Here is a 230,686-nt window from a genome sequence, read left to right on the forward strand (position 1 = left end):
TACGGAAGTCCCGCCGTATTTCTGCACGAACAAACTCATAACTTTCTGTGTTTCCTTAGCTCCAGGCCAAGTCCGCGCACCACCCGAAATCGTGCAGGCGCGCACTTAATCACCAAACTTCGGCGAAATCAACTTCACACGCTATTTATGGCGCCAAATTGACCGAAATCAGCTTTTTAGGGCGTTCTCTACCCATACAGGCACTTCTTGCAGCATACCTGGCAGAGCCGAAGCGTCGGTGCCCCCCCCCTGCGCCATATCGCTGCGACCACCGCCCTTGCCGCCAATCTTGCCAGCAGCAAAACGCATCAAGTCTCCCGCCGATAAGCGGTCGGTGAGGTCTTTAGTCACTGCCGCAATCAGGGCAACCTTTTCCTCTCCCGGCGCCGCCAGCAATACAACTCCGCTGCCTAATTTGCTCTTCATTTGGTCAGCCAGGTCACGCAAAGATTTAGGGTCGGCGCCGTCGATTGATGTGGCCAACAGTTTAAAGCCCGCAATCTCTATTGCCTGGGCACTGAGGTCTCCACCAGCACCACTGGCCAGCTTAGTCTTGAGTTGCGCAACTTCCTTTTCCAACTTGCGGTTATTGAGCAGTAACTGCTCTACCTTATCTGCAAGAGTGTCCGGGCGCGCCTTGAGGAGAGCCGCAACATGCTCCAGCCGCTGCTCAGCGCGGTCAAATTGTGACAGCGCATGCGCACCGGTGACCGCCTCAATACGTCGCTGGCCGGAGGCGATGCCACTCTCGCTGACAATACGCAAAAGACCAATATCCCCCGTGCGTTTCACGTGAGTGCCACCACACAGCTCTACAGAAAAAGTCCTGCCCTCTACAGCGCCCATAGAGAGAACGCGCACTGTATCGCCATACTTTTCACCGAACAGTGCCATGGCACCCATTTCTTTGGCTGACTCAATGTCTGTCTCGCAGGTATCAACCGGTGTGTTCGCGCGAATCTGCGTGTTCACCAGGGATTCGATCGCGTGCAATTGCTTGGCGGTGACCGCTTCCGGGTGGGAGAAGTCAAAACGCAAACGCTCGGAATCCACCAATGAGCCCTTCTGGGTTACGTGCTCGCCAAGCACTTTGCGCAGAGCGGCGTGTAGCAAGTGAGTCGCAGAGTGATTCAATGCCGTTGCCTGGCGCACATCCGCTGACACCTCAGCAGTGAGCCGCTCACCAACAACTACTGTTCCCTGCAGCAGCTTGCCGGTATGTAAATGATGACTGCCCTGCTTGGTGCAATCACGCACCTCAAAACGGCCCGATGCGGCCTTTAGATAACCGCTATCGCCAACCTGACCACCTGACTCAGCGTAAAATGGCGTACGATCGAGGATTACCACGCCTTCTTCCCCATTCTCCAGACGCTCAACCTGATCTCCGTCTTTGAGAATCGCGGTTACTGTGCCTTCTGCTTCGGTGGTTTCGTATCCAAGGAACTCCGTGGCACCTTGCAGATCCAAAGCTTCGGTATAATCCTGCTTAAATTTACCGGCGGCACGGGCCCGCTCACGTTGAGCTTCCATGGCGGCTTCATAACCCGCCATATCCAGAGATAGGCCGCGCTCGCGGGCGATGTCCTGGGTTAGATCTGTAGGAAAACCGTAGGTATCGTGTAAGGTGAATACCAACTCACCCGGCACCTCACTCCCCTCGAGAGTGCTCAATGCACTCTCAAGCAAAGCCATACCTTTATCCAAGGTCTTGGCGAATTGCTCCTCCTCTTTGCGCAGTGCCTGCTCAATCAGCGACTGCTTCTCACGCAATTCTGGATAGGCCTCTCCCATCTGCTCTACTAGAGCGCTCACTAACTTAAAGAAGAAGACTTCTTTGTGGCCCAACTTGTGCCCATGACGCACTGCCCGGCGAATAATACGGCGCAATACAAAGCCACGACCTTCATTGGAAGGCATAACACCATCGGCAATCAAGAAGGAGCAAGAGCGAATATGATCAGCGATCACACGCAGAGACTTTTCCTCTAGGTTATCGCAACCAACAATGCTACTGGCTGCTCGTAACAACGCCTGGAACAGGTCAATTTCATAATTTGAGTGCACGCCCTGCATAACAGCGGCGATACGCTCCAGCCCCATCCCGGTATCGACAGAGGGTTTAGGCAGCGGGTGCAGCTCGCCGTCCGCCGTGCGCTCGTACTGCATAAATACCAGGTTCCAAATCTCGATATAGCGATCGAGATCGTCGTTGTCGGAACCAGGAGGGCCACCGGGTACATCTTCGCCGTGGTCAAAGAAAATTTCTGAACTGGGACCACAGGGGCCGGTATCACCCATTTGCCAGAAATTATCCTCATCAAGACGGGAGAAGCGCTCAGGGCTCACCCCAACTTCCTTTTGCCAAATATCGGCTGCTTCATCATCGCTGATATGCACGGTTACCCACAGGCGCTCTTCTGGCAAGTTCAGCACCTTGGTGAGGAAGTCCCAGGCAAAACGGATGGCATCGCGCTTAAAGTAATCACCGAAGCTGAAATTACCCAGCATCTCGAAGAATGTGTGGTGGCGCGCGGTATAACCTACATTTTCCAGGTCATTATGCTTACCCCCAGCACGCACGCAGCGCTGCGAACTAGTGGCCCGGTTGTAGGGACGCTTTTCCTGACCGAGGAAGGTGTCCTTAAACTGCACCATGCCGGCGTTGGTGAATAGCAGGGTCGGGTCATTGCCCGGAATCAAGGAGCTTGACGGCACCACAGTGTGGCCCTGTTCGGCAAAGTAATTCAGAAAGGCGTCGCGAATCTGTGCGCTTTTCATCCGGCGTAATTCCACTTCGTTAGTTGAGAGTTATTGAATGACACCGGTGACGCGGTGTCTCGTCTGTCCCGCTACTGTGCAAGCCCCTGCTCGGGCATGGTTTGTTGAGCCAGTAGATGGACATGCAGGTGAAATACGGTCTGCCCCGCGCTTCGACCATTGTTGACGACAAGTCGAAATCCCTCTAATCCCAGCTTTCTGCCAAGTTCAGCGGCCACCCACATCAAATGGCCGAGCAGAGCCTTGTCATCGCTATTGGCGTCAAACAAGTTAACCAGGGGTTTACGCGGGATAATGAGGAGATGGGTCGGGGCTTGTGGCGCCCGATCCTCAATAACGATACAAAGATCGTCCTCGTAGATTTTCTCGTTCGCTATTTCGCCCGAGATAATTCGACTGAAAACGCTGGGTTCACCCATTGGTTTATTTTTCCAGCTTTTCCTCAGCAGTCAGCTGACGCGCCTCGGATTCCAGCATCACCGGGATGCCGTCTTTTATTGGATAGGCCAGACCGCTAGCTTTACACACCAGCTCCTGGGTCTCCTCACGGTACTCAAGCGGCGCCTTGCTTACCGGACACACTAACAGGCTCAGTAACTTCTTATCCATGTTCCACCCCACTATTTCCCCCTGGCGTAACAAGCAGGGGGCAAAAATGACCGCGTATCATACAATGCTTCATAGGGTTTTTCACGGCATTCGCCAAGGGTTACAACCAGCATGGTTGTCTGCCCCTTGTTTTTATCAAGAGACGACAGACCCCGCCTGCGGTTCGTAGGATTTTAAATGACCAAGCAGCAGATCACGTGCTAAACGCCCCTCTTCGACCTCATTAAAAAGCTCGTGATAAGCCTTGGGAAAGCAGTGCAGCATTTTGCCGGCCGAGCCCATCCGCCCAAACCACTCACGACTCACTCCAACATCCACCAGCCGATCGGATTCCGGCAGTAACATCAGGCAAGGCACCAGTAATCGCTCCAGATTAGTGGAGAGAAACTCCCGCTCGCGCAGAAATGTCTCAAACCAGCGCAGTGAAACCCCTCGATGCGTTAGCTCATCCTCACGGTAAGCTTCAATTACCGCAGAATCCCGACTCAACCACTGGCTATCTATCCTGCTGGAAAGCACTAGCCCTGGGAACATCTTTGCCAGTATCAGCACCAGCCTCAACTCGAGTCCCGAAGGCTCCTTAGCCCCGCGGAAACCCGGTGCTGATAGGATGAGGCTATCTACTGCCCCGTAGCGAACGGCACTGCCACAAGCGACCACTGCCCCCATACTATGCCCTAACAGATGCAGCCGTGTGCCGGGGTTACCACTTTTGACCAGGCAGATAAATTCATAGAGGTCCTCGCTATAGAGCGAGAAATCCTCTATGTGCCCCCTCTTCCCCTGGGACAAACCATGACCATAATGGTCCGGCGCATACACACTGAAACCTGCCCGATTAAGATGTGCCGCTAAATTAACGTAACGGCCGCTGTGCTCACCCAGCCCATGGGAAATCACCACAGTTCCCCGCGCGCCTTCAACCCACCAGCGGCGGTAATGCAAACTGATGTTTCTTGTTAAAAATTCCATTGTCGCAGCCCACTTTCCTTATTGTTTTGTCGCGCTTTGGTCACCCCTAACCCTCCCCCTCAAGGCTATCGCGATACTTACCCAACATAGCCAGATGATTCATACATGCTCGCTTAACCAAGGCTCTCTGCGCCATTTCAATATTTTCCAGCTTGCCATGCCAAGTCGCTAACGCCGGCTGTTGCAATGCCCTCCCATAGGAGAAACTCAACTGCCATGGAGCATTGTTAAGCTGGTTAAGGGCATTAAGGTTTTCTGTAGCCTCTTCCGGGCCCTGTCCACCAGAAAGAAAATTGATACTGGGCACTGCGGCAGGCACACTGCGACGCAGGCTGCGCAAAGTGTACTCAGCCACTTCTTGCGGCTCCGCACTAGGCAACTCTGCTCCAGGAGTGACCATACTCGGCTTAAGCAACATCAACTCCAAAATAACACCATGACGATTCAAGGCATGAAAAACACTGCTCCAAACCTGTTCGTTAACAGTCGCGGAGCGTTCGAGACTGTGATTGCCGTCCATTAGCACTTCCGGCTCAACAATGGGCACCACCCCCTCAGACTGGCAAACGGCGGCATACCGAGCCAACATTTCCGCGTTAGCAGTAAGCCCCAACTCAGTGGGGTTGTGAGCACTCACGGGATACACTTCCCGCCACTTGGCAAATCGCGCTCCCTGCGCCTTATATTCCCGCAAGCGTTCGATAAGGCCATCGAGCCCATAGGTGATCATGTCCCCCTCCGCGCCGGGAAGAGGCCCCTTGCCTTTATCAACTTTAATACCCGGTAGAATCCCCTGTGCCGCCGCCACCTCAGGCAAAGGCGTACCACCTCTATCACTCTGACCGAGCGTTTCCTCAAACAGAATGACACCACAAATAAAGTCCCCAAGCCCCTCACTCGACAGCAGGGCCGCACGGTAATCTCGGCGGTTTGTTTCGGTTGATTCCACCCCTACAGCAGAAAAGCGCTTGGCGATAGTTCCGCTGCTCTCATCTGCAGCCAGGATTCCCCGACGACCATCGACCAGAGAATCTATCGTTGCTTTTAACTCATCGTGAACTGTCATAAAAACACCTCCATGTGCCAAAACCCAGTCAAGGATAGACGCTTAAATTAGAATGCTTTGCAGGCTGCAACTGCTCGCTTCCAACCCGTCAGTAGGGAATCCCTTTTTTCTGCTGGCATTCCCGGCAGAAAATCGCGCTCAATCTCCAGCAGACGCTCCGGTAGCTGGTGAAAATGCCAGAGACCACTGCCGATCCCCGCCAATAGCGCCGCGCCGATTGCCGTGGACTCAATCTGTCTGGGGCGCTCTACACGCAGATCGGAAATGTCGGCCTGAAACTGCATCAAGAAATTGTTCGCGCTTGCCCCGCCATCGACACGCATATGGCTGATATCAACCTTTAGAGCCTCTTCCATAAGCCGCGCCAACTCATCACTCTGGTAGGCGATGGACTCAAGAGTGGCGCGAACCACTTCAGCCCGCCCCGCACCCCGGCTCAAGCCACACAAAGTTCCCCGCGCCGATGAATCCCAGTGTGGTGCACCCAGGCCGCTAAACGCCGGCACTAAATACACTCCGCGGGTATTGGGAATGCTCTGCGCAATAATCTCGCTATCGACAGCCCGCTGAATCAATCCCATTTCATCACGCAGCCACTGTATTGCTGAACCCGCGGTAAATACTGAGCCCTCAACCGCATAGCCTGGTAATCCATGGGGGTCACAAGCGATTGTGGCCAGCAGGCCGCGAGGCGGTTCAGGGTGTTTTTCGCCGGCATAGGCCAGCATAAAGCAGCCAGTGCCATAGGTATTTTTGAGATCTCCTGGGTTCGTACAGCCTTGCCCAAACAGCGCCGCCTGCTGATCTCCAGCCACCCCACAAATAGGTGCACTGACGCCAGCAAAAGCTGCTGGATCCGTATCGACAAAATATCCGGCAGACGACCTGATTTCTGGCAGAATCGACTCAGGGCACTCAAAAAGAGCCAGCAACTCTGGATCCCAGCTTTTCTCCTCCAAGTTATAAAGTAGGGTGCGACTGGCGTTAGTATGATCAGTCATGTGCGCGCGGGCACCGCTCATCTTCCAGATCAACCAGCTGTCTACCGTGCCAAAACACAGCTCCCCCTTGCGAGCACGGGCCTGTAGATCCGGCTGCTCTCGAAATAGCCACAGCAGCTTACTGGCAGAAAAGTACGCGTCCAATAGTAGTCCGCTGCGTGCGCGCAGCCATTCGAACTTTCCTTCTGTGGCAAACTGCGCACAAATATTTGCTGAGCGCCGACACTGCCAGACAATTGCCCTATGCACTGGCTCGCCTGTGTGGCGATCCCACAGGATCGTTGTCTCTCTTTGGTTAGTGATACCAACCGATTTGATTTCGGATGCATAAACATCAGCACGCTGCAGGGCAGCCGTGCAGACACGTTGGGTGACTTGCCAGATTTCCTCAGCATCCTGCTCGACCCATCCAGGCTCTGGATAATAATTGGGGATCTCTGAGTAACTGCGCCCCACCAGGGTACCGCTACTATCAAAAACGAAAGCCGTGGTGCCTGTAGTGCCCTGATCAATAGACAGGATCATAAAGTCTCTCGCGCTTATTATTCTTTCTCTCATTACCCTAAGCCTGAGGGAAAGCATTACCTTTGCGCCTCAAGCAAGCATGAGAGTATAAGCGTGATTACTCTTCGTCCAGCGCCCAGCTAATAGCATCTGAAGAGAAACCGCGGTAAGACAGGTAGCGTTGGCGACGTGCGCGCTCCTTCAGTTGCTGTTCCCGCGGCAACGCCAAATCAATTGACGAGCGATATTTGCGCTGTAGCTGCTCATGGGCCAGGGAAAACCAGTCCACCTCTAACTGCTCTAAGACCTGGGATAAAAGCTCTGCGGAAATGCCGCGCTGTTGTAATTCCAGGCGGATACGCAAGGGCCCCTGACCACGCTGAACACGAGAACGGGCAAAAACTTCGGCAAAGCGCTGATCAGACTGGTAGTTGAGCTCTTGCAAGCGCGCGAATAGCGCATCGAAGTCGGCATCGGGGAACTTACCCACCAGCTTCCGCCTCAATTCCAAACGGGAGTGCTCGCGGCGGGTAAGCAGCTCAAGCGCCGCGCCGAAAAGCGCTTGAGCGGGGTCGGCGGTGAAAGCCGCCTTAGAGGAAAAAGACACTTACTCTTGGGGCAGTTCGGCAGCCTCTTCAGGGCTGGCCGGAACCAGATCGCCTAACAGCTGTGCGCGCAGCTGAGCCTCAATTTCATTGCGGATATCGGGGTTATCACGCAGGAACTTGGTAGCATTGGCCTTACCCTGACCAATCTTATCACCCTTGTAGCTATACCAAGCGCCCGCCTTATCAACCAAGCCCAGCTTCACACCGTAGTCGACAACCTCACCAATCATATTGATGCCTTCGCCGTACATGATCTGAAATTCAGTCTGTTTAAAGGGCGGAGCCACCTTGTTCTTCACCACTTTCACGCGGGTCTCGTTACCCACTACTTCATCGCCATCTTTTACCGAGCCGATGCGACGGATATCCAAACGCACGGAGGAGTAGAACTTAAGAGCATTACCACCGGTAGTGGTTTCCGGGGAGCCGAACATTACACCGATCTTCATACGAATCTGGTTGATAAAGATCGCTAAGGTATTGGTGTTCTTGATATTGCCGGTCAACTTACGCAGTGCCTGGGACATCAGACGAGCCTGCAAACCTACGTGGGAATCTCCCATCTCTCCTTCAATTTCAGCGCGCGGTGTCAAGGCTGCAACGGAGTCCACAACCAATACATCCACAGCACCGGAACGCACCAGCATATCTGCCACTTCCAAGGCCTGCTCGCCGGTATCTGGCTGGGAGACGATCAACTCATCAACATTTACACCGAGCTTCTCGGCATAAATGGGATCTAGGGCGTGTTCTGCATCCACGAAAGCACAGGTACCGCCTTTGCGCTGGGCCTCGGCGATCACTTGCAGGGTCAGAGTGGTTTTACCAGAGGATTCCGGGCCATAGATCTCAACGATACGGCCGCGGGGCAGGCCGCCTATCCCCAGCGCCACATCCAGGCCGAGAGAGCCAGTGGAGATTGCGGGGATACGCTCGCGCTCCTTATCCCCCATACGCATCACTGTGCCCTTGCCAAACTGGCGTTCGATCTGCGACAGCGCCGCTTTCAATGCCTTGTCTTTATTGGAATCCATGACCGTTCCCGTATATCTGAGCTGTGTTGAGTGGGGCAAGCTTATCGAAGGATTACTGTATAGGCAACCAGTAATTCCAGCGCAATCAGTACCAATCTTCCCAACACGGTTACACCGCTCTCAATTCTGCACAACCCCGCTATCACACCAGTAAACTGACCAGGTAGATCACCTTTAAACAGGGTGTTCCTCCAAGATCTTCAGCATCCCTTTGAGAGCCTCCAGCACCGTTTGTGCCTGAACTGTGGCCCGATCCCCTTTAAAGTGGAAACACCGAGCATCAATCTGAACCGGTTCCTGCCCTTCCGCATGAGCCCAGGCAATCCACACAGTACCGACTGGTTTCTCTTCGGTACCACCACTGGGACCAGCAATACCGCTTACCGCCACGGACAGGTTGGCATCCATCATAGCCAGCACTCCACAAGCCATTTGCCGGGCAACTGGTTCGCTGACCGCACCAAACTGTTTTAGGTCCTTCGCATCCACCCCTAACACACCGTGCTTGATGCGATTGGCATAACTAACGACTGAACCATCAAACCAATTGGACGCATTGGGAATAGAAGTGATCGCCGCGGCAATCGCACCACCAGTGCAGGACTCCGCAGAGGTTACAAGCCAACAGCGCTTTATCAATTCCTCACCAAGCTGCTGTGCCAAACTTAATATCTCGCCATGATCAGCCATTTTTCTACCCGCGTATCATTTCTCAAGGTACTCACTCGCCAGGAGCAACCCGCACATCACCTTATATTATGCCAACTGAACGCAACCTCCACTAACAAGACCGCCATCCGCTGCACCAAGCAATGGCGTATAGCCATCCATAGACCTACAAGCAGCAAATGAAAATAACATTACCGTGCCAGCCTAAAAAATTACTGAAGCGGTACTACAGCCTCTGTAGATTCAAAAAACTACCTCCCTTTTAATCAAGACATAACTACCCACAAAAAAGATGTAACTCTTCTAGTCCGGCACGCCCAACACATAAACATCCTCATAGGTTTTAAAAGTGCGGAAAATATAGCTACAGGACAAAGAAAAATGCATGGTACTAACCTCGTGCGATAAGCAGGACTGAGCACGCGATAAAGGGGGAAAGCACTCACCCAAGAATAACCCGCTATTTGTTAGGCTTTATTCGTCGATAAAAAGATCAACGATACCCCTTTGATAGCCAAAAAAGAATAAAAAGCTATGCGAATAAAACAATCAGTGATGGTTATGACTATCCTGGGAAGCTGCGCTTCTCCATTAATCAACGCAAAAACTTTAATCTGGGAAGATAATTTTGAAGGAAACAGTATTAATAAATCCGTCTGGACTTACGATGTAGGCAGTTGGGGCTGGGGCAATAACGAACTACAAGACTACACAGGCAATAGTAATAACGCCTATATCGAAGAGGGTAATCTGGTTATTCAGGCACAACGCAATACTGATGGCAGTTTTACATCTGCCCGCCTGAAAACGATTGGTCGACTCTCTTATCGATACGGTACGATTGAGGCCCGCATCAAACTACCTGATCTCAACGCCGGTCTCTGGCCGGCTTTTTGGCAGCTCGGTAATAACTATGGGCAGGTCGGCTGGCCCGCATGCGGTGAACTGGATATTCTCGAAGCCGGCATGGCCGAGGCGCTCGAAAGCAGCAGTGTCAATTCAGCGATTTCCAGTGCCTTCCACTGGCATCATGAGTCCGATGAATACACAGGACAAGCGGATTACGGTCAAAGTAAAAACCTCATCAAAGATTTTGGCTACAGTAGGGATTTAACCGAGGGTTACCATATTTTTGGTATGACTTGGACACCCGACCATATTACGATGTGGGTGGACGATGAAGCCAACGAAATTATCAACATTAACAGTGAAGACCCGGCGTTTGATGAGTTTCGTCAAGAGCACTTCCTGATACTCAACCTCGCTGTGGGCGGTATTTTCCCACAGATTTTTAGCAATGAAGAAATCACTGCACCGATGCCCGCCAAAATGTATGTGGATTATATCCGTATCTATGATAACGACGATAATAACTACAACACAGAAATCACCCTGGCCGAAGACAAGGCAAAATTAGGCAACCTAGGCATATACGGTGACGGTGAAGAGATTTCTGAGTCTTTGCAGCTTGGCACCGATACCGAACTCTATATCTGGAACAATATGGAATCCACCGCAAGTGTTGATGACAATGAGGCCTTGGAATTTAATATTGACGCTGGCGATTGGTTTGGCATGGGTTTTTGGATGCACTACGACCTAAATATGATGCACTATCAAAATGGTCACTTAAACTTACGTATCAAGACCAGCAGCACTGAAACGATTGGGATTGGTATCGCCAGCACTGGCAGTGGTAGCGATAGTTGGGTTGATTTAATCGATGGCGGTGAAGACTATGGGTTAAAACGAGATGGACAATGGCACTTGGTCAGCATTCCGCTAAGCAAATATGCTGTGGACTTCCACACCATTAGCCAGACCATAATGGTTCGTGGTGACGCACCTGCAGAGGGGTTCACCTTGGCCATTGATGAAATTTACTTCAGTGAGGGAGAGGCAAAGACTATCCCCGCTGGCATTTTTTCCGTATACAGTGAAACGCTCGAAGCCGATTCGACTTTTAAGCTGGGTAGCGATGGCAATTTATTCGTGTGGGAAAACACCCTGCTGGAAGTCTCTCAATCACCATTCGAAGGCGAAAAGTCCCTCTCCTACCAATCCTCTGGAGCCGGCTGGTTTGGCATGGCATTTACCGCCAACAGCTACCACGACCTATCCGCTTACGATAACGATAGAGCCACACTAAATTTTTTCCTTAAAACCAGCAGTGACACCCCTTTTAAAGTCGGCATGAAGAGTGGCAGCATCAATAATGTTGAACAAAAGTGGATCGAATTTAACAAAAACCCTGATCCCTATGAATTTGTCCGTGACGGCCAATGGCATCAAATATCCATCCCAGTCAGCGACTTCAGCGATGAAGTGGATATGTCCAACGTGATTCAGTTATTTGAAATATTAGGTGTAGAAGGAGATATCACTAATATTGAGATCGATAACATCTATTTTTCCAGTGAAGCCTCTGGATCTCACTGTCAGCACCCACCCCACAAGTGCCATCCACATCACGGGCGACAGGAGCAGCCTAAAAGAAAGTGCAAGCCCTGCAGCCCTCTAAGTGACTTCAGTAATAGTGACTTCAGCAATGATCAGCTCTGTAACTATCGACTGGGAGGTCATCAACACCGCTGTCTAGACTCTGCTGGAGAATAACGATGACAGCCACCGGACAATATCCAGTCCCTGTACGGATTAAGTAACCACAAACGTCAACACTCAATCAGTGTAAACTGCAACTACCCTACTTAAAAATTAATTGTACCAAACGGAGCACAGCGTACAGATTACCTAACTGAGAAACCAACGCCTTCTGGACGGTCTGGGCAGCATCTTAATGATGATACCCAGTTTATTATCTGATTGTGAGGAAAGTTATAAAATTTCAATTAAATCGCACAAAAGGGTATATATACTCTGCACTCAATCATTTAGAGAAATATAAACCAAAAAAACAGCTATCGATAACCCATTGCTGATATGGAGCGCCCTTGATTCAGGTAGCTACTATACAGTTCAGCTACAGGGGTTGGCAGCAATTCGGCCTCCACTACCTCAAAGCCCAGCGACAAATAAAAAGACTCTAAGTGGATATAGGGAAAGGTATAGGTATTCCTGTCAAACCTCTTAGCCAGGAGTGCTAGCAATAAACGCGCGACTCCCCGCCCCTGGTACTCAGGGGCCACCGCAACCCCTGCAAGTAATTTAAAAGATTCATATCTACGCAGGTAGCCACAGCCAATCACCTCACCTCGCTCGTTACGCACGACTGCACAATCTTCATGTCGCTTGGCTTTGCCACGAAATCCATGCATGCGATAGAATTTGTTCGCTAGCGGAATCTCAATATCTGCCAACCATTGAACCTTATAAGAAGGCTGCGTAACTCCCATAAACCTGCCTGTACTCAGTAGTCGAAAAATGCCCAGAGAAACCTGCAATACTTGCCTGCGCCCACCCAATGTTTGCTATTGCAGCGCATTGGTTAGCCTAACAAGCACCATAAAAGTGGTGATCATACAGCACCCGCAGGAGGAGAAGCACCCATTCAATACAGGACGTATGGCACACCTATGCCTGAGTAACAGCGAAATGATGATAGCCGAGAGCCTATCGACCCATCAGCTAAATACTTTGCTTTGCACGCCCTCCGCCCTACTCTACCCATCCCTGGAATGGTTACCTGACAGTGGCGAGCTGAACTCTAATAATCACCAATCTAATAAAACTTCAAGTAAACAAGCACCTGTTAAGCAGCTGATCGTGCTAGATGCAACCTGGAAGAAATCCAAAAAAATTCTCCACCTCAATCCTCAATTGCAACGTCTTCCACGGATCAATCTTGGTGGGGGCCTAAAATCAAATTATGAAATCCGTAAAACTTCTGTAGCAGACGGGCTATCTACAATTGAAAGTATCGCCATGGCAATGCAATTGCTAGAGGGGAATAACAATTTTTTAAAATTGTTAGCGCCATTTGAAAAAATGGTTGAGCTGCAACAGAAGAGCTTTACATTTGAACCCGCGTGAATAACCAAACCCATGTTAAATTTCGTGTTAGGCCTAAACCTAACTATACAGGGTGTCTACTAAACGTGGGTAAGTCTTACACCTTACGCCGCGCTCTGGGGCAAACCGAAGCGCAGCGTAGGTTTGTCCCAGGCAGTGCCTGTTAGGCCACACCGCTCTGACTATAAATTGAATACTCGGCATGCGTTACCACTCAAGAAAAGCTCCTCCACATCTTCTCCCAACGCCAGCTCTGGAAGATTCTCGAGCGCTTTGGCGGGCATGATCATTGGGTAATTTGTGCCGAAGAGAACTTTGTTGCGGCCATGTCCTCGCATAAACTCGACTAGAGGCTGTGGGTATTTCTTAGCGGTGTACGCTGACGTGTCGATGTATACGTTTTCGTGCTTTGTAGCAACCGCAATAGCCTCATCTGTCCAAGGGTAGCCAATGTGACCACCGACGATTTTTAGCTCAGGAAAATCCAGGGCCACCTGATCTAGGTAGATAGGTCGACCAACCTCCGACGGCATGAGCGGCCCGGTGTGACCAATCTGGGTGCAGAACGGAACACCAAGATCACAGCATGCTGTGTACACGGGATAAAACCGGCGATCGATCGGCGGCACCTCCCAAATCCAGGGCAAAACCCGAATCGCTTTGAAACCTAGTTCGTTTACGCAACGTCGGATCTCTCGAACAGCCTCCATCGGCTTCGAGATGTCCACTGACCCCACGCCAACCAACCTGTCAGGTGCCTTAGCCATGAAACCTGCGACTTCATCATTGGAGATCATGACATTTCGGGGAGCAACCCAAGCCGATATCAGACTGCGATCCACACCACCTTGATCCATCATTCCGAGAGTCATCTCTATCGGGATTTCTGTTGTCGGCATAGGCATCTTCGTCCACCTGCGTAGCGACTCGAAGACTGGATCTTGCGAGTGCCGTAATGTTGGGTGCTGTGCCCAAGCATCAACAATCATCTACACTTCTCCTTTGCTGCATAACGCCGCACTAAGCGGCAAAACATTGTTGGCTAAAATAGTGAACGTAGTGAACAACAGCCAACTGTTTTTTGTCCGTTCTTGAGTGCTTTGTTATGTTTTACTACACTGTTTTATCAATTGAAAAAACTTACTAGCCAGTCGAACGTCAAAACGCTTGTAAAAACTTTCAAACCTACGAGGCCAACAAACAGAACTATTAAGGCTACTTTAAGTTTTTTACTTTTGATGTTATTCCAGAACAATAACTTAGCCTTAAATTCACTTTTTAACTCGGCTATATCTTCTTTCACACTAAATCCCTTTAGCCATCACAAATTTAAAATTGAAGCTAAGAATCAATAAAAACATAACGCCCGAAACAGGGGCTGCCAATGCTGTACACATTTTGTGCGAAACTGGGAGCGCAGCGATCCGCACAAAATGTGCACTGCGTTGGGCGTCCCGCGGAGGCCCGAAGGGGCGGAGCATCCTGCTTGCGTTTGGTATGAATTTAGCACGCCACTTCACGAATCTCTTCAATTACAGGTAACCCAGAAAAAATGCCGACTAGCCCAGACACATAGGTAGTCTTACCAATACACCCTTCCATCTCGGAGTGAACCCTGCCATTTCTAATTGCTGAGTCGGAGAATAACAGTAAACTCAATACGTTAGCTGGAGGCCGTGTCTATAAATTAACATGATCTTTTGATGGAATTAATACTAAAGCATTGCCTCTGGGTGGTTTGTACATATAATCGACAACTTGAACATGATTGCCATAGTAACTTTCAAACATACCGACAACCATAGGCACACCTCCTCGCATGAACCCGCCGGACGGCTTATTACTACAAGCGGTCAGCCCCAAGAGAACTAGAAGTAGTATTGATTTAGTATTTCTCATGAATTCATAAGCCGTGGTTTGGGGCTGACATGGAGCGCCAGCGGAATGGCAGTCCCAGCCGAGGCGACAACACCGCCTTGTTATGTGAGATTAAGGCTAATCTTGAAAATCCCATGGAATTTCCTTTTTAAATAGAGCAATAGTTTGCTCTACTAGCTCTAAATCAAGATCCTTTTTGTAAAGAGTAACTTCTCTAGTTTTTTTGGAGTCATCACGAAAAACCTCCAACACCATATCCTTTCCGGTGTATACCTCAACACCGATGCCATCCCTATCACTACCGACATCACTAGCTATTATGTACTTTTCAATTTTGGGGAATTCTTTGCTCATACTCTGGAACTACGTTTTCACTTAACGCCGCATTCAGGTCCGCCGTAGGCGTCACCTTGAATGCTTTGTTAGCTGCGTGCTGGTTGATGGAACTCTATAACATTGCCATCTGGATCTCTTATAAAGAAAAACTGAGCACCGTTGTATTCGGCTTCCCCTGTTATAGGAAAACCCAGAGCTTCGACGTTACTTTTGGCTGAATCATAGTCTGTTATTTCTAAAGCGATGTGCGTATAGCCTGGATATTTCATATCACCTTCCATTAGCACATTTTTCCTTGGTGCATCCTTTGAAGCATTAAGGATCAAGTTGATGTTAACTCCTGATGGATGCTCAACTATAGCTACTGGCTCAGGGCCAACTGGGCCGACTATAAACTCAAAACCTAGCTTGCCATAGAATTCACGAGAGACATCCAAATCTCTAACCCTCAATCCTACATGATTAATTCTGGTTATATCTTTCATCATCGTCCCTTGATATTGAGTGTAAATGATTCGGAGCAGCTAACGCCGCCGGCAGGGGCAGCTTACCTTGTACACACTTTGCGCGACAATGGGAGCGCAGCGACCTGTGCAAAACGTGCACAAGGTAAGCTGTCCCGCGGAGGGCCGAAGGCCCGGAGTGAACTTGAGTAACTTGTTAATGGCTTAACCCTCCGGCGGCAACATATTACCAAACAAAGCCATTAAACTTAGCAAAACAAAGATAACCCACCAGACTATGTAAGCCCCTCTAGTAAATTTCTTTTTCCCGCGGCGAAAAATGGCAAGAGGTATACCTACTATTGCAAAAGCAATTAGAACATTGGTTATGGCACGGCCAAAAACAAATCCTATATCATATGCTGAAGGTCCTTCGTTAGTTGCAATTAGGCTGGCAGTAAAATAATTGAATGCCAAGCTCACAAGAAGCATTACCAACGTATTTATATTTAGTTTGTTATTCATTGTTTTCGATTGTACCCGCGCCCATTAACGCCGTGCTCAGCGGCGGCTTACTTTATACGCGTTTTGCGCGAAAATGGGAGCGTAGCGACCGCGCAAAACGCGTATAAAGTAAGCCGTCAGCTGCAGCACCTCGTTAGTTGCTTTTTTGGACTCCGAAAATCTCATCTAGCACGGCCTCCCCTCGGTTAGTTGGAGCCAGCTCATACTGCCATTTATTGTCTCTTGAAAATGAGCTACTCCAGTTCCATGGATCATTAATGAAGCTTTCCAAATCATCATTGGTTAATGTCTTTACAGACTCAACAGAGTATTCTGACAGAGTGAAATCAGGCCCTTTGACACCAATGATTTTACAAGGCCAATTGCCAGCTCATATTTTTCAATGAGGCTACCTTCCGTAGCATCAGAATGAATCTCTGATATTAATTCTGGTAGAGTTTTACCGAAATCAGTCAATTCAACCAATAGCCACTTTTCGTTGTCTGATAAGATGATGGTTGTAATCTCCTTGAGCAACTAACGCCCGCAACAGGGGCGACCAATGCTATACACATTTTGTGCGATACTGGGAGCACAGCGACCCGCACAAAATGTGCATAGCGTTGGGCGTCCCGCGGAGGCCCGAAGGGCCGCAGCAAACTGCTTGCGCTTGTTAAGTTCACTCCTCTCTAGTACGAACCCACTGAGACTTCATTGACGTTCTTGTGGCGCTCCAGCCAGGAGGTAAATCTGCGATTGAATACAAAGTAGGATCAAGCGATGTGATCTCGCCCATACCCACAATCATTAAGTCTTCTGATTTATTAGTGGTACCGCATGTAAACGCCCATGAATCATCATCCGCGTAGTGCACTACCATTAATACTGGAAGTGAATCCTTAACGACCTGCTTGGTCGTTATCGCGGCAACATTCTTTGCTTGATCAAATGGCCAATCCAATTTTTCTACTCCACTTGCGGACAACGAACAACAAAGCATTGCCAGAAATGTAATTAATTGCTTTTTCATATCCGGAACTTAACGCCCGACACAACGGCCGGAGCACGCAGTGCGGAGGTCCAGCCCACAAAGTGGGCGATGTTGCTGCCGCTTGTATGGTTGTTCTTGTCCAATTCTGATGTTGAAAATCCTTTTCGCTAACGGGTAAATTGAGACCCACCTTCGGCGGCCACCGAAGGCCTTGTTTGTCACAGTTCGTTGCTGCGCCGGTTCATAAAGACCGTTAACAAGTATGAACGTGACAGACACTCACTAGGCATAACTCGAATAGTCATGTGGGCCTCGAGCCCGAATAGCAAGGCGGAGATAGCTTATCTTATGGAACCTCAAGAGATCAATGTCGGTATCGATACCAGCAGTAAACAACTCGATATATATGTGAGACCTAATGGCCAGTTCTTTAGTGTTACCAATAACAAAGAGGGTATTAAAGACGCCATTAAACAACTACAACCGCTTAAACCGCAAAGAGTATTAATCGAGTCCACAGGAAGACTAGAATTAGAATTCGTCTGTGCTGCTTATAAAGCGGGACTGCCGATAGTTGTTTGCAATCCTTTACAAGTAAGAAACTTTGCAAAGTCAGCGGGGCGACTCGCCAAAACAGATAAGCTAGATGCAATTGATATCGCACATTTTGGTGAAGCAATGAAGCCAAGATTGTCATCAATCAAACCAGAAAAACTTAGAAATATTAGTGATTTACTGACGGTCAGGAACCAGTGCTTAGAAATGAGCACAATGCAAAAGAATCGCCTCAAGAGAATGCCCAAATCTGTTCACAAGCCCATTCAGGCTATCTTAAAAGCCATCAAGAAAGAGCTTGAAGGGGTCGATAAGCAACTTGATAAACTTGTTAACAGTGTTGCCGAGTGGCGACAAAAACGCGATCTCTTATTAAGTGCTAAAGGAGTTGGCAATGTACTGGCTTACACGCTAATGAGCGAACTTCCTGAGCTGGGCAAGTTGAACCGCAAAGAGATTGCGGCACTTGTGGGTATCGCCCCGATGAATCGTGATAGCGGCAGCTTCCAGGGTAAGCGCTATATTCGAGGTGGGCGACATCGTGTACGCACGGTTTTGTTTGTTTCTATGATGTCGGCAATACAATGCCACCCTAAATTAAAGCCAATGTATGAGCGCCTGGTCGCTGCTGGTAAACCAAAGAAAGTAGCCCTTATCGCATGTATGAGGAAGCAACTTACCATTCTAAATACGATGGTAAAAAACAACACTTACTGGGATGAGAAAATGGCTTAAATACTTGACAAAGGACCATAGTCACTTGTTAGATGCCATCACTGCCCGGCTCCTTTGTAATCCAATATTCATTATTCGATGTAAACCAATTGATATGATTTGACAGTCCATCAAGGTCAGGAAAAATGGACGAGTGATTTATTCCGTAGTGAGATAGTTCAAATGGTAATAGCTTGCGATACTCCTGATCTATGACAATCAATTCAAGAGTGTCTTTTTTGCTTTTTGATTTATCTAGTGGCGTCGCAGGATCAGGGTGAAGTGTAAATAAGCCGCCTTGGCGAACTATTCTTGAAGCTACGGTATGTGGCTTATATTTAGCTAAAGTATCAGCTTCAAATGGTGAGCCATCAGTCTTTTCATAGATTTGGTCAGCTTTAAAACAATAAATGTGAGCATCGCAATTGTCTTGACTCGTTGTTGCGAAAAATGCAGCAACTAAGGGTTGATATGTCCAATCCAGCAACCGCGTTGCTAGACCATGATGTTGAGCGATAGCAAGCCATTCCCATTCATTGCCTGGGCGTGGCGATAAGAATTCTACAGATCTTCTTTGCCATGCACGAAACATTCTTTCATCGTCAGTTTTATCAAAGGGCGCACGTCCGGCTTTTGGAAGAAGCTTCCAGTCTGCATTGCCATGCCCACGAAACATCCATCGATTATCTTTTCGATATCGCTCTAAGGCTTCATGAAGTTCTTGAAAATTATTGATTCGTATTTCGTTCATTGTATTCATCTAACGCCGCCAACAGGGGCAGCCGACGTTGCGTACATATTGTGCTAAAAAGGAAGCGCAGCGACCAGCACAGTATGTACGCAGCGTTGGCTGCCCCGCGGAGGGGCGAAGTCCCGTAGCGAACTGCTTGGCCTTGTTAGCACTTTTCGCCTGATTTTTCGCAAACATGTGCAATGTTGTTTTTAACACAGAGGGGCTTGGGCTGTGTTGGTACCCAATGGCATACGAAGACCTCGCCTTTATCTTCGCTCAAAAACCACGCGATACTGACATTTCCACTCTTTCCAACGCCAACGGCACAAGCCCCATATTTCTACCGATATCCTTCACCTTTGATTCGGCGGAATATGCAGAAACAATATAAATTAAAATCAATAACAGCGTGCTAATGACAGCGACCAGAAAGGGCTTAATCTTAATCATGCGTTCTTCCTAAAATTTCTATTCCCTTGAAAATTACAGGACCCGAGTGTGTGCTAACGCTACCAACAGCGGCAGGTTTGGAGCGGCGAAGCCGCGAAAAAGCTGTCCAGCGCACGTAGTACGCGTTGCGGCTTGGCCTTGTTATAAGTGACACTACCCAATGATTTCATTTTTAGCACTGACAATTTTGCTTGCAACTCTATGGCAATGCTCTTTGCTAGCACCCAAACCAATATTGCCCTCTATTGTTGCTACTAGTGACGAGGATATATGCTTGGCATCTTTGCCCTCGACCGCAAGACGAAAAATATGTGGCAGATAACTCTGATACTCGTCGCGAGCTTCTGGCATCTCATTTACACCAATAGGGTCCCAGTCACGCCATAAAATTTCATCTATGGCTTTGTAGAGCTCTAGTTCTTCTGGAGGTAATTTCTTGCCCATACTCTTACTTATAACGTTGCCAGCAAGGGCAGCCGAAGCGGAGCGTAGGCTGTCCAGCCCAGCCACCGGCTGGGCGATCTTGCCTGGCCTGGTTATAGCTGGCGCGCACTGAACGACCTACTTGCTCTTTGCCAGCCAACTTTGGCTGGCCACTGCCCGATAAATTTACAGGGAAAAATACCATACTTTCCCCACCAGTTAACTAGCTGATTGGCGCTCCACAATGGTGCAACTGACTTGCAGGGTTTACTGGCTTAAAACGAAGGCACTTGAACGAAACTACGGTGCCAGCTTGCAGGTAAACTCTCTGGAGGAGAGTGTTCAGGTAGAGATTGTTACTTGCAGCAACTACAAACTATCTAAAAATTGACCGCCACAATAACGCTTTTAGCACCAGCGCCGCAGGCGTCGGGTGCCTAAACTTGTTAAATGTTGCACATATTCGGCTATTGTAATTCCGCCTGCAATACCACCAATCAGTGGCAATGCTACAAATTGCGCATGATAAAAATCCATAGATTGAATTCTTAGACTATTTAAGGCCAAAAGCACAACAGAAATAGCGAGACCTAAAGTAAAGACAGCGTACTTAGAAATCCCTAACTTCTTAGCAAGAACCAAACCCACCATCCCTGAAAGTAGTCCTTGAGCAAAATAACTCTTAATATTTAGGAAGATGTCCAAATAGCGCGGCAAATCGAACAGGCCTGGCGGGCGAAAGTAAAGTGACGAGCACAACATTACACTCACCATAGTGACCACTAGTACTGTGTATTTACCGATCATATTCATATGACATTTAACGCCGCCAACACGGGCCAAAATGCAGTAGCGAGGCTGCGGAATGTAGGTCCAGCCAGCTTTGCTGGCGAGCGTGCTTGGCTTTGTTATGAGTTTTCTGCATCTGTGCACTTTTTAATATTGACTACTGCCTTGATGGCTAGCCCGATAATGACATAGAAAAGTATATTTAACGATAGTGCGATAACCCAAGCATAAACTACATCGGAGATTGGCTCAGGGTTAGCACCGAGAGACATTAATACCAAGGAGCTTGGCCAAAATAACAAAACAAGCTGCTGTAGTTCATTTGCTCTGATTAGGGGCTCAAACAATGCAACTAATGTTGGAACAACGAGCGAAGCAAAAATCCATTTTACAAGGTAACTTTTCATTGTCTAAGACTACGTGATTGACTCATAACGCCTAGCACACGGGCGGCCGAAGCAAAGCGTAGGCCGTCCAGCCCACATATTTTGTGGGCAATCGTGCTGCTTTTTGTTATGCATTAGCCTCTCCGCCAGTCTTTAATAGTTGCAATAAGTAGGGCTATGAAAATTACTAGAAGGAAAAAGGCAACACCATAGCCCACGGCACCATCTACTTTAGCTCCTTTGGCCTCCCAATGCCCATAGGTTATAAGCTGATATAGCATTGCAAAAGATATGAAGCCACTAGTAAATACAGCTAGTAACATATGCCGCAAATTGAAAAGCTTTTTCCCAAAAGCAAGCTCCCCCCATGAAGGAGTCTCGATTTTTCTATCGAGGCCTTTTCGACGCCATCGGCGGTCTTTGAGATTAGACATAGTTTTATTCATAACGCCTGGCGCACAGGCAAAGCGCGCAGTGCTTTATCCAGCCACACGAAGTGTGGCGATTGTGCCGCCACTTGTTAGCTGTGTTACTCATGGATGAAGTAAACATCTGTTTCTCTTCCTTCATCTACCATTGGAACCTCAATTGAAACCAGAGCTTCTAAAATAGATATGAACTCATCCTCCGATACAATTCGCCCCTGCTTTTTACTATATAAACTTCTTAGTTCTTTCCTAGAAATACTAATTTTATCAATACTCAACAGGTTCTTCTCATTCAGAAGCTCAACTAGCTTTCTAACATTTTCAGGCGGTACTTCTGACTCTTGTACGTACCAGATGAACTCTTGAACCTCTTCTGGGTCATCAATTTCGTAAATAACTACTCCAGAGATACTTGTATCCGTCTCCTTCTGCCATTGAATTTCTTTGGCGCCGAGAGCACCTAGGAATTCTGTAAGAAATTGCTTTCTTCGCATGACACTCTCGTACAGCTAACGCCTCAATCAGCTGCCGCGTTAGCGATCTGCTGAATTGACTTGTTAGCACTTTCAGCCTCTAGCTTTTCTCTCACCACTGATTGTGCATATGAGAACCCTTTTCCATACCATTCCTCGTAGTTTGAAGAAATCGGGTACTTTCCATAGACATCAGTAAAGTCATCCCACCAAGGGTTTTCAAATGAGGGTCTTGACAGTACAGATTCAGGAAAAACCCTGCCAGAGAGTAGTTTTTCAAATACCTCTGGCTCTAGTATACGGCCACCACATTTTAAGCTGTGATCATTTTTCTTAAGCTTTCTTATTAATTTATAAAGGCCATATATCTGGCGGCGCCCACCACCGCCAACATGACTACTAACATGCCAAGTTCTTTGTAATATCTTGTATTTAAAATCCGATAGTTCTAGCAGGATAAAAACCTCCCCGACTTCGGAGTTATTCATGATGAAATAGATTCTATTTGGATTTTCTTTCTCTATCTCCGAATAATATTCGAGAGGGTCAAAGTTTGTTTGTTCTGGATTGCTATAGGGTGTTCCTTGGCCGTGAATTAACCAGTTCTTACTTATTCCAAACGTATTACAGAAATGGGTAATAAACTCAAATGAAGGCTCCTCTTCCGCATTGAACACCCTCTCAAGCTCACCGATTTTATGTAGCTTCATTAATTGAGCAAGCTTTGCAATCGTGAACGGAGAATACAAGTTTCCTTCATTCATTAGCTCTAGTGATTCTCTAAATCTAGAGGCGACTAACTCAACTTCAGTAGGCTTTTTGACATTAGATTCAGCGTCTACGCTTTTTTGATAGTCACTTTCAACTACAATTTCTTTTTTATTAGATTTAGATGACTTAATCGAAAGCCCTATCAGCGTCAAAATAGCTGTAATCGCAACAATAAATGGCTCAAACCCTGGCTCGAAAGCAAGCCATAATAGAGATGCTATCAATGCGATGGTGTTTAATACAATTGCGATATTCATCCTTGCTCCATACTGAGTGCTAACGCCGCCAACACGGGCCGAAATGTAGCAGCGAAGCTGCGGAATGTAGGTCCAGCCAGCTTTGCTGGCGTTCGTGCTTGGCTTTGTTATGCATTTATAACTCGTTGATGATTTCGACAATTTCAAGCTCAGCAACTTTATGCGAGCCACCCACCAAATATGCTCTTTTGCCTATTTTGACTCTTTCACGAATCATGTCGAAGTAACCACCCTTATCCTCGTAGATTGGCTTTCTAATAATGGCCGTACCTTCATCCAGGGCTTCCCTCTCGCCCCCTACGATGTTTTCTTCAGACAGTGTTTCGAATTCTGGATAAAGCGCAAAGACATATCTGTTTCCCGCATCAGATTCGAATTTCAAATCACTACGAAGAGCGTTCGAAAGCTTACAATGCGTATTAAGTTTTCTATACCGAACTCGAAAATAGTAGTCTTCTTTATCGAACATTACTTTGGGCTCGCAGGTGCATAACGTTGCCAGCAAGGGCAGCCGAAGCAGAGCGTAGGCTGTCCAGCCCAGCCTCCGGCTGGGCGAGCTTGCCTGGCCTAGTTATAGCTGGCGCGCTCTGAACAACCTACTTGCTCTTTGCCAGCCACCTTTGGCTGGCCACTGCCCAATAAATTTACTGGGAAAAATACCATACTTTCCCCACCAGTTAACTAACTGACTGGCACTCCACAATGCTGCTGCTAGCTTTCAGAACTTGTTGGCTTAAAACGGAGGCACTTGAACGGAACTGCGGTGCCAACTCGCAGGAAAACTCTCTGGAGAAATGTGCTCAGGAAGAGATTAGTGCTTGCAGCAACTTCAAACTACCTAAAAAATGACCGCCACAATAACGCCTGCCGCACAGGCGAGCAACTTGTTGCGAGTCCAGCGCACGAAGTGCGCGATTGTGCCGGCACTTGTTATGCGTATACTACACACTAAGCTTCAACAACAACATGCTAAAGAAAAGTACGACTGTCACACCCACCAAAAAAGATAAAAATTTTAAAAAGATATTGTTCTTCTCGAATTCCTTTAAAGAGTAATGATAAGTGACGCCGCCAAATTTCTTAGTCATGTAATACACACCATAACTTAACAAAGCAATAAAGGCCCCCATCTGGAGAAGCAACACCCACTCAAAAAGCGCAAAGAATATGAAAGGCGTACTAGCCACTGCCATGACAGCACCATATAAAAAACCTTCAGGAACTTCTTCATATTTTAGTTTGGTTCCACAGTCTTCGCAGACACCAAACATGGTTCGAGATTCACCCAAGGAAACGCCTGGGTTAAATTTTTTCTTACATTTCTCACAAATCATAATTTACGCATAACGCCACCGGCAGGGGCAGCTTGCCTTGTGCACAAGGTAAGCTGCCCCACGGAGGGCCGAAGGCCCGGAGTATTCTGCCCGGCTTTGTTATGCATGATGCAGGTCTTGAAGTCGCTTAAGGACTGGATCTAGAAGCCTATTTCTGAGTGTTAGCTCCCAGGAACCCTCACAAAATCTTTCTGCTCTCGCTGCTGCAGTTAAAGCCCACCTGACTTCTTCAAATGTAGCTCGATCTATCGAATCTAAAATACTTCTAATTTTCTTTGGCTGATACTCATATGCTACCCAAGGCGGGCGCTCTAAAAGATTCATAAAATCAGAGATCTCATCTGGATAATAAGGATATCCTTCATGACGAGTTACTTTTGGAAGCGCCCAAATCGCCAACTGATAGCATGACAATAAATTCTCTATACTTTCAATATTCAATGCTTCAGTTCTCATGTGCATAACGCCTCAAACACTGGCCGAGGCCGCCAGGCCGAAGGTCCGTGTGCTTTGACTTGTTAACTTTGTCTTCTGATAAACCTAAGTTCATCGTCATTTTCTGTATCGGTGAACAATAATCTATCATCGATGTCTTCTAGTTCTTGAGAGTAATTCCAGCGGATAGCAATCGAATCCTCTGCCCACTCAGGTGTTTCATCCAAAAGCCACTGGCATTCTTTAGCTGCTTTCTTTGTATCAGCAATAAAAACGACTGTAGCTTGAACCCAAGTTCCACCCTCATTGCTTTCGACAATGTCGTATAGCTCTACTGATTCGCCAGATATATATTTCATCGTATTTCGAAGTTAACGCTTTTAGCACCAGCGCCGCAGGCGTCGGGTGCCTAAACTTGTTAAATGTTGCACATATTCGGCTATTGTAATTCCGCCTGCAATACCACCAATCAGTGGCAATGCTACAAATTGCGCATGATAAAAATCCATAGATTGAATTCTTAGACTATTTAAGGCCAAAAGCACAACAGAAATAGCGAGACCTAAAGTAAAGACAGCGTACTTAGAAATCCCTAACTTCTTAGCAAGAACCAAACCCACCATCCCTGAAAGTAGTCCTTGAGCAAAATAACTCTTAATATTTAGGAAGATGTCCAAATAGCGCGGCAAATCGAACAGGCCTGACGGGCGAAAGTAAAGTGACGAGCACAACATTACACTCACCATAGTGACTACTAGTACTGTGTATTTGCCGATCATATTCATATGACATTTAACGCTCTGCGCACAGGCGAGCGAAACGTAGTGTAGCGAGTCCAGCCCGCGCTTTTTGCGGGCGATTGTGCCGCAGTTTGTTATAAGTTTTTGCCACGATGTTTCTTCCGTAACGCCCTAGCACTAACTGGCTTTAGTGGGCAGTATTTTGCAAAAACAAACTCAGCTAAAAACGGACCCGCTAGTAGTAAGGAGCCAAAAACCAGTAAACTTTGAAACCTCAATCCCAGGTAAATAGCAAGAATAGGTATAAACGCCCATCCGAACGCTATCACCCTCTTAGATAAGGCTGCATATTCATACTGGAAAAAGCATTTCTCACAATACATTCTACTTGAGAAAGATAACATCTTTACCTTTACAGTTTTCTCTTTACATTTTGGGCATTTTCTCATCATGACTTATAACGCCGCAATCAACTGCGTAGCAAGCTGGCGGTTGTTTTGCCGGTTTTATGGCAAAACAAGTGACAGTTTGCGGAGTCAGATTGCATTGCCTTGTTATATGCAGATTTTAATTCTGTCATAGTATGATTCTATAGCGCTTGGTCTAGGCTTTCTAGAGCAAGGATAATCGTAGACACAGTATTTCTATCAAACTCTGCTCGGTCATTTTCTTCGTGCGTGCCTTTATTTAAATATCGCCATTCGCGTGAATCACCGCTCATTCCAACTAATGAGTTAAGAGGATCAAATATTTTACTCTTATCTGGGTCGGAAAAATTAGCCTTCCCAATTTTAGCTTTAAGTTGTTCAGACAGATTTCTCAGTTCTATTGGAGCGTTATGGCTTCGTAACTTTAAACTCAAGTTTCCATCCCCAAATTTGCTTACATAACGCCATACTTTTCCCTTAGTCAATGACTCCATTGCTTTTCGTGATTTTGATAGAGCTTCTCTAACTTCATTTCTGTCAAAGTGCTCTCTAGCAGCAATGATGTAGTTTCGAGGCGCACAGTTAAAATCCACACGTATATGAGATTCATCTAGCTTAGGCAAAAAAGCCAGCGATTGAGACTGAGCAGCAGATTGTGCTGGTAGCAGATTATGAATATCCTTGAAGAACTCTTCGCCATGGCAAGTTAATATAATTTGCTTTTCTGAAAAGTACTGATCTTCAAATAGGGTACGTCTTATTGACTCTCTATGATCGTCGTCAATCGCATTCACAGGATCATCAAAAATTAGCACTGGACAATTTTCTTTAAGGTTCTTTGAAAGAAGAATCGCTAGTCCAATACAACGAATATGTCCTTCGCTAAGCACGTGTAATGGGTCATAGAACTGGTCTGGATTATTTTGAAATGATATCTCTAGTCGTTGATTTTGAGCCAAGGGGAGCTGAACTTTCGCTAGAAGTTCTGAAGGCAAATCATTACGATTAAATGAATTGTAAAGTTGAACAACCTTCTCCCCTAAATCAGCTACAAGTTGTGCAGGAAGTGCATCCTTATAAAAATTAAGGCGTGCAACTAACTTTGTATAAGCTCTCGAAATGGTTTGATTTCTTTGAATGCTAGCTATTTCAGCTTGAACATCTGCAATCAACTGAGCATTTTCAACATCGAAGTTAGCGATTGTTCTCTGAGCAGCTTGAATTGCTTGACTGGCTGTCTGTCTTTGGGTTTGAAGTACGGTAATATTGCGTGAAAATTCACGCAATCGATTTAGTTCTGTTTGTTTCGTTGCACGTAATTGAGTAGCTTGGGCAACTTCTTTGTCTGCGCCCTCGAGTTGCTGAACTTGTGATCGTAGGTGTTGCCATACAGTGTAACCATCCTGAGATGGTTGCTGTAATCTATTCCACCATTCAATATTTTCTTGAAGATTGGGCGATACTTGATAATACGTAAGCACATTCTTATAAAATCGACTACAACAAGTATTTACTATTTGAGTTAATAAAAGTAATTCTTGATTTGTTGTTTGCTCTAATTGTTGAAGCAATTGTTGCCGCTCGGCCAAATGCTGAAGTTTTTTTAACTCTTCACTTGAGTGAATAAATGGGTTTACTGCGACTCGGTTAAGCGGAGTTTTGCAGGCAGGACAGTTATTTGGACTGCTTTGTTGCACTTGAGTAACAGCATCATAAAGGTTTTTGTATGATAATTGCTGACTGGCGCTTGCTAACTCCTGACGAATGGATGCAACTTCATTTAGATGATTAGCGACCTTACCGCCTAAATCGTCCAATTTAGCCAGACTCAATGAAGATTTGATAGGTAAAGGCTGCTGTAATTCAGACTCTATCTGAGAAATTAGCCCAACACTTTCATCACCCCCAAGTAATTCTAGAACCACTTGGTTAAAGTCTGAGCCTTCGCGGTAATTGCTAGCTAAGGCTTGCTCATCAGTACTAATTCTTACTAATTCAGCGTTATTAGTCTTTAATTGCTGCTTGGCTCCATCAAGTGCCTGGCGCTTTTGAGCCAATAATGTTGCTTTTTGGCCCACAAGGTCAATATATCTTGGATCTATTTCAGCCGTAAATTTTCGTACAAACTCAGTAAAAGAGTCCAGACCAAAAAGTGTTGATATTAACTCTGTTTGCTTAGCTGGAACTTGGGCTGCAATCCTTGAAAAGTTATCAATTCTATTTTTCTCAACAAAACAAAATCGATAAAGAGCGTCATCTGAAATAACAGGAATTTCCTGACCTTCTGCATTTAGCCCAAGAAGCTTTGGAGCGCTAAAGCTATCTACATACGCGTTTCTCAAATATCTTTGCTGGTCTCTAAAACGCTTGCTCTCTGCCTCTGCAACATTTCCCAAAAGTGAATACTCGAGAGCCTCGCAAAAACTTGATTTACCTGTTCCATTTGGGCCATAAATTAGAACTAAGTTACTGCTAAGGTCGAAATGCTCTTCCCTAGAAAAGCCACGAAATGGGCCTACTGATAAACTTTTAAGCTGAGTTATGGGTGAGTTATCAACAGCTAGATCTTCTGATAACGGTTGAATCTCTGCGCTCAAATTATTCCAATTATTTTGAGCGAGCTGAACGACGGCTCTAATTCGCTGGCCTTGATGGGTTCCAAGAGGTATCAAATCGTCTAGGTTTTGAACAATAAGATTGGCTAATTTACGCTCATCGTCGGTAACAGTGCCTTCATTGAGAGTTTGTAAAAATCTTAAGTACTCAGCATGGATCATGTAACATCCTTATTTTTACAATAATAATCACCTTAAAAATTCAGTAATCATTCTAAATTTAATACAAGCCTTAAATATTGCAGCGAGCATATAACGCCGCTATCACTGGACAGCGGGCTGTAGTTGTAATTTATGTTAACGAAGCGGCAGCGTAGTGCATAAATTGCAACGAAGGACTGCTGTTCCGGTGAATAGCTTTGTTATACGAATTCAGGGCAAGCTCCTGGGTTTAAGTATCCCCAAACTCGAAAGTATGATTCCTGATTTGAATATTTAATACTGTGTCTCTTTAAGATACTTAGTATCTCCGCAGACCTATCAGTTTTTTTATCTGATATGAGACGACCTCGATACTCACTTACAATAGGGTTGAAATCAAGCCATTCTATTGCTGAAGCATATTCGAATAATTGATCCCACCAAACTGGACTAAAGCCAAAAATCTCATCTGACGTAATTAGTTTATAGCGAACACAGATATATGAAGAATGAAGCTTTTCAAGGTCCTCGCAAACTTCACGCCACTTGGTTTTGTTCATTGCAGAGACCAACTGACGTTCATTGATAATCTTAAGGAGCTTCTCGTTCATATTTCGATCGTATAACGCCCGCAACAGGGGCGGCTAATGCTATGCAGCTTTTGTGCAAAAATGGGAGTGCAACGACCAGCACAAAAGATGCATAGCGTTGGGCGTCCCGCGGAGGCCCAAAGGGCCGTAGCAACTTGCTTGCGCTTGTATGGTTGTTCTTGTCCAATTCTGATGTTGAAAATCCTTTTCGCTAACGGGTAAATTGAGACCCACCTTCGGCGGCCACCGAAGGCCTTGTTTGTCACAGTTCGTTGCTGCGCCGGTTCATAAAGACCGTTAACAAGTATGAACGTGACAGACACTCACTAGGCATAACTCGAATAGTCATGTGGGCCTCGAGCCCGAATAGCAAGGCGGAGATAGCTTATCTTATGGAACCTCAAGAGATCAATGTCGGTATCGATACCAGCAGTAAACAACTCGATATATATGTGAGACCTAATGGCCAGTTCTTTAGTGTTACCAATAACAAAGAGGGTATTAAAGACGCCATTAAACAACTACAACCGCTTAAACCGCAAAGAGTATTAATCGAGTCCACAGGAAGACTAGAATTAGAATTCGTCTGTGCTGCTTATAAAGCGGGACTGCCGATAGTTGTTTGCAATCCTTTACAAGTAAGAAACTTTGCAAAGTCAGCGGGGCGACTCGCCAAAACAGATAAGCTAGATGCAATTGATATCGCACATTTTGGTGAAGCAATGAAGCCAAGATTGTCATCAATCAAACCAGAAAAACTTAGAAATATTAGTGATTTACTGACGGTCAGGAACCAGTGCTTAGAAATGAGCACAATGCAAAAGAATCGCCTCAAGAGAATGCCCAAATCTGTTCACAAGCCCATTCAGGCTATCTTAAAAGCCATCAAGAAAGAGCTTGAAGGGGTCGATAAGCAACTTGATAAACTTGTTAACAGTGTTGCCGAGTGGCGACAAAAACGCGATCTCTTATTAAGTGCTAAAGGAGTTGGCAATGTACTGGCTTACACGCTAATGAGCGAACTTCCTGAGCTGGGCAAGTTGAACCGCAAAGAGATTGCGGCACTTGTGGGTATCGCCCCGATGAATCGTGATAGCGGCAGCTTCCAGGGTAAGCGCTATATTCGAGGTGGGCGACATCGTGTACGCACGGTTTTGTTTGTTTCTATGATGTCGGCAATACAATGCCACCCTAAATTAAAGCCAATGTATGAGCGCCTGGTCGCTGCTGGTAAACCAAAGAAAGTAGCCCTTATCGCATGTATGAGGAAGCAACTTACCATTCTAAATACGATGGTAAAAAACAACACTTACTGGGATGAGAAAATGGCTTAAATACTTGACAAAGGACCATAGTCACTTGTTAGGTGTAATTACTAGCTCTCCATAGAAATACTTTCGATAACACCGTCTTCATCAAAAGAAACGCTAACTACGTAGTCTGTGACTTCGTTAGGGAGAGTGAAATCATAGACTTCCTCTTCGTCCCATTTACTACGCAAGACAAGCAAGCCTATTACATCGTCATTTGTGGGCTTAGACGTACCGATATGCTCTTCCCAATAACTTGGTGGTAACTCTTCCAAGTGATGGGAGACAAACTCATCAATACCGTACTCACCTTGCTCAGTGCCTGAAGATTGCTTGATGCCCTCAAGGGCCTTTTTTTCATTGTTCATTTGATACTACTTTTACACCTAACGCCGTGCGCAGCGGCGGCTTACTCTGTGGATTTTTTGCGCAAAAATAGGAGTCGCAGCGACTGCGCAAAAAGTGCGCAAAGTAAGACGTCAGTCTGCCGCACCTTGTTAAATTATCTGACCACTGGGGTTCCCCAACCATCGTACTCTGCTCCGGCATCTTCTGCGATTTTGAGCATGATTACGTTTTCCTGGTCAATTTTCTCTAAGCTCAGTAGAGTTTCTTTAACTAGATCACCGTAGAAGTACTCGGCTCCCTCATGCTCACCTTTTCCAATATTTCTAATTTCATACCCCAGAGATTTTCCTGTTCCTGCAATAAAAGCCAGACAATCATAGGTGGAGCAATAGAAATGATGTTCGACCGGATGTAGTTTACTCAGATTTGAACCAGCCTTTTGCAAAGAACTTAGCACCTCTCTATTCCCCTCTGTATTTGGCCGAAATTCTTCCGAAATACCAAGCGATGAAAAAATTGAAATAAATATCGTGAATACAATCTTTCTCATAGTTGACTCGTAATTTAACGCCTTTAGCAGCGGCCACAGTGCAGGCGCGAAGCGCCGAAACGGAGGTCCAGCCCCAAAGGGGCGATGCTGCCTAAACTTGTTAGGAGTGGGCTACACGCCATAGGTTGCTAAAGCTCGTTTTCTAGCTTTTTCCAAGGCCTCTGCACCACCTCTTTGTTTAATATTCTCACCTACCTTGATCAAGCGCCTATTTGCTTGATCAGAGTATTTATTGCCAATTTTTCCTGCGACATAACACCAGGCATACGCATGTTCCAAGTCGAGGATTGCCCTCTCAATAGAAAGTGCTACACACAAACCAAATGGTGCATGCTCATATTTCCCATCTGCGGCCAATAGCATATATCGCAATCCCTTTTCAGGGTTGAACGATCCTGAGTTTGGCTTTAATAAATTTGTACCGTTAATGAAGTACTCTTCAGGTGACATATCCTCTTCGGCAATCAAGAAACATGGCCAGACTAGAAGAATTACTAGCATTGAAATAAATTTCATTGGTACTCCTAACGCTTACAGCACGAGCCAAATGCGAGCGAGTATTTGGTCGCCGTGCCTGTGATTGTTAGGCATTTTGACCTGATTAATAACAAACCAGCCGCCATAGCTAGCACCAGCCTTTACTCTTGGCTTCGGCTATAGCCTTTGCCTTAGCGATACCGGCAAGGTTGATTTTGTTTAGTTTCTCATACTGAGCATGTTCAGCAAAATACGGCCCCAGCCAACCATTTTCATGGGTGGATGCCATGGTCCAAGCCAAGTTCTTTGGGAATACGTAGTAATCAGAGCTACTGCACTCTATAGGCAGCTCCGATGTAATTATTGCTGATTCATGATGCTCGGACAGAACGATGAACTCTGGCGCCTGCTGAGATAAATATACTTCTTCTGCCGAACTACCTGATACAGATGGGTACGCTTCCGTGCTGAAGATATGCCACTTATAATTTTTAATGGAGATACCCTTTCTATTCTTGCAGAAAGTATCTATCCACTGCTGCCGAATCAACTCAGTTTCCTCGAGAGATAAAACCTTTAAAACTAAGTCTGGCTTAATATCAAATTCAGCGTGCATAAGTTCCATTTTGCCTAACGCTTCAATAACCCGCAGCTGGAACGCAGCGAAGCGGAGTATAAGCTGTCGGGCGCCGAAGGGGCGTAGTTCATTGACTTGTTAACCCTGGAACTGGATGAAGGCATCATAAGCGTGATAGTGCTTAATGGCCTCCAGAACCTGACCAGAGTTTGGATTGCTTATTTGGGTACGCAGATTCTCTACAGCAGACTGAACATCTTGGACTGACAGAAAATACTGCAACCCCTCAAATGTTTCGCTAACTCCATCGTCCTCGATTACAGCTGCCGGGCTATCGAGTGACAACTCGCCTTCTGCAACGTATAAATCATGATCCCATTCTAGGGACTCTACGTTGTCAATGATCTCTTTTAGAACACCTTTCATCTTCGGACTCAAGAGGGTTAACGCCGCGCTCAGAGGCGGCTTACTTTGGGCGCTTTATGCGCGAAAATAGGAGCAAAGCGACTGCGTATAAAGTGCACAAAGTAAGACGTCGCCTTGCAGCGCTTTGTTAGGGCTAACCCCGGGCACTGCCTCTATGCTTAAGCCAAAACCCAGAATGATGCTGTGCAACCGACAGCCCTAAGTAGAAACGCTCGATGTTCAGCTGTGATTTTGGAAACGTGAATTCACGCACGAACATCGATTGCAAGAGTACTAGTGCCGCCCCTATCTGGGTAGAAGACTCCGGCCCATGCCCGCCATTTATATAGCTGGGAAAAAAGTCCATCATTTCCCTGAAATGAAGGCGAGCCATTGCAACAGCAATTTGTGGGCTAACCATACTACCATTTTTGAAGCGGTTCTTTAGCTCTTCCAGGTGCGACTTATTCTCCGAGACAATGAGGCACATACATGCAATTAAGTGCGAACGCCAATTCACATCAAGTAGCAGAGTTTCATAACCTGCATGTTCGGTTTCAAGCTCAGTAGCTAGAGCACTAAAGATAGAAAGATCACTTTCTACTTCAAATGGTTGAAAACTCAAATCAAAGGCCTTCAGGTAGAAGCTACCATCATTACTGAGCTCTTCTAACCTCTTAAATACGTTCATCTACCAATTGCCCTAACGCCTAGGTCACCTACGCTGACCTGATGATTTTTGTTGTGTAAGAATGGAGCGTAGCGTAATGCACAAAAAAAAGCAGCAGGTTAGCGTCAAGTGCACTGCCTTGTTATAGCTTCACGGCCATTTAACCGTCTCATTATCAGTTTCAAATAGATAACTACACTGCATTTCTGATAGATCTCCCGAATCAAACCAAAATATAATGCCTAAACTATTGTGATCTAGGCATTCATGCGGATCACTATCAAATGAATGATCTTCAAACTTTGGAATTTCATTTGTAACTTTAGTTATAAAGTCTCTCACAGTATTTTTAGGTAAGTTAAAAAGATCTTTCCCAAACAGAGGATAGCCAGAGCCCATAACCGTAATAACGCCAAGTCGATAATCGTCTTCCTTATCAAAGGTAAAACTTAGATTTTTGTGGGAATACCACAAAACCCTATGCCAATCACCACTGCCTTCGACATACTCGCCTTTCTCTATCCTATCGGGATTACCGAGGATGCGGATCAAATCTTTTTCAAAGATTCCGTATTTAATTTCACCTATGCCGACACCTGGTTCTATGTTCATATCTCGATTGCTATAACAGTTAATTAAAAAGAAGCGTCTTTATATCACCCTTCTATATAATTCTACTCATTTCTTTCAAGATAATCTCAAAAACCTAATAATATCAAAAAGTTAAGATCTTTGGCATAATTTTCAACAGATAGATATATAGCAGACGCTATATATCTATCTGCTTTTTCTGCTCTTTATAACATTACCTTCTCCATAAAAATCAAAGATATAGATCGTCATCCCCAGAAATAGGAGGAGCTTTTCTTGAATTCTGATATTGACAGCAGAATAAAATAGTAAATACTGTATATAAAAACAGATAAAGGCCAATATCATGGATGACATTCGCCATAAAATTCCAAGTAAGCCTGAACGCTTTATGGACAATCTGCGATTTCATATTCGAAAACAAGGACTGTCGTATCGAACAGAACAAACTTACACGCATTGGGTTAAACGCTTCATTCATTTCAATAAAAAGAAGCACCCTGCTGATATGGGAGCTGTTGAGATTGAGACGTTTCTCTCTAACCTTGCAGTTCAAGGTCTTTGCTCCGCAAATACACAGCGAATAGCTCTGAACGCTTTGATATATCTGTACAAGAGATTCTTAGGTAGGGATATTCAAGCATTGGACTTTAAACTGGCAAAACAACAAAAGTACTTGCCTGTGGTTTATAGCCGTAGAGAAATATCAGCAATTTTGGATCATCTTGAAGGCACTTACAGATTACAAGCTGAGCTAATGTACGGTAGCGGCCTTCGCAGTGCCGAACTGCTTTCTTTACGTATAAAGGATATAGACTTCGACAGCAATAATATTTTTGTTCGAGGTGGCAAAGGGGATAAGGATCGCACTACAATATTACCTAACGGGCTAATAGTGCAGTTACATAGGCAAATAAAGACTGTTTCCCTATTGCACCAACAAGATCTTTTGGCCGGTTTTGGTTCGGTTTATTTACCTAACGCTTTGGAAAGAAAGTATCCAAGTGCAAGCCGACAACTCGCCTGGCAATACCTTTTCCCTTCCAGCACCATCGGCCAATGTCCTCGCTCCGGTGAAAACAGAAGGCACCATATTCACGCAACAACTTTAGCGCGCCAGGTTCGTATAGCTGTCAAGCTAACGGGAGTCAACAAACCGGCTCGTTGCCATGCATTTCGCCATAGTTTTGCGACTCACTTGCTCGAAGCAGGTTATGACTTGCGTACGATTCAGGAACTGCTAGGGCATTCGGATGTTAGTACTACTGAAATTTATACCCATGTCGTAAATCGGGGAAATAAAGGCGTTTTAAGCCCCTCAGATCGACTGCGCAACATTAATAAAATTGAGGAGGCTGGAGCTAACTATTTTGTTGGGAGTAAAGTAGGGGAAGTACAGGGGCTTAACTTATTGGCTGCATCTTAGCAGCGAGGATACCGAATACCGGCTTTCGCCGGTATCGCAATAGAAGAAGGCCGATCAAATTATCCCGGTGTTACGTCACCATTCTGAGCTCGGTGGCGCAGAGCATGGTCGATCAAAACAAGAGCCATCATTGCTTCAGCAATTGGCGTTGCGCGGATACCTACGCAGGGATCGTGGCGACCTTTGGTAACCACCTCAATAGCATTGCCTGAGCGATCAATACTCCGGCCGGGGATACGCAAGCTGGAAGTGGGTTTCAGGGCAATATGGGCAACGATATCCTGGCCACTGGAAATACCACCGAGGATGCCACCGGCATTATTGGAGAGGAAACCCTCCTCGGGAGTAATTTCATCGCGATGCTCGGTGCCCTTTTGCTCCACACAATCAAAGCCGGCTCCAATCTCCACCCCTTTCACCGCGTTGATACTCATCAGGCCGTGGGCCAGGTCTGCATCCAGGCGATCAAAAATCGGCTCGCCCAGCCCTGCAGGGACGCCGCTGGCGTGTACTGAGATCCTTGCACCGATGGAGTTACCCTCTTTAATCAAGGCTTGCATATAAGCTTCCATCTCGGGTACTCGTTCAGCATCCGGGCAAAAGAATGGATTCTGCTCGACCTGCTCCCAATCCAGTTTTTGCACTTTAATTGGTCCCAGCTGGGACAGGTAACCGCGTACTTCAATACCATACTTCTGCTTAAGCCATTTCTTGGCGATAGCCCCGGCCGCAACACGCATGGCGGTCTCCCTTGCAGAAGAGCGACCTCCACCGCGGTAGTCACGAATACCGTATTTTTGCCAGTAGGTGTAATCGGCGTGCGCCGGACGTACCTGCTCAGCGATATTGCCATAGTCTTTAGAGCGCTGATCCGTATTTTCAATCAACAGGCCAATAGGAGTACCGGTAGTTTTTCCTTCAAACACACCGGATAGAATTTTCACTTGATCCGGTTCACGGCGCTGTGTGGTATAGCGAGAAGTACCCGGCTTTCGGCGGTCCAGCTCCAGCTGGATCTCCTCTTCACTGATCTCCAACCCCGGGGGGCAGCCATCGACGATACAGCCCAAGGCTGGACCATGGCTCTCGCCAAAGGTGGTGACGCAAAACAGCTTGCCAAAGGTATTGCCCGACATATGCGACTTTTCCAGATAACAGTTGATAAATTAACAGCGGTTGGCTTTATGCAGAGCCGCGCATTATAAAGGATCTAGCCGCCGCGCGCGGCGTTCAAGGTAAAAAGCACAATTGCTGCAGCTATGTGGCTTTATCAGAGAACCCGGCAATAGCTTTTGCCGGGTTCAGAAAAAGAATTACTCTTTTTCAAAGTGGCTTTGGTAGGCGAGCAGCTCTTCGCGACTAATCACAAACACACCGTGGCCACCATCCTCAAATTCGGGCCACATAAATGGCACTTCCGGGAAAGCCTGTTCCAGAGCTTCCCAGCTGTTGCCCACCTCACAGACCAGTAAGCCTTCTGGCTGCAGGTGATTGGCGGCCTCACGCAGCAAACGGCGGGTAAAATCAAGACCATCGTCACCGGAACCCAAGGCAATCTCCGGCTCGGCCAGGTATTCTTGCGGCATCTCTGCCAGGTCGCGGGCATCCACATAGGGAGGGTTACACACGATCAACTCGTAACTCATGCCTTGCAAACTACTGAAAAGATCCGACTGCACTGCGCGCACACGCTCGTTGAGCTGGTGGCGATTAATATTCAGCTGTGCTACTTCAATAGCGCCTTCAGAAATATCACTCAGGTCGACTCTCGCTCCAGGGAAGGCCTCTGCACAGGCGAGGCCGATACAGCCACTGCCACAACAGAGGTCGAGGATTGCCAACGGTTCTACATTGAGCCAAGGCTCAAAATTGTGGCGGATCATTTCACCTATAGGGGAACGCGGCACCAACACCCGCTCATCCACATAAAAAGTCATATCGCAAAAATGCGCTTCATTGGTCAGATAAGCCGCTGGCAAACGCTCGATAAAGCGCCGCTCTAGGAGAGTAAGTACGTCCCTTCTCTCCTCCATGGTCAAACGTGCATGCAGGATTTCCTGCTTACTATAGGGCGGCAGGTGCAGTGCGTGGGTTACCAGCAGTACCGCCTCGTCCCAGGCATTGTCCGTGCCGTGACCATACCAAAGGCCCGCTTCGCTAAAACGGCTGGCTCCCCAGCGGATATAGTCCAAAACCGTGGTCAGCTCATGCAGGCTGGATTCACGCCTTTCTATCATTGAATCTATCCTTAAGTGCTATGTATCTCATCAAGGCCTATTGCCACTCATTAACTAGCCTCTGCTGTGGCTATAGAAGCGCCAATCAAGGCACGAGGAGTGTAGTTTGGTTGTTCCAAATAAGCGACGAGTGACGGTTTAACAGCTGTAACCCGAAGGGCCTAGGCTATTTTTCACCCAACTGCATTATCGGTCGTTTATGTGGATTCACTCCTTTTGCCTCCCCAAGCTCGCAATGGCCCCGACAGTAGCGATCAAATTGGTACCAATAGGCCCCTAGGTCCGCGCGGATCTTTACTCTCGGGTTACAAACGCTTAGGGTAGCGCACCCGCCCCCTCGGGCTGAGATGTTGGAAAGAGCAGCATGAACGAACACTACGCACGAATTATTGAAGCAATCGGCGAAGACCTGCAGCGCCCCGGACTCAAAGATACTCCGAAGCGCGCTGCCAAGGCCATGGAATACCTGACCCGCGGCTATCAGCAGACCGTTCAAGAGGTTGTCAGTGACGCACTCTTCCCCAGTGACTGCACCGACATGGTATTGGTCAAGGATATCGAGCTCTACTCCCTGTGCGAGCACCATATGCTGCCATTTATCGGTCGCGCCCACGTGGCCTATATCCCCCAAGGCAAGGTGCTGGGCCTATCCAAGGTAGCGCGTATTGTCGATATGTACGCACGCCGCCTGCAAATCCAGGAGCAGCTGACCACACAGATCGCCAAAACCCTGCAATCTGTCACTAATGCCGCCGGTGTTGGCGTTATTATTGAAGCAAAGCATATGTGCATGATGATGCGCGGCGTGGAGAAGCAGAACTCAGTGATGAAGAGTTCGGCAATGCTGGGCACCTTCCGCGAGAACCAAGCCACACGCAACGAGTTTCTTTCCCTGATCAGCCGCCCTTAAGGCTGGGAGCTAGCAACGTGCGGTCCCCTGGGCCGCCCGCAATCACGGAGTGAGCCACCATGCCCCATCTGGTTATTGAGTACGCCAAGAATCTGGAAGAACGTATTTCTGTCGCCGCCCTGGTCAGCTCGGCTCAGGAGGCAATGCATAGCTCCGGCTTATTCGCCTCCCATACCATCAAGACCCGCGCCAAGCCCTACGACCAATTTATTGCCGGTGAGCACGGCGATAGCTTTATTCACGCGGAAATCCGCCTACTGGCAGGCCGCAACAACCGCGAGCGGGAAGCGTTGAGTTCAGCGGTTTTTAACTGCCTGTGCCAATTTGCCGATGGGGTACCAGCGGTCTCGGTAGAAGTGCGTGAAATGGACCCCGGCAGTTACTCAAAGCGGGTGCCCTTCTAAGCTTCTCCACGCAGGAAGGGACCAAACCACTCGGCAATGCCCTCGGCGCCCTCTTCCATATGCAGGTGATGGCTGCCGGGTATTTCCCTAACCTCGATCGTTTTATAGCTCTCCAACACCGGGCGCAGCCGCTCGATCATATTCGCAATCCCCTCCTTCGCCAGCACCAGGCGCACCGGCATGCTCAGGCGGGATAGAAAAGCGCGCACCTGTGCCTCGTTAAGCTTGGCGGAGGACGCCGCCATCAGGCGCGGATCATTACTCCAGGTGAAGCCACCTTCTAGTGGCAGGGTCCCCCGCTCGGCCAGCGCGCGCGCCGCCCATTCTGTCAGCGGGAACATGCCGTTCATACGCGCTTCTACCGCCCCCTCAAAAGTGGGGTAAATCTTTGCCCTGCGCTGGCTGTAACGGGCACGCTGGGCGATAGCCTTAGCGAGAATTTCCGGCGCCTCGCTATCCTTGGTTGCAGGAGGTACCAGGCCATCAATCAGGGCCAGGCGTTTGATGCGTTTGGGAAAGGTGCCTGCCGTTATCACACTGGCAATAGCGCCGCGGGAATGGGCCAGTAAAGAAAAACTGCGCCAGCCCAGTGCTTCGGAGGCACCAATAATATCCTCAGCTTCTTCCCAAATATTGTAATTAGCATGGGGAGACCGATGGTAGCTGCGCCCATGGCCTGCCATATCCACGGCGACCAAATTAACGCCTTTCAAGAGTGGGGCCAGACGATCAAAGCTGGCGCAATTATCCAGCCATCCGTGCAATGCCAATACCGGCTCCCCTGTGCCATCCCCCCACTGCTTTGCGGCAATGGTCTTGCTGTCGAATTCCAGGCTGATCTCACGGGGGGCGGCTTGCTTCATGCGCGCAGATTCCAGAAGAAAGTGAATATTAAAGAGCCAGATGGTGCAGGTCCAAAGGCCCGCAGGCAATGACAGTTAGCGCCAGCAACCTAGGGATTTGAAGGCAAAGGGTAAAAACCGGAGGGAAAAATGGCTAGCCGGCGTGCTGTAACCACTGCAACTCAGCACAACCATTGGCCCAGACCTCCGAGCTGACACAGGCGAGACTGGAAGTCCCCATCGGGTGTTGATTGCCACTACCGCAGAGACCGTTCAACAGGCTACCCACCAATGGTTGATGGCTCACCAGGAGAAGAGGGAAATGATCGGCTTGCTGTTCCTGTAACTTGTCGAGTAGCTGCTGTGGATCGGTATCGCCAATCAGCAATGACTCGGTAACAACAGGCAACCCCAAGTGGGCGGAGACAATATCAGCTGTCTGCTGAGTGCGCACAAAGGGGCTCGCCCAAATAGCGCGCACGGAGGACAACTCCCCAGCACGCTCTTTGCAGACCTGCGCCACCTGCTTACGACCGCGCTCCGTAAGCGCGCGGCCGGCATCGTTACCGTACATGGGTTCGGCCTTACCATGACGCAGGATAAACAGCTGCATTGACTTCGCCTCAATCGGTTTAGTGTGTGTCACCGCGCTTGTCAGACTCACCCTTCTGCTCACTGAAGGGCGTTGAGGACTCCTCTGCGCTCTCCTCTACCAGCTCGGATTTACCGTCATCACTACCGAGGATAATGGCCTCCTCGGCTTCTTCTTCCTTTTTGGACTCAGTTTTTTTCTCGGACTCGGCTTCATCATCGGAAGCCATAACTTCTGCATTAACCTCTTGCGCACCCTCGTAACCGGAGAGATCGTCCACTTCAGATTCCGGCCACTCTGCAAAAGGAAAAGGCTTTTCCTCAGAGTTGTAAATTAAAAACTGTATCGCCTGATAAATATAGGAGGCGAGCTGGTCGCCAAAACGGCGCAAATTATCATTGGCACTGCCACCAATAATCGAGAACAGGAACTGCAGCACAACCACCGCGAGCAGCACCCAGCTGGCAATCTGCAGGCAGATAGCAAACAGCACCATATAGATCAGCCGCACCCACTGGTTCCCGGAAGTCAGGTTGCGCTTTAAATCATCATTTTTCATAAGAGGCTTCCATCAAGGCTTGGCCGAGTAGGCCACATCAAAAGTTTGCGCGCCCGACATTAAATTGCGAATTACCTCAGGAATCGGTCGCTCTTCAAATAATATGGCGTGAATTGCGGAAACCAAGGGCATGTAGACACCCATTTCATCCGCTTTCTTTTTAATCAGACGAACCGTATTCACCCCTTCGGCAACCTGACCGATTTCCGCGACAGCACGATCCAAAGGCTTCCCCTTGCCCACCAAATAACCTACCCGGTAGTTACGGCTGAGGTCGGAGGAACAGGTCAGGATTAAATCGCCAACGCCGGCAAGGCCGATAAAAGTCATAGGGTCTGCCCCCATAGCCTCGGCAAAGCGCATCATCTCTGCGAGAGAACGGGTAATCAGCAGGCTGATGGTATTTTGCCCCCGGTCCAAGGCCGCCGCCATACCGGTGACAATGGCATAAATATTTTTCAGCGCCCCCGCCAGTTCCACGCCAAATACATCGTTACTGGAGTAAACGCGGAAGGTCTCGGAGTGCAGCGCGGACTGGATATCCTTGCACAGCGCTTCATCTTCACTGGCAACCACGGTTGCGGTGTAGTGACCCGCGACAATTTCCTTGGCAAAGTTGGGCCCACTCAGCACCCCCACGCGCATACCCTGGGTCTCCTCGCGCAGGATATCGCTCATCAAATGAAAACTGTCGTGCTCTATTCCCTTAGTGGTGGAAATCAACATGGTGCCCGGTTTTAGCAGCGGGGCCACCCGGCGGACCACTTCACGGAAAGATTTACTGGGGATAGCGACAAATACAATATTGCAGTTCCGTACCACTTCCTGCAGGTCGCTGCTGATACAAAGCTCTGGGTGCAGGGCCACTCCGGGCAAATACTTGCTGTTCTCACGGGTTTCTCGACAGGCTTCCGCGCTCTCCGAATCCCGCATCCACTGGCGGGTATCGTGACCATTACCCGCAATAATATTAGCAATGGCCGTACCGAAACTACCGCCGCCCAATACAGCGATGGAGAGAGGGTTGGAAGTTTCCTTTTGCATATTGATACCGATAAAGCTTCTCGAGGGCAGGGATTATAGAGGTATGACCCGCTCAGCCCAAAGGGTTCAACTATCAGGATCTTGCGCGTAAAGTTACAAATTAACACGCCAAAAACGGAAAACGGCCCCAGCGGGACAAGCTAGCGGTTGCACAACCGGTAGCTTGTCCCGCTGAGGCCGCAGAAATAAGGCGCAAGAGCTTCCGAAGAAATCACCGCGCCAGGCTCCTGAAAGCCAATAACAACTGATTAAAACTTAGTCGTGCATTTCCAGCAGCAGTGTATTCAGGCGACGCACATAGTCAGCCGGATCTGTTAGCTGGTTGCCCGCCGCCAAGTTGGCCTGATCCATCAGAATATTGGTGAGATCGGCAAAACGATCCTCATCCTGCTCCTGATCCAGGCGCTGTACCAGCGGGTGCGATGGGTTGATTTCAAAAATCGGCTTGGCTTCAGGTACCGCCTGTCCTGCCTGTTCGAGGATGCGGCGCATCTGCGGACCCATATCCTGCTCGCTCACCACCAGACACGCCGGCGAGTCCACCAGGCGAGTGGTAGCGCGCACAGATTCCACACGGCTATCCAGAACAGACTGAACGCGCTCAACCAGTGCACCGGACTCATTCTCAACTTTCTCGCGTTCGGCTTTATCCTCTTCGCTCTCGGCTTCACCCAAATCCAGCGCGCCTTTGGCCACGTCCTGGAACGGCTTGCCATCAAACTCGTTCATATGGCCCACGAACCACTCGTCCACCTGATCGGTGAGCAGCAGCACCTCGATACCCTTCTTGCGGAATACTTCCAGGTAGGGGCTGGATTTCGCTGTCGCGAAATTGTCTGCGCACACGTAGTAGATCGCCTTTTGGCCATCTTTCATGCGGCTGACGTAGTCTTCCAGGGACTGATCTTGTTTGTCGGTATCGGTATGCGTGGTGGCGAAACGCAGCAGCTTGGCCACTTTCTCTTTATTGGAGAAATCCTCTGCCGGCCCCTCTTTCAGCACATTGCCAAACAGGTCCCAGAATTTCTGGTACTCGTCACCATCCTTTTTCGCCAGCTTATCCAGCATATCCAGCACACGCTTAGTCAGTGCGCTTTTGATCGCATCAGTATTGCGGTCTTTTTGCAGGATTTCACGGGAAACGTTTAGCGGCAGATCGTTGGAGTCCAGCACACCTTTCACAAAACGCAGGTACAGCGGCAGGAACTGCTCGGCGTCGTCCATGATAAAAGTGCGTTGTACATAAAGCTTGAGACCGCGGGCGGCATCGCGCTGGTACAAGTCAAAGGGTGCGCGCGCCGGGATATACAGCAGGCTGGTGTAATCCTGCTTGCCTTCAACACGATTGTGGCTCCAGCTGAGTGGATCATCAAAATCGTGGGAAATATGCTTATAGAATTCTTTGTACTCCTCGGCTTTCACTTCGGAGCGCGGGCGGGTCCACAATGCCTGGGCCGCATTAACCGCTTCAAACTCAGGCGCCTTCTCTTCTTTTTCTTCCTCGCCCTCTGCCGCCGGCATTTCCTCTTTCAGCATCTCTACCGGAATAGCGATGTGGTCGGAGTACTTTTTAATAATGGAGCGCAGGCGCCAACCATCGGCAAACTCTTTGGCATCTTCTTTCAGATGTAGAACGACACGGGTACCGCGCTGGGGCAACTCTGCATTTTCTACGGAATATTCCGCTTCGCCGTGACACTCCCAGTGCACACCCTGATCGGCTTCTGCACCTGCGCGACGGGTAAACACATCCACTTTATCGGCAACAATAAATGCTGAGTAAAAACCAACACCAAACTGACCGATTAGGTGCGCGTCTTTTTTCTGGTCACCGGTGAGTTGCTGCATAAAGGCGGAGGTACCGGAGCGAGCGATGGTACCGAGGTTTTCGATCACTTCATCACGGCTCATACCAATACCGTTATCGGTAATGGTCAGGGTGCCCGCATCTTTATCGAACTCGATACGAATACGCAGGTCGGTATCATCAGCAAATAATTCTGGCTTCGACAGCGCCTCAAAGCGCAGCTTATCAGCGGCATCGGAGGCATTGGATACCAGCTCGCGCAGGAAAATCTCCTTATTGGAGTAGAGCGAGTGGATCATCAGGTGCAGCAGTTGCTTGGCTTCTGTCTGGAACCCGTGGCTCTCTTTGTGGGCCTCAACGGTCATCTGTAGGTCTCCCCATACACGTCAATCGGAACAGGGAGCAAATATTGGGACCTGCTGACAGGTTTCAAGGGCAAAGCTGGAAATAGAGGATATCTGCATGATGCCGTAACGCAAACGGCACTGACAGTAATTCGCTATTCAGCTAAGACTTTACGGGAAACGGTGGGGTTTCAAGAAGACATTTTAGGGTTGGGACTTCCCCTTAAAGCCCCACCAACTGGGGCTTTAAGGGGAGTGCATTATTGACTATTACACAGTCAACTAACGCTTGCGACTGGCCTTAGCCTTGAGCGTAGCGGCTTTGCCCTTGCTGCCGGTCACGTCGATCACAAAGTTAGCGGTCATATCGGAGATCACCCGGGATTCGGCATTCAGCAAGATGGCGATACCGATTTTCAGCTTCTCCGAGTAGGCAACTGCCGCACGGAAACCTGCCACCCAGCCACCGTGATAGATAATGCGGTCATCCCCGATGGTGTAGAGACGCCAGCCGAGGCCATATCCGGCATGAGATAGGTAATCCCGCCAGATACGGTGGCGCATATGGCGCTGAGTGGACACTCGCTCGGTGGTCATATCCTCGATCATTGCGGGAGAAAGTACCTTGGGGTAGTAACCCATTTGTGCTTTCAACCATTGGGCCATATCTGAAATACTGGCGTTGACACCCGCTGCTGGGGCGGCGAAATAGTACTCTTTTTCCACTTTCACCGGACGCCAGCCACTGCCTGTTTGCACATGCGGCGCGGCGCGGTTGTCCGAGGCCATAAAGCTTTCCCAACCTACTGAGGCATTCTGCATTTTCAGCGGTACAAAGATTCGCGTCTTGAGTTGTTTGGCAAAGGTGGTACCTGTCGCCTCAAGAATCACATCTTCAATCAGGCTGAACAGCACATTCTGGTAGCCATAGCATTTTCCCGGAGTACATCGTGGGTCAATATTGGCGAATTTCGGCAATATTTTGCTGAGCGGTTTATTGTCCTCCAGATAATCATCGTAGGCATTGGGCGTTAAGCCGGAGGAGTGACTGAGTAAATGCTCTACCTGCAGCTGGCGAGACAGGGACGGCGTCTTGAAGCTAAGATCCGGCACATAATTGACGACCTTGTCATCCCAATTAAAGCGCTCCTCATGCTCCAACAGAGTGGCCATACTGGCGGCAAAGGTCTTTGAGACCGAGGCCAGGCGAAAAACGGTATCCGAATCCACCTTACCTTTCTTTCCGCGTGTGCGCACACCGTAAGTGTCCATGGCCACCACCCGGTTGCCATCAACAATGACATAGGCACCACCGGGGATCGACTTGCCAGCCATCATCTTGCGGAAGTATCGATCGAACTCCTTGGCCCTGGCGTCTATATCCATCGCCCGCACAGGTAGCGCCACAGCGCATAGGAGCAGTAGTGAAAGAATGGTACACGCCTTCCAGGCACGTAGGTGGTAGACGATATTTGAAAGAATTGCAGGTCTCATAAGCAAATCGAGCCGCCAAAGCAATCCGGTACATGCAGATAAGACTAGCAGCCAACGGGCAAAAACTCTATTTAGGCGCCACGCAGGACTGACTGCTGAATTCTAGTCGCTTGCCATTAGTCTTGTGTGAATCCCCATGCCACCCGCATAGATCTGCGTATTGGCACTCATTAAAACGAAAAAACCGCCTTTCGGCGGTTTTTTCTGCATCGGGACTAGCTTCAAGCTAGCCCAGCGACCTTGAGCTTACAGCTTCTCAGCGTTCTCGCTCAGGTAAGCCGCTACGCCTTCGGGAGAAGCGTTCATACCTTTGTCGCCTTCCTGCCAACCGGCCGGGCAAACTTCGCCATGCTCCTGGTGGAACGCCAGAGCATCAACCATACGCAGCATTTCGTCAACGTTGCGGCCCAGTGGCAGATCGTTCACAACCTGGTGACGAACCAAACCTTCCTCATCGATCAGGAAAGAGCCACGGAAAGCGACGCCAGCGTCAGCTTCTACGTCGTACGCCTGGCAGATTTCGTGCTTAACATCGGCAACCAGAGTGTATTTTACTGGACCGATACCACCGTCGTTGACCGGGGTGTTACGCCATGCGTTGTGAGAGAACTGAGAGTCGATGGAAACACCGATTACCTCAACACCACGCTTTTCGAACTCGGCAAAGCGGTGGTCGAAAGCGATCAGCTCAGAGGGACATACGAAGGTGAAGTCCAGCGGATAGAAGAAAACTACTGCTTTCTTACCTTTAATCGCTTCTTTCAGGTTAAAGGTATCGACGATTTCGCCATTACCCAATACCGCTGCAGCGGTGAAGTCCGGAGCCGGCTTGCCTACCAGTACTGCCATGAAAACCTCCTCAATCCAATGATGGGTTGTTGATAAAGAGAGTGAAGTGTTCAATTTATACGCAACAGCTATAAATTGAATAGGAATTGATAGTGGGCCGCTATGATACACATCCACTAATTGCAGGCCCATAAATTTTTTTAATGAGCCTGATAGCGGAAAAGCTATGCGTGAACCAGGCCTCAAAATAGGAAAAAACAACCGATAATTCGCATAAAAAAGAAACACAGAGGTCGCTTTTTAATCTTCCCGGAATCTTATTGACACTCATTCTCAATTGCAATAGGATTCACATCAGTCTAGTATTGAACAGAAATCGAGCAGAGCCCACCACGATGTATGTATGTATCTGTAAAGGTATAACCGACCGCCAAATCAAAGAGGCTGTCTACGATGGCTCCACCTCAGTGAAGGCCTTAAGACGCCAGCTCGGAGTTTCTTCCCAGTGCGGTCGCTGCGCCGAGCAGACCAAGGAAATTATCAGTGAAACCCTGGGTACCGGAATGATTTCCTCTGCCACCAGCGGACTGTTTTACTCCGCCAGCTAAGCTCTCTTTTTGGCCGCCGCGCACGAATAGATTGCCATGAATGGCGGCCAGTTATACTTAAAGCCCTACCCCTGCAGCTTTCCCTAGACTTCTGGCAATCACACTCGGTGCGCTAAGCTGGGTGCACATCAATGTGCTCAGCTTTGCCCATGAAGAAGCACCTCTTACACTTCTATGAACGGCTTCGCTCCAGCTTTTGGAGTGTGCCACTCGTGATGATTCTGTCGGCGTTGCTGCTCGCCTACCTGATGCGTCAGCTGGACGCCCTTTTAAGCGCACTGCCTCTATTTGAAACAGGCCATATCGCCACTCTCGACTGGCTGCATATGACCGACGTTAACAGCGCACGCGCCTTGCTCTCGGTAATTGCCGGTTCAACTATTACAGTTGCCGGTACTGTATTCTCAATTACTGTGGTGGCCCTACCCCTTGCCTCCTACCAATTTGGCCCTCACCTGGTAAGAAACTTTATCCGCGATCGCAGTACCCAGGAGTCCCTCGGGATCTTTCTCTCAACTTATGTCTATGCACTGGTCACAATGCGCGGTATTGAGGGTAGCACTGGGGAAATCACTACCTATGGCTTTGCTATCCAAGTTGCATTACTGCTCACTCTAATCAGAGTCGGCTACCTCGTTTATTTCATCCACAACGTGGCGCAATCCATCCAAGTGGATAACATCGCCCACCAGATCAACCTGGAATTCCACCAGGCAATAAACCGTGAATACCCAAGCTCAACAGAGCCCAAACGCGGCGAGCACTTCGATACTGAGCGCCTGGCATTGGGGCCTGGGCGGATCCCCTTTCCCACTCCCCGCGGGGGCTATATACAAATCATCGACCGGGAAAAAATGATTGCCATTGCGGAAAATTTAATTGCTGTGTTGACCGCCTCATTGAGGGGCTGGGTACTGTGCTACAAAGACCGGAACCGGCGAATTGTTTTACTGACTCCAGCGGAGCTTTACGCCTAATCAGCTGCAAATTGGAATTTGCTCAGCTCCTTGATGCTTCACTGGATGAAATCGTCGAACACGGCCGCGCCAATGGCGTTTTTATGCGCCACTTACTCAACGCACTGGAACATCTCGCCGAAGTTTGCCAAAGGGAAAAAGACAAGGCTGCACTCTTTAATTATCTGCAACGTCTAGCCAACGACAATAAAAACTTTATTAAGAGTGAAACCGACTCCACTGAAATTCAGCAAATAATATCCGCTATTCAGAAAAAGCTCGCCAGCTGACGCTGCAACCTAAACAAGAATCATTTTCGTTGCTATTTTCGGCCAAATTCGTGTTAAAAACCGTGTTTTTTCTGCATTCCGCAGCTAACAACTTCTTCTTGACTTGCCGCAAATCGCAACGCAAACTCGGCCCGGATTGCAGCTATCACCCTAAAATAAATTGTGGGAAATCGGTCAGCTGCAGACATAAGTGACTAACACAATTTAGTGACTTTTTATTGCTACTTATTTCAAGTAACCAACAAATAGGAATTCTCTGAGGGTGTTATCTAGCTCGCAGGGCCACAGGAGCAAAAGCTATGAAAGGCGATCCCAAGGTTATCGAACATTTAAATAAAGTACTGGGCAATGAGCTGGTAGCTATCAACCAGTATTTTCTGCATGCGCGCATGTACGACAACTGGGGTTTAAAAGAGCTGGGCAAACAGGAATACCACGAATCCATCGATGAAATGAAACACGCCGATTGGCTGATCGAGCGTATCCTGTTCCTTGAGGGTATCCCCAATCTGCAGCACCTGGGCAAATTGATGATTGGTGAGAATACCGAGGAAATGCTCAAGTGCGACTTGAAGATTGAATCCAAAGCAATTCCCGATCTGCGCGAAGCCATCGCCTACTGTGAATCGGTACGAGATTACGGCAGCCGTGAATTACTGGAAAAAATTCTCGACTCCGAAGAAGAGCATGTCGACTGGCTGGAGACTCAGCTCGAACTGATTGACAAAGTGGGCATTCAAAACTACCTGCAAACTCAAATGGAAACTGCAGCCGGCCACTCTGGCAAATAATTAGAACAACCTTAACAGGTATAAAAAAACCGCAGTTTCAACTGCGGTTTTTTTATTCTCAACCATGTACTGCCGCTTTCACCAGGCAGATACATCGAAGCAAAAACGAAAATTAACCTTCGCCTTCACTCTCCGCCGATGCCTCATCGATCAGGGTTTTCAACTCACCATTTTCATACATTTCCATAATGATGTCGCAACCGCCGATCAACTCACCCTTCACCCAAAGCTGAGGGAAAGTCGGCCAATTGGCATACTTGGGCAATTCAGCGCGAATATCTGGATTAGCCAGGATATCCACATAAGCAAAGCGCTTACCGCAGGCCATCATCGCCTGGGAGGCGCGCATGGAAAAGCCGCACTGGGGCGCGTTGGGGCTACCTTTCATGTAGAGCAGAATGTCGTTGTCAGCAATCTGCTGTTTGATGTTCTCCAGTGTATCCATAAGCGTGAGAAACCTCAGGTGGTGGAAGCAAATTTATTAACGTGTATCGCATCGGCACCCAGCCATTGCGCACGGTCGGCCATTGTACCTCAGCGCAGGGGGGAATAAGTACCCGCAGCAGTGCATAGCCAAAAAATGCGCACCACTCCCCAATGGCTCCATCCTTTACAAAGAGAAATCAAATAGATGGCCCACACGCCGCAAAGGCTGTGTTAGCATTAGTTCAACGATATAATTTGCAGATTAAAATACACCAAACAGAATTATCTGCGGAAATGACTTCTGTTAAACAAACCCAACGATTAAATAAGGAGGCGTCTCAGTGCCCCCCCACACACTGATGCACAACTATGGCGAAAGGACCCTGACCCTGGTCCGCGGCGAGGGAAACTACGTGTGGGATGATCGCGGCCACCGCTACCTGGACGCTATTTCCGGTATCGCCGTCTGCGGTCTTGGCCACTGCCATCCAAAAGTCACCGAAGCCCTACAGGAGCAGGCCAACACCCTGCTGCATGTATCCAACCTGTACAACATTCCTCCCCAACAGCAGTTGGCCGACCGGCTCGTATTCCTATCGGGTATGGATAATGTATTTTTCTCCAACTCCGGTGCTGAGGCCAATGAGGCCGCTATCAAGCTAGCGCGTAAACTCGGTAATGAGCGCGGGCTGGTGACACCGCAAATTGTGGTTATGGAGGGCGCTTTCCATGGGCGAACCCTCGCCACGCTTACGGCAACAGGCAATGAAAAGGCACAACAGGGCTTCGCCCCCTTACCCGAGGGTTTTTTGCGGGTGCCCTTCAACGATGTGCAAGCCATTGAAAACCTGGCACAACAGCACAGCGATATCGTCGCCATACTGTTGGAACCAATACAAGGGGAAGGCGGTGTCCGCGTACCAGATACCGACTACCTAAAACAACTTCGTACACTCTGCGATCGACACGACTGGCTGTTAATGTTGGATGAGATCCAGACCGGCAACGGTCGCAGCGGCAGAATGTTTGCCTACCAGCACGCCGACATAGTGCCGGATGTATTAACCACCGCCAAAGGACTCGGCAATGGTGTCCCTATCGGCGCCTGTCTCGCCCGCGGCAAGGCTGCCGGCCTTTTCACCGCTGGCAGCCACGGTTCGACCTTCGGCGGCAACCCTCTCGCTTGCCGTGCCGGTCTTGCAGTGCTGGAGACTCTTCAGGGCGAGTGGTTAATCGAGCGCACAGAAAAACTGGGCGAACAATTACTACACTCCCTGCGCATGCGACTGGGCGATTGCCCTGGGGTTGTGGATATTCGCGGACAGGGTCTGATGATCGGTATTGAACTCAACCACCCTTGCGCTGAGCTGGTTGAGCGGGCTAGGGAGCAGGCGTTACTGATCAACGTCACCGCCGGCAATGTGGTGCGGCTACTGCCTCCACTCACCCTTACTGACGAGGAGTGCCAGCAACTGGCCAACGATGTCAGCACTCTGATTCAACAATTTACCCCGCAGGCAGTCTGAAGCACTCAAAGGAGAACAATTTATGGCGACCAAGCATTTCCTCACCTTAATGGATCTCTCCGCAGAGGAGCTAAAACAAATTATCGAACGCGCTATCGAATTAAAAACCCTGCGCAACCAGGGCATTACTACCGACCTCTTTCGCGGCAAAGTGCTGGGAATGATTTTTGAAAAGTCTTCCACTCGCACCCGTGTCTCTTTTGAAGCAGGCATGGCGCAGATGGGTGGCAGCGCCCTATTCCTATCGCCGCGGGATACTCAGCTGGGGCGCGGCGAGCCTATCGAAGACAGCGCTCGGGTGATCTCACGCATGGTCGACATAGTAATGATCCGCACCTTCGGCCATCAAAATGTGGAGCGCTTCGCAGCCCACTCACGGGTGCCCGTAATCAATGCTTTATCTGACAGTTACCACCCCTGCCAGTTACTCGCCGATATCCAGACTTTCGTCGAACACCGCGGCAGCCCCGCGGGCAAAGTGGTGGCCTGGGTGGGCGACGGCAACAATATGTGCCACTCCTATATCAATGCGGCGCGGCTTTGCGACTTTGAACTACGTATCTCTTGCCCCCAAGGATATGCTCCAGATGCCGATATTGTCGCTGCCGCCGGCGATCGGGTAAAAGTTGTGCATAACCCTGTGGAGGCCGTGCGCGATGCCGACTGGGTCAGTACCGATGTGTGGGCTTCCATGGGCCAGGAGACAGAACAACAAGCCCGCAGAGAAGCCTTCGACCGCTATCAAGTGAATCACGAGCTGATGAGCCACGCCAACGAAGACGCAATTTTCATGCATTGTCTGCCAGCGCACCGCGGTGAGGAAGTCAGCGCCGAATTACTGGAGGACGAGCGTATTTCCAAGGTGTGGGACGAGGCGGAAAATCGCCTACATGCACAGAAAGCACTCATGGAGTTTTTACAGGAGCACAGCCAGTAAGGTTTTATTATGCGTCGGTCGATGGCGTTATTTACAACCTGTCGACCGGCCCATCCTCCGACCTCCCCCCCCACCATCTGATACCCGTTTAAAAAACGACCACGCACTTTTTTCGTGACATCAAAATACAGGTTCAAGCAAAATAATGCGGGTGAACAAATAATAACCAGGCATGTTGCAACAAAAAAATCACGCCACAAAACTGATCATCTTAGTACCAACTTGCTCAAATTGCGCACATTCGCAAATGGTTATTGCCGTTGTTAATTTAGAACGCCCCGGCTATTAAAAAAAATTGTAAGAGCTTGTATTACCCTTCTCCCTTCACTGACAAATGCCATGCAGCCCAGCTGTGGCGGGACCTGCCGCAGAAGTGGCTACTGACTCAACACGCCTACCCACAATTTATCCACAAACAACCACAAAGTTATTCGGCTTGAACTGACCCGCCTACCGCATTATCTTGTAGCGCGCTCGAGGCATACCCCCTATATATTGGGGTAAGGGACCTTGAGCATCCCCAAATCTAGGGGCGAATCCCGGCACTCCGCCACACTTTTTGGCGGCCGGTGCCAGACGCTGCTTTTTTCAAAGCAGAATCAGAGGTAAGCGGGCGGAAAGGAATGATCCGCCACAGGCAGCAGCCGGCAAAGCTTAACTGAACGCCGGCCACCGAGCCGCCTGTTTCCAGTGCCTTCACGGTGTGGGAGGAATCACTGGCCAAGCGATGGACTCGCTCCGCACATGCCACGCAGTCCAGTGGCGCCGTTCTGGTGAACACACGCGGACAGACAACAATACAAACCTTTCGGAGATTTACATGCACACAGAGACAGGGCGCTCTCAAACCGTGCCTGCGGCAAAATCAGGCACAACCAGCGACCAGGCTACTGACGGCACCACTCTGGCCGCCACCGCACCGGGCCAGATCCGCGTCATCAAGCGCAATGGTACCGTTGTCCCCTACGACGATGGCAAAATTTCCGTTGCCGTTACCAAGGCCTTTCTCGCTGTTGAAGGCGGCACCGCCGCTGCGTCCAGCCGTGTACACGAGCAAGTCGAGGAGCTGGTTGGCCAGATCAGCGCCACCTTTAAGCGTCGCATGCCCTCTGGCGGCACTATCCATATCGAGGAAATTCAGGACCAGGTGGAACTGGCCCTGATGCGCGCCGGTGAACACAAGGTTGCCCGCGACTACGTACTCTACCGCGAAGAGCACGCACGCCTGCGTGCGGAAAAAGAAAAAAGTGCCAGTCAAACCGAACAGGCTGTCGATGCGCACCCCAGCATCCGCGTTAAACTCGACGACGACAGCCTCGTTCCCCTGGATATGGAGCGCCTGCGCACTGTTGTCAGCGAAGCCTGTGAAGGTCTGAAAGACGTCAACGCCGAGGCCATCCTCAGCGAGGCCCTGAAGAACCTTTACGACGGCGTCTCCGAAAACGATATCAATACCGCCCTGGTAATTACTGCGCGTACTCTGGTTGAAAAAGAGCCAAATTACACTTACGCCACAGCCAGCCTACTGCTGGACAAGCTGCGCTCCGAAGCCCTGCGCTTCCTCGATATCGCCGAGCGCGCCACCCAGCACGAGATGGAAAAACTCTACGCTTCCACTCTGCCCGCTTACGTGAAAAAGGGTATCGAGCTGGACCTGCTGGACCCCGCCCTGGCCACCTTCGACCTGGAAAAACTCGGCGAAGCTTTAAAAGGCGAACGCGATCACCAGTTTACCTACCTGGGCCTGCAGACCCTGTACGACCGCTACTTCCTGCACAGTGATGATATTCGTTTCGAGCTGCCGCAGATTTTCTTTATGCGCGTCGCCATGGGCCTCAGCATTAACGAAGAAAACAAGAACGAGCGCGCGGTAGAGTTCTACAACCTGTTGAGCTCTTTCGACTACATGAGCTCCACCCCGACCCTGTTCAACGCCGGCACCCTGCGTCCGCAGCTATCCTCCTGCTACCTGACTACAGTACCGGACGACCTGCACGGTATTTACGGCGCAATCCGTGACAACGCCATGCTGTCCAAGTGGGCCGGCGGCCTCGGCAACGACTGGACGCCGGTGCGCTCCCTGGGTTCCTATATCAAAGGTACCAACGGCAAGTCCCAGGGTGTTGTGCCCTTCCTGAAAGTGGCCAATGACACCGCAGTAGCCGTCAACCAGGGCGGTAAGCGCAAGGGCGCTGTGTGTGCCTACCTGGAAACCTGGCACCTGGATATCGAGGAATTCCTCGAACTGCGCAAGAATACCGGTGACGACCGCCGCCGCACCCACGATATGAACACCGCAAACTGGGTCCCCGACCTGTTTATGAAGCGCGTGTTCGAAGACAAAGAGTGGACCCTCTTCTCCCCGGCCGATTGCCCGGACCTGCACGACCTGTTCGGCACCGCCTTTGAAGAGCGCTACAACCACTACGAGCAACTGGCTGCCGAAGGCAAGCTGCGTCTGTTCAAGAAAATCCGCGCGCTCGACCTGTGGCGCAAGATGCTGGGCATGCTGTTCGAAACCGGCCACCCCTGGATCACCTTTAAAGACAGCTGCAACCTGCGCAGCCCGCAACAGCACGCCGGTGTGGTACACAGCTCCAACCTGTGCACCGAGATCACGCTCAACACCAAGGCCGACGACGAAATCGCCGTATGTAACCTGGGCTCCGTCAACCTGGCTCAACATATTGGTGACAACGGTGAACTCGACCGCACCAAGCTGGCCAATACCGTAAAAACCGCGGTACGTATGCTCGATAACGTGATCGACATTAACTACTACGCGGTTGAAAGTGCACGTCAGTCCAACATGCGTCACCGCCCTGTGGGCATGGGCCTGATGGGCTTCCAGGACGCGCTGTACAAAGCCGGCATCGCCTACGCCAGCGATGAAGCCGTAGCCTTCGCCGACAACACCATGGAAGCGATTAGCTTCGAAGCCATCTCCGCTTCCAGCGACCTGGCTGCTGAGCGCGGCAAGTACCAGACCTACGAAGGCTCCCTGTGGAGCAAGGGTGTTCTGCCACTGGATTCCATCCAGATCCTGGCTGAGCAGCGCGGCCAGCAATTTATCGATCAGGACACCAGCTCCACTCTGGACTGGGACGGCCTGCGCGAAAAAGTAAAAGCCCAAGGTATGCGTAACTCCAACGTGATGGCGATCGCCCCTACCGCGACCATTGCCAATATCACCGGGGTTTCCCAGTCGATCGAACCGACTTATCAAAACCTGTATGTGAAATCGAACCTGTCCGGCGAATTCACCGTAGTAAACCCCTACCTGGTACACGATCTGAAAGATCGCGGCCTGTGGGATCAGGTCATGGTTAACGACCTGAAATACTACGAGGGTTCCGTGCAGAAAATCGATCGCGTACCAGAAGACCTGAAAGCGAAATACCGCACCGCGTTTGAAGTGGAACCGCGTTGGATTGTGGACGCCGCCAGCCGTCGCCAGAAGTGGATCGACCAGGCTCAGTCCCTGAATCTGTATATTGCCGGCGCTGATGGCAAGAAGCTGGACCTGACCTATCGCATGGCTTGGTTCCGCGGCTTGAAAACCACTTACTACCTGCGTGCCCTGGCTGCCACTACCACAGAGAAATCCACTGTAAACAGCGGCACCCTGAACGCGGTAAGCGCACACGGCAGCAGCAATGGTGCCGCCGCAGCAGCGCCTGTAGAACAGGCTGCACCCGCACCAGCGGCAGTGCCGCAGGCTTGCTCTCTGGACGATCCAGACTGCGAAGCCTGTCAGTAAAAATTTGGCCCCTACTGGGGCCTGTACTCACTCTCGGGGGAGAGCGTCGTAACCGCAAGTGCGGGCATGACCATGCGCAACGACCCCGGCCCACCCGGCTGCAAAAACCGGGAAGAATTTTCGGGCCGGGGATCGTCTGCGTTTTTTCCCAACTGCGTTTTCAGTAACCCGCACAAAGGTGCGGCGTATGAAAACCACGAAAAAACTTTGCCACAAACCTCACAGCCGTGCGGCAAAAACCCAAAAATAATTTTTGGCTAAAAGCAAAGTGATAATTGATCTGGCACAAAAATTTTGTGCCCCGCTGGGGTAAAAATACCTGCAGCGATTGACCACTGCCGGAAAATTCCGGAATAGCACCCCTGGCCTCGCTCTGCGAATGTAGCGCCAGGAAGAACACAGAAATTAATATCGAATTTTCGATAACGAGACCGATTAAAAGGGCCGACTATGCTGAGCTGGGACGATTTCGAGACAAAGCCCCAACAACCCGAAAAAGCCGTTAAGGCGCAGACCGCAGCGGAGCCCCAGGCGAAATCCGTACAAGAGCCCAGCGCTTCTTACTCTGCGGAAACTCCAGCGAGCTCCACCACAAAAAATGGCTCCGCCGCTGTTGAGGCTGCACGTGCAGCCGTTGCCAGCCTGGACCCGGCGCCCGGCCTGGAAGAACTGGAAATGGGTGCGGCCCGTATCCAGGTGGATGAAAAGCGTATTATCAATTGCCGTGCCGACCTCAACCAGCTGGTCCCCTTTAAATACGACTGGGCCTGGCAAAAATACCTGGACGGCTGCGCCAACCACTGGATGCCCCAGGAAATCAACATGAACAAAGACGTGTCCATGTGGAAAGACCCCAACGGTCTGACCGAGGACGAGCGTCGTATCGTGGAATACTCCCTGGGTTATTTCTCCACTGCGGACTCCCTGGTTGCTAATAATCTGGTACTGGCTATCTACCGTCATATCACCAACCCAGAGTGCCGCCAGTACCTGCTGCGCCAGTCTTTCGAAGAAGCGATCCACACCCACGCCTACCAGTACTGTGTAGAATCCCTGGGCATGGACGAAGGCGAAGTCTTCAATATGTACCGCGAAGTGCCCGCCGTTGCCAAAAAGGCGGCTTGGAGCCTGTCCCACACCCAGGCCATCGGTGATCCCAACTTCAAAACCGGCACCGTTGAATCCGACCAGGAGCTGCTGCGCAACCTGATCGCCTTCTATGCCGTCACCGAAGGTATCTTCTTCTACTGTGGTTTCAGCCAGATTCTGTCTATGGGTCGCCGCAACAAAATGACCGGTGTTGCCGAGCAGTTCCAGTACATCCTGCGCGACGAGTCTATGCACCTGAACTTCGGCATCGACGTGATCAACCAGATCAAGCTGGAAAACCCACACCTGTGGACGGCGGAATTCCAGCAGGAAGTGACCCAGATGATTCTCGAAGGTATGGAACTCGAAGTGGCCTACGCCCGCGACACCATGCCCCGCGGCGTACTCGGCATGAATGCAAATATGATGGAGGAATACCTCCAGTTTATCGCCAACCGCCGCCTCAGCCAGCTGGGCCTGAAAGAGCAGTTCCCAGGCGCACAGAACCCATTCCCGTGGATGTCTGAGATTATGGACCTGCGCAAAGAGAAAAACTTCTTTGAAACCCGCGTTATCGAATATCAGACCGGCGGCGCGCTGCAGTGGTAAGAGAGGCTTCCGGCCAGTGAATTACTACAAAAGGAAAAAGTAGTCGCTCACAGGAAGAGAAGTATTGAAAACGGGCTTTCAGCCCGTTTTTTTTTATCTAAATCCTGAATAGTTTAAAACAAAAGCATAAAAAGGCTTTTCTTACCTCTCCACCCCCTGACTTAACATTTATTGCAATACACCTTGCCCCCTCGGAGTCTATTTCAAGTGGAACCTGCCAAGTCCCCGCAACAAATAACTCATAAACTTTTTTGCAGAGCGAGGCCCCACTCCCGCTCTCATCAAGCAGCTTCTTCCAGCGCCTTGCTAACCGTCACCCAGCCAGCAAGGCCCCAAAGAACAATTCCCTAACGTGTTAAACCCGTTCCAGTGGATTTCTGAGATTATGGACCTGCCTGAGATTATGGATCTGCGCAAAGAGAAAAACTTTTTTGAAACCCGCATTATCGAATATCAGACCGACGGTGCATTGTGGTGGTAAGCCGCTGCGAGTCACAGCATTAACTGACTCCAATTACAGTATCCGGTGACTTTGAGAATGTTTCTTATTTACTGAGCTGGGCGTAACGAAATACATATAGAGAAGATTATAGATACCAATAATGAGGTTTCGCTCATGTGGAACCTCCCCCAACAGGCTGTAGAAATGGAGTTACTAAAAAATAGTCGTTCACAGGAAGTGATGTATTGAAGCGGGCATAATGCCCGCTTCAATACAAAATAGGAGGTACATTGAAATATCTATGTAAACTCCTAGGGACGAGGTAACTTATAGCTTCCTGGCTGACACAGAGTTTTAAACACCCTCCAGACTTCATCATGCCACTTTCACTCTAAAGCCTGAACTTGTAACTCGGTGAGTATCATCCCCTCTTTAGCCAACTTGGCCTTAAGCGCTTTTAATCACAATTTAAAGTTGACCAGGATATGCCATTAACAGATGCTTAGAACACCATTGGGAGATACAAATACACCACATTTACGTAGTTCATTAGATCCCCAAACTTTTCCACGGGCAGGCTCTTGCAGGGTATAGGTCAATAGGACCATCTTCGATGGCAGTATCAACTCGATTTGTGGTTAGGTACCCGCCAATCTTTCTCAAAAAAAACACCCTCGCCGCCGCTTAAAACAGCTTCTTTGTACCGATAGAAGGTGTCTCGATACATCACACATCTTACAAGTTTTGGTGATTTTGCCGAGATCTTCTGCCAGCTTGAGCATTCCATTCTTGTGTTTGATGATGCGATCCTTAGTATGGATCAAGGGATTTATCCTTGGTTTTTCTTTTCGGTTTAGGCTCCCTCATCAAAACCCGTAACCTCCTATTTTTTTATAGTGGATGTGCTCGGTTTGATCTGAATCAATCCAGCCCAGTCATTATAAAAACATTGACCATCAAATATTGCATACAGATTTTTCCGAACACCCACCTATACAAAACAATCGTGAGAAAAACTATTAAAAAAACTAGAAAAATCCAAAACGATCACACCAATCGCAACAAAAACCATCAAGCAAGCCCCAAAGAAATTGGGGCAGCTTACTCCAACCATCACTTAAAGGTAAAAGATTAATTCATAAAATTACTTCACCATTTTTTCGACTAACTTTACCAAATACTCCCACCTTTCAATTATTATAATCTCCAAAAACAATCAAAATAGAATTCTCACCATAAAACCAGGAGAACATTGTAGCTTTCTTTTTACTTCTAAAATAATCCCTACCTATAGAATCCATATACTCTATAGCTTTTTTTAGCTTTTTAGAATTTTGAAACTCAACTTCATAGGCCCCAAACTCAGTAAAAAAACCATTTTCATAATTTAGAGATATCACCCTCCCCCTATACTCATTACTGCCATCAAATGCATTAACTCCAAATTCTTGACCAAGAAAATCCTCCACCTTACTTGGGGCTATATCGGCCATATCAACTTTATCAACCTTAAGCCCCTTAAAACCTAAATTATTTTCAAATTGAGAGATACCCAGGTTATAAATATCAAGCATAGAAGCAGAATTATCACTCCTTATTGACTTAGAGCTTCCAACCACAGGAAGTAAAAGTAAAATCAAAATAAATATAGCTTGAAGCTTCATTAACCCCTCCAAATAATGATCGACTTCACCTTAGCTTAAAATCTGAAAGTTTTGGCCTGTCAGCAGACTCATACGTAATTTTTGCCTTTACATCATCTAAACTCTTTGCTTCAGAAAATTCTAACAAAGTCTTATTGAACGTTGAAAACCCTTTTGGACCACATATCTCCAAGCAACCAGCTGTCCCAAACGTTTCCCTTTCATTATCTGGTCCATCATGAATTAGAAAGTTATCATAAACTATCCAAGCACCATTTTCGTCAGTATTGGCACTATGTATCTCATATTCTGGATACCAATCAATCGTATGAGTTTGCTTATCCGCCAAGCCTGCAACTGACATTTTTCCATCCTTATTTCTCGGCCCAAATCTTATCACCTCAAAAGTTTTTGATTTATCTCCCGTAGTAACAGTTAAATCATACAGTGGGGCTTGGTAAACTTTATTAGGGTCACCGTCAGGATAAGCCCAACTCGACGCATAGTTTCCATTTGGTGTTCCACTTACAGTTATTTTTACCTCCTTTGGCTTGGAAGGTTCACCACCACAACAATCAGAACCAGAACCAGCTTCTACAACCGACTCTCCCATCGGATCTATAAAGTTAATCGGATTATTCCGCGCATAGCGATAAGGCGTCCAACGCTGTGGATCCGTAAAACGTCCCGAGTGATTTAGCACCGGATCCGGGCTGATAAAGGTACCAAAGTCAGACTGCAGGTAGCGACGCTCGAAGTAACCTAACCCCGTAGATTCATCCAGCTCTTTACCCGCATAGCGGTAAGGTGCTGCGGTACTATCACCGAAGACATTTTCCAGCTCGCCGTAAGACTTATAGGTAAAGGCATTAATGATCTTGCCAGCCTTATCCAGAGTCAGGTCGGTAGAACCTACGTGCGTGTGCAGGTAATACTCAGTCGGCGTGAACACTTCTCCACTCTGGTCACTGCGGGCAATACGTTTCTGGCCAACACTGATGTACTTCAGTAATTTGCCATCACGTACTTCACTATCTCCGTCGATATACAGAGTGACGCTGCGAGCTCCGCCTGTACGTTCGGTGATTTTAAAGCGGCGCTGGTGTTTAAAGTCATAACCGTACTGGTCAGCAGCTTGCTTATTACCGGCATAAGTCAGGCGCTGGTCGTGGTCCCAGTGGTAGGTCTGGTCGCCGGCTTGCGTACGATTACCGTTGTCATCGTATTCAATCAGGCCTTCAGCCCAGCTCAACGCTTGGGGTCCGGGCAGGCTGCCACGGCTGCTGCGGTTGGAGGCGCCAGTGTTGCCATTGTCATGGCTGCCGCCGTAACGCAGATCTGTGATCTGGGTATTTCCAGCGGTGGCCATATCTGCCAGGTCGACACTCGCGCGACCCACTTGCAGCAGGTTGCCGATTTTGTCGTAGCTGTAATAAACCTGCTCGATATCGTCGGCAACGCCGGTCAGGCGATAGACATCGTCGTAGCTGTAGACAATATTTTTTGCCAGGGAGGCTGCCTGAGCACTGGTTGCGCCGAGTTCGGCAGCCATTGCGGCGAGAGCGTCACTGGGGCGTTGATCGTCGATACCGAGTACATTGGAGACGGCATCAAAACGGTAATCCCACTGTTGCAGTGGCAGGGCGTCCCCGCTGCGCTGGGTGCGCAAGCCAGCCAGTCGCTGGCGCTCGTCAAAGCCCCAATCAGTTTCAACACCATTGGCCAGCCCTTGGTGCTGCAAAACCCCATTGGCGGTATAGTCCAGGCGTTCCACCACTCCCGGGATGCGCTCGAGCAGGCCGCGGGTGTTGTATTCGAAGTTCACCCGGCTATTGTCGGGGTAGAACTGCTGTGTCATACGCCCAGCACTGTCATAGGCGAAGCGCGTGGTGTAGAGGGGGCTGTCAATTTGTGGGCCGGTAATCTTGCGCTGGCGCTGTACCACTCGGCCGCGTGCGTCATATCCCCATTGCTCGAAGCCAGCTTGGTCGGTCACTTTGGCCAGGCGCCCAAGCAGGAAGGCACCGCCCTCTTCGCCGCGCTGGTCGTACTGGTAGCTGACTACCGGTGAGGTGGAGCCCAGCTGCAAGCCCGGTTGCCAATTTGCGCCGCTGGGAGCTTCTCCTCGCGGCGATAATTGATACTCGGCAAAGAGACGGTTGGCGCCGTCGTAGCGATAGTGCCGCTCCTGCCCCAGGGCATCGCGGGTGGCCAGTAGGTTGCCGGCATCGTCAAAGTACTGCCAGCGCTGTCCGCGGTTGGGGTCGTCCAAGAAGCGCATACGCCCCAGGTCGTCGTAGTGCATGGTGCGCACATTATTTTGCGCATCCTGCAGGCGGGTAAAATTACCATTGAGGTCGTAGTCGTAATAGGTGGACCAGGTGGCACCACCGATGCCGCCCTGGGTATTGGCTCCAACAATTTCATCCACTTGCCTCAGGCGGTACTCACCCTGCGCCGTTTGCAGGCCATCAAACACCAGTTTTTTGGCGGCGCCATGGTGAACACTGTTCGCACGAGTTTGCTCTTCATCTTCCAGCACCTGTGCCATGGGCAAATAGGTGATGCGATTGAAGACACTTTCCCCACTTTGCGCGGTATAGGGCTGATAAACCTCCTGGGTACGCCCTTGGGCGTCGTAAAGATATTGTCGGTGGTGCTGGCCTTTATCATTAGCGCGATAGGCGAGCCCCTGGGCAAAGTAAGGCAGTGCGGTCTGCACTACTTGGCCGCGCGCATTAAAGTTACTGTGATCGCTGACCACAACCTGTCCCGGTTGCTCGGCTTCACTGCGCACCATCAGGGTGCGGCCCAGACCGTCGTAAAAACGGCGGCTGTCGATGGTACCGCTAGCACCACTCCGCTCGCGCTGGCGAGTCTCTACCCAGCTGATACGGTGACCATCCACCATCTGCGCCAGTTGGTAATCGTACTCAACCGTGGGGAGTTGCAGGCTGTCCCCTGGCTTGGCCATGGCAGTGAGGCGCCCGTGGCTGTCGTAACCATATTGGGTCTGCTGTCCGTTAAAGTCGGTGTAGTCGGTAAGTACACCCAGACCTTTGTCGTAACCCGCACGAGCGGTGAGCCAGCGGCTGCCGGTATGCAAACCCACTTCTGTTGGGAAGGTATGATATTGCGAGTCGTAAGTGACTTTGGTTTGGTGGCCTGTGTTGGCGTCCCACAAGGGGTCATAACTTTGAATGCGGTTGCCGAAGGCATCGTAGCGGTGGCGCTCTGCGGCAACATAGGCATCTGCACTCTCAGCATCGTGCCAGAGTCGACGCAGGGTCAGGTTGCCCTTGGAGACCGCGCCTAAATTACCAGCGGAGAAACTTTCATCATCGTAGAACCACTGCTCTTTGGCCACAGCGCGGCCCGATAGGTCGGTAACCTTGCGCTCTAGCGGTAGGTGCAGGAACCAGTGGCCCTGTGCAGAGGCGGATTCCGCACTGAAGCGCAATTGGGTAATACGCTCGTCCTGCCAGTTGCCATCGGTACGGCCCAGCTCTTTGATATAAGTGGTATTGCCGTAATTATCGTAGTCATACTCCCAGGCAAGGGTCACTGGGGTACCGCTGCCTCGCTCCAGCATATGCTGCTGGCGTTCGGTCATAGCCGCAAACTCGACTTTGCGGCTTTCCTCGGCATAACCGGACAGCAGTTGGCGCAACTCCCACTGATTTTCCTCTCGCCAGAAAATTCCGCCGAAGGCATCGCGGGTTTCTATTTGTTTGATCTTGCCCTGTAGGGCTTCCTGTTCGGTGCCATCGGCTTTTTGGCCCAGGTGGAATTCGTAGCGGGTTGCCAGTGTCGGGGTACTGGCATCGCCCACGCGACGCTCTTCACTGTGTGCAAAGCCCTGGAATTCTTTATCGGCAGCATCGTAAAAGCCGTCCCAGTAATCCATCTCGGTGGTTTGCTGTTCACCACCGCGGCCATCATCCACAACAACGCGCTTAAGTACCTGCATTGCCACAGGGATACCCTGCGACCAGGAGCTGTTACCCTCGCGGTCTCTCACCATCTCCTCGACAACAGAGCCGTACTCCAGGGTCGTCAATGCACCCAGGCCATTGTCGATCGTTTTTAGCTGATTCGGTTGCTCATTGGGGAATAGCTCTGCGAAATAAAAAGTATTAGCACCGCGACCGGGGCTGTACCAAACAATATCCGTAGAGCCGTTACCATTAATATCGACTAGGCGCACCTCTTCGGGAGCCACATTGCCTTGGGCCTGAATCAGTTGTGGCTGGCTAAATTGAGCTAATTGATGTTGGTTGCTGTTCAGGCCCTGGTTAAGCCAGATGGATACATGGGTTCCATTCAGATACACCAGGTCAGCGCGGCCGTCGGCATTGATATCAGTAACACGAACATTCTTGAGGTTGTGTAACGTATCGGGACTATTGGCAAACACTACTGCGGGAGCAAAACCCTGCAGGCCACGGTTAGCGTAGTAAGCCGCGTAGCCATTGCTAACCCAAACCAGATCAGGCAGACCATCTCCGTTCATATCCCGAAGAAAGACATTGGGATCACCCAAACGCACTCTCTGGCTATCTGCAGGTATCGGTAATTCGATGGGCTGCGACCAGCCATCGGGGTGGTTCAACTGCACTATATGAGATGTAACCTTCCCATTAGTGCTAGCAGAGGTTGTAAAAACGTCAATGCGCTTATCGTTATTGATATCCACCATTTCAACGTTTGGACTGTCCAGGGGAATATACAGGCGATTGAGTGCCCCGCTATACTGCCAATTATGCGTTTCATCCAAGTGGAAGTAATCAATACTGCCGGAATTGTACTGCAGCATATTAACCAGCCCGTCACCATCGATATCAGCCCAGGTAACGGCGGGATTAGAAATTCGGCTATAGGAAAAAGTACTCATTTCGCGATAGTTCTGCCATTGCGGCAGGCCATCGTCCCCTGGACCTAGGTTGAGCCAGTAGCTGTCTTTATTCGGTGCGGTGTTAATAATATCCGGCAGTCCATCGCGGTTAATATCCAAGAAGGCAACGTCGGGGTTATTCAGTGGTACCTGACTCGCAGCCGGCATCGGTGACATAAACACCTGATCCTGCTGATAGTGGGTGTAGCCATAGCGTACTGGTGGCAGGGTTACCGTAGATTCGCCCTCGCCTGCACTGGAATGGACTTCCTGTAACAAAGAGAGGCTTTGCCATTCCGTTAGCGGCTGATAGGAAAATTCGTATTTACGTAAGTGGCGCCCGGCAAATTGTGTTTCCACGCGCTGCAAGCGATAAGCGGTTTTAATCTCAAAACCCGCTTTATAATTTGTTAGGATGTCAGGGCGGTCTTCATAGTGAAACTGCACCGCCATATCGCCATTCGTATTATATTGAATCCTGTCCAGATAAATCTGAACACCATCATCCAACTTGCGATATTGATAGTCGATACGATTGCCATGGGTATCTTCTACCGCCTCTAGATACCAGGAGAATACCGATGTGCCGTTGTTGCCACTGACTCGGCTATTAGAGTCTTGCCCCAAATACCAACGCAGGCCGTTGGATTGAGTCACCAGCCAACCCTTCGACAGACGCTCGTAGCGAGCAAAATCGCTGGCATTTTTGGTGCGATAAACACCGTCTTCCACCAGAACTAATTCTTCGCCCAGGTGATTGATAAACGTATCAAACTCATCAAACTCATCGGTGCGACCATCGCGGTCGTTATCCTGCCGATCAGTCTGACCCCACTCTGAATAATTAGGCAGGCCCTTGTCGGTTTGACGCTGGATATAGGGAATAACCAGTTTATGCCCCAGTCCCAATAGCCCGTTACCAAACCCGCTGTTGTATTCCAGTGATACATCCGGAGCCAGTCCATTGCGCCCAGGGGGCACAGCCAAGTTCACTAGACGTGAACTGGTGCCGGTATTTAAATTAGGGGTGAAAGCCTCACCGAGCCCGGAGATACTGCCCGGACCTGTCGGCAGATTGAGAACGGGCGCTTGCAAAGCGGTGTGTTCATTGGCAGCAACAGCAGCCGTAGATGACACAACCATGCAGCAAGACAGCAATAATTTGCGCAGCATAAGCATCCTTGTTTAACAAAAAGCGCTTTATAAAAAGCATCTTAAAAATTAATTCTTTTTTATTTATAAATAAATATTGATGATATTTAGTAACTTCTCCTGTAAATAGAGGAGCAATCCAGGGGTATCAATGCCACTGGATTGCCAAGAAGGTTCTCTATTTTTTAGAAGTTAGACTGATTGGATTAGTGAATTACTGGCTGCTTCAGCAATAATAGCGGACCAATATCATCATCACCACAGGTATCAAAATTTCTTGATTTATAGCGATGATTGAAGATCAGTTCAATATCCTTAATCGCATCAATATCTACAAGCTGACCAAACCGATCTTTCAATTGAATCGATAAGCGCCAACCTGTTGCGGCGACACTGCGCTCCTTGAAGACGCTAGTAATCGTGGAATTGGAGCCAGAACCGGTGTTAAACGTATCCAGATTTGCAGACATAAATACGCGATAACTATCACGGAAGGCTAAATTGCTACCTTCCCCGGTATCCCAGAAACGAGGACTATGGGTAATTAACTCACCTTGAATGCCCACATCACCTTCGTTGTCCACCAAAGTACCTGGCGTTTTACTACGTAGGAAGCTGGTACCTCCGTAGGTTAAGAACGCTGGCACTTCAGTTTCATTAATAAGGCTATACTTGACTGGAATATTGAGTCCAATAGTCTCAATTTTATCCAGGTATGTACCTCCGGCTGCCAAGCAAGTCAGATCATCATCGTCCGCAATTACAGGCCCCTTGAAGAAAGTACTGCGTGGTAACTCCTTCGCAGTACTAAATTCCACAGTTACCCAAATGTCTTCACGGATAGAACGCGATAACAAACGCAGTTTTTCCTGAAAAGCTTTCTCAGAGCTTAACAAAGAGCCATTCTGCTGCTCAGGATCAGGGTGTGGATAGCTTTGCGTGATACCACTGATAAGATCCACATAACCGAACACATCGTCCTTAAGCGAGAATTTATCCGTTGCCTGCTGAGTGCCATTCAGGTCACGCAACTGATCGAAAGACAACATCTCACTGTGGAAATCCCTCAGCTCCTCAGCATTACGCAAGCCATAAATAGCCTCTTTCCTATATCCACTACTGGGACCAACAAAAGGCTCCTGCCACTTGTACTCTAGTGCACTAACCGTGTAGAACAACCATTTCTGCGCTTCTTCAAAGTGACGTTCCGCACGCAGCATTTCTGTAGTCAGGCGACTGGCGTGAATCGGGTCAGCAAAATAACGCTCTGCCAGGTTAGCGTTGGTGGTGAACATCTGGCTCATAACCCGCTGTGCCTGATTAAGCATACCGATCAGGCGCTCAACTTCCTGCTCTACGGTCGCTTCTGCCTGGGCAATATCCAGAGCGATGGTATTCGCTTCCAGCCACATGGTGCGCACACGTGCACGGCTTTCCACATCAAGCAGTTTATTCGTGCTGTCATTCAGCTTCGCTCGCTCCTCTGCGCCCAGGCGAATGCTCAGCGCCTCCAGTTTACCAATCTCTTTAATACTCTTGAGATTCTTATGGCTGGAAACTACCTGACCAATACCCTGCTTCATAGTGCTTGTATCCCCGGTGAAATACGCTTTGATCGCGCCACCCACCACTTTCAGGAAGCCACCCCGCTTTCTGGATTTCTCCGCTTCTTCACGAATATTGGTGATCTGCTTCGAAATGGATTCCTGCTTGGAGCCATAATCCAGGATGATCTTCGACATGCCGTCGACGATACCCTCTTCTTCCGCGCGTCGCTCAATTTCAATTTGAATCGTATCCAGCAGATTTTCCATACGCTGCAAATTATTACTCAGCGCAATTTCCGCGAGCTCGATGTTTTTCGCCTGTAGCGCAATTTCACTACCTTGCTGCGCAGACTCTTCAATAATGATGCAGTCTTGGTTAAAACAATTACTCGGGAATTCCAGGCCCAGCAAGCTGTACAACCAGTTGCCCAGTTGCTGGTGACGATCGGTATATTCCGTAGCGAGCTTATCGGCGCTGTGGCGATAGTTCTCATAGCTGGTTTTTGCTGCTACCAAACTGTTTTGCGCTGTGGCAATAGGGCCACTGCTTTCGTTGCCCAGAAAGTCACTCAGTGCATCGAAGGAGTCAAACACGGTGTTGCCATCAATACCGTAGCCCTGTACCAGCAACACAGCATCCTGGGGCAGACCCAGAATATTGGTTTCTCCAGTGAGCCAGCTCACTGAGTTTTCCAAATCGCTGATATGGGTATTCCATTCGGATACAGCTTCAGGCAGGCCGGAGAAACCTTGCACCTGGGTAAAGTCGACATTCGGAAAGATCGCACGCAACGATGCCTCTTTGGCAATCAGCTCACTGCGCAGCGTGTCCATCTCATCAACCATTTGCGCCAACAAGGTGGTATTGGTCTGTCCGGCTACGACGGCCAAACGCGCTTGCTGCACTTTAGTAGAAACCAACTTGCTCATTAGCTGATAGAGCATGGTGACATCTTTGTAACCGGTGAACAGTAATTCTGCCGGGGTTACATCTTTTTGTGCCAGGTCGTTGGGGTCGTAGTAACGGGGGCTGATTTGGCCACGGGTAGGGCCCCACTGCGCTAAAAACTCCGGTGCATAAGCCAGCAGGGAGTTGTATTGCTCCAGGGCGTCTTTCAACAACTGGTGTGCGGTTTCTATATGACCAACTTCAACCTCCACCGCTTCGTTACGCAGGCGGCTGATACGAGCATTATCCAGGGCTTCATTGGCCAGGATCATTTCCGCTACCGCGCGATCGTAGTAAACATCCAGCGTGAAACGCTGCAGGTTTTCATTGTCGGGATGATGGGTCAGCTGCTCAAAAATAAACGCTTCCACATCAGTGGCGAGGTTACGCTCAACAGTGTCATACAGGCTGGAAAATTCAACCGTGGCTTCACCACTGGCATAAGGGTTGATGACCGTATTGGTGTCGGTATCAACGATATACATCAGGTCCAGGTAGCGGAAGGCCGCTTTATCACGGGAGAAAATACCTTGAGCCGGATTATGTTGAGCTGCCGGTACTTGATCGGCTTCATTGTAATAGAGTTGCTTACGGATCTGTACCGTTGGATCAACTTCAACAGTAACTGTAAAAGTGTCACTGAAGTCGGATGAACCTGCCTTGTTAGCAGCTTGGACACGATAATCGTGGGTACCGTATACGAATGGAGAGGCATTGTAGTCATAAACATTACCAGAGCCCGAGTATACAGTTTGCCAAGCCGACTCACTGTTACCATTAATACGTTGCTGCAAGAGGTAGCTATCGGCGTTATCGACCGATGGCCAGTTCACTGTATAACCCTCACCAGTAGAAGAAGGCAAAGTGATATAGTCTGGTACTACTGGTGGTTGCAGTATGGCAACAGTAGAACAATCTTGCGGAGAATAACTGGACTGATCGCTAGAGGTCAGTGCTCGAACCTTGTAGCAGTACTGTCCATTACTCAAGTTTGTGATAGTGAATTTTAGATCAGTACCAAGATAAATTTGCTTGCCAGTATTATCCAACACCTCATATTTAACTTCGAGGCCGCCTTTATCCACTTTTCCCCAATTTAGGGTAAGCTTTCCTTTCCAACTCTCCGCTGAATCTATTGACAATACCGGCACACCTACGTCGCGATCGACCTTAACTGTTACCAGTGAGGAATAATCGGAACAGGCATATTTATTTTCGTTACAAGCGCGTACCTTATAGCTGTATGTACCGTTATTAATATCAGTAAAACTCTTACTCAGGCCCGAGCCACTATAAATAGATGAACCGTTAGCATCCAAAACCTGATAGATAGCGGCAAATTGCATGGCATTCCAGCTAAGTGTGTATTTACCATCTGGGCTGTTCTTCGTTGATAGGCTAGGAGTAGGTACTCCAGGGCGATAAGAGACAATCAAATCCCCTCCTTCACGATAACCAGAGCAGGTAGTATTACAAGCACGCACTCTATATCGATAGTTGCTTCCATGACTCAATGAAGAAACAGTTCTGCTGGTAGCGGAACCAGAATAAATATTACCCGACCAGCTTCCATTATCCTTGCGTTGCTGTAATTCATAACGAGTGGCCCCGCTACTGGCAGACCAGCTTAGATTTGCACTGCTAGAGGGTGTATAGCTGGGTACACTGATGGAAGATGGAACCGATGGAGTATGCTCTACCTTCATAGTTCCGCCGGTCTTGTAACCACTACATATGTTAGAAACACAAGCGCGTACACGATACTGGTAGTTGCCATTGGAACGGCTGCTTTCAGGGAAGCTAGTCCCTGATGAGCTATAAACTCTATTCCAAGAACCACCATTCAGGCTGCGGTAAAGCTCATACTTACTTGCGTGAGTAACTGAGGACCAGCTAATCGGGTAGGTTCCATCACTATCGAAAGAGGTATAACTAATACTGGAAGGCACTGGCAACTGAGTTACCACATTAACAGTATGTGTGGCGATGACAGTTTCATACTCTATAGTATCCCCCCTACATAGCTCGGGAGCTCTCAAAGCATTCCGGTTAAAATCGTCGTCTGGGATACACTCCTCAAACTCATGCCAGTATTCATAATGATAGGTACCAGCAGAAAGCCCAGATATCGAAACAAATTTATTTGACGTTCCCCATGAATTCAGGGAGAGAGTTCGTACATAGTTACCGTTTTTATACTCTTTCAAATATGTTCGACTCAAGGAAAATGAAGCATCTACCGGCATATACTCCAAAGAAAAGTTCCCGTCAGTATCCACACTAGGACCATCCAGGTAATCTCCATATGCAACTGCACTAGCAAAAACTAGCTGCAGTACAAATAAATTACGAATATAAGTAAACATTTATCAAACCAAGTTATTATAATTTATCTAGATAAAACACTGACAAACATCAGAATCTAATCCAAACTTTTCAAAAACATCTGTAAAATAATAAATACCCTCCAAACACCTCCCACTGAAAACATATTTAACTTCAAAACCACAAAACCTTGAATACTCACAGAGAGAAACCACAAGAATTAGAGGCACACAAGAATATAAGCAACTTTTACGACCAAGTCGCCAAATTCATTCTTACAGAAAATTACATTTCTTAAATACAGTACTAGTTTTCAACTACCATTCCGTTGATAAAGAACATTCCAAAAAAGTGCAACTGAAGGAAAACTTATAAATAGCAACAAGGTTAATCTCACCCCCAGGCAGATTAACCTTCAGAAATTTTGAAACTTTAGTGGTAGAACTACAATTTATTCTTTAATGCCACCTTAAGTGTCACAAAAAGTCACTCTATATAATTATTGCAGATGCTTGGCGAGTGAATTTTATTTTCACATTGATCAATCATCCCCATCTTTCATCAAAATGCCTTGCTGCATCCGGGCCAGATAAGAGCACTTTTCCAATACTCTAATTGCATTGCCAAGCAACTCAGGAAGGGACACCGAAAGCGCGGCATTAAGGGGTTTCTCAGTTTCCAATGTGGCCATCCATTACGGCCTTAAACCCAGGTAATAAAGGGCTACCTTTGCGAATCAACCGAATTTTTCACTCTCTCGCATCTTCACCTAATGACACTCGTACCAATCTTTACTTAATCACACTCTTCATAACTTGAATTACTGCCAGCTGAGATATATTTGTGCTTGCTACCACCTCAGAAATGGTAAAATTACCTTTGTTTATAAGTGCACGTATTACAGGGAAGTAGCGAGACTTGTAATTACCCAGGTCGCATTTTTATGCTTTCAGTAATTTACGTTGCTGCTCTTTATCAGACACATCATCGAGATGTGCATTGCGCTCATCTAACCCAAATTTCTCAAGAATACCGTACATAGTGAGATTTCCTGGACTGACTCCTTAGATCTTAAAAAATGCCCTTTCAAAAAAATATTGATAGACCAAGGTTTAAAATAAATGGCGTTGACAGCGAAGATTGAAACTGCCACAACCCCCAGAAATAGTACTCCACTGAACCACTTACCTATCTTTGTTATCATAATCAGTCCTTTTATTTTATCCCCCTCATTTTCACTACATCACCTAATCAGCACAATCATTCCGACTATACAATACGCTCAACCACCTGGATTATCCGACAAAACGAAGCCCACACATAACTTAGAGTGACAAGCGTCTCAAGAAAATGGGCTTTGTTTCTTCGCAACTCATCGGCGAATAAAAATCCCAGCTTCCCAATAGAAGTAGAAGATTATGAATTTATATAGTGCAGTTTCACTATCATTATCCAGAGTATCACTACGGGAATGGCGAAATGATGGCACAAGGTGGGCCTTCCAGGCTGCCATTATCCGTAGCCGAAGCAAGCTACCATTTGAGGAGTCACTACATTATCAGCTCAATACTAACGTTAATCAGAGGCTGAAAGCGGGTCATCAACTTAATGGTCACAATCTAGAGCAGCACGTTTTCAAACCCCTATACTTTAATATTTTACTAGTGGGATCAGCATAAACTATAAGTATCTGGCACACCTGTAAGCTGTACTATGCATCCGCTGCATCGGCCAGAGAGGCATCTGGTTAATTAGCATGTAGGATAGCCTGCTACTCTCAGCGTTAGCAAACTTCGTATAATCAGCAGATCATATGCACAGCGTCATTGGAGGACAGCTTATAAAAAAGAGAAGGCCATACTGACCATGCACAAACAGGTTCACAAAGAGTTCATGTGTCTAAATGGTCATATATTTTTTGGACCTAATGCAACTTGTAATGAAATCTGCAAAGAGACAGGAAGTAAAACAGAATTCACATAATCTATCGATGCGAAGCAATTCATAATTGTCAAAGCACAGCATTGTAAAGTTAAGTAACTCACTCTTAATACTATGAGTACCTGTCTGAAGATTGACAGAAAAAACTTTGGTCTAGATTTTATTGTCCGAGATATACATGGCCACTTGTACCAATTAGATAAACAACCGCAAGAGGTTGCTTTTGATCCATCCTGTAACCGTCTGTTTTGCCTTGGAGATATGAACGATAGAAGCCCTAGCAGCGAGTCTTTACTCACGCTTATTGATCACAAAACCTACTTCAATATTTTAGGCAATCATAAAGCCATTGTAATTGCCAGACTAGAGAATCCTGATACGGCGCCCAGGCATAAACCCAACGAAGGTGAGTAGTTCTACAAATTGAGGATGAAAGAGCATCAGCAGTTAGTAAATCAGATTAGATGCTGGCCTTGGGGTATAGAATTAGATACAGGAAACTAACGTTTTGGCCGGATCCATGTGGGCGTCCCCAATAACAGCTAGCCACTCACGCAAAGCACCCTAACCGACATTGATAAAGCCTTGGTCCACTGGAGTATCGATCGAAGAGGAGGAGGCGATTGTAAGGCCTCGGGGAATTTTCTATGGGGCCGATCCCCGGTAAGCAGCTATAACAGTACCTGCTCGGCATGGGCGGCGCGAAGCGTACAATATAAAAATACAAACGTTATTTTCTAGAGCGCTTGGACACAATCCCCTCAGCCAACCTAGCCTATCCCCTAAAAATCTATTACCGCATAGTTTGGGCTGATGAAACAGCTATCGAAGATCTGCATTTTTAATTTACCAAATACACAAGATATCGAGCGACTCAACAGCCTTAGACAGAAGTCCAATATCGTTGAGTACGAAATCGGCTAAATTCGCTTTCGTTTTAGTGGTCAAGCCTCAGGAAGCGCTCTTCATAAAGCTAGTTGAACTGAGGGAGTAGCAATGACTTGTACGACTCTATCTTGCTGGAAGCCAGCGTACTCATAGAGGAGGCTAGCTTTCGACAAAATCTCATAGTTTCGTGCAAATAAAATGGCGACGAAAAGGTGTGCTTAATCCTGCCACGTCATCGCATGAAAAATGTCGCGTAAAGCAAGCATAAATCTAAATTTCTATGCTATAGGTTCTCACTCTGTAAGTGAGCCCAATTCACTTGATGTCCCCCCAGATAACAAAATGACACGAATAAAACTCACACGCAAACGCTCTGCCCAGGGGCCCTAGGCTACTGGCCGAGGCACAGCATCACTTGGAGACTCCCCATGAAGAACGATGAAGTGACACCTGAACGCACGGAAGAGGTTGAGCCGACTACCTTGCCTGGCGACACGACTGCACTCACGCCGGTACCCATGACTGTTGTCGAGGTCACTAATTGGCGTTACCAGCGCTTAAGCTGCTTCTGGGGTGGGCCGAAGGGGCTCGATTACGGTTTATTGCGCGGGCATCAGGATATTCAAGTCGCGAATGCCTACCCGGATCAAAATTCCACCTATTTCGTCGGTCAGTTCAAGTTGCCAAAAGGCGCTTATCTGAAGCTGCGAGGACATTACGGTCACCTGCGTTATTTCTCACTCACCATCGCAAACAATTTGCCGGGCGGAGTACAGGGGAATGGCACTTACTTGCGTGACGACCAAATCGTGCCCGATGAGGGCTCAATCAACCCTTTTATGTCGCCCAATAGACGCGATGTGCAGACAGAACGCCGACGCTACACGGTATATATCCGCTCGGGGCAAGCTCCTCGCAAGCCGCGCCCCAATACACTTTATACCGGTACCAACTCTGAGCGAGCCAGCATCCACCTCGCGTTTCGTAACTATATGCCCGACAACGGCTATGATGGCACAGGCAACGTACGTATGCCGCCTCTTGAGGAGCGCGGGCTGCCAGTTGAGCTGGGCCTACCAACAGTCACGCTGCATCTTCCGGAAGCCCCGATCCAGAGCGAAGAGGGCTTGTACAACAGCGACGATACGGTGCTAACAGGCGAGAGAATGTGCCGTACATTATTGGCTTCTAAGGAGGGGCAGAAGCAGGAATTCCCGACTAAAGAGTGGCTTCAATTGATCGAGGATTCCTGGGACCGGGTCAATGCACCTGCCATGCCCGCCCCCATGTTCCAGCGATTCTGGAATATGGATTACAGTGTCAAAGGCGCCTTCATCCCCGATCCGATCAAGCGGGTTATCCGTTGCCCTGCAAGCAATGACGGTGCATGGCTGAACAACCCCGACACTGTATACATGGTTGGACTGTTCTCGCTAGCTTTTGGCGAGGTCGTGGTGATCGAAGGTAAGATGCCGACTTTTCCTAAAACCAAGCATGGTCAGGTGAGCTGGCCCGAAGAGCAAACCCAGGTACGCTACTGGTCTCTTACCACTGGGGGCACGGCGCCGTCGGGTCTGGGGTGGTCGACAATCTTCGATGAAGAGATACCACTGGTTGAGGATCGTAAGTTCACTATCGTCATGAGCCGGGCGATCGATCGGCCCAAAAATGCAGACCGCGAGCACGGCGTCAAATGGATTGAGTTCGGGGCTGGCGAGGGACATTACATCGGCGCTCGCAGCTGGGTCAACTGCGTCTACATACGCTACCAGGCGTCACTGAGCAACTACGACTGGCCAAACTCACCCCTCAATATTCCGATACCTACTGAAGAAAATCCCGCGCCTATGGACAGCCTGGTCATGGGGCCCTACTACCCTACTGCGAAGTACATGTCGAAGAAAGAGTTTGAGCGGCTTGCTTAAAGGAACTGCAATTCCTCGATAGTAATTCAACTTTGCCAAACTCCAGCAAGCGAAACTGGCACGCCATGTCTTTAATGAAACCAGGAGTAGCCACATAACATGGCCAAACGATCGCCGGTAGGCGCGATCTTTTCGGTAACCGCTTTCGCGGTTACCCGGCCATCACAAGAACTTTACCGGGGAAATACTCGGCACTGGTCTCGATGCTCTGCTGGCTGCCCCGAATTTCAGAGTCACAGGCAAAAGCCCTTTTCGATACCTTTCTTGATCACAGCTTTGTGACAAGAGCAGTAACAGTGGAAACTGAAGCTTTATCGACTCATTACTTAAATTGCACAATGATAAACTGCCCCTAGCTTGTATAAACAAGCTCCAATATTGACAGAGCTTCTCTAATAGCAACTAGAGACTCTAGGCCAAAAATAGGCTAAGCCAACAGATAATGTACCTATCTAATATAAACGTCGTTAGATAGAGTAAATCTGAGCGTTATCTACTATAAAAATCAACCCGTAACCAGTTGATTTTATTGAGGTTTTATACTGTATTATATGGTAGAGTTCGCAACAGGTTTCGGGCCAATGAATTACCACAAAAAGAAAAGTTGTCGCTCATAGAGAGAGGTACTGAAAACAAGCCTTCAAGCCGATTTTTATTGAGAGTACTTCGATTTACTCTCCAAACCATTCATAGACCTATGTTCTATAGAATCTCTCCCGCTCCTATCTACTACCGGGCAACACATCAAACCATCTGGACAGTATCTTGTATTCGCGCATAATGCCACGCATTGACTGTGTTACTGTTACACACTTATTCGAGCAGGCCTGTAAATATCAGCCTGCTACCAATCAGCCATTGCGAATTTATATATGAGTACTCCCAATCTAAATGAAGTAATTAACCAGAGTTGTGAAGACCGATACGAATATTTCCTGAGTGCAATCGGTGAAGAGCGGGAAATTTGGATATTAGTCGATAACCAAAACTGCTTCCTCAAAATACATACCGATGAGGACGGAGGTTTTGAATATTTACCCGTATGGCCTACGTCAGAATTTGCTAGCGCTTATGCTAAAGATGAAACCGAACTCACGCCTAAAAGTATTCCCCTGCCACAGTTTCTGAAGAAATGGCTCCCCGGCTTGAGAAAAGATAATATTGAAGTTGGTGTATTCCCCGCACCAGATAAAAGCGTATGGATTACTGGCACTGAGGAGCTGGAACACGACCTACGTGAAGAGTTGAATAATTTCTAATGTCACTAGCCTCAAACTGAGGTTCTATGGCAAACCTCTAACACTATAAAAAGAACTAATAAATAGCTACAAAGTTAACCGTTAACTCGCAATAAAAATCTCACATTCCAATGGGGTTTTTATTGCGTTTTTAGGAGGCTAACCCTCAGATGAGTAGCTTTAGTAGGCTCCCCGAATTGGATAGTTATTCTCCGGATTTCGAATAAACTCGATCCCCATCAACAAGGTCTGCAAGTCTGGTCTGGCGAAGGGTGCATTAGAAATATCAACGATTTGCAGCTTACCAGCCTCATTAATCACAAAAATCCCGGGTTCGGCAAAAGGCTTATCAGTTTCCTCTGGAGACCTGGGATTGGAGATATAGACTCCCAGTTGCTGCATCTGAGGGATGGATAAATTGTAACCTATCGGAAAATCTGGTTTGACCTCCTTCATTTGTTCAGACGCTTTCTCAGCGCTATCCGCTGACACAGCTGTCACATAAACGCCCTCTTCATGATATCTCGGCAGCAGCACATTCAATTCCCGTAAATACTTGGTACAGAGCGGACAGTGCTTACCTCGATAAACCACTACCATTTGCCAGGGGAAACTCCCTTCCGTTTTACCCAGCTGAATTTTTCCACCACCCAGCTTGGCCACTTCAATAGCAGGGATTTCAACACCCGCTGCCAACTTAAGATTGCCCATAAAGCCGCTCCATAAGACTACTGCCAAAGACACTCCATCAAGACTAGCCTTTTAGAACACGACTGACTTGAGAAGCCAAATGTAAAGAGGACTACATCGCCCACTCTCCAATGATAGAAGCTATAGTTATGACTAATCGGACAAAAAAATCAAATATTAAATACAGGTGAACATATGAAGTAACTCTTATCAGTTTTATTCTATTTGATACTCTTTAAAGGATATATTTTCACTGAGCGAGACTATCTACAGACATTACTGACAGGCACTGCCAGATATATATTTCCCTGGAATGAGTTCTTCGAACTATTCCGGTAAGCCCCATACAATAAACAATATAGATAGCTAATGTTTTGGAATACGCAGCATTTCCGAGGAAAAGATGACTGAATGGCACTGATAAGTAACAGCAGTTGATACCACCCACCTTGAACTTCCCCTAAAAAAAGCCCGCTATAAATAAGCGGGCTTTATCCTGTGAGGAAGCAGGAAGCGATTAAGCCCCCTAATGTGCCAAAAAAGGCACAAAAGTAAATCTAAAAATTACTGAGTACAGGCAGCAATACGACCAGCGCTGTTCTTACCAATACCGCAGTTCAGACCATTAGGAATGCCGGTATAATCTGGGGACATAATGCCACCATTACGCTGTGCATCGTGGTCAGTATAGAGGCTTGCCAGGTTATATGAACGCGCTGTGCCCTTGTGATCGTTGTCACAGGAGAAGATAGCGCTGCCATAGGCAATGCCCAGGAAGGTTTTATATTCCTTCAGGTCTGAATAGAGATTACGCTTGGCAGAACCGGAGCAGTTCATCTGGGATGCGAGATTAATATAACCATCGTCCTCACCAGCAAGCAGTATAGAACTTGCGGTTGCAACACCAGGGAAACCAGCATAACCACCAATGGTATATACGGGCGATGCCAAGTTAGTGCCCACATAGTTGCGCACGGAGTAAACATCATTAGTTTGCAGATAACGTACCGCTGAGCATTCACGACCGATAAATAGATCGTTAACCACGCTTTCGATCCAGCTACCATTACACAGGCGATCTACGAACTCGGTGCCTGTAATAGCTCCCCCAGTGGTAAAGATCGCAGCAATACCATTCATAGCTTTGTCGAAGTCAACCTCTACGGCATAGCGATCATCTAAACCGGCAACATTTCTGGTTTTAGTTTCCGTTTTACATCTCTTCCAAAACCAGCGGCCAGTACAAACCTTATTACTCTCAGTAATAGTATTACTATCAAACTGATTATAAGCACGATTGTAATAAGGAGACCCAGGCACTGCGTTACCAGATAAGTACATCATTTGTGCAGCGCCCTGGCTATGGGCAATCACCCAAAAAGTATCATCGGCTTTACATTGATTCTCATGTTGATAGCCATCTCCCTTACCGCTGCGAATATCGATAATCTGTCTGGCAATTTCGCCAGCTGTGCCATCATGCCAGTAAGGCATTTCACCTTCATCGGTGGAGTTATAACCTACAACTCCATAGTTGCCGCCATTGATTCGCAGCTGCTCAATAAAATTACTGCCGTTATATTTATCAAAGAAAGCTTCACTCCAATAATCTAGGGCTGGTTGCTCTAACTTACCCTGGGAGTTGGTGCGCTGTTTTATATGCCCTTCGGTACCATGTCCGTGAACCAGGATATAGCAGTTATCTGCCGCAGCAGATACGGAAGCAAATAGGCCAGCTAGTGCAAGTGAGAGACTCGCACCTAGTCGTTTACAAAGAGTCATTGTTGTTTCCTTATATTTATTTCCCGGCTCTAGATCACACTTCCCAAAAAATTATTTTTATTGGCCGGAGTCATTTTTGGACAGGGAAAGTTATCCGGGGATGCTCAACGGATATAGGACTTAGGGCGCCAAACGAGAACCGGGGGCGACAGGCTTGCGGACCAATCAGTCACATATTTGACTACCAGCTGCTAATCGAATTAACTCAAATCAAAACTGCCTTGATCCGTACTGATCCATGAGCCCAATGCAAAGAATATTGAAGTTACTATCCTCCTCTATTAACCCCCCTCCTTCTATCAAGAAAAAAACTTGCCAAGCCTATTGAGGCTCACCCTCCACCAGGCCCATTTAGTAAAGATTACGAGGTATCATCAAGTCATTCACAACCTTAGAGTTCTCAAAAAAACAATATAGAGATTAGGGCAACTATGCATTCCCCTGAGGAAGATATTCAAGACGGGGTAAAGGTATGGGGTGTTAGGCAAACGCTCTATATGGATATAAACCCAAAATATGAGATGAATTACATCGCTGATATCTGTGCAAAATCGAAGTATTCGATTCCATAGCTGGAGTCTATTTTGTTCCAGGAGGTACTACCCGCCTGCCGCTTTAACTTAATGATACGAACAGCTCCAGAAAGGAAAGGATTTTAGCTTCACAGGTTAACACATTAGATATTCAGCAAGCACCGCTTTGGCAAAGGAAGGCCGGTCTAATTTAGAAAATATACCTTGAAACTTTGCTTACCTATTAAACAAAAAAATAAATTTTGCAGAGTTCAAACAGAAACATGAAACTTATTCCACCATTTATAGAAAATGGCCCAGCAACAATACTGAGCACAAACTTACTATTCTTTTTGACGGAGGGGCTTAATTGGTACTCTTGGAATGATTAATTATCGCCTGCCACACATTCTGCTGGCCATCACCATAACTTTCAATTTTCGGGTTCTTGATGTAGCTCCAAGCTACCTTACCATCACCTGAATACATCGGTCCCCAACCATGGCAGGAAGTTGAACTGAGCCCTCAAGAATATTCAAATCCGAATCGATCTCCAAAACATAATATGCTTTTGGGACTAATAACCGCAGAGAGTTAGGGCTATTAATTCGATCAAATTTCAGATTATCCGAAATACATTGAAATTTAGCATAACCAAGTAAATAACGACCATTTCTTAAGCCAATCAACTGAGGATCACTAATTTGGCAATTATTATCCTCAACCAACCATTTAAAGCCCTCACCATCAATGCTGCCACTACCATTAACCTTGGCAATTCCCATACGAGTTAATCCAGTCCGTTACCGGAATAAAGAGCCTGGCGCTCTATAATGGGACAATCATCATTATCACATTCACTCTTATGGGCTATATAAGAGTGAAAACAATTAACCTCCCAATTTGAACTACATCCCTCATCAAAAGCATTTACATCATTAAGATCAGCACCAACCTCATCACGAAGGTAGCGCTCCATATCTGAATATTCTATGTATTTAGGAGAAACAATAATTGATAGGTTGGTCTCCGCATCTAGAGGTACCACCGTGTGGCCTCCTCCATTGGATAACATCGCTGAAGTAGAAGGTACAAAATGATTAAAATAGCCTTCGAATGAATCACTCCATTTTTATCGCAATTGTACCCAGCTGACCACATGACCATTGCCCCAGCCCCAGTTATCTGAACCACTCATTTTCAAAGACCAATCATTTTCAAAGACCAATCATTTCTATTAATGATTGTTAAGCCCGCAGAATAGTGAGAGCCAGGACCAATAAATTTTTTAAAAAATGAATTCCCATGTTTTTTCTTCACCCCGTAAGTCGCTACAAATATAGTTATTATTTGGTTTGAAATACATGTAAGCCAACGCGACCTTATTAGCTATGCAATCGACTTTCCGTGATACACTCACCACAAAAACCGTGACATAGATCAAGCCGCAAAAGACAAAAGGTCTTGATAAAGCAACATGAGAGCAAAAATACAATGCAAAGTATTGAACATTGATGCGAGCAGTCACCAAAAGATAACTTATTAAAAAATCATAGATACAATTCAATAAAAGTGAAGGCAAACAAATAATCAAGGTATTTTTTATTAATGTTCAGTAAGCAATCTATATACTTTGATTGAGATAGAAAGCTGCTAGGTTATACAGCTTTTAACAAAAATAATCATTCTTCAAGCTATTAGGGCCTGGCAACAATATACACCCATGAAATAAATCGATATTCCACCACATAAGTAGTACACCTGTAAAAACCTAACAAGGATATAGTGAAATGAAACTACCACTACTAATTATCAGCTTGCTCTTATCTAGTGCTTGCCTGGCAGCTCCAGAAATTAGAGGTACACCCCAGGACCTACGTGGACTCCTCCACCCGGCGGAGAGTATTGTTACCATCCGTGGCAGCGCGGAAGAAACCGCCTACTCCGATAAGGCCATTGTCAGTTTGATTGTCACAACGGAAGAGGAGCTACTATCAAATGCAATTGACGCCAATCACAGGCTCCGTTCCAAATTGCATCAGAGCCTGACAGAGGCCGGGATCAAGGGAGCAAATATTAAAAGCTCAAAATTTTCCTCCTCACCCCAATATGGCTGGATGGGAAAGAAGCCCAAAAGCTATAAGGTTGTTAACCGCGTAACTATTTCAATCAACGAGGAAAGCCAACTCCACAGTATTGCGCAGCTCACAGATCAAAATAGAGAAGTTGAAATAGCAAACACCACATTTGAGCATTCAGAAAAGCATTTTTTTAACAAAAAAGTTAAATCCAAGGCTCTGCAAGATATTCTGGAACAGAAAGCAGATTATGAAAAGGCGCTTGGTGTCCAGCTGACACCGATAGGCATTCGCGGTGATAACATACACTACCGAGCCACTGAAGGCGCCATGGCTATAGAAGAGGTTGTTGTTACCGCTTCCCGTGACTCCAGCAGTAACTTTGAGAGCAATTTTTTTGATTCTGGCCAGGATAAATCATTTGATGAGGTTATTTATGAGGCGGAGCTCTCTGTAGACTTTCGTGTTCGTCCTCAGCCATAGTTAAACCAGTTCTAGTGTTATTACAATTCTGATGATCTGAGCCCACTCTTTAAACTGCTTAAGCAGTGGGCTCCATCTACCAGGCTTAACCAACTACCCAACAGATAAGGATAATATCTGGCTGATCTCATTTAAGCTGCGGTTCGACTGCGCCTGCCAAGTTTCAATAGCTGCTTGTAGTGCGGCCCAGTCTTTTTTTGAAGAGGGAGATTTATCTACTACCCCCTCTCTCACCAGAGCACGAATAGTGTCGCTGGCAAAGACCAATGTATCCACCCCCATACGACGCAAAAAAACCTGGGCGGTTTTGCCTCCCAGTCGGTCTCCACCTTTGCGTAAACTCTGGAGATTCTCTACATAGTTTTTCGTATTCCAGCTAGCAAAATACTCCCCCAGACTCCCATTCTCATTGGATAAATGCCAGAAGAAGTCTGCATTCCGGGAGATTGAGCGGGTTTTGGTCCAATGCTTTATCATGCCCTCCTGGCGCATTAAGTCATCCAGCGCTTCCTCAGAGAGATATCGGCAAAAGGACAAATCAAAGCCATAAAAAATATGCTCTATCCCCGGCCATTTTTTCTCCACGACTTTCCAACTAAACCCCGCCTGAAATACAGCCCGAGAAGCCGCAGACAACCATTGGCTGTTGGGTATTGCTGAGATTTCTTTAGCGGGTTTAGGCTTTGTGAGTCTGGCCGTAAGGCCTTTCTTTCCGCCGAAACGGTCAATGACGGGGGCTTCAATATCGAGAAAATTTCGCATTTATGCTTAATATCCTTTAATAGCTAAAGCATGTCGTACGAGTGATGAAGTTAGCGGTGAGCACATTTGACAGGACCACAGTGTGTCCAGGCTAGGAGTCAGCCTATCATAGCCTCTTCTCCCATCTTCTTTAGAAGGCCGTTAATCAGTAAGGGAGCTCTTACAATTGGCTTGATCACCGCAGGGATGTAAAGTTGCCTCCATGCATCAGCGCATAACAATCTACGAATCAATAATCTCAGGTGAGCTCATCAATCATACGCATCGCATCCTGAGCACCATAGGATTGCCTTCTGGTAGGTTCAGCTTCAGATGACGCTTGGGCCTGGCTTTGTGAATGGCCAGAAGGCTTGGTAACATTCACCACTCGCGCCATCGCTTGGTAGGGGTAGCCCGCATTAAACGCCAAGCCACCAATCGGCTTCCAGCCCTCATTCAGCAGCTGGGTAACTTCCTCTTCCAAACTGGAAAAACCAGACTTCCCGACGGCAATTTTATACTCAGCTTTCTTCACATCTACCTCCTGTACCGCATGTTTTTCTGATTACGCCATTCACACTCTGTAACCGGTACATAACCTTATTAGGCTCAAAGGGGCGGAGTTTAAAACACTTACCACCCACTCTAATACCAGCCCTAGAGAAACCTGTGAACTCAACCCGGTAAAATCAACCAACTCATCCCAACAATAATCAACGATGCGGTCACACTGAGTACCGCCCCCTCGCGAACCATATCCTGTATACGCACTTTACCAGTCCCGTAAGCAATGGCATTCGGGGCCGTGGCAACAGGCAACATGAAGGCACAGCTCGCGCTCATGGCAGCGGGGATCATCAATACCATAGGTTCAAAGCCCGCAGAGGTCGCCGCCACAGCGAGAATGGGCATGAGTAGAGTCGCAGTGGCTGTATTACTGGTGATCTCTGTAAGAAAGGTAACTCCCAAACATAGAATCACCAACATCAGCCATAGTGGCATGGCAGTAAGAAAGGACAATCCATTACCGAGCATGTCGCTCAAGCCAGATGTTGAAAATCCTTTGGCCAGGGCTATACCACCTGCAAACAATAACAACATGCCCCAGGGAATGGTTTCCGCTGTCTGCCAGTCCAGCAAGCGCCCCCCTTTGCCATTGGGTACCAGGAACATTGCCACCACTGCAGCGAGAGCTACGGTACTGTCTCCCGCCGCTCCTATCCCCAGCCAATCGCTCCAGCCACCAAACGGTGCATTGCGGGTTACCCAGAAGAAAATAGCGATGGCGAACACTAGCAGAGTGCGTTTCTCCTCAGCCCGCCACTCACCGACTTGGGGCGGCTCAATTTTATTCTTCAAGTGAACATTGCGGGTAAGCCAGAGGGCCATTATCGGTAAAGTTACTAGGGCAACCGGTACCCCGATCTTCATCCAGCCAAGAAAGCTAAACTCCCGACCGGTGACCTCTTCATATATTCCCATGAAAATGACATTGGGCGGTGTCCCCAGAGGCGTCCCCACGCCTCCAAGGCTTGCTCCATAGGCAATCCCCAGAACCAGGGCAACAGTGAGGCGCTGATTATCAATACGAGAGAGAATTGCCAGGGCAATGGGTAACATCATCAGGGTTGTGGCGGTATTGGAAATCCACATGCTGAGGAAACCAGCGGCCAGCATAAAACCGAGCACCAAGCGCCTACCGCTAGATACCCCAAAGATACGCAACATATATAGAGCCAACCGTTCGTGGGCACCACTCTTTTCAAGGGCTTTCGACAGAATAAAAGCGCCCATCAAAAGCAGAATTACATGGCTACCGAGGGATGCCGCAACAGTCTTATGATCCGTCACCCCAAATAGGGGTAAAAGCACAAATGGCACCAGAGAAGTGGCGGGAATAGGAAGCGCCTCTGTTACCCACCAAGTCACTGTAAGCAGGGTGATCGCTGCCGTCACTGCGGGAAGATACTGCATCCCCAGTAGAGTCAAAAAAATGTAAAACGCTACAGCCAGTAACGGCCCCAAGACGATAAATTGTTGCCGCGCAATCGACATACCAGCTCCCAATTCCCCCCTAGCCAGAAGGGTTAACTTTCTTATTGATTTATTCCCCAGGTGAATTTGGTGAGCAGTGCTACCCCTCTCATCTGGAGCTGCACAAAATACAAGAAATCGAGCGGCTTTCGCAGCCTTGACCTGAAGAAAATACTCAGGGAAGGGGGCATATTTAAATAAGCAGACCTAGTAGTCATGAAGGAAGGGCTCAACCGCCGTCACCAAAAGACAAGCCCAGTGTCATAGCAATGAGAATTTCCGCTTCAATCCAGTAATGAATGACCCTTTCTGCTTAACGCTTAATTTGTACAGATGTACAATGCGCGCCAATCATGACTTTACGATCTTTGCCGCTTGCTAACACCCAAGCGCCTGTCGACTGACTGAATTGAGGTACCCCTTGAATCATATCGCTCTCACCGCCCTAATCGCATTAGTAAGTAGCGGCGTTTACGCAGAGGAGAAACCTTTTTATCTAAAAGCCTCATTGGGTAATATGCAATTTGATAGCGAAGACTCCACTGCGATAAGAGAGGACCTCCACTCAACCGGCTACGCATTGACTGTTGGCTATCAGGTAAATAACTATATTGCCTTCGAAGGCGGTATAGCGAATCTCGGCAATATCCACAGAGACTATGAACAGAGCGCTCACGGCCTCGAGTGGCACAATGAAGATAAAATATTAATAGAAAACTACGATTTCAGAAGTCAGCAGGAATCCAAATACAATTCTTATAGCTTAGGATTAACCCTTTCGACGCAAATTCAACAAAACTTAAATGCCGGAGTTCGCTTTGGTGTACACCAGTGGAATGAAAATAACAGCGGCCAGACTGAAGACTCCGGCAACCTCAGCGTATACAGCCTAGATCGCGAGCTCTTGTATGCAGAGTCCTACGATAGGTCTTATAGCTGGAGTAATGAGAAGGACAGCGGCAGCAACCCATACTACGGTGCTGAAGTTAAGTGGAAGAACGGTGACTGGGGCATCAACCTGGAACACACCATCTACGAGATTAAAAAAGAGAAGGCCAACCTGTCTTCTGTCGGCGTAACGTATAGCTTCTAGGCAATTCACTGCCAGCTCCTATTTGAAGCCCTCAAATTGAGGCCTTGTAAGGCGGGTGCTCACTAACCGCCAGCACAAGGCCCACTAAACCCTCAGTGTGTAAATTAAACACCTCAATCCCAATCTTCCCTGCTCCACCCTGTACATCTCATTTTTATCCGGCAAACTATCGCCCTCCAAAAATAACACTAAAGGGGCAGAAGGGATTCATGAGCACGATACCGAATACCGTGGCAGTACTGGACAAACTGCGCTGGAATGCCCATCTGTGTAAGCACAGCCACTTCCGCGCCTCTATGAAGGGGCGCAATCTGCATGTGCTCTGCGGAGTCCCCATAGTGGTGGTCAACTTATTCCTCGGCTCTCTATTCTTTTCCCTAATCAATGCGGAACTTCCTGACTGGACCAAGTGGAGTGGCGCCGCTTTAGCCTTGCTGGCTGCTTTACTGGGGGGAGTACAGACTTTCTTCAACTTCAAGAAAAACTATGAGGGACACCGCCAGGTGGGTAATGAATACCTAGCCATTGCCAGAGAATGTGAACGGTTAATTGCCCTCTACTTTGATCGCATTCTCGACCTGGAGCACCTCTCCAATAAAATTTCCGAACTCAATACCCGCTACAGTGAAATTAATCAACGAGCCGAAGAATTTATTGTCTCCGACAAGGTTTATCGCCAAGCGATGCAGATACAAAGCCAAAAGGCCAGCAAGGAGCCTTCTTTAGTGGAGCGCATGAGGAATACTTCTTTCGAAGAAGCTAAAATAGGCTCACAGGTAGAGAGTTCCCAAGAACCTCTCAACAGTTAATAGTCATTTTCAGCAGCGGTAACTATGCAGAAAGAGCACAGCGATCATTCACCCAGCAAACACAATTTTCCCCTTTGCTATTTGGCCACTGATATTCGCACACCCAGCAATATCGGTGGACTCTTTCGCATTGCCGATGCCCTGGGCGTAGAGAAAATTTACCTGGCTGGAGATAGTCTGCTACCACCAAACTCCAAGATCCGTAAGGTATCCCGCTCAACTGAGCAGCACATTCCCTATCAACACGAGGAAGATGCCCTAAAAGCCGCCTTAGCACTACGGGAAGAGGGATACCGGATAATCTGTTTAGAGATCACATCCAGAAGCGTTGAACTGGGTCAAGCCCCTGTCGTTGAGGGAGATAAGGTCTGCTTGGTTTTGGGGGCTGAAAAAGATGGAATTGCCTCCGAAATACTGGAAATAGCCGATGCAACGGTGCACATCCCTATGCATGGGGTTAATTCCTCAATGAATGTCACTTCGGCCTGTGCTATCGCAAGTTATGAGCTATTAAGAAAGATGACTTCCTCGCAGTCCGCTTAAAACAACAAACTTCTTTACAGAGTTATAGACACAACGGCAGGATAAATAATTTATCTCCTTCCGTTATTTAAGTTCTGCCCTCAATCCGGTACTTTTAAAGTTATATTTTTCTTGTGTACATAATCCGGATCACCGCCAAGCCGCTTGTTACAATTCAAGTTGTTAATCGACTGGATATCGGAGTTACTCAGATTAAAATCGCTTAGTAAGAAGTTAGTTCCTATATGCTCTAAAGATTCCGATTTAGGTATAACAATACGATGCTGCTGAATATTCCACTTTAAGATGACTTGTGCCGGCGTAGCTGAATGCTTTTCAGCAATTTCAGCGATCACCGGGTCCATTATCGGCTTCTCAGCCAAAGGCACCTCTGCCCAGCCCCCGGTACCCAGTGGGGACCAACAACTAATTGCAATTTTATGAAATTGACAATAGTCAACTAGTGGTTGCTGGGTGAAATATGGATGCAACTCTATTTGGTTAATAACCGGGCGAACTTCGGCAAAAGATGCTATTTGCTCAATATCTGATTTGCGGAAATTTGATACCCCTAAAGCTCGAACTTTTTTCTGTTGGTATAGCCCCTCCATCGCCTCCCAGGTTTCCCTTGTATAAGCGGGAACGGGCCACTGGATTAAATAAAGATCCAGGTACTCCAGTTTCAAACGCTCCAAGCTTCGTGCAAAAGCATCGTGAGTCTTCTTTCCTCCCTGCTCGGTATCCCAGACCTTACTGGTAATAAACAGTTCACTCCTGGGGATACCCGACTCCTTGATAGCTCGGCCCAAGGCGCGTTCATTGCCATATAAAGATGCCGTATCGAAATGCCTATAGCCAATTGCCATGGCCTTTAGGATTACCTCGGTGACAAAACCGTCATCTTGCTGCCAACTACCTATCGCAGCCATCCCCATTCCAATTTGGGGAATCTCCACGCCATTATTTAATTCGATGAAATACATACTCGATCCCTTGCCAAATGCTGCAGTCTCTACCCACAACAAACAGCCACCCTTGTTCTAATAACGTCCGGCGCTGAATATAGGTGATACAAGTTGTTCGCGACGAAGTTTTCAAATAAATAGACATTTAATTAAAAAGAAAAAAAGAAATACACCACTCTCGATTGCATAAACGATCCCAATGTCATTTGTCGAAATATTTCGAGAATAGTGCACTCTTTTTTGCGAGTCGATATAAAAATCCAAGTGCAAAAGCCAGGAAATCTTGACTACCATTGCATCTCTATTCTTTGCTTTATGTTATTTAGGCGGTAGAGACCCCGCGAATTCCACCCCCCGATTTACCCACTCATCGAGGTCCTGCTCCACTGCATCTTCCTCCACATAGACCATACCCTTTAGGGGGCGACCGGTATAATCCATAGGGCGAGTATAACGCTCAGCCAAAGCATCCTGATAATTATCCGGCCCCACCCGCACCATCAACTCTTCACCAACCACACCACAAGCCATATTGCCATTTAACATAAATGCGAGGCCACCAAACATCTGCTTTTCAGAGAGCCCCTGACTTCCCTGTAATAAATTGCGCACTTTTTCTGCTAGTGTTTCGTTGTACGCCATGACAATCTCCTTAGTCACTGTTGCTAGGTAGGAAAAAGAATTTTTGGTACTGCTGGGATCTGCGCCAATAAAAACGCGACAAGCGAAAGATCAGTCGAAGGGAATTTATGAGTAGCGCCCCATGCCGAATTTCTGCATAGAAGCCAATTAAAAAATTGTGAATCGATACAGATAACTGCACCATAGCGAGAAAAGTTATTTCGAATAATCCTTTAAGTGTAGCAGGAAATATCCAAAGCGCCCCAAAAAGTAAATCGTGCCAGATGCAAACACTGACAAAACCATAAAAAATCAATTAATAGTAAAAATACACTCGACACTGAATTCGAAAAATCACTATCGATTTTGAAGGGCGATTTAACAGCTGATACAGGCGGCATATCCTTATGCCACAAAAATCCATTTGCCTGCCTAGAAAATAATTTGCACCCCGACAGAATTGTGGGGTGCAGAAGAGAATCGGCTTAGTCGACAAATACCCGCGCATTGCGGAACAAGCGCATCCAGCCGGAATCTTCTTTCCACTCATCTGGATGCCAGCTGTTGCTGACAGCTCGGGCAACACGCTCGGGGTGCGGCATCATAATAGTCACGCGGCCATCTTCAGAACTTAGGGAGGTAATACCATTGACCGAGCCGTTGGGGTTGGCCGGATAAGTTTGGCTGATTTCCCCTTTGTTATTCAGGTAGCGCATCGCGATAGTGCCAGAAGCTTCACACTTCTCCAGCGCCTGCTGATCGGCAAACTCCACGCGCCCCTCACCGTGAGCAACGGCAACCGGCATGTAAGTACCCGCCATACCTTTAAACAACACGGAAGGTGAGTCTTCAATGCCTACCAATGCGAAGCGCGCTTCATACTGCTCAGAGAGGTTGCGCACAAAGCGCGGCCAGTGATCCGCACCTGGAATCAGCTCTTTGATCACTGAGAACATCTGGCAACCGTTACACACCCCCAAGCCGAAGGTATCGTTGCGATTGAAGAAGCCCTCAAACTGATCGCGGGCACGATCGTTAAACAGGATGGTTTTAGCCCACCCCTCACCGGCACCCAGAACGTCACCGTAAGAGAAGCCGCCACAGCCCACCAAACCTTTGAACTCGTCCAAAGCGACACGGCCAGTCAGGATGTCACTCATATGTACGTCGACAGCGTTAAAGCCCGCGCGGTGGAAGGAGTGCGCCATTTCCACCTGACTGTTCACACCCTGTTCTCGCAGTACCGCAACTTTCGGGCGAACACCTTTAGCGATATAAGGTGCGCTGATATCGTCGTTGATATCGAAAGTAAGATTTACTGTCAGGCCCGGATCTTCCTGGGCGATTGCAGCAAATTCCTGCTCGGCACACTCGGCGTTATCGCGCAGGGATTGGATGCGGAAGCTGGTTTCCGACCAGATCTGCTGCAATTCAGCACGGGAGCGTTTAAAGATTTCAACACCGTTATTGGTGATGCACAGGTGTTCGTTATTGTTCAGGTAACCGATCTTGTGGGTAGGTACACCCACAGCGGCAAAGCGCTGTACCAGCATATCCGCTTCACAAGCGGGAACCTGTAATACTGCACCCAACTCTTCACTGAACAGCGCGGCAATCGGGTCTTCACCCAATTCATAGATTTCCACATCCATACCCACGCGGCCGGCAAAGCCCATTTCCGCCAGGGTTGTGAATAGACCGCCGTCGGCGCGGTCGTGGTAGGCCATGATCAGGTCTTCGTTCAGAGCCTGCTGCACTACTTCGAAGAAACTTTTCAGCTTCTTGGCATCATCCAGGTCTGCAGGCTTGTCGCCCAACTCGTTGTAGACCTGTGCCAGGCAGGAAGCACCCAGACGATTTTTGCCAGCACCCAGATCAACCAACAGCAGCTCACTCTCACCTTTATTGGTGCGCAGCTGCGGGGTCACTGTTTTACGTACATCGGTAACCGGGGTAAAGGCAGAAATTACCAGAGACAGCGGTGCGGTGACTGCCTTCTGCTCGCCCTCTTCCTCCCAGGCAGTGCGCATAGACATAGAGTCCTTGCCCACCGGGATGGTAATACCCAGCTCGGGACACAGCTCCATACCCACCGCTTCTACGGTGCGATAGAGTTTTTCCTCTTCACCCGGGTGGCCCGCAGCGCACATCCAGTTGGCGGAGAGTTTGATATCGGACAGTTGCTTCACTGGGGTACAGGCGATATTGGTAATTGCCTCACCCACAGCCAGGCGGCCTGAGGCCGGCGCATCCAACAGTGCCACCGGGGTGCGCTCACCCATAGACATGGCTTCACCGGCGTAGCTGTCATAGGCAACAGTAGTCACCGCACAATCGGCCACCGGCACCTGCCAGGGACCGACCATCTGATCGCGGGATACCTGGCCGGTTACAGTGCGGTCACCAATGGTAATCAGGAAGCTCTTGCTGGCCACCGTAGGCAGGCGCAGCACGCGCTCAGCCGCTTCGTTCAGGTCGATATCCGCGGTGGAGAAAGCCTTGGATTCAACCTGGCGAGTCTCTGCTTCGCGGTGCATGCGCGGCGGCTTACCGAACAGTACCGACATCGGCAGATCCACAGGCTTGGAATCGAACTTCTTGTCATTCAGCAACAGGTGCTTGTCTTCGATAGCCTCACCAACAACAGCGTAAGGCGTACGCTCACGCTCACAGATTTGCTCGAAACGCTTCAGGTCTTCCGGCATAACCGCCAGTACATAGCGCTCCTGGGATTCGTTACACCAGATTTCCAGCGGGCTCATACCCGGCTCATCACAGGGCACATTGCGCAGTTCGAAATTACCGCCGGTACCGCCATCTTTCACCAACTCGGGGAAAGCATTGGACAAACCACCTGCACCCACATCGTGGATAAAGGCAATCGGGTTGTTCTCACCCAGCTGCCAGCACTGGTCGATCACCTCTTGGCAGCGACGCTCGATTTCCGGGTTTTGGCGTTGTACTGAAGCGAAATCCAGGTCTTCAGAGCTGGAGCCGCTGGCCATACTGGAGGCTGCACCACCACCGAGGCCAATCAACATGGCCGGGCCACCCAGGACTACCAGCTTGGCGCCGGGGGAAAATTCAGGCTTTTCTACATGCTCTTCGCGGATATTGCCGTAACCACCAGCCAACATGATCGGCTTGTGATAGCCGCGACGCTCGCCATCGAAATTCTCTTCAAAGGTACGGAAGTAACCGCAGATATTCGGACGGCCAAATTCGTTATTGAATGCTGCGCCACCGATGGGGCCTTCGATCATAATGTCCAGAGCGGTAACGATACGCTCGGGCTTGCCGTAATTGGACTCCCAGGGCTGTTCCCAACCGGGGATCTGCAAGTTGGAAACGGTAAAGCCGGTCAGGCCCACTTTCGGCTTGGAGCCGCGGCCCACCGCGCCCTCATCGCGAATTTCACCACCGGCACCGGTACCAGCGCCGGGGAAAGGAGCAATTGCGGTGGGGTGATTGTGCGTCTCCACCTTCATCAGCAGATGAATGGCTTCATGACTGAAACCGTATTCCTTGCTTTCCGGGTCTGGGTAGAAACGTCCGGCCACGTTACCCACCACAACTGCGGCATTATCCGCATAGGCAGACAACACGTTGTCGCCGCCTTTTTGGTAGGTATTCTTAATCATGCCAAATAGAGAATGCGGCATTTCTTCGCCGTCGATTGTCCAAGAGGCATTAAAGATTTTATGGCGGCAGTGCTCGGAGTTCGCCTGGGCGAACATCATCAGCTCCACATCGGTGGGGTTGCGATCCAATTCCTGGAAGCTGGTGAGCAGGTAATCAATTTCGTCTTCGGCCAGGGCCAGTCCCAGTGTCACATTGGCAACTTCCAATGCCTCGCGACCACCTTCGAGAATATCCACACCACGCAGCGGGCGGGGCTCTTCTTCAACAAACAGCTGCTCAGCCTGCTCGAGCTCGGTAAAGACCACCTCGACCATACGATCGTGTAGTTGTGAGGCCAGCGCCTGGCGCTCGGCCTCGCTAAGCTCAACCCCACTCAGATAGTAAGCAACACCACGCTCAAGCCGATGAATTTGGGTGAGACCAGCATTGTGGGCAATATCAGTGGCCTTGGAAGACCAGGGAGAAATAGTGCCCGGGCGCGGCACCACTAGGATCAGCTCGCCTTTCGGCTGGTGCTTCTCTTCGCTGGGGCCGTACTGGAGTAGCCGCTCAAGCAGCGCCATCTCCTTGTTATCCAGTGCGTCGCTATCGGCGAAGTGTACGAACTCGGCGTAAAGATCGTCGATGGTCGGTAGCAGCGCGCGCAGTTGGTTGAGTAGTTTTTTATGGCGGAATTTCGACAGTGCGGGAGCACCACGCAGAACTAACATTGCGGGAGATAGCCTCTTGTCTAAATGAGAAAGATTGCGCGAAAGAAGAATCGCACAAGGCCCCGGAAATTTGAGAGGCGCAATTGTACCCGAAGCGCCGCAACTCCAACACACCCGCCCGTCACTTGAGTACACATGAACTAAATAGCAATCAATGTGATCAAAAGGCGAACAAAACCAGTTGTAAATTCACCGATTTTACTAGGGGGTTAAAACTCCCTACAAAAGTCTTAATGGCATTTCAAGCGCCCATGTCACAGTGTCCTAAAGCCAAATTGGGCAGATTGTCGTCAAATAATGTAAAATTGGCAGACTGTGCCAGCATTGGCGAGGAAAGCCCTGGCGGAAATACCCGCAGCAGGCCTTAGGCATAACAGCGATAAAACCAACGGACGAGCTAGAGGGGACAGCCTATGATGATGAGAAGCCGAGCGCTGCGCTATGTCCGCCGCGTGTGCAAAGGTATCGCGCTGTCCTGCTGTGCCTCCCTATTAGTTGCCAGTAAAGCACCGAATACCCTGGAGCGAATTAAAGCTTCCGGTGAACTTGTTGTCCTCTCGCAAAACGGCCCTACCACCTATTACGAAGACGCCTCTGGCAATCCCACCGGTTTTGAGTACGGCATGCTGCACGCTTTTGCCGAAGAGCTGGGAGTCAAGCTGGTAATTCGCGATGTGCACAGCCTGGATGATATGTTCGCTCGCCTGCGCGATCCCGAAGAGGGTGCTCATTTTGCCGCCGCCGGGCTGACAGTGACCCCGGAGCGCCGTGAACAAGTGCGTTTCTCCCCTTCTTATTTCGAAGTTCGCCAACAGATTATCTACCGCCTCGGAGAAAAACGTCCGCGCAGAACCAGTGACCTTGAAGGTAAGACCATTGCGGTTATCGCTGGCAGCGCCCATGCCGAAGAATTACAAAAACTCTCACAGCGTTACCCCAATTTGCGCTGGGAAGAAGTTTCTGATGTCGACGCTATGGAGCTGGTAGAGATGGTACACCAGGGCCAATACAGCTATGCGGTGGTGGATTCCAACGCCTACGCTGTGCACCGCGGGCTCTACCCCAAAACTGGAGTGGCTTTTAATCTCAGCCAGTTCCAACCGGTTTCCTGGGCTTTTCCCAAGAGTGACGACGACAGCCTCTACCAGCGAGCGCGACTGTTTATGTTGCGTGCCAATACTAACGGCATGATCGCACAGCTGCGCGAGGAATTTTTTGGTCACGTCAGCGAACTGAATCCCGGTGGTGCCCAGGCATTCGCCAGGCGTAGCCGCGAGCGACTGCCCAAATGGCGCGGAGTTATGCAAAAAGTGGCCGATCAATACGAGTTGGATTGGCATCTGTTGGCTGCACTCAGCTACCAGGAATCCCACTGGAATCCCCGCGCTCGCTCACGCACTGGGGTTCGTGGCCTGATGATGCTTACTTTGAATACCGCCAAAGAGCTGGGGGTCAACCGCCTCAACCCGGAAGAGAGTATTGAGGGCGGCGCTCGCTATATCGTACATATCCGCAACAAGCTACCGGAACGCATCCGCGAGCCCGACAGAACCTGGATGGCTCTGGCCGCCTACAACGTGGGCTACGGTCATCTGGAAGACGCCCGCGTACTCACCCAGCGTATGGGCGGAAACCCGGATCTGTGGCCGGATGTACGCGACCATCTACCACTACTGGCCAAGCGCCAGTATTACAAATCTACCAAGCACGGCTACGCACGCGGCTGGGAGCCGGTCACCTATGTGCAAAATATCCGCCACTACCAGGCTCTGCTGAGCTGGACCAGCCGTATCGAAGAACAACGCCTGGCGGCCAATGATGAAAACGGTGGGATTCTTGCAGAAAACAGCGCAGTGGAAACGGAAGGTAGTGCCGCACCCGCGCTATAAATTACAGGCGCCAGAGAGATGGAAGACACTGTTAAAGAGATCGAGAAGTTTATCGATTATCTTGTACAGGCAGGAGTCCACTGCCGAGTGGATGAGTTGGAGAGCGTCTACCACAGGAATATGCAGGTCTACATGCTCGATGATTCTGACCAGTTGACCCTGGCCGATAAGAGCGCATTTATCGATTTATTCAAACACAAGCGCGATGCCGGTGAATTGCCACTGAACAGCTGGACAAAAATTCACCATGTGGCAGCGAAAAACAACTCTGCGCTGGTAATATTTTCCCGAAAAAATAACTTAGCTGGCCAGGAAAGAAAATTAAGGCTGGGCATCGACCTAGTTTATGAGGATGGGCGCTGGCAAGTCATTCGGGAAATCATCTTTCTGGAGCCCCCCTACCCTAGCTAACTCCTTCGTAGCAGTTACACTGGCCGCCCTCTATAAAAGGCCCACTGTACAACGGATAATTTGTTGAATCCCCACCTGGCTAGTAGAAACCAGCTAGCTTTCCGCTTGAGACACTCCCCAGGCACAAGGCAAAAACTGCAAGTCCTCTGGCTCATCAATATCTGGTAGCACTTCCAAACACCGGCAGAGCATTGCACATTCCTGTAGGCGCTCCAGGGTTTGCTGGGCAACCACCTCCGTGCTCCAGGAAATGTCCTCAAACAATCTCCAGCACACCCGCTTGAGTCCCAACAGGGTGTAACCACCATCTTTTGCCGGGTACATAACTGCATCGGCATTCTTTAGCGCAACGGCCGCCTTACGCAGACGCGCGGCCGTTAATGCAGGGCAATCTGTGCCCAGTAATAAAAGTCCCTGGCCCGCCACCTGATAAGTATTGGCCGCTTGCCACAAACGCTGACCTAGGTCGCCTTGCGTCTGATTATGCAGAGTTACCCCCCTGGGTAGGGCTAGTGTTTGCCAGAAGGGATGCAAGGAGTCCGGTGTAACATGCAACTCTACTGGGCCGAGGTCGGCTTTTACTGCTTCCATTAATGTCTGCTGCAACAAACGCTCAGCCAAAGAGGCGGCACCCTGCTCCCCAAGAGCTGGAATCAAACGGGTTTTTGCATAGCCGGGAAGGGGCGCCTTAGCCATTACCACCAAACGCAGAGAGGGCAGAGAAGAGTTACTCATAGCGTTTTGCCAGACACTCCGCCGGAACGCCGCGCCAGTAATCGAAACGCAAACGCCACATTAACAAGACTGTGCGCCAAATTCCGAACTTTTGCCAGCGGCGCCCAGAGGTAGTGACTCTCTGACGCAGACAATGGGGCCGCGCTATTTCTAACAGTTGCCGGCTCAACTCAATATCTTCCATCAGTGGTTGCCGGGCATAACCTCCCACCTCATTGAAGAGAGAGCGGCGAACAAAAATCGCCTGATCACCTGTGGCGATCCCACTCAAACGAGAGCGCCAATTAATCATGGTAGAAATCAGGGGAAACCACAGGCTGTCTCCACTGATACGAATATTAAAACGTCCCCATTGTGCCCCCCTAACCGAGGCAGAGGCAATGGCACTCAGAGCACCTTGCGGTAGGCGAGTATCTGCATGTAGGAATAACAACCAACTGCCACAGGCAACCGAAGCACCCGCATTCATTTGAAGCGCGCGTCCACGTTGGGATTGAATTACCCGCAACCCGGCTGCAGCGGCTATCTCTGCACTACCATCACTACTGCCACCATCAACCAGGATTATTTCACAACTGCTGTATGCGACCAGCTCCCTCAGTTGCGCTACAAGCTTGGGTAACTGCTCCCGCTCATTTAACAGGGGCACAATAACACTGTATTGCACTATCTTGCCTCAACTCCGCCTCATCCCTTTTTTACTTAGGCCTTACCCCAGTCTCCACTGGTGAAATTTTTCCAACCAGCGCAGCAAGCGTTTGGGTGCATTGGCCCGCTTCCAGTTTCCTGCAACAAATTTATTGCCTTCGGTCATTGTCGGATAGATATGAATGGTGGATAGGATTTTATTCAGCCCCAGCCCCTGCTTCATAGCAAACACAAACTCGGCGATAAGCTCTGCCGCATTTTCACCAACAATTGAAACGCCTAATATTTTATCTTTACCTGGTACTGTTATTACTTTAATAAAACCCTGTGCCGCCCCATCTACAATAGCCCGATCCAGATCATCAAGATTATAACGAGTTACCTCATAAGCAATATCATGTCGCTTGGCCTCGAGCTCACTGAACCCAACACTGGCCAACTCAGGATCGGTAAAAACTGCCCGAGGTACCAGCGAGTAATCTACGGCAAATTTCTTGATATCACCAAAAAGGCCATTCACTGCAGCATACCAGGCCTGGTGCGAAGCCATATGGGTAAACTGATAGGGACCGGCAAGATCCCCAGCCGCGAGAATATGGGGGTGGCGAGTGCGCAGGAAAGTATCGGTTGATAGTTTACCATCCTGCAATAAATCCAATTTTTCCAGCCCGAAGCCCTTGGTGCGAGCGCGCCTGCCAAGTGCCAGGATAACCTCATCAAATGTCACCTGTGTTTCACCCTCGGCATTACGTAAATGTAATGTGCTCTCCTGGCGACCTTTATTGCCACTAAAAGAAACTGCCTCATGCCCAGTAAGAAGACATACCCCTTCAGATTTCAATGCCTTGGCAACAGCCTCCGATACTTCGTGATCTTCCTGGGGGAGTAGACGTTCATCCCGCTCAATCAAGGTCACCCGAGACCCCAAACGGGTAAACGCCTGGGCCAGCTCACAACCAATGGCACCGCCTCCCAGTAATACCAATCTTTGCGGAACCTTATCCAGTTGAGCAAACCTATCCCAGAGTGTTTCACTCGTCAGATAATTAACTGTATCAAGGCCGGGGAATGGCGGCACTATAGGCTCGGCACCAGTAGCCAGGATAATGGCACGCCCACGCAAAGATCTTTCACCGCCACTTTTCAAAGTGATATCAACTGTCCAGGGATCAACCAATCGTGCATAGCCTTTTATCACTTCCACACCGAGCTCTGAATAACGCTCCACGCTGTCATGAGGCTCTATCTGCTGGATAGATTCACGCACATGCCGCATCACCCCAGGAAAATTAATCTCCGGTTCCGGCAGCCGCACACCGAAATTACCCGCAGTACGTGCGGAGTGCGCCACACGAGCACACTTGATCAATGCCTTACTGGGCACACAGCCGGTATTCAGGCAATCCCCCCCCATGTCCCCAGACTCAATTAATGTCACCTTAGCTTTTACTGCCGCAGAAATATAAGCACTGACCAACCCTGCAGCACCTGCTCCGATAACAATAATATTACGGTCAAACTTTTTAGGTTTTTTCATTGGAGTCTCACTTGGCCTCGCGGCGACGTTTAAGCCAGTTGAGGAAGTATTTTGCCAATAGAGGGAAAATACCCAGCAGCGCAAAGGACAAAAGCAATTGAGGGGAAGCGATATCTTTAAGGCTTTCTATTCGGGCGAGTTGCGTTCCCGCATTCACGTAGACAATTGTGGCCGCAAGCATGCCTAACTGGCTCACCCAATAAAATGTCCAGACTCGTAGGTGGGTTAACCCCATCAAGATATTAATCAGAAAAAACGGGAAAATAGGTACAAGGCGCAGGGCAAAAAGATAAAATGCGCCTTCCCGCTCAATACCTTTATTCACAACTTGGAGGCGTACCGCAAACCTTTCCTGAATATAATCGCGAAATAAGTAGCGGGCCATAAGAAAAGCCAGAGTGGCACCGATACTGGAAGCAAAAGACACAATAATAGTGCCCCACAACAAACCAAAAATCGCACCAGCGGCTATGGTGAGAATAGCCGCGCCAGGCAAGGACAAGCCGGTCACTAAAATATAAAAAACTAAAAACAGGAAACTCACTAAAAATGGTGAGGCAGCTTTCCATTGCTGGAACTGCTCCCCACCTTCCTGCAACTTGTCTAGACTCAACCAGTGATGTAAATCAAGTGCGTAAAAAGCAATCACCAATACCGCGATAACCACCAACAGCAGTATTTTTTTACTCATAGTATTCCTGCCCTATGGCTATAAAACCCTTTCCTCTTACAGTGCTCCACCACAGCTACTACCCTGCCCCGCAGTACAGCCGTAGCAGTGATCTGCCACTGCAATCGCGCTCCCCTGCAGATTCTCATCGAGTAAATCATGCAGGTGCGGCTTACCTGGCACAGGAATATCTAGCTGCTGATTAAAATCGCAATCGAATAGATTCCCCTGCCAGTCAACACTCACCAGGCTGCGACACATAACGCCATCGAGATTTTCAGCGCTATAACTGTCACGTAATAAAGTCATATAATCTTTAAACTGCCCCTTGGAAATCAACATGGAACCAAAGCGCTTGATGGGCATATTGGCGAGCGCAAACAATTGATTGAACTCAATATTAAATTGCCTTCTCAATTCTCTACGATAGTCTGCCTCCAGGACACTCTGCTCTGGGGGTAAGAAGGGGCCTTGAGGGTTGTATACCAAATTTAACTGCAAACCACTTTCTGGCTTGCCATAACCCAGTTCATTGAGCTTTTGCAGACCGGCAATACTCTTGTCAAAGACCCCTTTGCCGCGCTGCTTATCGACGTTATCCATGGAATAACAAGGAAGGGAAGCGACCACCTCCACATGATTTCGGGCGAGAAACTCCGCAGTATCTTCCTGGCCTGGCTCGAACAAAACTGTGAGATTACACCGATCAACAACCTGCACTTCCAATGCCCGTGCAGCACTGACCAAGCCACGAAACCCGCAATGTAATTCCGGTGCGCCACCAGTGATATCCAGTCTCCGAATACGGCGCTTCTCAATGACCTCCAACAGCAGTGCCAGATTTGCATCCGACATCATTTCCGTGCGATTGGGACCTGCGTTTACATGGCAGTGCACACAAGACTGATTACAGCGATAACCAATGTTGAGCTGCAGGGTTTCGATAGTACTGCGGCGTATTGCCGGGAAATCGGATATTTCAAGTAACGGCAGTGTTTCATACATATGTCTCAGTGCTCCACTTCTTCCAACACTGATTGTGTCGGTTCAAGCAGTGGTTTTATTACAGCGAGCTGGCCCTGCGACATTGTTTCCACAGGTGTGACCAATCCACTGGTCAATGCCGTATGGGCAATGGAGTCAGGTTTCTCCATACCCAATAATCGAATGGCCTCTGCTGCTATCAACTGGGCACGCGCAGCATTTTGCTGCAGATTAGCGATCGCCACTTCCGCGGTAACCGCTTGCTCGCGAGGGTGCCAACAGTCGTAATCGGTGGCCATTGCGAGTGTGGCGTAGGCAATCTGCGCCTCTCGCGCCAATTTCGCCTCTGGCATATTAGTCATACCAATGACCGACGCCCCCATGCTGCGATACCAGTGGGATTCCGCTCGCGTTGAGAACTGTGGCCCCTCAATGCACAAGTAACTACCACCCCGATGTAACTGCACCGGCTGCTCGGCCTGGGTGGAAGCAAAGGCCCGCGCCAGACAATCCGCCACTGCGGAACATACGGGGTCTGCCATAGAGACATGGGCTACAGCGCCGCCACCAAAAAAAGTGCCCTCACGCTTGTGCGTCATGTCGATAAACTGATCGGGAATCAACATATCCAGTGGCCTGACCTTCTCCTGCAGAGAGCCAACCGCTGAGAGAGAGAGCAGATAGCGCACACCCAACTGACGCAACCCATGGATATTTGCCCTGTAGGGCACCTCAGAGGGGATCAGCCTATGACCACGTCCATGGCGGGAGAGAAAAGCAACCGGGATACCCTGCAGCTTGCCACACAGAATCGGATCCGATGTCGGGCCAAATGGGGTCTCCACTTGAACCTCTTGCACATCAGTCAGCCCCGGCATTTCATAGAGGCCACTCCCCCCAATCACACCAACCAGTGCTCTAGCCATGTTCACTCCTAAGTAGTTAGTTTTTCCGCAGTATAGAATTGAGCAATGACCCTGTATATCGCCAGATAGGGTGCAAAATACTCCCTAAGAACGCGCCTAGAGCCAGAAATACTCACGGTAATCCCACCGATAGTAGTCCTTCAGCACATACCAGTAGATTTTGCGAGAGACCTTTGCTGTACATAGACAAATTGATCACCTATATTTACCCGGGTAATATTATTTTGCCAGGATAAATTAATAGGAGACTTTTGTTGTGCCAGAGTACATAGCCATTGAGCGACAGCAACTGATTGCACGGGGCACACTGGAGTCGATCGTTCGCCAGATAAAATCCCGTGAAACGCCACTTGAGCCCATGGTTTTTTCAACCGATAACTGCCAAAGAATCGAGATCGATTGGCAAGGCGATATTGAGACGGTACTAACCAGATTGAAGCCCAGCACAACACCTACCAGTGCAAAGCGAGGGCGCCCAAAGCTGGGAGTCATTTCCAAGGAAGTCACATTGTTACCCCGTCACTGGGAGTGGCTGAGACAGCAACCAGGCGGAGCCTCCGTTACCCTGCGCAAGCTGGTGGAGCAGGCCCAGAAAGATATTTCACTCGAAGAGCGTATCACCACAAGCCAGCATCAACTCGATAGATTTATGCTGCAGGTTGTTGGTGACGCCCCAGGCTTCGAAGATGCCAGCCGCTCCCTCTATCGAAATAGCAAAGTAAGCTTTGAAAAAGCCATCCGAGCCTGGCCAGAAGAAATCAAACACTTTGTTTTGGCCAAATTTAATGATATTGCAGAGATACATAGTGGAAATAAGTAATAGGGATCGTATATGAGCGAACAACAAGACAACATTTTCCTCAAGGGTGCACTTTTACCGGTTTTCTTCAAAACAGCGGCACCGATCATTTTTATAATGTTGGTAAACGGCTCTTTTACCCTGCTGGATGCTTATTTCCTGGGGGAGTATGTAGGCCCTGACGCACTGGCAGCTGTCACCCTGACATTTCCAATGTTTATGTTGCTAGTGGCACTATCCTCCTTAATATCGGCTGGCTACTCCAGCGTTCAGGCCAGACTCTTGGGCGCGGGAAAAATAGATAAGGCAAAACAGGCTTTCTCTCAGGCAATCACCTTGGCACTGTTAGTTTGTGGCCTTCTTATGGTGCTGTTTACTCTTGGGGGTAAACAATTGACGATGTTGGTAGCCAATGGCTCCCAGCCGTTGGCGGATATGGGCTACACCTATTTAACAATTCTTGTTTTCCTATCTCCCGCCCTATTTATTGGTTCCGTAAACTCCGACACATTACGCTGTGAGGGAAAACTATCGCTGATGGCGATAGTTTCTTTAAGCTCCATACTTCTTAATATCGTTTTTAACTATATTTTTATTGCCCATTTTCAAATGGGAGTAGCGGGCTCCGCTTATGGAACAGCATTGGCTCAATCAATCGCCCTGATGATAGTGGCCGGCTATCGTCATTACGGAAAAACAGTCATTGATACACAGGTCATCCGCCTCTCCTATGAGAAACAATATTGGAGAGAGTTTCTGTCCTTGGGATTACCGGCTAGTTTGAGCTATATCGGCGTTTCCCTCACCTCTATGGCAGTTATATTCAGCCTACAGGCATGGGGAGCGGAAAACTATGACGCTACCGTTAGCGCTTATGGTATTACCACTCGGATTATGACTTTTATTTTTCTACCCCTACTCGGTTTAAGCCAGGCTTTTCAAACGGTGGCTGGAAATAATGCTGGCGCAAAGATCTGGTCGCGAATGGATAGTAGTATCAATATCGCCCTGACTGCGGCATTCGGCTATTGCCTGCTGCTTCAACTCGCTGTCATTATTTTTAAAGACACTTTAGGTGGGCTATTTGTTAACGATCCTCTGATCATTGAAGAAGTAGCGCGCATCCTGCCAATGATGACTCTGGTTTATTTCTTAGCTGGCCCCCTCATGATGGTCAATACCTTCTTCCAGGCGATTGGTGACGCCAAACGAGCAGCCATTCTCGGACTGGCAAAAACTTATATATTTTTACTGCCTTTGATAGTGCTACTACCTCTGGCCGTTGGTGAAGTTGGAATCTGGTATGCAGGGCCCATTGCTGAGTTATTACTACTTAGCCTGACGGCTTTTATTCTTTACCAACGCAGCCGCACACACGGTCACAAATACGGTTTGTATAGCACCTAGCAGTACCGAATACTTCAGCGGCACAGATAGAAAATGTAATTTATCTTTTAGTAAATTTTGCGCTTAAGCCTAAAGAGCCAGAAATTTAGAGGGTACGTTTAGAGAAGAAAATAAAAACGTAAAAAGGGAGGTGCTGACTCCCTTTTTTAAGTCACCTTCGCAACAACGAACTGATCTACACCATTGGCATCGCAAAAGATCTTGGTAAGGTCAGACGCCTGCCATCGTACAAATAGGAAAGCATATTCAAATCACCCGCGCTGGGATTCCAACTTGAATTATTTACCTGGTTGGGGGTAATTTTACAACCGCCTGCCCTGGTATTTTCCCTGACCCCCAGCGCCTGGGCTTGAGCATCGTACATCATGATAGACTGGCCATCGAATGACGAGCCATGAGTCATAAAGCGTGCCATTGTCTGGGTGCGGGTTTGCACTTGTAAAGAGTCCAGTGTGCTCTGCACTGCCATGGGAGCATCTGAACGCATATGCTCGTGGGCCAATCCCAGGGTATGACCAATTTCATGTGGAAGCGAGGCAATCGCAGCCCGATTCCCTCTCCAATTAACACCGCAATACTGATTTGTTGTATTGGTATAACCTACGGTGGCACTACTATCATTATCCCGGATAGTAATCACACCCTGCCCCGCCGCTCCCACCTGCAAAAATTTAATCGCCGCAAACTGAAACGCCCGATAAATACACAACTCCCAGCGGGACATGGCTTTCTTAACCGCCGTCACATAGCCAGCATCAAGATTATTCGGTACGTAATATTTAACGATCCCATTAGGCCAGACTCCGCCAACATCCTCATTTCTATCCAAAGAAAAACCACTAAAGACCAGCTTATATGAAATATTTCGAATATTTTTATCTATTGATAGTCCCATGCTGTGAACCTCCACAATTATTTGGTCATTATTTTGAGGGTTAATAAATCCTTTATCTAACTTACAACCGGACTCTTAAAAGCCAACCTCCGCACTTAATCCCAACAAGGAATTTATACCCCAACAAATTCACAACACCTAGAAAAAATTAAATAACTCCTAAAACACCCCAAGAAAAAATAAAAAATAAGATACTTTCTCAAACAACAATAAATATCATTCAATATTTAATTGCAAAAAAAATAAAAATATGAAAAAACCACAAGGCAGAAGAAAAATATCGGCAAAATGCACAGAAATAGTGAGTAGCGTGAAAATTAAAATGGCTGCGCAGCGAAATTAATCTGGCAACAAAAGAAGCCAAGGGAAAGATTGGCACGGAATTAGGATGACGGTTGAGTTTAATAAACAAAAAAAGGCCACCCAAAGGGTGGCCTTTTTTTGTGCTAGCCAGCTAGTAATTACTTACCAGCCAGTAACTTCCTTCAGAGCGTCGCCGATCTGAGCCAGGGAGCGCACGGTTTTAACACCAGCGTCTTCCAGAGCAGCGAACTTCTCGTCAGCGGTGCCTTTACCACCAGAGATGATCGCGCCCGCGTGACCCATACGCTTGCCGGGAGGAGCAGTTACACCAGCGATGTAGGAAACTACAGGCTTAGTAACATTTTCCTTGATGTAAGCAGCGGCTTCTTCTTCAGCAGTACCACCGATCTCACCGATCATAACAATCGCTTCGGTCTGCGGATCGTTCTGGAACATCTCCAGGATATCGATGAAGTTGGAGCCCGGGATGGGGTCGCCACCGATGCCCACACAGGTGGACTGGCCGAAGCCGTAATCGGTAGTTTGCTTAACCGCTTCATAGGTCAGGGTACCGGAACGGGAAACGATGCCCACTTTACCCGGCTTGTGGATGTGACCCGGCATAATACCGATCTTGCACTCACCCGGAGTGATAACACCCGGGCAGTTCGGGCCGATCAGACGCACGCCCAGCTCGTCGCACTTCACTTTAGCGTCGAGCATATCCAGAGTCGGGATACCTTCGGTGATACAAACAATCAGCTTGATACCAGCGTTGGCCGCTTCCAGGATGGAATCCTTACAGAAAGGCGCAGGTACGTAGATTACGGAAGCTTCAGCGCCGGTCTTCTCTACCGCTTCTTTAACGGTATCGAATACTGGCAGGCCCAGGTGAGTCTGGCCGCCTTTACCCGGAGTTACACCACCAACCATCTTGGTGCCGTAAGCAATCGCTTGCTCGGAGTGGAAAGTACCCTGGGAGCCGGTGAAGCCCTGGCAGATTACTTTAGTGTCTTTGTTAATCAGTACTGACATGATTATTTACCCTCCGCAGCTTTAACCACTTGCTGAGCCGCATCGGTCAGACTGGTCGCCGCGATAATGTTCAGGCCACTGTCGCTCAGAACCTTGGCGCCCAGGTCTGCGTTGTTACCTTCCAGGCGTACAACAACCGGTACTTTAACGCCAACTTCTTTTACTGCGCCCACAACGCCTTCGGCGATCATGTCACAGCGAACGATACCACCGAAGATATTGATCAGTACGGCTTTTACGTTCTCGTCAGACAGGATGATCTTGAACGCTTCAACAACGCGCTCTTTGGTCGCGCCGCCGCCAACATCTAGGAAGTTAGCTGGCTTGCCGCCGTGCAGGTTGACGATGTCCATGGTACCCATGGCCAGACCAGCACCGTTTACCATGCAGCCGATGTTGCCATCGAGGGCTACGTAGTTCAGATCGAACTTGGCAGCGTGCGCTTCACGGGAATCTTCCTGGGAAGGATCGTGCATTTCGCGCAGGTCCGCGTGGCGGTACAGCGCGTTGCTGTCGATTACCACTTTGGCGTCCAGGCAGTGCAGGTTGCCTTCGGTAGTAATTACCAGCGGGTTGATCTCGAGCAGGGCCAGATCTTTTTCTTCGAACATTTTCGCCAGGCCGAGGAAGATCTTGGTGAACTGCTTCACCTGAGTCGGGTTCAGGCCCAGTTTGAAAGCCAGCTCGCGCGCTTGGTAAGGCTGAGCGCCTACCAGCGGGTCGATGGTGGCTTTCAGGATTTTTTCCGGAGTCTCTTCCGCTACTTTCTCGATCTCAACGCCGCCTTCGGTGGAAGCCATGAAAACGATACGACGGGTGGAGCGGTCAACAACGGCGCCAAGATACAGTTCTTGGTCTATGTCGGTGCAGCTTTCAACCAGGATACGGGAAACAGGCTGGCCATTTTCGTCTGTTTGATAAGTTACCAGGCGCTCGCCCAGCCACTTCTTGGCAAACTCTTCAATTTCTGCCTTGGAATCTACCAGCTTTACTCCGCCAGCCTTACCGCGGCCACCAGCGTGTACCTGGGCCTTTACTACCCACTTATCACCGCCAATTTCGTCAGCCGCTGCTACTGCCGCTGCCGGGGTTTCCGCTGCAATGCCTTTGGAAACCGGCAATCCGTATGCCGCAAACAGTTGTTTGCCCTGATACTCATGCAAGTTCATAGTCAATACCAATTCACATGTGAAATGTGTTTATTAATTGCAGATCTCTCTGCACCTGAAAGACAAAACTCAAAATTTCCGTCGTTGCAAATTTTGAATTCCGCAAATGAAACCGGGGCGCTAATTAATCAATAATTAGTGCCCCGACATCGAAAAAACTTCTTACTTGCGCTTCTTGCGATTTACGGTGTGAATCGCATGACCGTTCACGCCCAGTGCCGCTTCTTTCACGGTCTCAGACAGAGTCGGGTGTGCGAATACGGTCATACCGATATCTTCGGCGCTGGAGCCGAATTCCATCGCGATCGCCACTTGCTGAACCAGATCGGCAGCAGACGGGCCAACGATGTGGGCACCTAGTACACGGTCAGTTTCCGCGTGAGCGATGATTTTCACAAAGCCCTGGGTATCGTTGGCAGCCATAGCGCGACCGTTGATCGCAAACGGGAAGCTACCTACGTTGTAGGGCTCGCCATCGGCCTTCACCTGCTCTTCGGTGCGACCAACCGCAGCGATTTCCGGGTGAGTGTAAATAACGTTGGGGATCACGTCGTAGTTCATCATTGGCTTCTGGCCGGCGATGCGCTCAGCGACTACAACACCTTCTTCAGAAGCCTTGTGCGCCAGCATCGGACCGCGTACCACGTCACCGATCGCCCATACGCCCGGTGCAGAAGTCATGCACAGGTCGTTAACGTAGATAAATCCACGCTCGTCCATCTTCACGCCGGCATCTTCAGACAACAGACCTTCAGTGTAAGGACGACGGCCAACGCAGACGATCAGCTTGTCGAAAGTTTCCTGGTGCTCTTTGCCATCTTTGTCCTGGTAAGTAACAACCACTTCCTCGCCCTTCACTTCAGAGCCGGTTACGCGGCAAGCGAGGCGGATATCCAGGCCCTGCTTCTTGAAGATCTTCTGGGATTCTTTGGCAACCTGTTGGTCCATGATCGCCAGGAACTTATCCATCGCTTCCAGAACAACCACTTCAGAGCCCAGGCGGTTCCATACTGAACCGAGCTCCAAGCCGATAACGCCGGCACCGATAACGCCCAAACGTTTGGGCGTTTCAGAGAACTCCAGAGCACCGGTGGAATCGACAATAATTTTGTTGTCTACCGGAGCAGGCGGAATATTTACCGGTACAGAACCGGAAGCCAGAATGACATTTTCGGCTTCGTAGACAGTGCTGTTGCCTTCGTCGTCAGTGACTTCCACTTTCTTGTTGGCCAGCAGTTTACCGGTACCGAAAATGGAGGTCACTTTATTGGCGGTGAACAGGCCAGCTACGCCGCCGGTCAGCTTCTTAACGATCTCGCCCTTGCGCTCGATCATCTTGCTCACATCCATCTTGACCTTGCCGACTTCAATGCCGTGCACGTCGAGAGCGTCTTTGGCCTCGTGGTACTTCCAGGAGCTGTCCAGCAGTGCCTTGGAGGGAATACAACCTACGTTCAGGCAGGTACCGCCGTTAACGTATTTACCTTCCTTGTTTTTCCACTTTTCAATACAAGCAGTCTTCAGGCCCAGCTGAGCGGCACGGATGGCAGCGACATAACCACCAGGACCAGAGCCGATTACGATTACGTCAAATTTTTCCGACATGATCAGTTCCAGATATTTCTAATGCAGTGTGATCGAGGGGCCCGCAGGCCCCAGAACTTATTTTTTAAACTTCGAGCAAGATACGCGCTGGATCTTCGATCATTTCCTTGATCGCTACCAGGAAGCCAACCGCTTCTTTACCGTCGATCAGACGGTGGTCATAGGACAGCGCCAGGTACATCATCGGCAGGATTTCCACCTTGCCATTTACCGCCATCGGGCGCTCCTGGATTTTGTGCATACCCAGAATTGCCGTTTGCGGCGGGTTCAGGATCGGAGTGGATAGCAGGGAGCCGAATACACCACCGTTGGTAATGGTGAAGGTACCGCCAGTCATCTCTTCGATAGACAATTTACCATCGCGGGCGCGAACACCCAGATCACGGATATTGTTTTCCATATCCGCCAGACCCATGTTTTCCGCATTGCGCAGAATCGGTACAACCAGGCCTTTCGGAGAGGAAACCGCTACACCGATATCCTGGTAACCGTGGTAAACGATATCGTTACCATCGATAGACGCGTTCACCGCGGTGTAGCGCTTCAATGCTTCTACCGCAGCTTTCACAAAGAAGCCCATAAAGCCCAGGCGAGTGCCGTTGTGGGTTTTTTCGAACAGATCTTTGTAGTTCTTGCGCAGGTCCATGACCGGCTTCATGTTCACCTCGTTAAAGGTGGTGAGCATAGCGGTGGACTGGGAGGCATCCAGCAGGCGTTCAGCAATACGCTTGCGCATGCGGGTCATAGGAACACGCTTCTCCACGCGCTCGCCCGGAGCAACAGCCACTTCGGCAGCAGCGGCGGGAGCAGCGGCGGCGGGCGCAGTGCCAACTTTCATTACGTCTTCTTTGAGAACACGGCCACCCTTGCCAGTGCCTTCAACACCCGCCAGATCGACACCCTTCTCAGCGGCCATTTTCTTGGCGGATGGCATGGCAATTTTGTCGCCAGCAGCGGGGGCAGCCGCTTCGGCAGCCGGAGCTTCTGCTTTTTCTGCCGCCGGGGCAGCGGCCGCGCCAGCGCCCGCTTCAAACTTGGCAATCACTTCATTGGAGAGGACGGTATCGCCCTCCCCCTTGATGATTTCAGTCAGCGCACCATCGGCAGGTGCAACAACTTCCAGCACAACTTTATCGGTCTCGATGTCCACGATCAGTTCATCGCGGGACACAGCTTCACCGGGTTGTTTATGCCAGGTGGCGACAGTTCCGTCCTGAACAGATTCAGGGAAAGTTGGCGCTTTAATCTCGATCGTCATTTTTTCTGTTTCCTGAGATTGACTCTTCACTTATTACTGCCGCCGGTTACTTGACGGTCAGCGCCTCGTTGATGAACTTATTCTGTTCTTCAAGGTGCGTGGACATGTAGCCTGCCGCAGGTGCTGCGGATGGGGCGCGGCCCACGTATTCCAGATCCAGCTTCGGATGGGTTTCCGACAGTAGACGACGCAAGTGGTGCTGGCTGGAGTACCAGGCGCCCTGGTTCATGGGCTCTTCCTGACACCAGGCAACACTCTTGATCTTCTTGAATGCGGATACCGCTTCCACAAACTCTTCGTCCGGGAATGGGTACAGCTGTTCGATTCGTACGAACGCCACATCTTCCTGCTCACGCTCCATACGGGCTTCCAGCAGGTGGTAGTAAACCTTGCCGGAGCACAGCACCAAGCGTTTCACTTTTTCTGGGTCTACGCCCTGGTCCTGGATCACGTTGTGGAAGCGGCCTTCGGCCAGCTCTTCCAGGCTGGAGGTGGCCAGCTTGTGACGCAAAATCCATTTCGGGCTCATAATCACCAGCGGACGACGCATCGGGCGCACCGCCTGACGACGCAGCAGGTGGAAGATCTGCGCCGGAGTAGTGGCATTACACACCTGGATATTATGCTCAGCACACAGCTGCATAAAGCGCTCTAGACGTGCGGAGGAATGCTCCGGACCCTGGCCTTCGTAGCCGTGCGGCAGCAGCATTACCAGGCCGCACATACGGCCCCACTTGTGCTCACCGGAAGTGATGAACTGGTCGATTACTACCTGGGCACCATTGGCGAAATCACCGAACTGAGCCTCCCAGACCACCAGGGATTTTGGTGTAGTGGTGGCGTAGCCGTATTCAAACGCCAACACCGCCTCTTCAGACAGCAGCGAGTCGTAGATGTAGAAAGGCGGCTGGTCTTCGAACATATGCTGCAAAGGCACATAGCTCTGGCCATCTTTCTGGCTGTGAATCACCGCGTGACGGTGGGAGAAGGTTCCGCGACCCACATCCTCACCGGTAAAGCGGACCATAAAGCCCTCTTCCAGCAAAGTGCCATAAGCCAGTGTTTCCGCCATGCCCCAGTTCAAGGGCAGTGCGCCACCGGCCATCTTGCGGCGGTCATCGTAAATCTTGGAGACCTGGCGCTGCATCACAATGCCATCGGGCACAGCGGTCATACGGTTGGCCACATCCTGCAACTTCGGCAGCGCATAGCCAGTATCTGCAGCTACTTGCCAGTCGTGGCCCAGGTAGGGGCTCCAATCTACAAACATGGAGGAGTCCGGCTGCTTCACCAAGCCGGTGGCCACGTCCTCACCCGCATCGAGTTTATCGCGGTAGTCGTTGGCCAGTTTATCCGCAGCAGCCTTATCGAGAATGCCCTCACCCACCAGCTTCTCGGAGTAGAGGGTACGGGTAGTTTTATGCTTGCGGATAGTCTGGTACATCAGCGGCTGGGTACCAGAGGGATCATCAGTCTCGTTATGGCCGCGACGACGGTAACAAACCAAATCGATAACGATGTCTTTCTTAAATTCGTAGCGGTAGTCCACCGCCAATAGCGCGGCCAATACGACCATTTCCGGGTCGTCGCCGTTTACGTGCAGCACCGGCGCATCGATCATCTTGGCCGGATCGGTAGAGTACTCGGTGGAGCGAGCGTCTTCGCGCTTGCTGGTGGTAAAGCCCACCTGGTTGTTCAGTACGATGTGCACAGTACCACCGGTGTAGTAACCGCGGGTCTGAGACATCTGCAGGGTTTCCTGCACCACACCCTGACCGGCAAAAGCCGCGTCGCCGTGGATGTTAATCGGCATTACTTTTTCACCAGTCCCGTCTTTACGACGGTCCTGGCGAGCGCGTACAGAACCAACCACCACAGGCGCACTGATTTCCAGGTGCGACGGGTTAAAGGCCAGCGCCAGGTGTACTTCACCACCGGGAGTCATTACGTTGGAGGAGAAGCCCTGGTGGTATTTCACGTCACCGGAAGTATCAAGGGTCTTCTTGCCCTCGAACTCTTCGAACAGGTCCGATGGGTTTTTACCGAGGATATTCACCAGGGTATTCAGACGGCCACGGTGGGCCATACCGATCACGATTTCCTTCACCCCGTAGGTACCGGAGCGACGGATCAGGGCGTCCATCATCGGGATCAGACTCTCACCACCCTCGACACCAAAGCGCTTGGTACCCGGGTATTTGGAATCCAGATGGCGCTCCAGGCCCTCTGCTGCAGACAAGCGCTGCAGGATCTCAATCTGGATATCGGTGCCGAAGTTGGCCTTGGACTGGCTGCGCTCCAGGCGCTGCTGAAACCACTGCTGCTCTTCCAGATTGGAGAGATGCATGATCTCTGCACCCAGATTGCCACAGTAGGTGCGCTCCAACCCCTCTACGATCTCACGCAGGGTCGCCTCTTCTTTGCCAAGGAACAGGCTACCGGTATTGAAGGTGGTATCGAAATCACCCTCAGTCAGGCCGTGGTAGCTCAACTGTAAATCGGGCACCTGCTCGCGGGCCATCAGGCCGAGCGGGTCCAGGGTCGCTTTCTTATGGCCGCGATGGCGATAGGAATCGATCAGCTGCAGAACTTTAATCTGCTTGCGCTCATGTTCGATATTGACGGAGCCGGAACCGGGCGCCGCTACTGGGCGCGCGCGGTGTTTGCTGAGCAGCTCGAAGTGCTGGCGCACTGCGGCGTGAGAGACATCGCTGCTGCCCTCAACGCGGGGGAGGCTGTCGAAGTAATTGCGCCACTCCTCCGGTACACCGTTGGGGTCGTGCAGATAGGTCTCGTAAAGCTCCTCCACATAGGCAGCATTGCCCCCGGAGATATGGGAGCTACGCCACAGCTGCTCCATGGTACTTTCGTGCATTTTGATGCCTACCTCGATTGCAGTGGACTCTCATCGCTACAGCCACTGCGCTTTCCTTCACTCACAAAAGGGGAGGCGCACAAAGCCACCTCCCCTTTTTAATTTAATACCGACCGGAGCCGGCTTTTGTATTAGATAAGCGCCCTACCTGGCACCGAGCCCACCGAAGATGAGCCCTGAAGACTGCTTTGCAGCCTTCATTAATCCCTATACAGCACGCGTCAGCAGCATATTGCGAATATGGCCAATGGCGCGAGTCGGATTCAAACCCTTAGGACATACGTTGACACAGTTCTGAATACCGTGACAACGGAACACACTGAAGGGGTCGTCCAGATTGGATAGACGCTCGTCAGTGGCCAGGTCGCGGCTATCCGCCAGGAAGCGGTAAGCCTGTAGCAGGCCGGCCGGACCGATAAACTTGTCCGGGTTCCACCAGAAGGACGGACAGGCGGTGGAGCAGCAGGCACACAGGATACACTCGTACAGACCGTCGAGCTTTTCGCGATCCTCTGGGGATTGCAGGCGCTCAATCGCCGGTGCCGGAGTGTCATTCTGCAGATACGGCTCAATCTTTTTGTACTGCTCGTAGAACTGTTCCATATCCACAACCAAGTCGCGAATCACAGGCAGGCCCGGCAGCGGACGCAGAATCAGTTTACCCTTGGGGGCAGCTTCAGACAGTGGCGTAGTGCACGCCAGGCCATTGCGGCCGGAAATATTCATACCGTCGGAACCACACACACCTTCACGGCAGGAGCGGCGGAAGGACAGGGTCGGATCCTGAGCCTTGAGCAACTCCAACACGTCCAACACCATCAGGTCCTTGCCCTGAGTGTCGAGCTGGTAGTCCTGCATGTAAGGCGCTTTATCAGTTTCCGGGTTGTAACGGTAAATGCTTACTTTCAACATACTCTATTCCGCTCCCGAATCAGTAGGTCCGAGCTTTCGGTTCAAAGGCTTCCATGGTGGTCGGTGCGAAGTTTACCGCACGCTTGCCCACACGCTTCTCAGTTGGGAAGTACATGGAATGACACAGCCAGTTTTCATCATCGCGCTCCTGGAAGTCTTCGCGGGCATGGGCACCGCGGCTCTCAGTGCGGGTCTCCGCGGCAATCGCAGTGGCCTCGGCAACTTCCAGCAAGTTCTGCAGTTCCAGCGCTTCGACACGGGCGGTGTTAAAGGCACGGCTTCTGTCGTCCAGGCGTACATTCTCAATACGCTCACGCAGGTCAGCCAGCTTCTTCACACCTTCCGCCATGTAGTCGCCGCGGCGGAATACGCCGAAGTGATTCTGCATTACACCTTGCAACTCTTTGCGCAGGTCCGCAGCTTTCTCACCGGTTTCGTTGGTTTCCAGACGGTTCAGACGCGCCATCGCCGCTTCCAGATCGGACTCGGAAGCTTCGCGGTGCTCGATACCTTCGCGCAGTGCCTTCTCGATAAACAGGCCGGATGCGCGGCCGAATACCACCAGATCCAGCAGCGAGTTACCACCCAGGCGGTTAGCGCCGTGTACAGATACACAGGCAACCTCACCACAGGCGTAGAAGCCATCGATGATCTGGTCGTTGCCCGCAGCGTCCTGGGTCAAGGCCTGGCCATGAACGTTGGTCGGAATACCGCCCATCATGTAGTGACAGGTGGGAACAACCGGAATCGGCGCCTTAACTGGGTCGACATGGGCAAAGGTCTTGGACAACTCACAGATACCGGGCAGACGGCTGTTGAGCAAGTCTTCGCCCAAGTGATCAAGCTTCAGGAACACGTGATCGCCCTCGGGGCCACAGCCGCGGCCATCGAGAATCTCAAGTACCATGGAGCGGGCTACAACATCGCGAGAAGCGAGGTCCTTAGCGTTGGGCGCGTAACGCTCCATAAAACGCTCGCCGTCTTTGTTGATCAGGTAGCCACCCTCACCGCGACAACCTTCGGTCACGAGTACACCGGCACCGTAAATACCAGTCGGGTGGAACTGCCACATCTCGATGTCCTGTACAGGCATACCTGCGCGCAGGGCCATACCGACACCATCGCCGGTGTTGATGTGTGCGTTAGTGGTGGAGGCGAAGATACGGCCGGCACCACCGGTAGCGAATACGGTCGCCTTGGACTTAATAAACACCACTTCGCCATCTTCGATGCACATGGCGATCACACCCACCACGGCACCGTCCTGGTTCTTCACCAGGTCAATCGCAAACCACTCGTTCAGAAACTCGGTTTGGTGCTTAACATTATTCTGGTACAGCGTGTGCAGCAGTGCGTGTCCTGTACGGTCGGCGGCAGCACAGGTACGGGCTGCCTGGCCACCGCGGCCGAAATCTTTGGACTGACCGCCGAATGGACGCTGATAAATACGGCCTTCCTCAGTTCGGGAGAAAGGCAGGCCCATGTGCTCCAGCTCAAATACCGCTTCGGGGCCTACAGAACACATGTATTCAATCGCTTCCTGGTCACCGATATAGTCGGAGCCTTTAACGGTGTCATACATGTGCCAGCGCCAATCATCATTGGGGTCAGAGCTGGCAATCGCACAGGTAATACCACCCTGGGCGGATACCGTGTGAGAACGGGTTGGGAATACCTTGGTAATTACCGCAGTTTTATAGCCGGACTGGGCCATCTGCAGAGCCGCGCGCATACCAGCACCGCCGCCACCAATCACAATCCCGTCAAAAGAAATAGTACGCATGTTCGCCATTGCTTATACACCCCAAAGAATTTCAATGCCCCACACCGTGTAAAGCACGGCAACCGCAGCCAGAATCACTTCTACGAACAGGCGCAGAACAGTGGCCTTACCGCCCATCACCCGGTTGGTGATGTAGTCGGTAACCACAGACCAGAGGCCGATCCAGGCGTGAATCACGGTGGACAGTAGGGCAACCAAGCTGAATACACGCATCCAGCGCTGGGCGAACAATTCAGACCAGGCCTGGTAGCCGAAGTCTTTGGTGAAAAAGATAAAGCCCACTATAAAGAGAACGTAAGCGAGCAGTATTACTGCGGTAACGCGCTGGTAGAGCCAGTCGAATGTGCCGCTACGGCCGAAGCTAGTTACTGTTCTTACCACAACCATACTCCCACTAAAAGAATAAGGATTACACTCACCACCAGCACGGCAATTGCGCTGCGGCGACCACCTTCGAGGCTCTCACCCATACCCATATCCATAAACAGGTGACGCACACCGGCCAGCAAATGGTAAATAAGAGCTGCCAGGGAGGCCCACAGGATGAGCTTGGCTGGAATACTGTTAAATGCTGCCGCCATATCGGCGAAGCCCTGTTCGGATTCCAGGCTGGCATCGAGCATGCAGAGCAGCAACGCCACAACGGCGAAGAGCACCACACCGGATACACGGTGCAAAATGGAAACCAAAGCGGCAGCGGGAAGCTTTATAGTGGAAATGTCTAAATTGACAGGTCTGTTTTTGTTCACAGGAAAAACACCTTGTTGCCCTGAACGACCGGGCGCCCGTTAGCTTTTCAAATTGGGAGGGACGAGCTGCTTGCTGATCACTTTGCACTCGACCTGATGAAGCCTTGTACAAAGTAGCCGTACCATGGCGCAAGCCGCGCGGATTATAGGCATTCGATAGTCAAAACACAACGAACGCCTAGGAATACGCCACCTCAGCGCACCTCGCAGGCACAGGATTTAGCTCAACGGGATTTCCGCAGATTTTTGCGCCCACGACCAGGCAAAAGCTCTACCAGCCCACGCTGTCGCCGAATATCCTGTTGCCGGCCGACTGGCCGTCCACCCCTTTGGGTTTGACAATTTGCGGCGCGGCACTTAAGTTTGGCCCCGCTCAAAAGGCCGCCAGCACCCGAAAACACTAGGAAAAGGCCGCCATAAGAACAGTTTTTAGGAGTCCGCAATGTCCGATAAAAAAGCGCACCTCACAGTCGATGGTATCGACGGCGCTCTTGAGATGCCCGTTCGCTCCGGCACCCTCGGCCCCGATGTGATCGATGTCGGCGGCCTGACCAGCAAAGGCTTTTTCACCTACGACCCGGGCTTCGTATCTACCGCCTCATGTGATTCCAAGATCACTTTTATTGATGGTGGCAAAGGCCAATTATTGCACCGGGGCTACCCCATCGAGCAACTAGCAGAAAAATCCGACTATCTGGAAACCTGCTACCTGCTGATGAATGGCGAACTGCCCAATGCAGAAGAAAAAAAGAAGTATGTAGACACTATTATGTCTCACACCATGGTTCACGAATCCCTGGTGAGCTTCTTTAAAGGCTTCCGTTACGATGCCCACCCGATGGCGATGATGTGTGGCGTAGTGGGTGCCCTCGCCTCCTTCTATCACGACTCCCTGGATATCACCAATCCGGAGCACCGCGAGATTTCCGCGCACCGCCTGATTGCCAAGATGCCAACCTTGGCAGCCATGTGCTACAAGCACTCCCAAGGCATGCCCTTCATGTACCCGGACAATAGCCGCAGCTATTCCGAGAACTTCCTGCACATGATGTTTGGCAATCCCTGCGAGCCCAGCAAGATCGATCCGGTTGTCGCCAAGGCAATGGACATCATCTTCCTGTTACACGCTGACCACGAGCAAAACGCCTCCACCTCGACCGTGCGCCTGGCTGGCTCCTCTGGCGCCAATCCCTTCGCCTGCATCTCCTCCGGTATCGCCACCTTATGGGGACCCGCTCACGGCGGCGCCAACGAGGCAGTACTGAACATGCTGCAGGAAATTGGCGATGAGAGCCGTATCGACGAGTTCGTGAAGCGTGCCAAAGACAAGAATGACCCCTTCCGCCTGATGGGCTTCGGTCACCGCGTTTACAAGAACTTCGACCCACGCTCCCGCGTAATGCAGGGCATCTGCGATGAAGTTCTGGGAGCCATGGGCGCAGAAAACGATCCTCTGCTGAAGATCGCTAAGAAGCTGGAAAAAATCGCCCTTGAGGACGATTACTTCGTCGAGAAAAAACTCTACCCGAATGTCGACTTCTACTCCGGTATTATTATGAAGGCTATCGGCATCCCCACCGATATGTTCACCGTAATTTTTGCCACCGGCCGCACTTCAGGCTGGATCGCACACTGGAATGAAATGATTTCCAACCCGTACAAAATTGGTCGCCCTCGCCAGCTTTATACCGGCTATGCCCAGCGCGATTATGTTCCACTGGAACAACGCTAATAAAGTTCAAAATAAAAAACCCGGCAATGCCGGGTTTTTTATTTCCTGAAATAACCACCTGGAATTTAAAAATATTCAACAAAATTCAAATAATACAACAACCCAGACCTCTATTAATTGTGACAAGGTTCTCAATATTAAAATTCTCATCCTGATGTAACTCCCGCCACACAGAAAAACACCTGTCATGCAATGTAAAATCCGCGCCTCTCGGACCGGGTGAATTTGCTGCGTAGTTACCGCACCTCAGCAACTACCCGCCCGCGGTTTCCCTTACCCATACAACACACAAAATTAAACCTATTAAGGGCACAGCATATGCTTAGCTTTATCTCCGGCATGTTCAGAGGTAGCAAGTCCTCCGACAGCGTCGACCTGGAAGAAAAATATACCCGCAGCAACTATGCCAGCGCTAAAGGCAGCCGCACAATTTCTTACGACCCAACTCTGATCAAAGCCCTGGAGGACGATCACCGCCACTTAATTGGCATTTTCCAGCGTATGTGGTCCGAAGGCTTTGAAAAGCAAAACTATCGCCAACTGTCACAACTACTCACTCAATTTAAGTCCGGCTTCCAGGCACATCTGATAAAGGAAAATGTTCGCTTCTACGTCTATCTAGAGCAGGCCCTCGCCGGCGATGCGCACACACTGCAGGTTGTAAAAGATTTCCGCACTGATATGAATGAAATCGCCAATGCCGTGGTGCAATTCTGCAAACGCTACAATCATGAAGCCTTCACCCCGGAAATGGTTCGCGACTTTAAAATGGATTACCAAAAGATAGGTGAAGCACTCACTCGCCGCACCGCACTGGAAGAAAAAGAACTTTACGTTCTCTATCAGCCCTCCTAAGTATTTTCGGACTAGAGAGGTCCAGTTCGTTACTCAACATCTACAGGAATTAGGCGTGAGCCAATGAGTGAGTAACAACTTATTAAAAAATACTTTGAATGGATGTCTGCGACCCACAAGGACGGGGCGCAAACCTTTTCCCTTTAGAAGCCTGGCTCCAGGCCCTCGCTGACTCAAAACATTTTTCTAAAAACCGCTTACCAACCCAAAAGCGTTAGACGCATACCCGACAGGTAAGTGAAAATTATTTTGGAATTATTTCGGATAAGCGCATCTAGCCCATAAGAGTGGAGTACATATTTTTTAGCTTATTTAAAGCTACACCCCAAGGCTAATCAAACTTACCCACCTAATAGGTATTGACAGCGAAGGCCTGATTAAAAATTTTTCCTCAACAAATAAAAAGTGGCAACCACAATCAGGCCAGCCACTTTTTTTGCTGAAGCTAGCATCAAAAAAAGCGAACAATAACAACAACTTAAAAAAACTTTCCAGCCTGACCTCCCATACCTTCCTATTCTCTCTCGCGATTTCTATTCAACACTAGACGTTTATTTAATTTTGTTTAAACATATAGAAATTAGAATTTAAAAAAACTCATAACGGTGGAATATTGGTCTAGGAAGTTCTGAGAGCTTTGTGGCTTAAAACAAAAAGGACAAAAGGCCAGTAGTAAAAGCCGGGGGATTCGGGGGAAATATGACTGAACTAGAAAGTTCAGCTGCTCGTCAATATTTACCAGATGGCGCCCGCACCAGCGACAGCAGCTATCCGATTTATGTAATTGTAGGCACTGGACCGGTCGGGGTTCGCTGTGCACAAAAACTGCTTGAATTCTGTGACGAAGCGCAAATTGTTATCTATGGAGCGGAAACAGAATCACCTTACAATCGTGTAAAATTATCTCAGTACCTCTCTCGCCATGTGGAACGGGAGGAACTGGATAATCCCATCCTAGGTAAAACTGACCACCGACTCGCAGAATATATCGACCGTAAAATCGTCTCTATAGACCGTGTCAAAAAAACGGTAACAGATGCTGCCGGTAATATTCAGCCCTACACCAAGCTGATTCTAGCCACCGGCTCCAACCCCAAAATCCCCACAATCCCCGGTGCAGGCTTACCCAGCGTTTACCCCTTTCGCAGCCTGCGCAATACCAATGATCTAATCGCCCTGCGGGAGCGGCACGCCGATATTTGTGTGATCGGTGCCGGCGCCTTGGGGCTGGAAGCGGCAACGGCTCTAAAAACACCGAAAAATACTGTCACACTTCAATCCCGCGGAAAATTACTAAGTGGCCTTTTAGGCGAGGAAGGCGAGGAGTTTTTAAAATCCTCTCTTGCCGCCCTTGGTGTGCAGTTGAAAACAGGCTCAATTCTTAAGTCTATTGAGCAGCAGGGGGAAAAATCCCATTTACACTTTGAGGATGGCGAAAATCTCTGCGTCGATGCCATTGTTCTTTGCACTGGCATTCAGCCAGAAGTCTCCCTTGCCAAAAAAGCCGGACTAAAAATCGATAGAGGGGTTGTAGTCAACGAATGGATGCAAACTTCCGACCCAGATGTTTACGCAATTGGTGAATGTGCCGAGTTTGATCAAAAGGTTTATCAGCTGGTTCGCCCCGGCTATGAACAGGCGGAAAGCTGTTGTTCACATATTCGCCGCGAACATGGAGGGGAGATTTTAGAGCGCTCCTACTCCGGCAGTTACACAGATATCCAACTCAAAATCGCCCATATTCCTTGCGCTATTATGGGAGATGTTGCCTCCGATAACCTTCACCAGCAGGAAAATTTACAGAGCCACGTTTTCCGTAATCGGTTCAAGGGTATTTATCGCCGGCTATTTGTTCAAAATGGGCGCATTCTCGGTGCTATTTATATTGGCAGCTGGGATGAGGCCAACAGCTTGCGCCAAGCGGTAGCTCAGGAGGAAAAAGTCAGCGCACAAGCGCTTAAGCAGTTTGCAGACGAGGGCCGTCTATTTGACCTACAGACCTCAAACAGTATCAAGAGTTTTCCCGACAGCTACCTGGTGTGCCAGTGTAATTCCGTCAGCAAAGGGGAATTATGCAAGGCTATTTCCGAAGGCAAGCGCACTTTAAACGAACTACAGCAGGCAACCACCGCCGGATCTGTCTGCGGCAGCTGCCGCCCCTTAATGGCCGAGCTACTCGATACCCCTGCGCCTAATCTGGTTATGCGCCACGCCAAGGGTATATTAATCACTTCGATCATATCGTTACTTTTAATTACTCTGTCATTCCTGATGCCGCCCCCGCCAATATCCGACTCGGTACAGGCCGGCCAATTCTGGGAAAAACTCTGGTATGACAACTTCTGGAAACAGGTAACCGGCTACACGATTCTCGCGCTGTGTTTTTTTACCGCTGCGCTCAGTGTGCGAAAGCGCTGGAAAAAACTATCTTTCGGCCATGTGGATCACTGGCGCTATGCCCACAGCCTTACTGGGGTAGTTGCCGTGGTCGCACTTGCTGTGCACACAGGCTTCCGTATGGGGCAAAACCTCAACCTCGCACTCATGCTGGTCTTCCTTGGGGTTACTGCTACAGGCTCCCTTGTTGGTGTTTTTATGGCCCGCAACCATCACTGGACCGATCTCAGACTACGCGAACATCGCAAGTGGTGGTCACGCGTTCACTACGCCTTACTTTGGGCACTGCCGGTACTCCTCGCCTATCACATTCTTGCGGTTTATTACTTCTAAATGAAATCTTATCAATTTAAATTTTGGCATTACGGACTGCTATTGACCCTGGTTGTAGGTGCCTACGCTTCCTATAACCTAACGGCAGATGACAAGTCTTTATTTATAACTGGCGAGCCCACACATGGCCATCATCAGATAGAACTCGCTTGCACTTCTTGTCATACCGATGGGTTTTCAGGGGAGGAATCTATTCAGCAATCTTGCCTAAGCTGTCACGCAGAAGAATTAGAGCTGGCCGATGACTCCCATCCGCGTAAAAAATTTCTCGACCCCCGTAACGCCCAATTACTGGAAACCCTGGATGCGCGTCAATGCATCAGCTGCCACACAGAACACAAACAGCAAATTACTCGAGAAATGGGTGTCAGCCTGGCCGGGGATTTCTGCTTTCATTGCCACAGCGAAATTGCCGAAGAGCGCAGTAGCCATGAAGGTATGGGCTTCGAGACCTGTGCCAGCGCCGGCTGCCACAACTACCACGATAACGGCACCCTTTATGAAGATTTCTTAATCGCTCATGTCGGACAACCCGATCTGCTCGAGGAGGCAAAGCTTCCGACCCGTACCGCCATGCAATCCTGGTTACAGGAACATCCCGATACCCACCCCCTACAGGTGCAGCAGGCGGATATACAGGAAGAAACTGCAGCTGCAGAAATCGCTGCGGCTTGGGCGCAAAGCCCCCATGCTCAAGTGGACGTGAACTGCAGCAGTTGCCACGCCAATGGACAAATGCAATTTACTAGTGCTGAGGTTGTGGAACAGTGTGCAAGCTGCCACAGCGAGCAACGGGAATCTTTTACCCAAGGTAAACACGGAATGCGCCTCTCATCCAAGTTGCCACAGGAATTTGTTCAACAGGTTGGTGCCATGACGCCACACCAGGCCTGGATTCCCATGCAGTCTGACGCTTCCGGGGAACTCAGTTGCACCAGTTGTCACGGCCCCCACGATGTCGACTTGCAGTTCGCTGCTGTGGAATCCTGCCTCAGCTGCCACAGCGATGAGCACAGCTTGGCCTACAAGGAATCGCCGCACTTCAATACCTGGCAAGCAGATCCAGAAAACGGCGTTAGCTGTGCCAGCTGTCACTTGCCGCGGGAAACCCACGGAGAACAGGTTGTGGTCAATCATAACCAGAACCACAATCTCCGCCCCAATGAAAAAATGTTGCCTGTCTGCCTGAACTGCCATGGAGCGGAGTTTTCCCTGGCAGCCATGGCGGACGAAAAACTGATCTCTCAGAATTTCAAGCATAAGCCTGCGGATAAGCATGAAACGTTTGACTTAATCCGCGACCGCATTGCAAGAATTTCCAAAAGCAAAAATAAGCAAACACAATCCCAATAGGAGGGGAACACTATGCGTATTGCCGCTTGTTTTATCGCCGGACTGGCCCTACTCACTGGCTGTGAAAAAAACCAGGGCGTGGCACCGGAGCGAATGGCGGATGCTATCTTTGCCGTGATTGAGGCAGACAGAGCCAATTACACCAACAAGGTAGTTAACCGTTTGCAAAATGAGGAAAAAGTTCTGGATGCCGACGAGCACTGGCAGGATAAAAAATTGCTGCCGTTGCCCGCACAAATGATGCGAATGGGCGCTGAGCGAGTCGCGGAAAAAGAATCCGGCTTCAGCTACGCCCTGCTGTCCCTATGGCCGGTAAACAAACAGAACAAGCCGCGTACCGAAATGGAAAAGCAAGGTTTGCAGTTTGTCATCGACAACCCAGGTAAAAATTTCTATGGTCGTGAGACACTCGGTGATACCGAATACTTTACCGCGGTTTATGCCGATGTGGGTGTATCCCCAGCTTGTGTCAGCTGTCACAATGACCACGCGGATAGTCCACGCGATAATTTTGAGCTTGGCGAAACTATGGGTGGTGTAGTTGTTCGTATACCACTTTAATTTATCGCCTGAGCTTCCTTAGCTGACCCAGCCCCGGCAAATCCACTGCCGGGGTTTTCCCCAATGCTCTCTACATTTAATAATCAACGATTGCCTTTTATCCCGCAGAGCTAATTGCAAAATCCCTCAAAAATTCAATATTTACCGATAAAAATCAGAAAAATATAAGAAAAAATTAAGAAAATATTTTGAGTAGATACAATTAATTAGCGGCCGAATTCATTTCGACCGCTCCCTCTTTAATATGACTGGCTCTACTCCCGCTTTAACCTCGCTGAAATCATTCAGACCAGTGGTCACCCGCTGTGGGCCTATTTCCGGGTTAGTCCAGTCTCCATTACGGACCGCTTGTTGTTAACGCTTCGCTCCGCAAAGCTCACCTAGGCACTTAAATACTAGACTCGCAACCTAGAAAATCAAAATCAAGGTACTGGTATAACATGCTCTAAACCGAGCTAGTAGGCATTTTTTCCACAAGAAATCATGAAAAACCAAATAAAGCAAAGAGCAGCCTAGAAGTTTATAGAGTGGCCTCTTGCTTAGATTTTTTTGATTTTTACCAAGAGAACAAAGATGAAAACCTTCAGATTATTTTAACGGCGCAATCAGCCCTTCCAGCCCTTCAATTTTGATCTCCAACGTCAGAGCCATCAACTGCCCCAACTTCCCAGTAGGAAAACCCTCTTTGGCAAACCAAAGCAGGTACTCCTCAGGAAGATCGATAAGTACCCTACCCGCATACTTACCGAATGGCATTGGAGTTTGGGCAATATCAATCAACTGCTGCTTTTCAAACATCGCAAAATCCTTCAAATCTCTTATTTTGTGCTATACGCAGCCCACAGCTTAGATATTTGTTGCTGACTTATCTCCACCCTACACTGGCTGCGAAATTATTCGGTCTGTCTTACCGAATCTCTATCCCTCAAGCATCACTGAAAGGGGTGACTATGCGTATCAAAGCGATTAAATACCTCAGCTTAACCGCAGTATTGGCCCTAGGCCTCGGCGGGCAAGGCTGTGCCAATATGAGCGATACCGATCGTCGCATCGGAACCGGCATCGGCGTCGGTGCCGTAACCGGTGCCCTAATCAGTGGTGGTCGGCCCGGTGGCACCGCAGCAGGCGCCGTGATTGGCGCAGGGGCAGGCTATCTCTACGACAGAGAAAGAAAACGCAGAGACTACTATCGCTATCGCGGAGGCTACTATCGTTATTAGTGTTTAATGGAGAATCGTCAGGCTCAGAGTTAATGCATGGCGCACCCCCTGGTGCGCCTAACGCACCAGGGGTTATCTGGGATAAGAGCCACCCGGGACAATGAGTAAAATTCAGGAAGCTGTGTTTTCTCTAGCGAGCCACTTTAAAGCAACTTGGTCTTGGTTTTTCCACAGCGCTCACAGCAATACTCTGTGACGAGCTTGCCCTGCTTAACATCAAACTTGCGCTCGGTAACCACTTTCCACTTGTGAAAACCTTCCCGGCAAAGAGTGCTGCCTTTGTGTTTCTGCCAGGTGGTTTTTCTTTTAAAAGGAATCACATCTCCCATATTAGGCGACCTCCCCCGCCGCGTGCCCAGAAGCCCAGGCCCACTGAAAATTAAAGCCCCCCAGCCAGCCAGTCACATCGAGTACTTCACCCACAAAATAAAGCCCTGGCTGGGTTTTGCACTCCATAGTACGCGAAGAAATCTGATCTGTATCCACGCCGCCGAGGGTAACTTCTGCAGTGCGATAGCCTTCGGTGCCATCGGGAACCAGCGTCCAGACTTGCAACTTGGCTCCGAGTTCCCGCAACTCAATTTCAGTAAACTGCTTGAGGGGGCGGCTGTCGATATGCTGCCGTTGTAGGAAAAACTGTACAAGCTTCTTAGTCCAAAGCTCAGACAAAACACTGTGCAAGTGAATCTCCGGGCTCTCCCGGCGGCGCTGTTGCAGCCAATCGGCCAGATCGCGATCGGGGGCCAGATCGAAAGTCACCTTTTCACCTTCGCGCCAATGACTGGATATTTGTAATACCGCCGGTCCACTCAAACCTCGGTGAGTAAATAGCATCTGCTCGTGAAAGCTGCCCTCACCACAGGAAGCCGTCACACTAAGCGAGCTGCCCGGTAGGCTATCCTGCCGCTCCAACTGGCGCTTGTGCTGGGTAAAGGGTACCAAGGCCGCACGAGTGGGGATGATATTGAGCCCAAACTGCCGAGCGATATCATAGCCAAAGCCCGTAGCCCCCATGGTGGGTATCGACAATCCACCAGTAGCCACGACTAGGGACTCACAGTGAACTGTCCCCAGACTGCTTTCAACACGATAACCACCCTGCCCCGACTCTATTGAGGATATGGCACAACGGGTGCGAACCTGAGCTTTGGCTGCACGGCACTCCGCCAATAACAGGTCGAGAATATCCTTGGACTTGTTGTCGCAAAACAACTGGCCCAGTGTTTTCTCATGGTAGGAAACCCCATGCTTTTCCACCAATGCAATAAAGTCCCACTGGCTATAGCGCGCCAGGGCAGACTTACAAAAATGGGGATTGCGGCTGTAGAAATTTTCCGCACTGGTGTAGAGATTGGTGAAATTACAGCGGCCGCCGCCGGACATCAGGATCTTCTTACCAACTTTATTGGCATGATCCAATACCAGCACACTGCGGCCGCGCTGGCCGGCAGAGGCGGCGCACATTAAACCCGCTGCCCCAGCGCCGATAATCAGTACATCGACACTTTTGGGCAGCTGGCTATGGGATACATCACTCATGAATTAGGGCTGCGCAATCACCCAAGTATCAGGTACGAGGCAGGGTCACGCCGCGCTGCCCCTGGTACTTACCACCGCGATCCGCATAGGACACATCGCAGATCTCATCAGACTCGAAGAACAGCATCTGCGCGATACCTTCATTGGCGTAGATCTTCGCCGGCAGATTGGTGGTATTTGAAAACTCAAGGGTCACATGCCCTTCCCACTCCGGCTCCAGCGGCGTTACATTGACGATAATACCGCAACGCGCATAGGTGGATTTGCCCAGACAGATGGTCAGCACTGAGCGCGGAATGCGGAAATACTCCACTGTGCGCGCCAGGGCAAAGGAGTTCGGCGGGATGATACAGTACTCCCCTTCCACATCGACAAAGCTGTTCTCATCGAAGGTCTTGGGGTCCACGGTAGCCGAATGCACGTTGGTAAAGATCTTAAACTCACCGGCACAGCGCACATCGTAACCGTAACTAGACGTACCGTAGGAGATGAGTCGCTCGCCATCATTGCCATGGCGCACCTGGCCCGGCTCAAATGGCTCAATCATGCCGTGCTGCTCAGCCATGCGGCGAATCCACTTATCGGACTTGATACTCACTCCGTCCCCCTAAAAAGAATAATCAGTGCTCAACAAAAGAGGCGGAATCATAGCCGGTTTAGACTGTGCAAAAAAGTGCCAATCGACGCCTTTCGTCCTTGTCGCCAACCACTAACTACTGTATAAATCCACAATAAACTGTATATATATACAGTCACCTGGTTAGATCCGATTGAAGACCGAGACAAGAATGCAGGGTGGCAATGTGAACAAAGCCAAAAACTTCATACAAAACAATCACTTGGAAAACCAAGCCAACCCCTCAATCAGACTGCGACACTTTAGAGGCAAGAAGGCCTGCCAAGCAGCCAATGAACCCCAAAACGCAGGGGCCACTACCGGTTTCACCAGCCTGGATGTCCTTCTCAAAGACCACGGCTGGCCGCACGGTAGCACTACTGAGCTGCTTGTACCCCAGGCAAGCTCCAACACATTGAGCCTCCTACTCCCTATGCTCGCTGAACTGACCCAAAAAGGAGAGATGGTGATTCTCATCAAACCCCCATTTACTCCCTGTGCATCAGAACTTGCCCAGCATGGTATCCAACTGGAACAGCTATTATTAGTCTACCCCCGCGACAAACGAGACTGCCTCTGGGCCATAGAGCAGTCCCTACAATCCGGAGGCTGTTCCGCAGTTTTGAGCTGGCAGGGCGAGCAGGCGATAAGTTATCGAGAGCTGCAGCGCCTGCAGCAATCCGCCGAAGCAAGCGGCTGCCTGCACTTCCACTTCCGCCCCCAGTCAGAAGACCCCCGGCCCTCGCCTGCCACATTACGACTACAGCTGCATAGCAAGCCAGAGCAACTTACCCTCAGACTGCTAAAACAAGTGGGTGGCCTTAGTGGTCAACACCTTCAGCTAAACCTCCTGCAACACAGCACATCAAAACGGCATCATCTAGCCCTGCACTAAGCGGCATCTAAGGAACTCTCCATGCTCTGGCTTTGCATCCAATTTCCCAAACTTCCCCTGGAGGCGCTCACCCGCGCCCAGACGCCAGAGGAGAGAAGCCAACCATTGGCGATAGTGGAAAAGCAAATCATAGTGGAGGTAAATAAAACCGCCTTCGAGTATGGAGTCATCGCGGGCTTGAGTATTGCCCGTGCCCGTCAACTATGCCCAGGCTTGCAGATATTACGCCGCAATAGAGAAAGAGAGCTGCAGCTGGAGGAGCTTGCACATTGGGGATTGAGCTTGTCAGCGATGATTTGTATAAAAACTGCAAAACATGAAGAAAGCTATCGTCATCCACAGCTTTACCTTGAGTTGGGCAACCGCTTTAAAACAGATGGCGGATTTCGAGCATTACTGCATAAAATACAGCAAGAACTTACACAAATAGGTATTAGCCACCGTATGGGGCTTAGCCATAGCCCCAGTGCAGCGCTGCTGCTTAGCCAATTACCGGAGCATCGCCGTTGGTTACAGCAAACCCACACCCCACCGACAACACAGCAGTGGAAACAATGGATCAGTCACGCTCCCAGCAAACTACTAGAGTGCGATAATAAAACCTTAGAAAAACTAAATTCCCATGGGTTTAAGCGGATAAGCCAATTACTATCCGCCCCCTTATCGGAGATTGAAAGCCACTTTGGCCGCTCTTTTATCGATTACCTAGCTCGGCTCAATAGCAGCCAACAGAAAACCACCACCTGCAATCTATTTCAGGAGCACGGTAAGCAAATTCAGTGCCGCAAACTAAATGCTAAAAAATCATATTGGCAGACAGGGGGTGCGGAGAAAAAAACAGCATCTTTTAGCGTGGATATCTTTTTGTCACAACTGGAAGAGCAAGCGCAAAAAAAAATAGCTCTCAACCGAAAAAGAAATGACACAAAAAGCCAGAAACTTATAAATAAATTAAATACACGACTTGGTCAGCAAGCCCTCTCAGGCATTACCATGAAATAAATCACACAATAAAATCAAATTTTGTGGCACAGCTCTCTTCAGGACAACAAATCTATTCCAAAGCAGGAACCCTATATATGGCATCCACCCAATGAAAGCTGCGTGCGCAAATCTGTTAAAAAATGGCGTCCGTTAAAATTACGGATTGAGAGGAGAGCAGCAAAAGTGAAATTTTCCAGAATACTCTAAAAAAGGGAACAATCCCCAGATCAAATTATCACTACTACCATTTGAAGCCAACTAAAAACACTTTTGGAAGTGTGTAGACAAGAATCCAATCCTAATTAAAAGAATCTCTGCTAACGCAGAGATTCTTTTAGCAATCTTCAGACCGTAGCCTAACTTACAAAGCAGTTACATTTGGACCTGCTGCTGAGGCACATTTCGCATTAGTTACACTACTATTTGCGGTTGCTACCTTCTCCGCGGTATAAGTCAAGAGTCCGTTAGCGTCAATATTAGCATGCACTTTACAAGTGTCGCCCGCACCGGTGATCTTCAGCGCTGTGCCAATTGCCGGATCTGCAGGGTCCAAAACCAGCTTAGCGGATGTTGCTTCGGTTTTTAAGCGAGCACAAACATCACCTCCGGTTTGAACACACAAAACACCGTTGGTGATATGACCCTGAACAGATTTCATCGCAGCACTGCCGTGTGCACTGGTCAGATATTCACGATAAGCGGGAATTGCTACCGCAGCCAGAATGCCGATAATCGCAACTACGATCATCAGTTCGATAAGAGTAAAACCCTGTTGCTTTTTCATTGTAACCGTCTCCATACAGACTTTTAAAAAAGTGAATCCCGTGAGGAAGTCGCCAGACAAGATACAAGGTTCGTGCCAAGTTTGGCAAGACATGACTCCAACCTTTATACAAACAACCTTACCAACAAGTAATGCCACTCAATTTTAATAATGTGCCATCAAAACTTATTGACGCCCTACTCAAGTATCTGACAAAAAGTGTCACCTTTAGACGCTGACAATACTGTGCAAGTCTCTTCTTATACCTTTATTGGCTCCATTAACTTTATTCGCTATATTTGCTTCACTCTTAGCTCATTTGACTTAAATATCGTCAGCTCAAAAAACAAACAAGATCTCTCGTTCACGCGAGTACTCAGTAACAGCAGCGGTTTCACCCATGACTAGCCCCTCCCTTAACGGCCTGGCAAAACGCTTGGTAGCAGATGGAATTCTCGACGAAGCCACAGCAATTTCTGCACTTAAGGCTGCCCATCGTTCAGGCCAGAGTTTCGCCCAACATGCGGTAGAAGCCAAGCTAGTAAAAAGCCGGGAGCTCGCCAATATTGCTTCCCAAGCCTTCGGCACACCGTTATTTGATTTTGGCAGTTACAATTTCGAGATGATCCCCAAGGGTATCATCGACGAAAAATTAATCAGCAAACATTTTACGCTCCCCCTCTATAGGCGTGGTAATCGCTTATTTATCGCTGTCGCAGACCCCACCAACCTGGCAGGGTTGGACGAGATCAATTTTAATACTGGCCTCAGTACTGATGCGGTTTTAGTAGAAACCGATAAGCTGGGAAAGGCTATTGAAAGCTACCTCTCTGATAGCCAAGATATCGGGGGAGGCCTGAAGGGTATCGATGATGAAGAGCTAGACTCCCTCAATGTAGGCGAAAGCGAATCTGAATCCGACGATGAAAGCGAACCGGGTGGGGATGAAGCGCCCGTTGTAAGGTTTGTCAATAAGGTTCTTCTAGATGCAATTCGCACTGGTGCCTCCGATATTCACTTTGAACCCTACGAAAAATCTTATCGGGTTCGTTTTCGCACCGATGGCGTATTGCATGAAATTGCCAGGCCTCCGATTCAGTTAGCAACACGCCTATCTGCCCGCTTGAAAGTGATGTCGAAGATGGATATCTCGGAACGGCGAGTGCCCCAGGACGGCCGGATTAAAATGAAGCTGTCCAAGACCAAGGCTATCGACTTCCGGGTAAACAGTTTGCCAACCCTATGGGGAGAAAAGATTGTTTTACGGATTCTCGACCCCTCTTCAGCAAAAATGGGAATTGATGCCCTCGGCTATGAAGAGGAACAAAAAAAGATCTACATGGATGCCCTGGCACAACCCCAAGGGATGATCCTGGTTACCGGCCCCACTGGTTCAGGTAAAACAGTTTCTCTATACACCGGCCTCAATATTCTCAACACTCCTGAGCTCAACATTTCTACCGCTGAAGACCCGGTAGAAATCAACCTGGAAGGGATCAATCAGGTTAATGTCTCCAGCAAAGTTGGGCTAAATTTCGCTGAAGCCCTGCGCTCTTTCCTGCGACAAGACCCTGATATCGTCATGGTAGGAGAGATTAGGGATTTGGAAACCGCAGAAATTGCTATCAAAGCAGCGCAAACTGGGCACCTGGTACTCTCAACCCTGCATACCAACTCAGCTCCAGAAACCCTTACGCGCCTGATGAATATGGGGGTTCCCACTTTTAATATTGCGACTTCCGTCAGTGTTATTATCGCCCAGCGCTTGGCGAGGCGTTTGTGTAATGAATGCAAAAAGGCTACTACTCTTCCCAGTGAGGTCTTGGAAGCCGAGGGTTTCTCTGCAGTGAATATTCCAAGGAACGACTGGGCCATTTACCAGCCTGTTGGCTGCGAGCACTGCTCAAAAGGCTACAAGGGCCGCGTGGGTGTGTATGAAGTGGTTCGCATCACTGATGGCATCTCCAGAATTATAATGGAGGGCGGCAATTCCATTCAGATCGCCGATCAGGCGCGCAAAGAGGGTTTTAATAATCTAAGGACTTCTGCATTGCGCAAAGTGGTAATGGGCATTACCAGCCTGGAGGAAGCCAACCGAGTAACCAAAGATTAAACTCGTACAGCTAACCTCTTGAAGTTAAAGTCCCCGGTGATGTTATCAAACTACCGTGCTCAGATTACCTCTGAGCTTCTGGAGTTCCCAGAGTAAATAGATACTAGGCATGGCGTCAGACCAGCCAACGAATGAAAGAATCAGGATAAAAAGTATGGCCAATGCCGCAGCAGTCGCATATATCTATAAAGGTGTAGATAGCAAAGGGGCTAAGGTTCAAGGTGAGATAAGCGGTACCAGCCCCGCACTAGTTAAGGCGCAACTGCGTAAGCAGGGCATTATAGCCAACCGTGTACAGAAAAAGCCCAAACCATTATTTGGTGGTGGCAAGAAGAAGGTAAAACCTGCAGATATCGCCCTATTTACTCGGCAGCTAGCCACAATGATGAAAGCAGGGGTGCCTCTTGTACAAAGCTTTGAGATCGTTGCCGATGGCTTAGACAACGAAGGGGTTAGGGAACTAATTTTAAAGATCCGTGACGATGTGGCCTCTGGTACCGCATTCGCTGATGCCCTTCGTAAGCATCCTCTCTTTTTTGATGATTTATTTTGCAACTTAGTCGCCTCAGGAGAGCAATCGGGCGCCTTAGAAGTGATGCTCGACCGCATCGCCACGTATAAGGAAAAGACCGAAGCCCTAAAAGCAAAAATTAAAAAAGCGATGACTTATCCGCTAGCGGTTATCGTCGTAGCAGTTATTGTTACCTCTATACTTCTTATCAAGGTCGTACCACAATTTGCAGATACTTTTGAAAGTTTCGGAGCAGAGCTCCCTGCATTTACCCAGTTTGTAGTTGGTATTTCTGAGTGGATGCAGGCTTATTGGTTCATTGCCTTAATTGGCACTACCCTTACAGTTGGCGGCATCCTCGAAGCAAAAAAGAGAAATAAAACAGTTGATCGTTTTTTTGGAAAGCTAGCTTTAAAGCTACCAATTATTGGCAAAATAACTTACAACTCTATTGCTGCTCGTTTTGCTCGAACTCTTTCTACAACCTTTGCAGCCGGTGTCCCCCTCATCGACGCATTGCGATCAGTAGCTGGGGCAACAGGCAATTATATTTATGAAGAGGCAACACTCAAAATTCGTGACTCTGTTGCTACGGGCATCCCACTAAATGCCGCCATGCGCCAGTCCGGACTATATCCTGTAATGCTTGTCCAAATGACATCCATCGGCGAAGAATCAGGAGCGCTAGATGAAATGCTGAGTAAGGCCGCCACTTTCTATGAAGAAGCAGTAGACAATGATGTAGATAACTTAACCACACTTCTTGAACCAATGATTATGTCTATCCTCGGGGTACTGGTCGGGGGGCTATTGATAGCCATGTACCTACCTATATTCCAAATGGGCCAAGTAATAAAATAAATAATTAAAAAGATGTTTGAGTATTTATCTTTATATCCAGTGCTACTTATTAGTAGTACCTTTATTTTAGGCTTACTTATAGGCAGCTTCCTCAATGTCGTTATCCTGCGCCTGCCTGTAATGATGGAGCGGGAATACAAACGGGATTTTTATAGCTATTTTGACTCAAAGCCTAACAAGGCCGAGCAAGAGGAGCTGAATAAACCGTTCAACCTGGTGTTGCCACACTCCCACTGCCCTAAATGCAAAACTGAAATTAAGCCCTGGCAAAATATTCCTGTCATCAGCTATCTATTTTTGCGCGGTAAATGTAGCTCCTGTGGCACGCCGATTTCCAAACGCTACCCTTTGATTGAGTTGGCTACTGGAATTCTCACCGCCGTAGTGGTTTGGCAGCTGGGCTTTACTTGGCAGGCGCTGGCGGGCTGTGTCTTTACTTGGGCTTTAGTCGCACTTACTGGTATCGACTTCGATAAGCAGTTATTACCAGACAGCATTACCCTGCCGTTGCTCTGGGGCGGCTTACTGATAAACCTTTGGGGTATTTTTGTTCCACTGCAAGATGCCGTTATTGGAGCTATCGCGGGCTATCTTTCTTTGTGGCTGGTGTTTCATATCTTTAAGCTGGTTACCGGCAAGGAAGGTATGGGAGCTGGGGACTTCAAGATACTCGCAGCTATCGGGGCCTGGTTTGGCTGGCAGATGCTGCCTCTGGTAATTCTGCTCTCTGCCGGAGTTGGTGCTATAGCAGGTATTTCCTGGAGCCTGGCGGTTGGACGGGATCGCAGTCTACCGATTGCCTTTGGTCCTTATCTGGCCGGTGCAGGCTGGATTGCTATGCTATGGGGTGAGCAGATTGTTGATTGGTACCTGAGCTTTTCCGGCCTATAGGTAGCCAGCCATACCAGCTACTTCCAGGACCCGATTAGCCCATCTGAGGCAAGTGAATTACCATTAACCCGGCCACTCATTGGCCGGGTTTCTTGTTTTTAGCTCCAAACTTTTAATTGCAGGGAGACAAGCCATTGTTTCGAGTAGGCTTAACTGGAGGTATCGGCAGTGGCAAGTCCGCCGCCGCGGGGTACTTTCGCGAGCTGGGCATTCACGTGGTGGACGCTGACTGGGCCGCAAGGGTAGTGGTACAACCTGGCAGACCTGCGCTGGAGCAGATAGCCCGACACTTTGGCACAAATGTATTACTAGAAAATGGTGAGTTGGATCGAGCGCAACTGCGTGCCTTAGTGTTTGATCATGATGAAGAGCGGGCCTGGCTGGAAAAGCTATTGCACCCTTTGATACGCGAGGAAATCATTACCTCGCTGGAACAGAGTTTTAGCTCTTACGCGATACTGGAGTCACCACTATTGATCGAATCCGGCCAATATCAGCTGGTAGATAGAATCTGCGTGGTAGATTTGCCGGAAAGCTTACAGCTGGAGAGGGCCAGCAGTAGAGATGAAAATCACCCAGAACAAATACGCAAAATTATGGCGGCACAGCTTAACCGACAGGACCGCCTGGCCAAGGCTGATGATGTACTGGACAATTCTATAGGATTGACGGAGTTACGCAGCCAGGTACAAGCTTTGCATCAGAAATATTTGCAATTAGCGAAGTCTTAGCACGACTCTACTAATGTAAAATAATAGACCCCGAGACTACCCCAAACATCGAAGAAGCTGTACCAAACCTAATATGCCCAAGCCAAAAGAAGCCCCAAGCCTAAACTGCCCCACCTGTAAAAAGCCGATAGAGTGGAGCGATAAGTTTCCCTTTAAACCTTTTTGCAGCGAACGTTGCAAATTAATTGATCTTGGCGAGTGGGCCAGCGAGGGGCACAAGATACCAGGCGAGTCTATTTATGATGACGTTTTGAGTGATGACCTAGACCCGGGCAAGCAGCGCCATTAAGTCGAGATCTATGATTGCAGCCTATGCATAAGACTCTGCCAAGACTTTACATAGGCGTGCTCGATTTAAACTTCCACAGCCTTGATAGCCTCAATAATCGCCTGGTTGGCATCTGGGAACTGATAATTGTTTAGTTCCTGTACCGCCACCCAGGCGGTCTCCTGCCCCTCACGCCCCTGAGCCTCACCGGAAAATGCCGTTACCTGCCAGGTATCGAGAAGTACGGTCTTTTCCGCATACTCATGCTGGATTTCCACCAAGGGCTGTAGCTGATCAACCTCAATTGCCACTTCCTCAAGTAGCTCACGGGTCAGGGCCTGCTGTACGCTTTCCCCGGACTCCACCTTGCCACCAGGAAATTCCCAGCGCCCGCCCATATGCAAGTGATCGGGGCGGCGGGCAATTAAAATTTTGCCATCGCTGCGACGGACTACACCAACAGCAACATGAATAACACGGCTCACAACAACTCCTCAGGTGCGATATTCAGCGTTGATGGTGACATACTCGTGGGAGAAGTCACAGGTCCAGATATACTCACTGGCGTTGCCACGGCCCAGCTCTATACGAATGGTGAATTCAGGCTGAGAAAACACCTGCTCGCCTAACTCTTCCCGATAGTCCACCGCGCGACCTCCGGCCTGTACTACCTGCACAGTATCCAGGTAAATATTGACCTTTTCAGTATCCAGACTATGAGTTATTGCATTGCCAACAGCCATCACCAGACGCCCCCAGTTGGGGTCTGAAGCGTAAAGTGCAGTCTTTACCAGAGGGGAGTTACCCACTTCGAAAGCAACTTTAAGAGCTTCTTCACTACTCTCTGCACCTTCCACCTGAATCGTGACAAATTTGTTGGCCCCCTCACCATCCCGAACCACATCCTGGGCCAGCTCAATATGCACCTGGGTAATAGCTTCCATCAATGCGCTATAACCTTCATCAGCAGGGGAATGGATAGGCTTGCCTTTTACTCCACTGGCAATGAGTACACAGGCATCATTGGTAGAGGTATCGCCATCTACACTTACGCGATTAAAGGAGACATTTACGGCCTCCTTCACCATTTGATCCAGTAAAGGCTGGGCGATGCAGGCATCGGTGGCGACATAGGCCAGCATGGTCGCCATATTTGGCTGAATCATGCCGGATCCTTTGGCGATTCCCACCACTGTAACTTCTTCACTGCCAATTTTTAGGAGGCGCTGGGCTTTTTTCGGACGGGTATCCGTAGTCATGATGGCTTTTGCTGCCCGCTCCCACCCGCTTTCGATTAGCTCTGCAGCAGCGCTGGGGATAGCATCCAATAAACGCTGCAAAGGTAGGTGCTCACCAATCACCCCAGTGCTGAATGGCAATACCTGCTCTGCTCGAACATTCATCGCTGCAGCTACTGCTGAACAGCAGGCTCTGGCGTCGCTTAGACCACGTGCGCCTGTAGCCGCATTGGCATTACCCGCATTAACCAGCAAGGCGCGGATATTCCCCTGTGCGATATGCTCTTTGGCTACCATTACCGGCGCGGCGCAGAAGCTGTTCTGGGTGAAGGTGGCCGAGACCGATGCACCCTCGGCGACCTCTATTAACAACAGGTCATCACGGGACCAATCTTTGATCTTGGCTGGAACACTGGCAAGGCGAATCCCTTTTACGGGAGGAAGTAATGATTCAGGCATATCTGTTCGACTCTAGCACCGGCTTCGGCTCTAGTTAGTTAAAGCTAGCTGTAGGTAGAAAAGCGCCATTATTAGATCCTACCTCTTTCGAATCAACAATTATCCGCACTTAATGCGGGTAAAAATATAAATTCCGCAGAATATTTTCTTGTCAGGCAAAAAAATACCCCGCATATAGCGGGGTATTTTCTAACTTAAACACTACAGTCTGAAGGCCTTAGCTCTGGGTAGAGGATGCCAGCTTACCGTGGCACTGCTTGTATTTCTTGCCAGAACCGCAGGGGCATGGGTCATTACGGCCAACCTTGGGTCCACGGCGCTCTGGCACAGGTGCCGCCTGCTGCTGCGGCTGACTTTCAGGAAGCGCCGAGGCCTCGGCATGCTGAAGCTCCAGCTGCTGCTTACGCTGCTCTTCCAGGCGGCGCTGCTCCAACTCGTCCATTTGCTCGCGGGTCATAGGTTCCACATGGGCCAGGATACGTACCACCTCGTGCTTGAGGTTTTCCAGCATACTCTGGAAAAGGTGGAAAGACTCGCGTTTGAACTCCTGCTTAGGGTTCTTGTTGGCGTAGGCACGCAAACCAATACCCGCTCGCAGGTGGTCCATGCTGGAGAGGTGTTCCTTCCATAGCTGATCCAGCACTTGCAGCATGATCTGACGCTCCACTGTCGGCATCAGATTGGCATCGCCAGAAGATTCACTGATACGCTCCACCTTGGTAGCGTAAGCGGCTTGAGCTTCGGCAACAACCTTCTCGCGCAGCGTCTCCTCGTGCAGATTGCGGTCCTCATCCAACCATTTCTGAATAGGCAGCTCAATGCCCAGTTCACCGGCCAACTGCTGTTCCAGTGCCGGGATATCCCACTGCTCCTCAACACTCTGTGGCGGTACAGAAGCGGAGATAATTTCATTCACAACATCTTCGCGAATAGCGTTGATGGTATCGCTGATCTGACCGGCTTCTAGCAGCTCATTGCGCTGGCTGTAAATCACTTGGCGCTGATCATTAGCCACATCATCATATTCCAGCAGCTGCTTGCGAATATCGAAGTTACGCCCTTCAACGCGACGCTGGGCTTTTTCAATCGCATTGGAGACCATGCGGTGCTCAATAGCCTCCCCGCGCTCCATTCCCAGCATCTGCATAAAGTTCTTCACCCTATCGGAGGCGAAGATACGCATTAGATTATCTTCCAGAGACAAGTAGAAACGGGTTACACCCGGGTCACCCTGACGCCCGGCACGGCCGCGCAGCTGGTTGTCGATACGACGCGACTCGTGACGTTCGGTGCCGATAATATGTAAGCCGCCAGCCTCGATCACCTGTTCGTGGCGCTTCTTCCACTGCTCCTTCACCTTGGCCACTTCGGCCTCACTCAAGTCACTACCTTTCTCCTGAGTGAGCGCCTCGGCCTCAGCCTCCCAGTTACCACCCAGCACGATATCAGTACCGCGACCGGCCATATTGGTTGCAATGGTGACAGTACCGGGACGGCCAGCCTGAGCAATTATTTGTGCTTCACGTTCATGGTATTTGGCATTTAGTACCTGATGCTTGATGCCTGCCTTTTGCAACATGCGCGACATCTCTTCAGAAGTCTCGATAGAGGCGGTACCTACGAGGATCGGTGCCTGCTTATCACGGCAAAACTTAATATCCTCGATAATGGCATCCATTTTTTCTTCTTTACTCAGGTAGACCAGGTCGTTGAGGTCATCCCGCTGAATATTCTTATTAGTGGGGATTACTACCACATCCAGACCATAAATCTGCTGGAATTCAAACGCTTCAGTGTCTGCGGTACCTGTCATACCAGAGAGCTTTGGATAGAAACGGAATAAATTCTGGAAGGTAGTGGAGGCTAGCGTCTGACTTTCAGACTGGATCTGAACATTCTCCTTGGCTTCCAGCGCCTGATGCAACCCCTCGGAGAGACGACGGCCCGGCATAGTACGGCCGGTGTGCTCATCGATCAGGACAACCTGACCGTTTTGCACGATATAGTCCACGTCCCGGTTAAACAGTACCTGGGCACGCAATGCGGCATGCACATGGTGCAGCAGGCCCAGGTTACCAGGGGCGTAGAGAGATTGATCTTCTTTCATCAAGCCGCTGCGAGACAGCAGTTCTTCCACCAACTGATGCCCCTGCTCGGTCAGCTCTACCTGGCGGGTCTTCTCGTCTACGGTGTAGTGTCCATCACCACCTTCTTCGGCACGCTCCAGCTGTGGAATCAGCTTATTCATGGCCAAGTAAAGGTGAGAGGAATCTTCCGCCGCACCAGAAATAATCAGCGGGGTACGCGCCTCATCGATAAGGATTGAGTCCACCTCATCCACGATGGCGAAGTTTTGTGGGCGCTGGGTACGATCTTCCTTGCGTAACACCATATTGTCACGCAGATAATCAAAACCAAATTCGTTGTTGGTGCCGTAAGTAATATCGGCTTGATAGGCGGCCTTTTTATCGTCCGGGTGCTGCTGGGAGATAATCACCCCAACAGTCAGCCCGAGAAATTCATAGACTGGGCGCATCCAATTGGCGTCGCGGGATGCCAAGTAATCGTTGACCGTAACAATGTGCACGCCCTTGCCTTCGAGCGCGTTCAAATAAGCCGGTAAGGTCGCTACCAGAGTCTTACCTTCACCGGTACGCATTTCAGCGATACGACCTTCATGTAGAGTCATACCGCCGATTAGCTGTACATCGAAGTGACGCATGCCCATTGTGCGCCGACCCGCTTCACGCACTGCAGCGAAAGCTTCCGGCAGCAGCTGGTCTAGAGTTTCCCCATCTGCAATACGCTTTTTAAACTCTTCTGTTTTGGCACGAAGAGCTGCATCATCCAGCTTCTGGAAATCCTCTTCCAGCGCGTTGACTTTTTCCACGACGCGTCGCATGCGCTTCAGCTCGCGGTCATTTTTTGTACCAAAGACCGATTTAATCAGTTTGCCAATCATTATCTAGAAACCACTTATCTTATGTGCGCTATCGGCGCTAATGCTGGGCAGATATTGCACCGATACTCCTTTATGCGAGGGGTGCAAGTAAACAGGAAGGCGTAAGCGCTGGCAACTCTTATGCCAAGCTGCCAGCAATTACGCGTAAAGGAAGGATAGTTGTTATCTGCCTGTACGGCGGATATAGCTGGCCGGGTCGACCGTGCGATTGTTCTTAAAGATCTCAAAGTGTACATGAGGACCAGTGGAGCGCCCACTGGACCCCATTTGGGCAATCACCTGCCCTTTCTTAACTACATCACCGAGCCCAACATTGAGCTCACTGTTATGGCCGTAGCGGGTGGAATAACCATTACCATGATTGATTTCCACCATATGTCCGTAGCCGTGACGCTCGTCAGCCCAGGTAACAACACCGGCGGCTACAGATACTACGTCTGACCCCATCTTACCGGCAAAGTCCACACCTTTATGCCAAGTGCGGCGCCCTGTGAAAGGGTCGGTACGATAACCATAGCGCGAGGACATCCAGCCTTTGGTGATCGGGCGCCCGGCAATAAATTGCTCATCCTCGAGCTGCAGGTTTGCCATCAGGGACTCGAGCGTATTGAGCTGCATTTGGCGATCATCTACTTTGTGAGACAAGTCACCAATCACTTCGAGAAACTCGGGGGGTTGATAGGGTAAATCTGAAGCTCCGGCGATGCCGGGATCTTCCGGACCACCCACTGCAGGCACAGCGCTAAATTCAAACTCGCCCTGATCGAGATTGGCCGCTGCGGTTAGGCGCTCACCCACAGCATCCAATCGGGTAAGGCGCGCCTGCAATTCAGCCAGTTTTACCGTGAGCGCAGCAAGTTGCTCGTGAGCCTCGCGATCGGCCTCCTCAATTTCCTGCTGCTGCTTACGTAAAGCGCGCTCCCAAGCCTTGGCTGTACGCGCATCAAATAAATCAGTTTTGGTCACGGGAAGATTGGCACCCAGGAAGAAGGCACCAACCGGGAGGCCCAAGAGGCACAAGCTCAATAGCGCCTTGCTCAGCCCACCAAAGTTGAAGCTGCGGGTTGCACCGCGCTCATTGACCAGAATTACTTTCATAACAAGCAGGAGAAGTCCGATATCTTGTAATTTTGCTGTCTCTGTAAGTGAGACGAGGCTCCAGTGCAATACCTCACACTAAAAGACCGGTCATCCAAATACCCAAAGGGAAACAAGGTTACCAGAATTACCCCAACCCTCTCTGGCGAATCTGTCACGTAAAAAAGCCGGCAATATAATGCCGGCTTTTTTATTGAGAGTTTAAACTGCCAGTATTGGCTTAACGTAGGAGATCGGAGCTTCTTGCTCTCCCTCGAATGTCACCATCTCCCATGCGTCCTTTTGGGTCATCAAATGACGCAGAGACTTATTGTTCAAGGAGTGGCCGGATTTAAAGGCTTTAAACTCACCGATCAGGCTGGTACCCAGAAGATAAAGGTCACCAATGGCATCGAGAATTTTATGTTTCACAAATTCGTCTTCGTAACGCAATCCACCTTCATTCAGAATGCGGTACTGGTCAATCACGATGGCGTTATCCACAGAACCACCCTGAACCAAGCCCTTAGAGCGCAGATACTCAATTTCGTGCATAAATCCAAATGTACGCGCACGACTCACCTCTTTCACAAAAGAAGTACTGGAGAAGTCCACGGAAGAGGTTAGGTTACGCCCCTGGAATACCGGGTGGTCAAAGTCGATGGTAAAGGAGACCTTGAAACCATTAAAAGGCAGGAAGCTGGCTACTTTATCGCCCTCTTCCACGGTAATCGGCTTCTTAATACGCAGGAATTTCTTCGGCGCAGATTGCTCCTGAATACCAGCGGACTGGATCAGGAACACAAAAGGACCGGCACTGCCGTCCATAATCGGTACTTCCTGGGCGGACAGTTCGACAATCGCATTGTCGATACCCAGGCCCGCCATCGCCGAGAGCAAATGCTCCACGGTAGCGATGCGAACATCGCCCTTGACCAGGGTAGTGGAAAGTAGCGTATCACCCACATTCTCTGCGCGGGCTTCAATTTCGACCACCGGGTCCAAGTCCGTTCGACGGAACACGATGCCGGTGTCTACGGGAGCCGGCTTCAAGGTCAGGATGACCTTTTTGCCAGTGTGCAGACCTACGCCAGTGGCGCGAATAGCATTTTTAAGCGTGCGCTGTTTGATCATGAAACTATCTTTTCCCAGTCGGTGGTCTACGCAAAACGCGCAGCAAGCCGCCGATATTAGCACAATTGCGACGCCAATACCAATTGTGGGCGTGTGGTCAACTTAACACACCGCCACCGTCCTTCTAAGGATAGTTTAAATAAAGATTGGAGCGCCACATCTCAGTCGCTGAGACAGCATTTTAAGACCATGAGCGCCGGGATCACTGTAAAAAATTGTTAATTAAACTCTTACTTGCCTATTTCCTTGCCCCTCATAGCAGAGACTAACTCTGATGGCAGGTCTTATGGAACTGGGCAAACTTCTGATTTAGCAACACCAAAAGTGATATCAAATACAAAATTCTGCGATAAGCCGCCCCGCAGAGGCGACACCCAACAATAAGCTGGGTGGACATGAGCGGTGTACTGCCTCTGCGGCGGCTACTCTCAGTCTGCCTGGCGGCGCAGGAAGGCCGGAATATCCAAATATTCCATATCGGCATCAGCAGAGCTGAGCGACGGAGCGGGGCGCTTGGGACGCTCTACATCCACCCTAGGACGGGTGTCGGCCGCGCTCTCACGAGAGACTAGCCCTGCGGCACCGTGGCTTTCACGCATATCGCGCATATCCCGGCTCTCACGCATGTCTCGAGTCTCGCGAACATCGCGGGATTCACGCACTTCTGGGCGACGTGTGTTATCTACCACTTTAGCTGGGCGAGCCGCAGGAGTTCCCTCACCCAGGCCAGCGGCTACTACAGTCACCCGCATTTCATCACCCAGCTTATCATCCACTGCCGTACCAATAACCACTGTGGCCTCATCAGAGGCGATCTCTTGCACGATCTCACCCACTTCGGAGTATTCACCCAGGGTCAACTCCTGACAGCCAGCTTCTTCACTGCCGGTAATAATGTTGACCAAAATACCGCGTGCACCAGCAAGGTTAACGTTATCCAACAGCGGACTGCGTACAGCCTTCTCCGCCGCTTCACGAGCGCGATTCTCGCCAATGGCAGAGCCGGAGCCCATCATCGCCATACCCATTTCAGACATCACCGTGCGTACATCGGCGAAGTCCACATTCATAATGCCGGGGCGGATCATCAGATCGGCAATACCCTGCACCGCTCCGAGTAACACGTTGTCAGCCTCTTTATAGGCAGACTTCATGGTGATTTTGCTACCCAATACTTCCAGCAAGCGATCGTTAGGGATAGTAATCAGGGAGTCCACTTTGTCGCGCAGTTCGAGAATACCCTCTTCGGCTACGACAGTGCGCTTGCGGCCTTCAATTTTGAACGGGCGAGTAACAACAGCCACGGTGAGAATACCGAGCTCTTTGGCAATCTCGGCTACAATCGGCGCTCCACCGGTACCAGTGCCGCCCCCCATGCCAGCGGTAATAAACACCATATCAGCACCGCCCAAGACTTCAGCGATGCGATCGCGGTCTTCCAGAGCGGACTGACGACCGATATCGGGATTGGCCCCAGCACCTAGTCCACGGGTAATCGTATTACCAAGCTGTAGGATAGTTTGCGCTTCAATATCTTTCAGCGCCTGAGCGTCAGTGTTCGCGCAGATAAAGTCTACGCCCTCCACGTCGCTGGCAATCATATGCTTAACAGCATTGCCACCGCCGCCGCCGACTCCTATTACCTTGATGACAGGTTTATCCTGTACGCTATCAACTAGCTCGAACATCGCTGTTCCCCTTTCTTGCTCATGTCGAATTTTACAGCCACGCCTAAAAAAAATCCCTTATGGGACGGCTAATTCTGGTTGCATGCTATTACAAATTTCCACGAAACCAGTGCTTTACTTTGTCCCACCACTGATTATCGTTACGCACGGGCTGAGTTTTTCCCTCTGCAGCCTCTTCTTGCTGCATTGCGTACATCAATAATCCAACTCCGGTGGAGTAAATTGGATTGCTCACGATATCGCTCAATCCAGAAATTCCTTGAGGCACTGCGAGACGTACCGGCATATGGAAAATTTCCTCAGCCAGCTCTACCGCACCCTCCATTTTTGAAGAGCCTCCTGTTAAAACCACTCCTGCTGCGCACAGATCTTCAAATCCACTGCGGCGCAATTCCGCCTGCACCAGAGTAAACAGCTCGTCATAGCGCGGCTCGACTACTTCAGCCAGGGCCTGGCGGGACAAATCCCGGGGCTCCCGATCTCCGACACTCGGTACTTTTATGGTTTCACCTTCCCGCGCAAGTTTTGCCAGGGCACAGGCATATTTTATTTTTAAATCTTCGGCGTGCGGTGTCGGGGTACGCAATGCCATCGCAATATCGTTAGTCACCTGATCCCCAGCGATGGGAATCACTCCAGTATGGCGAATTGAGCCACCGGTAAATACAGCAATATCGGTGGTGCCTCCACCGATATCGACCATACATACTCCGAGTTCTTTCTCATCTTCAGTCAGTACCGCGTAACTGGAAGCCAGCTGTTCGAGAATGACATCCTCCACTTCAAGACCACAGCGGCGGATACACTTCTCAATATTTTGTGCCGCATTGACGGCACCACTGACTAAATGCACCTTTGCTTCGAGGCGCACACCGGACATCCCCAGAGGCTCTTTTACCCCCTCCTGGTTGTCGATCAGGTATTCTTGCGGCAGCGTATGTAAAATTTTCTGATCTGCGGGTATAGCAACTGCACGAGCTGCATCAATTACCCGATCCAAATCCTGTTGGGTTACTTCACGATCTTTAATAGCCACAATGCCGTGAGAATTGAGACTGCGAATATGGCTGCCCGCGATACCGGCATACACAGAGTGAATTTCACACCCCGCCATGAGTTCTGCTTCCTCCACGGCACGCTGAATAGATTGCACGGTGGATTCAATGTTTACCACCACACCTTTTTTCATCCCGGTGGAGCGATGGGAGCCAATACCAACAATATTAAGGTCCCCGTTAGCAGATACCTCACCAACGATGGCAACCACCTTGGAGGTGCCGATATCCAGCCCAACAATCATGCGCTGATCGGATACTTGTGTCATTTTTGTGCCAACCTCGCTAGGCCATACCCCGGCTTTCCTTTCATTATCAACCGGATCAGCGCCTTCGCTTTTAAACTTTATCTTTCCACAGCGGCTACTGCCGCGTCCCTGTTTACTCTTGCTCGTTCTTCCACTGAACCGCTACCGCGTTACCGTAACGAGTATCTACCTCGGCTACTTTTTGTAAATAAGGAGCAAGTAACCCGCGACTCAAAGTGAGAAAGCGGTTAACACGCTCCAGCAGTGCCTCATGACCGAGTTTTAATTCAATTCCCGACATCAACTCCAGATGCCAGCCACTAAGGTCATCAAATGACAAGCGCTTCACTTCCATATCCCGCGTAGTCAAAAGCCCCGCAAGCGCTTGGTATTGGGACATAATTTGCCCAACCAACTCTTCATCCCCGGCGAGCTCGGGTAGTGTACCCACCTGCATTTGTTTCGGCCGTGGCAGCAGTGCACCACTGGCAACCAACAAACGATCACGGCCCCAGATGGCAAGTGGCTGCGCCTCGCTGACTTCAACAACAACGCCTTTGGGCCAGCGGCGACTTATGGAAACCTTGGTAATCCACGGTTTCTCCAGCAATGCTGCGCGCATCGCGCGGATATCAACAGAAAAAAAACCCGCTTGCAAATACGGCAATAAAATTTCTTTAATCTGCTCTTCAGTTACAGCATTAAAGGTTCCGCGAACCTCAACTTGCTCCAGTGCATCAACTCGACTGAGCTGAATCGCCGGTAGGTGCTGCCACAACCAGTAGCCCCCACTAAGCAGCCCACCAAGCAAGAACATAAAGACACTGGTAAATAACCAGGGGCGCCAGTGGAATCCCCGCTTCTCTCTCTCTTTGAGAGGGCTGGCACCACGAATCGGGGCCCGGGGAGTCCCTGTATATTTTTTCTGTGCAGACCTCACTACCACTCAAGCCTCGAGGTCTTTCTCACCCAGACGCCATTCCGCCAACCTCTGTGAAAGAGCCCCAACATTACCCGCGCCCTGAGTCAGAACCACATCGCCGGGTTCCAGTAGATCAGCCAGGATCGGGGGAACCTGATCAACGGTTTCGACAAAAATGGGATCGACCTGGCCTCGATTGCGCAGGCTACGAGCCAAAGTCCGCCCATCCGCGCCGGCTATCGGTGCCTCCCCTGCACTGTAAACATCCAGCAAAATTAGTTTGTCGACCTCGGACAGCACCTGAACAAAATCCTCAAACAGATCTCGGGTTCGGGTATAGCGATGCGGTTGGTAAACCATCACTAAGCGCCGATCGGACCAGCCGTCGCGTACAGTCCTGATGGTTGCTGCCACTTCCCTTGGGTGGTGGCCATAATCGTCCACCAGCATCACTTTTTCTGCGTTACTGTCGTCACTAATAGAGAAATCTCCATAAATTTGGAAGCGACGGCCGACTCCTTGAAAACCTTGTAATCCCTTTTGAATAGCTTCATCACCGATACCCTCATCGGTAGCGACAGCAATTGCAGCAGTAGCATTCAATACATTGTGGATACCAGGAGTATTTACCGAGACCTCAAGCAGATCACCCGCCGGGCGCTGCACTTTAAAATGGCTTCGCAACGGCTCCTGTTTAACCTCGACAATGCGGAAATCATTGCCCTCAGCAAACCCATAAGTCAGCACCGGCCGGGAAAACTTGGGAATTACTTCCTGCACATTGGCATCATCGCCACAGACCACAGCAAGGCCATAAAAAGGCAGGTTATGGACAAAATCAATAAAGATCTGTTTGACCTTTTCAAAGTCCCCACCATAGGTTTCCATATGGTCCGCATCAATATTCGTGATCACCGTCACCATCGGTTGCAGGTGAATAAAAGATGCATCACTTTCATCTGCCTCAGCGATTAGATAACGACTTTCGCCCAATGCCGCATTGGCACCTGCCGAATTGACCAAACCGCCAATCACAAACGTCGGATCTTTTTTATCCGCAGCAAAAATCGAGGCTATCAGGCTGGTAGTTGTAGTCTTTCCGTGTGTACCCGCCACGGCAATACCATAGCGATAACGCATCAGTTCCCCGAGCATTTCCGCACGGCGCACCACCGGAATTCGGTTTTCGTGGGCGGCGACTAACTCTGGATTGTCGTCATGCACGGCCGAAGAGTTAACAACCACATCGACACCGCGGATATTTTCCGAACTGTGTCCAATTTCAACCCTAACACCAAGCTTTTGCAGGCGGTCTGTTACAGCTGATTCGCGCAAATCGGAACCAGAAACCTCGTAACCCTGATTCTGTAGCACTTCAGCAATGCCGCTCATGCCTGCACCACCCACACCGATAAAGTGGATGCGACGAATGCGGCGCATCGTCGGTACAGCATAACTTTTTTCCATATTGGCACGCTCAGAAGCCATACTTTCTAACCTTGATCCACTCATTTTTTATTTGCTATCTGACAAGAGCCAGCTGTTCAGCGCAGGCACCTACTACCTGCTCGGTTGCATCAATTTTTGCCACACTGCGCGCAGCTTTCGCCATCGCAAGCAACGCTTGAGGGTCTGAGAGAAGCTTCTGCAATAATTCTGACAGACTCTGTGCATCCATGGCGCTCTGCTGAATTACCACAGCGCCACCGGCATTCTGTAACCACTCGCCATTGCGTGTCTGATGATCATCAATCGCAAAGGGAAAAGGCACCATAATTGCGCCCACACCAGCGGCAGCGATTTCCGACACAGTCAGCGCCCCGGAGCGACAAATGATCAAATCTGCAACGCTATAGGCATCGGCCATATTCGCAATAAAAGGTACAACCTCTGCCTCTACTCCCGCAGCCTTATAAGCTTCTTGGGCCAACGCTGCATGACGTTCACCCGCCTGATGAACCACTTTCGGCCGTAGGGATAACGGCAGAAGAGCCACAGCTTTTGGCACCAGCTCATTAATTGCCACAGCGCCGAGACTGCCACCGAGCACCAGCAGGCGCAGTGGTGCCTCATTTCCGATACGCTGTTGCGGCTCAGGCAAACTCGCAATCTCAGTGCGCACCGGATTGCCAACCTGCTTAGCACCAGGCAAACCACTGGGGAAAGCCTCCAATACCCTACTCGCGATTCGAGCAAGCAGGCGGTTAGTGGTGCCGGCAACCGCATTCTGCTCGTGAATAATCAGCGGAATTCCACTGAGTCGTGCTGCTACACCACCGGGACCGGTGGCAAAGCCACCGAACCCGAGCACCGCATCTGGTGCTACCGCCCTTACCACGGCACGGGCCTGGACCACCGCGCGAAAAATCTGCAGAGGTGCCTTGAACAAGGCCAATTTGCCTTTGCCACGCACACCCTCCACACGAATACAGTGCAGTGGAATATTCGCCTCGGGAATTAAACGCGCTTCGATACCGCGCTGTGTACCCAGCCACTCAACACTGGCACCGCGCTCCTGCAAGGCTTTTGCCACTGCCAGTGCTGGAAATACATGGCCACCGGTACCTCCGGCCATCAGTAAAAACTTCTTATTGGCGAAAATTTTTTCTTCATGGGACATCAGACTACCTCCCCACTACCAACGCCAGCACTGGTGCGGCGCCGGACAAAAATTGGCAACTTCCCAAACAAACCAGGACTTTCCTCACTATCCCCGGCTTGCCCAAATTGCCCTCGCAATTCAGTGCGAATCCTCAAAGCCAACCCCAATAGGGCACAGCAAATAATCAAACTACTACCACCGGAACTGACAAACGGCAGGGTCAGCCCCTTAGTCGGTAACAACCCTGAAGCCACTCCCATATTCACAAAAGCCTGGCCAGCAATCTGTATTGCCATGCCAAATGCCAGTAAAGCCGCAAAAAATTTTTGTTGTGCCAGGGCTTCACGGACCAAACGCAATAGCGAACAGGTCAGGAGCACAAAAAGCCCAACAACAACCAAGCCGCCAAACATGCCCCACTCCTCGGCGAGGATGGCAAAAATAAAGTCGGTATGGGCCTCGGGCAGATAAAACAGTTTTTGCACGCTATTACCCAGCCCCACACCAAACCATTCACCACGACCAAAAGCGATGAGCGATTGGGTCAACTGATAGCCACTGGCAAACTGGTCTCCCCAGGGGTCTAGAAACGTTAGCAGGCGCTGCAAACGATAGGGGCTCATCAGCGCCATCAAGGCCAAACCGCAAGCCGCTGCCGCCACGAGTAAAAACGTGTGGGGTAAGCGTGCACCACCCAAAAACACCATCGCCAGCACTGTGCCGGAAAGTACTACCACAGAGCCGAAGTCCGGTTGCAATAACAGTAAAAAAGCAACCATCGTGAGAATAACCACCGGTACCATAAAGCTGCTCCAGTGGTGTAATTGCTTGCTGCGCCGGGTTAGAAAACTGGCAAAAAATACCAGCATGCAAAACTTCGCCACTTCTGCAGGTTGGATAGTAATTCCCGCAAACACCAACCAGCGTCGACTACCATTTACCTCTCGACCAATACCTGGCACCAATACCACGATTAAAAGCAGACAGGAAAACAGTAGCAGTGGCCAAGATAGGCGCGACCAAATAGCCAATGGGATCTGGCTTACCAATAACGCCGCAATTGCCCCAATTAACAAGAATACCAAGTGACGCTTCAGGAAATACCAAGGGTCTGCATAAATATCTGTAGCAAAAGCGATCGACGCTGAAGCCACCATCACAACGCCGATGCTCACCAGCGCCAAAACGCTAAAAGGTAAAAGAGCATCGAGAAAATCACGCCTGGTATTTAGGGAGGGCAATTCACTCATTGCCCCTCCCGTGAGCACTCACACAGCGTCGCTACAATATTGCGAAAGTCTTCACCACGCGCTTCAAAATTGCGATACATATCAAAGCTGGCACACGCCGGGGAGAGCAACACGTAGTCTCCGCTATGCGCCAAAGTTCGGGCCTTACTCACAGCATCCGCCATAGAATCAGCGCTGAGTGTCCTGCACTGACCGGCAAACACGCTGGCAATTTTGTCGCCATCAACACCGATTGAAACCACTGCACGCAAGGAGCCTCCGCTTTTCTTCAATGCGGAAAAGTCTGCACCTTTACCATCTCCACCTGCGATTAAAACTATTTTACGGGTTGAGGTCGCCAATCCATCCAACGCGGCCTGTGTTGCACCTACATTAGTGCCCTTAGAGTCGTTGACATAAGTTACGCCATGTAAATCCGCCACGCGCTCACAGCGATGTGCCAAGCCAGGGAAACTACGCAGCACCGACAGCATTGCCGCCATGGGCAGTCCCACTACAGTACCCATGGCCAATGCAGCCAAAGCGTTGGCAATATTATGCTTGCCCACCATCGCCAGCTCATCGACCGGCAATAACTGCTCACTTCCTTGAGCCAACCACTCACGCTCCCCAGATAAGCACACACCAAACTGTTTTAAGTCCGGCCGATCAAGGCCGAAAGTCCACTCACGCCGCTCGCGCGACAGAGGTCCCTGGCTCAGGGGGTCTTCGCGATTAACCACAAATACTTCTGCACCGCGATAAATCCGTTGCTTCGCCCGGTGATACTCCAACATACTGGGATAGCGGTCCATATGGTCCGCACTCATATTCAAAACAGTCGCTACTGTTGGAGTGAGGGAATAAGTTGTCTCCAATTGGAAACTGGAAAGCTCCAGTACAAACAACTCCGGTAAGGGGTCATCCAATAAATCGAGCACCGGTACGCCAATATTGCCACCCACCCGCACAGAAATATTGGCGGCTTTAGCCATTCTGCCAAGTAGTGTCGTGACCGTGCTTTTGCCGTTAGAACCAGTAATCGCGGCCAATTTCGCTTTGGACTGCTTTCGCACTAAAGCCTGGGCAAATAATTCAATATCACCAACAACCGGAATACCCTCGGCAACCGCCTTTTGCAAAACCGGCTCCGCTAAGGGCACACCAGGGCTGACAATAATTAAACTGGCCGCAAGTAAAGTGTCTGCACGTAGTGGGCCGGTTTCCACCGCGACCTGGGGAAATTCCCCTTGAAAAGCCGCAAGCCCTGGAGGGTTATCACGGCTATCCACCACCACCGGGGTATGACCATGACGCAGCAGATAGCGCACCACCGATTGCCCGGTAGCGCCCAGTCCAATTACCACTTTGTGCTGCGAAGAAGTCGCGATCAGGCTCATTGTTTTTTTATCGGAGTTTCAGTGTTGCCAGTCCAGCCAGAACCAGAATTACCGTGATAATCCAGAAACGCACGATTACCCTCGGCTCGGGCCAACCTTTCAATTCAAAATGGTGGTGCAGCGGGGCCATGCGGAAAATACGCTTACCCGTCAACTTGAAGGACGCAACCTGCAGGATGACTGAAACGGTTTCCATCACGAACACGCCCCCCATAATAAACAGCACAATCTCGTGGCGAGTGATCACCGCAATGATGCCCAGTGCCGCACCCAGGGCCAGGGCACCCACATCCCCCATAAACACCTGCGCCGGATAGGTGTTAAACCATAGGAACCCTAAGCCTGCACCGCACAGAGCCGCACAAAATACAGCGAGTTCCCCCGCACCAGCAATCGCAGGAATATGTAGATAATCGGCAAATTCCGCATGTCCAGATAAATAAGCAATAATTCCCAGTGCCCCGCCTACCATCACCGTAGGCATAATTGCCAGGCCATCAAGACCATCGGTCAGATTAACCGCATTACTGGAACCCACCACTACAAAATAGGTCAGCAAAATAAAGGTGACGGGCCCAAGATTAATAGCGACGTCTTTAAAGAAAGGCACAAAGAACTGGGTTTCGGCCGGGCTGGTCGCACTCATAAATAAATATATGGCCGCCCCTAAACCGGCAATGGACTGCCAAAAATATTTCCAGCGCGCGATGAGGCCGCGGGGGTTCTTGTGTACAACTTTTTTATAGTCATCGACAAAACCTACCGCGCCAAAGACAAAGGTCACCAGTAATGTGACCCACACATAGCGATTACCAAGATCCGACCATAGCAGCGCCGAAGCAAAGATCGAGGCGAGAATCAGGGTGCCGCCCATAGTGGGCGTACCGGATTTACTCAAATGTGTTTCAGGGCCATCGTCGCGAATCGCCTGCCCCACTTGTAAATGGTTCAGCCAGTTGATCATGCGCGGTCCAACAATCAGGGAAATCCCCAGTGCGGTAAGGGCCGCAAGAATTGCGCGGACAGTTAAATAATTGAACACCGAAAAGGTGCTCACATGTTGTTGTAATAATTCCGCCAGCCAAAGCAGCATTACGACTCCCCTCTGCTGTTGCCAAGCAGGGCCTGAGCGACCAGTTCCATACGGGCACTACGAGAACCCTTCACCAAAACAGTGGTGTTGTTATCTAATTCATGGGTCAGAGCCGCGATCAACGGCTCCCGCTCCCGGTAATTCTGCAGGGGCTCTTTACCCCCATGGCTAAATGCCAAGCTGGCTGCAGTGCCTAATGGTCCCAGGGTAAACAGCGCATCAAGCCCTCGCTCTCTCGCCAGATCACCCACGTCGCGATGCATGCCCTCAGCATCTGGCCCCAACTCCGCCATGTCCCCAAGCACCAGGATTCGTTTTCCTTGTCGTTGTGCCAATAGCTCAATAGCCGCACCTACAGAACCCGGATTCGCGTTATAACTATCGTCGATAACTGTGGCTCCACAAATACCGCGCTGCTCCTGCAAGCGGCCGCTGACACCTCTCAGGCTTGATAGCCCCTGAACAATTTCTTTTGCCGATATCCCCGCAGCAAAAGCACAGGCTGCCGCTACTAGAGCGTTGTGCACGTTGTGCTCTCCAAGTAGCTGAAGCTGCAACGGGTAGCTAAGCCCTTCAATCACTAGGTCAAATCCGGCACAACCACTATTATTCAGGACAATATTTTCCGCAAAGATTTCACACTGGCTGGCAAGCCCCACCTCTAAAGTACGCACACCTTCGGGCATTCGCCCGCGCCAATAGTCTGCGTAATTATCATCGGCATTGATAATTGCGGTTCCACCGACATCCAACCCTGTATAAATTTGACCTTTGGCTTTGGCGATGGCGTCAATAGAACCAAACCCTTCAACATGAGCGGGCATAACATTATTGACGGCACTCACTTGTGGCTTGCCGATACTACACAGATAAGCAATATCGTCAGGTCCATTCGCCCCCATCTCCAAAATCAGTACATCGTGCTCTTCGCTGAGGCCGAAAAGGGTTATCGGCAGACCGTACTGGTTGTTTAGGTTGCCTGCAGTCACACAAGGTGTGTGGCGTTGGGAAAAAATCGCCGATAGCATTTCCTTAACCGTGGTCTTGCCACAGGAACCAGTAATCGCAATTACTGGACCAGAGAATTTCTCACGACACAGCAGACCAATTTGTCCGAGTGCTACGGTAGTATCTTTCACCCGCCACTGAGGCAGGCTGCAACCCCGAACCTCCCGATCAACAACTAAGCCAAGTGCCTGACCATCAAGCTCTCCGACAAAATCATGAGCATCGAAATTGTCACCAACCAATGCAACAAACAATGCTTGGGGGTTTAATTTACGAGTATCTGTGCACACTTCAGAAAATTCGACCGAGCCATTGATCAACTCACCACCGAAGCGCTCTTGCAGTTGCTTAAGAGATAACGACCCAATCACTGGGCTTCCCCCTTCATCCCTTCAACCTTGAGGGGCTTACCCATACGCCGAAGCAACGCAGAAGCTGCCTGCTCACGATCGCAAAAATGAATTTTTTCGCTGCCGATAATCTGGTAATTCTCATGGCCCTTACCAGCGATCAGCACTATATCTCCCGGCTGTGCCGCAGCCACTGCCTGGCCAATAGCCTTGGCCCGATCAATTTCTACTTCAATATTACTGGCAGCACCTTCGAGGATATCGTCGATAATTTTTTGCGGCTCTTCACTGCGGGGATTGTCGCTGGTAACAATGGCCCGATCGGCCATTTCCGAAGCTATACGCCCCATTGAAGCGCGCTTGCCAGTATCACGATCACCGCCACAGCCAAATACACACCACAATTTCCCACGGCAATAAGGGCGTGCAGCGGCCAACGCCGCTCGCAATGCATCTGGAGTATGGGCGTAATCGACCAACACTCCCACTTCATAGACACCTTCGACTTGAACCCGCTCCATACGACCGGGCACCCCCTGAATAGAGGGAAAAACCGTGAGAATTTCCTCGAACGGCATGCCCGCCGAAGCAGCAGCAGCGATAACTGCAAGTGCGTTATAAATATTGAAATCGCCAATCAGCGATGCATTGAGTTCACCACTCCCCCAGGGAGAGCTGAGCTGGACAGAAAAGCCTTTTTCATGACGACGTAAATCTGTCACATGCAGGTCGCCCGCCTGCAGGCCATAGGTCATTACACGCAACCCGCGCAATCTGCAACGCTCCGCCAGTTGAGCGCCGAAAGGGTCATCCAGATTTATAATGCCGCGCTTTAATTTTGGCAGGCCAAATAATTTCTCTTTGGCAGCCCCGTAGGCTGCCATATTGCCGTGATAATCCAGGTGGTCGCGGGAAAGATTGGTAAAAATTGCGGTATCAAAAATAAGACCATGTACTCGGCCCTGTGACAGGGCATGGGAGGAAACCTCCATCGCCGCAGCACCTACTCCGCGTCGGCAAAAATCAGCAAAGTCCTCCTGTAGCCGCACAGGATCAGGAGTTGTGAGCCCCGTCTCATGCAGCTCAATCACCCCGTGATTCCATATGCCATTGCCAATGGTACCGATCAGGGCAGCGCTGCCAAAATGCCGAGCCAATAACTGGGAGGTGAGATAAGCACAGGTAGTTTTACCATTGGTGCCGGTCACTCCCACCAAATGCATTTTTCCGCTGGGATTATCGTGGAAGCGCGCGGCTATTTCCCCCACCCGCTTAGCAAGCCCGGGTACGGTAACCACAAGGATATCCTTGTGGGTTTTACATTCCAGTTTGTCCCCATCCGCCAACACTACGGCAGCGCCAGCTTCTATTGCAGCATCAATATATTCCCGCCCATCCACGACAGAGCCGCGCAACGCCATAAAAGCATCGCCAGCTTTCACCTTGCGGCTATCCAGAGCTACACCACTAACAGGTACATCGGGTATGCTCGCGTATCCGGGCACCAATTCCTGCAGGGAGATAAATGATTGTTCGCGCTGAGTCACGACTTTGAACCCCTTCCGGTTAACTGCGCGGCCAGCTGCCGTTCCGCCGGCTCTTTAAGCTCTGGCGGCACTTGCAGCAGGCGCATAGCCCCAGCCATCACAGCGCCAAATACCGGCGCTGCCACTTCACCGCCGTAGTACTTCGCCTGGCTGGGATCGTCTATTACTACAACCGCGGCAAGGCGCGGCTTGTCTGCGGGAATAAACCCCGCAAATACTGAGCGGTAGCGATTATCGGCATAACCACCACTACCAACCTTGTGAACAGTGCCAGTCTTGCCCGCCACTCGGTAACCCTCTACAGCGGCTTGACGGCCAGTGCCGCGGCCAACTACGGTCTCCAGCATGGCGCTCACATCCTTAACAAGCGGCCCTTCGACTACCCGCTGCGCCTCAGAACCGGGCTTATCCTCAGATAGAATCAGGGAAACCGGACGTTTAAGCCCACCGTTAGCCAACACGCTGTAGGCCTGGGCCAATTGCACCCCATTCACGGTTAAACCGTAGCCGAAGGCAAAATTAGCCCGCTCGATTGGGTGCCAGCGGTTGCGGCTAGGTAGGATTCCCGGCGTCTCACCAGGAAAACCACTGCCAACCGCCTCCCCCAAACCCAGGCGGTAAAAGAGTTCTCGAAGCGTATTTGGTTCCAAATCCAAGGCAATTTTTGTAATACCCACCTGACTCGACTTGGTGATAATGCTGGTTAGATCCAACTTGCCGTAGTTGACCGGATCCACCAAAGTTTTACCGGGCACGCGGATATAACCCGGGCTTGTATCTATTTGGGTATGGGGCTTGTAGCGACCTGTCTCCAGCGCCGCCAATACCGTCAAAGGCTTTACCGTAGAGCCCGGCTCAAACTGATCAATCAGGGCGCGATTGCGCATGGCCGCCGCCCTAACTCCCTTGCGGTTATTGGGGTTAAAAGAGGGCTGGTTAGCCATGGCGAGGACATCGCCACTGTGGATATCCAAAATCACCATAAAACCGGAAGCGGCACCATTTTCTGCCACAGCACTTTTTAATTCCCGATAGGCGAGGTATTGCAGACGCATATCAATCGAGAGGCGCAACTCCTGACCGGGTTGAGCCTCTCTCTGAATAGCCAGCTCTTGCACCGTACGACCTTTCAGGTCCTTAACCACCTGCTGCGCACCTGGCTCTCCGGACAACCAGTTATCGTAAGCAAGCTCAATGCCCTCCTGACCGCGATCGTCGATATTGGTAAAGCCCAATAACTGCGCAACCACCTCGCCGGCGGGGTAGAAGCGGCGGTATTCCTTTTTGCTGTAAACACCGGGTAAATCGAGGGACAAGACCCGCTCCGCCTGCTCTGGGGTCAGGTGGCGACGCAGATACATAAATTCTTTATTGCGGTATTTTTCCAGGCGCGCGGTCAACTTATCCGACTTTAACCTCAGCGTCTTAGCCAGTTGCTTTACCTGTTCGGGACTGCTCTCGCGCAATAATTTGGGATTGGCCCAGAGGCTGTGCACCGGGGTGCTAACCGCTAACAGCTCTCCGTTGCGATCGACAATAGAACCCCGGTAGGCGGCTATCTCCTCGGTACGGATGGTGCGCGCGCGCCCCTGATCCTGCAGGAAGCGATATCCCCGCTCTGCTGCAGGAACCACCTGCAAACGCGCTAAGTGAGAGACCAGTGCCAGGGCGAGCAGGCACAACAGAACCGCTACCAGCACAAAGCGCCAGCGAGCGATTCCCGGTTGAACTTGCTTTTTCTTTACTGCGCCCATAATTTTCCAATTTGGCGTTATATTGTCATCCTGAGGACAAACCTCTTAGCGGGGCGATTTAACCGGCACCCCGACAGCGCATCGATAAACAAATTTTCTTATGTTTATTAAGTCAATTTCCGGTGTACACTGCCTAAATGAGCCGCCTACACTCCGACCAAGCTAATCACTCCACTGGCACCAAGATCTGCTCTGAAGGGCTCGGCATGCGCATTTTTAATTCTTCCCGGGCCACTTTCTCCACACGGCTATAGGCAGACCAGGCCCCCCGCTCAAGCAGCAGGCGCTCCTGCTCATAACGCAATTCATCGCGGGTCTTTTGTGCGCGGCCTAGCTCTGCGGTCAATTCTCTGCTGCGCTGAGTCGAATACACCACTGCCAACGCCGAGGCAATTGCACCCACCCAGAGCACAGCAATGCCAAGAAACGACCGTATAGGCACAGAATCAGCACCCACCCTGCTTTTCGGCAACCCGCATCACCGCACTGCGCGAGCGCAGGTTTTTATCCACCTCAATGGTATTAGCCTTGACCGCTTTGCCCAGTGAACGCAGGGGTTTAGAGATCTCGCTATCCATCACCGGAAGCCCGCGGGGCAATCTTGGCCCGCGTTCCTTTTCCCGGATAAAGCGCTTAACCATACGATCTTCCAGAGAGTGGAAGCTGATAATCACCAACCGGCCTCCCGGCGCGAGCAACTGCAGAGACTTCTCCAACGTACTCTGCAGGTCGTTCAGCTCACCATTCACATGAATGCGAATAGCCTGGAAGACTCGAGTAGCCGGGTGCTTACCCTTTTCCCAAGCTGGATTGGCTGCCTTCACTACCTCAGCCAAATCCAAAGTTCGCTCGAAGGGCTTTTCAGTGCGACGGCGAACGATGGCTGCAGCCATTCGCCGCGCGAAACGCTCCTCGCCATATTCTTTAAACACCCGGACCATCTCATCCTCGGCCTCGGTATTCACCCACTGCGCTGCGCTGATACCCCGGCTAGTATCCATACGCATATCCAGCGGCCCGTCCTGCATAAAGCTAAAGCCGCGCTCAGCCTGATCCAACTGGGGCGATGAAACCCCTAAGTCCAACAGGATTCCGTTAACACTTCCCGCCCTCTCGCCAACAGCGAGATCCATATCGGCAAAGGAGCCGTGCCAAATTGAAAAGCGCGGCTCAGCAGCAAAACGCTGCTGTGCATAGTCAATCGCCTGGGGGTCTTTATCCACAGCCAACAATTGCCCCTTGGGGCCCAGCTGTTCGAGGATCGCAGCGCTGTGTCCACCGCGCCCAAAGGTCCCATCCACATAGAAACCTTCGGTGTCAGTCACCAGAGCGTCCACGGCCTCGCGCAACAACACACTGCGATGCAATTCTTGAGACACTCGGTGTACTCCTTATAAAGAAAGGGAAGCCATTTCCTCGGGCATTCCCTCCTCGTCGTCACTATTATCGAGCCAGGACATCCATCGCTCCTCGCTCCAAAGTTCTAATTTCTTGCCCTGCCCCACGAGCATCAGCTTTTTCTCCAGCCCCGCATATTCGCGCAGAGTAGGAGGGATCAAAACGCGGCCATTGCCATCCACCTGCAGCTCACAGGCATAACCAATCAGTAATCGCTGGGCCCGGCGCGCCACCTTATTAAAGCTAGGAAGAGCCTCGACTTTAGGCAAAATTTGCTGCCACTGCGGCGCCGGATAGACCAGCAGGCAACGCTCCTCTGTATGAGCTGTGATCACCAGGCTACCGGCGCACTCCTCCAGCAAGCGGTCGCGGACCTTCGCCGGTATCGCCAGACGCCCCTTGGCGTCCATATTGATTGCATGGCTGCCTAAATACACTTTGTGAGTTCACTCGCTCTGCTAGGCGATTGTCGCGGAAGGCCCCTTCATCCAGCGGGCCGATAGCGGGAAAAATTTAAACTTACGCCGCACTGTGTAAATGCCCACTTACAGACGACGAATAAACCACAAAGTTCCACGAATTTCCACTTTTACCCACTCTCGACACTATAAAACTGGTCGACGCAAAGTCAAGGAAATCGACCGCAAAGTCCGCATAAACCCCAGTAAAATCGGGGTCTACAGCAAAGATGGGAGTAATGACATATAAATCACTGTCACAAAGCAACAAAATGGAGTGGGCACCCACTTACAAAATAGTCAACCATATTAAACTAGCCGCCACAGCACCAGTAAGCGCGCCACGATCAAAAACAGAGGCACATCCGTTCCATTCTCCGCCAAAGGCTATGCCAAGCTAGAGGGAACAAAATAAAAAGCCCGGCGAATGCCGGGCTTTAGAAATGTGTGAGCTGGCCTGTAAGCCGGGTTCTGTCGAGGACAACCATTCATCTGGGATGCCTGTCACCAGACACCTCAAGCGACCTACCCGCCCTCAGTGCGGGTCACACCTATAGAGGGCCTATTTGGTCTTGCTCCGAACGGGGTTTACCGTGCCACGGACTGTTACCAGCCGCGCGGTGCGCTCTTACCGCACCCTTTCACCCTTACCTGTGCTTCCCCAGACCAAAATCGAGGGAAGCCATCGGCGGTCTACTCTCTGCTGCACTTTCCGTAGGCTCGCGCCCCCCAGGCGTTACCTGGCGTTCCACCCTATGGAGCCCGGACTTTCCTCCATCGCACAAGGCGACAGCGATTGCCCGGCCAGCTCGCGGCGAAGAGTAATGAGGCGACAGCCGGAATGCAACAGGCATTTTCCCTGAACCGCGAAAGACAGCGCCTTATTTCTGCTCCAGGCTCCAGTTATACAGAGCCTTCTTTTTAACACCGGTAATCTCCGCAGCAATAGCGGCGGCCTTTTTCGGTGGTAACTCGGCCAGCAACAGAGTCATCACTCGCTGCGCCTCTCCATCCAGCTCGCTGTCGTGGCGACGCTCAGCACCACGTACCAACAATACAATCTCTCCTCGCTGCTGATTACTGTCGGAACGCACCCAATTTACCAACTCACCCAAAGGCATCAACTGGAATGTCTCGAAGGCCTTGCTCACCTCCCGCGCTATGACCGCTTCGCGCTCAGCGCCAAAAATCTCTGCCATCGCTTGCAAGGTATCTGCGACCCGGTGGGGCGCCTCATAGAAAACCAGAGTGCGACTGTCTGATGCCAACTCCTGTAATGCTCGCTCACGGGGGCCGGATTTAGCGGGTAGAAAACCCTCAAAGCTAAATCGGTCACTGGGTAAGCCGGCAGCACTCAGTGCGGCGACAAAGGCACAGGCGCCGGGAATCGGCACTACACGAACGCCCCGCTCACGCGCCTCGCGCACCAGACGATAGCCGGGGTCAGAGATTAGTGGGGTACCGGCATCGGAGATCAGCGCCACCGTTTGCCCTTGCTCCAGGCGATGTAGTATCTGTCCCGTACGCTTGTCATCAGAATGATCGTGATAGGCCATTAGCGGCGTATCGATATTGAAATGGGAAAAGAGTCTCTGACTGTGACGTGTGTCCTCTGCCGCAACCAGATCGGCGCATTGTAGAACTTCAATCGCTCGCGGTACCATATCGGCCAAATTACCGATGGGCGTAGCAACAATATATAGCAGCGCCTGATCCGGCCCCATAGCTGTTCACTCCAAATATAAATATTGCGGGAGAAGAATATGTTCGCCTCTTCCCGGCGTACCTCTACTGTGATCACCAGCGTGGCAGCCGCCGCCCTGACACTGGCCTTAGCTGCCTGCCAGACTCCAGCCTCACGGCCTGGGGGCTACCAGCCCTCCTATCCGGCAAACCACCAAGTCAGCCGCAGTGATGCCCTGCGGCTGCTGCGCCGCGCAGATACCCTGACGGCACCCGCTAGGGACCAACAGCGTCTGCAAGCGGCGGCTATTCTATACGAGCTGGGCGACAAAGAGACGGCCAAAGACGCAGTAACCCAAATAATTCCCGAGCAGCTCAACGACACTCTGTTTGCCAGCTACGCCCAGGTTTACGGCCATCTACTGGTTGATAATGACGATTTCTTCGAGGCTTTAGACCTAGCAACCTCAACGCGCCTCGACAGCGTCTGGAGGCAACTACCCCGCGATACCGCCCTGCCACTGCGAAACCTGCGTGCCGACCTATGGGGGCTTTTGGGAGACTTGGATAGCGCTATATCTGAGCGCCGCGAGATTTCCTACCTGGCCCAATCTGATGAAAGCATCACCGAGAACAACAACGGTTTCTGGCAGCTGTTAACCCAGCTGCCCTCCAGCGAACTTCAGCAGCGCGCTAACAGTAGCAGCGATACCCAGATGCGCGGCTGGTATCAGCTCGCCCTGCTGGGGCGCGATACCCAGGCCGATATCAGCTCTCAACTCACCGCACTGAGCCGCTGGCGGGAGCGCTGGCCGGCACACAGTGCCAATTCCCACCCACCCGAGGCACTGCAACTACTGGAACGCCTAGCTGCGCAGCGGGCAGATAATATTGCCTTATTACTGCCTATCAGTGGCTCACTGGGCAGTGCCGGCCGCGCGATTCGCGATGGTTTTATGGCCGCCCACTACACCGCCTTAAAAGCTGGTGCAGCAACGCCTCGGGTATTGGTGTACGACACCGGTACCGAGCAACCTTTCGAGGAAATTTATCAAAATGCTGTAGACGCGGGAGCGCAGTTTATTGTCGGCCCACTCGATAAAAGTAAGGTCGCTAATTTACTGGCCACTGAAAAGTTACCCGTCCCCACACTCGCACTGAACTATGGTGACAGGGGCCGACTTACTGGCGACCTGGTCCAATTTGGACTGGCAGTTGAGGATGAAGCTCGCCAGATTGCTCGTCACGCCTATCGCCAGGGACATCGCCAAGCGATGGTTTTGAGCACCAATAGCAGCTGGGGACAGCGTGGTGCCGAAACGTTCGTGGAGGAATGGCAGCAACTCGGCGGCTCCGTAAGCATCAATGAAACCTTCACTAATAACAGCAAATTTTCTGACCTGGTCAGCGATGTCCTACTCATTCCCGACAGTAAGGCACGCAAGAAGGCACTCCAGGGACGCCTGTCGGCGCCACTGGAGTTCACCCCTCGCCGGCGCGGTGATGTCGACATGATCTTTGTTACCGCCCTGCCACAGCAGGCACGACAGCTCAACCCCATGTTGACCTACTTCTATGCTGGAGACCTGCCGGTTTATGCGACCTCACATGTTTTTGCCGGCCAGGCTAACCCAAATCGCGATCGAGATATCAATGGCGTACGCTTTACCGCACTGCCCTGGCTGTTTGAAGACAGTGAAACCAAACGGAATATCGAAGAGCAGGTAGCCCCGCAGGCAGCATTCGCCCGCCTTTACGCTCTGGGCGCAGATGCTTTCCGCCTCTACCCGCGTCTGCCAATGTTGCGCCAGTTCCCAGAGCAAAAAGTACACGGCCTCACCGGTGCACTGAGCCTAAGCACCGACGGGCGCATAGTGCGCGAGCAGATGTGGGCTCAAATTGAAAAAGGTGTACCGGTACCGATTACAACCATAGAACCCCCGATACCAGCGCGACAACCCAGCCTGCAAGCGGATAATAGTGAAACTTTTTAAAGGCTCCGCAGGCAGTATCGGCGCCCACATGGAGGGCGCCGCGGCACGCTATTTACAGCGTGCCGGACTCACCCTGATCGAACGAAATTACCGAAGTCGCCACGGAGAGATAGACCTTATCGCCCGTGAAAGCGATACTGTAGTGTTTGTGGAGGTGCGCTTCCGCCGCAACAACCGTTTCGGCGGGGCCGGAGCCAGTGTGGATATTCGCAAGCAACAGAAACTGCTCGCCACTGCTCACGGCTATTTGCAACAACACAAACTGGACTGTCCCTGCCGCTTCGATGTCCTTGCTATAGAGGGCGATGCGCAAAACATTCAGTGGATTAAAAACGCCTTCGAAGCTTGAGGCAAAACCGAGATTTACCTTGCCAAGTATGGCGAACCCCAGTTCGCCAGTATTAAGGACACAATGGAACAGCGAGTCGTAACCCTTTTTCACCACAGCCTGGAAGCCACCATGAACGCCGGTGAGATACTGGCGCCCCTGATTGCGGAAGCCAGTGAGATGGTGGTGCACACACTGCTGGCAGAGAGCAAGGTGCTGCTCTGCGGCAATGGGGTCAGCGGCGCCCTGGCACAGAGTTTTTGCTCTCAACTTACCGGGGGGTTCCAGCGCGAGCGCCCAGGCCTGCCCGCCATGGCCCTTAACAGTGACGGCGTCTCCATGGGCACCGTTGCGCAAAATCACGGCAGCGCCGATACCTTTGCGCACCCAGTGCGCGCACTGGGACAACCCGGCGACCTTTTGGTAATTATCAGCAGTGATGGTCGCGACTCAAATCTCGTTCAAGCCATGCGCGCTGCACGGGATCGCGATATGGGCATACTGGCGCTGACCGGTGGCGACGGTGGCGATTGTGCAGCCCTGCTAGACACACACGATATTGAACTGCGCGTGCCTTCTGATGTCGCAGCAGAGGTACACCAGGTGCACCTTCTGACTATTTTTTGCCTGTGTGATCTAATCGACAGCAGCCTTTTTGGTGGCTACGAGGACTGAACCATGAAAAAAAACCAGCTTTCCTTGGGAAAACGCCTTCTCTCTGCCCTTGCCGCAACCGCATTACTCGGTGGCTGCAGCACCGTTATGGAGGCCACCCACGATGGCCCCATTCAACAAGATCCCGGCAAGCGCTCACTGGGCACCTATATCGATGACGAGAGAATCGAAACGATAGTGACGGTCAATATCAATAAGGCACATCCGGATCTGAAGACCTCAAATATCGATGTGACCTCCTTTAACGGAGTCGTACTACTCACTGGACAGGTGCCCGATCAAGAACTGCGCCTACTCGCCGGGCGCACTGCCAGCCAAGTACAAAATGTTCGCCAGGTTTACAATGAAACTCAGGTTCGCGGTAAAGTTACTTTTCTAGCCTCTACCAGCGATACCTGGCTGACCACCAAAGTAAAAACCAACTTACTCGCTCACAAAGAAATTGATGGTGCGCGCATTAAAGTCGTGACGGAAAACGGAGTCGTTTACCTGATGGGACTGCTCACCCCAGCCGAGGCCGAGCGCGCTGCTGACCTCACCCGCTCGATTGGCGGGGTTCAGAAAGTGGTGAAAGCGGTGGAATATATCAACTAACAACACATCCACTGCGCGCTACTGCAGCTAGGCCTTAATAAGAGCCTGGTAATATCGGTCAAAAAGAACAAGCGCAAAAAAACGGAGGCAAAAGCCTCCGTTTTTTATTTCTAACTATCGCGCGGGACCTATACCCGCTCAATCGCTACTGCTGTGGCCTCACCGCCACCGATGCAGAGGCTCGCCACCCCTTTTTTCACATCGCGCTTTTCCATCGCCGCCAGCAGGGTGGTCAGGATGCGGGCACCGCTCGCGCCCAGGGGATGCCCCAATGCACAGGCGCCGCCATTCACATTGACCTTCTCCCAGGGCAGATCCAGCTCGCGCATGGCCGACATGGTCACCACAGCAAAGGCCTCATTGATTTCAAACAGGTCTACATCACTGACGGACCAACCGGAGTTTTCCATCAGCTTGTGCATCGCGCCCACCGGAGCGATGGTGAACCACTCGGGTTCGCGGGCAAACTGAGCCTGTGCCTTGATCACCGCCAACACTTTGAGACCGCGCTTCTCCGCCTCGCTCTTGCGCATCAGCACCAGGGCGGCGGCGCCGTCAGAAATAGAGCTGGAGTTGGCTGCGGTGACAGTACCATCTTTGCGGAAGGCGGGCTTCAGCTGGGGAATCTTATCTGGGCGGGCATTGCCGGGGGCCTCATCCGTATCAACCTTTACCTCGCCCTTACGAGAAGCGATGGTCACTGGGGCGATCTCACGAGCGAAACTGCCACTCTCTATGGCTGCCTGGGCCCGAGCCAGGGATTCCAGTGCGAAAGCGTCCTGCTCCTCACGGGTAAAGCCGTATTTTTCGGCCGTACTCTCGGCAAAGGTGCCCATCAACTTGCCATCTGCCGCGTTTTCCAGGCCGTCAAGAAACATTGAATCCTTGACCTCCCCGTGCCCCAAGCGCATGCCGGAGCGAGCTTTGGCCAGCAGGTATGGGGCATTACTCATGCTCTCCATACCGCCGGCAACGATGACTTTGCCTTCACCCAAGAGTAGTGCGTCGCGGGCCATCATCACGGTCTTCATACCGGAGCCGCAGACCTTATTAACTGTGGTAGTGGGCGTGCCTTCGGGAATACCCGCAGCCAGGGAAGCCTGGCGGGCAGGCGCCTGCCCGACACCGGCCGGAAGCACACAGCCCATCAGTACTTCATCGACATCGGCAGGAGACACGCCGGCGTCTTCCAGCGCCGCGCGAATGGCCGCGGCGCCCAGCTGCGGCGCGCTCAACGCCGACAGGCTCCCCTGCATAGCACCCATTGGGGTGCGTGCCATTCCAACGATCACTACTGGATCTGAGGTTACATCGCTCATTCTGTCTGCTCCCAGTTCAGCGCCGCCATCCCTGTCGTGGCGGCAATTGTTTTTAATGTCGCGGCATTATAGCCGAAGCCATACCCCGTTCCGCCAGAACCCCGGGGCAATACGTCTCGATCGCCACGGGGGCATGTTACTATCGACGCCAATCACAAGAAAAAGTGGCGAGGGGATTATGGAGATTTCAAGCATCGTCGTTCTGGTTGTTTTGGCCGCACTGTTGTTCTACGGGATCGGCATCTTCAACCGGCTGATATCCCTAAAAAATCGCAACGAGAATGCCTTCGCTCAGATTGAGGTGCAGCTTAAGCGCCGCCACGATCTGATCCCCAGCCTGGTGGAAACCGCCAGGGGCTACTTACAGCATGAGAGGGATACCCTTGAAGCGGTGGTCAGTGCACGCAACACCGCCATTAGCGACCTGAAAGCCGCGGCAGCCAGCCCTTCCAACGCCAGCGTGATCGACAACCTCGGCCGTGCTGAAAGTGCCCTAAACAGCGCTCTGGGCCGCTTCAATGCTGTTATGGAGGCCTATCCAGATCTCAAGGCCAACCAGAATATACTGCAGCTCAACGAGGAGCTGAGCAGTACCGAAAATAAGGTTGCCTTTGCCCGCCAAGCCTTTAACGACGCAGTCACCAATTACAACATTTACAAACAGAGCTTTCCCCCCGTTCTACTGGCGGGATTCTTTGGTCACCGCGCCGACGGCCGCTTACTGGAGTTTTCCGACAGCGAAGCCATCCAGGTAGCACCACGAATCGAGTTTTAAGCGATGAACTTCTTCGAGTACCAGGATAAGGCCAGGCGCAACAGCGGCTTGTTAGTCGGACTCTTTACGTTGGCGTTAATTCTGCTGGTTGGATTGACCACCCTGGTGGCTGCCGCTGCGGTTTCGTATTCCCGCGGTCAGGCTTTTTCCCCGCTAGCGATCGAACAGCTGCTCGGCTGGCAGACGGTGGGCTACATAGCACTTACCATAGTGGCTATCGTGGCCCTGGGCAGCTTGTACAAACTGCAGCAGCTGGCCGCCGGCGGTAAAGTGGTAGCGGAGTCTCTGGGCGGGCGCAAACTCAATATCGCCCCTCAGGGCCCTGCCGAACAGCGCGCCCTGAATGTGGTGGAGGAGATGGCCATTGCCTCCGGCACCCCGGTGCCGGATGTTTACCTGATTGAAGATCCAGCCATCAATGCATTCGCCGCTGGCTACAAGCCCTGCGATGCGGTGATCGGTCTTACACGCGGCTGCATTGAAAATCTCAACCGAGACGAGCTGCAGGGCGTGGTGGCGCATGAGTTCAGCCATGTCCTCAATGGCGACACACGTCTGAATATCCGTATCGTCGGCCTACTGAACGGCATATTGATTATCGGTCTACTGGGTCACTGGCTGGTGCGCGGCGTCTACCCCAACAGCAGTAATAATCGCGGCCGTATACCCCTGTTTGCTTTGGGTCTAGCCCTGATGGTGTTGGGCTATGCAGGCACATTACTCGGCAACCTAATCAAATCCGCTGTGAGTCGGCAACGGGAATATCTTGCAGACGCCTCTGCGGTCCAGTTCACCCGCAACAACGCAGGTATTGCCAACGCCCTCAAGAAAATTAGCGGCTACAGCACTGGCTCAAACCTCAGCAGTGGCAGAGCGGCTGAGTTCAGTCATATGTTTTTTAGCAGTGGCCTAAAGCGCTCATTTTTCAACCTGTTCGCCAGCCACCCTCCCCTGAGCAAACGCATAGCGCGGCTAGAACCAAGCTGGAATGGCCTCTACCTCAATGAGCGAAGCTCCACTGCACAAACGCAAACTAAAGAAACAAATTCCGGATCAACTATCCATTTCGTCGACTCAGCCCCCTTCCAGGTCGCCCTGGAAGCGGTGGACAACAGTATTGCCTGCCCCAGTGCACAACAAGTGCAATACGGCCGTCAGCTACTGGAATCTATCCCCGCCGCTATCCTGCAGGCTGCTCACGACCCCTTCATCGCTCGTGCCCTGATTTATCATCTGCTACTGCACAGAGGGGAGAGCGAGCGTGAGACCCAGATGGTGCTATTGAAGAAAATTGCCCATCCCGCGGTAGTAAGAGAAATGTACAAGCTGGCTCCACAACTAAAAGCCCTGCCCGACAATGCACGCCTACCGCTTTTAGATCTCTGCGTACCCGCACTCAAAGCACTGGTTCCACAGCAATACCAGGTATTCAAGAGAAACCTGATTAAACTATTGCGCAGCGATGGAAAGATTGAGATCTGGGAGTGGGCCCTGTATCGAGTATTGATACACGCCCTGGAAGAGAGCCCCGATCGGCAGCGCCTTTCCAACAAGAAAGGCGCTGGTAACGATGCCTCTCGCTTCCTGATCGCAGCCATTGCCCATGCGGGTAATAGCGAGTACCTACCGGCAAAACGCGCCTACGAGCAGGGGCTAAAGTTTTTACAGCTAGAGGTCACCCCACTGCCAAGCCGCAAAGATATAGATCTTCAGCATCTGGACAAAGCGATCGCTATAGCCAGTCAAATGAAGCCTTTAGAAAAGCCCTTACTGCTAAAAGCGTTGGTTTACACTCTAAACCACAATGGCATTATTAAGGCGGAAGAGATTGAGTTGCTCAGAGCGGTAGCGGACAGCCTGGATTGCCCTATGCCGCCCCTAGTATTAAAAGAAAACTAGCCTGGCAAATTATTTACTCTTAAGGCGCGTGGTGCTGATAGATTGGGCCTATGCCCACACTCCATAAAATAACGGAGGTGATTAGCACTGTGACCATCAACACCAAGGCCACGGTCAACACTGCGCAAGCATAAAGGAAGGCCCGCTCTTTATTCATATTCATCAAAATGGGGATGCCTGCAAACACCAGATAGATGGAATACATACCCGCAATTCCGACCGCAGCCATGGTCAACCAGGGGTGAGGGAAAAGCACGACAATACTGGCAAGAAAAATCGGTGTGGTGATAAAAACGGCGAGTGCAGTACCTTCATAGTGCCTGGTGGGCTCATCCCCCTCGACCCCATAGGACCTGGCCATCCAGTTGATAAATTCCCCGAGGCAATAAACACCAACTAGAAGAGCAAAGTAGGTAACGATTGATAAAACCGCCGCACTCTCAGGAGTCAGCTTCGCCAAGTGCCCGCCTACTTCAAACCCTACCCTAGTTACACCAAAATAACCGGCAACTGTAGGTATCAAAGCTAGAAATGGCACATGGGTCATGAATACCTGGAAGAAAGAATGCCTGTCCGCTCGTATAGCCTTCCACTCTTTCTCTGGGTTGGTCAGAATACCAATAGTGTGACTGAGTAACCGCACGCTTATTCTCCCTTTAATACCCTGCTTTGCAGTATCGGGGGTCGGCGCGAAAATAACCAATGCAAATAAGAAATTAAGCGCCACTTTCAAATCAGGTTGATTTATATCAATGGTGGATACTCATGCGATTTCGACCACTGCGTTTAGCTTTATAAAGTGCCTGGTCCGCCGCTTTTAGAATCTCCTCAGCCCTTCTCAATCTCCTGCTTTTCTGGGCAAGGCCGATACTAACTGTTACCTTGACTTGCTGGCCCGTACGGTTCTCAGAACGCCAAAACTTATTCCCAGAGCTACGTTTTCCTGAGCGCAGATGCATAGGGTAAGAGGCAATTTTCTCACGCATAAATTCCAGCTGTTTCTCTGCCGCTTCCCGGTCTCGCCCCGGTATCAGCAACACAAATTCCTCACCACCGTAGCGAAATAATTGCCCCGGTGCATATCTGGCAATTTGGGTAGCCACCATCCGCAATACCTGATCTCCAAGCTGATGCCCAAAGCGGTCGTTCAGCTTTTTAAAATGATCGATATCAATCATCGCAATGCAATAGTGCCACCCCGGTGTCAGCATTTGATAGCGAAACGCCCTCCGAGACTTAACCCCGGTCAGTTCATCGCGAAAAGCCAGCTCATAACTACTCCCAAGCAACGAAGTTAGAAGAAGTAAGCCCGCTACAGACATCAGAGGAACCAAGGGCATACCACTCCAAACCCCATAAAGCATAAGCAGGTTGCAACTTAGCAACCCCATGGCTGTTGGTCCTGGGTAAAGGATCAATAGAGCGAATGCCCCCATTGAAGCCGCCATACAGGCCAAAAGTGGTAGTGGGGAAGTGAACGATTCAAAGGCTAACGACCAAGCCGGCAAGTGTGGCAACGAGAACTGCTGCAACAGTGGACCAAAGTTCTGCTGCACCCAAAAGAGTCCCATCCCCTGCCCAAGAAGCGCCATTAGCCAGACACCCCCCAAATAGCCCCAGATACTACGATCGCGGCTACAACTAAATAGCATCAGATTGAGAGCTATCAATCCCAGGTAAATAGGTAGGTCCTGCTCCCACCCCAATAACCAGTCCAGGCGAGTCGCCCCATAGAAAGCCATCAGCAGCAATGCAGCCAAACCAACCCGGCTGGAGTGGTAAAAAAAGCTGAGTAGAAGCGCCCCTACCAACAGGAGAAATGGCAGCTGGGCATTGTGCAGAAAGGCCAAATCAAGCCAGGGTAAGTATTGGACAAGCGGTAAACCCAGAAGTAGCCCAGGTATCCAGCTAAAACGCAGCCACTGCAAATACGACGGCATGGTGATGAATAGGAACTAAAAAATAACAGGCAATTTTACGCAACTAGCAAGCGCATATTCTCAGAAGTAACTCACAGAAATAGAGAGGAGCGAAAATAAGCTAGAGTAAAAACAACAAAGGGGGCAAAATCGCCCCCTTCGAAATCCTGATGCGATTACTTCACCACCCTTAAAGAGGGCTTTTTCACCGACTTTTTGCCTAAACTGGTAGGCGGTGTCGGCTCCGGCGGCTCCGGGGTCTCTTCAGGCTCGAACACCATGCCCTGCCCATTTTCACGGGCATAGATACCGATAACCGCCCCTACCGGGACTTGTATATCGGTAGGCACGCCACCAAAACGCGCATTAAATCTGATCGCATAGTTATCCATGGTCAGGCCAACCACAGCACTTTCCGAGACATTCAGCACAATCTGGCCGTCGTCGTTAACATGCTGTTGAGGCACCAAGACTCCAGACAAATGGGTATCCACCAGAATATAGGGAGTGCACCGGTTATCGGTTATCCACTCATAGAACGCCCGTAAAATGTAAGGGCGATTGGATGTCATAGCCGGCTTACTCACAAAAGTGTCCTCAACGCATTTCCCGTTCGTACTCAGTCAGGCTCTGCTGGAAGGCTTCGCGAGCAAATAGGCGATCCATATAATCCAGTAACGGCTTAACCTGCTTGGTTTTAGGCAAACTGACTTCAAACTGCTCAAGACGCCACAGCAGCGGGGCCATACAGCAATCCACCAGAGAGAACTCTTCATTAAAGAAATAGGGCAACTCGGTAAACATCGGCGCAATACCAACGAAGCTATCGCGCAGCTCTTTACGCGCAGAAGCTACATCTTTGCCACCGGCCAAGATTTTATCTACCAGCGGGCACCAGTCACGCTCGATGCGGTGCATAATCTGGCGGCTCTGTGCACGGGCAACCGGATACACAGGCAGCAACGGCGGATGCGGGAAACGTTCGTCCAGATATTCCATCATCACCTTGGTTTCGAACAATACTAAATCGCGATCTACCAGGGTGGGCAAAGAATTATAGGGATTGAGGTCAGCGAGCTCGGCTGGTTTATCATCGGGATCAACATCAATGATGTCGACGGAAACTCCCTTTTCTGCAAGCACAATGCGCACGCGGTGGCTGTAGTGGCTGCGACCATCGGAAAAGAAGGTCATCGAGGAGCGCTTGTTGGTAGGCACACCCATGTTCAATCTACCTCAAACTAGTTGGTCGGCGAGCGCCAACCTTTTCAAAATATAAAAGGGTGGCGGAGCAACTCCACCACCCATCAAAGAGAAACCGGCGAAACTTAGTGGTGTATGTCTTTCCAGTACTCGCGGTTCAACAGCCAGGCGAAGATAAAGAATACAAAAATAAACGCCAGCACGTAGAAACCAATGCGCTTGCGATCTTCAGCCATAGGCTCGGCAATGTACTCCATAAAGTTAACCAAGTCATACATAGCCTGGTCGAACTCTTCAGGATTCATGGAGCCCTTCACACTACCGACTTTCAGGCTGCCACAATCGGCATCCATAATGGGGTTGCCCAACTCATCTCGCACAATCTTGCCGTGGTCGCGCTTAGGACCCGGGGCACATTCCGGCAAACCCTGCAGCTCCATCAAAACATGGGGCATAGCGACACTGGGGAATACCAGGTTGTTCACACCGGTAGCCCGGCTGTCATCCTTGTAGAAACTGCGGAGATAAGTGTAGAGCCATTCCGGTGAGCGGGAGCGGGCTACCAGCGTCAGGTCCGGAGGTGTGGCACCGAACCACACCTTGGAGTCATCCGGACGCATGGAGATCTCCATCAGATTACCAATCTTATCGTTGCCCAGAACCAGGTTCTGCACCATCAGCTCGTTGGGGATATCCAGATCGGTGGCAACGCGCTCCCAGCGGGAGTAGTTGGCACTGTGACAACCCATGCAGTAGTTGACGAAGTACTTGGCACCGCGCTGCAGAGACGGCTTGTCCTGCAGGTCGATATTGATGTGGTCCAGCTCAACGCTGGACTCGGCACCTACCGCCTTAATGGGAATAAAGGTCAGCAGTCCGACAACCACGATACCAATAAACAGGATACCGAAAGTCTTGGCGCCAGACGGGCTGGTTACACGCTCGGGTTCAGGGTACACGTCATCGCGGTTAGTAATCCACGGCAGAGCGGCAAAGAAGCCCGCCAGTAGAAGGGTTACCACAGCCATGAAAGTATTCACAGAGAGATTGGCAACGGCCATCCACAGGAACAGCACACCGAAGCCGATGCTTACAACCCAGGAACCAATGCCTTTTTTGCTCTTAGGATTCGTCCAGACCGGCATGGTCAGGAAGAAGGCGAAGTAGAACAGAGTCGCCACCTGAGACAGGAAGTTGCGTTCAGGGGTCGGAGATTTAACACCAAGATAACCGAGGATAATAAATACCGCAGCGAACACCAGCAGTAATGCCTTGGGCAACCAGCCTTTGTAGCGGATGGAACGCACCGGGCTCTTATCCAGCCAGGGCAGCACAAACAGCACCGCAATAGCAGCACCCATAGCAACAGTACCGAGGAACTTAGCCGGCAGAGGGCCAATATCCATAGTTACTGCGCGCAAAACTGCATAGAAGGGTGTGAAGTACCAAACCGGGGCAATATGTGGCGGTGTCTTCAGCGGGTTTGCCTCTTCGAAGTTAGCGTACTCCAGGAAGAAGCCACCCATCTCCGGGAAGAAGAACACCACGGTTGCGAAGATAAACAGGAATACCGCAATACCAACCAGGTCGTGAACCGAGTAGTAGGGATGGAAAGGCACACCGTCTTTGGGAATACCGTTCTCGTCTTTGTTCTTCTTGATCTCGATACCGTCTGGGTTGTTAGAGCCCACTTCGTGCAGCGCAAGAATGTGCAATACCACCAACAACACCAGTACCAACGGCAACGCAATGACGTGTAGAGAGAAGAAACGGGTCAGAGTAATACCTGAAATCAGGTAGTCTCCACGAATCCACTCCACCAGGGTGTCACCGATGCCAGGGATAGCGCCAAACAGGGACACGATCACCTGGGCACCCCAGTAGGACATCTGCCCCCAGGGCAGTACGTAGCCCATAAAGGCTTCGGCCATTAGCACCAGATAGATACACATACCGAAGATCCACACCAGCTCGCGGGGCGGCTTATAAGAGCCGTACATCAGACCGCGGAACATATGCAGATACACCACCACGAAGAAGGCAGACGCACCTGTCGAGTGGAGATATCGTATCAACCAGCCCCACTCCACATCGCGCATGATGTATTCAACGGAGGCAAAAGCCTCCTCGGCAGAGGGGTTATAACTCATAACCAGCCAGATACCGGTCAACAGTTGGTTGACCAGTACAAGCAGGGAGAATACGCCGAAGAAATACCAGAGATTAAAGTTTTTGGGCGCATAGTACTTGCCCATATGCTTATCCCAGGCCTGGTAGATCGGCAGACGCTGATCAACCCAGTCACCGAAATTTGCTAGCCATTTCATGCAGCGCCCTCCTGGTCTACACCAATCACGATTACAGCATCGCTCTCATAGGAATAAGGCGGAACCTCCAGATTGGTAGGTGCCGGAACACCGGCGTATACGCGGCCAGCCATATCGTATTTAGAACCGTGACAGGGACAGAAGAAACCGCCCATCCAGTCATCGCCGCCCAGGTCGGCAGCACCGACTTCGGGACGGTACATAGGCGCACAGCCCAGGTGAGTACACAGACCAACCAGAACCAACAACTTCGGCTTGATAGAGCGGTTTTCCGGGTTTACATAAGCCGGCTGGATAGACTCTTCGGAATTGGGGTCTCGCAATAGCGGCTCCACCTTTTCCAGGTCCTGCAAAATCTCGTCAGTACGACGGACCACATATACCGGCTTGCCGCGCCACTCAACGGTGACCATCTGACCCGGCTCAAGTTTGCTAATGTTGTACTTAACCGGAGCGCCCGCAGCTTTCGCCTTGGCACTCGGCTTCCAGGAAGCGACGAAAGGCACGGCCACCCCAACCGCACCCGCACCACCAACTACAGAGGTAGCAGCGGTTAAAAAACGGCGCCGTCCTACATTTACACCGTCATCACTCATGACGTAGTTCTCCCATCACAGCGATCCCGGACAGACCGGAAATGCGCTGGCCCAAACCCAAAAAGTCTTGAAAGAAGTCCCGCTCCGGCAGATTGCCCGCGCGAATAAACCCCACAAATCAAGCGGATACAAATCCGCGCAATGTTAAAGAAAATGCCATTTTGATACAAGGCAAAGACCTGGGGAACGTCTGGAATTGCGCGGTGAAATTGCGAGAAATTGAACAATTCCCAAATGGGTATTCAAAGTCACAACTACCGGATAGAAAAAAGCCCGGCAATTGCCGGGCCCAAAAGAAAGCTTAACGCTTGGAGAATTGCGGCTTCTTACGCGCTTTGCGCAGACCCACTTTCTTACGCTCAACCTCACGGGCGTCGCGGGTAACAAAACCAGCGGCGCGCAGCGGTTGACGAAGCTCCTCATCGTACTGCATCAGGGCGCGGGTCAGGCCGTGACGGATTGCACCCGCCTGACCAAAGGAACCACCACCTTTTACAGTTGCGATGATGTCGAATTTCTCGACCATGTCTACTTTTTCCAGCGGCTGACGCACGATCATGCGAGCCACCTGGCGGCCAAAGTATTCGTCAAGGTCGCGACCATTTACGCTGATCTTTCCTTCACCGGGCACGATAAATACACGAGCGGTGGAGGTCTTGCGGCGGCCGGTACCGTAGTATTGAGTAGTTGCCATCAGATTTGTTCCCGTTTAGATCGCCAGTTCAATCGGCTGTTGTGCCGCGTGAGGATGTTCACTACCGCCGTATACTTTCAGCTTCTTGAACATGGCGCGACCCAGAGGACCCTTCGGCAGCATGCCTTTAACGGCGCTTTGAATGGTGCGCTCGGGCGCTTTCTCGATCAGCTTTTCAAAGCTGATGGACTTGAGACCACCGGGGTAGCCGGAGTGGCTGTGGTAGATCTTGTCTTTGGCCTTGTTGCCGGTCACGCGAACCTTCTCGGCATTGATCACAATAATGTAATCGCCAGTGTCCACGTGGGGCGTGTATTCAGGCTTGTGCTTGCCACGCAGGCGGTGTGCGATCTCGGCAGAAATACGGCCGAGGGTCTTGTCCGCAGCGTCAACAATGTACCAGTCGCGTTTTACCGCTTCTGGCTTGGCACTGTATGTCTTCATGTTATAAACACCTGTAATATGACCCCCTGGTTTTAGGGGCCGTCCCACAAAAGAGCGCGGATAGTACAAAAGGAGTGCTCGCTTTTCAAGCGATTTCTGGGGCGCCCACCCTTCTCGGCAAGCGAGGCTATTCCGGGCGATGCGCCCTCTCCAGGTACTCCCTGGACTGCATCTCCAATAACCGGCTGACCGTGCGCTCAAACTCAAAACGCAGGTGCTGCCCTCCATATAACTCTTCGGCCAGTACCTCTGCAGAGATCACCAACTTGACGCAGCGATCGTAGAATTCATCTACCAAATTGATAAAGCGGCGCGCCTGGGCATCCATGCGCTCATCAAACTTCGGTACCGCCGCCAACAGCACTGTATGAAATTCCCGCGCCAACTCTATATAGTCATTTTGTGAACGAGGACCATCGCACAGATCTGTAAAATTGAACCAGGCAACATCATCTGCCACCTTCAGTGCGCGGATAGGACGCCCCTCAACCTGCAAGTCGACATCACTGCGCACCTCACAACCATCCACGATCAGACGGGAGAAACTGCTGGACAGGTTTTCGCCTGCCGCTCTGTCGAGTGGAGCATGGTATAGCTCCAGTAACTCCAGGGTACGCAACCGGTAGTCGGTGCCACCATCGACATTCACCACCTTGGTGTGTTGCTGAAGGAGTTCTATAGCTGGCAGAAAACGGGCTCGCTGCAGACCATCTTTATAGAGCCCTTCCGGCACGATATTAGAGGTGGCCACTAGAGCCACCCCACGGCGGAACAAGGCATCCAAAAGGCCCGCCAGGATCATAGCGTCAGCGATATCGGAGACAAAGAACTCATCAAAACAGAGCACACGCGCCCTTCGCGCAATCTTGTCGGCTACCTTTTCCAGCGGGTTTTTCTCCCCGGCATACTCCTTCAGATCCTGGTGAACCTGGCGCATAAACCTGTGGAAATGGGTGCGCTGCTTCTGCTCAAAAGGCAGGGACTCATAGAAGGCATCCATCAGATAGGTTTTACCGCGTCCCACCCCACCCCAGAAGTAGAGCCCGCGCTCAGGCCCAACATCGGCGCCGCGCAGACGTGAGACTAGCCCGGCAAGAAACCCTCGCTCAGCCCTTGCCACCAGGCGCAGATGCAGATTTTGCAGCTCCTGAACCGCTGCCCTCTGGGACGAGTCCTCCAAAAATTCAGGGCGCTGCAGGTCATTCTCATAGCGCTCAAGAGGGGAAAGTAAGAGAGGTTTGGCGGGCAACATAGATGAAAATTTCTTCAACAGCTAAATCACAGGCGCGCACTCTACCAAATTCACCACAAAGCCGCCTAGGCGACAAAGGTACAACATCAGTGAACCCAGCCAGGTCCTACCCGTGTCCGATTCGCCAGCCTATACCGGCAATTCGGAACTGGCGGTAAATTGGCGTGTCGCAAATACCTAACAACCTTAATTGTCAGATTAATAATCGCGTATACTGGGCCCGCTAACATTGGGCGACAGTCACTTAACGTTGACCATCCAGGGCCTCAGACGGTATCGCGGTCCAAATAACCGCCATCCATAATCATGCACCAGGGATCGCCAGTGCCATATAAGAGCAAGTTCGGGAGGTAGGAAGTGCACTCTACATCGGTATTAATTTTAGTTGGCATTCTCGGAATGACGCTGGGTGCTTTTTTAGCCTACCTGGCGATTCGCGGGCGCTCCAGTATTGACCGCACCCAAGAGCTGGAACAGCGCCTGCGAGAGGCCAATAGCAAGCTCGAGGATTTCCAGCTACAGGTCAATGAACACTTTGACCAAACTTCTCAGCTGGTTCACAACCTGACCGAAAGTTACAAAGACGTTCACGAGTATCTATCCAATAGCGCTTTACGCCTCTCCAACCAGGATATAGGCCGACAAATGCTTGAAGCCGGTAGCGGCAAACTGAAAGAAGACGACAAGCAACTTCAAGAGATGGAACCACCGAAAGACTGGGCACCGAAAGAGCCCGGCGCCAAAGGCACCCTCGATGAAGATTATGGCCTGGAGAAAGAGGCCCACGCAGGCAGCTAACAAGTAACAAGAACCCAATAAGCTCTATTTTTCGCAACGGTGTAAAATCACAAAAGGCGGGATATCCCGCCTTTTTCATTAAGTTGTAAACTTACAGACTCTGATAATAATCCATCAGGATCTGCGCCACTTCCGGGCGGGAGAACTCCGGAGGCGGCGCAATGCCATCCCCCAGCATTTCACGCACCTTGGTTCCAGACAGCAAAATAAAGTCTTCCTTAGTGTGATCTGGTACATCACGCATCATCACAACTTTATTGAGCTTCTTTGAGTAGGCCGTGTGATCGGCTCGGAAGATTTCGATTTCCAAAGCACCATCAGGTACCTTCTCATCGAAAATAGTCTGCGCATCGAAGGCACCGTAGTAATCTCCAACACCAGCGTGATCTCGACCTACAATCAGGTGGCTGCAACCACAGTTCTGGCGGAACAACGCGTGCAGCACGGCTTCGCGAGGACCAGCATAGAGCATGTCAAAACCGTAACCGGTCACCATTACGGTATTAGCAGGGAAGTAGAGCTCGACCATCTTGCGAATCGAGGCATCGCGGACCGGCGCAGGGATATCACCGGGCTTTAACTGCCCCAGCAACATATGAATCAGGACACCATCTGCCTCTACCGCTTCAAGAGCCATCTTACACAACTCTTCATGGGCGCGATGCATAGGGTTGCGGGTTTGGAAGGCCACCACTTTGCTCCAACCACGCTCGGCAAATTCATTGCGAATTTCTACCGCTGTGCGGAAGGTATCCGGGAAGTCGTTGATAAAATAACTAAAGTTCAGTACTTCGATAGGGCCAGAAATTAACTGACGACCAGCGGATTTAAAGGTGGCAACACCGGGATGCTTATCATCCAGGGTGCCAAAGACCTGCTCGGCCATAGCATCCATCTGCTCATCGGATACGCTTTCAATCGATTCCACATCCATGATCGCCAGCACCGGGTTACCCTCAACATTCGGGTCCCGCAAGGCGATTCGAGATGCCCCCTCAATAGCACTGGTGTCTTCAACAACATTCAACACCGGCACAGGCCAAAAGAGGCCGTCGACTGTGCGTAAGGTGGCAGCAACACTCAGCGCATCGGCCAAGTTCATATAACCGTGTAAGGGGTTGAAATAGCCCGCTCCCAGCATGACTGCGTTGGCAGCAGCGGCAGAGCTAACCACAATAGAGGGCAACGACTCCGCCTCATGCATCAGCTGGTGATGCCGCTCGCTGTCATAAACAAAGCGAGGCTGCAGCTCAACACTGCCGTGGGGACGAACTAAGGACATTTTGGTCTCCAAATACAAAATTTGCCGGTTAGTCAATTATCGGCTGGCCATTATACGCATCTATAAAGGCTGACCAATGTCAAACCTATACAGAGTGGGGGAGTATAGCTCCCCCTATAGTCCACTAAACAACAATACTGCTCTAAGAAATTGATGCTCTACCAAAACACAGTTTTTACAGATCGTACATATATTCGAAGTAAAGGCTGGGGGTAATCTAGCCAGGAAATAAACACTGGGAAAATATCCCCGAATATCTGTTTGGGGCTGTCAACATCAATAGGGCATAGATATAAGAACTGGGACGAGAAAGGTCAGCTTACCCCCCCCGATCAAGCTCAATAAGCCTTCTGGGGACCACAAGGTAACTATAAACACTGGCAAGCATATGAATGGACTGCCTTGAAGGCTTCTAAACAGAAGTCATTGATGCTGATCTTTTAAATACCCCCACTAACGCACCCTCAATAGTCACTAGGGGGATAGAAACTCCTCGCAGAACCCCTAACTCACCTTGAACTAACCACTGAAAGAGCAGCAAGGCTGTCCTCGGCGAATCCCCAGCGAGAGGTGTGTATAATCAGCGCAAATGAGGAGTCTCGAGTGTCCCAAAATCGCTTTTTACAGGATTGGGCCCTGCCTGCCCTGATAGGTTTGGCTATGGCCGCACTACTATTGGTCATATTTCCGCAGTTGCGCGGCACAAACCCCGCACCTCCACAGGAGGATTGGCAGGGGCCGGTTTCCTATGCCCAGGCAGTCAATATGGCTGGTCCCGCTGTAGTTAACATTTATACCCGCATGGCACTACCACAGCGGCAACACCCACTGTTTAATGACCCTCTTTTTCGGCGTTTGTTCGACAATATGAATGTCCCGCAGAGGGAACGCATGCAGTCGAACCTCGGTTCTGGGGTTATTGTCAGTGACAACGGCTATATTCTCACCAACCACCATGTGGTCGACCAGGCAGACGCTATTGTCATCTTGCTCGCCGATGGCCGCGAAGCACAGGCTCGCATGGTCGGTAGCGATGCCGACTTTGACTTGGCCGTTTTGAAAATAGAACTCGACAACCTAACTTCTATCTCAGTTGGTGAGCCCGAATCCGCTCAAGTAGGCGATGTAGTTCTGGCTATTGGCAACCCTTTTGGGGTTGGTCAGACGGTCACCCAAGGCATCATTAGCGCCAAGGGACGCCACTTGGAAAACTCCGGCACCGGAAGCCACCTACAGAATTTCTTGCAAACTGACGCAGCCGTGAATCCGGGTAACTCCGGCGGCGCATTGGTGGACTCTCGCGGGCGCCTGCTCGGCATTAACACTTCTATTCTCAACCAGTCCGGCTACTCCGGCGGGATCAGCTTCGCCATTCCCGCCAATATCGCTTTTAAAGTAATGCAGGATATTATTGCTTACGGCCGCGTTGTACCCGGCTGGCTAGGCATCGAAGCCAGCGCAATCAGCCCGCAGATGGCTAAGGAATTTAATCTCCTCTCCACCGGTGGCGTCATGATTACTGCCATCTACAATGAGAGCCCAGCTCATAACGCCGGACTCAAACCTGGAGATGTGATCACCCATATTGATGGACTCCCCATTGGTGACGGAAAGCAAGGTGAGGCCACCATGGCAACCCTGCGTCCTGGAGACACCATCTCCATTACCTTTACTCGAGAGGGGCAGTCTCATACCGTGGAAGCTACCGTGTCAGTCAAACCAGATACAACAACCCCTGTGGAATAGCCTGCCGGGGAACAGGGAGACAACCTATGCGCACAATCATCCTTACCATCCTCGCGATTCTTGTTGCCGGGCAATGCTGGGCCGATGACAAAGAGGAACTCCAAAAACTACTACATTATTTTATCGATAATGCTGCCAGCAGTGCCGAGGCCCATCAGCGCTTTTGGGCTGATGACCTTGTCTATACCAGCTCCGCGGGAAAGCGATTTGGCAAAGCAAAAATCATGCAGGGCATGGAGACAGCTGGCGATGAGCCCATAACAGTGAACTACGCCGCAGAGGATATCGATATTCGCCTACTTGGAGATACGGCAGTAGTAGCTTTCAAATTAGTCGCCAACGATAGTGTCAAAGGAAAGAAAAACTATTATTTAAATACAGGCACTTTTGTGAAACGCCAGGGAGACTGGTTTGTAATCGCCTGGCAGGCAACCCAAATTCCCAGAGAAGGAAGCCAGTAGAAATAGGATATTGCGTGGGCCAGGCTAGTCCCCGGCCCGCCTTTCCCGCCAATTCTCGCGAACATTAGCCATAAATCGGGATTCACTGGGTACATTCGCCTGGGCAATTAGCCCCCTAGCAAAAGTCTCTACCTCCTCCCTGCTTCTCCCCTCCCCGGAAAAAGAAGCTCGCACCTTAATAAATTTATCCTTGCGTACAAATAAATAGGTATGGGTATCAAAGCGCTCCCCATCTGCGGCGAGGAAATAACCGGAAAGCCTGGTCACGGGCATGTCCTGCCCCTGTACGCGCCATATTTCTGAAGTCTCCTCGCTGAGATCCAACACCTGCCACTGAGCTTCCCTCTCGACCAGCTCAAGTTCCTGGCGAACCCTATCCAGCTCCTCAACCTGCGCCTGCTTCAGATCTCCCCACTCCCAATTGGGGATTGGGTAGACAAAAACATCTACAGAATCGAACTGAAACTGACGGTGCACGTAGCGCGTTTGAGCCCCAAATAACGGGTGGCTAGCAAGCACAAGGGGGTTGCTCACATACTCACCGACAGACTCCGGCAAATTCAGAGCCGAGTGGTAGTCACTCGCTCCAATGGATTGATAGAGATATTCTGGAGCCATAACCCTATCTTCCTGCAGTAAAGCTATCAGCTCCCCTGCTACCACTTTGGCTAAATCTCGCTTTGCGGCAAGCGGAGAAGTAAACAGGCTTATTGTTGTTGTGAACGGAAACTCTAATTGATAACGCTTCAAGGGTAGGCCGTGCCAAGTCAGGATTGCATCGATATGGATATCCTGCGTGGTACGCATAGGAGCCAACATCAAAGTGGCACCTGCTATAACCGCCTCACCGATATCCTCTATCCCCTCCTCAGAATAACCGGCAGAAGTTACCAGTAATTGGTAAGGAATATCGTCGTTACCAGAGTGCACAGAACTAAAGGCCGTGGAGGCTTCCAGCTGCCCCAATAGTTCCGTGTAGTCCACTACACCATACTGACAATATTTGAGCAGAGAACTTTCGGAATAATCGTTACAGCGCCGTTCAAAATCCTCACCAGGCATCTTGGCGAATAGGGATAGGGCGGGAAGGCTCTGCTCAAACCCTGAATATTTTTCAACGCTATATTCATCAGCCGTCACACAACCAACCAGGATAAGGGCGACTAAACACAGAAGTAATTTACGCATGATGTGCCTTACTGGTGCCAGTTACCGCGATAAGGTATTCGTTTATTTCTTGATCCGAAAGGTGGCAGAGCGAGCATGGGCTTCCAACCCTTCACCACAAGCGAGGGTGGCAGCTACACGACCAAGCTGATCGGCACCTTGTGGGGAACAATAAATAATCGAACTGCGTTTCTGAAAATCGTAAACACCCAGGGGTGAGGAGAATCTTGCGGTACCACTGGTAGGCAGCACATGGTTGGGCCCCGCGCAATAGTCCCCCAGAGCTTCTGCAGTATAGCGGCCCAGGAAAATCGCACCGGCATGGCGAATTTGCGGCAACAAAGATTCAGGATCAGCCACAGAAACTTCCAAATGTTCGGGAGCAATACGATTAGAGATTTTTATTGCCTGCTCAAGAGAGTCCACCAGAATCAGAGCACCGCGATCCATTAGTGACTTGGCTGCTATTGTTGCGCGAGGCAACTCTGCCAGCTGCCTTTCAAGGGATGACTCCACCGCATCGAGAAATTCTGCGTCAGGGCATAGCAGAATCGCCTGCGCCTGCTCATCGTGTTCGGCCTGGGACAGCAGATCCATCGCGATCCAATCTGGATCGGTGGCCCCATCACAAATAACAAGTATTTCCGAGGGCCCGGCGATCATGTCTATTGCCACATGGCCAAAGACCGCGCGCTTGGCACTAGCCACAAAGATATTACCGGGGCCAACGATCTTATCTACCGAGGCAATCGTTTCGGTGCCATAAGCCAGTGCGGCCACCGCCTGTGCACCACCAATAGTGAACATTTGATCCACTTCGGCAATCGCTGCCGCGGCCAGAACCAAATCACTGATCTCGCCCTCGGGAGCCGGAACCACCATAGCCACTGAATCCACGCCAGCAACCTTTGCCGGAATAGCATTCATTAATACCGATGAAGGGTAACTGGCTTTACCCCCAGGTACATAAATGCCAACACGCTCCATTGGAGTAATCTGCTGACCCAGTACTGTGCCGTCTGCCTCGGTATAGCGCCAGGAGCCCTGCTTTTGGTGTTCATGGTATTCACGTACGCGCCGGGCGGAGACTTCAAGGGCCTCACGCTCCTCAACTCCAATACGGGCAAGAGCCTCAGTCAGCGCTTGTGGAGTTAAACAAAAGTCTTCTGCTCCAGTAAGATTACGGCGATCAAAACGGTTGGTATATTCAATAACCGCAGCATCCCCTCGATTGCGCACCTGCTGCAGAATTTCTGCAACTATCTCCTCGACCTGTTTATTGGCCACCGCCTCCCAAGCGAGCAACTGCTTTAATTGCCCATCAAAATCCGTGTCAACGGCACTTAGCCGACCAATAAACTTGCGAGTCATAACGTCTAAAAATCTTCTAGTTCTGCGCGACAGCTGTCGACAATTTTTCAATCAGCTCACTGATTGGCTGATACTTCATCTTCATGGCGGCCTTATTGACAATCAAGCGGCTACTGATATACGCAATCATTTCACGAGCTTCAAGGCCATTGGCTTTTAAGGTATTGCCACTATCGACTATATCTACAATTTCATCGGCAAGATCCATCAATGGAGCTAACTCCATTGCGCCATACAGCTTAATAATGTCCGCCTGCCGCCCTTGAGCAGCGTAATGTCGCTTGGCGCTCTCAACAAATTTTGTTGCCACTTTTATCCGCCCCGTCGGCAGAACCGCCCCCTTCACCCCTGCGGTCATCAGACGACAGCGCGCAATACCGAGATCAAGAGGTTCATAAATACCGTCGGCATGATGTTCCAGCAGAGTATCTTTACCAGCAACCCCCATATCCGCAGCGCCATGCTGCACATACGTGGGAACATCGACACCACGCAAGAGAAGCAGACGCACCCCCTCGCAGTTGGTGGGGAAAATCAGCTTGCGGCTTTTCCCTAGGTCTTCAAGTGGTTCCAGACCCGCCGCTGCGAGCAAAGGTAAGGTTTCTTGCAGGATACGCCCCTTGGTCAAGGCGATGGTGATTTGCATAGTCATTATTAAGCCGGCTCTTCTTCGAGAGCCGCCCCGACCTAAGGGGCGGCCGTCTCAACTTGCTAACCAGGTACTCGGCGAATACTCGCCCCCAGTTGCTGTAATTTTTCCTCAATACATTCATAACCCCGGTCTATATGGTAGATACGGTCGACTGTGGTAGTGCCCTCAGCAACCATACCCGCAATCACCAGGCTTGCCGAAGCGCGTAAATCCGAGGCCATCACGGGTGCTCCTTTAAGCTTCTCAACACCTGTGACGAAAGCCGTATTACCCTCAAGGGTGATATCAGCACCCATACGGTTCAACTCATGAACCTGGATCAGTCGATTCTCAAAAATAGTCTCCACCACAGCGCCTTTACCCTCAGCTACGGCATTCATAGCGGTAAACTGCGACTGCATGTCGGTGGGGAAAGCTGGGTAAGGTGCGGTGCGGAAACTCACCGCCTTAGGGCGGTTGCCCTTCATATCCAACTCAATCCAGTCATCACCACAGCTCAGGTGTGCGCCAGCCTCCTCAAACTTCACTAATACCGCATCGAGGATGTCCGCACGAGTATGCAGAAGCCGAACCTTGCCACGAGCTGCTGCCGCAGCGGCAAGAAAAGTGCCAGTTTCGATGCGATCCGGCATAACGGTAAAGGTGCAAGGGGTCAACTTGGGGACGCCGTGGATGCGCATAGTGTCAGTGCCAACACCCTCTATCTGTGCTCCCATGGCAATTAGGAATTCTGCCAGGTCGACGATCTCAGGTTCGCGCGCGGCATTGTGCAACACCGTGGTGCCCTCTGCCAAAACTGCCGCCATCAGCAGGTTTTCTGTACCACCGACAGTAACCTTCTCCATAACGATATTGGCGCCTTTAAGGCGGCCATTGGAGCGGGCCCGGATAAAACCCCCGTCAATGGTTATTTCTGCACCCATCGCCTCCAGCCCTTTCAGGTGGATATCCACCGGACGACTGCCGATCGCACAGCCGCCAGGGAAAGAGACATTAGCTACGCCGTGGCGGGCCAATAGCGGGCCCAAAACCAAAATAGAGGCGCGCATGGTTTTCACCAGCTCGTAGGGCGCCGTCAGATCGTTGACCGAACGGGGGTCTATTTCAACACCCAGCTTCTCATCAATTGTGACATCACACCCCATACAGCGCAGCAGGGTGATCATCGTGGTGATGTCATTAAGGTGTGGCAGGTTATGAATATGTACCGGACCATCGGCCAAAAGTGCTGCGGCCAAAATTGGCAAAGCGGAATTCTTCGCACCAGAAATTCGCAGGGTGCCGGAAACTGGGCTACCACCCTCTATTATTAACTTATCCATTCGGTCTCGTATTTCGGGAGTCGCCTAAATACAGGCAACAGGTTATCGACTGGCTTCTTCTGGAGTAAGGGTCTGCATTTGCACGGCGTGCAAAGTGCCGTCGGCAATTTTGTCATTTAGCGCCGCATAAACTAGCTGTTGCTTTTTCAAGCGGCTTAGGCCTTCAAAGGCGCTGCTCACCACAGTCACCATTAGGTGGCTACCTTCAAAGGAGACCTCGACATTACTCTCGGGGATATGACCCTCAATGAGGGTTTTGATTTCATCTGGTTGCATAGGTGGGATTTGCGTTAGTTAAAAAAACATCACGCAAGTGTACTTGAATCATGAAGGGTGCGCAGCTGCGCACCCTGAAGTTCGCCGACTAGCTCACTTTATCGGCAACATCCTGTCCTGCGGACCAGTTGGAGATTACCTTGTCGATATCCCCATAAGACTGCATAGATTGAGAAAACTGACTGCGGAAAGTTTTACCCAAATTAACGCCATTTAAGATAACGTTAATCAGCTTCCACTCTCCCGCGCGGTTACGCACCAGAGTATAAGAAACTTTGGTAATACCCTCTTTGCTGCGCACTTCCTGTAAAACATTAACCCGGTTCCCACTGGGCAAAGTTCCCGGGTTGACCACTTTCACATCGAGGTCGCCAAAATTTGCTACACCCCGAGCAAATGTTGCCACCAGATCTCGACGAAAAGCACTGGAAAAACGGGAGCGCTGGGATGCAGTCGCCTGTTTGGCATAACGCCCCATAACACCGCGCGCGATAAAATCAAAATCCACAACCGGCGTCAGGACCCCCTCAATAGCGCTGTAATATCTCTGCGGATCAGAGTTGGCATATTGGGCATTTGAGCGAATCACACTCAACAGTTTTTGGGAAACCCCTTCAATCATTACATAGGGGTTTTGATCGGCATTTGCAGCGGGGACCACAGCAGATACCAATACTGCGCAAAGTACAAATCTTAGCCACCGGGAAAAACCGTACCGACCAATCCAAAATGATGTATTCACAAATACTCTCCAATTAGCAAATCATTCCTTGGACGCACACAGCGTAAATAAGTGCCATGACGAAGCTGCTGGCAATCAGTCCCAGTAAATGGGAATTTGTCGTTCATCCGCTGAGTGACATAGCTGACAGCAGCGGCGGCAGACTATACCATGACCGCGCCCGGTGGTGTGGCAGTGTACGAGCGTGTCATTTGACACTCCGGCAGGCGACCGGTTGCCATACGTGCCTGTTGGGTGTTCGTATTTAGATTAGCACGACAATCGCAGGGACAACTGCGTCAAACATAGTTGATAAAGTCTGCCCCCTAACGCTCAAAGGGCTCACCATAAAACCGGACGAAGATAAGTCATCACTTTTTTACCTTATAAAATTAGAAACTCTTAAATTAGAAGTCAGTAATTCAGAGGCACCCAATGACCCAGGATTTGATATTGCAGGCCGGGCAGCGCACCGTGCGAATGGAAACGGAAGCTGTTGCCGCACTGGAACACCGGATCAACGGCGACTTCCAGCGCGCCTGCGAGATGATCCTACAGTGCCCCGGACGTACCATCGTAACTGGCATGGGAAAATCAGGGCATATCGGACGCAAAATAGCGGCCACCCTTGCCAGTACTGGCACCCCAAGTTTTTTCGTTCATCCAGGGGAAGCGAGCCATGGCGACCTGGGAATGATCACTCGCGACGACTTAGTGATATCTATCTCTAATTCAGGCTCTTCCGCAGAGGTACTTACTCTACTGCCATTACTGAAACGCCTGGGTATCCCCATGATCAGCATGACAGGGAAGACGGATTCGCCATTAGCACAAGCTGCAGAGGTAAACCTGGATATTTCGGTGCAAACGGAAGCCTGCCCTCTTAATCTAGCACCAACCTCATCAACCACTGTCACACTGGTTATGGGTGATGCTCTAGCTGTAGCCCTACTGGAAGCGAGAGGCTTTACAGCTGAAGATTTCGCATTTTCCCATCCAGGAGGAGCCCTCGGTAGACGTCTGTTACTCAAGGTTGAAGATGTTATGCACGCAGGAGAGGAGTTACCCCAGGTCCAACCCGATACTTTGCTATCTAAGGCCCTACTAGAAATGACCAGTAAAGGGTTTGGTATGACCACTATTGTCGATTCCAAAGGTGAGCTGCTCGGTGTGTTCACCGACGGGGATCTACGACGAGTGATCGACCACAAAATCGAGCTGGGTAAGGCCACAATGGATCAAGTGATGAGCCGCCTTCCCAAAACGGTATCTGCCGAAACCCTGGCTGCTGAAGCACTGCGAATTATGGAAGACTACAAAATCACCGCACTCGTCGTGGAGGATAAAGCCCACCACCCCGTAGGTGTTTTACATATGCACGATATATTACGCGCCGGCGTAATCTGAGATAATCAAATAAATGACGGCGCAAATTAGCACCTCACAGACATTTCGGAAGGATTAACCTGGTGGTTTCAGAAGAAAAAATAAACTCTGCACTGCAGAAGGTACGCTGGTTGGTATTGGATGTAGATGGCGTCCTCACCGATGGCAAGCTCTATTTCGACAATAACGGCAATGAGCTGAAGACCTTCAATACACTCGATGGGCACGGCATTAAAATGCTGCAAAATTCCGGGGTTCGCGTAGCCATTATTACAGGGCGACGCAGCTCAGTAGTGGAACGCCGCGCTCACGATCTTGGCATCACTAAACTGATCCAAGGGCGCGAGGACAAATTTACTGCACTGCAGGAACTCTTGTCCGACGAGTCATGCCGCCTGGAAGATATCGCCTATATTGGCGACGACTATCCTGACCTACTGGTTATGACCCGTATCGGCTGCCCCATAGCTCCTCCCAATGCAGCTTCTCCAGTCATGGAACGTGCCCTGTGGGTAACTCGAGCCTGCGGTGGTGAAGGTGCAGTGCGCGAAGCTTGTGATCGAATTATGCTGGCCCAGGGAACATTTGATTCTGCCCTCGCCCCCTACATTGGAGAGAAATAATGCGCACCTGGCTACCGCTGCTATTAGTAATATCGCTAATCAGTGTTGGCCTGTGGCTTTCAGAGAGCCCACCTGATCAGCTGCTGGGGGTTCGACCTACCCCCCAGCAGCATGACAAAGCGGCAGAGCTAATCATCCGAAATGCCAAAACACGCCACTTTAATGAGGAAGGAAATCTAGCCTATCGCGTGGACGCGGACCAGATAACCTACTACCAGTTTAAACGCCGTGACCGGGCAGACCTGACCGAACCTCGCATGGTTTTTTACCAAGATGACCAGCCTAAATGGCGTACCGAGTCCCGAGAAGGGGTGGCACACAATCGCGGTGAACGAGTAGTCCTGAGTGGCGATGTAGAAATTGATGAACTACCCACCCCAGGTGGCATCAAATTGGAAACATCCAGTATTACGATTCTCCCCGCGAAGGAATTCGCCGAGACAGACAAAGTTGTTACTATAAGCTCTGGCCCAAACCGCACCACCGGCAAAGGCATGCGCGCTTACTTGAATGAAGACCGGATGGAAATCCTATCCGATGTAAAGAGCATCTATGACACTGACTAATTACCGCCACCTGTTAAAAGTCTCCACCATCGCAGCGCTCCTGCTCACAGCCTCATCAGCTTTTGCACTGCCTGAGGACCGCCAACAGCGGATCAATATCAGCTCTGATGCAATGAATGCAGGTCTAAATAATAACTTGGTGGTATATAGCAATAATGTTGTTATAACTCAGGGCTCTTTAAAAATACGGGCAGACCGCGTTGAGGTTTATTTCACTCCAGAAAAGGAGATTAGTCGTGTAGTGGCCGTGGGCAAACCCGCACATTTCCAGCAAAAGATCCTCCAGGGCGAGAACCCCGTAAAAGCCAGAGCCCAACGCATTGTATATCAAGTGGGCTCTGAGGAGTTGCAACTAACCGGTAAAGCCCATGTTGACCGGGAAGGCAACACACTGACAGCGGAAAAAATTGACTACGACCTCACTACCGAGCAAATGAGCGCCAAGGGCCAAACTGGGAAAGGGCGTGTAGAGATGACCTGGAAACCCGAGAAGAAAGAGAGCTCGCAAGACGCCAATGATAATCAAGGCCAGTAAACCCTCTACTTAATACCTCATCATAAGTAACAAATATTATTGCACCAGCGGGCATCACTCTGCCCGCGGCATGGATAGATTCGGTACACACTATGCCAACGCTCAAAGCGTTACATCTCGCGAAACAGTATAAAAAAAGAAAAGTTGTCCAGGATGTCACCGTCAGTGTTTCCAGTGGACAGGTTGTCGGCCTCCTCGGCCCCAACGGTGCCGGCAAAACAACCTGCTTTTATATGATTGCCGGGCTGGTGCAGGCCGACGCTGGCAGGGTGATGATCGACGATGAGGATATAACCCGGCTATCCATGCACGGACGCGCACGCAAAGGTATCGGTTATCTCCCCCAAGAAGCCTCTGTATTTCGCCGCTTGACGGTAAAAGACAATATCTTAGCAATCCTTGAAACCCGCAAGGACCTCTCAAGAGACGAGCGGCAACAACAGGCCCAAGCACTACTTGAGGAATTTAATATAACCCATATCGCGCAAAGCCTGGGTATGGCCCTCTCTGGTGGAGAACGACGCCGAGTTGAGATTGCCCGCGCTCTGGCCACCAACCCCGGCTTCGTCCTGTTGGACGAGCCCTTTGCTGGGGTAGACCCCATATCGGTGAACGATATCAAGGAGATCATCCGCCACCTGCGTGATCGCGATATTGGCGTACTAATCACAGACCATAATGTTCGCGAAACGCTGGATATCTGTGAGACCGCTTACATTGTCAGTGAAGGTCATATCATCGCTGCAGGCACGCCGGATGAGGTTCTCGCCAACCAACAGGTGCGCGAAGTTTATTTGGGACACGAATTCACTATTTGAGGCTAACCACCAATTTCTGTCCTTAAATTCTTCACTTATGACGGGAATAATCATAATTCTGGAAACATAGCACCAGCTATCACGCCAGGACCGGCACGCTTATTGCTTGTAATAGATTGAAGAGAGGGGTAGTCTGCGCCATCTTAGGACAATTTGATCGACACCCTGTCTTATCGGCCTGCGGCGCTCCACTATGAAGCAGTCTCTCCAGCTCAAGCTCGGCACACAGCTGACCATGACCCCCCAGTTGCAGCAAGCAATTCGCCTACTGCAACTCTCCACACTCGATCTGCAGCAGGAGGTCCAGGCAGCACTGGACAACAACCCAATGCTGGAAGCGGATAGCGAAGAGCAATCCGTCAAGGTGGATGAAAATCAGCCACAGTCTGAACAAACACCGGAAAACACAACACAGCCGGTAGAAGAGCGCGAACTGGCCGAGGGGGACTGGGACCAGGCAATTCCTGATGAGCTGCCCGTCGACTCGCGCTGGGATGATATCTACACCAATAACAGCGGCAGCCACGAGTTAGATTCCTCCAGCTATGAGCGTAACTCCACCTCCATCGGCCTTCAGGATCATCTACGCTGGCAGCTGAACTTGACCCCCTTATCTGAGCAGGATAAATGGATCGGTGAAAACTTAATTGATGGCATAGCCCCCAGCGGCCTCCTTGGTACTTCTGTGCAGGATGTCGCCACCTCTTTATCGATCGATGAAGATGAGGTGCTCGCGGTTCTGAAGGCTATTCAGCAGTTTGATCCCGCTGGCTGCGGGGCTCGGGATCTCAAAGAATGCCTGCAATTACAACTGCAGCAGTTGCCGCGAAATACCCCTTGGCTAAGCCAAGCGCAAAACATTATTGAGAAACACTTGGACTTACTTGGCAAAAGGGATTTTCGCCAGTTGAGTCGACGCACACGACTCACTGAAGCCCAGCTAGGCGAGGCCATTCGCCTAATCCAGACCTTAAACCCCAGTCCGGGAGAGAGCTATGGTGGGCAAGAGCCGGACTATGTAATTCCAGATATTGTCGTTTCCCGCAAAACCCTTCGCTGGCACGTAGAATTGAATGCAGAGATCACCCCAAAGATCCGTATCAATGACCACTACGCCTCCCTGGTCAAGCGTGCCGACAACTCCAGAGATAACAATTTTTTGCGGGATCACCTGCAAGAAGCACGCTGGTTTATGAAAAGCCTGCAGAGTCGCCACGAGACTTTACTGAAAGTAGCCAACTGTATTGTCGAAAAGCAGCAAGGTTTTTTTGAGGAAGGTCCGGAAGCCATGCGACCTATGGTGCTGGCAGATGTTGCTGAATCTATTGGCATGCATGAATCGACCATATCTAGGGTGACCACCCAGAAGTACATGCTCACGCCTCGCGGCGTGTTTGAGCTCAAGTATTTCTTTTCGAGCCACGTCAGCACAGACTCCGGTGAGGATGCCTCTTCAACTGCTATCCGTGCACTGATCCGCAAGCTGATTGACGCAGAGACCCCGCGCAAGCCGCTCTCAGATAACAAAATTACCCTAGAGCTCGATAAACAAGGTATTAAAGTAGCCCGCCGCACTGTGGCGAAATACCGCGAGTCAATGGGAATTCCCTCCTCCAGCGAGCGAAAACGCTTGGTCTGAAGGGGCCACTTGGGTTTCGACTCATGAGGTAGGCCAAGTCATAACCTGGCACAAATTACTACACCTTCGCAACCGAACTCCAAACTTTGAGTGTATCCTTCCATTCTGGGCCACTTCCTAGTAGGGTTGCGACCCGAAAGGAGGCTCGCCGTAATGTGATGCACCTGGTAAGGAGAAATCCATGCAGATCAATATTAGTGGTCACCACGTCGACGTTACCTCGCCAATGCGCAGCTACTGTGAGAACAAGCTGGAAAAGCTCTCAAGGCATTATGACAATATAACCAACGCGCAAGTCATCCTATCCATAGACAAGCTGATCCAGAAAGCCGAAGCCCGGGTACATATCAATGGTCACGACCTTTGCGCGGGTTCGGAAGACAAGGACATGTATGCGGCCATTGATTCGCTTACAGACAAGCTGGACCGCCAACTGAAAAAACACAAAGAGAAGTTGCAGAACCACCGCTGAACTATGACACTGGAAGCTTTACTCTCTCCCCGCCTCAGCCTTTGCCATCTGGCGGGGAGCAGCAAAAAGAAATTGCTGCTCAATATCGCCCAGGCTGTAGCCGAACAATATCCACAGCATGACTCTGACATCATATTCAACCAACTGATCGCGCGCGAGCGTCTAGGCTCCACAGGAATTGGCGAAGGTGTGGCTATCCCCCACTGCCGTCTTCCTGGATGTGAGCACCCCATTGGCGTACTTTGCACTACAGAACCCGCCATAGATTTCGACGCTATCGACCGACAGCCTGTCGATCTGCTCTTTGTCTTGCTGGTTCCTGAAGATTCGGAACAACAACATCTAGATACACTGGCAGAAATCGCTGCGCTCTTCTCTAACAGCCAGGTCCGGGACAAGTTGAGGCAGGCTGACACTAGCGACGCACTCTATGCCCTAGCTATAGACTCAGCCGCAGCAGCCTGATTCTAGCTTTGCGCTCATATCCTGGTAATCCGATTCCAGAGTCACGACTTATAAATTACCGCCAGGAATATAAACACCATTTAATCAACGATTAAATGGTATAAAGAGCTAAAAAGAGGGGGTCCCCATGCGCTTGATTATCATCAGCGGCCGCTCCGGCTCTGGTAAAAGCTCCGCACTTCAACTGCTCGAAGATGCGGGCTTTAACTGCATCGACAATCTGCCGATTAGCCTACTACCCGAACTCATCAAGCGGGCTGAGCAGCAAACGACTAAAGGGGACACCCCCCTTGCCCTGGGAATAGACGCTCGCAACCTCTGGCAGGATATCAAACAGGCCCCCCGTGTTATTGAAGCCCTGCGCAGTACCGGCGTAGAGTGTGATGTAATCTACCTGGACGCCCGCGAACCTGTACTGGTACAACGCTTCAGCGAGACCCGCCGCAAACACCCCCTGAGCAATGATTGCACCCACTTACTCGAAGCCTTGAAACAAGAAAGAGAGCTGCTAACACCCGTCTCAGCCATAGCGGATATGGTGATAGATACCAGTAGCCTCGGTTTGCACGAGTTACGGGAGCTGATTAGAAGCCGCGTGGTGGGCGGACATTCGGAAGGGATGGCAATACTTTTCCAGTCTTTCGGCTTTAAATATGGGGTGCCAGTGGATGCCGACCTGATGTTCGACTTACGCTGCTTACCAAATCCCTACTGGGAACCCAATCTTAGGAAAAAAACCGGGTTGGACCATGAAGTAGCCGAATTTTTACGCTCCCACCCCAAAACTAACAAGATGGAAGCAGATATCACCGGTTTCTTAGAGAACTGGCTACCCTCTTTCCAAGAGAGCAATCGCAGCTACACCTGTATCTCCATTGGCTGCACCGGAGGAAGACACCGCTCAGTTTATATGGTTGAACAACTGGCACGCACTTTTCTCCACAAATTTGGCAATATTCAAGTCCGTCACCGCGAGCAACAGAGATAGTCCATACAAATCCGCTACCTATGCAAAAACAGCGCCTCACCATCATTAACAAGCTCGGGCTGCACGCTCGCGCAGCCAGTAAGTTTGCCCAAACCTCTGCCCGCTTTTCCTCCAACATCAAAGTGCACTGTGGCGATAGATCGGTGGATGGCAAGAGTGTTATGGCACTTATGTTACTTGCCGCCGGGCAGGGCACAGAGTTGGAGCTGGAGGTTGAGGGCCGTGATGAGAGTGACGCACTCGGAGCTATCAGCACTCTCGTCTCAGAGCGCTTTGGAGAAGCCGAGTAATTTGCAAAGGCGAGCGGCTCTGGATAGAGTCCGCCATGGCGTAATAACGCCGCGACTTTCTTATGGTCTCTACTCCCTAAACACCGCTGAGCAGTAAGGATTTATCGTGTCCAGCCCACCCCAAGCCGAAATCAAGTTCCGCGCGCAAAACCAGCTCAGCGAGTTGTTCGCCGCCCTCGATAGTGGCACCGGGCAGGAAGTCCGGCGCATGCTCAAAACCCTGACCCCGCAGAGTATTGCGCAGCTATTGGAAAGCTCCCCCCCGCGTATTCGCCAGGTTCTGTGGAATCTGATCGATCGGGATGTCGAAGGTGAGGTACTGCAAGAGCTCACCGATGAAGTGCGCAGTCAAATCCTCGATACCATGGATACCGAGGAGATGGTGGAGATTATGGAGGGGCTGGATGCGGACGATATCGCGGATATCCTTCAGCAGCTCCCCGAACGCGTCGTCTCTGAAGTCCTCTCAGCAATGAGCGAAACCGACCGCCTGCGGGTGGAAAGCGTACTCGCTTACGATGAGAATACCGCTGGCGGCTTAATGGACACCGATACTATCTCGGTGCGCCCCAACTTAAGCTTGGATGTGGTGCTGCGCTACCTGCGCCGCCATGAGCAGCTGCCGGAATCCACAGATAGCTTATTTGTAGTCAACCGACGTGGCCAATATATCGGGCTGCTACCGCTTTCAAAGCTTCTCACTACAGACCCCTCTGTCACGGTACGCGAGGTCGTCAATACTGATGTGGAGCCAATTCCCGCCGATATGCGCGATACAGAGGTGGCCCGGTTGTTTGAAAAGTATGACTGGATCACCGCACCAGTAGTGGATGAACACAACCGCCTGCTGGGTCGAATTACAATCGACGATATCGTCGATGTTATTCGCGAAGACGCCGACCACTCCCTGATGAGTATGGCGGGCCTCGATGAAGAAGAGGACACCTTTGCTCCGGTAAGGCGCACTGCGCGCAGGCGCGCCCTCTGGCTCGGTATCAATCTGCTCACAGCCCTTCTCGCCTCATGGGTAATCAGTCTGTTCCAGAATACGCTGGAAAAGGTCGTTGCCCTGGCGGTATTGATGCCGATTGTCGCAAGTATGGGGGGGGTGGCCGGCAGCCAGACACTCACCGTGGTGATCAGGGGTATGGCTCTGGGCCAGATTGGCAAAAGTAACCTCAGTTGGCTACTCTCGCGGGAGCTCGGCTCTGCATGCCTTAATGCCCTGCTTTGGTCTCTGGTGATGGGGCTAATCGCTGCACTCTGGTTTGACGACATTACCATTGCGGTCATTATTGTTGCGGCCATGGTAATCAATTTGATTGTGGCAGCGATGGCAGGAGCAATCTTACCGGTTGTATTGCGGGCAATAAAAATCGATCCAGCATTAGCCGGTAGTGTCGCACTGACAACCGTCACCGATGTGGTGGGGTTCATGTCCTTCCTTGGCCTCGCCACCTGGTATTTTGGCTGAAAGGCAATACACTCCCCGCTCAAACAGAGCCGGTACAATCCGGAACTTTTATACGGAACTGAAGATGTACGAATACGACGATGAAGACCTGCCCAAGAGCAAAACGCAGGTAAAACAGGAGATGCACGAGCTGCAGGCCCTGGGGAAGCAATTAACCGAACTATCTAAAGCCCAGCTCGCCGAGGTGCCCATTGATGAGGATATGCGCGAGGCAATAGACACCTTGGGACGAATCAAGTCCAACGAGGCTCGCCGTCGCCAAATGCAATATATTGGCAAGCTGATGCGCAGTGCAGATCACGAAGCGATAGAAGCCGTGCTGAATAAATTTAAAGAGCGAGACCAGCAGCACCTGCGCTTCGACAAAATGGCCGAAGACTGGCGCAGACGCCTACTCGAAGAAGGTAATAGTGCCCAGGGTACCTTTTTTGACCAGTACCCTCAGATAGACCATCAGCATTTACGGCAATTGGTACGCGACTCCCTGCGCGAGATCAAAAACAGCAAACCACCCAGCAATCAGCGCAAGCTGTTCCGCTACCTGCGTGATTTCTTTATTCAGGCATCACAGTAGTTCTCATTCACCCAGCGCATATCACACGGGCGGCCCTGCTCCGCCCATAAACTCCATTGACTTATACCAAAGCCAAATTGCATCAATTAAAACTACAAAAGAGACTCGCTCAAACCAAAAATCAGACAAAGATAGTATGAGATCTAGCGATTATTGTTTGACATCCCCGGCCGGCTCAAAATCCAAGGCCAGCGAGTTCAAGCAATACCGTAGGTTTGTCGGTGGTGGACCATCCTTAAACACATGCCCCAGGTGCTCTCCACATTTGGACAATACCTCTGTGCGCCTGAGCCCCCAACTGAAATCATCCTTTAATACGATATTCTGCGGATAGGCCACATCCCAAAAGCTGGGCCAACCAGTACCCGATTTAAACTTGTGCTTTGAACTAAAAACCGGCAGACGGCAGCCTGCGGTGACATAAACACCTTCTTTTTCGTTGTATAACAATTTGCCACTAAAAGCCCGCTCCGTATCTCCCTGCCAGAGAACCTTGTAACGGTCCTCGGGGAGTAGCTGCTTCCATACCGACTTGGGGATCTGCTCTAGCCCTTTGCCTTCGGCTATACGTGATTTGGCTTCCGCCACTGTCATATTCTGGATTCTTTGGTCATCAGCCTCAGAGCAGGCCGATAGAACCAGGGCAAACACCAACAGGGGCCATAAGGCCGGGGACCTCACCATCTTGCAAACTCCTGTCCTCACTCAGTTATACCTACCTAATAGGATAGAGAACTAGATGCACATGCAATTGTGAGCTCTTTCTGGAAGTGTATCCTCCCAATAAGCAGGCTAAGAGCCCGCTTCATCCGCCAAAAGAGGCGTTGGTGCACGACTGATTCCCTGATCCGGTTTTGCCTGTTTCCCAGCAGCCTCAGAGGCGGCCCCCTGACGCTCTGCACCATCTCCATCAAAGAGTCTCTCAAAACGCATTTGAGGGGCAGCCCAGTCACCGCTGATGCGATAACTCACACTGGCCATCTTCTTCACCTGCTTTTTAAACGCTTTACTAATGAGATAAACGCCTGCCGCAGCCGGCAATCCCCCAGCAAGAGCGGCAACCAGGGCTAGGTTGTTACTTACTGGCAAAGTCGCCACCAGGGTCAAATCCAAATCTTCCCGCAATAAATTGACCCTTCCCGCCATCTGCAGCTCACTGGTTGGCCCCTCAACCTGAATAGGCACTGCAATCAACAATTGCCCATCCCCTTCAAACACGACCTCTCCTCGCACCCGGTCGAATGCCATACCACTCTTATAAAGGTCGGAGAAATCCAAGCGCAAGCGGCGCGCCCAGGTATCGAAATTAAACAGCGATAACAACCGCAAGACCGTTGAGCCAGCAGTACCGGTGGAACGAAGGAAGCGGCCATCACGAATATCTATTTTCAAATCTCCGGAGAGCAAACTACCCTTGGCCATGGCCGGAGACCCATCCCAGCGCAAGGCTGTATCAAAGGTCGCAGACTTACTTTCAATAAGCGGTTCATGCCCCATCTCACGCTGAATATCAGCGAGATCATCGGCTGCCAGGCGCCCAATAAATTGAGAGGAATTATTGCCCTCCGCATCGCGCATCCACATCAATTGCGCTCCCAAGGCTTTTTCACCACCACCACGTCCCTGCAGATGAAACCCGCGGACACTACCGCGAATATCGCTTAGAACCAGGCGGTCTTCGGATGGCCGAACTTCAAAAGACCAGCGCCCGAGCTCCTCACCCCCCACTCGCAGGCTTTCCGTGCTGAAATCCAGAGCTGGCAGCGTCTGAAAATTAAAATCTGCCCAGGGGTCCAACAACTCTTCCGCAAAGGGCTGCTCAGCCAATGTAGCGCCGGAAATAGTCTGCCTTTCTTCAGGAGCAGGAAGGCGTAAATGCGCCAACTTTAAACGCAGAGGTTTTTGCCCACCGAGCGTTCCCGAAAGTCTTCCCGCCGCCATTTCACTATCAAAATCTAACTGCCACTTTGAACCCACTCCTCCACCAGTGACATGAATATGCTCAATAGCCACTGTGCCCAATTGCAGGCTATCCGTGCTTAGGTCGAGACTAATCGGCAGTGGACTGGAAACATTGTCAGTTGTCTGTCCACTTTGGGGAAGTGCAGTCAGGCCATCCAGGTTGCTTGCTTGCACCTTATGAAGCAGTGATGGTGCTTGTTCGGGCCGAGCGGATGACTCTTCGACAACCGATGAGTCATCTTGGTAAACGCCCAATAGCTTTTCCCAGCGGGGTAAATCAACATTGGAAATGTCGCCAAGGATACTCACCCCTCTTTCTTCAGGTAATTTTGCCTCGGCATTGAGCGCAATAGCCGCTCGCTCAAGAGCTCCGTCCACCAGCCAAAACTGCCCTTGCAGGTGCTCACCGTAGTTCAGGTGAAATAAGCTGCCCTGATCACCAATGGGAGCTCGCAATACAAAATTCGTTTTACTTTCAGAGGGCTTAGCCAGGGGCTCCGGAAGGTTTACCGCCACACCAGCAAGATTTGAGGTCAGCTCGAAAACTGCAGCATAGGGAGCCTCTTTGGATTTTGCTGGGATGGTAATAAGTGCCTGGTAACCCATGGTACCTTCAAGCCATCTCAGCTCAGGACGCTGGCTCCAGCTGTAGATCGACTCAGTACTGGCACTGCCATCCACAACCACCTGCGTATCGCGCGCATCGGCATCACCTATATGACGTATGCTCGCATTTATTGGCCGCCCCCAGAGCTGACCTTTCAGCTCAGTACCTTCGAGGCCAGTATCGCTGTCAAAAATGACATCACCAGCCAGAGCCTCAGCATGCAAGCGCAGATTTTGCAGCTGTAAATCACCACGACTCAACTGCAATTCAATTCTTTGAGCTGGTGATACTGAAGCACCACCCAGGGGCTGAGTGAGGTTCAGCTGTCCGTGAATATCTCCCGACAACAACCACTCATCAAAAGCATTGCCAAGCTGTTTGCGCAAAGGAGATTCGCGCAACAAGCGCAAACCATCAGCAGCCGGGCCCTGAAGCTGGGCGGTCACATCCAGACGTGAGCCTTTATCTCTTTGTGGGGTTACTTCCACTAATACTTTATGCGCATCCACTCCCCAAACACGGGCCTTGTCTGCGCTGACAGAAACATTGCCATCATCCAGCCTGAGGAGGCCATCAACAGACTGAACCTTAGGCCACTCGTCTGCATACTTAAGATTGGCGCCAGAAAAGTCTGCAGCCAACTGTACTGTTTGACGCTTATTGTGAGCCCCCAGCGCGCGTAGAGACTCATCTTTGCCATTTTTGCGATAACTGCTGCCACGGTAAATAAATGCGGCAGTCTCAACCCGACCGGGATTTCCGTTGCCCAGCCCCTCATTCAACCAACTGCGTAAGTCTTCACTGACATTTTTCGGCACCAGTTTCTCTTGAACGCCAACGTCCGTATCACGCAGAGAAAGCGACAGGAGTAAATCCGTTGGACGGCTCTGAGGACGGAAAGGCAGGGACAACAAAAACTGCCCGCCAACTTCGCCCAGATTTCCATCTAATAGCAAAGGGCCAGAGAAGACATTGATTTCATTCGAATCTTTACTAAGGCTCCAGGCCAAAGTACCGCTGGCTTGCTCAAAAGAGAATGCCTCGGAGTAAAGATTTGGAAACCCTGCTTGCAAGTTCGAGCCATCCAATTCCACCCGGCCATCGTTACCGGCAAACTCCATGTAGCCACTCAAGCCGGCCACTGATGGCGCACCGCGGAATGCCTGCGTGCTGATATTGTGCAAATTGGCACTCAGGCTCACCGCATCTTGTGCTTCTTTGCGCAGCTGCAAGCGTCGCAACTGGCCCGAAGGCTTCAGGGACGTCAACCACTCGCCTGCAGGACCCTGCAAAACATCCAACCGAGTGAGAATATCGCTCCATCCCGCTAAATCGATCACATCTGCGGACAGTGCTACTCCCTGAAGGTCGTTACTAACCTGCAGGTTTAGCGGCGGCATCTGCAAGCCCTGCCAATCAATTTGGGTATCCTGTAAAGCCAAACGCCAATGTTCACCGGGCAGCCAGCGACCAGAAATATCTCCAGAAAGCGCCCGTAAAGGTGCCATTATGTGATCTCTGTTTTGTACCAGATCACTACTTTCATGCTGACTTTTACCCTGACTGCTTTTCTCCGGCGCCTCTTCTGGCTGATCCAAGTTTGATACCTGAGCAAGGTCTACTCGTCCGACCAACCGATAACCACTGCTCGCATCGCTGTGCAGCCACAGGCGTCCATCCGCCCACTTGCGCCCATTCCAATGAAATCGGTCGGGTAGCGGGGTCAGCTGATGGAGTAGTGACACAATATCCTGGTCCAACAGCAGCTCATTAAGCTGCATATAACCTCGCAGTGAAAATTGTTTTTTATTGCGCGGGTTACCACGCCCCTCCAGCACCAGGCGGAGAGTCTCAGTGTTGCTAGCCTGCTCTTCGCCTTCGCGGGAGATAAAAGCGCGGGCCGTAAGACGATGAAAATCACCTCGGTTTTCCAGAGAAATTTGTGGCAAGTTGAGCTCGGCAACCTGCTCATCAGGCAGCCTGACAGTGATTGCCGCATCGCTAATCCAGACCTTGGGGCTCAACTGGAAAAGTTGTGCCGGGTCCGCTGCCTTGGGATTGGACACAACCCTGCCGTCAGGCTTTAGGGAGATATCGGGGAAGCCGTCCAGACGCCACTCGCCCTGCTCATCTCGGCTGAGTCCAGCCGAAAAGGCATGCATTTGCAGATCTTTCCACACCAACTCACGATTCCATAGGCTGGCGAGCAAATCCAGTTGGAACAGGCCGTGTCCCATACGCAACTCGCCCTTCTGCCCAAGGCGTAGGCCATCGAGCTGTAATGAGACTTGCAGAGCTTCCCAGCGCAAGGAGATACGATCCATCTGTACCGGAACCCCCAGCTGACCGCTGAGCCAGCGGCTGATCTGCGGGCGATATTCCTCAACTTGAGGCGATAGCAGGCGCCCGGTTTGTACAAGGATTGCCAGGGCAATCACCAAGCTTACCGATAACAGCCAAAACTTTCGCGCAAGCCAGCGCAATAAGATCATCATCACCCCCACTCTTCCACGGTGCTGTCGTAGGCATCGCAACGACCAGCATCGAAAAACTGCGAGGAGGCTAATAATGATTTACACAAGAACAATGTCGTACTGCTCCTGATTGTAAATGGGCTCTACTTGGAACTGTATGGGCCTGCGAATAAATTCCTCCAGATCGGCGACATTCGCCGACTCTTCATCCAGCAGCAGATCGATTACCACCTGACTGGCCAAAACCATGATTTTTTCACTATCGTAGGCGCGCGCCTCACGGATAATTTCCCGGAAGATCTCAAAGCAAACTGTTTCCGCACTCTTTAAAGTGCCGCGCCCCTCGCACACAGGGCAGGGCTCGCACAGGATTTGCCCTAGAGATTCCCGCGTGCGCTTGCGGGTCATCTCTACCAAACCGAGTTCGGAAACCCCGGTAATACTCGACTTAGCGTGATCCCGCTCGAGAGCCTTCTCCAGGGTGCGCAATACCTGACGTTGATGCTCAGGGTCTTTCATGTCGATAAAATCGATAATGATGATTCCCCCGAGGTTGCGCAGGCGCAGCTGGCGGGCGATTGCCGTTGCCGCCTCCAAATTCGTCTTGAAGATAGTCTCTTCCAGGTTGCGATGACCTACAAATGCGCCGGTATTGACGTCAATAGTACTCATCGCCTCGGTTTGCTCGACAATTAAATACCCCCCGGACTTTAGCGTCACCTTATGCTGTAGGGCGCGGCGAATTTCCTCCTCAACCCCATACAGATCAAACAGGGGACGCTCACCGGGGTAGTGCTCGAGTCGTCCAGCTATTTCTGGTGCATACTTGCCTGCAAATTCTGCCGCGCGACCGTGCGCCTCGCGGGAGTCTATACGAATCTTCTCGGTATAAGGGCGCGCAAGATCACGTAGGGCACGCATAAATAGCGGCAAATCCTCGTAAATTACAGAGGGCACTACCCGCTCCTTGATGCGCTGCTCCAACTCCCCCCAAAGTTTGTAAAGAAAGGGGATATCCCGTAGCAACTCCTCCTCGCTAACACCCTCAGCCACGGTGCGCAAAATAAAGCCTCCATCAGCGGAAAGGCCATCTTCGGCGAGACGTGACGAGGCGGCCTCCACCAGCTGACGCAAACGCTCGCGCTCGCCCTCATCCTCGATGCGATTGGAGATCCCGATATGACGGGTTTGCGGCATATAGACGAGATAGCGGGCAGATACTGACAAGTGGGTGGTCAGTCTCGCGCCTTTACTGCTAATAGGATCTTTTACTACCTGAACGACCAGGGGCTGCCCCTCCCGCACAAGAGCGCGAATATCAGCAACTTCAGCATCCCTGGACTCCATCCCATCATCATCCAGGGGGGCGATATCAGAGGCATGGATAAACCCGGCGCGCTCCAGGCCAATATCCACAAAAGCCGCCTGCATCCCCGGCAATACCCGAATCACCTTGCCCTTATAGATATTGCCAACAATGCCCCGACGCGCACTGCGCTCCAGGTAGACCTCCTGTAGCACACCATTTTCTACCAGTGCCACTCGGGTCTCTGTTGGGGCAACATTGATCAGCAATTCTTCACTCAAGACTTGGCCTCCTGCCAGTAAGAAATCCCGGCCTGTTCCAGCATCGGAACTAACGCCTCCAAGGGCAGGCCAACCACATTGCTATAACTGCCGCTGATAGACTCCACTAACGCGGCTCCCATTCCCTGAATACCGTATCCTCCAGCTTTATCGGCGGGCTCACCGGTGTGCCAATAGTCTTGAATACTCTGGACTGATAACTGGCGAAAGCGCACCCGGGTTTCCACCAGACAGCTGAATTGCCTGTGCTGACTGCGAAGACAAATCGCAGTCAGCACAGAATGCTCTCTGCCCGATAGGGCCGACATCATGGACTCAAAGTCAGTAAAATCCCGCGGTTTCTCCAGGAGACGCTCACCACAAAGTACGACTGTATCGGCCCCCAGGGCCCAGAGCCCGGCCTGTTCTGGTGTCGCCAATAACCCAGCCACAGATTTTTCCTGCGCCAAGCGCTGAATATATTCTTGGGGAGTCTCTAAAGCTTCTTTCTGCTCAGGCACCGAGGGCGGGCATTGGGAAAACACAACGCCTATTTGCTCCAGCAATTCGGCTCGACGTGGCGACCCCGAAGCAAGAAGAAGACGGTTCGAAGAGGTGATATTTGTCACTGTACTACATATTCCCTGTGGGTCAGCGGCTGATTATAGCGATACTGATCGAAAAATGATCAGAATTTTACATTGATTTACAGACTGACGAGACGCTCAACGAACCTGCAGCCGACTGCAGAGGCGATGCAATAGCGGAGCAACCCAAGGCCATAGCAGGGCCGTGGTGAGTGCCGGCCATAAGAAAGTCAGGCCGGGAACAGTTTTTCCCTCCAAACCATGTACCCAGTTACCCACAACCTGGTGGATACCCACCAAAACAAACACCCATAGAAGCTGCTGAGCTGGATTAAAGGCCCTGGTACGCTGGTAGGTTAATAGGCTGAAATAGGCCAAAACTGCCAGAGCCAATGCATGGGTACCGAGACTGGCTCCGCTGATCAGATCTTCCAGGATACCCACCAGCCAGGCAAAACCAACGCCCAAGGCCTGAGGCATACGAGTAACCCAGAAAATAACCAATAGGGCCGGAAACGCTGGTCGGAACCACAGCCACTGCTGTGGTAAAGGCATAACCACAAGTAACATCGAGAGAAAGAGCGTGAGCGTGATAAACCAGCGATTATTCGCTTGCAAGGCCCTGCCCCCCACTCCCGATTACCGCCAAAACAAAGCGGCTGCGACTCATACGCCCGCGCGGGAGCACTTCCGCCTCGGCAAATGGTTGACCCGGGTCTCGGGAGATCGACATAACCTCGCCCACTGGGTAGCCTGCGGGAAAACGTCCACCGAGACCGGAACTGAGTAGCAGATCACCCTCGCGGATATCGCTGGTATTCGCAAGATGCCTGAGCTTGAGGCGATAGAGGTCACCGGTGCCCTCAACGACGGCACGCATACTGTTGCGTAACACTTGGACAGGAATTGCGTGGCTGGAATCAGTGATCAGGAGAATCCGGCTGAACGCATCCCCAGCCTCAATCACCTGCCCGAGCAAACCACTCGCATCCATCACCGGTGTGCCCACATCAATACCATGATCGCGCCCTTTATCGATCAACAGCACATGCTCAAGGGGGTCCGGTGAGACACCGATAACCTGGGCCACCAGCACTCGGTCATCAACCATTTCTGCCGAATTCATCAGCTCCTTCAAACGCGTATTTTCCGCCTTGACCGCAGCCAATAATTGGCTGCGCTGCTCCAACAGCAATACTTGACGCTTGAGACGGTCATTTTCTTCAAGCAGCTCCTCGCGGGAGCGAAACTGCTCCCCAGCCCAATCGCCAACACGCTCTGGAGCACCAGTGATCCAGTAAAGAGGCGCTGTAACACTAGAAAGACGCTCGCGAGTAGACTGGAACCAATTGGTGTAGTGGTCTGCAACAATCAAGGCGATTGCTAGCGGCACCAATAATAGAAGGCGGAACTCAGGGGAGGGGCCGCGGGTAAAAAGCGGTTTCAAGGGCAGCCACCTTTGTACAGGTCAATGATTATTGATCTCACAATATATCGGATGTCACTGAAACGTGAAACTAACCGCCGGCAGGGCTACCTCACTAATTGTTAGGAAAACCCGCCAGCTTCAATCCACTCAGTTGGACATCAGGTACAAACGGCTGCGATCCAACATATCCAGGGCCTTGCCACCACCGCGGGCAACACAGGTAAGGGGATCATCAGCAACGATCACTGGCAGACCTGACTCCTCCATCAGCAGGCGATCCAGGTCCCGCAGCAAGGCTCCACCGCCGGTTAATACCATGCCGCGCTCAGCGATATCCGAAGCCAGCTCGGGGGGAGATTGCTCAAGGGCACTTTTCACCGCTTGTACAATACCAGTTAGCGGCTCTTGTAAGGCCTCAAGAATTTCATCGGAATTCAAGGTAAAACTACGGGGCACCCCTTCCGCCAAGTTTCGGCCGCGTACATCGATCTCACGAACTTCACTGCCCGCGTAGGCACAGCCAATTTCTTCCTTAATACGCTCAGCAGTAGCATCACCGATTACGCTACCGTAGTTGCGGCGTACATAGTTGACGATGGCTTCATCAAAACGGTCGCCACCAATGCGCACAGAGTCGGAGTAGACCACGCCATTGAGGGAGATAATAGCAATCTCAGTCGTACCACCACCGATATCCACCACCATTGAACCGCTGGCCTCCTCCACGTTCAGGCCAGCACCAATCGCCGCCGCCATCGGCTCTTCGATCAGGGATACTTCGCGGGCACCGGCACCCAAAGCAGATTCGCGAATTGCACGACGCTCCACTTCGGTGGACTGACAGGGTACGCATACCAGCACACGGGGACTTGGGCGCATCCAGCTGTTTTCATGCACTTTCTTGATAAAGTGCTGCAACATTTTTTCAGTCACTTGGAAATCGGCAATCACCCCGTCCTTCAGTGGGCGAATCGCTGTGATATTACCGGGGGTGCGGCCGAGCATACGTTTGGCTTCCACTCCAACTGCCTCAACGATTTTCTGGCCATTGTAGTGACGGATTGCGACGACAGAGGGCTCGTCGAGTACTACGCCGCGATCGCGAACGTAAATCAGCGTATTGGCGGTTCCCAGGTCAATGGAGAGGTCACTGGAGAACATGCCCCGCAAGCGTTTAAACATGGAATTCGATTACCTTGTACTAATTGTCAGCCCCCAGATCGGGCACTGCGGGCGCGGCTTATTTTATGGATACAAATCCTAGTTAGTCCGCGCAAATAATTCTGAGTTCCGAGCCGCATTTCGAATCGGAATTTACGCAATACGCCGGAGTCTCTGAGCGCCCGGCAGGATTGAGCAAACTCTAACAACGGCACCGGTTCAGGGCAAGGCTGAAGCCCGGCTAATCGATTGCAGATTTCCCCCTACAGCTGAGCCGGTGAGAATAGCGGCCTATTGTGCTAAATTTGCCGGCCCTGCCCCGTCCTTATACGGAGCAACCCAGATTCGCAACTGAAGCCGGAGGAGCTCTATTGCCATGGCTGTGGATACGCAAACCGTAGAGAAGCTGGCGGAACTCGCTCGCATCGCCATATCCGAAGAAACCATTGAGGAAGTCAGCGGCCGCCTCGGCGATATTCTTCAACTGGTGGACCAGTTACAGGCCGTCAACACCGATGGGGTCGTACCCATGGCGCACCCACTTGATGAAGTGCAGACCCTGCGAGCCGACAAGGTAACAGAGACTGACCAGCACCAGAGTTTCCTGAACTTGGCCCCCCAATCTGAAGAAGGGCTTTATCTAGTCCCCAAAGTCATCGACTGAACAGGCCCCCAGGCAAGCACCCAATTATTCGATTTCGCCCTGAGCCCGCCCAAAGCCTTTAAGGGAATAACATGCACCAGCTTACTATCGCCGAGATGATCCGCGGCCTGCAGAGCAAGGCATTCTCCAGTATGGAGTTAACTCGCCATCTACTTGCACGAATCCAACAACTAGACAGCAGCTATAACAGCTTTATTACCGTAACCGAAGAACTCGCCCTATCGCAGGCCGAAGCCGCCGATCAACGTATTGCCAAAGGCGAAGCACCCACCCTGTGCGGAGTGCCAGTTGCTCATAAAGACATCATCTGCACCAATGGCATACGCACCAGTTGTGCTTCAAAGATGTTGGACAATTTTATTCCGCCTTACGATGCCACCATAGTGGAAAACCTCAACGGCGCCGGCACCGTAACTCTGGGCAAAACCAATATGGATGAGTTCGCCATGGGCTCCTCCAACGAAAGCAGCTATTACGGCCCAGTAAAAAACCCCTGGAATACCCGTTGTGTACCGGGCGGCTCATCCGGAGGTTCCGCTGCAGCAGTAGCGGCGCTGCTAGTACCTGGAGCCACGGCCACAGATACCGGCGGCTCCATTCGACAACCCGCCGCATTGACCAATACCACCGGCCTTAAACCTACATACGGCCGTGTATCCCGCTGGGGTATTGTCGCCTATGCTTCCAGCTTGGATCAGGCAGGCCCTATTGCACGCAATGCTGAGGATGCCGCTTATCTGTTGTCTGCTATGGTCAGCCACGACCCAAAAGATTCCACCAGCCTGAACCGTCCGCATGAAGACTTCACCGCGGGACTGAGCGACTCTATCGCCGGCCTCAAAATCGGAGTCCCTAAAGAATACTTTGGGGAAGGCTTGAATGCTGAAACAGCCGCCCGCGTACAAGATGCCCTTAAGGAGTTTGAAAAACTCGGGGCCGAGCTGGTGGATATCAGTCTGCCACATACTGAGTTGGCTATTCCGGCTTACTACGTCATAGCCCCAGCCGAGGCCTCCGCCAACCTATCCCGCTTCGACGGGGTGCGCTATGGCCATCGCTGTGAAAACCCCAAAGATTTACGAGATTTATATATGCGCTCCCGCGGTGAGGGCTTTGGCGAAGAAGTCCAGCGCCGCATTCTGGTTGGCTCCTACGCGCTATCCGCTGGCTATTACGATGCTTATTACAACAAGGCCCAGCAGGTGCGCCGACTGATCAAGCAGGATTTTGTACAGGCCTTTGAAAAAGTCGATGTCATTATGGGGCCTACCACACCCTCCCCTGCGTTTGAGCTGGGAGCCAAGGGGGCTGATCCGGTAGCCATGTACCTGGAAGATATCTATACCATCGCCACCAATTTGGCGGGCCTACCAGGCATGTCTATCCCCTGTGGATTGGTAAACAATTTGCCTGTAGGACTTCAGATTACCGGTAACTATCTGGACGAATCCCGCATGCTCAATGTTGCGCATCAATACCAACAGGTTACCGACTGGCACCAAGCCAGCGCCGTATAAGGAGATCTATCGTGAAATGGGAAATCGTTATCGGGCTGGAAATTCACGTGCAGTTATCCACCCAATCCAAACTTTTTTCTGGCGCTAGTACCCGTTTCGGTGCGGCACCGAATAGCCAGGCCTGCGCCGTTGACTTGGCCATGCCCGGTACCCTGCCTGTCCCTAATGAGGAAGCCTTTCGTTATGCGGTTATGTTTGGCCTGGCGATGAATGCGGATATTGGTAAACGCTCTGTTTTTGAGCGTAAAAACTATTTTTACCCAGATCTCCCCAAAGGCTACCAGACAACCCAGTTGGAGCAACCTATCGTTGGGGCTGGCGAAGTTGAAATTCATCTAGAGGATGGCAGTAGTAAAAAAGTACGCTTGCACCACGCCCACCTAGAAGAAGATGCGGGCAAATCCTTGCATGAAGACTTCCACGGCATGTCTGGAATCGATTTAAACCGCGCGGGCACACCTCTGATAGAAATTGTCTCAGAGCCCGATATGCGCAGCGCCGCCGAAGCGGTTGCCTACCTGAAAAAAATCCACAGTATCGTCACCTATCTGGGCATCTCCGATGGAGATATGTCTCAAGGCTCTCTCCGCTGTGATGCCAACGTCTCTGTGCGATTAAAGGGAGAGGAAAAGCTGGGCACTCGCACCGAGCTTAAAAACATCAACTCCTTCCGCTTTGTTGAGCGAGCTATCAAAGTTGAAGCCGAGCGTCAGATCGATATTCTCGAAGATGGTGGCAGCATAGTGCAGGAAACCCGACTGTACGACGCGGATAAAAATGAAACCCGCTCCATGCGCAGTAAAGAAGTTGCCAATGACTATCGCTATTTCCCCTGCCCAGACCTACTACCCGTAGTACTCACCGATAACTATGTCGTGCAACTGCGTGAACTACTTCCTGAGCTGCCCGATGCCAAAGCCGAGCGCTTCCAGTCAGAGTACGGCTTATCTGCCTACGACGCTGACCAACTCACTCAGGAGCGCGCCAGCGCCGACTACTTTGAAACAGTATGCAAATCCTGCGGAGAACCAAAACTCACCGCTAACTGGATTACCGGTGAGTTAGCCGCACTGCTGAATCGTCAGGAAATCTCTATACAGGATTCCCCGGTTAGCGCCCAGCAACTCGCCGGCTTAATCATGCGTATCAAAGACAACACCATCTCCAGCAAGATTGCCAAACAGGTTTTTGAAGCTATGGCACAGGGAGAGGGTAGTGCGGATGAGGTTATCGAAAAGCGTGGTCTCAAGCAGGTATCTGATACCGGCGCCATAGAAGAGATGGTAGAGGCAGTTATTGCTGCAAGCAGCGTACAAGTAGATAACTACTGCAAAGCCGACGAATCCAAGCGGCCCAAGATGATGGGCTATTTTGTCGGCCAAATCATGAAAGCCTCGAAGGGTCAGGCGAATCCACAGATGATCAACAAGATCCTCAAGGATAAGCTCGACGCTCTCCTTTAAACCTTTTTAACCTGCGGCCAGGTTCAATCTACCTGGCTTCTTTCACTTAACTAAGGAAAAGATTTTGAGCCTAAAAAAAGACAAACAAAAAGTCCTCGGTGAAGTATTTGACGAGGAGCGAATTGCCGGTTTTCTGGTGGGGGAAGCACCAAAAAATACCAACCGGGATTTCCATTTACTTGAACGCGCCTACCGCAGTATGAAAGCGGAGAGTTTTGCCACTTTTGTACAACTATTTCTCGCCGAAGGTCATGACCTCAACAGTATGGATCCGGATGGAAAAACCTTATTAACCCGCATTAGTGAACACCGCCAGAGCAGCGAGTACATAGAAATACTAAAAGCCGCCGGTGCTAAACACTGATTGGCCGCCGCGCACCTGCGAGAGGTAACTTTATGACTTCAAATCCAGTCCATGGTATTGACGCGCTAATGCGCGGCGCCCGCCTATTAACCAAGCGTGAACTACGCCCCTTTATCCTGGTCCCCCTGCTGATCAACCTAGTGTTATTTATCGTGATCAGCGGCATCATGATTACCCAACTCGGCGGTCTCAGTGAGTTTATCAGCAGTCTGCTGTCACACACCCCAGTGGACACTACCAATATGTCCTGGTGGGAAGCCGTGATGGCCAAAGGTGCCGCCTGGACCGCCAGCGTTTTTCGTTGGCTCGCCTGGATCATTGCAATTCTGGTGTTGTTTTTATTTTTCCTCGCCTATGGCTATTTGTTTGGGATAATCACCAATATTATTGCGGCCCCTTTTAATGGCCTCCTGGCCGAGAAAGTTGAAGAACTTCTCACCGGTAAAGCACCTCCTGCTGAACCAATGATACAGATGGTATGGCGCACACTGGGACGGGAACTGCGCAAGTTAGGTTATTTTATTTTCTGGGGAGTGATCATTTTTCTGATATCCACAGTAACCAGCTGGACCATAATTATCCCTGCCGTATTAGCTGCAGTTTGGGGTGCCTGGTGTATGGCAATACAATACGTTGACTACCCTCTCGATAACCACCAGCGTCCTTTTGACGAACTAAAGAGCGTACTACGCAGGCGCAAACTAACCAGCCTCGCCTTTGGTGGAAGCGTAATGCTGGCCAAGATGGTGCCCATTTTGAATATCTTCGTAATGCCTGCGGCAGTGGCAGGGGGTACCGCACTCTGGGTAGAGCGACTGCGCAGGGAGGGAGATCCTGGCACAAACTCTCACCAATACCCAGCCTAGATAGAAACAAGGTAATTGTCTGTCTCTTGATCTCTAGATGAATGCTTCTTTGACTCCAGTGAGTGGCAGAATGAGTCTGCTTCTCACTAAAAATGCATCACACTGGCTAGGCAGTTACTCACCCACCTAATTATTAGTACAAGCGTTAATGAATATCCTAATGATTACCAATGAATTCCCACCCTCCATCGGTGGGGTTCAGACTCATGTGCTCGAACTCTCTAGAGCGCTTGCCAAGCTTAATCACTCAGTACACGTACTGACCAGAAAGCCTTATGAGAACACTCCCGAAACTGACTGCTTTGACGATGTAACTGTTGAGCGCCTGAAGTTGCCAGACAGTCACCTACTCTACGACTGGCTATTACGCAGAAAAATTCACCAACAAGTACGTGAACGTAAAGTTGACATTGTGCATGTGCACGGCATGCGTCCTTTAAATGCCTGCAAGGGGCTAGATGTTCCCGTTATTTTCACCAATCACACCTCCTCATTTGTCAAAAGAGCACAAAAAGGGAAGAAAGCGCTCAAGAAGATGCGCAAACAATTGGATATTACTTCTAGCATACTTGCTGTCAGTGAAACCCTTATTGCCAACACTAGAGAAACGGGTTACCAAAAACCGATAAGCTTTACCTGTAATGGTGTAGATACTTCTGTATTTCATCCGGGAGAATCCTCCCTCAGAGAACAATTATCGATTCCAGAAAGTGCTTATGTTATTGCTATCGGCTGCCGACTCGAACGGGTAAAAGGTGTGCGTTTTTTGGCTGCGGCAGTTGCAGCGATTGATGACCCCCAACTATATCTGGTTGTTGCTGGCGAGGGTAAAGAGTCAGCAGAAATTAAAGAGTTACTAAAAGATAAAATAAGCTCAGGACACGCACACTTTCTCGGTAATGTCAGCAACAAGGAGATGTCAAACATTTACCGCGCCGCAAACGCCTCTTCGCTGCCTTCTTTTATGGAGGGAATGAGTATCGCCGGCCTGGAGGCAATGGCCTCGGGACTCCCCCTGATAGCCTCAAATGTTGGCGGCACGCCTTATATTGTCAACGATGGCATTACAGGCATTTTGACAAGGCCTGGCTCTGTGGAAGATCTACAAGGAGCCATTAAGCAACTAATGAATGACCGAAATTTGAATAATCGCATGGGGAATGCCGCGCTTGCCGTGGTACAAGAGAAATTCAGCTGGGAGAAAGTTGCCAACCAAGTACTCACTCACTATAAACAGTTGACTCGCAAATAGAAAACCAGCTGGTATAAGAAAGCACTTTTAGTAGAAATCAGCTGCGAAGAGACCACAACCGGGGCACATCAACTGGCTTATCCTTAATTACGGGGGACAAGCATCTCATAATTCCTTCAAGCTCACGTAATAACAATGGGTTTTCGAGGTACTCTCCCATCAGGCTTTGCAGAGATTCTCTTAACAGAGCATCGCGCAACTGTTGGGGATGCCTCACACCGGCAGATAGAATCTGCGGTAACCAAGAGGATAAATCCTGCAGGGTTAAATAGTCATTTCCCTCTTCGGGATATCCAGAAAAATCATCACTAAATGCCAAACCCGAAGAATGTTTGAGGAAATGACTATTAAGCGATTTATTACAGCACTCAAATCGTCTAAAGAAGCGCTCTGCCTCAACTTTTGCAGGGAAAGGCTCTGAAACTTCCAACCTCATCATCGGCTTGATTTTTTTAATCTCCGACTTAGAAACGCCAAGCTCTATTAGCTTATTAGTTAACAGAAATTCCTTTCGACCGACTCCCTCATTCACACGAACAGATGGGATGCAAAAATTCACTCCAAGCAATGAGCAAAAATCACTAACCACATCGCCTTCACGCAAGAACTCAGCAGAGAAATCCCGCACATTCAGGGCAGTTCCCCCAAAAACTGCAGCCCATATTTTTAACTTTGAAAAATAGTCAAAATACACCATTAAGTCAGTATTGAGATGTGGGAAAGCACCTTCGCAATGCCCAAATAACAAGCTGGAGGGGCTGACATCAGGTGCTGCCGCCCGTGCAGCCTGCCTTTTAAATGAGAATGCCTGTAAATCCTGCCGTCGCAAATAAACAACGACTTGGCAGCGGTCAAAAAATCTTCGACACTCCTTGTAGAGACTGTCAATATCTTCAAACGTATGCAGAAAACAAAGGTGCTCCGCAGACACAACGACATTATCACCGCGACTTGATGCCAGTAAGTCACTAAGCCGCCGGTTCAGACGATAGGACATTCGACCATTTTTTTTCTGGAAATCGACAGTACGAGAGGAACTCCCCTTTTTCCCCAAGGAAAGAAACTCTATACCTTTTGAACTTAATAGTTTGGTGGATTGTTTTAGAGCAAGCTGCAGTGCACTAGAGCCAGTTTTATGAAAACCGATATGAAGGAAGAGAGTTCGCATTCGAATACTTTTTGATTTTACATAGGTAAAAAAACATCCGAATGCAAGGCTGCGTCAAACATCTGAACAAATGAGGCAGCCCACGGAGTGAAAATCCCAACAACAGGAAAAATCTATACCAGTGTAGTTCAAGGATAGAAAAGGGAGGTCAGAAGAGGGAAAAAGGCAAAAACTGATGCACTCATTACTTATTGAGTAGATAAGGTATGTTTCCAATTACTAGAAACGCCAATAGGCCTTTAGCGGCCTATTAGCTTAAATGGAGTCAATGGCGAGAACGCCCCCGGCCACCACCGCGACGGTTACCGTGCCCTCCACGATGGTCCCTATCACCACCACTGCGACGCACTTCGACTCTCGGGGGCTCCTGTAGTAGCTCTTCGGGTGGGACTTCACATTTGAGCTTCTGTCCCAGTAACTGCTCGATCGGCTCCAGACGCATAGCATCATCTTCACAGGCAAAGCTGATCGATGTTCCAGTCTTGCCAGCACGACCGGTGCGGCCGATGCGATGAACGTAATCCTCAGGCTCTTCAGGAAGCGTGAAGTTCACCACATGACTAATGCCATCGATATGGATACCGCGCCCGGCGACATCCGTGGCTACCAACACCTTGGTTTTACCCGACTTGAAGTCGTCGAGAGTGCGTACACGCTTGTTCTGTGCCACTTCGCCGGAGAGTAGACCGGCGGAAATGCCGTGGGCGAGCAGGTGTTCATGCAAGCGGCGACACTGGTCGCGGCGGTTGGCAAAGACAATCAGGCTGTCCACCTCATCTCGCTGCAAAATATTGTAGAGGAGTGCGTACTTCTCCTCACTAGCGGCCAGATAGACATGCTGCTCGACGGAATCGGTAGCAACCCGTTCAGGTTCAATTTCTACCACTACCGGCTCTTCGGTCCATTGCTCCACTAAGTCATCGACTTCGGGGGTGAAGGTGGCAGAGAAAAACATGGTTTGGCGATGAGTCTTGCGAGGTGTCTGGCGTACAATCCTACGAACCTGGGGAATAAAGCCCATATCCAGCATGCGGTCGGCCTCGTCGATCACCAGCACTTCCACTTGATCCAGGAAGCAATCGCGGTTGCCGACAAAATCCAACAGGCGCCCCGGTGTCGCCACTAGAATATCCACTAATCGTTCATTCAGATTGCGCTGTTGCTTATCGTAATCCATCCCCCCCACCAGGGTATGGATTTCCAAGTCGGTGTATTTGCACAACGCCTTGGCATCATCGGCGATCTGCATTACCAACTCGCGAGTGGGAGCGATGATCAGGGCGCGGGCTTCACCGGCGTAGCGCTCACCATCAAAGGGATGACGCAACAGATCATCAATGACCGTAATTAGGAAAGCTGCGGTCTTGCCAGTGCCTGTCTGGGCCTTGCCCACCAGGTCGTGGCCATTCAGGGTGTGAGGTAGAGAATGGCCCTGGATTGGCGAGCAGTACTGGAAACCCAGGTCGTGAATACCGCGCATTAGCTCCGGCGGCAGGCCCAAGTCATGGAAGCGGACCTTGCCCTCTTGCTCTGGAACCTTGAAATCACCCAAGGACCAGGGCGTTGCCGAGGCCTCCGCCTTAGGAGAGCGAGAACGCTGACGTCCCCTCTGGGAACTTTTGCCGCCGCTCCGGCGCGAACCTCCCTCGCTCTGGCCAGACTTCCCCTCGGCTTTTTGGCCCCCACGAGGCTTTTTAGAGGGATTCTGGCCACTTTTACGCTGCTGGGAGTGCTCGTCTCCCTGGCGGGGAGTCTTCTCCTCAGAGGAGGAGGAACGGCGGAACAACTTTCCTATCAAGTGAAATACTCGCTCAAATGTTCAAATAATCGGCGAGTATACCACCACTCTAGGTGGATTCTCGCCCACTACAGTGGCGGCACAGCCAATAATCAATACTAAAGAAGCGCCCCGCCCCACTACATAACAGTGCCAACAACATAATGAAGTAGGTCGCAGAAAACTCTATGCCGTTCTTCAGAACAGTAAAACTACCCTTCTCGGATAACCACTCATAGTTGCCGTGCTCTTTTAGGAGTTCTATAGCCTTCTCTTTGCGAGTGATGGCTTCATCAATCAGGTCCTCGCGCCACTCCCAAGGAGCAACCAGAGTTTTATCAGGCAGGGCTGACCACCCATTCTCCCAGTGTGCGGTAAACGCCGCCACCGCCATCACAAACATTAAGGGGATCGCCACCAACCTAGTGGCAAACCCCAGTAGGATGGCAATACCACCAAAAAACTCCGTCAATGCCGCTGCCCAAGCCATAAACAGTGGTGCCGGCAGGCCAAGACCCCAGTCGGGGTTACCAAACCAAGCGGCCACACTATTGATATCCCCCATTTTATTGAGGCCCGCCAAAATAAAAATCGGCGCCAAATAAATCCGTAGTGCCAGAGGCCCGAGCCAGTCGATTTTCTGCACCCAATGCACAAAGCAGCCATACCAACGACCCAGGGTATTCATAACAGAACCATCCTTTTCACTCTCTTTTCAGTATATGTGTTCACTTTAGTCGAGCGGCCCAGGCATCTCTTACACTGCCTCCAACTAAGCTTGTTCTTCCGAATCGCGGAATGGAGTAAATGCATAGTGAATACCTACGTACTGGTTCATGGCCTATTTCTCGGGGGATGGTGCTGGGGCCCCGTAGCCAGGCTGCTGACTGCCAACGGACACCGGGTATTCACCCCCACCCAGACAGGCCTGGGAGAGAGACATCATTTACTTTCACCCACAATAGGTATGGATACCTTTATCCAAGACCTGGTGAACGTAATCGAATTTGAGGAATTAAACCGGGTGATTTTAGTGGGGCACAGCTTTGGGGGCATGGCGGCCGCCGGCACCGCTGACGCACTTCCCGAGCGCATTCGCCATCTCGTTTACCTGGATGGTGCCATTCCCAATCCCGATCACGCTTTTGCCGAACAACTACCGCAAGATATCCTCACACAACGCCTGGCAGAGGCAAAAGAAATTCACGGCACCCGCTGTTTTTTACCGATAGATCCGGCGCAAATGGGGATTAAGAAGCAGGATGTTCAAAATTGGCTGCGCCGGCGTATGACCCCTCACCCCGTGAAAACTTATTTGGATCCCATCCAAATGAGACTCCCACCCGAGCAAGGACCGAGCTGTACTTTTATTCGCTGCACCAAGCCCTACTACCCCCCAGCCAATGTAAGCGGTGAGCGCGCGCAAAAGATTCCCGGCTGGCACTACCGAGAAGTTGCCGTCAGCCACGGTTGTATCTTTCTCACACCGCACAAAGTCGCCAGATTATTGCAGGAAATTCCTCTGTAGCCGCTGGGAGAAAACATGATTTAGCCGTAGAATATTCCGCCTTTATGGCGACGGGAAATTCTTGCTGTCAGCTCCCATCCAGCTCCCCCGCTCTGCTTTAAAGATCATTTGGCACAACCGACTGCCTCAATAACATTTTCTGCCCAGCCCCGGCTGAACTTGGCTGATATACCAAAATCATCGACAGGCTCTGCCTTAATAAACTTGGTTTTTCCCTTGCTCAAGATTTATCGACGCGCCATCTCCACCGAACTCTCCCACCTCACCACTCTGGGGGGGCCCTTAGTAGTCAGTAACTTGGCAGTGGTGAGCATGGGCGTTGTGGATACCATTGTCGCCGGTAACGCTGGGGAGGTAGACCTGGCCGGCTTGGCGCTGGGCTCAAGTATTTGGGCTGTATGCGCAGTTACCCTGATCGGCCTGCTCGCTGCAGTATCCCCGGTTGTTGCCCACTTGCGCGGAAGTCGCGATGAGGAAGGTTGTGCTGCCCAGTTACACCAAGCTCTCTGGATTGGCTTGATCGGCGGCATATTAGTGCTACTCGCCCTGCTCGCCGTGCCTGTGTGGAGCCAGTGGATCAAAACCGAGGAGCCTGTTCGACAGGTTTTACAGGGTTATATCCTGGCACTCACGGTAGGCACCCTACCCTTTGCCCTCGGAACCGCACTGCGCGGCTATTGTGAGGGTATGGGACAGGTGCGCCCAGTCATGCGTATTTATCTGGCCGCCGCCCTGCTCAATATCCCCCTGGACATTCTCTTTGTATTTGGCGCCGGCCCTATACCAGCTATGGGCGGTGCCGGCTGTGGCTGGGCAACCGCAGCGGTAAGCACCCTGATTGCTATCGCCCTGTTTTGGCATGCCGCCACAGATCCGGTATACCACCAACTCAAGCTAAAACTGATACCGCCCAGGCCCAACTGGCCCATTTTGAAACATCTTTTGGCTGTAGGGCTGCCAGTATGTGTCGGCGCTGCCAGTGAGGTCACATTTTTTGCCAGCTTGACGATTCTGCTCGCTCCCTATGGCGCAGCCATAGTGGCAGCGCATCAAATCGGCATGAGTATCGGCTCGATTTTTTACCTGGTAGCCCTGGCTCTAGCCCAGGCCCTGAGCATCCGTACGGCTCACTTACTCGGCCAGAAGCGCCCCAAGCGGGCACTGTTTGCCGGCAAGGTGGGGATTGGTAGTGGCGTCGTGTATGCCCTCGGAACAGGTGTACTACTGATCACCTTTCGCCACCTGTTTGTGCAGGCTTATACCAACAATGCGGAAATTATCGCAGTGGCAACCAACCTACTACTGCTCTGTGCCGCCTACCAATTGGTAGACGCCGCTCAAGCCATGGCCTGGGGAGCACTGCGAGGTTATAAAGACACCCGCGTTCCCATGTATATACAGCTGTTCTCTTACTGGCTGGTAGGGCTCTCCAGCGCCTATTGGCTGGGCGAAAACTTCTGGGGCGTTTATGGCTATTGGACTGGTGTCTGTATCGGCCTGGGCACCGCCTCGATCCTATTGGCGCTTCGACTGCGCCGAACCAGCCGCAAAGCCATTGCCAAAACCTGGGGAATACAGGTTGGTTCACATTCCCAGGGAACGCTTTGACTATACTGGCGCTCCAAGTCTCCAAGCGTGCCGGGCAACAATAATAACCGGCACCGCCCGCACAAGCAGTTAATCGGAGTTACCCAATGATCCCGCGCCTTTTCCCCAGCAGGCCCCGGCGCCTGTTGAGCCTTGCCCTGATTTTGGCCTCAGCCCAGGCCTGGGCAGTGAGTGCCACCATCGGCGAGCAAGAAAAACCCAACGTGAAGGCACAGGAAAAAGAGCAGGAAGGCGTCATCTCAAAGGCGGAAAACTTGCAATTGGACCAGCCGGTGATTACCGAGCTGGGCCCACCCACTGGCGCCGCGGAACCAATTATTGATACGCAGGCCAATGGGGAAGCCCCCCCTCAGAAATCACTGCCCCAGGCGGAAAATCTGCAGTTAGACCAGCCCATCAATGAACTGGAAGCACCGCCTTCAAATAAAGAGCCGCAAACCAGGCCTACAGTAGATACATCCACTCAGCCAGAATCATCCCCTACCGGCAATATTTCTATAGAAGTGGAAAAGGCCAAACCCCTGCGCTTGCTCGGTGCCGAGGTAACCCCGGCAACCTCCACCCGCCTGGCCTGGTCTCCCAGTCAACACTTTGAGGGTGTCTACAGCCCCACCGCCGTCCTGGTTGTCAACGGTGCCAAACCGGGACCGGTACTTTGCCTGACCGCAGCGGTCCATGGAGATGAATTAAACGGCGTAGAAACGGTGCGCAGGGTCATGTACGACCTCGATGCTGAACAGTTAAGTGGCGCGGTAATCGGCGTGCCTATCGTTAATCTGCAGGGCTTCCACCGCAGCTCACGCTACCTCACCGACCGCCGCGACCTGAACAGGCACTTCCCCGGAGACCCTAATGGCTCCTCTGCCTCACGGATTGCCAACTCCTTTTTCCACGAAGTCATCAGCCACTGCAATGCAGTGGTAGACCTGCACACAGGCTCTTTTTACCGCACCAACCTGCCGCAGTTACGCGGCGACCTCACCAACCCCAGAATCGTGAAAATGACCAAGGGTTTTGGCTCCACTGTGGTACTCCACAGCGCCGGGGCCAAAGGTACCCTGCGTCGCGCCGCGGTGGATGCGGGTATCCCCACCGTAACCCTGGAAGCCGGCGCGCCGATGGTGCTGGACGAGCGCTCCGTTAGCCACAGTGTGAAAGGGATTCGCACCCTGCTTAACCAACTGGGTATGGTGAGCAAGTTCCGCCTATGGGGTGATCCCGAGCCCGTATACTACAACTCCACCTGGCAGCGGGCCTCCACTGGCGGCATTATTTTTAGTGAGGTTCAGTTGGGAGAGTTTGTGCGCAAGGGAGATCTACTGGGCACAGTGACCAATCCCATCACCAATGTGCGCACAGAAATTCGCTCGCAGCACAACGGCCGTATTCTCGGCATGGCGCTGGATCAGGTGGTGCAACCTGGCTTCGCCGCCTACCACATCGGTATCCAGGCTCCGCAGGAACAAATCAGCCCGCCCGAAGAGGTCATCCCAGAAGAGACGGCTGCACAAAAACCCCAATCTCCAGATGCCCAAAAAACAAGAGTATCCGACAATAGCGCCGCGGACCTCCAAGGGGACGAGGACTAGCCCGCTACTGCGGGCCACTCACTTTATCGATAACCCTTGGGCTGGGCTGCTCCAGGGGCTCCGGTTGTAAAGTGATATGCTCGATATCAAAGCGCTTGGTCAGGGTCCTCCTCAAGCGCTCCAACACCGCGGGCCAAGCACTTAAATCATCCACCACAATGTGTGCCGACAGAGAGATGGTGCTGGAATCCAGACGCCAGATATGCAGATCGTGTACTGAGCGCACACCTACCTCCGCGGCCAGGGCTTCCCCCACAACTGGCAGGCTCAATTCCCGAGGAACACGCTCCATTAGCACATCCACCGCATCACGCAGCAGACGCACACAAGAAATCAAAATCAGAAAACAGATCAACAGCGATAACAGCGGATCAATCGGCACCCAGCCAGTAAAGTAAATCACCGCACCCGAAGCCAGGGCGGCTACTGAGCCGAGCATATCCCCCATCACATGAAGCAATGCGCCGCGAATATTGAGCGTGCGCTCGCCACGCAGTAGCACCCAAGCCGCCAGAATATTGATCAACAGGCCCGCCGCAGCTATCAACATCACCGTACTGCCGTGCACCGGTTGGGGGTTGCGCAGGCGGTTGATCGCCATAAAGGAGATTCCCACAACAATCAGCAACATAATCAGGCCATTCGTCACTGCTGCCAATACTTCCGCACGCCCCCAGCCAAACGACAATTCACGGTCTGCGGGCTTTTTTGCCAGCACCGCAGCAATAGCACCCAGTGCCAGGGCAAAAGTATCCGTGAGCATGTGGGCGGCATCCCCGAGTAGCGCCAGGGAGCCCGACAGCCATCCACCGATGGCCTCAACAATTGAAAAACTAAGCGTCAGAATCAGAGCAATAATTAGCGGGCGGAGGGCGCCATTTCCATTGCGATGGTGAACGTGATCGTGCATGAGCTCCCTCCCTTTTAAATCCTAGTAATACCCGCCCGGCTAGTTTTTTCGCCCCAGGGTTATGCGCTCCCAGCCGGAATAGTCTTTGCGACTCTCCACCGCTCTGTAACCGGCAGCAATAAAAATTTCCCGTACGGATTCTGCCTGCTGCCAACCGTGCTCTACCATCAGCCAGCCGCCGTCTTGCAGAAAACTTCCCGCGCAATTGGCGATTTCTTCAATATCCGCCAGCCCATGGCGCTCAGCCACTAGCGCAGAGTGTGGCTCGAAACGCACATCGCCCTGGGCCAGATGAGGATCCGCTGCATCGATATAGGGGGGGTTACTGACGATCAGGCCAAATTGCTGGGGCGGCAACTGGGTAAACCAGTCACTTTCCAGGATCTGTACATTGGTGAAACCGAGGCGCCTGCGGTTATCCTCCGCTAACGCCAGGGCAGCGGGGGACTTCTCCGCCGCAATAATCTGCCATCCCGGTTTTTCTGAGGCCAATGCCAGGGCAATTGCCCCACTACCAGTACCCAGGTCGAGTGCGCGCAATTTCTCTTCAGGGCAGAGTTCCAGCGCGGCTTCCACCAGCAGTTCAGTATCCGGGCGGGGAATTAATGTAGAGGCATCGACCCTCAAGGTGAGAGACCAAAACTCCCGCTCACCGGTCAGGTGAGCCACAGGTTCACCCTCTTTACGACGCGTCAGCAGTCCATCGAACTCACTCTGCTCACTCGTGCTCAGCTCGTACTCGGGCCAGGTATACAGCCAGCTGCGCTCGCGGCCGAGAATATGTGCCAACAGGACCTCTACGTCGAGTCGCGCTGACTCGCTGTCGATGAGTTCAATACTGCGGGCGAGATTATCCTTCACACTACTCATAGGAAAACGCTACCCAATATCGCCACACAACACGGCAACTACTGTCCCATCGCCGCCAGCTGATCCGCCTGGTGTTCGGTACGCAGCGGCTCAATCACCTCTTCCAGGGCACCTTGCATCACTTCATCGAGCTTGTACAAGGTCAGACCGATACGGTGATCGGTTACACGCCCCTGGGGGTAGTTGTAGGTGCGAATGCGCTCGGAACGATCGCCGCTACCCACCAGGCTACGACGGGCATCAGAGATCTCCTGTGCAGCAGCCGCCTCTTGCTCGCTGGAAAGCTTGGCCTGTAATAGTGCCATCGCCTTGGCCTTGTTTTTATGCTGGGACCGCTCGTCCTGACACTCCACCACGATGCCGGTGGGTAGGTGCGTCAGGCGCACAGCGGAGTCGGTTTTGTTGACGTGCTGACCACCAGCTCCCGAAGCGCGGTAGGTATCCACACGCAGATCAGCCTTATTGATCTCGATCGCGTCGCGCTCGTCTGGCTCCGGCATTACCGCCACGGTACAGGCGGAAGTGTGAATACGCCCCTGGGATTCGGTTTCCGGCACCCGCTGCACACGGTGTGCACCAGATTCAAACTTCAGCCTGGCGTAAACATCTTCACCGGCCACACGGGTGATAATCTCTTTGTAGCCGCCATGCTCACCAGCATTCTCACTGACAATTTCGATACGCCAGCCCTGTTTTTCGGCGTAACGCGAGTACATGCGGAAAAGATCGCCGGAAAAGATCGCCGCTTCGTCACCGCCGGTGCCGGCGCGAATTTCCAGGAAGACATTCTTGCGGTCATTGGGGTCCCGGGGCAGCAGCAGGGTTTGCAGCTCGCGCTCCATGGGCTCCACCTGGACCTCTGCCTCACGCAGCTCCTCCTGGGCCATTTCACGCATCTCTGGGTCGCTCTCGCCGAGCATTTCCCGCGCCGCAGCCATATCCTCTTTCAGCTGTTTGTAACGGCCGTAACACTTGACCACTTCTTCCAGCTCGGAGTACTCCCGCGATAGCTCACGGAACTGATCCTGATCGGAAATTATGCTGGCGTCACCAAGCAGCGCGGAAACTTCTTCGTGGCGCTCCTGCAGATTCTCCAGCTTGTTCAATAGGGATTCTTTCATTTCTGTTTTTTCTCTAATTCGGTATCGGCGAGGTCATCGAGCCCCACCACTTCGCGGGCGATACGCAGCCGCTCCAGATCGCCATCCGCAGTCGCTTTTTTCAGGCTGATCGTGGGAGCATGGATCAATTTGTTGGTCAGTGAACGGGCCAGCTGCTCCAGCAGACGCCTGGGGTCATCGCCCTTATCGAGCTGCAGCAGTACCCGCTCAAGTTCGGTGCCACTTATCTGCTGTGCGCGCTGGCGGTAGCTGCGAATCGTGTCCACCGCTCCGAGAGCAAGGCCCTCTTTGGTAAATTCCGCTGCAGCGCTATCTACAATCTCCCCGGCGGCCTCGGCGGCGCGTTCGCGGGAGCGCATCCCCTCATCGATCACGCCGCGCAGATCGTCAACACTGTACAGGTAGACATCGTCCAGCTCGCCGACCTCGGTTTCAATATCCCGTGGCACCGCGATATCCACCATAAACATGGGGCTGTGACGGCGCCTGCGCAGCGCGGATTCCACCGCCCCCTTCCCTAAAATCGGCAGCTGACTGGCGGTGGAGCTGATCACGATATCGGCGCGGGACAAGTGCTCGGGAATATCTGCCAACAGTATCGCTTCAGCACCGAAATTTTCCGCCAAAGACTGCGCGCGACTCAGAGTCCGATTAGCCACAATCAGCTGCTTAATGCCCTGATCTAACAGGTGGCGCGCCACCAGTTCCACCGTCTCACCGGCACCGATCAGCAATGCAGTCTGTTGCTTCAGGTCGGTAAAAATACGCGAAGCCAGGGATACTGCCGCATAGGCAACAGAGACGGGGTTTTCACCAATCGCCGTCTCTGTGCGCACCTTTTTCGCCACGGTAAATACCCGTTGGAAAACCCGGTGCAATTCGCTGCCGACACTGCCAGACTCCCGCGCCACCGCATAGGCGGACTTGATCTGGCCAAGAATTTGCGGCTCCCCAAGGACCATTGAATCGAGCCCACAGGCGACGCGCATCATATGGCGCACCGCCGCCTCACCACTGTGGATATAGCTGCAACCTCGCAGCTGCTCCAGCGGTACCTGATGGTACTCGGCCAGCCACTGCAGCAGCGGCTCCGCCTCCACATTGCCGTAGATTTCAGTGCGATTACAGGTGGAAAGAATGGCGAGTTCCCGGCAGTCGAGCGCCTTGCGCGCATCCCCCAGGGCACCGGACATCACCTCGGGTGCAAAAGCGACCCGTTCGCGCACCTCGATTGGCGCACTGTCGTGGTTGATCCCCAGGGTAACAATTGGCATAGAATTCCGTCGGCTAAATCTAGAGGCGCGTCATCCGCATTCGGGGCGCATTTTCACGGGCCACCGCTTTGCTTGCAAGCTGATGAGGCGGTTTAATTATGCGCTGATTTGAATAACCGGCCCAGGGCCCGCGCTCCAGAAGCGGATTCACGGCTAGAATTATATGGCGATAAACGTTTAAAACACGCCACTCTGACACTGCATCCCAGTAGCAGCCATGTATGGATACGATCTATGCTTCCACCCCGTCGTCCGCTCCCCCTCCTCAAAAACCAAACTCTATCACTCGGTGCGCTCTGCCTATCCCTCGTCTACCTACTGAGTGCCTGCGCCCAAATGCCGCCTGAAACGACAACCAATGAGGAAACCGAGCCTTCAGCTCGGGAACAGCACCGCGATGAAGGGGCGGCCGCTGCCGGGGAGGATGCAGCGCGCAGCTTCCCCATAGATACGTTTTACACACTGCTGGTAGCCGAAGTCGCCGGTATACGCGAACAGTACGATGTGGCCCTGGCCAACTACTACCACCAGGCTGAAGTTACTAAAGATGCAGGCGTGGCAGCGCGTGCAACCCGCATCGCACGCTTTCTCAATGCGCGTCAGGCCGCACTGCGTTCGGCACAGTTGTGGGCTGAGCTGGAGCCGGACAATGCGGATGCCCAACTGGCACTGACCGCAGAGCTCACCTTGTCTGGAGAGTTTTTAGAGGCCATGAAACACGCTGAGAGAGCGCTCGCTCTCGGCGGCAAAGCACCGATGCAATCTCTCGCCGCCACCGCCATCGGCCATCAACAACTCGATGAACAACTTCGTGCTGAATTTGCCCGGCTGGCTGAGGTTTACCCCAATAACGATGAAGTCGTTATGGCCTATGCCATGGTATTGCGTGATGCGAAGCAGTACAGGCGCGCCCTCGCACTGGTACGCCACATTCAGGAACAACACCCCGAACAAATCGATGCACCGCTGCTACAAAGCCATCTTTTGGTGGACTTGGATAGACGCAACGAAGCCATTCAATTATTGGAAAATTTAGTCAAAATTTATCCTGAGGAAACCCGCCTGCGCCTACAATACGCGCGCCTGCTTATTCGCGAAGACCTCAATCTTGCTCGCCAACAATTCGCCGAATTAGTTAAACAGCGTCCAGAGGACGGCAACCTGATTTTATCCCTGGCGTTGATTCACTATGAAACCAACCAGCTCGGTGAAGCCAAACCCCTGCTCGACCGTCTACTGGAACTAAAACAACACGAATCGGCGGCACACTTTTACCTGGGCGGCCTCGCGCAGAAGCGGGGGGACAACGACACTGCCGCCGTTCACTTCCAACAAGTGCAGCCCGGCAACGATTACGTGGAGGCCATCACCAAGGGCACCAAGCTACTCGCAGCCAGCGGTAAACACCGTGAGAACAGCCTGTGGTTTGCCAAGTTGCGAGAGCGACACCCCGGACAGGTAGAACATTTTTTCCTGATGGAGGTCGAACTGCTGCGCAGGAATGGTGAGCCACAGATGGCCCTACAAGTGGCAAACCAGGCCATTTCTAAACTGAATAACAGCGGCCGCCTGATGTATAGCCGCGCCCTGCTCAACGACCAGCTGGGCAATGCCGCAGCGTTTGAGAAGGACCTGCGTACACTACTGGAACGCGACCCGGATAACGCCACGGTATTAAATGCACTGGGCTACAAACTGATCGACGATGAGACCCGCCGCCAGGAAGCCCTGCAACTTATCAGCCGGGCTCTGGAGCTGGAACCGGAGGATCCAGCCATTATCGACAGTATGGGCTGGGTGCAGTACCGTCTGGGGAATTATCGCGACGCGGAAAAATATTTGCGCAAAGCCCTGGAAAAACTGCCGGATCACGAAATCTCTGCCCACTTGGGTGAGGTACTCTGGGTCCAGGGGGATCGCGAAGCGGCTCTCAAAGTCTGGAACGATGGGCTGGCCGCCAATCCAGAGAGCAAAATTATTCCGGCTGCGATGAAACGATTGCAAATCAAAGAAACACTGGAACAACATGTATCCGACAACTGACGCCGCTACCCGTAAGTTTTATTTACTCCTGGCAACAGCATTGACTCTGCTGATCTCCGCCTGTGCTGGCCAAAAGACCAAAGAGCCCGTTGCTCAGGAGCCCCCCGGCGAAACTGCAGCTCCCACCTCGGTAGCCCAACTCAAGCAGTGGACTATCAAAGGAAAACTCGGCGTGCGCTCTCCGGCAGATAACGGCAGTGCCAATTTGACCTGGCAACAGAGTGGCCCGCAAAATTTTCGCATTCACTTAAGCGGCCCCTTGGGTGCTGGTACTACGATAATTTCCGGTTCCGCTGGCGGTGTCAGCCTGGTGCGCGGTAATGAAGCGCCGGTAGTCGCCCGCGATGCCGCCCAACTCACCCAGCAAACTCTGGGCTGGCCGCTGCCCGCTAGGGAAATGTTCTACTGGGTACGCGGTCTTCCCGCGCCCGGGCCAAGAGGCGCTGAAAAACACAACGGCCAGGGCGAGCTACAGAGCCTGCAACAATCCGGCTGGTCGTTGCGGTTCAGCGATTATCGCCAAAACGGCCCTTACTTACTTCCCACACGTATTAAAGCCCAGACCAACGGTGCCGCCGGGCCGGTACAAGTCACTCTGGTAATTAAGGACTGGGCTTTTTAAATGCCGAAGCCCCGGCATCCGGGTATGATGCGCCCAACAGAATTAACCGGCCCAACATTCCCGCATGCTGACCTTACCCGCCCCCGCAAAACTCAACCTGATTCTGCGTATACTCGGCCGTCGCCCCGACGGTTACCATGAACTACAAACTCTCTTTCAAATACTCGATTACGGCGACAGTCTTGAGTTCTCCCTGCTGGACGACGGCAGTATCCGTGTGGATGCAGGCACTTTGGATGTTCCCGAGCAGGACAACCTGGTCTATCGCGCAGCTCTGCTGCTGCGTCAAAATATGCAGTGGCAGAATAAATCGCTTCCCGGTGCAGATATCCGCCTGAGTAAAAAGTTGCCACACGGTGGCGGTATCGGCGGCGGCAGTAGCGACGCAGCCACTACTCTGCTCGGTCTCAACTATCTGTGGCAGTGCCATCTATCCATCGATACCCTCGCCGAGCTTGGCCGGCAACTCGGCGCAGATATTCCAGTATTTGTGCGAGGGCACACCGCCTGGGCCGAAGGTGTTGGAGAAAAACTCACACCACTTTGCACAGAAAAACGCCACTATTTAGTCCTTGCTCCCGGTTGCCAGGTGAGTACCGCAAAAATTTTTTCCGATTCCCGTTTGACAAGAGATTCCGACGCAATTACATTAGCGGCCCTTCGCGAGGGGCAGCTCAATGAAACGCCACTCAGCAGTAAAAAACTGGAAGCTTTTTCCGGTAACGACTGCCAGGAACTTGTTGAGAGTCTCTACCCTGAAGTTCGCGATGCCCGAGAGTGGCTGCAGCAATTTGCGCCAGCACAACTCACCGGCACCGGAGGTTGCGTTTTTGCCGCCTTCGAAACTGAGCAAGCAGCCCGATCGGCACTTGTCAGGCTACCGCGAAAATGGCAGGGTTTTGTTGCGGCCGGTGTACAGACTTCACCGACACATCAGCAGCTCGCGAAATTAACCTCAAGCAATTGAGGAAAGATACTGGGGCGTAGCCAAGCGGTAAGGCAGCGGGTTTTGATCCCGTCATGCGAAGGTTCGAATCCTTCCGCCCCAGCCATTTTCCTTTTATACAGTGGCACCAGCAAAAACCGGTTCCGACATGTTTCAGTCGACACTGACCCAACCGGCCGAGGCCACTCGTAGCGGGCTACAAGAAGCCTACCCCCGAATTCTAAAGAATAATGTCGAAGGCAGTTTTGCATGCAACTCCCTGCCGTCGACCCGGAGGCTTTCCGAATATAAAAGCAACCACCTGGGTGACCAGGAGCCACGGCCAGCACCTTTAACAGCTTCGCTATCCGCTCTATCGCCCCCTATAAAAAGTGGTGCTATCGCATCCTAACTGCTAGCAAATTATGCCGGCATCTACACTTCAACTCACTTCAAGACAGAATTAAAGGAACTCGCAGTGGCTGACTTAATGGTCTTCACCGGCAACGCAAACCCGGAACTGGCGCAGAAAATTGTCGACCATATGGCGATCCCCCTGGGCGAAGCCACGGTCAAGCGCTTCTCCGACGGCGAGATTGCAGTTGAAATTACCGACAACGTGCGCGGTCGCGACGTTTTCGTAGTGCAATCCACCTGCCAGCCCACCAATCGAAACCTGATGGAGCTAATCCTACTGGTTGACGCCCTGCGCCGCGCCTCAGCCGGCCGCGTTACCGCAGTGGTTCCCTACTTCGGCTACGCCCGCCAGGACCGTCGCGTGCGCTCCCAGCGTGTACCAATTTCCGCAAAAGTGGTTGCCGATATGATGGTGAGCGTGGGTATCGACCGTGTGCTGACTGTCGACCTGCACGCCGAGCAGATTCAGGGCTTTTTCGATGTGCCTGTGGATAACGTTTACGGCTCTTCCGTGTTGCTCGACGATATCGAGCGCCAAAAGTACCAGAACCTGGTTGTGGTATCCCCCGATATTGGCGGTGTTGTTCGTGCCCGCGCCGTGGCCAAGAGCCTCGACTGCGACCTAGCCATCATCGACAAACGCCGCCCCGCCGCCAACGTTGCCGAAGTGATGAACATCATCGGTGAAGTTAGTGGCCGCACCTGCCTGCTGGTAGACGATATGGTCGACACCGCTGGCACTTTGTGCAACGCCGCCAACGCCCTGAAAGAGCACGGCGCCGAGAAAGTTGTCGCCTACTGTACCCACCCAGTACTTTCCGGCAATGCCATCAGCAACCTGAACAACTCCGTTCTGGATGAGCTGGTGGTTACCGACTCCATCCCGCTGGGTGACAAAATGGAGAAAGCACCAAAAATTCGCCAGCTGACCTTGTCTGCCATGCTGGCCGAGTCCATGCGCCGTATCAGCAATGAGGAATCCCTCTCTGCGATGTTCCGCTAAGGACTCCTTATCGGCAAATAGAAAAGTGCCCCGCAGCAGCGGGGCACTTTTCGTTTGGGACTGATTCCCGTAGAATACGCGCCCGCCCGGCACTGCCGGGCTATTACTTCTGGGCAAGCGCCCAATTTACACTAACGCCAGAGCGGTCCGGTCGCAGGTCTCTCTGGACAGACAACCCGAGGTTTTACCCATGTCTGATATCAAACTGAACGCCATTGCTCGCAGCGATGAAGGGAAAGGTGCGAGCCGCCGCCTGCGTCGCCTGGAAGGCCGTGTACCCGGCATCGTTTACGGTGGCGAAGTTGAGCCGCAGTCCGTATCCCTGCTGCAAAAGGACCTGTTCAAGGCCCTGGAAAACGAAGCTTTCTTCTCCTCCATGCTGACCATCGACGTCGACGGCAAAGAAGAGAAAGTTATTCTGCGCGATCTGCAACGTCACCCCGCAAAGCAGCTGCTTCTGCACATTGACTTCCAGCGCGTTTCCGCCAGCACCAAAGTACACGTGAAAGTGCCCCTGCACTTCCTCAACGAAGAAACCTGTAAAGGCGTTAAGGCCGGCGGCATCGTTTCTCACACCCTGACCGAGCTGGAAGTAAATGCTCCTGCCGGTAAACTGCCCGAGTTCATCGAGGTAGACCTGGCGGACCTGGAACTGGATGGCATCCTGCACATCTCCGACCTGAAACTGCCGGAAGGTGTTGAGTCTGCAGATCTGAGCCACGGCGAAGACCACAACCTGGTTGTAGCTTCTATTCACAAGCCTCGCGGCGCTGTTGAAGCTGAAGCCGAAGAAGCCGGCGAAGGCGAAGAGTAATCACCTTGGCTGCGGCACCGGATACTCCCATCCAGTTGATTGTCGGCCTGGGCAACCCCGGGCCGGAATATGACCGGACAAGACATAACGCCGGTGCCGACTTTGTTGTCGAACTGGCACGCCGCCACGGCACTCAGCTCAGCTCCGACAGCAAATACCACGGCCTCACCGGCCGTGTGCGGATCGGCAACCGGGAAGTCCGGCTGCTGATTCCCACCACCTATATGAATCGCAGTGGCCAGGCTGTAGGCCCACTGGCGAACTTCTTCAAAATTCCCCCGGAAGCCATATTGGTCGCTCACGATGAGCTGGACCTGGCCCCCGGTATCGCGCGCCTGAAAGCTGGCGGTGGTCACGGCGGACACAATGGCTTGCGGGATATTATTGCCGCTCTGGGCAACAACCGGGACTTTATGCGCCTGCGACTCGGCATCGGCCACCCCGGTAGCGCTAGCGAGGTGGCGCGCTTTGTCCTTCAGCGCGCCCCCAGGGCGGAACAGGAAACTCTGGCTGACGCCATCGATCACTCGATCGACGTGCTGCCCACCGCCGCCAACGGCGACTGGGGCGCAGCCATGAAAACGCTGCACACCGCCAAATAGATCCCACCGGGCGGCTTGCCTTTTGCCCCGGAAATCTCGATAGTGTGCTGCGCCAAATTGCCGGTATTTTCCCGGCTGGCCCGGATCATTCGGAGGCCGCGCTACCCAGCCCGCCCAGACTCCCGCCAGCGCAATCACTACCGGACTTCAAACGCAATTAGCAGAGCGCGCGGTACGCGCCTCAGGCAAACGGAAAAATATCACCATGGGTTTTACTTGCGGTATTGTCGGCCTGCCTAACGTGGGCAAATCCACCCTCTTCAATGCACTGACCAAAGCGGGAATCGACGCAGAGAACTTCCCCTTCTGCACCATCGAGCCCAACGCCGGCGTAGTGCCAGTGCCGGATCCCCGCCTCGACAAGTTAGCGGAGATCGTCAAGCCCCAGAAAGTGATTCCAACCACCATGGAGTTCACCGATATCGCCGGACTGGTTGCAGGTGCCTCCAAAGGCGAAGGTCTGGGCAACAAATTCCTCGCCAATATCCGCGAGACCGATGCCATCGCTCACGTTGTACGCTGTTTCGAAGACGACAATGTCATCCACGTGGCCAATCAGGTGCACCCGGTATCCGATATCGAAGTGATCAACACCGAGCTGGCACTCGCCGACCTGGACACTGTGGAGAAAGCTCTGCAACGCTTTACCCGCGCCGCCAAGGGGCAGGACAAGCACGCCATCAAGATGAAAGCGCTGCTGGAAAAAATCCTGCCACACC

General features: G+C 50.9%; 211 protein-coding genes, 1 tRNA gene and 1 other RNA gene (2 of these 213 running past the window's edge). 77 read left to right on the plus strand and 136 right to left on the minus strand.

Translation table 11 applies throughout. The features are described 5' to 3' along the window. The 10 genes from MJO52_RS15270 to MJO52_RS15315 form a co-directional block, all read right to left on the minus strand. Nucleotides 1–39, minus strand: the 5' portion of a protein-coding gene (locus tag MJO52_RS15270; protein WP_252082761.1) for an aspartate kinase. It extends 1,185 nt beyond the left edge of the window; the window shows 39 of its 1,224 coding nt (coding positions 1–39); its start codon is at nt 37–39; its stop codon lies off the left edge, out of view. Nucleotides 40–168: 129 nt separating this feature from the next. After that, nucleotides 169–2,781, minus strand: coding sequence for an alanine--tRNA ligase (alaS, locus tag MJO52_RS15275; protein ID WP_252082763.1), 2,613 nt, complete (start codon nt 2,779–2,781; stop codon nt 169–171). 71 nt (nt 2,782–2,852) lie between these two features. Next, entirely contained in the window at nt 2,853–3,200 is a 348-nt protein-coding gene (locus MJO52_RS15280) for a histidine triad nucleotide-binding protein (protein ID WP_252082765.1), read from the minus strand. Between the two features lie 4 nt (nt 3,201–3,204). After that, nucleotides 3,205–3,390 carry a Trm112 family protein gene (locus tag MJO52_RS15285; RefSeq protein WP_152452364.1) on the minus strand — a complete coding sequence of 62 codons (186 nt, stop codon included), beginning with the start codon at nt 3,388–3,390 and terminating at the stop codon, nt 3,205–3,207. Between the two features lie 135 nt (nt 3,391–3,525). Further along, on the minus strand, nt 3,526–4,362 hold the full coding sequence (locus MJO52_RS15290; RefSeq protein ID WP_252082767.1) for an alpha/beta hydrolase: 837 nt from the start codon (nt 4,360–4,362) through the stop codon (nt 3,526–3,528). A gap of 46 nt (nt 4,363–4,408) precedes the next feature. After that, complete coding sequence (locus MJO52_RS15295; RefSeq protein ID WP_252082769.1) at nt 4,409–5,428, minus strand: class I fructose-bisphosphate aldolase; 1,020 nt, start codon at nt 5,426–5,428, stop codon at nt 4,409–4,411. A gap of 47 nt (nt 5,429–5,475) precedes the next feature. After that, on the minus strand, nt 5,476–6,954 hold the full coding sequence (glpK, locus tag MJO52_RS15300) for a glycerol kinase GlpK (RefSeq protein WP_252082771.1): 1,479 nt from the start codon (nt 6,952–6,954) through the stop codon (nt 5,476–5,478). A 97-nt stretch (nt 6,955–7,051) separates the two neighbouring features. Next, entirely contained in the window at nt 7,052–7,540 is a 489-nt protein-coding gene (locus MJO52_RS15305; protein ID WP_252082773.1) for a regulatory protein RecX, read from the minus strand. Then, on the minus strand, nt 7,541–8,575 hold the full coding sequence (recA, locus tag MJO52_RS15310; protein ID WP_252082775.1) for a recombinase RecA: 1,035 nt from the start codon (nt 8,573–8,575) through the stop codon (nt 7,541–7,543). It lies immediately after the preceding gene. 174 nt (nt 8,576–8,749) lie between these two features. Further along, nucleotides 8,750–9,265: a CinA family protein gene (locus MJO52_RS15315; RefSeq protein WP_252082777.1), complete on the minus strand. Its 516-nt coding sequence runs from the start codon at nt 9,263–9,265 to the stop codon at nt 8,750–8,752. A gap of 513 nt (nt 9,266–9,778) precedes the next feature. On the opposite strand from MJO52_RS15315, the gene MJO52_RS15320 reads away from it, so the two are divergent. Then, nucleotides 9,779–11,860, plus strand: a complete 2,082-nt coding sequence (locus MJO52_RS15320) for a glycoside hydrolase family 16 protein (protein ID WP_252082778.1) — start codon at nt 9,779–9,781, stop codon at nt 11,858–11,860. 302 nt (nt 11,861–12,162) lie between these two features. Here the strand turns inward: MJO52_RS15320 and MJO52_RS15325 are convergent, their stop codons facing one another. Then, nucleotides 12,163–12,597 carry a GNAT family N-acetyltransferase gene (locus tag MJO52_RS15325; RefSeq protein WP_252082780.1) on the minus strand — a complete coding sequence of 145 codons (435 nt, stop codon included), beginning with the start codon at nt 12,595–12,597 and terminating at the stop codon, nt 12,163–12,165. Nucleotides 12,598–12,625: 28 nt separating this feature from the next. Here MJO52_RS15325 and MJO52_RS15330 point away from each other — a divergent pair, with 28 nt between their 5' ends. Continuing rightward, on the plus strand, nt 12,626–13,234 hold the full coding sequence (locus tag MJO52_RS15330; RefSeq protein ID WP_252082781.1) for a tRNA-uridine aminocarboxypropyltransferase: 609 nt from the start codon (nt 12,626–12,628) through the stop codon (nt 13,232–13,234). Nucleotides 13,235–13,395: 161 nt separating this feature from the next. Here the strand turns inward: MJO52_RS15330 and MJO52_RS15335 are convergent, their stop codons facing one another. From MJO52_RS15335 to MJO52_RS15355, 5 genes are all read right to left on the minus strand, one after another. Further along, on the minus strand, nt 13,396–14,202 hold the full coding sequence (locus MJO52_RS15335) for an amidohydrolase family protein (protein WP_252082782.1): 807 nt from the start codon (nt 14,200–14,202) through the stop codon (nt 13,396–13,398). A gap of 1,006 nt (nt 14,203–15,208) precedes the next feature. Continuing rightward, nucleotides 15,209–15,445: a hypothetical protein gene (locus MJO52_RS15340; RefSeq protein ID WP_252082784.1), complete on the minus strand. Its 237-nt coding sequence runs from the start codon at nt 15,443–15,445 to the stop codon at nt 15,209–15,211. A gap of 68 nt (nt 15,446–15,513) precedes the next feature. Beyond that, the gene (locus MJO52_RS15345) at nt 15,514–15,912 is read right to left on the minus strand and encodes a VOC family protein (protein ID WP_252082786.1); all 399 of its coding nucleotides are present in this window, start codon (nt 15,910–15,912) and stop codon (nt 15,514–15,516) included. A 183-nt stretch (nt 15,913–16,095) separates the two neighbouring features. Further along, complete coding sequence (locus MJO52_RS15350; protein ID WP_252082788.1) at nt 16,096–16,395, minus strand: hypothetical protein; 300 nt, start codon at nt 16,393–16,395, stop codon at nt 16,096–16,098. Nucleotides 16,396–17,053: 658 nt separating this feature from the next. Further along, nucleotides 17,054–17,404, minus strand: coding sequence for a hypothetical protein (locus MJO52_RS15355; RefSeq protein ID WP_252082790.1), 351 nt, complete (start codon nt 17,402–17,404; stop codon nt 17,054–17,056). A gap of 309 nt (nt 17,405–17,713) precedes the next feature. Between MJO52_RS15355 and MJO52_RS15360 the strand changes: the two genes are divergently transcribed. Next, complete coding sequence (locus MJO52_RS15360) at nt 17,714–18,655, plus strand: IS110 family transposase (protein WP_252082793.1); 942 nt, start codon at nt 17,714–17,716, stop codon at nt 18,653–18,655. A gap of 28 nt (nt 18,656–18,683) precedes the next feature. On the opposite strand, the gene MJO52_RS15365 is transcribed toward MJO52_RS15360, so the two are convergent. The 16 genes from MJO52_RS15365 to MJO52_RS15440 form a co-directional block, all read right to left on the minus strand. After that, nucleotides 18,684–19,385, minus strand: coding sequence for an FRG domain-containing protein (locus MJO52_RS15365; RefSeq protein WP_252082795.1), 702 nt, complete (start codon nt 19,383–19,385; stop codon nt 18,684–18,686). Between the two features lie 258 nt (nt 19,386–19,643). Beyond that, nucleotides 19,644–19,817, minus strand: coding sequence for a hypothetical protein (locus tag MJO52_RS15370; protein WP_252082798.1), 174 nt, complete (start codon nt 19,815–19,817; stop codon nt 19,644–19,646). A gap of 153 nt (nt 19,818–19,970) precedes the next feature. Further along, nucleotides 19,971–20,261, minus strand: coding sequence for a hypothetical protein (locus tag MJO52_RS15375; protein WP_252082800.1), 291 nt, complete (start codon nt 20,259–20,261; stop codon nt 19,971–19,973). A gap of 4 nt (nt 20,262–20,265) precedes the next feature. Further along, the gene (locus MJO52_RS15380; protein ID WP_252082802.1) at nt 20,266–20,445 is read right to left on the minus strand and encodes a hypothetical protein; all 180 of its coding nucleotides are present in this window, start codon (nt 20,443–20,445) and stop codon (nt 20,266–20,268) included. A gap of 203 nt (nt 20,446–20,648) precedes the next feature. Then, the gene (locus MJO52_RS15385) at nt 20,649–21,053 is read right to left on the minus strand and encodes a hypothetical protein (RefSeq protein ID WP_252082804.1); all 405 of its coding nucleotides are present in this window, start codon (nt 21,051–21,053) and stop codon (nt 20,649–20,651) included. Between the two features lie 95 nt (nt 21,054–21,148). Further along, the gene (locus MJO52_RS15390; RefSeq protein ID WP_252082805.1) at nt 21,149–21,436 is read right to left on the minus strand and encodes a hypothetical protein; all 288 of its coding nucleotides are present in this window, start codon (nt 21,434–21,436) and stop codon (nt 21,149–21,151) included. A 113-nt stretch (nt 21,437–21,549) separates the two neighbouring features. Continuing rightward, a complete protein-coding gene (locus MJO52_RS15395) occupies nt 21,550–21,849 on the minus strand; it encodes a hypothetical protein (RefSeq protein WP_252082806.1) in 300 nt (99 codons plus the stop codon). A gap of 95 nt (nt 21,850–21,944) precedes the next feature. Next, entirely contained in the window at nt 21,945–22,337 is a 393-nt protein-coding gene (locus MJO52_RS15400) for a hypothetical protein (RefSeq protein ID WP_252082808.1), read from the minus strand. Between the two features lie 23 nt (nt 22,338–22,360). After that, entirely contained in the window at nt 22,361–23,344 is a 984-nt protein-coding gene (locus MJO52_RS15405; RefSeq protein WP_252082810.1) for a hypothetical protein, read from the minus strand. Between the two features lie 115 nt (nt 23,345–23,459). Further along, nucleotides 23,460–23,813, minus strand: a complete 354-nt coding sequence (locus tag MJO52_RS15410; protein WP_252082812.1) for a hypothetical protein — start codon at nt 23,811–23,813, stop codon at nt 23,460–23,462. A 472-nt stretch (nt 23,814–24,285) separates the two neighbouring features. Then, nucleotides 24,286–24,633 carry a hypothetical protein gene (locus tag MJO52_RS15415; RefSeq protein ID WP_252082814.1) on the minus strand — a complete coding sequence of 116 codons (348 nt, stop codon included), beginning with the start codon at nt 24,631–24,633 and terminating at the stop codon, nt 24,286–24,288. Between the two features lie 144 nt (nt 24,634–24,777). Then, nucleotides 24,778–25,134 (minus strand): DUF6508 domain-containing protein, encoded by a 357-nt coding sequence (locus MJO52_RS15420; RefSeq protein ID WP_252082815.1) that lies wholly within the window; start codon nt 25,132–25,134, stop codon nt 24,778–24,780. Nucleotides 25,135–25,196: 62 nt separating this feature from the next. Beyond that, a complete protein-coding gene (locus MJO52_RS15425; protein WP_252082817.1) occupies nt 25,197–25,472 on the minus strand; it encodes a hypothetical protein in 276 nt (91 codons plus the stop codon). 21 nt (nt 25,473–25,493) lie between these two features. Beyond that, nucleotides 25,494–25,847: a hypothetical protein gene (locus tag MJO52_RS15430; protein ID WP_252082818.1), complete on the minus strand. Its 354-nt coding sequence runs from the start codon at nt 25,845–25,847 to the stop codon at nt 25,494–25,496. Between the two features lie 595 nt (nt 25,848–26,442). Next, nucleotides 26,443–29,058, minus strand: a complete 2,616-nt coding sequence (locus MJO52_RS15435; RefSeq protein ID WP_252082820.1) for an AAA family ATPase — start codon at nt 29,056–29,058, stop codon at nt 26,443–26,445. Nucleotides 29,059–29,258: 200 nt separating this feature from the next. Then, nucleotides 29,259–29,648: a DUF6678 family protein gene (locus tag MJO52_RS15440; RefSeq protein ID WP_252082822.1), complete on the minus strand. Its 390-nt coding sequence runs from the start codon at nt 29,646–29,648 to the stop codon at nt 29,259–29,261. A gap of 371 nt (nt 29,649–30,019) precedes the next feature. Between MJO52_RS15440 and MJO52_RS15445 the strand changes: the two genes are divergently transcribed. After that, the gene (locus MJO52_RS15445; RefSeq protein ID WP_252082793.1) at nt 30,020–30,961 is read left to right on the plus strand and encodes an IS110 family transposase; all 942 of its coding nucleotides are present in this window, start codon (nt 30,020–30,022) and stop codon (nt 30,959–30,961) included. A gap of 41 nt (nt 30,962–31,002) precedes the next feature. Here the strand turns inward: MJO52_RS15445 and MJO52_RS15450 are convergent, their stop codons facing one another. The 7 genes from MJO52_RS15450 to MJO52_RS15480 all read right to left on the minus strand — a co-directional run bounded on the left by MJO52_RS15450 (nt 31,003) and on the right by MJO52_RS15480 (nt 34,576). Further along, the gene (locus MJO52_RS15450; protein WP_252082824.1) at nt 31,003–31,305 is read right to left on the minus strand and encodes a DUF2004 domain-containing protein; all 303 of its coding nucleotides are present in this window, start codon (nt 31,303–31,305) and stop codon (nt 31,003–31,005) included. Between the two features lie 134 nt (nt 31,306–31,439). Continuing rightward, entirely contained in the window at nt 31,440–31,835 is a 396-nt protein-coding gene (locus tag MJO52_RS15455) for a ribonuclease E inhibitor RraB (RefSeq protein WP_252082826.1), read from the minus strand. A gap of 111 nt (nt 31,836–31,946) precedes the next feature. Further along, entirely contained in the window at nt 31,947–32,351 is a 405-nt protein-coding gene (locus tag MJO52_RS15460; RefSeq protein WP_252082827.1) for a hypothetical protein, read from the minus strand. A 109-nt stretch (nt 32,352–32,460) separates the two neighbouring features. Further along, on the minus strand, nt 32,461–32,937 hold the full coding sequence (locus MJO52_RS15465; protein ID WP_252082831.1) for a DUF4275 family protein: 477 nt from the start codon (nt 32,935–32,937) through the stop codon (nt 32,461–32,463). A gap of 90 nt (nt 32,938–33,027) precedes the next feature. Continuing rightward, complete coding sequence (locus tag MJO52_RS15470; RefSeq protein ID WP_252082833.1) at nt 33,028–33,315, minus strand: DUF7716 domain-containing protein; 288 nt, start codon at nt 33,313–33,315, stop codon at nt 33,028–33,030. A 133-nt stretch (nt 33,316–33,448) separates the two neighbouring features. Further along, complete coding sequence (locus MJO52_RS15475) at nt 33,449–33,985, minus strand: hypothetical protein (RefSeq protein ID WP_252082835.1); 537 nt, start codon at nt 33,983–33,985, stop codon at nt 33,449–33,451. 129 nt (nt 33,986–34,114) lie between these two features. Then, on the minus strand, nt 34,115–34,576 hold the full coding sequence (locus MJO52_RS15480) for a hypothetical protein (RefSeq protein ID WP_252082836.1): 462 nt from the start codon (nt 34,574–34,576) through the stop codon (nt 34,115–34,117). Nucleotides 34,577–34,901: 325 nt separating this feature from the next. Here MJO52_RS15480 and MJO52_RS15485 point away from each other — a divergent pair, with 325 nt between their 5' ends. Continuing rightward, complete coding sequence (locus MJO52_RS15485; RefSeq protein ID WP_252082838.1) at nt 34,902–35,981, plus strand: integron integrase; 1,080 nt, start codon at nt 34,902–34,904, stop codon at nt 35,979–35,981. Nucleotides 35,982–36,040: 59 nt separating this feature from the next. Here the strand turns inward: MJO52_RS15485 and aroC are convergent, their stop codons facing one another. Both aroC and prmB read right to left on the minus strand, forming a co-directional pair. Beyond that, a complete protein-coding gene (aroC, locus tag MJO52_RS15490; RefSeq protein ID WP_252082840.1) occupies nt 36,041–37,117 on the minus strand; it encodes a chorismate synthase in 1,077 nt (358 codons plus the stop codon). A gap of 177 nt (nt 37,118–37,294) precedes the next feature. Continuing rightward, nucleotides 37,295–38,218: a 50S ribosomal protein L3 N(5)-glutamine methyltransferase gene (prmB, locus tag MJO52_RS15495; RefSeq protein WP_252082841.1), complete on the minus strand. Its 924-nt coding sequence runs from the start codon at nt 38,216–38,218 to the stop codon at nt 37,295–37,297. A gap of 364 nt (nt 38,219–38,582) precedes the next feature. Here prmB and folE point away from each other — a divergent pair, with 364 nt between their 5' ends. Together folE and MJO52_RS15505 are read left to right on the plus strand one after the other, a co-directional pair. Continuing rightward, nucleotides 38,583–39,128 carry a GTP cyclohydrolase I FolE gene (gene folE / locus MJO52_RS15500; RefSeq protein WP_252082843.1) on the plus strand — a complete coding sequence of 182 codons (546 nt, stop codon included), beginning with the start codon at nt 38,583–38,585 and terminating at the stop codon, nt 39,126–39,128. A 59-nt stretch (nt 39,129–39,187) separates the two neighbouring features. Next, nucleotides 39,188–39,532 (plus strand): 5-carboxymethyl-2-hydroxymuconate Delta-isomerase, encoded by a 345-nt coding sequence (locus MJO52_RS15505; protein WP_252082845.1) that lies wholly within the window; start codon nt 39,188–39,190, stop codon nt 39,530–39,532. Here the strand turns inward: MJO52_RS15505 and MJO52_RS15510 are convergent. The 7 genes from MJO52_RS15510 to MJO52_RS15540 all read right to left on the minus strand — a co-directional run bounded on the left by MJO52_RS15510 (nt 39,529) and on the right by MJO52_RS15540 (nt 47,063). Further along, nucleotides 39,529–40,395 carry an alpha/beta fold hydrolase gene (locus tag MJO52_RS15510; RefSeq protein ID WP_252082848.1) on the minus strand — a complete coding sequence of 289 codons (867 nt, stop codon included), beginning with the start codon at nt 40,393–40,395 and terminating at the stop codon, nt 39,529–39,531. The genes MJO52_RS15505 and MJO52_RS15510 overlap by 4 nt on opposite strands. Nucleotides 40,396–40,528: 133 nt before the next feature. After that, nucleotides 40,529–40,987: a phosphohistidine phosphatase SixA gene (gene sixA, locus MJO52_RS15515; protein ID WP_252082850.1), complete on the minus strand. Its 459-nt coding sequence runs from the start codon at nt 40,985–40,987 to the stop codon at nt 40,529–40,531. A 19-nt stretch (nt 40,988–41,006) separates the two neighbouring features. After that, entirely contained in the window at nt 41,007–41,525 is a 519-nt protein-coding gene (locus tag MJO52_RS15520; protein WP_252082852.1) for a DUF4389 domain-containing protein, read from the minus strand. Between the two features lie 12 nt (nt 41,526–41,537). Next, nucleotides 41,538–42,569 carry an NAD(P)H-dependent glycerol-3-phosphate dehydrogenase gene (locus tag MJO52_RS15525; protein ID WP_252082853.1) on the minus strand — a complete coding sequence of 344 codons (1,032 nt, stop codon included), beginning with the start codon at nt 42,567–42,569 and terminating at the stop codon, nt 41,538–41,540. A 255-nt stretch (nt 42,570–42,824) separates the two neighbouring features. Then, complete coding sequence (htpG, locus tag MJO52_RS15530; protein WP_252082854.1) at nt 42,825–44,741, minus strand: molecular chaperone HtpG; 1,917 nt, start codon at nt 44,739–44,741, stop codon at nt 42,825–42,827. A 261-nt stretch (nt 44,742–45,002) separates the two neighbouring features. Beyond that, complete coding sequence (locus tag MJO52_RS15535) at nt 45,003–46,214, minus strand: serine hydrolase domain-containing protein (RefSeq protein ID WP_252082855.1); 1,212 nt, start codon at nt 46,212–46,214, stop codon at nt 45,003–45,005. 246 nt (nt 46,215–46,460) lie between these two features. Further along, entirely contained in the window at nt 46,461–47,063 is a 603-nt protein-coding gene (locus tag MJO52_RS15540) for a peroxiredoxin (protein WP_252082857.1), read from the minus strand. A 305-nt stretch (nt 47,064–47,368) separates the two neighbouring features. On the opposite strand from MJO52_RS15540, the gene MJO52_RS15545 reads away from it, so the two are divergent. The 4 genes from MJO52_RS15545 to bfr all read left to right on the plus strand — a co-directional run bounded on the left by MJO52_RS15545 (nt 47,369) and on the right by bfr (nt 49,648). Further along, a complete protein-coding gene (locus MJO52_RS15545; protein WP_435583619.1) occupies nt 47,369–47,611 on the plus strand; it encodes a bacterioferritin-associated ferredoxin in 243 nt (80 codons plus the stop codon). 149 nt (nt 47,612–47,760) lie between these two features. Beyond that, nucleotides 47,761–48,588 (plus strand): DUF2254 family protein, encoded by an 828-nt coding sequence (locus tag MJO52_RS15550; RefSeq protein WP_252082859.1) that lies wholly within the window; start codon nt 47,761–47,763, stop codon nt 48,586–48,588. Then, the gene (locus MJO52_RS15555) at nt 48,528–48,857 is read left to right on the plus strand and encodes a DUF2254 domain-containing protein (protein ID WP_252082860.1); all 330 of its coding nucleotides are present in this window, start codon (nt 48,528–48,530) and stop codon (nt 48,855–48,857) included. Before MJO52_RS15550 ends, MJO52_RS15555 begins: the two co-directional genes overlap by 61 nt. A gap of 299 nt (nt 48,858–49,156) precedes the next feature. Beyond that, nucleotides 49,157–49,648: a bacterioferritin gene (gene bfr / locus MJO52_RS15560; protein ID WP_252082861.1), complete on the plus strand. Its 492-nt coding sequence runs from the start codon at nt 49,157–49,159 to the stop codon at nt 49,646–49,648. 112 nt (nt 49,649–49,760) lie between these two features. On the opposite strand, the gene grxD is transcribed toward bfr, so the two are convergent. After that, complete coding sequence (gene grxD / locus MJO52_RS15565) at nt 49,761–50,093, minus strand: Grx4 family monothiol glutaredoxin (protein ID WP_252082862.1); 333 nt, start codon at nt 50,091–50,093, stop codon at nt 49,761–49,763. Nucleotides 50,094–50,415: 322 nt separating this feature from the next. On the opposite strand from grxD, the gene MJO52_RS15570 reads away from it, so the two are divergent. Both MJO52_RS15570 and argF read left to right on the plus strand, forming a co-directional pair. Further along, nucleotides 50,416–51,600 carry an acetylornithine transaminase gene (locus tag MJO52_RS15570; RefSeq protein WP_435583620.1) on the plus strand — a complete coding sequence of 395 codons (1,185 nt, stop codon included), beginning with the start codon at nt 50,416–50,418 and terminating at the stop codon, nt 51,598–51,600. 22 nt (nt 51,601–51,622) lie between these two features. Then, nucleotides 51,623–52,537 (plus strand): ornithine carbamoyltransferase, encoded by a 915-nt coding sequence (gene argF, locus MJO52_RS15575; protein WP_252082864.1) that lies wholly within the window; start codon nt 51,623–51,625, stop codon nt 52,535–52,537. 526 nt (nt 52,538–53,063) lie between these two features. Here the strand turns inward: argF and MJO52_RS15580 are convergent. After that, nucleotides 53,064–53,318: a hypothetical protein gene (locus tag MJO52_RS15580; RefSeq protein ID WP_252082866.1), complete on the minus strand. Its 255-nt coding sequence runs from the start codon at nt 53,316–53,318 to the stop codon at nt 53,064–53,066. A gap of 39 nt (nt 53,319–53,357) precedes the next feature. Here MJO52_RS15580 and MJO52_RS15585 point away from each other — a divergent pair, with 39 nt between their 5' ends. The 3 genes from MJO52_RS15585 (at nt 53,358) to MJO52_RS21320 (ending at nt 58,476) form a co-directional block, all read left to right on the plus strand. Further along, nucleotides 53,358–56,297, plus strand: coding sequence for a ribonucleoside-diphosphate reductase subunit alpha (locus tag MJO52_RS15585; RefSeq protein ID WP_252082867.1), 2,940 nt, complete (start codon nt 53,358–53,360; stop codon nt 56,295–56,297). 450 nt (nt 56,298–56,747) lie between these two features. Next, the gene (locus tag MJO52_RS15590) at nt 56,748–57,995 is read left to right on the plus strand and encodes a ribonucleotide-diphosphate reductase subunit beta (RefSeq protein WP_252082869.1); all 1,248 of its coding nucleotides are present in this window, start codon (nt 56,748–56,750) and stop codon (nt 57,993–57,995) included. Between the two features lie 352 nt (nt 57,996–58,347). Beyond that, on the plus strand, nt 58,348–58,476 hold the full coding sequence (locus MJO52_RS21320) for a hypothetical protein (protein ID WP_286036972.1): 129 nt from the start codon (nt 58,348–58,350) through the stop codon (nt 58,474–58,476). 1,151 nt (nt 58,477–59,627) lie between these two features. On the opposite strand, the gene MJO52_RS15595 is transcribed toward MJO52_RS21320, so the two are convergent. The 3 genes from MJO52_RS15595 to MJO52_RS15605 all read right to left on the minus strand — a co-directional run bounded on the left by MJO52_RS15595 (nt 59,628) and on the right by MJO52_RS15605 (nt 70,988). Further along, nucleotides 59,628–60,101 (minus strand): hypothetical protein, encoded by a 474-nt coding sequence (locus tag MJO52_RS15595; protein WP_252082870.1) that lies wholly within the window; start codon nt 60,099–60,101, stop codon nt 59,628–59,630. A gap of 25 nt (nt 60,102–60,126) precedes the next feature. Then, nucleotides 60,127–66,147: a toxin TcdB middle/N-terminal domain-containing protein gene (locus tag MJO52_RS15600; RefSeq protein WP_252082872.1), complete on the minus strand. Its 6,021-nt coding sequence runs from the start codon at nt 66,145–66,147 to the stop codon at nt 60,127–60,129. 185 nt (nt 66,148–66,332) lie between these two features. Then, complete coding sequence (locus MJO52_RS15605) at nt 66,333–70,988, minus strand: fibronectin type III domain-containing protein (RefSeq protein ID WP_252082873.1); 4,656 nt, start codon at nt 70,986–70,988, stop codon at nt 66,333–66,335. A 3,546-nt stretch (nt 70,989–74,534) separates the two neighbouring features. Between MJO52_RS15605 and MJO52_RS15610 the strand changes: the two genes are divergently transcribed. Both MJO52_RS15610 and MJO52_RS15615 read left to right on the plus strand, forming a co-directional pair. Next, nucleotides 74,535–75,701, plus strand: coding sequence for a hypothetical protein (locus MJO52_RS15610; RefSeq protein WP_252082875.1), 1,167 nt, complete (start codon nt 74,535–74,537; stop codon nt 75,699–75,701). An 872-nt stretch (nt 75,702–76,573) separates the two neighbouring features. Next, a complete protein-coding gene (locus MJO52_RS15615) occupies nt 76,574–76,960 on the plus strand; it encodes a DUF2750 domain-containing protein (protein ID WP_252082877.1) in 387 nt (128 codons plus the stop codon). 159 nt (nt 76,961–77,119) lie between these two features. On the opposite strand, the gene MJO52_RS15620 is transcribed toward MJO52_RS15615, so the two are convergent. The 4 genes from MJO52_RS15620 to MJO52_RS15635 all read right to left on the minus strand — a co-directional run bounded on the left by MJO52_RS15620 (nt 77,120) and on the right by MJO52_RS15635 (nt 80,971). Continuing rightward, nucleotides 77,120–77,650 (minus strand): redoxin domain-containing protein, encoded by a 531-nt coding sequence (locus tag MJO52_RS15620; RefSeq protein WP_252082879.1) that lies wholly within the window; start codon nt 77,648–77,650, stop codon nt 77,120–77,122. 543 nt (nt 77,651–78,193) lie between these two features. After that, nucleotides 78,194–79,411, minus strand: a complete 1,218-nt coding sequence (locus MJO52_RS15625) for a hypothetical protein (RefSeq protein ID WP_252082881.1) — start codon at nt 79,409–79,411, stop codon at nt 78,194–78,196. Between the two features lie 976 nt (nt 79,412–80,387). Next, nucleotides 80,388–80,708, minus strand: coding sequence for a hypothetical protein (locus MJO52_RS15630; protein ID WP_252082882.1), 321 nt, complete (start codon nt 80,706–80,708; stop codon nt 80,388–80,390). Nucleotides 80,709–80,713: 5 nt separating this feature from the next. After that, the gene (locus MJO52_RS15635; protein WP_252082884.1) at nt 80,714–80,971 is read right to left on the minus strand and encodes a hypothetical protein; all 258 of its coding nucleotides are present in this window, start codon (nt 80,969–80,971) and stop codon (nt 80,714–80,716) included. Between the two features lie 742 nt (nt 80,972–81,713). Here MJO52_RS15635 and MJO52_RS15640 point away from each other — a divergent pair. After that, complete coding sequence (locus MJO52_RS15640) at nt 81,714–82,484, plus strand: SIMPL domain-containing protein (RefSeq protein WP_252082886.1); 771 nt, start codon at nt 81,714–81,716, stop codon at nt 82,482–82,484. 93 nt (nt 82,485–82,577) lie between these two features. Here the strand turns inward: MJO52_RS15640 and MJO52_RS15645 are convergent, their stop codons facing one another. The 3 genes from MJO52_RS15645 to MJO52_RS15655 all read right to left on the minus strand — a co-directional run bounded on the left by MJO52_RS15645 (nt 82,578) and on the right by MJO52_RS15655 (nt 85,280). Next, nucleotides 82,578–83,246 (minus strand): DNA-3-methyladenine glycosylase I, encoded by a 669-nt coding sequence (locus tag MJO52_RS15645; protein WP_252082888.1) that lies wholly within the window; start codon nt 83,244–83,246, stop codon nt 82,578–82,580. A 238-nt stretch (nt 83,247–83,484) separates the two neighbouring features. Further along, complete coding sequence (locus MJO52_RS15650) at nt 83,485–83,760, minus strand: DUF1737 domain-containing protein (protein WP_252082889.1); 276 nt, start codon at nt 83,758–83,760, stop codon at nt 83,485–83,487. 140 nt (nt 83,761–83,900) lie between these two features. Next, a complete protein-coding gene (locus tag MJO52_RS15655; protein ID WP_252082891.1) occupies nt 83,901–85,280 on the minus strand; it encodes an SLC13 family permease in 1,380 nt (459 codons plus the stop codon). Nucleotides 85,281–85,680: 400 nt separating this feature from the next. On the opposite strand from MJO52_RS15655, the gene MJO52_RS15660 reads away from it, so the two are divergent. The 3 genes from MJO52_RS15660 to MJO52_RS15670 all read left to right on the plus strand — a co-directional run bounded on the left by MJO52_RS15660 (nt 85,681) and on the right by MJO52_RS15670 (nt 87,704). Next, a complete protein-coding gene (locus MJO52_RS15660; RefSeq protein ID WP_252082893.1) occupies nt 85,681–86,352 on the plus strand; it encodes an outer membrane beta-barrel protein in 672 nt (223 codons plus the stop codon). 209 nt (nt 86,353–86,561) lie between these two features. Continuing rightward, entirely contained in the window at nt 86,562–87,161 is a 600-nt protein-coding gene (locus MJO52_RS15665) for an SLATT domain-containing protein (RefSeq protein WP_252082895.1), read from the plus strand. Between the two features lie 24 nt (nt 87,162–87,185). Further along, nucleotides 87,186–87,704, plus strand: a complete 519-nt coding sequence (locus MJO52_RS15670; protein WP_252082896.1) for a TrmH family RNA methyltransferase — start codon at nt 87,186–87,188, stop codon at nt 87,702–87,704. A gap of 80 nt (nt 87,705–87,784) precedes the next feature. Here MJO52_RS15670 and MJO52_RS15675 read toward each other — a convergent pair whose 3' ends face one another. The 3 genes from MJO52_RS15675 to purL form a co-directional block, all read right to left on the minus strand. After that, nucleotides 87,785–88,666, minus strand: a complete 882-nt coding sequence (locus MJO52_RS15675) for an aldo/keto reductase (RefSeq protein WP_252082898.1) — start codon at nt 88,664–88,666, stop codon at nt 87,785–87,787. 300 nt (nt 88,667–88,966) lie between these two features. Continuing rightward, nucleotides 88,967–89,290 carry a TfoX/Sxy family protein gene (locus MJO52_RS15680; RefSeq protein WP_252082900.1) on the minus strand — a complete coding sequence of 108 codons (324 nt, stop codon included), beginning with the start codon at nt 89,288–89,290 and terminating at the stop codon, nt 88,967–88,969. A gap of 464 nt (nt 89,291–89,754) precedes the next feature. Continuing rightward, a complete protein-coding gene (gene purL, locus MJO52_RS15685) occupies nt 89,755–93,621 on the minus strand; it encodes a phosphoribosylformylglycinamidine synthase (protein WP_252082901.1) in 3,867 nt (1,288 codons plus the stop codon). A 413-nt stretch (nt 93,622–94,034) separates the two neighbouring features. Between purL and mltF the strand changes: the two genes are divergently transcribed. Beyond that, nucleotides 94,035–95,510 carry a membrane-bound lytic murein transglycosylase MltF gene (gene mltF / locus MJO52_RS15690; RefSeq protein WP_252082903.1) on the plus strand — a complete coding sequence of 492 codons (1,476 nt, stop codon included), beginning with the start codon at nt 94,035–94,037 and terminating at the stop codon, nt 95,508–95,510. Between the two features lie 18 nt (nt 95,511–95,528). Further along, nucleotides 95,529–95,921, plus strand: coding sequence for a hypothetical protein (locus MJO52_RS15695; protein ID WP_252082905.1), 393 nt, complete (start codon nt 95,529–95,531; stop codon nt 95,919–95,921). A gap of 93 nt (nt 95,922–96,014) precedes the next feature. Here the strand turns inward: MJO52_RS15695 and MJO52_RS15700 are convergent, their stop codons facing one another. Genes MJO52_RS15700 through mtnP form a run of 6 tightly spaced genes read right to left on the minus strand, consistent with a single transcriptional unit; the run spans nt 96,015 to nt 101,421 of the window. Next, a complete protein-coding gene (locus tag MJO52_RS15700) occupies nt 96,015–96,656 on the minus strand; it encodes a TIGR04282 family arsenosugar biosynthesis glycosyltransferase (RefSeq protein ID WP_252082907.1) in 642 nt (213 codons plus the stop codon). Then, nucleotides 96,649–97,323 carry a TIGR04283 family arsenosugar biosynthesis glycosyltransferase gene (locus MJO52_RS15705; RefSeq protein ID WP_252082909.1) on the minus strand — a complete coding sequence of 225 codons (675 nt, stop codon included), beginning with the start codon at nt 97,321–97,323 and terminating at the stop codon, nt 96,649–96,651. Before MJO52_RS15705 ends, MJO52_RS15700 begins: the two co-directional genes overlap by 8 nt. 42 nt (nt 97,324–97,365) lie before the next feature. Further along, a complete protein-coding gene (locus MJO52_RS15710; RefSeq protein ID WP_252082910.1) occupies nt 97,366–98,841 on the minus strand; it encodes a dihydrolipoyl dehydrogenase family protein in 1,476 nt (491 codons plus the stop codon). A gap of 7 nt (nt 98,842–98,848) precedes the next feature. Continuing rightward, nucleotides 98,849–99,532, minus strand: a complete 684-nt coding sequence (locus tag MJO52_RS15715) for a TVP38/TMEM64 family protein (RefSeq protein ID WP_252082912.1) — start codon at nt 99,530–99,532, stop codon at nt 98,849–98,851. Between the two features lie 36 nt (nt 99,533–99,568). Then, nucleotides 99,569–100,516, minus strand: coding sequence for an arsenosugar biosynthesis radical SAM (seleno)protein ArsS (gene arsS / locus MJO52_RS15720; protein WP_252082914.1), 948 nt, complete (start codon nt 100,514–100,516; stop codon nt 99,569–99,571). A gap of 5 nt (nt 100,517–100,521) precedes the next feature. Continuing rightward, nucleotides 100,522–101,421 (minus strand): S-methyl-5'-thioadenosine phosphorylase, encoded by a 900-nt coding sequence (mtnP, locus tag MJO52_RS15725; RefSeq protein WP_252082916.1) that lies wholly within the window; start codon nt 101,419–101,421, stop codon nt 100,522–100,524. Nucleotides 101,422–101,677: 256 nt separating this feature from the next. Between mtnP and MJO52_RS15730 the strand changes: the two genes are divergently transcribed. Both MJO52_RS15730 and MJO52_RS15735 read left to right on the plus strand, forming a co-directional pair. Continuing rightward, complete coding sequence (locus tag MJO52_RS15730) at nt 101,678–102,241, plus strand: DUF2239 family protein (RefSeq protein ID WP_252082918.1); 564 nt, start codon at nt 101,678–101,680, stop codon at nt 102,239–102,241. A gap of 12 nt (nt 102,242–102,253) precedes the next feature. After that, nucleotides 102,254–103,627 (plus strand): MATE family efflux transporter, encoded by a 1,374-nt coding sequence (locus MJO52_RS15735; protein WP_252082919.1) that lies wholly within the window; start codon nt 102,254–102,256, stop codon nt 103,625–103,627. A 175-nt stretch (nt 103,628–103,802) separates the two neighbouring features. On the opposite strand, the gene MJO52_RS15740 is transcribed toward MJO52_RS15735, so the two are convergent. From MJO52_RS15740 to sdhC, 10 genes are all read right to left on the minus strand, one after another. After that, complete coding sequence (locus tag MJO52_RS15740; RefSeq protein WP_252082921.1) at nt 103,803–104,522, minus strand: M12 family metallopeptidase; 720 nt, start codon at nt 104,520–104,522, stop codon at nt 103,803–103,805. A gap of 465 nt (nt 104,523–104,987) precedes the next feature. Then, the gene (gene sucD, locus MJO52_RS15745; RefSeq protein ID WP_020412684.1) at nt 104,988–105,860 is read right to left on the minus strand and encodes a succinate--CoA ligase subunit alpha; all 873 of its coding nucleotides are present in this window, start codon (nt 105,858–105,860) and stop codon (nt 104,988–104,990) included. Between the two features lie 2 nt (nt 105,861–105,862). Further along, entirely contained in the window at nt 105,863–107,029 is a 1,167-nt protein-coding gene (sucC, locus tag MJO52_RS15750) for an ADP-forming succinate--CoA ligase subunit beta (RefSeq protein ID WP_252082922.1), read from the minus strand. A gap of 162 nt (nt 107,030–107,191) precedes the next feature. Further along, on the minus strand, nt 107,192–108,634 hold the full coding sequence (gene lpdA, locus MJO52_RS15755) for a dihydrolipoyl dehydrogenase (RefSeq protein ID WP_252082924.1): 1,443 nt from the start codon (nt 108,632–108,634) through the stop codon (nt 107,192–107,194). 64 nt (nt 108,635–108,698) lie between these two features. Then, nucleotides 108,699–109,892 carry a 2-oxoglutarate dehydrogenase complex dihydrolipoyllysine-residue succinyltransferase gene (gene odhB, locus MJO52_RS15760; RefSeq protein ID WP_252082925.1) on the minus strand — a complete coding sequence of 398 codons (1,194 nt, stop codon included), beginning with the start codon at nt 109,890–109,892 and terminating at the stop codon, nt 108,699–108,701. Between the two features lie 46 nt (nt 109,893–109,938). Further along, nucleotides 109,939–112,767, minus strand: coding sequence for a 2-oxoglutarate dehydrogenase E1 component (locus MJO52_RS15765; RefSeq protein ID WP_252082927.1), 2,829 nt, complete (start codon nt 112,765–112,767; stop codon nt 109,939–109,941). A 207-nt stretch (nt 112,768–112,974) separates the two neighbouring features. Continuing rightward, nucleotides 112,975–113,679: a succinate dehydrogenase iron-sulfur subunit gene (locus tag MJO52_RS15770; protein WP_252082928.1), complete on the minus strand. Its 705-nt coding sequence runs from the start codon at nt 113,677–113,679 to the stop codon at nt 112,975–112,977. 19 nt (nt 113,680–113,698) lie between these two features. Continuing rightward, the gene (gene sdhA, locus MJO52_RS15775; RefSeq protein ID WP_252082930.1) at nt 113,699–115,471 is read right to left on the minus strand and encodes a succinate dehydrogenase flavoprotein subunit; all 1,773 of its coding nucleotides are present in this window, start codon (nt 115,469–115,471) and stop codon (nt 113,699–113,701) included. 3 nt (nt 115,472–115,474) lie between these two features. Then, nucleotides 115,475–115,843 (minus strand): succinate dehydrogenase, hydrophobic membrane anchor protein, encoded by a 369-nt coding sequence (gene sdhD / locus MJO52_RS15780; protein WP_252082931.1) that lies wholly within the window; start codon nt 115,841–115,843, stop codon nt 115,475–115,477. Then, nucleotides 115,837–116,211, minus strand: a complete 375-nt coding sequence (gene sdhC, locus MJO52_RS15785; RefSeq protein WP_252082932.1) for a succinate dehydrogenase, cytochrome b556 subunit — start codon at nt 116,209–116,211, stop codon at nt 115,837–115,839. The genes sdhD and sdhC overlap by 7 nt, the downstream gene beginning before the upstream one ends. Before the next feature lie 442 nt (nt 116,212–116,653). On the opposite strand from sdhC, the gene gltA reads away from it, so the two are divergent. From gltA to MJO52_RS15810, 5 genes are all read left to right on the plus strand, one after another. Next, on the plus strand, nt 116,654–117,943 hold the full coding sequence (gene gltA, locus MJO52_RS15790) for a citrate synthase (protein WP_252082934.1): 1,290 nt from the start codon (nt 116,654–116,656) through the stop codon (nt 117,941–117,943). A gap of 318 nt (nt 117,944–118,261) precedes the next feature. Beyond that, on the plus strand, nt 118,262–118,798 hold the full coding sequence (locus MJO52_RS15795; protein WP_252082936.1) for a hemerythrin domain-containing protein: 537 nt from the start codon (nt 118,262–118,264) through the stop codon (nt 118,796–118,798). Nucleotides 118,799–119,497: 699 nt separating this feature from the next. Then, entirely contained in the window at nt 119,498–121,528 is a 2,031-nt protein-coding gene (locus MJO52_RS15800; RefSeq protein ID WP_252082938.1) for an FAD-dependent oxidoreductase, read from the plus strand. Next, nucleotides 121,529–122,881: a cytochrome c3 family protein gene (locus MJO52_RS15805; protein ID WP_252082939.1), complete on the plus strand. Its 1,353-nt coding sequence runs from the start codon at nt 121,529–121,531 to the stop codon at nt 122,879–122,881. 12 nt (nt 122,882–122,893) lie between these two features. Continuing rightward, nucleotides 122,894–123,442, plus strand: coding sequence for a Tll0287-like domain-containing protein (locus MJO52_RS15810; protein WP_252082940.1), 549 nt, complete (start codon nt 122,894–122,896; stop codon nt 123,440–123,442). Between the two features lie 588 nt (nt 123,443–124,030). Here MJO52_RS15810 and MJO52_RS15815 read toward each other — a convergent pair. Beyond that, nucleotides 124,031–124,240 (minus strand): DUF3820 family protein, encoded by a 210-nt coding sequence (locus MJO52_RS15815; protein WP_252082941.1) that lies wholly within the window; start codon nt 124,238–124,240, stop codon nt 124,031–124,033. Between the two features lie 152 nt (nt 124,241–124,392). On the opposite strand from MJO52_RS15815, the gene MJO52_RS15820 reads away from it, so the two are divergent. Beyond that, nucleotides 124,393–124,662: a hypothetical protein gene (locus tag MJO52_RS15820; protein WP_252082942.1), complete on the plus strand. Its 270-nt coding sequence runs from the start codon at nt 124,393–124,395 to the stop codon at nt 124,660–124,662. A 143-nt stretch (nt 124,663–124,805) separates the two neighbouring features. Here MJO52_RS15820 and MJO52_RS15825 read toward each other — a convergent pair whose 3' ends face one another. Genes MJO52_RS15825 through dcd form a run of 3 tightly spaced genes read right to left on the minus strand, consistent with a single transcriptional unit; the run spans nt 124,806 to nt 126,799 of the window. Continuing rightward, the gene (locus MJO52_RS15825; protein WP_252082943.1) at nt 124,806–124,991 is read right to left on the minus strand and encodes a hypothetical protein; all 186 of its coding nucleotides are present in this window, start codon (nt 124,989–124,991) and stop codon (nt 124,806–124,808) included. 1 nt (nt 124,992) lies between these two features. Next, nucleotides 124,993–126,201: an NAD(P)/FAD-dependent oxidoreductase gene (locus MJO52_RS15830; RefSeq protein ID WP_252082944.1), complete on the minus strand. Its 1,209-nt coding sequence runs from the start codon at nt 126,199–126,201 to the stop codon at nt 124,993–124,995. Nucleotides 126,202–126,229: 28 nt separating this feature from the next. Then, on the minus strand, nt 126,230–126,799 hold the full coding sequence (gene dcd / locus MJO52_RS15835) for a dCTP deaminase (RefSeq protein WP_252082945.1): 570 nt from the start codon (nt 126,797–126,799) through the stop codon (nt 126,230–126,232). Between the two features lie 205 nt (nt 126,800–127,004). On the opposite strand from dcd, the gene imuA reads away from it, so the two are divergent. Both imuA and MJO52_RS15845 read left to right on the plus strand, forming a co-directional pair. Then, a complete protein-coding gene (gene imuA, locus MJO52_RS15840; RefSeq protein WP_252082946.1) occupies nt 127,005–127,712 on the plus strand; it encodes a translesion DNA synthesis-associated protein ImuA in 708 nt (235 codons plus the stop codon). A 21-nt stretch (nt 127,713–127,733) separates the two neighbouring features. Further along, nucleotides 127,734–128,714, plus strand: coding sequence for a Y-family DNA polymerase (locus MJO52_RS15845; protein WP_252082947.1), 981 nt, complete (start codon nt 127,734–127,736; stop codon nt 128,712–128,714). Between the two features lie 343 nt (nt 128,715–129,057). Here the strand turns inward: MJO52_RS15845 and MJO52_RS21325 are convergent, their stop codons facing one another. Then, entirely contained in the window at nt 129,058–129,480 is a 423-nt protein-coding gene (locus MJO52_RS21325) for a pilin (protein WP_286036973.1), read from the minus strand. Nucleotides 129,481–129,859: 379 nt separating this feature from the next. Between MJO52_RS21325 and pilB the strand changes: the two genes are divergently transcribed. From pilB to yacG, 5 genes are all read left to right on the plus strand, one after another. Further along, nucleotides 129,860–131,572 carry a type IV-A pilus assembly ATPase PilB gene (gene pilB / locus MJO52_RS15855; protein WP_252082948.1) on the plus strand — a complete coding sequence of 571 codons (1,713 nt, stop codon included), beginning with the start codon at nt 129,860–129,862 and terminating at the stop codon, nt 131,570–131,572. A gap of 154 nt (nt 131,573–131,726) precedes the next feature. Then, nucleotides 131,727–132,944 (plus strand): type II secretion system F family protein, encoded by a 1,218-nt coding sequence (locus tag MJO52_RS15860; RefSeq protein ID WP_252082949.1) that lies wholly within the window; start codon nt 131,727–131,729, stop codon nt 132,942–132,944. Between the two features lie 12 nt (nt 132,945–132,956). Beyond that, a complete protein-coding gene (locus MJO52_RS15865) occupies nt 132,957–133,835 on the plus strand; it encodes a prepilin peptidase (RefSeq protein ID WP_252082950.1) in 879 nt (292 codons plus the stop codon). 134 nt (nt 133,836–133,969) lie between these two features. After that, nucleotides 133,970–134,566: a dephospho-CoA kinase gene (gene coaE / locus MJO52_RS15870; protein ID WP_252082951.1), complete on the plus strand. Its 597-nt coding sequence runs from the start codon at nt 133,970–133,972 to the stop codon at nt 134,564–134,566. Nucleotides 134,567–134,639: 73 nt separating this feature from the next. Then, nucleotides 134,640–134,855, plus strand: coding sequence for a DNA gyrase inhibitor YacG (gene yacG, locus MJO52_RS15875; RefSeq protein ID WP_252082952.1), 216 nt, complete (start codon nt 134,640–134,642; stop codon nt 134,853–134,855). Nucleotides 134,856–134,920: 65 nt separating this feature from the next. Here yacG and mutT read toward each other — a convergent pair whose 3' ends face one another. From mutT to rsmI, 21 genes are all read right to left on the minus strand, one after another. Then, entirely contained in the window at nt 134,921–135,319 is a 399-nt protein-coding gene (gene mutT / locus MJO52_RS15880) for an 8-oxo-dGTP diphosphatase MutT (protein ID WP_252082953.1), read from the minus strand. A 9-nt stretch (nt 135,320–135,328) separates the two neighbouring features. Further along, nucleotides 135,329–136,531 (minus strand): bifunctional glutamate N-acetyltransferase/amino-acid acetyltransferase ArgJ, encoded by a 1,203-nt coding sequence (argJ, locus tag MJO52_RS15885; RefSeq protein WP_252082954.1) that lies wholly within the window; start codon nt 136,529–136,531, stop codon nt 135,329–135,331. A gap of 217 nt (nt 136,532–136,748) precedes the next feature. Beyond that, entirely contained in the window at nt 136,749–139,493 is a 2,745-nt protein-coding gene (gene secA / locus MJO52_RS15890) for a preprotein translocase subunit SecA (RefSeq protein WP_252082955.1), read from the minus strand. Nucleotides 139,494–139,655: 162 nt separating this feature from the next. Next, nucleotides 139,656–140,591, minus strand: a complete 936-nt coding sequence (locus MJO52_RS15895) for a M23 family metallopeptidase (RefSeq protein WP_252082956.1) — start codon at nt 140,589–140,591, stop codon at nt 139,656–139,658. A gap of 201 nt (nt 140,592–140,792) precedes the next feature. Beyond that, nucleotides 140,793–141,704 (minus strand): UDP-3-O-acyl-N-acetylglucosamine deacetylase, encoded by a 912-nt coding sequence (gene lpxC / locus MJO52_RS15900; RefSeq protein ID WP_252082957.1) that lies wholly within the window; start codon nt 141,702–141,704, stop codon nt 140,793–140,795. 428 nt (nt 141,705–142,132) lie between these two features. Continuing rightward, nucleotides 142,133–143,392 carry a cell division protein FtsZ gene (gene ftsZ, locus MJO52_RS15905; protein ID WP_252082958.1) on the minus strand — a complete coding sequence of 420 codons (1,260 nt, stop codon included), beginning with the start codon at nt 143,390–143,392 and terminating at the stop codon, nt 142,133–142,135. An 88-nt stretch (nt 143,393–143,480) separates the two neighbouring features. Beyond that, nucleotides 143,481–144,716: a cell division protein FtsA gene (gene ftsA, locus MJO52_RS15910; RefSeq protein ID WP_252082959.1), complete on the minus strand. Its 1,236-nt coding sequence runs from the start codon at nt 144,714–144,716 to the stop codon at nt 143,481–143,483. Nucleotides 144,717–144,828: 112 nt separating this feature from the next. After that, nucleotides 144,829–145,635 (minus strand): cell division protein FtsQ/DivIB, encoded by an 807-nt coding sequence (locus MJO52_RS15915; protein WP_252082960.1) that lies wholly within the window; start codon nt 145,633–145,635, stop codon nt 144,829–144,831. Between the two features lie 6 nt (nt 145,636–145,641). Beyond that, nucleotides 145,642–147,084: a UDP-N-acetylmuramate--L-alanine ligase gene (gene murC, locus MJO52_RS15920; RefSeq protein WP_435583648.1), complete on the minus strand. Its 1,443-nt coding sequence runs from the start codon at nt 147,082–147,084 to the stop codon at nt 145,642–145,644. Between the two features lie 55 nt (nt 147,085–147,139). Next, nucleotides 147,140–148,237, minus strand: a complete 1,098-nt coding sequence (gene murG / locus MJO52_RS15925; RefSeq protein WP_252082962.1) for an undecaprenyldiphospho-muramoylpentapeptide beta-N-acetylglucosaminyltransferase — start codon at nt 148,235–148,237, stop codon at nt 147,140–147,142. Next, nucleotides 148,237–149,469, minus strand: a complete 1,233-nt coding sequence (gene ftsW, locus MJO52_RS15930) for a putative lipid II flippase FtsW (protein WP_252082963.1) — start codon at nt 149,467–149,469, stop codon at nt 148,237–148,239. The genes murG and ftsW overlap by 1 nt, the downstream gene beginning before the upstream one ends. Continuing rightward, nucleotides 149,466–150,848, minus strand: a complete 1,383-nt coding sequence (gene murD / locus MJO52_RS15935) for a UDP-N-acetylmuramoyl-L-alanine--D-glutamate ligase (protein ID WP_252082964.1) — start codon at nt 150,846–150,848, stop codon at nt 149,466–149,468. Before murD ends, ftsW begins: the two co-directional genes overlap by 4 nt. 7 nt (nt 150,849–150,855) lie before the next feature. Beyond that, nucleotides 150,856–151,941 (minus strand): phospho-N-acetylmuramoyl-pentapeptide-transferase, encoded by a 1,086-nt coding sequence (gene mraY / locus MJO52_RS15940; protein WP_252082965.1) that lies wholly within the window; start codon nt 151,939–151,941, stop codon nt 150,856–150,858. Continuing rightward, nucleotides 151,941–153,320 carry a UDP-N-acetylmuramoyl-tripeptide--D-alanyl-D-alanine ligase gene (locus tag MJO52_RS15945; protein WP_252082966.1) on the minus strand — a complete coding sequence of 460 codons (1,380 nt, stop codon included), beginning with the start codon at nt 153,318–153,320 and terminating at the stop codon, nt 151,941–151,943. Before MJO52_RS15945 ends, mraY begins: the two co-directional genes overlap by 1 nt. Further along, complete coding sequence (locus tag MJO52_RS15950) at nt 153,317–154,846, minus strand: UDP-N-acetylmuramoyl-L-alanyl-D-glutamate--2,6-diaminopimelate ligase (protein ID WP_252082967.1); 1,530 nt, start codon at nt 154,844–154,846, stop codon at nt 153,317–153,319. The genes MJO52_RS15945 and MJO52_RS15950 overlap by 4 nt, the downstream gene beginning before the upstream one ends. Next, a complete protein-coding gene (locus tag MJO52_RS15955; RefSeq protein ID WP_252082968.1) occupies nt 154,843–156,600 on the minus strand; it encodes a peptidoglycan D,D-transpeptidase FtsI family protein in 1,758 nt (585 codons plus the stop codon). The genes MJO52_RS15950 and MJO52_RS15955 overlap by 4 nt, the downstream gene beginning before the upstream one ends. 166 nt (nt 156,601–156,766) lie before the next feature. Beyond that, nucleotides 156,767–157,042 carry a cell division protein FtsL gene (gene ftsL, locus MJO52_RS15960; RefSeq protein ID WP_252082969.1) on the minus strand — a complete coding sequence of 92 codons (276 nt, stop codon included), beginning with the start codon at nt 157,040–157,042 and terminating at the stop codon, nt 156,767–156,769. 4 nt (nt 157,043–157,046) lie between these two features. Continuing rightward, entirely contained in the window at nt 157,047–157,979 is a 933-nt protein-coding gene (gene rsmH / locus MJO52_RS15965; RefSeq protein WP_252082970.1) for a 16S rRNA (cytosine(1402)-N(4))-methyltransferase RsmH, read from the minus strand. A gap of 12 nt (nt 157,980–157,991) precedes the next feature. Beyond that, nucleotides 157,992–158,435: a division/cell wall cluster transcriptional repressor MraZ gene (gene mraZ, locus MJO52_RS15970; protein WP_252082971.1), complete on the minus strand. Its 444-nt coding sequence runs from the start codon at nt 158,433–158,435 to the stop codon at nt 157,992–157,994. Nucleotides 158,436–158,900: 465 nt separating this feature from the next. After that, nucleotides 158,901–159,268, minus strand: an RNA gene (gene rnpB, locus MJO52_RS15975) — RNase P RNA component class A. Nucleotides 159,269–159,337: 69 nt separating this feature from the next. Next, nucleotides 159,338–160,180, minus strand: a complete 843-nt coding sequence (rsmI, locus tag MJO52_RS15980; RefSeq protein ID WP_252082972.1) for a 16S rRNA (cytidine(1402)-2'-O)-methyltransferase — start codon at nt 160,178–160,180, stop codon at nt 159,338–159,340. A gap of 39 nt (nt 160,181–160,219) precedes the next feature. Between rsmI and MJO52_RS15985 the strand changes: the two genes are divergently transcribed. The 4 genes from MJO52_RS15985 (at nt 160,220) to MJO52_RS16000 (ending at nt 163,730) form a co-directional block, all read left to right on the plus strand. Beyond that, the gene (locus MJO52_RS15985; RefSeq protein WP_252082973.1) at nt 160,220–162,133 is read left to right on the plus strand and encodes a penicillin-binding protein activator; all 1,914 of its coding nucleotides are present in this window, start codon (nt 160,220–160,222) and stop codon (nt 162,131–162,133) included. Further along, nucleotides 162,120–162,482, plus strand: coding sequence for a YraN family protein (locus MJO52_RS15990; RefSeq protein WP_252082974.1), 363 nt, complete (start codon nt 162,120–162,122; stop codon nt 162,480–162,482). The genes MJO52_RS15985 and MJO52_RS15990 overlap by 14 nt, the downstream gene beginning before the upstream one ends. A gap of 63 nt (nt 162,483–162,545) precedes the next feature. Further along, nucleotides 162,546–163,136, plus strand: a complete 591-nt coding sequence (locus MJO52_RS15995; protein ID WP_226645585.1) for an SIS domain-containing protein — start codon at nt 162,546–162,548, stop codon at nt 163,134–163,136. Between the two features lie 3 nt (nt 163,137–163,139). Beyond that, nucleotides 163,140–163,730 carry a BON domain-containing protein gene (locus MJO52_RS16000; RefSeq protein ID WP_252082975.1) on the plus strand — a complete coding sequence of 197 codons (591 nt, stop codon included), beginning with the start codon at nt 163,140–163,142 and terminating at the stop codon, nt 163,728–163,730. A gap of 128 nt (nt 163,731–163,858) precedes the next feature. Here MJO52_RS16000 and MJO52_RS16005 read toward each other — a convergent pair whose 3' ends face one another. Continuing rightward, nucleotides 163,859–165,049: a thiolase family protein gene (locus tag MJO52_RS16005; RefSeq protein ID WP_252082976.1), complete on the minus strand. Its 1,191-nt coding sequence runs from the start codon at nt 165,047–165,049 to the stop codon at nt 163,859–163,861. A 178-nt stretch (nt 165,050–165,227) separates the two neighbouring features. Between MJO52_RS16005 and MJO52_RS16010 the strand changes: the two genes are divergently transcribed. Together MJO52_RS16010 and MJO52_RS16015 are read left to right on the plus strand one after the other, a co-directional pair. Next, complete coding sequence (locus tag MJO52_RS16010) at nt 165,228–165,824, plus strand: LemA family protein (protein ID WP_252082977.1); 597 nt, start codon at nt 165,228–165,230, stop codon at nt 165,822–165,824. A 3-nt stretch (nt 165,825–165,827) separates the two neighbouring features. Continuing rightward, nucleotides 165,828–167,723 (plus strand): M48 family metallopeptidase, encoded by a 1,896-nt coding sequence (locus MJO52_RS16015; protein WP_252082978.1) that lies wholly within the window; start codon nt 165,828–165,830, stop codon nt 167,721–167,723. Between the two features lie 19 nt (nt 167,724–167,742). Here MJO52_RS16015 and MJO52_RS16020 read toward each other — a convergent pair whose 3' ends face one another. The 9 genes from MJO52_RS16020 to zapE form a co-directional block, all read right to left on the minus strand. Beyond that, nucleotides 167,743–168,366, minus strand: a complete 624-nt coding sequence (locus MJO52_RS16020; RefSeq protein ID WP_252082979.1) for a Yip1 family protein — start codon at nt 168,364–168,366, stop codon at nt 167,743–167,745. Between the two features lie 106 nt (nt 168,367–168,472). Then, nucleotides 168,473–169,651, minus strand: coding sequence for a GGDEF domain-containing protein (locus tag MJO52_RS16025; RefSeq protein WP_252082980.1), 1,179 nt, complete (start codon nt 169,649–169,651; stop codon nt 168,473–168,475). 167 nt (nt 169,652–169,818) lie between these two features. After that, the gene (locus MJO52_RS16030; protein WP_252086012.1) at nt 169,819–170,214 is read right to left on the minus strand and encodes a ClpXP protease specificity-enhancing factor; all 396 of its coding nucleotides are present in this window, start codon (nt 170,212–170,214) and stop codon (nt 169,819–169,821) included. A gap of 25 nt (nt 170,215–170,239) precedes the next feature. After that, on the minus strand, nt 170,240–170,866 hold the full coding sequence (locus MJO52_RS16035) for a glutathione S-transferase N-terminal domain-containing protein (RefSeq protein ID WP_252082981.1): 627 nt from the start codon (nt 170,864–170,866) through the stop codon (nt 170,240–170,242). Nucleotides 170,867–170,970: 104 nt separating this feature from the next. Then, nucleotides 170,971–173,172, minus strand: coding sequence for a ubiquinol-cytochrome c reductase (locus MJO52_RS16040; protein WP_252082982.1), 2,202 nt, complete (start codon nt 173,170–173,172; stop codon nt 170,971–170,973). Beyond that, the gene (gene petA, locus MJO52_RS16045; RefSeq protein ID WP_252082983.1) at nt 173,169–173,768 is read right to left on the minus strand and encodes a ubiquinol-cytochrome c reductase iron-sulfur subunit; all 600 of its coding nucleotides are present in this window, start codon (nt 173,766–173,768) and stop codon (nt 173,169–173,171) included. The genes MJO52_RS16040 and petA overlap by 4 nt, the downstream gene beginning before the upstream one ends. A gap of 301 nt (nt 173,769–174,069) precedes the next feature. After that, nucleotides 174,070–174,462, minus strand: coding sequence for a 30S ribosomal protein S9 (gene rpsI, locus MJO52_RS16050; RefSeq protein ID WP_252082984.1), 393 nt, complete (start codon nt 174,460–174,462; stop codon nt 174,070–174,072). 15 nt (nt 174,463–174,477) lie between these two features. Next, on the minus strand, nt 174,478–174,906 hold the full coding sequence (gene rplM / locus MJO52_RS16055; protein ID WP_152454552.1) for a 50S ribosomal protein L13: 429 nt from the start codon (nt 174,904–174,906) through the stop codon (nt 174,478–174,480). A gap of 127 nt (nt 174,907–175,033) precedes the next feature. Beyond that, complete coding sequence (gene zapE, locus MJO52_RS16060; protein ID WP_252082985.1) at nt 175,034–176,158, minus strand: cell division protein ZapE; 1,125 nt, start codon at nt 176,156–176,158, stop codon at nt 175,034–175,036. Nucleotides 176,159–176,515: 357 nt separating this feature from the next. Here zapE and MJO52_RS16065 point away from each other — a divergent pair, with 357 nt between their 5' ends. Next, nucleotides 176,516–176,956, plus strand: a complete 441-nt coding sequence (locus MJO52_RS16065) for a YhcB family protein (RefSeq protein ID WP_252082986.1) — start codon at nt 176,516–176,518, stop codon at nt 176,954–176,956. A 91-nt stretch (nt 176,957–177,047) separates the two neighbouring features. Here MJO52_RS16065 and sat read toward each other — a convergent pair whose 3' ends face one another. Beyond that, a complete protein-coding gene (gene sat / locus MJO52_RS16070; RefSeq protein ID WP_252082987.1) occupies nt 177,048–178,238 on the minus strand; it encodes a sulfate adenylyltransferase in 1,191 nt (396 codons plus the stop codon). A 603-nt stretch (nt 178,239–178,841) separates the two neighbouring features. Here sat and MJO52_RS16075 point away from each other — a divergent pair. Together MJO52_RS16075 and MJO52_RS16080 are read left to right on the plus strand one after the other, a co-directional pair. After that, complete coding sequence (locus MJO52_RS16075) at nt 178,842–179,984, plus strand: S1C family serine protease (RefSeq protein ID WP_252082988.1); 1,143 nt, start codon at nt 178,842–178,844, stop codon at nt 179,982–179,984. A gap of 26 nt (nt 179,985–180,010) precedes the next feature. Then, nucleotides 180,011–180,445, plus strand: a complete 435-nt coding sequence (locus tag MJO52_RS16080; RefSeq protein WP_252082989.1) for a nuclear transport factor 2 family protein — start codon at nt 180,011–180,013, stop codon at nt 180,443–180,445. A 24-nt stretch (nt 180,446–180,469) separates the two neighbouring features. On the opposite strand, the gene MJO52_RS16085 is transcribed toward MJO52_RS16080, so the two are convergent. The 6 genes from MJO52_RS16085 to MJO52_RS16110 all read right to left on the minus strand — a co-directional run bounded on the left by MJO52_RS16085 (nt 180,470) and on the right by MJO52_RS16110 (nt 185,975). Further along, nucleotides 180,470–181,633, minus strand: a complete 1,164-nt coding sequence (locus MJO52_RS16085) for a hypothetical protein (protein WP_252082990.1) — start codon at nt 181,631–181,633, stop codon at nt 180,470–180,472. A 42-nt stretch (nt 181,634–181,675) separates the two neighbouring features. Beyond that, nucleotides 181,676–182,983 carry a histidinol dehydrogenase gene (gene hisD / locus MJO52_RS16090; RefSeq protein ID WP_252082991.1) on the minus strand — a complete coding sequence of 436 codons (1,308 nt, stop codon included), beginning with the start codon at nt 182,981–182,983 and terminating at the stop codon, nt 181,676–181,678. Nucleotides 182,984–182,999: 16 nt separating this feature from the next. After that, nucleotides 183,000–183,635, minus strand: coding sequence for an ATP phosphoribosyltransferase (hisG, locus tag MJO52_RS16095; RefSeq protein ID WP_252082992.1), 636 nt, complete (start codon nt 183,633–183,635; stop codon nt 183,000–183,002). 59 nt (nt 183,636–183,694) lie between these two features. Then, on the minus strand, nt 183,695–184,957 hold the full coding sequence (gene murA / locus MJO52_RS16100; protein ID WP_252082993.1) for a UDP-N-acetylglucosamine 1-carboxyvinyltransferase: 1,263 nt from the start codon (nt 184,955–184,957) through the stop codon (nt 183,695–183,697). A 42-nt stretch (nt 184,958–184,999) separates the two neighbouring features. Beyond that, nucleotides 185,000–185,233, minus strand: coding sequence for a BolA family protein (locus MJO52_RS16105; RefSeq protein ID WP_252082994.1), 234 nt, complete (start codon nt 185,231–185,233; stop codon nt 185,000–185,002). Between the two features lie 88 nt (nt 185,234–185,321). Beyond that, a complete protein-coding gene (locus MJO52_RS16110) occupies nt 185,322–185,975 on the minus strand; it encodes an MlaC/ttg2D family ABC transporter substrate-binding protein (RefSeq protein WP_252082995.1) in 654 nt (217 codons plus the stop codon). A 414-nt stretch (nt 185,976–186,389) separates the two neighbouring features. Between MJO52_RS16110 and MJO52_RS16115 the strand changes: the two genes are divergently transcribed. From MJO52_RS16115 to yjgA, 12 genes are all read left to right on the plus strand, one after another. Then, nucleotides 186,390–187,361 carry a KpsF/GutQ family sugar-phosphate isomerase gene (locus tag MJO52_RS16115; protein ID WP_252082996.1) on the plus strand — a complete coding sequence of 324 codons (972 nt, stop codon included), beginning with the start codon at nt 186,390–186,392 and terminating at the stop codon, nt 187,359–187,361. A gap of 62 nt (nt 187,362–187,423) precedes the next feature. Then, nucleotides 187,424–187,963: a KdsC family phosphatase gene (locus MJO52_RS16120; protein WP_252082997.1), complete on the plus strand. Its 540-nt coding sequence runs from the start codon at nt 187,424–187,426 to the stop codon at nt 187,961–187,963. After that, entirely contained in the window at nt 187,963–188,529 is a 567-nt protein-coding gene (gene lptC, locus MJO52_RS16125; RefSeq protein WP_252082998.1) for an LPS export ABC transporter periplasmic protein LptC, read from the plus strand. Before MJO52_RS16120 ends, lptC begins: the two co-directional genes overlap by 1 nt. Continuing rightward, nucleotides 188,516–189,064, plus strand: a complete 549-nt coding sequence (gene lptA / locus MJO52_RS16130) for a lipopolysaccharide transport periplasmic protein LptA (RefSeq protein ID WP_252082999.1) — start codon at nt 188,516–188,518, stop codon at nt 189,062–189,064. Before lptC ends, lptA begins: the two co-directional genes overlap by 14 nt. A gap of 92 nt (nt 189,065–189,156) precedes the next feature. After that, on the plus strand, nt 189,157–189,882 hold the full coding sequence (gene lptB, locus MJO52_RS16135; protein ID WP_252083000.1) for an LPS export ABC transporter ATP-binding protein: 726 nt from the start codon (nt 189,157–189,159) through the stop codon (nt 189,880–189,882). Between the two features lie 193 nt (nt 189,883–190,075). Continuing rightward, nucleotides 190,076–191,521: an RNA polymerase factor sigma-54 gene (locus MJO52_RS16140; protein WP_252083001.1), complete on the plus strand. Its 1,446-nt coding sequence runs from the start codon at nt 190,076–190,078 to the stop codon at nt 191,519–191,521. 181 nt (nt 191,522–191,702) lie between these two features. Further along, nucleotides 191,703–191,993 (plus strand): ribosome hibernation-promoting factor, HPF/YfiA family, encoded by a 291-nt coding sequence (hpf, locus tag MJO52_RS16145; protein ID WP_252083002.1) that lies wholly within the window; start codon nt 191,703–191,705, stop codon nt 191,991–191,993. Nucleotides 191,994–191,996: 3 nt separating this feature from the next. Then, nucleotides 191,997–192,458: a PTS IIA-like nitrogen regulatory protein PtsN gene (gene ptsN, locus MJO52_RS16150; RefSeq protein ID WP_252083003.1), complete on the plus strand. Its 462-nt coding sequence runs from the start codon at nt 191,997–191,999 to the stop codon at nt 192,456–192,458. A gap of 127 nt (nt 192,459–192,585) precedes the next feature. Further along, entirely contained in the window at nt 192,586–193,446 is an 861-nt protein-coding gene (gene rapZ / locus MJO52_RS16155; RefSeq protein WP_252083004.1) for an RNase adapter RapZ, read from the plus strand. 20 nt (nt 193,447–193,466) lie between these two features. Next, nucleotides 193,467–193,736: an HPr family phosphocarrier protein gene (locus MJO52_RS16160; RefSeq protein ID WP_252083005.1), complete on the plus strand. Its 270-nt coding sequence runs from the start codon at nt 193,467–193,469 to the stop codon at nt 193,734–193,736. 106 nt (nt 193,737–193,842) lie between these two features. Then, entirely contained in the window at nt 193,843–195,210 is a 1,368-nt protein-coding gene (mgtE, locus tag MJO52_RS16165; protein WP_435583621.1) for a magnesium transporter, read from the plus strand. A gap of 64 nt (nt 195,211–195,274) precedes the next feature. Further along, nucleotides 195,275–195,784, plus strand: a complete 510-nt coding sequence (gene yjgA / locus MJO52_RS16170) for a ribosome biogenesis factor YjgA (protein ID WP_252083006.1) — start codon at nt 195,275–195,277, stop codon at nt 195,782–195,784. 150 nt (nt 195,785–195,934) lie between these two features. Here yjgA and msrB read toward each other — a convergent pair whose 3' ends face one another. The 7 genes from msrB to MJO52_RS16205 form a co-directional block, all read right to left on the minus strand. Then, a complete protein-coding gene (gene msrB / locus MJO52_RS16175; protein WP_252083007.1) occupies nt 195,935–196,468 on the minus strand; it encodes a peptide-methionine (R)-S-oxide reductase MsrB in 534 nt (177 codons plus the stop codon). 108 nt (nt 196,469–196,576) lie between these two features. Continuing rightward, nucleotides 196,577–200,848, minus strand: coding sequence for a YhdP family protein (locus tag MJO52_RS16180; RefSeq protein WP_252083008.1), 4,272 nt, complete (start codon nt 200,846–200,848; stop codon nt 196,577–196,579). A gap of 78 nt (nt 200,849–200,926) precedes the next feature. Then, nucleotides 200,927–202,414, minus strand: coding sequence for a ribonuclease G (gene rng / locus MJO52_RS16185; RefSeq protein WP_252083009.1), 1,488 nt, complete (start codon nt 202,412–202,414; stop codon nt 200,927–200,929). Then, nucleotides 202,411–203,022 (minus strand): Maf family protein, encoded by a 612-nt coding sequence (locus tag MJO52_RS16190; RefSeq protein ID WP_252083010.1) that lies wholly within the window; start codon nt 203,020–203,022, stop codon nt 202,411–202,413. The genes rng and MJO52_RS16190 overlap by 4 nt, the downstream gene beginning before the upstream one ends. Before the next feature lie 96 nt (nt 203,023–203,118). Continuing rightward, the gene (gene mreD / locus MJO52_RS16195) at nt 203,119–203,598 is read right to left on the minus strand and encodes a rod shape-determining protein MreD (RefSeq protein WP_252083011.1); all 480 of its coding nucleotides are present in this window, start codon (nt 203,596–203,598) and stop codon (nt 203,119–203,121) included. Further along, on the minus strand, nt 203,585–204,427 hold the full coding sequence (gene mreC / locus MJO52_RS16200) for a rod shape-determining protein MreC (RefSeq protein ID WP_252083012.1): 843 nt from the start codon (nt 204,425–204,427) through the stop codon (nt 203,585–203,587). Before mreC ends, mreD begins: the two co-directional genes overlap by 14 nt. A 129-nt stretch (nt 204,428–204,556) precedes the next feature. Beyond that, complete coding sequence (locus MJO52_RS16205) at nt 204,557–205,591, minus strand: rod shape-determining protein (protein WP_020412569.1); 1,035 nt, start codon at nt 205,589–205,591, stop codon at nt 204,557–204,559. 355 nt (nt 205,592–205,946) lie between these two features. Between MJO52_RS16205 and gatC the strand changes: the two genes are divergently transcribed. The 6 genes from gatC (at nt 205,947) to MJO52_RS16235 (ending at nt 211,696) form a co-directional block, all read left to right on the plus strand. After that, the gene (gene gatC / locus MJO52_RS16210) at nt 205,947–206,234 is read left to right on the plus strand and encodes an Asp-tRNA(Asn)/Glu-tRNA(Gln) amidotransferase subunit GatC (RefSeq protein ID WP_252083013.1); all 288 of its coding nucleotides are present in this window, start codon (nt 205,947–205,949) and stop codon (nt 206,232–206,234) included. Nucleotides 206,235–206,305: 71 nt separating this feature from the next. Then, on the plus strand, nt 206,306–207,751 hold the full coding sequence (gene gatA, locus MJO52_RS16215) for an Asp-tRNA(Asn)/Glu-tRNA(Gln) amidotransferase subunit GatA (RefSeq protein ID WP_252083014.1): 1,446 nt from the start codon (nt 206,306–206,308) through the stop codon (nt 207,749–207,751). A gap of 11 nt (nt 207,752–207,762) precedes the next feature. Beyond that, nucleotides 207,763–209,214 carry an Asp-tRNA(Asn)/Glu-tRNA(Gln) amidotransferase subunit GatB gene (gene gatB, locus MJO52_RS16220; protein ID WP_252083015.1) on the plus strand — a complete coding sequence of 484 codons (1,452 nt, stop codon included), beginning with the start codon at nt 207,763–207,765 and terminating at the stop codon, nt 209,212–209,214. A 64-nt stretch (nt 209,215–209,278) separates the two neighbouring features. Continuing rightward, nucleotides 209,279–209,578: a PA4642 family protein gene (locus MJO52_RS16225; protein ID WP_252083016.1), complete on the plus strand. Its 300-nt coding sequence runs from the start codon at nt 209,279–209,281 to the stop codon at nt 209,576–209,578. Nucleotides 209,579–209,610: 32 nt separating this feature from the next. Beyond that, nucleotides 209,611–210,444 carry a sulfate transporter CysZ gene (gene cysZ, locus MJO52_RS16230; protein WP_252083017.1) on the plus strand — a complete coding sequence of 278 codons (834 nt, stop codon included), beginning with the start codon at nt 209,611–209,613 and terminating at the stop codon, nt 210,442–210,444. Between the two features lie 160 nt (nt 210,445–210,604). Beyond that, a complete protein-coding gene (locus MJO52_RS16235) occupies nt 210,605–211,696 on the plus strand; it encodes a glycosyltransferase family 4 protein (RefSeq protein ID WP_252083018.1) in 1,092 nt (363 codons plus the stop codon). A 37-nt stretch (nt 211,697–211,733) separates the two neighbouring features. Here MJO52_RS16235 and MJO52_RS16240 read toward each other — a convergent pair whose 3' ends face one another. The 3 genes from MJO52_RS16240 to MJO52_RS16250 form a co-directional block, all read right to left on the minus strand. After that, the gene (locus tag MJO52_RS16240; protein ID WP_252083019.1) at nt 211,734–212,864 is read right to left on the minus strand and encodes a hypothetical protein; all 1,131 of its coding nucleotides are present in this window, start codon (nt 212,862–212,864) and stop codon (nt 211,734–211,736) included. Between the two features lie 265 nt (nt 212,865–213,129). Continuing rightward, a complete protein-coding gene (gene rhlB, locus MJO52_RS16245) occupies nt 213,130–214,662 on the minus strand; it encodes an ATP-dependent RNA helicase RhlB (protein WP_252083020.1) in 1,533 nt (510 codons plus the stop codon). 49 nt (nt 214,663–214,711) lie between these two features. Next, nucleotides 214,712–215,329, minus strand: a complete 618-nt coding sequence (locus tag MJO52_RS16250) for an HvfX family Cu-binding RiPP maturation protein (protein ID WP_252083021.1) — start codon at nt 215,327–215,329, stop codon at nt 214,712–214,714. A 126-nt stretch (nt 215,330–215,455) separates the two neighbouring features. Between MJO52_RS16250 and MJO52_RS16255 the strand changes: the two genes are divergently transcribed. From MJO52_RS16255 to MJO52_RS16265, 3 genes are all read left to right on the plus strand, one after another. Continuing rightward, a complete protein-coding gene (locus tag MJO52_RS16255; protein WP_252083022.1) occupies nt 215,456–216,169 on the plus strand; it encodes an alpha/beta fold hydrolase in 714 nt (237 codons plus the stop codon). A gap of 216 nt (nt 216,170–216,385) precedes the next feature. Next, complete coding sequence (locus tag MJO52_RS16260; protein WP_252083023.1) at nt 216,386–217,777, plus strand: MATE family efflux transporter; 1,392 nt, start codon at nt 216,386–216,388, stop codon at nt 217,775–217,777. A gap of 86 nt (nt 217,778–217,863) precedes the next feature. After that, nucleotides 217,864–219,366 (plus strand): succinylglutamate desuccinylase/aspartoacylase family protein, encoded by a 1,503-nt coding sequence (locus tag MJO52_RS16265; RefSeq protein ID WP_252083024.1) that lies wholly within the window; start codon nt 217,864–217,866, stop codon nt 219,364–219,366. 4 nt (nt 219,367–219,370) lie between these two features. Here the strand turns inward: MJO52_RS16265 and MJO52_RS16270 are convergent, their stop codons facing one another. Genes MJO52_RS16270 through hemA form a run of 4 tightly spaced genes read right to left on the minus strand, consistent with a single transcriptional unit; the run spans nt 219,371 to nt 223,541 of the window. Then, nucleotides 219,371–220,276, minus strand: coding sequence for a cation diffusion facilitator family transporter (locus MJO52_RS16270; protein WP_252083025.1), 906 nt, complete (start codon nt 220,274–220,276; stop codon nt 219,371–219,373). A 39-nt stretch (nt 220,277–220,315) separates the two neighbouring features. Continuing rightward, complete coding sequence (prmC, locus tag MJO52_RS16275; RefSeq protein ID WP_252083026.1) at nt 220,316–221,146, minus strand: peptide chain release factor N(5)-glutamine methyltransferase; 831 nt, start codon at nt 221,144–221,146, stop codon at nt 220,316–220,318. A 38-nt stretch (nt 221,147–221,184) separates the two neighbouring features. Continuing rightward, nucleotides 221,185–222,267 (minus strand): peptide chain release factor 1, encoded by a 1,083-nt coding sequence (prfA, locus tag MJO52_RS16280; protein ID WP_252083027.1) that lies wholly within the window; start codon nt 222,265–222,267, stop codon nt 221,185–221,187. After that, nucleotides 222,264–223,541 (minus strand): glutamyl-tRNA reductase, encoded by a 1,278-nt coding sequence (gene hemA, locus MJO52_RS16285; RefSeq protein ID WP_252083028.1) that lies wholly within the window; start codon nt 223,539–223,541, stop codon nt 222,264–222,266. The genes prfA and hemA overlap by 4 nt, the downstream gene beginning before the upstream one ends. Before the next feature lie 234 nt (nt 223,542–223,775). Between hemA and MJO52_RS16290 the strand changes: the two genes are divergently transcribed. The 8 genes from MJO52_RS16290 to ychF all read left to right on the plus strand — a co-directional run. Continuing rightward, nucleotides 223,776–225,584, plus strand: a complete 1,809-nt coding sequence (locus MJO52_RS16290) for a tetratricopeptide repeat protein (protein WP_252083029.1) — start codon at nt 223,776–223,778, stop codon at nt 225,582–225,584. Beyond that, a complete protein-coding gene (gene lolB / locus MJO52_RS16295) occupies nt 225,568–226,206 on the plus strand; it encodes a lipoprotein insertase outer membrane protein LolB (RefSeq protein WP_252083030.1) in 639 nt (212 codons plus the stop codon). Before MJO52_RS16290 ends, lolB begins: the two co-directional genes overlap by 17 nt. 64 nt (nt 226,207–226,270) lie before the next feature. Further along, nucleotides 226,271–227,173: a 4-(cytidine 5'-diphospho)-2-C-methyl-D-erythritol kinase gene (gene ispE, locus MJO52_RS16300; RefSeq protein WP_252083031.1), complete on the plus strand. Its 903-nt coding sequence runs from the start codon at nt 226,271–226,273 to the stop codon at nt 227,171–227,173. 10 nt (nt 227,174–227,183) lie between these two features. After that, nucleotides 227,184–227,258: transfer RNA gene (locus MJO52_RS16305), tRNA-Gln, on the plus strand. Between the two features lie 363 nt (nt 227,259–227,621). Further along, the gene (locus MJO52_RS16310; protein WP_286037025.1) at nt 227,622–228,551 is read left to right on the plus strand and encodes a ribose-phosphate pyrophosphokinase; all 930 of its coding nucleotides are present in this window, start codon (nt 227,622–227,624) and stop codon (nt 228,549–228,551) included. Nucleotides 228,552–228,741: 190 nt separating this feature from the next. Next, a complete protein-coding gene (locus MJO52_RS16315; RefSeq protein ID WP_252083033.1) occupies nt 228,742–229,365 on the plus strand; it encodes a 50S ribosomal protein L25/general stress protein Ctc in 624 nt (207 codons plus the stop codon). 5 nt (nt 229,366–229,370) lie between these two features. After that, entirely contained in the window at nt 229,371–229,967 is a 597-nt protein-coding gene (pth, locus tag MJO52_RS16320) for an aminoacyl-tRNA hydrolase (RefSeq protein ID WP_252083034.1), read from the plus strand. Nucleotides 229,968–230,172: 205 nt separating this feature from the next. Continuing rightward, nucleotides 230,173–230,686, plus strand: the beginning of a protein-coding gene (ychF, locus tag MJO52_RS16325; protein WP_252083035.1) for a redox-regulated ATPase YchF. It continues 578 nt past the right edge of the window; the window shows 514 of its 1,092 coding nt (coding positions 1–514); the start codon lies at nt 230,173–230,175; its stop codon lies beyond the right edge, outside the window.

Origin of the sequence: Microbulbifer variabilis (assembly GCF_023716485.1) — a bacterium.
Taxonomy (GTDB): Bacteria; Pseudomonadota; Gammaproteobacteria; order Pseudomonadales; family Cellvibrionaceae; genus Microbulbifer; species Microbulbifer variabilis_B.

Excerpts from the sequence above, each read along its gene's own strand:
- alaS (WP_252082763.1), bottom strand. The coding sequence starts at position 2,781 with ATGAAAAGCGCACAGATTCGCGACGCCTTTCTGAATTACTTTGCCGAA.
- MJO52_RS15280 (WP_252082765.1), bottom strand. The coding sequence starts at position 3,200 with ATGGGTGAACCCAGCGTTTTCAGTCGAATTATCTCGGGCGAAATAGCG.
- MJO52_RS15285 (WP_152452364.1), bottom strand. The coding sequence starts at position 3,390 with ATGGATAAGAAGTTACTGAGCCTGTTAGTGTGTCCGGTAAGCAAGGCG.
- MJO52_RS15290 (WP_252082767.1), bottom strand. The coding sequence starts at position 4,362 with ATGGAATTTTTAACAAGAAACATCAGTTTGCATTACCGCCGCTGGTGG.
- MJO52_RS15295 (WP_252082769.1), bottom strand. The coding sequence starts at position 5,428 with ATGACAGTTCACGATGAGTTAAAAGCAACGATAGATTCTCTGGTCGAT.
- glpK (WP_252082771.1), bottom strand. The coding sequence starts at position 6,954 with ATGATCCTGTCTATTGATCAGGGCACTACAGGCACCACGGCTTTCGTT.
- recA (WP_252082775.1), bottom strand. The coding sequence starts at position 8,575 with ATGGATTCCAATAAAGACAAGGCATTGAAAGCGGCGCTGTCGCAGATC.
- MJO52_RS15315 (WP_252082777.1), bottom strand. The coding sequence starts at position 9,265 with ATGGCTGATCATGGCGAGATATTAAGTTTGGCACAGCAGCTTGGTGAG.
- MJO52_RS15320 (WP_252082778.1), top strand. The coding sequence starts at position 9,779 with ATGCGAATAAAACAATCAGTGATGGTTATGACTATCCTGGGAAGCTGC.
- MJO52_RS15325 (WP_252082780.1), bottom strand. The coding sequence starts at position 12,597 with ATGGGAGTTACGCAGCCTTCTTATAAGGTTCAATGGTTGGCAGATATT.
- MJO52_RS15330 (WP_252082781.1), top strand. The coding sequence starts at position 12,626 with ATGCCCAGAGAAACCTGCAATACTTGCCTGCGCCCACCCAATGTTTGC.
- MJO52_RS15335 (WP_252082782.1), bottom strand. The coding sequence starts at position 14,202 with ATGATTGTTGATGCTTGGGCACAGCACCCAACATTACGGCACTCGCAA.
- MJO52_RS15340 (WP_252082784.1), bottom strand. The coding sequence starts at position 15,445 with ATGAGCAAAGAATTCCCCAAAATTGAAAAGTACATAATAGCTAGTGAT.
- MJO52_RS15345 (WP_252082786.1), bottom strand. The coding sequence starts at position 15,912 with ATGAAAGATATAACCAGAATTAATCATGTAGGATTGAGGGTTAGAGAT.
- MJO52_RS15350 (WP_252082788.1), bottom strand. The coding sequence starts at position 16,395 with ATGAATAACAAACTAAATATAAATACGTTGGTAATGCTTCTTGTGAGC.
- MJO52_RS15355 (WP_252082790.1), bottom strand. The coding sequence starts at position 17,404 with ATGAAAAAGCAATTAATTACATTTCTGGCAATGCTTTGTTGTTCGTTG.
- MJO52_RS15360 (WP_252082793.1), top strand. The coding sequence starts at position 17,714 with ATGGAACCTCAAGAGATCAATGTCGGTATCGATACCAGCAGTAAACAA.
- MJO52_RS15365 (WP_252082795.1), bottom strand. The coding sequence starts at position 19,385 with ATGAACGAAATACGAATCAATAATTTTCAAGAACTTCATGAAGCCTTA.
- MJO52_RS15370 (WP_252082798.1), bottom strand. The coding sequence starts at position 19,817 with ATGATTAAGATTAAGCCCTTTCTGGTCGCTGTCATTAGCACGCTGTTA.
- MJO52_RS15375 (WP_252082800.1), bottom strand. The coding sequence starts at position 20,261 with ATGGGCAAGAAATTACCTCCAGAAGAACTAGAGCTCTACAAAGCCATA.
- MJO52_RS15380 (WP_252082802.1), bottom strand. The coding sequence starts at position 20,445 with ATGGTATTTTTCCCTGTAAATTTATCGGGCAGTGGCCAGCCAAAGTTG.
- MJO52_RS15385 (WP_252082804.1), bottom strand. The coding sequence starts at position 21,053 with ATGAATATGATCGGTAAATACACAGTACTAGTGGTCACTATGGTGAGT.
- MJO52_RS15390 (WP_252082805.1), bottom strand. The coding sequence starts at position 21,436 with ATGAAAAGTTACCTTGTAAAATGGATTTTTGCTTCGCTCGTTGTTCCA.
- MJO52_RS15395 (WP_252082806.1), bottom strand. The coding sequence starts at position 21,849 with ATGTCTAATCTCAAAGACCGCCGATGGCGTCGAAAAGGCCTCGATAGA.
- MJO52_RS15400 (WP_252082808.1), bottom strand. The coding sequence starts at position 22,337 with ATGCGAAGAAAGCAATTTCTTACAGAATTCCTAGGTGCTCTCGGCGCC.
- MJO52_RS15405 (WP_252082810.1), bottom strand. The coding sequence starts at position 23,344 with ATGAATATCGCAATTGTATTAAACACCATCGCATTGATAGCATCTCTA.
- MJO52_RS15410 (WP_252082812.1), bottom strand. The coding sequence starts at position 23,813 with ATGTTCGATAAAGAAGACTACTATTTTCGAGTTCGGTATAGAAAACTT.
- MJO52_RS15420 (WP_252082815.1), bottom strand. The coding sequence starts at position 25,134 with ATGAGAACTGAAGCATTGAATATTGAAAGTATAGAGAATTTATTGTCA.
- MJO52_RS15425 (WP_252082817.1), bottom strand. The coding sequence starts at position 25,472 with ATGAAATATATATCTGGCGAATCAGTAGAGCTATACGACATTGTCGAA.
- MJO52_RS15430 (WP_252082818.1), bottom strand. The coding sequence starts at position 25,847 with ATGTTGTGCTCGTCACTTTACTTTCGCCCGTCAGGCCTGTTCGATTTG.
- MJO52_RS15435 (WP_252082820.1), bottom strand. The coding sequence starts at position 29,058 with ATGATCCATGCTGAGTACTTAAGATTTTTACAAACTCTCAATGAAGGC.
- MJO52_RS15440 (WP_252082822.1), bottom strand. The coding sequence starts at position 29,648 with ATGAACGAGAAGCTCCTTAAGATTATCAATGAACGTCAGTTGGTCTCT.
- MJO52_RS15445 (WP_252082793.1), top strand. The coding sequence starts at position 30,020 with ATGGAACCTCAAGAGATCAATGTCGGTATCGATACCAGCAGTAAACAA.
- MJO52_RS15450 (WP_252082824.1), bottom strand. The coding sequence starts at position 31,305 with ATGAACAATGAAAAAAAGGCCCTTGAGGGCATCAAGCAATCTTCAGGC.
- MJO52_RS15455 (WP_252082826.1), bottom strand. The coding sequence starts at position 31,835 with ATGAGAAAGATTGTATTCACGATATTTATTTCAATTTTTTCATCGCTT.
- MJO52_RS15460 (WP_252082827.1), bottom strand. The coding sequence starts at position 32,351 with ATGAAATTTATTTCAATGCTAGTAATTCTTCTAGTCTGGCCATGTTTC.
- MJO52_RS15465 (WP_252082831.1), bottom strand. The coding sequence starts at position 32,937 with ATGGAACTTATGCACGCTGAATTTGATATTAAGCCAGACTTAGTTTTA.
- MJO52_RS15470 (WP_252082833.1), bottom strand. The coding sequence starts at position 33,315 with ATGAAAGGTGTTCTAAAAGAGATCATTGACAACGTAGAGTCCCTAGAA.
- MJO52_RS15475 (WP_252082835.1), bottom strand. The coding sequence starts at position 33,985 with ATGAACGTATTTAAGAGGTTAGAAGAGCTCAGTAATGATGGTAGCTTC.
- MJO52_RS15480 (WP_252082836.1), bottom strand. The coding sequence starts at position 34,576 with ATGAACATAGAACCAGGTGTCGGCATAGGTGAAATTAAATACGGAATC.
- MJO52_RS15485 (WP_252082838.1), top strand. The coding sequence starts at position 34,902 with ATGGATGACATTCGCCATAAAATTCCAAGTAAGCCTGAACGCTTTATG.
- aroC (WP_252082840.1), bottom strand. The coding sequence starts at position 37,117 with ATGTCGGGCAATACCTTTGGCAAGCTGTTTTGCGTCACCACCTTTGGC.
- prmB (WP_252082841.1), bottom strand. The coding sequence starts at position 38,218 with ATGATAGAAAGGCGTGAATCCAGCCTGCATGAGCTGACCACGGTTTTG.
- folE (WP_252082843.1), top strand. The coding sequence starts at position 38,583 with ATGAACGAACACTACGCACGAATTATTGAAGCAATCGGCGAAGACCTG.
- MJO52_RS15505 (WP_252082845.1), top strand. The coding sequence starts at position 39,188 with ATGCCCCATCTGGTTATTGAGTACGCCAAGAATCTGGAAGAACGTATT.
- MJO52_RS15510 (WP_252082848.1), bottom strand. The coding sequence starts at position 40,395 with ATGAAGCAAGCCGCCCCCCGTGAGATCAGCCTGGAATTCGACAGCAAG.
- sixA (WP_252082850.1), bottom strand. The coding sequence starts at position 40,987 with ATGCAGCTGTTTATCCTGCGTCATGGTAAGGCCGAACCCATGTACGGT.
- MJO52_RS15520 (WP_252082852.1), bottom strand. The coding sequence starts at position 41,525 with ATGAAAAATGATGATTTAAAGCGCAACCTGACTTCCGGGAACCAGTGG.
- MJO52_RS15525 (WP_252082853.1), bottom strand. The coding sequence starts at position 42,569 with ATGCAAAAGGAAACTTCCAACCCTCTCTCCATCGCTGTATTGGGCGGC.
- htpG (WP_252082854.1), bottom strand. The coding sequence starts at position 44,741 with ATGACCGTTGAGGCCCACAAAGAGAGCCACGGGTTCCAGACAGAAGCC.
- MJO52_RS15535 (WP_252082855.1), bottom strand. The coding sequence starts at position 46,214 with ATGAGACCTGCAATTCTTTCAAATATCGTCTACCACCTACGTGCCTGG.
- MJO52_RS15540 (WP_252082857.1), bottom strand. The coding sequence starts at position 47,063 with ATGGCAGTACTGGTAGGCAAGCCGGCTCCGGACTTCACCGCTGCAGCG.
- MJO52_RS15550 (WP_252082859.1), top strand. The coding sequence starts at position 47,761 with ATGAAGAAGCACCTCTTACACTTCTATGAACGGCTTCGCTCCAGCTTT.
- bfr (WP_252082861.1), top strand. The coding sequence starts at position 49,157 with ATGAAAGGCGATCCCAAGGTTATCGAACATTTAAATAAAGTACTGGGC.
- grxD (WP_252082862.1), bottom strand. The coding sequence starts at position 50,093 with ATGGATACACTGGAGAACATCAAACAGCAGATTGCTGACAACGACATT.
- argF (WP_252082864.1), top strand. The coding sequence starts at position 51,623 with ATGGCGACCAAGCATTTCCTCACCTTAATGGATCTCTCCGCAGAGGAG.
- MJO52_RS15585 (WP_252082867.1), top strand. The coding sequence starts at position 53,358 with ATGCACACAGAGACAGGGCGCTCTCAAACCGTGCCTGCGGCAAAATCA.
- MJO52_RS15590 (WP_252082869.1), top strand. The coding sequence starts at position 56,748 with ATGCTGAGCTGGGACGATTTCGAGACAAAGCCCCAACAACCCGAAAAA.
- MJO52_RS15595 (WP_252082870.1), bottom strand. The coding sequence starts at position 60,101 with ATGAAGCTTCAAGCTATATTTATTTTGATTTTACTTTTACTTCCTGTG.
- MJO52_RS15600 (WP_252082872.1), bottom strand. The coding sequence starts at position 66,147 with ATGCTGCGCAAATTATTGCTGTCTTGCTGCATGGTTGTGTCATCTACG.
- MJO52_RS15605 (WP_252082873.1), bottom strand. The coding sequence starts at position 70,988 with ATGTTTACTTATATTCGTAATTTATTTGTACTGCAGCTAGTTTTTGCT.
- MJO52_RS15615 (WP_252082877.1), top strand. The coding sequence starts at position 76,574 with ATGAGTACTCCCAATCTAAATGAAGTAATTAACCAGAGTTGTGAAGAC.
- MJO52_RS15620 (WP_252082879.1), bottom strand. The coding sequence starts at position 77,650 with ATGGGCAATCTTAAGTTGGCAGCGGGTGTTGAAATCCCTGCTATTGAA.
- MJO52_RS15625 (WP_252082881.1), bottom strand. The coding sequence starts at position 79,411 with ATGACTCTTTGTAAACGACTAGGTGCGAGTCTCTCACTTGCACTAGCT.
- MJO52_RS15630 (WP_252082882.1), bottom strand. The coding sequence starts at position 80,708 with ATGGGAATTGCCAAGGTTAATGGTAGTGGCAGCATTGATGGTGAGGGC.
- MJO52_RS15640 (WP_252082886.1), top strand. The coding sequence starts at position 81,714 with ATGAAACTACCACTACTAATTATCAGCTTGCTCTTATCTAGTGCTTGC.
- MJO52_RS15645 (WP_252082888.1), bottom strand. The coding sequence starts at position 83,246 with ATGCGAAATTTTCTCGATATTGAAGCCCCCGTCATTGACCGTTTCGGC.
- MJO52_RS15655 (WP_252082891.1), bottom strand. The coding sequence starts at position 85,280 with ATGTCGATTGCGCGGCAACAATTTATCGTCTTGGGGCCGTTACTGGCT.
- MJO52_RS15665 (WP_252082895.1), top strand. The coding sequence starts at position 86,562 with ATGAGCACGATACCGAATACCGTGGCAGTACTGGACAAACTGCGCTGG.
- MJO52_RS15670 (WP_252082896.1), top strand. The coding sequence starts at position 87,186 with ATGCAGAAAGAGCACAGCGATCATTCACCCAGCAAACACAATTTTCCC.
- MJO52_RS15675 (WP_252082898.1), bottom strand. The coding sequence starts at position 88,666 with ATGTATTTCATCGAATTAAATAATGGCGTGGAGATTCCCCAAATTGGA.
- MJO52_RS15680 (WP_252082900.1), bottom strand. The coding sequence starts at position 89,290 with ATGGCGTACAACGAAACACTAGCAGAAAAAGTGCGCAATTTATTACAG.
- purL (WP_252082901.1), bottom strand. The coding sequence starts at position 93,621 with ATGTTAGTTCTGCGTGGTGCTCCCGCACTGTCGAAATTCCGCCATAAA.
- mltF (WP_252082903.1), top strand. The coding sequence starts at position 94,035 with ATGATGATGAGAAGCCGAGCGCTGCGCTATGTCCGCCGCGTGTGCAAA.
- MJO52_RS15695 (WP_252082905.1), top strand. The coding sequence starts at position 95,529 with ATGGAAGACACTGTTAAAGAGATCGAGAAGTTTATCGATTATCTTGTA.
- MJO52_RS15700 (WP_252082907.1), bottom strand. The coding sequence starts at position 96,656 with ATGAGTAACTCTTCTCTGCCCTCTCTGCGTTTGGTGGTAATGGCTAAG.
- MJO52_RS15710 (WP_252082910.1), bottom strand. The coding sequence starts at position 98,841 with ATGAAAAAACCTAAAAAGTTTGACCGTAATATTATTGTTATCGGAGCA.
- MJO52_RS15715 (WP_252082912.1), bottom strand. The coding sequence starts at position 99,532 with ATGAGTAAAAAAATACTGCTGTTGGTGGTTATCGCGGTATTGGTGATT.
- arsS (WP_252082914.1), bottom strand. The coding sequence starts at position 100,516 with ATGTATGAAACACTGCCGTTACTTGAAATATCCGATTTCCCGGCAATA.
- mtnP (WP_252082916.1), bottom strand. The coding sequence starts at position 101,421 with ATGGCTAGAGCACTGGTTGGTGTGATTGGGGGGAGTGGCCTCTATGAA.
- MJO52_RS15735 (WP_252082919.1), top strand. The coding sequence starts at position 102,254 with ATGAGCGAACAACAAGACAACATTTTCCTCAAGGGTGCACTTTTACCG.
- MJO52_RS15740 (WP_252082921.1), bottom strand. The coding sequence starts at position 104,522 with ATGGGACTATCAATAGATAAAAATATTCGAAATATTTCATATAAGCTG.
- sucD (WP_020412684.1), bottom strand. The coding sequence starts at position 105,860 with ATGTCAGTACTGATTAACAAAGACACTAAAGTAATCTGCCAGGGCTTC.
- sucC (WP_252082922.1), bottom strand. The coding sequence starts at position 107,029 with ATGAACTTGCATGAGTATCAGGGCAAACAACTGTTTGCGGCATACGGA.
- lpdA (WP_252082924.1), bottom strand. The coding sequence starts at position 108,634 with ATGTCGGAAAAATTTGACGTAATCGTAATCGGCTCTGGTCCTGGTGGT.
- odhB (WP_252082925.1), bottom strand. The coding sequence starts at position 109,892 with ATGACGATCGAGATTAAAGCGCCAACTTTCCCTGAATCTGTTCAGGAC.
- MJO52_RS15765 (WP_252082927.1), bottom strand. The coding sequence starts at position 112,767 with ATGCACGAAAGTACCATGGAGCAGCTGTGGCGTAGCTCCCATATCTCC.
- MJO52_RS15770 (WP_252082928.1), bottom strand. The coding sequence starts at position 113,679 with ATGTTGAAAGTAAGCATTTACCGTTACAACCCGGAAACTGATAAAGCG.
- sdhA (WP_252082930.1), bottom strand. The coding sequence starts at position 115,471 with ATGGCGAACATGCGTACTATTTCTTTTGACGGGATTGTGATTGGTGGC.
- gltA (WP_252082934.1), top strand. The coding sequence starts at position 116,654 with ATGTCCGATAAAAAAGCGCACCTCACAGTCGATGGTATCGACGGCGCT.
- MJO52_RS15795 (WP_252082936.1), top strand. The coding sequence starts at position 118,262 with ATGCTTAGCTTTATCTCCGGCATGTTCAGAGGTAGCAAGTCCTCCGAC.
- MJO52_RS15800 (WP_252082938.1), top strand. The coding sequence starts at position 119,498 with ATGACTGAACTAGAAAGTTCAGCTGCTCGTCAATATTTACCAGATGGC.
- MJO52_RS15805 (WP_252082939.1), top strand. The coding sequence starts at position 121,529 with ATGAAATCTTATCAATTTAAATTTTGGCATTACGGACTGCTATTGACC.
- MJO52_RS15810 (WP_252082940.1), top strand. The coding sequence starts at position 122,894 with ATGCGTATTGCCGCTTGTTTTATCGCCGGACTGGCCCTACTCACTGGC.
- MJO52_RS15815 (WP_252082941.1), bottom strand. The coding sequence starts at position 124,240 with ATGTTTGAAAAGCAGCAGTTGATTGATATTGCCCAAACTCCAATGCCA.
- MJO52_RS15820 (WP_252082942.1), top strand. The coding sequence starts at position 124,393 with ATGCGTATCAAAGCGATTAAATACCTCAGCTTAACCGCAGTATTGGCC.
- MJO52_RS15825 (WP_252082943.1), bottom strand. The coding sequence starts at position 124,991 with ATGGGAGATGTGATTCCTTTTAAAAGAAAAACCACCTGGCAGAAACAC.
- MJO52_RS15830 (WP_252082944.1), bottom strand. The coding sequence starts at position 126,201 with ATGAGTGATGTATCCCATAGCCAGCTGCCCAAAAGTGTCGATGTACTG.
- MJO52_RS15845 (WP_252082947.1), top strand. The coding sequence starts at position 127,734 with ATGCTCTGGCTTTGCATCCAATTTCCCAAACTTCCCCTGGAGGCGCTC.
- MJO52_RS21325 (WP_286036973.1), bottom strand. The coding sequence starts at position 129,480 with ATGAAAAAGCAACAGGGTTTTACTCTTATCGAACTGATGATCGTAGTT.
- pilB (WP_252082948.1), top strand. The coding sequence starts at position 129,860 with ATGACTAGCCCCTCCCTTAACGGCCTGGCAAAACGCTTGGTAGCAGAT.
- MJO52_RS15860 (WP_252082949.1), top strand. The coding sequence starts at position 131,727 with ATGGCCAATGCCGCAGCAGTCGCATATATCTATAAAGGTGTAGATAGC.
- MJO52_RS15865 (WP_252082950.1), top strand. The coding sequence starts at position 132,957 with ATGTTTGAGTATTTATCTTTATATCCAGTGCTACTTATTAGTAGTACC.
- yacG (WP_252082952.1), top strand. The coding sequence starts at position 134,640 with ATGCCCAAGCCAAAAGAAGCCCCAAGCCTAAACTGCCCCACCTGTAAA.
- argJ (WP_252082954.1), bottom strand. The coding sequence starts at position 136,531 with ATGCCTGAATCATTACTTCCTCCCGTAAAAGGGATTCGCCTTGCCAGT.
- secA (WP_252082955.1), bottom strand. The coding sequence starts at position 139,493 with ATGATTGGCAAACTGATTAAATCGGTCTTTGGTACAAAAAATGACCGC.
- MJO52_RS15895 (WP_252082956.1), bottom strand. The coding sequence starts at position 140,591 with ATGAAAGTAATTCTGGTCAATGAGCGCGGTGCAACCCGCAGCTTCAAC.
- lpxC (WP_252082957.1), bottom strand. The coding sequence starts at position 141,704 with ATGATCAAACAGCGCACGCTTAAAAATGCTATTCGCGCCACTGGCGTA.
- ftsZ (WP_252082958.1), bottom strand. The coding sequence starts at position 143,392 with ATGTTCGAGCTAGTTGATAGCGTACAGGATAAACCTGTCATCAAGGTA.
- ftsA (WP_252082959.1), bottom strand. The coding sequence starts at position 144,716 with ATGACACAAGTATCCGATCAGCGCATGATTGTTGGGCTGGATATCGGC.
- murC (WP_435583648.1), bottom strand. The coding sequence starts at position 147,084 with ATGGAAAAAAGTTATGCTGTACCGACGATGCGCCGCATTCGTCGCATC.
- murG (WP_252082962.1), bottom strand. The coding sequence starts at position 148,237 with ATGTCCCATGAAGAAAAAATTTTCGCCAATAAGAAGTTTTTACTGATG.
- ftsW (WP_252082963.1), bottom strand. The coding sequence starts at position 149,469 with ATGAGTGAATTGCCCTCCCTAAATACCAGGCGTGATTTTCTCGATGCT.
- murD (WP_252082964.1), bottom strand. The coding sequence starts at position 150,848 with ATGAGCCTGATCGCGACTTCTTCGCAGCACAAAGTGGTAATTGGACTG.
- mraY (WP_252082965.1), bottom strand. The coding sequence starts at position 151,941 with ATGCTGCTTTGGCTGGCGGAATTATTACAACAACATGTGAGCACCTTT.
- MJO52_RS15955 (WP_252082968.1), bottom strand. The coding sequence starts at position 156,600 with ATGGGCGCAGTAAAGAAAAAGCAAGTTCAACCGGGAATCGCTCGCTGG.
- rsmI (WP_252082972.1), bottom strand. The coding sequence starts at position 160,180 with ATGGGGCCGGATCAGGCGCTGCTATATATTGTTGCTACGCCCATCGGT.
- MJO52_RS15985 (WP_252082973.1), top strand. The coding sequence starts at position 160,220 with ATGTTCGCCTCTTCCCGGCGTACCTCTACTGTGATCACCAGCGTGGCA.
- MJO52_RS15995 (WP_226645585.1), top strand. The coding sequence starts at position 162,546 with ATGGAACAGCGAGTCGTAACCCTTTTTCACCACAGCCTGGAAGCCACC.
- MJO52_RS16000 (WP_252082975.1), top strand. The coding sequence starts at position 163,140 with ATGAAAAAAAACCAGCTTTCCTTGGGAAAACGCCTTCTCTCTGCCCTT.
- MJO52_RS16005 (WP_252082976.1), bottom strand. The coding sequence starts at position 165,049 with ATGAGCGATGTAACCTCAGATCCAGTAGTGATCGTTGGAATGGCACGC.
- MJO52_RS16010 (WP_252082977.1), top strand. The coding sequence starts at position 165,228 with ATGGAGATTTCAAGCATCGTCGTTCTGGTTGTTTTGGCCGCACTGTTG.
- MJO52_RS16015 (WP_252082978.1), top strand. The coding sequence starts at position 165,828 with ATGAACTTCTTCGAGTACCAGGATAAGGCCAGGCGCAACAGCGGCTTG.
- MJO52_RS16030 (WP_252086012.1), bottom strand. The coding sequence starts at position 170,214 with ATGACATCCAATCGCCCTTACATTTTACGGGCGTTCTATGAGTGGATA.
- MJO52_RS16035 (WP_252082981.1), bottom strand. The coding sequence starts at position 170,866 with ATGGGTGTGCCTACCAACAAGCGCTCCTCGATGACCTTCTTTTCCGAT.
- MJO52_RS16040 (WP_252082982.1), bottom strand. The coding sequence starts at position 173,172 with ATGAAATGGCTAGCAAATTTCGGTGACTGGGTTGATCAGCGTCTGCCG.
- petA (WP_252082983.1), bottom strand. The coding sequence starts at position 173,768 with ATGAGTGATGACGGTGTAAATGTAGGACGGCGCCGTTTTTTAACCGCT.
- rpsI (WP_252082984.1), bottom strand. The coding sequence starts at position 174,462 with ATGGCAACTACTCAATACTACGGTACCGGCCGCCGCAAGACCTCCACC.
- rplM (WP_152454552.1), bottom strand. The coding sequence starts at position 174,906 with ATGAAGACATACAGTGCCAAGCCAGAAGCGGTAAAACGCGACTGGTAC.
- zapE (WP_252082985.1), bottom strand. The coding sequence starts at position 176,158 with ATGTTGCCCGCCAAACCTCTCTTACTTTCCCCTCTTGAGCGCTATGAG.
- sat (WP_252082987.1), bottom strand. The coding sequence starts at position 178,238 with ATGTCCTTAGTTCGTCCCCACGGCAGTGTTGAGCTGCAGCCTCGCTTT.
- MJO52_RS16080 (WP_252082989.1), top strand. The coding sequence starts at position 180,011 with ATGCGCACAATCATCCTTACCATCCTCGCGATTCTTGTTGCCGGGCAA.
- MJO52_RS16085 (WP_252082990.1), bottom strand. The coding sequence starts at position 181,633 with ATGCGTAAATTACTTCTGTGTTTAGTCGCCCTTATCCTGGTTGGTTGT.
- hisD (WP_252082991.1), bottom strand. The coding sequence starts at position 182,983 with ATGACTCGCAAGTTTATTGGTCGGCTAAGTGCCGTTGACACGGATTTT.
- hisG (WP_252082992.1), bottom strand. The coding sequence starts at position 183,635 with ATGACTATGCAAATCACCATCGCCTTGACCAAGGGGCGTATCCTGCAA.
- murA (WP_252082993.1), bottom strand. The coding sequence starts at position 184,957 with ATGGATAAGTTAATAATAGAGGGTGGTAGCCCAGTTTCCGGCACCCTG.
- MJO52_RS16105 (WP_252082994.1), bottom strand. The coding sequence starts at position 185,233 with ATGCAACCAGATGAAATCAAAACCCTCATTGAGGGTCATATCCCCGAG.
- MJO52_RS16115 (WP_252082996.1), top strand. The coding sequence starts at position 186,390 with ATGACCCAGGATTTGATATTGCAGGCCGGGCAGCGCACCGTGCGAATG.
- lptC (WP_252082998.1), top strand. The coding sequence starts at position 187,963 with ATGCGCACCTGGCTACCGCTGCTATTAGTAATATCGCTAATCAGTGTT.
- lptA (WP_252082999.1), top strand. The coding sequence starts at position 188,516 with ATGACACTGACTAATTACCGCCACCTGTTAAAAGTCTCCACCATCGCA.
- lptB (WP_252083000.1), top strand. The coding sequence starts at position 189,157 with ATGCCAACGCTCAAAGCGTTACATCTCGCGAAACAGTATAAAAAAAGA.
- MJO52_RS16140 (WP_252083001.1), top strand. The coding sequence starts at position 190,076 with ATGAAGCAGTCTCTCCAGCTCAAGCTCGGCACACAGCTGACCATGACC.
- hpf (WP_252083002.1), top strand. The coding sequence starts at position 191,703 with ATGCAGATCAATATTAGTGGTCACCACGTCGACGTTACCTCGCCAATG.
- ptsN (WP_252083003.1), top strand. The coding sequence starts at position 191,997 with ATGACACTGGAAGCTTTACTCTCTCCCCGCCTCAGCCTTTGCCATCTG.
- rapZ (WP_252083004.1), top strand. The coding sequence starts at position 192,586 with ATGCGCTTGATTATCATCAGCGGCCGCTCCGGCTCTGGTAAAAGCTCC.
- MJO52_RS16160 (WP_252083005.1), top strand. The coding sequence starts at position 193,467 with ATGCAAAAACAGCGCCTCACCATCATTAACAAGCTCGGGCTGCACGCT.
- yjgA (WP_252083006.1), top strand. The coding sequence starts at position 195,275 with ATGTACGAATACGACGATGAAGACCTGCCCAAGAGCAAAACGCAGGTA.
- msrB (WP_252083007.1), bottom strand. The coding sequence starts at position 196,468 with ATGGTGAGGTCCCCGGCCTTATGGCCCCTGTTGGTGTTTGCCCTGGTT.
- MJO52_RS16180 (WP_252083008.1), bottom strand. The coding sequence starts at position 200,848 with ATGATGATCTTATTGCGCTGGCTTGCGCGAAAGTTTTGGCTGTTATCG.
- MJO52_RS16205 (WP_020412569.1), bottom strand. The coding sequence starts at position 205,591 with ATGTTTAAACGCTTGCGGGGCATGTTCTCCAGTGACCTCTCCATTGAC.
- gatC (WP_252083013.1), top strand. The coding sequence starts at position 205,947 with ATGGCTGTGGATACGCAAACCGTAGAGAAGCTGGCGGAACTCGCTCGC.
- gatA (WP_252083014.1), top strand. The coding sequence starts at position 206,306 with ATGCACCAGCTTACTATCGCCGAGATGATCCGCGGCCTGCAGAGCAAG.
- cysZ (WP_252083017.1), top strand. The coding sequence starts at position 209,611 with ATGACTTCAAATCCAGTCCATGGTATTGACGCGCTAATGCGCGGCGCC.
- MJO52_RS16235 (WP_252083018.1), top strand. The coding sequence starts at position 210,605 with ATGATTACCAATGAATTCCCACCCTCCATCGGTGGGGTTCAGACTCAT.
- MJO52_RS16240 (WP_252083019.1), bottom strand. The coding sequence starts at position 212,864 with ATGCGAACTCTCTTCCTTCATATCGGTTTTCATAAAACTGGCTCTAGT.
- MJO52_RS16250 (WP_252083021.1), bottom strand. The coding sequence starts at position 215,329 with ATGAATACCCTGGGTCGTTGGTATGGCTGCTTTGTGCATTGGGTGCAG.
- MJO52_RS16265 (WP_252083024.1), top strand. The coding sequence starts at position 217,864 with ATGATCCCGCGCCTTTTCCCCAGCAGGCCCCGGCGCCTGTTGAGCCTT.
- MJO52_RS16270 (WP_252083025.1), bottom strand. The coding sequence starts at position 220,276 with ATGCACGATCACGTTCACCATCGCAATGGAAATGGCGCCCTCCGCCCG.
- prmC (WP_252083026.1), bottom strand. The coding sequence starts at position 221,146 with ATGAGTAGTGTGAAGGATAATCTCGCCCGCAGTATTGAACTCATCGAC.
- prfA (WP_252083027.1), bottom strand. The coding sequence starts at position 222,267 with ATGAAAGAATCCCTATTGAACAAGCTGGAGAATCTGCAGGAGCGCCAC.
- hemA (WP_252083028.1), bottom strand. The coding sequence starts at position 223,541 with ATGCCAATTGTTACCCTGGGGATCAACCACGACAGTGCGCCAATCGAG.
- MJO52_RS16290 (WP_252083029.1), top strand. The coding sequence starts at position 223,776 with ATGCTTCCACCCCGTCGTCCGCTCCCCCTCCTCAAAAACCAAACTCTA.
- lolB (WP_252083030.1), top strand. The coding sequence starts at position 225,568 with ATGTATCCGACAACTGACGCCGCTACCCGTAAGTTTTATTTACTCCTG.
- ispE (WP_252083031.1), top strand. The coding sequence starts at position 226,271 with ATGCTGACCTTACCCGCCCCCGCAAAACTCAACCTGATTCTGCGTATA.
- MJO52_RS16310 (WP_286037025.1), top strand. The coding sequence starts at position 227,622 with ATGGTCTTCACCGGCAACGCAAACCCGGAACTGGCGCAGAAAATTGTC.
- MJO52_RS16315 (WP_252083033.1), top strand. The coding sequence starts at position 228,742 with ATGTCTGATATCAAACTGAACGCCATTGCTCGCAGCGATGAAGGGAAA.